The 223,030-nt window shown below is 69.1% G+C and carries 219 protein-coding genes and 1 pseudogene (2 of these 220 only partly in view); 106 read left to right on the top strand and 114 right to left on the bottom strand.

From position 1 onward, the window contains the following. Both ACLJPX_RS07235 and ACLJPX_RS07240 read left to right on the top strand, forming a co-directional pair. On the top strand, nt 1-1,256 hold the 3' portion of the coding sequence (locus ACLJPX_RS07235) for an ABC transporter substrate-binding protein (RefSeq protein WP_410599333.1). The gene continues 4 nt to the left of window position 1, outside the view; only the last 1,256 of its 1,260 coding nucleotides appear in the window; the start codon falls outside the window, past its left edge; its stop codon occupies nt 1,254-1,256. Between the two features lie 11 nt (nt 1,257-1,267). Continuing rightward, entirely contained in the window at nt 1,268-2,638 is a 1,371-nt protein-coding gene (locus tag ACLJPX_RS07240) for a GH1 family beta-glucosidase (protein ID WP_410599334.1), read from the top strand. Nucleotides 2,639-2,744: 106 nt separating this feature from the next. On the opposite strand, the gene ACLJPX_RS07245 is transcribed toward ACLJPX_RS07240, so the two are convergent. From ACLJPX_RS07245 to ACLJPX_RS07255, 3 genes are read right to left on the bottom strand one after another with little or no spacing between them, the layout of a single operon-like run. Further along, the gene (locus ACLJPX_RS07245; protein WP_410599335.1) at nt 2,745-3,572 is read right to left on the bottom strand and encodes a carbohydrate ABC transporter permease; all 828 of its coding nucleotides are present in this window, start codon (nt 3,570-3,572) and stop codon (nt 2,745-2,747) included. A gap of 3 nt (nt 3,573-3,575) precedes the next feature. Further along, entirely contained in the window at nt 3,576-4,469 is an 894-nt protein-coding gene (locus tag ACLJPX_RS07250) for a carbohydrate ABC transporter permease (RefSeq protein ID WP_101608966.1), read from the bottom strand. Next, nucleotides 4,466-5,227 (bottom strand): DeoR/GlpR family DNA-binding transcription regulator, encoded by a 762-nt coding sequence (locus ACLJPX_RS07255; RefSeq protein WP_410599336.1) that lies wholly within the window; start codon nt 5,225-5,227, stop codon nt 4,466-4,468. The genes ACLJPX_RS07250 and ACLJPX_RS07255 overlap by 4 nt, the downstream gene beginning before the upstream one ends. Before the next feature lie 259 nt (nt 5,228-5,486). Between ACLJPX_RS07255 and ACLJPX_RS07260 the strand changes: the two genes are divergently transcribed. Then, nucleotides 5,487-7,889: a beta-L-arabinofuranosidase domain-containing protein gene (locus tag ACLJPX_RS07260; protein WP_410599337.1), complete on the top strand. Its 2,403-nt coding sequence runs from the start codon at nt 5,487-5,489 to the stop codon at nt 7,887-7,889. A gap of 365 nt (nt 7,890-8,254) precedes the next feature. On the opposite strand, the gene ACLJPX_RS07265 is transcribed toward ACLJPX_RS07260, so the two are convergent. From ACLJPX_RS07265 to ACLJPX_RS07275, 3 genes are all read right to left on the bottom strand, one after another. Then, nucleotides 8,255-9,388 (bottom strand): serine hydrolase domain-containing protein, encoded by a 1,134-nt coding sequence (locus ACLJPX_RS07265; protein WP_410599338.1) that lies wholly within the window; start codon nt 9,386-9,388, stop codon nt 8,255-8,257. A gap of 67 nt (nt 9,389-9,455) precedes the next feature. Further along, nucleotides 9,456-11,276, bottom strand: coding sequence for a glutamine--fructose-6-phosphate transaminase (isomerizing) (glmS, locus tag ACLJPX_RS07270; protein ID WP_410599339.1), 1,821 nt, complete (start codon nt 11,274-11,276; stop codon nt 9,456-9,458). Nucleotides 11,277-11,334: 58 nt separating this feature from the next. Next, nucleotides 11,335-11,595, bottom strand: coding sequence for a hypothetical protein (locus ACLJPX_RS07275; protein WP_101608972.1), 261 nt, complete (start codon nt 11,593-11,595; stop codon nt 11,335-11,337). A gap of 175 nt (nt 11,596-11,770) precedes the next feature. Between ACLJPX_RS07275 and ACLJPX_RS07280 the strand changes: the two genes are divergently transcribed. Next, nucleotides 11,771-13,885: an ATP-binding protein gene (locus ACLJPX_RS07280; RefSeq protein WP_410599340.1), complete on the top strand. Its 2,115-nt coding sequence runs from the start codon at nt 11,771-11,773 to the stop codon at nt 13,883-13,885. Here the strand turns inward: ACLJPX_RS07280 and ACLJPX_RS07285 are convergent. Genes ACLJPX_RS07285 through ACLJPX_RS07300 form a run of 4 tightly spaced genes read right to left on the bottom strand, consistent with a single transcriptional unit; the run spans nt 13,839 to nt 17,001 of the window. Then, nucleotides 13,839-14,927 carry a M20 family metallopeptidase gene (locus ACLJPX_RS07285; RefSeq protein WP_410599341.1) on the bottom strand — a complete coding sequence of 363 codons (1,089 nt, stop codon included), beginning with the start codon at nt 14,925-14,927 and terminating at the stop codon, nt 13,839-13,841. The two genes, ACLJPX_RS07280 and ACLJPX_RS07285, sit on opposite strands and share 47 nt — an antisense overlap. A gap of 18 nt (nt 14,928-14,945) precedes the next feature. Beyond that, a complete protein-coding gene (locus ACLJPX_RS07290) occupies nt 14,946-15,536 on the bottom strand; it encodes a hypothetical protein (RefSeq protein WP_410599342.1) in 591 nt (196 codons plus the stop codon). Further along, complete coding sequence (locus tag ACLJPX_RS07295) at nt 15,533-16,834, bottom strand: glycosyltransferase family 2 protein (protein ID WP_410599343.1); 1,302 nt, start codon at nt 16,832-16,834, stop codon at nt 15,533-15,535. The genes ACLJPX_RS07290 and ACLJPX_RS07295 overlap by 4 nt, the downstream gene beginning before the upstream one ends. 11 nt (nt 16,835-16,845) lie before the next feature. After that, on the bottom strand, nt 16,846-17,001 hold the full coding sequence (locus tag ACLJPX_RS07300; protein ID WP_168214352.1) for a hypothetical protein: 156 nt from the start codon (nt 16,999-17,001) through the stop codon (nt 16,846-16,848). Nucleotides 17,002-17,251: 250 nt separating this feature from the next. Here ACLJPX_RS07300 and wecB point away from each other — a divergent pair, with 250 nt between their 5' ends. The 4 genes from wecB (at nt 17,252) to ACLJPX_RS07320 (ending at nt 23,322) form a co-directional block, all read left to right on the top strand. Continuing rightward, a complete protein-coding gene (wecB, locus tag ACLJPX_RS07305) occupies nt 17,252-18,466 on the top strand; it encodes a non-hydrolyzing UDP-N-acetylglucosamine 2-epimerase (RefSeq protein WP_410599344.1) in 1,215 nt (404 codons plus the stop codon). A 4-nt stretch (nt 18,467-18,470) separates the two neighbouring features. Continuing rightward, the gene (locus ACLJPX_RS07310) at nt 18,471-20,198 is read left to right on the top strand and encodes a DUF2334 domain-containing protein (protein WP_410599345.1); all 1,728 of its coding nucleotides are present in this window, start codon (nt 18,471-18,473) and stop codon (nt 20,196-20,198) included. 888 nt (nt 20,199-21,086) lie between these two features. Then, nucleotides 21,087-22,274 (top strand): cytochrome P450, encoded by a 1,188-nt coding sequence (locus ACLJPX_RS07315; protein ID WP_410599346.1) that lies wholly within the window; start codon nt 21,087-21,089, stop codon nt 22,272-22,274. A gap of 97 nt (nt 22,275-22,371) precedes the next feature. Beyond that, nucleotides 22,372-23,322, top strand: a complete 951-nt coding sequence (locus tag ACLJPX_RS07320) for an XRE family transcriptional regulator (RefSeq protein ID WP_410599347.1) — start codon at nt 22,372-22,374, stop codon at nt 23,320-23,322. On the opposite strand, the gene ACLJPX_RS07325 is transcribed toward ACLJPX_RS07320, so the two are convergent. The 4 genes from ACLJPX_RS07325 to ACLJPX_RS07340 form a co-directional block, all read right to left on the bottom strand. Further along, nucleotides 23,309-24,082: a hypothetical protein gene (locus ACLJPX_RS07325; RefSeq protein ID WP_410599348.1), complete on the bottom strand. Its 774-nt coding sequence runs from the start codon at nt 24,080-24,082 to the stop codon at nt 23,309-23,311. The genes ACLJPX_RS07320 and ACLJPX_RS07325 overlap by 14 nt on opposite strands. 9 nt (nt 24,083-24,091) lie before the next feature. After that, entirely contained in the window at nt 24,092-24,706 is a 615-nt protein-coding gene (locus ACLJPX_RS07330) for a papain-like cysteine protease family protein (RefSeq protein WP_369862477.1), read from the bottom strand. 337 nt (nt 24,707-25,043) lie between these two features. Next, nucleotides 25,044-26,606 (bottom strand): adenylate/guanylate cyclase domain-containing protein, encoded by a 1,563-nt coding sequence (locus ACLJPX_RS07335; protein ID WP_410599349.1) that lies wholly within the window; start codon nt 26,604-26,606, stop codon nt 25,044-25,046. 85 nt (nt 26,607-26,691) lie between these two features. Further along, nucleotides 26,692-27,495 (bottom strand): class I SAM-dependent methyltransferase, encoded by an 804-nt coding sequence (locus tag ACLJPX_RS07340; protein WP_410599350.1) that lies wholly within the window; start codon nt 27,493-27,495, stop codon nt 26,692-26,694. A 118-nt stretch (nt 27,496-27,613) separates the two neighbouring features. Here ACLJPX_RS07340 and ACLJPX_RS07345 point away from each other — a divergent pair, with 118 nt between their 5' ends. Both ACLJPX_RS07345 and ACLJPX_RS07350 read left to right on the top strand, forming a co-directional pair. Continuing rightward, nucleotides 27,614-27,865, top strand: a complete 252-nt coding sequence (locus tag ACLJPX_RS07345; protein WP_410599351.1) for a hypothetical protein — start codon at nt 27,614-27,616, stop codon at nt 27,863-27,865. 44 nt (nt 27,866-27,909) lie between these two features. Further along, entirely contained in the window at nt 27,910-28,371 is a 462-nt protein-coding gene (locus ACLJPX_RS07350) for a peroxiredoxin (RefSeq protein ID WP_410599352.1), read from the top strand. On the opposite strand, the gene ACLJPX_RS07355 is transcribed toward ACLJPX_RS07350, so the two are convergent. Continuing rightward, the gene (locus tag ACLJPX_RS07355) at nt 28,368-29,078 is read right to left on the bottom strand and encodes a MerR family transcriptional regulator (protein ID WP_410599353.1); all 711 of its coding nucleotides are present in this window, start codon (nt 29,076-29,078) and stop codon (nt 28,368-28,370) included. The two genes, ACLJPX_RS07350 and ACLJPX_RS07355, sit on opposite strands and share 4 nt — an antisense overlap. 62 nt (nt 29,079-29,140) lie before the next feature. On the opposite strand from ACLJPX_RS07355, the gene ACLJPX_RS07360 reads away from it, so the two are divergent. Beyond that, on the top strand, nt 29,141-29,617 hold the full coding sequence (locus tag ACLJPX_RS07360) for a DUF6194 family protein (RefSeq protein WP_101608983.1): 477 nt from the start codon (nt 29,141-29,143) through the stop codon (nt 29,615-29,617). On the opposite strand, the gene ACLJPX_RS07365 is transcribed toward ACLJPX_RS07360, so the two are convergent. Then, a complete protein-coding gene (locus ACLJPX_RS07365) occupies nt 29,614-30,174 on the bottom strand; it encodes a putative immunity protein (protein ID WP_410599354.1) in 561 nt (186 codons plus the stop codon). The two genes, ACLJPX_RS07360 and ACLJPX_RS07365, sit on opposite strands and share 4 nt — an antisense overlap. A 58-nt stretch (nt 30,175-30,232) precedes the next feature. On the opposite strand from ACLJPX_RS07365, the gene ACLJPX_RS07370 reads away from it, so the two are divergent. Next, nucleotides 30,233-30,955, top strand: coding sequence for a TioE family transcriptional regulator (locus ACLJPX_RS07370; RefSeq protein ID WP_410599355.1), 723 nt, complete (start codon nt 30,233-30,235; stop codon nt 30,953-30,955). A gap of 220 nt (nt 30,956-31,175) precedes the next feature. Next, nucleotides 31,176-32,333, top strand: coding sequence for a S1 family peptidase (locus ACLJPX_RS07375; RefSeq protein ID WP_101608986.1), 1,158 nt, complete (start codon nt 31,176-31,178; stop codon nt 32,331-32,333). Nucleotides 32,334-32,391: 58 nt separating this feature from the next. On the opposite strand, the gene ACLJPX_RS07380 is transcribed toward ACLJPX_RS07375, so the two are convergent. Beyond that, the gene (locus ACLJPX_RS07380; RefSeq protein ID WP_410599356.1) at nt 32,392-33,240 is read right to left on the bottom strand and encodes an SAM-dependent methyltransferase; all 849 of its coding nucleotides are present in this window, start codon (nt 33,238-33,240) and stop codon (nt 32,392-32,394) included. An 86-nt stretch (nt 33,241-33,326) separates the two neighbouring features. Here ACLJPX_RS07380 and ACLJPX_RS07385 point away from each other — a divergent pair, with 86 nt between their 5' ends. Beyond that, on the top strand, nt 33,327-34,121 hold the full coding sequence (locus ACLJPX_RS07385) for a hypothetical protein (RefSeq protein ID WP_410599357.1): 795 nt from the start codon (nt 33,327-33,329) through the stop codon (nt 34,119-34,121). 92 nt (nt 34,122-34,213) lie between these two features. Here ACLJPX_RS07385 and ACLJPX_RS07390 read toward each other — a convergent pair whose 3' ends face one another. From ACLJPX_RS07390 to ACLJPX_RS07400, 3 genes are read right to left on the bottom strand one after another with little or no spacing between them, the layout of a single operon-like run. Next, the gene (locus tag ACLJPX_RS07390) at nt 34,214-35,182 is read right to left on the bottom strand and encodes an alpha/beta fold hydrolase (protein ID WP_410599358.1); all 969 of its coding nucleotides are present in this window, start codon (nt 35,180-35,182) and stop codon (nt 34,214-34,216) included. Nucleotides 35,183-35,195: 13 nt separating this feature from the next. Beyond that, nucleotides 35,196-35,663, bottom strand: coding sequence for a DinB family protein (locus ACLJPX_RS07395; RefSeq protein WP_410599359.1), 468 nt, complete (start codon nt 35,661-35,663; stop codon nt 35,196-35,198). Continuing rightward, nucleotides 35,660-36,253, bottom strand: a complete 594-nt coding sequence (locus tag ACLJPX_RS07400; RefSeq protein WP_410599360.1) for a class I SAM-dependent methyltransferase — start codon at nt 36,251-36,253, stop codon at nt 35,660-35,662. The genes ACLJPX_RS07395 and ACLJPX_RS07400 overlap by 4 nt, the downstream gene beginning before the upstream one ends. 68 nt (nt 36,254-36,321) lie before the next feature. Between ACLJPX_RS07400 and ACLJPX_RS07405 the strand changes: the two genes are divergently transcribed. After that, a complete protein-coding gene (locus ACLJPX_RS07405) occupies nt 36,322-36,894 on the top strand; it encodes a helix-turn-helix domain-containing protein (protein ID WP_101608991.1) in 573 nt (190 codons plus the stop codon). Here the strand turns inward: ACLJPX_RS07405 and ACLJPX_RS07410 are convergent. Both ACLJPX_RS07410 and ACLJPX_RS07415 read right to left on the bottom strand, forming a co-directional pair. Then, nucleotides 36,891-37,493, bottom strand: coding sequence for a response regulator transcription factor (locus tag ACLJPX_RS07410; RefSeq protein ID WP_101608992.1), 603 nt, complete (start codon nt 37,491-37,493; stop codon nt 36,891-36,893). The two genes, ACLJPX_RS07405 and ACLJPX_RS07410, sit on opposite strands and share 4 nt — an antisense overlap. Further along, complete coding sequence (locus ACLJPX_RS07415; RefSeq protein ID WP_101608993.1) at nt 37,490-38,608, bottom strand: histidine kinase; 1,119 nt, start codon at nt 38,606-38,608, stop codon at nt 37,490-37,492. The genes ACLJPX_RS07410 and ACLJPX_RS07415 overlap by 4 nt, the downstream gene beginning before the upstream one ends. A 141-nt stretch (nt 38,609-38,749) precedes the next feature. On the opposite strand from ACLJPX_RS07415, the gene ACLJPX_RS07420 reads away from it, so the two are divergent. The 3 genes from ACLJPX_RS07420 to ACLJPX_RS07430 are packed head-to-tail and all read left to right on the top strand — an operon-like array spanning nt 38,750 to nt 41,853. Continuing rightward, nucleotides 38,750-39,634, top strand: a complete 885-nt coding sequence (locus tag ACLJPX_RS07420; protein WP_410599361.1) for an ABC transporter ATP-binding protein — start codon at nt 38,750-38,752, stop codon at nt 39,632-39,634. Between the two features lie 27 nt (nt 39,635-39,661). Continuing rightward, complete coding sequence (locus tag ACLJPX_RS07425; RefSeq protein ID WP_410599362.1) at nt 39,662-40,381, top strand: ABC transporter permease; 720 nt, start codon at nt 39,662-39,664, stop codon at nt 40,379-40,381. A 26-nt stretch (nt 40,382-40,407) separates the two neighbouring features. Beyond that, entirely contained in the window at nt 40,408-41,853 is a 1,446-nt protein-coding gene (locus ACLJPX_RS07430) for an alpha/beta hydrolase (RefSeq protein ID WP_410599363.1), read from the top strand. Between the two features lie 225 nt (nt 41,854-42,078). Here the strand turns inward: ACLJPX_RS07430 and ACLJPX_RS07435 are convergent, their stop codons facing one another. Continuing rightward, complete coding sequence (locus ACLJPX_RS07435; RefSeq protein WP_410599364.1) at nt 42,079-43,545, bottom strand: alpha/beta hydrolase; 1,467 nt, start codon at nt 43,543-43,545, stop codon at nt 42,079-42,081. Between the two features lie 49 nt (nt 43,546-43,594). Beyond that, nucleotides 43,595-44,317, bottom strand: coding sequence for a DUF2306 domain-containing protein (locus ACLJPX_RS07440; RefSeq protein ID WP_101608997.1), 723 nt, complete (start codon nt 44,315-44,317; stop codon nt 43,595-43,597). Nucleotides 44,318-44,425: 108 nt separating this feature from the next. On the opposite strand from ACLJPX_RS07440, the gene ACLJPX_RS07445 reads away from it, so the two are divergent. Further along, a complete protein-coding gene (locus ACLJPX_RS07445) occupies nt 44,426-45,193 on the top strand; it encodes a TetR/AcrR family transcriptional regulator (protein ID WP_410599365.1) in 768 nt (255 codons plus the stop codon). Nucleotides 45,194-45,260: 67 nt separating this feature from the next. Here the strand turns inward: ACLJPX_RS07445 and ACLJPX_RS07450 are convergent, their stop codons facing one another. Genes ACLJPX_RS07450 through ACLJPX_RS07465 form a run of 4 tightly spaced genes read right to left on the bottom strand, consistent with a single transcriptional unit; the run spans nt 45,261 to nt 48,459 of the window. Next, nucleotides 45,261-46,052 (bottom strand): ABC transporter permease, encoded by a 792-nt coding sequence (locus ACLJPX_RS07450; protein ID WP_410599366.1) that lies wholly within the window; start codon nt 46,050-46,052, stop codon nt 45,261-45,263. Next, nucleotides 46,049-46,999: an ATP-binding cassette domain-containing protein gene (locus tag ACLJPX_RS07455; RefSeq protein ID WP_410599367.1), complete on the bottom strand. Its 951-nt coding sequence runs from the start codon at nt 46,997-46,999 to the stop codon at nt 46,049-46,051. Before ACLJPX_RS07455 ends, ACLJPX_RS07450 begins: the two co-directional genes overlap by 4 nt. A gap of 34 nt (nt 47,000-47,033) precedes the next feature. Further along, a complete protein-coding gene (locus ACLJPX_RS07460; protein ID WP_410599368.1) occupies nt 47,034-47,879 on the bottom strand; it encodes a DUF4097 family beta strand repeat-containing protein in 846 nt (281 codons plus the stop codon). A gap of 52 nt (nt 47,880-47,931) precedes the next feature. After that, a complete protein-coding gene (locus ACLJPX_RS07465) occupies nt 47,932-48,459 on the bottom strand; it encodes a toxin-antitoxin system HicB family antitoxin (protein ID WP_410599369.1) in 528 nt (175 codons plus the stop codon). 512 nt (nt 48,460-48,971) lie between these two features. Here ACLJPX_RS07465 and ACLJPX_RS07470 point away from each other — a divergent pair. Beyond that, nucleotides 48,972-49,541 (top strand): response regulator transcription factor, encoded by a 570-nt coding sequence (locus ACLJPX_RS07470; protein WP_410600017.1) that lies wholly within the window; start codon nt 48,972-48,974, stop codon nt 49,539-49,541. Nucleotides 49,542-49,550: 9 nt separating this feature from the next. On the opposite strand, the gene ACLJPX_RS07475 is transcribed toward ACLJPX_RS07470, so the two are convergent. Then, on the bottom strand, nt 49,551-50,195 hold the full coding sequence (locus tag ACLJPX_RS07475) for a LuxR C-terminal-related transcriptional regulator (protein WP_410599370.1): 645 nt from the start codon (nt 50,193-50,195) through the stop codon (nt 49,551-49,553). 92 nt (nt 50,196-50,287) lie between these two features. On the opposite strand from ACLJPX_RS07475, the gene ACLJPX_RS07480 reads away from it, so the two are divergent. Continuing rightward, a complete protein-coding gene (locus ACLJPX_RS07480) occupies nt 50,288-52,531 on the top strand; it encodes an ATP-binding protein (protein ID WP_410599371.1) in 2,244 nt (747 codons plus the stop codon). Here the strand turns inward: ACLJPX_RS07480 and ACLJPX_RS07485 are convergent. Further along, nucleotides 52,476-53,951, bottom strand: coding sequence for an amidase (locus ACLJPX_RS07485; protein WP_410599372.1), 1,476 nt, complete (start codon nt 53,949-53,951; stop codon nt 52,476-52,478). The two genes, ACLJPX_RS07480 and ACLJPX_RS07485, sit on opposite strands and share 56 nt — an antisense overlap. A gap of 173 nt (nt 53,952-54,124) precedes the next feature. Between ACLJPX_RS07485 and ACLJPX_RS07490 the strand changes: the two genes are divergently transcribed. Both ACLJPX_RS07490 and ACLJPX_RS07495 read left to right on the top strand, forming a co-directional pair. Further along, entirely contained in the window at nt 54,125-54,772 is a 648-nt protein-coding gene (locus tag ACLJPX_RS07490) for a TetR/AcrR family transcriptional regulator (protein WP_410599373.1), read from the top strand. A 252-nt stretch (nt 54,773-55,024) separates the two neighbouring features. Then, nucleotides 55,025-55,690, top strand: a complete 666-nt coding sequence (locus ACLJPX_RS07495) for a helix-turn-helix transcriptional regulator (protein ID WP_410599374.1) — start codon at nt 55,025-55,027, stop codon at nt 55,688-55,690. 63 nt (nt 55,691-55,753) lie between these two features. Here ACLJPX_RS07495 and ACLJPX_RS07500 read toward each other — a convergent pair whose 3' ends face one another. After that, a complete protein-coding gene (locus ACLJPX_RS07500) occupies nt 55,754-56,638 on the bottom strand; it encodes an NAD(P)H-binding protein (RefSeq protein ID WP_410599375.1) in 885 nt (294 codons plus the stop codon). 100 nt (nt 56,639-56,738) lie between these two features. Here ACLJPX_RS07500 and ACLJPX_RS07505 point away from each other — a divergent pair, with 100 nt between their 5' ends. Further along, nucleotides 56,739-57,629 carry a LysR family transcriptional regulator gene (locus ACLJPX_RS07505; protein ID WP_410599376.1) on the top strand — a complete coding sequence of 297 codons (891 nt, stop codon included), beginning with the start codon at nt 56,739-56,741 and terminating at the stop codon, nt 57,627-57,629. Here ACLJPX_RS07505 and ACLJPX_RS07510 read toward each other — a convergent pair. Continuing rightward, nucleotides 57,617-58,198: a TetR/AcrR family transcriptional regulator gene (locus ACLJPX_RS07510; protein ID WP_410599377.1), complete on the bottom strand. Its 582-nt coding sequence runs from the start codon at nt 58,196-58,198 to the stop codon at nt 57,617-57,619. The genes ACLJPX_RS07505 and ACLJPX_RS07510 overlap by 13 nt on opposite strands. An 87-nt stretch (nt 58,199-58,285) precedes the next feature. Between ACLJPX_RS07510 and ACLJPX_RS07515 the strand changes: the two genes are divergently transcribed. After that, nucleotides 58,286-59,863, top strand: coding sequence for an MDR family MFS transporter (locus ACLJPX_RS07515; protein ID WP_410599378.1), 1,578 nt, complete (start codon nt 58,286-58,288; stop codon nt 59,861-59,863). Continuing rightward, nucleotides 59,860-60,339, top strand: coding sequence for a universal stress protein (locus ACLJPX_RS07520; protein WP_410599379.1), 480 nt, complete (start codon nt 59,860-59,862; stop codon nt 60,337-60,339). Before ACLJPX_RS07515 ends, ACLJPX_RS07520 begins: the two co-directional genes overlap by 4 nt. On the opposite strand, the gene ACLJPX_RS07525 is transcribed toward ACLJPX_RS07520, so the two are convergent. Then, nucleotides 60,253-61,221, bottom strand: coding sequence for a DMT family transporter (locus ACLJPX_RS07525; RefSeq protein WP_410599380.1), 969 nt, complete (start codon nt 61,219-61,221; stop codon nt 60,253-60,255). The two genes, ACLJPX_RS07520 and ACLJPX_RS07525, sit on opposite strands and share 87 nt — an antisense overlap. Before the next feature lie 72 nt (nt 61,222-61,293). Here ACLJPX_RS07525 and ACLJPX_RS07530 point away from each other — a divergent pair, with 72 nt between their 5' ends. Further along, nucleotides 61,294-62,208: a LysR family transcriptional regulator gene (locus tag ACLJPX_RS07530; protein ID WP_410599381.1), complete on the top strand. Its 915-nt coding sequence runs from the start codon at nt 61,294-61,296 to the stop codon at nt 62,206-62,208. Between the two features lie 3 nt (nt 62,209-62,211). On the opposite strand, the gene ACLJPX_RS07535 is transcribed toward ACLJPX_RS07530, so the two are convergent. From ACLJPX_RS07535 to ACLJPX_RS07545, 3 genes are all read right to left on the bottom strand, one after another. Beyond that, nucleotides 62,212-63,030, bottom strand: coding sequence for a hypothetical protein (locus ACLJPX_RS07535; protein ID WP_410599382.1), 819 nt, complete (start codon nt 63,028-63,030; stop codon nt 62,212-62,214). Nucleotides 63,031-63,060: 30 nt separating this feature from the next. Then, nucleotides 63,061-64,230 carry a serine hydrolase domain-containing protein gene (locus tag ACLJPX_RS07540; RefSeq protein WP_410599383.1) on the bottom strand — a complete coding sequence of 390 codons (1,170 nt, stop codon included), beginning with the start codon at nt 64,228-64,230 and terminating at the stop codon, nt 63,061-63,063. Between the two features lie 99 nt (nt 64,231-64,329). Beyond that, on the bottom strand, nt 64,330-64,692 hold the full coding sequence (locus ACLJPX_RS07545) for a nitroreductase/quinone reductase family protein (protein ID WP_410599384.1): 363 nt from the start codon (nt 64,690-64,692) through the stop codon (nt 64,330-64,332). 62 nt (nt 64,693-64,754) lie between these two features. Between ACLJPX_RS07545 and ACLJPX_RS07550 the strand changes: the two genes are divergently transcribed. Next, nucleotides 64,755-65,396: a TetR/AcrR family transcriptional regulator gene (locus ACLJPX_RS07550; protein WP_410599385.1), complete on the top strand. Its 642-nt coding sequence runs from the start codon at nt 64,755-64,757 to the stop codon at nt 65,394-65,396. On the opposite strand, the gene ACLJPX_RS07555 is transcribed toward ACLJPX_RS07550, so the two are convergent. Then, nucleotides 65,362-66,036 (bottom strand): TetR/AcrR family transcriptional regulator, encoded by a 675-nt coding sequence (locus tag ACLJPX_RS07555; protein WP_410599386.1) that lies wholly within the window; start codon nt 66,034-66,036, stop codon nt 65,362-65,364. The genes ACLJPX_RS07550 and ACLJPX_RS07555 overlap by 35 nt on opposite strands. A gap of 78 nt (nt 66,037-66,114) precedes the next feature. Here ACLJPX_RS07555 and ACLJPX_RS07560 point away from each other — a divergent pair, with 78 nt between their 5' ends. Both ACLJPX_RS07560 and ACLJPX_RS07565 read left to right on the top strand, forming a co-directional pair. Then, complete coding sequence (locus tag ACLJPX_RS07560) at nt 66,115-67,071, top strand: zinc-dependent alcohol dehydrogenase family protein (protein WP_410599387.1); 957 nt, start codon at nt 66,115-66,117, stop codon at nt 67,069-67,071. A 107-nt stretch (nt 67,072-67,178) separates the two neighbouring features. Next, a complete protein-coding gene (locus tag ACLJPX_RS07565; protein WP_410599388.1) occupies nt 67,179-68,240 on the top strand; it encodes a hypothetical protein in 1,062 nt (353 codons plus the stop codon). 12 nt (nt 68,241-68,252) lie between these two features. On the opposite strand, the gene ACLJPX_RS07570 is transcribed toward ACLJPX_RS07565, so the two are convergent. Then, the gene (locus tag ACLJPX_RS07570; RefSeq protein WP_101609019.1) at nt 68,253-68,846 is read right to left on the bottom strand and encodes a TetR/AcrR family transcriptional regulator; all 594 of its coding nucleotides are present in this window, start codon (nt 68,844-68,846) and stop codon (nt 68,253-68,255) included. Between the two features lie 75 nt (nt 68,847-68,921). Between ACLJPX_RS07570 and ACLJPX_RS07575 the strand changes: the two genes are divergently transcribed. The 3 genes from ACLJPX_RS07575 to ACLJPX_RS07585 all read left to right on the top strand — a co-directional run bounded on the left by ACLJPX_RS07575 (nt 68,922) and on the right by ACLJPX_RS07585 (nt 71,645). After that, entirely contained in the window at nt 68,922-69,746 is an 825-nt protein-coding gene (locus ACLJPX_RS07575) for an arylamine N-acetyltransferase family protein (RefSeq protein ID WP_410599389.1), read from the top strand. A gap of 26 nt (nt 69,747-69,772) precedes the next feature. Continuing rightward, entirely contained in the window at nt 69,773-70,201 is a 429-nt protein-coding gene (locus ACLJPX_RS07580; protein ID WP_410599390.1) for a pyridoxamine 5'-phosphate oxidase family protein, read from the top strand. Nucleotides 70,202-70,397: 196 nt separating this feature from the next. Beyond that, nucleotides 70,398-71,645 (top strand): DUF222 domain-containing protein, encoded by a 1,248-nt coding sequence (locus ACLJPX_RS07585; protein WP_410599391.1) that lies wholly within the window; start codon nt 70,398-70,400, stop codon nt 71,643-71,645. Nucleotides 71,646-71,712: 67 nt separating this feature from the next. Here ACLJPX_RS07585 and ACLJPX_RS07590 read toward each other — a convergent pair whose 3' ends face one another. The 9 genes from ACLJPX_RS07590 to ACLJPX_RS07630 form a co-directional block, all read right to left on the bottom strand. Further along, nucleotides 71,713-71,931, bottom strand: coding sequence for an isocitrate/isopropylmalate family dehydrogenase (locus ACLJPX_RS07590; protein ID WP_410600018.1), 219 nt, complete (start codon nt 71,929-71,931; stop codon nt 71,713-71,715). 37 nt (nt 71,932-71,968) lie between these two features. After that, entirely contained in the window at nt 71,969-72,370 is a 402-nt protein-coding gene (locus ACLJPX_RS07595) for a hypothetical protein (protein ID WP_101609023.1), read from the bottom strand. 21 nt (nt 72,371-72,391) lie between these two features. Then, on the bottom strand, nt 72,392-75,415 hold the full coding sequence (locus tag ACLJPX_RS07600) for a WXG100 family type VII secretion target (protein ID WP_410599392.1): 3,024 nt from the start codon (nt 75,413-75,415) through the stop codon (nt 72,392-72,394). Then, the gene (locus ACLJPX_RS07605) at nt 75,415-75,726 is read right to left on the bottom strand and encodes a hypothetical protein (protein WP_410599393.1); all 312 of its coding nucleotides are present in this window, start codon (nt 75,724-75,726) and stop codon (nt 75,415-75,417) included. The genes ACLJPX_RS07600 and ACLJPX_RS07605 overlap by 1 nt, the downstream gene beginning before the upstream one ends. Before the next feature lie 5 nt (nt 75,727-75,731). Beyond that, nucleotides 75,732-75,995, bottom strand: coding sequence for an acyl carrier protein (locus tag ACLJPX_RS07610; RefSeq protein ID WP_168214359.1), 264 nt, complete (start codon nt 75,993-75,995; stop codon nt 75,732-75,734). Next, entirely contained in the window at nt 75,988-77,637 is a 1,650-nt protein-coding gene (locus ACLJPX_RS07615; RefSeq protein WP_410599394.1) for a fatty acyl-AMP ligase, read from the bottom strand. Before ACLJPX_RS07615 ends, ACLJPX_RS07610 begins: the two co-directional genes overlap by 8 nt. Nucleotides 77,638-77,712: 75 nt before the next feature. Beyond that, the gene (locus tag ACLJPX_RS07620; protein WP_410599395.1) at nt 77,713-78,333 is read right to left on the bottom strand and encodes a DUF6801 domain-containing protein; all 621 of its coding nucleotides are present in this window, start codon (nt 78,331-78,333) and stop codon (nt 77,713-77,715) included. A 197-nt stretch (nt 78,334-78,530) separates the two neighbouring features. After that, nucleotides 78,531-78,830 carry a hypothetical protein gene (locus tag ACLJPX_RS07625; RefSeq protein ID WP_410599396.1) on the bottom strand — a complete coding sequence of 100 codons (300 nt, stop codon included), beginning with the start codon at nt 78,828-78,830 and terminating at the stop codon, nt 78,531-78,533. After that, the gene (locus tag ACLJPX_RS07630) at nt 78,823-79,176 is read right to left on the bottom strand and encodes a DUF3253 domain-containing protein (RefSeq protein ID WP_410599397.1); all 354 of its coding nucleotides are present in this window, start codon (nt 79,174-79,176) and stop codon (nt 78,823-78,825) included. Before ACLJPX_RS07630 ends, ACLJPX_RS07625 begins: the two co-directional genes overlap by 8 nt. Before the next feature lie 186 nt (nt 79,177-79,362). Between ACLJPX_RS07630 and ACLJPX_RS07635 the strand changes: the two genes are divergently transcribed. Continuing rightward, nucleotides 79,363-80,487, top strand: a complete 1,125-nt coding sequence (locus tag ACLJPX_RS07635; protein WP_410599398.1) for a S1 family peptidase — start codon at nt 79,363-79,365, stop codon at nt 80,485-80,487. Nucleotides 80,488-80,530: 43 nt separating this feature from the next. Here the strand turns inward: ACLJPX_RS07635 and ACLJPX_RS07640 are convergent, their stop codons facing one another. Further along, nucleotides 80,531-81,643: an FAD-dependent oxidoreductase gene (locus tag ACLJPX_RS07640; RefSeq protein WP_410599399.1), complete on the bottom strand. Its 1,113-nt coding sequence runs from the start codon at nt 81,641-81,643 to the stop codon at nt 80,531-80,533. A 79-nt stretch (nt 81,644-81,722) separates the two neighbouring features. Here ACLJPX_RS07640 and ACLJPX_RS07645 point away from each other — a divergent pair, with 79 nt between their 5' ends. Then, a complete protein-coding gene (locus ACLJPX_RS07645; protein ID WP_410599400.1) occupies nt 81,723-82,451 on the top strand; it encodes a TetR/AcrR family transcriptional regulator in 729 nt (242 codons plus the stop codon). Nucleotides 82,452-82,459: 8 nt separating this feature from the next. On the opposite strand, the gene ACLJPX_RS07650 is transcribed toward ACLJPX_RS07645, so the two are convergent. Next, the gene (locus tag ACLJPX_RS07650; RefSeq protein ID WP_410599401.1) at nt 82,460-83,857 is read right to left on the bottom strand and encodes a hypothetical protein; all 1,398 of its coding nucleotides are present in this window, start codon (nt 83,855-83,857) and stop codon (nt 82,460-82,462) included. Between the two features lie 36 nt (nt 83,858-83,893). On the opposite strand from ACLJPX_RS07650, the gene ACLJPX_RS07655 reads away from it, so the two are divergent. Further along, nucleotides 83,894-84,499, top strand: a complete 606-nt coding sequence (locus ACLJPX_RS07655) for a MarR family transcriptional regulator (RefSeq protein WP_410599402.1) — start codon at nt 83,894-83,896, stop codon at nt 84,497-84,499. Nucleotides 84,500-84,707: 208 nt separating this feature from the next. Here the strand turns inward: ACLJPX_RS07655 and ACLJPX_RS07660 are convergent, their stop codons facing one another. Continuing rightward, nucleotides 84,708-85,517: a helix-turn-helix domain-containing GNAT family N-acetyltransferase gene (locus ACLJPX_RS07660; protein WP_410599403.1), complete on the bottom strand. Its 810-nt coding sequence runs from the start codon at nt 85,515-85,517 to the stop codon at nt 84,708-84,710. Between the two features lie 104 nt (nt 85,518-85,621). On the opposite strand from ACLJPX_RS07660, the gene ACLJPX_RS07665 reads away from it, so the two are divergent. Next, a complete protein-coding gene (locus ACLJPX_RS07665) occupies nt 85,622-86,986 on the top strand; it encodes an FAD-dependent oxidoreductase (RefSeq protein WP_410599404.1) in 1,365 nt (454 codons plus the stop codon). Here the strand turns inward: ACLJPX_RS07665 and arsB are convergent. Together arsB and ACLJPX_RS07675 are read right to left on the bottom strand one after the other, a co-directional pair. Further along, on the bottom strand, nt 86,943-88,001 hold the full coding sequence (gene arsB / locus ACLJPX_RS07670; protein WP_410599405.1) for an ACR3 family arsenite efflux transporter: 1,059 nt from the start codon (nt 87,999-88,001) through the stop codon (nt 86,943-86,945). The two genes, ACLJPX_RS07665 and arsB, sit on opposite strands and share 44 nt — an antisense overlap. After that, entirely contained in the window at nt 87,998-88,417 is a 420-nt protein-coding gene (locus ACLJPX_RS07675) for an arsenate reductase ArsC (RefSeq protein ID WP_410599406.1), read from the bottom strand. The genes arsB and ACLJPX_RS07675 overlap by 4 nt, the downstream gene beginning before the upstream one ends. Nucleotides 88,418-88,525: 108 nt before the next feature. Between ACLJPX_RS07675 and ACLJPX_RS07680 the strand changes: the two genes are divergently transcribed. From ACLJPX_RS07680 to ACLJPX_RS07700, 5 genes are all read left to right on the top strand, one after another. Beyond that, nucleotides 88,526-88,900 carry an ArsR/SmtB family transcription factor gene (locus ACLJPX_RS07680; RefSeq protein ID WP_410599407.1) on the top strand — a complete coding sequence of 125 codons (375 nt, stop codon included), beginning with the start codon at nt 88,526-88,528 and terminating at the stop codon, nt 88,898-88,900. Between the two features lie 302 nt (nt 88,901-89,202). After that, a complete protein-coding gene (locus tag ACLJPX_RS07685) occupies nt 89,203-90,468 on the top strand; it encodes an MFS transporter (RefSeq protein WP_410599408.1) in 1,266 nt (421 codons plus the stop codon). Then, the gene (locus ACLJPX_RS07690; RefSeq protein WP_101609037.1) at nt 90,465-91,790 is read left to right on the top strand and encodes an ATP-grasp domain-containing protein; all 1,326 of its coding nucleotides are present in this window, start codon (nt 90,465-90,467) and stop codon (nt 91,788-91,790) included. Before ACLJPX_RS07685 ends, ACLJPX_RS07690 begins: the two co-directional genes overlap by 4 nt. Continuing rightward, a complete protein-coding gene (locus tag ACLJPX_RS07695; protein WP_410599409.1) occupies nt 91,787-93,052 on the top strand; it encodes an acyl-CoA dehydrogenase family protein in 1,266 nt (421 codons plus the stop codon). Before ACLJPX_RS07690 ends, ACLJPX_RS07695 begins: the two co-directional genes overlap by 4 nt. Further along, nucleotides 93,045-94,292, top strand: coding sequence for an ATP-grasp domain-containing protein (locus ACLJPX_RS07700; protein WP_410599410.1), 1,248 nt, complete (start codon nt 93,045-93,047; stop codon nt 94,290-94,292). The genes ACLJPX_RS07695 and ACLJPX_RS07700 overlap by 8 nt, the downstream gene beginning before the upstream one ends. 71 nt (nt 94,293-94,363) lie before the next feature. Here the strand turns inward: ACLJPX_RS07700 and ACLJPX_RS07705 are convergent, their stop codons facing one another. The 4 genes from ACLJPX_RS07705 to ACLJPX_RS07720 are packed head-to-tail and all read right to left on the bottom strand — an operon-like array spanning nt 94,364 to nt 99,537. Continuing rightward, nucleotides 94,364-95,668 carry an FAD-dependent oxidoreductase gene (locus ACLJPX_RS07705; RefSeq protein WP_410599411.1) on the bottom strand — a complete coding sequence of 435 codons (1,305 nt, stop codon included), beginning with the start codon at nt 95,666-95,668 and terminating at the stop codon, nt 94,364-94,366. Nucleotides 95,669-95,684: 16 nt separating this feature from the next. Next, a complete protein-coding gene (locus tag ACLJPX_RS07710; RefSeq protein ID WP_410599412.1) occupies nt 95,685-96,719 on the bottom strand; it encodes an NAD(P)/FAD-dependent oxidoreductase in 1,035 nt (344 codons plus the stop codon). Then, a complete protein-coding gene (locus ACLJPX_RS07715; RefSeq protein WP_410599413.1) occupies nt 96,719-98,254 on the bottom strand; it encodes a class I tRNA ligase family protein in 1,536 nt (511 codons plus the stop codon). The genes ACLJPX_RS07710 and ACLJPX_RS07715 overlap by 1 nt, the downstream gene beginning before the upstream one ends. After that, nucleotides 98,254-99,537, bottom strand: a complete 1,284-nt coding sequence (locus ACLJPX_RS07720) for a SidA/IucD/PvdA family monooxygenase (protein ID WP_410599414.1) — start codon at nt 99,535-99,537, stop codon at nt 98,254-98,256. The genes ACLJPX_RS07715 and ACLJPX_RS07720 overlap by 1 nt, the downstream gene beginning before the upstream one ends. A 535-nt stretch (nt 99,538-100,072) precedes the next feature. Here ACLJPX_RS07720 and ACLJPX_RS07725 point away from each other — a divergent pair. From ACLJPX_RS07725 to ddaH, 6 genes and pseudogenes are all read left to right on the top strand, one after another. Further along, on the top strand, nt 100,073-100,837 hold the full coding sequence (locus ACLJPX_RS07725) for a response regulator (protein WP_410599415.1): 765 nt from the start codon (nt 100,073-100,075) through the stop codon (nt 100,835-100,837). 131 nt (nt 100,838-100,968) lie between these two features. Continuing rightward, a complete protein-coding gene (locus ACLJPX_RS07730) occupies nt 100,969-101,346 on the top strand; it encodes a cupin domain-containing protein (RefSeq protein WP_101609045.1) in 378 nt (125 codons plus the stop codon). Next, nucleotides 101,339-101,656 carry a hypothetical protein gene (locus ACLJPX_RS07735; RefSeq protein ID WP_410599416.1) on the top strand — a complete coding sequence of 106 codons (318 nt, stop codon included), beginning with the start codon at nt 101,339-101,341 and terminating at the stop codon, nt 101,654-101,656. Before ACLJPX_RS07730 ends, ACLJPX_RS07735 begins: the two co-directional genes overlap by 8 nt. Beyond that, nucleotides 101,656-103,035 carry an FAD-binding oxidoreductase gene (locus ACLJPX_RS07740; RefSeq protein WP_410599417.1) on the top strand — a complete coding sequence of 460 codons (1,380 nt, stop codon included), beginning with the start codon at nt 101,656-101,658 and terminating at the stop codon, nt 103,033-103,035. The genes ACLJPX_RS07735 and ACLJPX_RS07740 overlap by 1 nt, the downstream gene beginning before the upstream one ends. Then, nucleotides 103,032-103,694 (top strand): DUF6875 domain-containing protein, encoded by a 663-nt coding sequence (locus ACLJPX_RS07745; RefSeq protein WP_101609048.1) that lies wholly within the window; start codon nt 103,032-103,034, stop codon nt 103,692-103,694. Before ACLJPX_RS07740 ends, ACLJPX_RS07745 begins: the two co-directional genes overlap by 4 nt. A 13-nt stretch (nt 103,695-103,707) precedes the next feature. Continuing rightward, nucleotides 103,708-104,508 (top strand): annotated as a pseudogene (gene ddaH, locus ACLJPX_RS07750) (dimethylargininase); the annotation flags it as partial. Here ddaH and ACLJPX_RS07755 read toward each other — a convergent pair. Genes ACLJPX_RS07755 through ACLJPX_RS07770 form a run of 4 tightly spaced genes read right to left on the bottom strand, consistent with a single transcriptional unit; the run spans nt 104,499 to nt 107,935 of the window. After that, nucleotides 104,499-105,068 carry a PadR family transcriptional regulator gene (locus tag ACLJPX_RS07755; protein WP_410599418.1) on the bottom strand — a complete coding sequence of 190 codons (570 nt, stop codon included), beginning with the start codon at nt 105,066-105,068 and terminating at the stop codon, nt 104,499-104,501. The pseudogene ddaH and the gene ACLJPX_RS07755 overlap by 10 nt on opposite strands. A gap of 40 nt (nt 105,069-105,108) precedes the next feature. Beyond that, entirely contained in the window at nt 105,109-105,966 is an 858-nt protein-coding gene (locus ACLJPX_RS07760) for an alpha/beta fold hydrolase (protein ID WP_410599419.1), read from the bottom strand. Between the two features lie 18 nt (nt 105,967-105,984). Beyond that, nucleotides 105,985-107,358 (bottom strand): NAD(P)/FAD-dependent oxidoreductase, encoded by a 1,374-nt coding sequence (locus ACLJPX_RS07765; protein WP_410599420.1) that lies wholly within the window; start codon nt 107,356-107,358, stop codon nt 105,985-105,987. A 58-nt stretch (nt 107,359-107,416) separates the two neighbouring features. Further along, nucleotides 107,417-107,935, bottom strand: coding sequence for a hypothetical protein (locus ACLJPX_RS07770; RefSeq protein WP_410599421.1), 519 nt, complete (start codon nt 107,933-107,935; stop codon nt 107,417-107,419). A 142-nt stretch (nt 107,936-108,077) separates the two neighbouring features. Between ACLJPX_RS07770 and ACLJPX_RS07775 the strand changes: the two genes are divergently transcribed. After that, nucleotides 108,078-108,911 (top strand): SAM-dependent methyltransferase, encoded by an 834-nt coding sequence (locus ACLJPX_RS07775; RefSeq protein WP_410599422.1) that lies wholly within the window; start codon nt 108,078-108,080, stop codon nt 108,909-108,911. Between the two features lie 10 nt (nt 108,912-108,921). On the opposite strand, the gene ACLJPX_RS07780 is transcribed toward ACLJPX_RS07775, so the two are convergent. Then, the gene (locus ACLJPX_RS07780; RefSeq protein WP_101609055.1) at nt 108,922-109,548 is read right to left on the bottom strand and encodes a response regulator; all 627 of its coding nucleotides are present in this window, start codon (nt 109,546-109,548) and stop codon (nt 108,922-108,924) included. Beyond that, nucleotides 109,545-110,714 carry a sensor histidine kinase gene (locus tag ACLJPX_RS07785; protein WP_410599423.1) on the bottom strand — a complete coding sequence of 390 codons (1,170 nt, stop codon included), beginning with the start codon at nt 110,712-110,714 and terminating at the stop codon, nt 109,545-109,547. The genes ACLJPX_RS07780 and ACLJPX_RS07785 overlap by 4 nt, the downstream gene beginning before the upstream one ends. Nucleotides 110,715-110,897: 183 nt before the next feature. On the opposite strand from ACLJPX_RS07785, the gene ACLJPX_RS07790 reads away from it, so the two are divergent. From ACLJPX_RS07790 to ACLJPX_RS07800, 3 genes are read left to right on the top strand one after another with little or no spacing between them, the layout of a single operon-like run. Next, nucleotides 110,898-111,443, top strand: coding sequence for a GlcG/HbpS family heme-binding protein (locus tag ACLJPX_RS07790; RefSeq protein WP_410599424.1), 546 nt, complete (start codon nt 110,898-110,900; stop codon nt 111,441-111,443). After that, nucleotides 111,443-112,144 carry an ankyrin repeat domain-containing protein gene (locus tag ACLJPX_RS07795; RefSeq protein WP_410599425.1) on the top strand — a complete coding sequence of 234 codons (702 nt, stop codon included), beginning with the start codon at nt 111,443-111,445 and terminating at the stop codon, nt 112,142-112,144. Before ACLJPX_RS07790 ends, ACLJPX_RS07795 begins: the two co-directional genes overlap by 1 nt. A gap of 60 nt (nt 112,145-112,204) precedes the next feature. Further along, the gene (locus ACLJPX_RS07800) at nt 112,205-113,023 is read left to right on the top strand and encodes a hypothetical protein (RefSeq protein ID WP_410599426.1); all 819 of its coding nucleotides are present in this window, start codon (nt 112,205-112,207) and stop codon (nt 113,021-113,023) included. A 409-nt stretch (nt 113,024-113,432) separates the two neighbouring features. Here the strand turns inward: ACLJPX_RS07800 and ACLJPX_RS07805 are convergent, their stop codons facing one another. From ACLJPX_RS07805 to ACLJPX_RS07840, 8 genes are all read right to left on the bottom strand, one after another. Further along, the gene (locus ACLJPX_RS07805) at nt 113,433-115,052 is read right to left on the bottom strand and encodes a hypothetical protein (protein ID WP_410599427.1); all 1,620 of its coding nucleotides are present in this window, start codon (nt 115,050-115,052) and stop codon (nt 113,433-113,435) included. Between the two features lie 106 nt (nt 115,053-115,158). Next, on the bottom strand, nt 115,159-116,340 hold the full coding sequence (locus ACLJPX_RS07810) for a glycosyltransferase 87 family protein (RefSeq protein ID WP_410599428.1): 1,182 nt from the start codon (nt 116,338-116,340) through the stop codon (nt 115,159-115,161). 101 nt (nt 116,341-116,441) lie between these two features. Next, on the bottom strand, nt 116,442-117,104 hold the full coding sequence (locus ACLJPX_RS07815) for a response regulator (protein ID WP_410599429.1): 663 nt from the start codon (nt 117,102-117,104) through the stop codon (nt 116,442-116,444). Further along, a complete protein-coding gene (locus ACLJPX_RS07820) occupies nt 117,101-118,342 on the bottom strand; it encodes a sensor histidine kinase (protein WP_410599430.1) in 1,242 nt (413 codons plus the stop codon). The genes ACLJPX_RS07815 and ACLJPX_RS07820 overlap by 4 nt, the downstream gene beginning before the upstream one ends. A gap of 11 nt (nt 118,343-118,353) precedes the next feature. Continuing rightward, entirely contained in the window at nt 118,354-119,679 is a 1,326-nt protein-coding gene (locus tag ACLJPX_RS07825; RefSeq protein ID WP_410599431.1) for an MFS transporter, read from the bottom strand. Nucleotides 119,680-119,684: 5 nt separating this feature from the next. Further along, nucleotides 119,685-120,833, bottom strand: coding sequence for a galactonate dehydratase (gene dgoD / locus ACLJPX_RS07830; RefSeq protein ID WP_410599432.1), 1,149 nt, complete (start codon nt 120,831-120,833; stop codon nt 119,685-119,687). 23 nt (nt 120,834-120,856) lie between these two features. Then, the gene (locus tag ACLJPX_RS07835) at nt 120,857-121,459 is read right to left on the bottom strand and encodes a 2-dehydro-3-deoxy-6-phosphogalactonate aldolase (protein WP_410599433.1); all 603 of its coding nucleotides are present in this window, start codon (nt 121,457-121,459) and stop codon (nt 120,857-120,859) included. Then, entirely contained in the window at nt 121,456-122,436 is a 981-nt protein-coding gene (locus ACLJPX_RS07840) for a 2-dehydro-3-deoxygalactonokinase (protein WP_410599434.1), read from the bottom strand. Before ACLJPX_RS07840 ends, ACLJPX_RS07835 begins: the two co-directional genes overlap by 4 nt. A 55-nt stretch (nt 122,437-122,491) precedes the next feature. On the opposite strand from ACLJPX_RS07840, the gene ACLJPX_RS07845 reads away from it, so the two are divergent. Together ACLJPX_RS07845 and ACLJPX_RS07850 are read left to right on the top strand one after the other, a co-directional pair. Then, the gene (locus ACLJPX_RS07845; RefSeq protein ID WP_410599435.1) at nt 122,492-123,253 is read left to right on the top strand and encodes an IclR family transcriptional regulator; all 762 of its coding nucleotides are present in this window, start codon (nt 122,492-122,494) and stop codon (nt 123,251-123,253) included. Between the two features lie 16 nt (nt 123,254-123,269). Then, a complete protein-coding gene (locus ACLJPX_RS07850; RefSeq protein WP_410599436.1) occupies nt 123,270-124,181 on the top strand; it encodes a LysR substrate-binding domain-containing protein in 912 nt (303 codons plus the stop codon). Between the two features lie 3 nt (nt 124,182-124,184). On the opposite strand, the gene ACLJPX_RS07855 is transcribed toward ACLJPX_RS07850, so the two are convergent. Then, nucleotides 124,185-125,450: a flavin-containing monooxygenase gene (locus ACLJPX_RS07855; protein WP_410599437.1), complete on the bottom strand. Its 1,266-nt coding sequence runs from the start codon at nt 125,448-125,450 to the stop codon at nt 124,185-124,187. Between the two features lie 425 nt (nt 125,451-125,875). Between ACLJPX_RS07855 and ACLJPX_RS07860 the strand changes: the two genes are divergently transcribed. The 4 genes from ACLJPX_RS07860 to ACLJPX_RS07875 are packed head-to-tail and all read left to right on the top strand — an operon-like array spanning nt 125,876 to nt 129,470. Then, complete coding sequence (locus ACLJPX_RS07860; RefSeq protein ID WP_410599438.1) at nt 125,876-126,298, top strand: RidA family protein; 423 nt, start codon at nt 125,876-125,878, stop codon at nt 126,296-126,298. Next, nucleotides 126,295-126,972, top strand: coding sequence for a DUF1028 domain-containing protein (locus ACLJPX_RS07865; protein ID WP_410599439.1), 678 nt, complete (start codon nt 126,295-126,297; stop codon nt 126,970-126,972). The genes ACLJPX_RS07860 and ACLJPX_RS07865 overlap by 4 nt, the downstream gene beginning before the upstream one ends. Beyond that, entirely contained in the window at nt 126,972-128,114 is a 1,143-nt protein-coding gene (locus ACLJPX_RS07870; protein WP_410599440.1) for a M20 family metallopeptidase, read from the top strand. Before ACLJPX_RS07865 ends, ACLJPX_RS07870 begins: the two co-directional genes overlap by 1 nt. A gap of 33 nt (nt 128,115-128,147) precedes the next feature. Continuing rightward, nucleotides 128,148-129,470 carry an MFS transporter gene (locus ACLJPX_RS07875; RefSeq protein ID WP_410599441.1) on the top strand — a complete coding sequence of 441 codons (1,323 nt, stop codon included), beginning with the start codon at nt 128,148-128,150 and terminating at the stop codon, nt 129,468-129,470. A 9-nt stretch (nt 129,471-129,479) separates the two neighbouring features. Here ACLJPX_RS07875 and ACLJPX_RS07880 read toward each other — a convergent pair whose 3' ends face one another. Genes ACLJPX_RS07880 through ACLJPX_RS07890 form a run of 3 tightly spaced genes read right to left on the bottom strand, consistent with a single transcriptional unit; the run spans nt 129,480 to nt 132,377 of the window. After that, on the bottom strand, nt 129,480-130,262 hold the full coding sequence (locus tag ACLJPX_RS07880; protein WP_410599442.1) for an ABC transporter ATP-binding protein: 783 nt from the start codon (nt 130,260-130,262) through the stop codon (nt 129,480-129,482). Beyond that, the gene (locus ACLJPX_RS07885) at nt 130,259-131,308 is read right to left on the bottom strand and encodes a FecCD family ABC transporter permease (RefSeq protein WP_410599443.1); all 1,050 of its coding nucleotides are present in this window, start codon (nt 131,306-131,308) and stop codon (nt 130,259-130,261) included. The genes ACLJPX_RS07880 and ACLJPX_RS07885 overlap by 4 nt, the downstream gene beginning before the upstream one ends. Then, nucleotides 131,295-132,377, bottom strand: a complete 1,083-nt coding sequence (locus tag ACLJPX_RS07890) for an ABC transporter substrate-binding protein (RefSeq protein WP_410599444.1) — start codon at nt 132,375-132,377, stop codon at nt 131,295-131,297. Before ACLJPX_RS07890 ends, ACLJPX_RS07885 begins: the two co-directional genes overlap by 14 nt. Nucleotides 132,378-132,662: 285 nt before the next feature. On the opposite strand from ACLJPX_RS07890, the gene ACLJPX_RS07895 reads away from it, so the two are divergent. The 4 genes from ACLJPX_RS07895 to ACLJPX_RS07910 all read left to right on the top strand — a co-directional run bounded on the left by ACLJPX_RS07895 (nt 132,663) and on the right by ACLJPX_RS07910 (nt 137,554). Next, on the top strand, nt 132,663-133,463 hold the full coding sequence (locus ACLJPX_RS07895) for a L,D-transpeptidase (RefSeq protein WP_101609072.1): 801 nt from the start codon (nt 132,663-132,665) through the stop codon (nt 133,461-133,463). A 23-nt stretch (nt 133,464-133,486) separates the two neighbouring features. After that, on the top strand, nt 133,487-134,251 hold the full coding sequence (locus ACLJPX_RS07900; RefSeq protein ID WP_410599445.1) for a choice-of-anchor P family protein: 765 nt from the start codon (nt 133,487-133,489) through the stop codon (nt 134,249-134,251). Between the two features lie 237 nt (nt 134,252-134,488). Then, nucleotides 134,489-136,738 (top strand): PQQ-dependent sugar dehydrogenase, encoded by a 2,250-nt coding sequence (locus ACLJPX_RS07905; RefSeq protein ID WP_410600019.1) that lies wholly within the window; start codon nt 134,489-134,491, stop codon nt 136,736-136,738. Between the two features lie 21 nt (nt 136,739-136,759). After that, nucleotides 136,760-137,554 carry an alpha/beta fold hydrolase gene (locus ACLJPX_RS07910; protein WP_410599446.1) on the top strand — a complete coding sequence of 265 codons (795 nt, stop codon included), beginning with the start codon at nt 136,760-136,762 and terminating at the stop codon, nt 137,552-137,554. A gap of 10 nt (nt 137,555-137,564) precedes the next feature. Here the strand turns inward: ACLJPX_RS07910 and ACLJPX_RS07915 are convergent, their stop codons facing one another. After that, a complete protein-coding gene (locus ACLJPX_RS07915) occupies nt 137,565-138,713 on the bottom strand; it encodes a PrsW family intramembrane metalloprotease (RefSeq protein WP_410599447.1) in 1,149 nt (382 codons plus the stop codon). Beyond that, on the bottom strand, nt 138,710-139,357 hold the full coding sequence (locus ACLJPX_RS07920; RefSeq protein ID WP_410599448.1) for a hypothetical protein: 648 nt from the start codon (nt 139,355-139,357) through the stop codon (nt 138,710-138,712). Before ACLJPX_RS07920 ends, ACLJPX_RS07915 begins: the two co-directional genes overlap by 4 nt. 282 nt (nt 139,358-139,639) lie before the next feature. Between ACLJPX_RS07920 and ACLJPX_RS07925 the strand changes: the two genes are divergently transcribed. After that, nucleotides 139,640-140,881 carry a lipase family protein gene (locus ACLJPX_RS07925; protein ID WP_410599449.1) on the top strand — a complete coding sequence of 414 codons (1,242 nt, stop codon included), beginning with the start codon at nt 139,640-139,642 and terminating at the stop codon, nt 140,879-140,881. Nucleotides 140,882-140,936: 55 nt separating this feature from the next. Here ACLJPX_RS07925 and ACLJPX_RS07930 read toward each other — a convergent pair whose 3' ends face one another. Next, nucleotides 140,937-141,407 (bottom strand): glycogen operon protein GlgX, encoded by a 471-nt coding sequence (locus ACLJPX_RS07930; protein WP_410599450.1) that lies wholly within the window; start codon nt 141,405-141,407, stop codon nt 140,937-140,939. 92 nt (nt 141,408-141,499) lie between these two features. Between ACLJPX_RS07930 and ACLJPX_RS07935 the strand changes: the two genes are divergently transcribed. Both ACLJPX_RS07935 and ACLJPX_RS07940 read left to right on the top strand, forming a co-directional pair. After that, nucleotides 141,500-142,243 carry a TetR family transcriptional regulator gene (locus ACLJPX_RS07935; protein ID WP_410599451.1) on the top strand — a complete coding sequence of 248 codons (744 nt, stop codon included), beginning with the start codon at nt 141,500-141,502 and terminating at the stop codon, nt 142,241-142,243. A gap of 141 nt (nt 142,244-142,384) precedes the next feature. Beyond that, a complete protein-coding gene (locus ACLJPX_RS07940) occupies nt 142,385-143,602 on the top strand; it encodes a cytochrome P450 (protein ID WP_410599452.1) in 1,218 nt (405 codons plus the stop codon). Between the two features lie 115 nt (nt 143,603-143,717). On the opposite strand, the gene ACLJPX_RS07945 is transcribed toward ACLJPX_RS07940, so the two are convergent. The 4 genes from ACLJPX_RS07945 to ACLJPX_RS07960 form a co-directional block, all read right to left on the bottom strand. Further along, nucleotides 143,718-144,497: an endonuclease I family protein gene (locus tag ACLJPX_RS07945; RefSeq protein ID WP_410599453.1), complete on the bottom strand. Its 780-nt coding sequence runs from the start codon at nt 144,495-144,497 to the stop codon at nt 143,718-143,720. A gap of 121 nt (nt 144,498-144,618) precedes the next feature. Then, nucleotides 144,619-144,936, bottom strand: a complete 318-nt coding sequence (locus tag ACLJPX_RS07950) for a hypothetical protein (protein ID WP_410599454.1) — start codon at nt 144,934-144,936, stop codon at nt 144,619-144,621. A 12-nt stretch (nt 144,937-144,948) separates the two neighbouring features. Continuing rightward, a complete protein-coding gene (locus ACLJPX_RS07955) occupies nt 144,949-145,836 on the bottom strand; it encodes a hypothetical protein (protein WP_410599455.1) in 888 nt (295 codons plus the stop codon). Between the two features lie 461 nt (nt 145,837-146,297). Next, the gene (locus tag ACLJPX_RS07960; RefSeq protein WP_410599456.1) at nt 146,298-146,714 is read right to left on the bottom strand and encodes a hypothetical protein; all 417 of its coding nucleotides are present in this window, start codon (nt 146,712-146,714) and stop codon (nt 146,298-146,300) included. A 288-nt stretch (nt 146,715-147,002) separates the two neighbouring features. Between ACLJPX_RS07960 and ACLJPX_RS07965 the strand changes: the two genes are divergently transcribed. The 3 genes from ACLJPX_RS07965 to ACLJPX_RS07975 are packed head-to-tail and all read left to right on the top strand — an operon-like array spanning nt 147,003 to nt 148,936. After that, nucleotides 147,003-147,512: a hypothetical protein gene (locus ACLJPX_RS07965; RefSeq protein WP_410599457.1), complete on the top strand. Its 510-nt coding sequence runs from the start codon at nt 147,003-147,005 to the stop codon at nt 147,510-147,512. Continuing rightward, complete coding sequence (locus ACLJPX_RS07970; protein ID WP_410599458.1) at nt 147,485-147,928, top strand: hypothetical protein; 444 nt, start codon at nt 147,485-147,487, stop codon at nt 147,926-147,928. Before ACLJPX_RS07965 ends, ACLJPX_RS07970 begins: the two co-directional genes overlap by 28 nt. A gap of 51 nt (nt 147,929-147,979) precedes the next feature. After that, nucleotides 147,980-148,936, top strand: coding sequence for a DUF1152 domain-containing protein (locus ACLJPX_RS07975; protein WP_410599459.1), 957 nt, complete (start codon nt 147,980-147,982; stop codon nt 148,934-148,936). 34 nt (nt 148,937-148,970) lie between these two features. Here ACLJPX_RS07975 and ACLJPX_RS07980 read toward each other — a convergent pair whose 3' ends face one another. Both ACLJPX_RS07980 and ACLJPX_RS07985 read right to left on the bottom strand, forming a co-directional pair. Further along, nucleotides 148,971-149,996 carry a B12-binding domain-containing protein gene (locus tag ACLJPX_RS07980; RefSeq protein ID WP_410599460.1) on the bottom strand — a complete coding sequence of 342 codons (1,026 nt, stop codon included), beginning with the start codon at nt 149,994-149,996 and terminating at the stop codon, nt 148,971-148,973. 239 nt (nt 149,997-150,235) lie between these two features. Next, entirely contained in the window at nt 150,236-150,643 is a 408-nt protein-coding gene (locus tag ACLJPX_RS07985) for a neocarzinostatin apoprotein domain-containing protein (RefSeq protein WP_410599461.1), read from the bottom strand. Between the two features lie 258 nt (nt 150,644-150,901). Between ACLJPX_RS07985 and ACLJPX_RS07990 the strand changes: the two genes are divergently transcribed. The 4 genes from ACLJPX_RS07990 to ACLJPX_RS08005 are packed head-to-tail and all read left to right on the top strand — an operon-like array spanning nt 150,902 to nt 156,006. After that, nucleotides 150,902-151,651 carry an ABC transporter ATP-binding protein gene (locus ACLJPX_RS07990; RefSeq protein ID WP_101609089.1) on the top strand — a complete coding sequence of 250 codons (750 nt, stop codon included), beginning with the start codon at nt 150,902-150,904 and terminating at the stop codon, nt 151,649-151,651. Beyond that, the gene (locus tag ACLJPX_RS07995) at nt 151,648-154,140 is read left to right on the top strand and encodes an FtsX-like permease family protein (protein WP_410599462.1); all 2,493 of its coding nucleotides are present in this window, start codon (nt 151,648-151,650) and stop codon (nt 154,138-154,140) included. The genes ACLJPX_RS07990 and ACLJPX_RS07995 overlap by 4 nt, the downstream gene beginning before the upstream one ends. A gap of 10 nt (nt 154,141-154,150) precedes the next feature. Next, nucleotides 154,151-155,374, top strand: a complete 1,224-nt coding sequence (locus ACLJPX_RS08000) for a sensor histidine kinase (RefSeq protein WP_410599463.1) — start codon at nt 154,151-154,153, stop codon at nt 155,372-155,374. Beyond that, nucleotides 155,362-156,006: a response regulator transcription factor gene (locus ACLJPX_RS08005; RefSeq protein ID WP_410599464.1), complete on the top strand. Its 645-nt coding sequence runs from the start codon at nt 155,362-155,364 to the stop codon at nt 156,004-156,006. The genes ACLJPX_RS08000 and ACLJPX_RS08005 overlap by 13 nt, the downstream gene beginning before the upstream one ends. Before the next feature lie 57 nt (nt 156,007-156,063). On the opposite strand, the gene ACLJPX_RS08010 is transcribed toward ACLJPX_RS08005, so the two are convergent. Continuing rightward, nucleotides 156,064-157,062 carry a ferritin-like domain-containing protein gene (locus ACLJPX_RS08010; protein ID WP_410599465.1) on the bottom strand — a complete coding sequence of 333 codons (999 nt, stop codon included), beginning with the start codon at nt 157,060-157,062 and terminating at the stop codon, nt 156,064-156,066. Nucleotides 157,063-157,319: 257 nt separating this feature from the next. Between ACLJPX_RS08010 and ACLJPX_RS08015 the strand changes: the two genes are divergently transcribed. From ACLJPX_RS08015 to ACLJPX_RS08025, 3 genes are all read left to right on the top strand, one after another. Then, complete coding sequence (locus ACLJPX_RS08015; protein ID WP_410599466.1) at nt 157,320-157,778, top strand: hypothetical protein; 459 nt, start codon at nt 157,320-157,322, stop codon at nt 157,776-157,778. An 87-nt stretch (nt 157,779-157,865) separates the two neighbouring features. After that, entirely contained in the window at nt 157,866-159,269 is a 1,404-nt protein-coding gene (locus ACLJPX_RS08020) for an amidohydrolase family protein (RefSeq protein ID WP_410599467.1), read from the top strand. 163 nt (nt 159,270-159,432) lie between these two features. Continuing rightward, nucleotides 159,433-160,083: a hypothetical protein gene (locus tag ACLJPX_RS08025; protein WP_410599468.1), complete on the top strand. Its 651-nt coding sequence runs from the start codon at nt 159,433-159,435 to the stop codon at nt 160,081-160,083. On the opposite strand, the gene ACLJPX_RS08030 is transcribed toward ACLJPX_RS08025, so the two are convergent. Then, complete coding sequence (locus ACLJPX_RS08030; RefSeq protein ID WP_410599469.1) at nt 160,060-160,626, bottom strand: SMI1/KNR4 family protein; 567 nt, start codon at nt 160,624-160,626, stop codon at nt 160,060-160,062. The genes ACLJPX_RS08025 and ACLJPX_RS08030 overlap by 24 nt on opposite strands. 162 nt (nt 160,627-160,788) lie before the next feature. On the opposite strand from ACLJPX_RS08030, the gene ACLJPX_RS08035 reads away from it, so the two are divergent. After that, nucleotides 160,789-161,424, top strand: coding sequence for a hypothetical protein (locus ACLJPX_RS08035; RefSeq protein ID WP_410599470.1), 636 nt, complete (start codon nt 160,789-160,791; stop codon nt 161,422-161,424). A gap of 76 nt (nt 161,425-161,500) precedes the next feature. Here ACLJPX_RS08035 and ACLJPX_RS08040 read toward each other — a convergent pair whose 3' ends face one another. The 7 genes from ACLJPX_RS08040 to ACLJPX_RS08070 form a co-directional block, all read right to left on the bottom strand. Beyond that, nucleotides 161,501-162,328 (bottom strand): SMI1/KNR4 family protein, encoded by an 828-nt coding sequence (locus tag ACLJPX_RS08040; protein ID WP_410599471.1) that lies wholly within the window; start codon nt 162,326-162,328, stop codon nt 161,501-161,503. A 212-nt stretch (nt 162,329-162,540) separates the two neighbouring features. Next, a complete protein-coding gene (locus ACLJPX_RS08045) occupies nt 162,541-163,782 on the bottom strand; it encodes a CynX/NimT family MFS transporter (RefSeq protein ID WP_410599472.1) in 1,242 nt (413 codons plus the stop codon). After that, nucleotides 163,779-164,462 (bottom strand): FadR/GntR family transcriptional regulator, encoded by a 684-nt coding sequence (locus ACLJPX_RS08050; protein WP_101609099.1) that lies wholly within the window; start codon nt 164,460-164,462, stop codon nt 163,779-163,781. Before ACLJPX_RS08050 ends, ACLJPX_RS08045 begins: the two co-directional genes overlap by 4 nt. A gap of 71 nt (nt 164,463-164,533) precedes the next feature. After that, nucleotides 164,534-165,325, bottom strand: coding sequence for a hypothetical protein (locus tag ACLJPX_RS08055; protein ID WP_410599473.1), 792 nt, complete (start codon nt 165,323-165,325; stop codon nt 164,534-164,536). 86 nt (nt 165,326-165,411) lie between these two features. Continuing rightward, complete coding sequence (locus tag ACLJPX_RS08060) at nt 165,412-166,260, bottom strand: alpha/beta hydrolase (protein ID WP_410599474.1); 849 nt, start codon at nt 166,258-166,260, stop codon at nt 165,412-165,414. Between the two features lie 160 nt (nt 166,261-166,420). Continuing rightward, complete coding sequence (locus ACLJPX_RS08065; protein WP_410599475.1) at nt 166,421-166,957, bottom strand: fasciclin domain-containing protein; 537 nt, start codon at nt 166,955-166,957, stop codon at nt 166,421-166,423. Nucleotides 166,958-167,054: 97 nt separating this feature from the next. After that, a complete protein-coding gene (locus ACLJPX_RS08070) occupies nt 167,055-167,717 on the bottom strand; it encodes a fasciclin domain-containing protein (RefSeq protein ID WP_410599476.1) in 663 nt (220 codons plus the stop codon). A gap of 260 nt (nt 167,718-167,977) precedes the next feature. On the opposite strand from ACLJPX_RS08070, the gene ACLJPX_RS08075 reads away from it, so the two are divergent. The 3 genes from ACLJPX_RS08075 to ACLJPX_RS08085 all read left to right on the top strand — a co-directional run bounded on the left by ACLJPX_RS08075 (nt 167,978) and on the right by ACLJPX_RS08085 (nt 170,424). Continuing rightward, entirely contained in the window at nt 167,978-169,735 is a 1,758-nt protein-coding gene (locus ACLJPX_RS08075) for a cytochrome c biogenesis protein DipZ (RefSeq protein WP_410599477.1), read from the top strand. Nucleotides 169,736-169,756: 21 nt separating this feature from the next. Then, on the top strand, nt 169,757-170,077 hold the full coding sequence (trxA, locus tag ACLJPX_RS08080) for a thioredoxin (protein WP_410599478.1): 321 nt from the start codon (nt 169,757-169,759) through the stop codon (nt 170,075-170,077). Nucleotides 170,078-170,172: 95 nt separating this feature from the next. Then, nucleotides 170,173-170,424, top strand: coding sequence for a hypothetical protein (locus ACLJPX_RS08085; RefSeq protein WP_410599479.1), 252 nt, complete (start codon nt 170,173-170,175; stop codon nt 170,422-170,424). 11 nt (nt 170,425-170,435) lie between these two features. Here ACLJPX_RS08085 and ACLJPX_RS08090 read toward each other — a convergent pair whose 3' ends face one another. Together ACLJPX_RS08090 and ACLJPX_RS08095 are read right to left on the bottom strand one after the other, a co-directional pair. Next, nucleotides 170,436-171,095, bottom strand: a complete 660-nt coding sequence (locus tag ACLJPX_RS08090; protein ID WP_410599480.1) for an anti-sigma factor family protein — start codon at nt 171,093-171,095, stop codon at nt 170,436-170,438. Then, nucleotides 171,092-171,622: a sigma-70 family RNA polymerase sigma factor gene (locus ACLJPX_RS08095; protein ID WP_101609105.1), complete on the bottom strand. Its 531-nt coding sequence runs from the start codon at nt 171,620-171,622 to the stop codon at nt 171,092-171,094. The genes ACLJPX_RS08090 and ACLJPX_RS08095 overlap by 4 nt, the downstream gene beginning before the upstream one ends. Before the next feature lie 145 nt (nt 171,623-171,767). Here ACLJPX_RS08095 and ACLJPX_RS08100 point away from each other — a divergent pair, with 145 nt between their 5' ends. Both ACLJPX_RS08100 and ACLJPX_RS08105 read left to right on the top strand, forming a co-directional pair. Then, nucleotides 171,768-172,622 (top strand): DUF4394 domain-containing protein, encoded by an 855-nt coding sequence (locus ACLJPX_RS08100; RefSeq protein WP_410599481.1) that lies wholly within the window; start codon nt 171,768-171,770, stop codon nt 172,620-172,622. Between the two features lie 366 nt (nt 172,623-172,988). Beyond that, the gene (locus tag ACLJPX_RS08105; RefSeq protein ID WP_410599482.1) at nt 172,989-173,300 is read left to right on the top strand and encodes a hypothetical protein; all 312 of its coding nucleotides are present in this window, start codon (nt 172,989-172,991) and stop codon (nt 173,298-173,300) included. Between the two features lie 484 nt (nt 173,301-173,784). Here the strand turns inward: ACLJPX_RS08105 and ACLJPX_RS08110 are convergent, their stop codons facing one another. Next, entirely contained in the window at nt 173,785-176,163 is a 2,379-nt protein-coding gene (locus ACLJPX_RS08110) for a LuxR C-terminal-related transcriptional regulator (protein WP_410599483.1), read from the bottom strand. Between the two features lie 269 nt (nt 176,164-176,432). Between ACLJPX_RS08110 and ACLJPX_RS08115 the strand changes: the two genes are divergently transcribed. Both ACLJPX_RS08115 and ACLJPX_RS08120 read left to right on the top strand, forming a co-directional pair. Next, a complete protein-coding gene (locus ACLJPX_RS08115) occupies nt 176,433-177,341 on the top strand; it encodes an IniB N-terminal domain-containing protein (protein ID WP_410599484.1) in 909 nt (302 codons plus the stop codon). Nucleotides 177,342-177,487: 146 nt separating this feature from the next. Further along, the gene (locus tag ACLJPX_RS08120) at nt 177,488-177,970 is read left to right on the top strand and encodes an ATP-binding protein (RefSeq protein ID WP_410599485.1); all 483 of its coding nucleotides are present in this window, start codon (nt 177,488-177,490) and stop codon (nt 177,968-177,970) included. 443 nt (nt 177,971-178,413) lie between these two features. Here the strand turns inward: ACLJPX_RS08120 and ACLJPX_RS08125 are convergent, their stop codons facing one another. Further along, nucleotides 178,414-179,253, bottom strand: a complete 840-nt coding sequence (locus ACLJPX_RS08125) for a methyltransferase domain-containing protein (protein ID WP_158255836.1) — start codon at nt 179,251-179,253, stop codon at nt 178,414-178,416. Nucleotides 179,254-179,683: 430 nt separating this feature from the next. Between ACLJPX_RS08125 and ACLJPX_RS08130 the strand changes: the two genes are divergently transcribed. The 9 genes from ACLJPX_RS08130 to ACLJPX_RS08170 all read left to right on the top strand — a co-directional run bounded on the left by ACLJPX_RS08130 (nt 179,684) and on the right by ACLJPX_RS08170 (nt 188,627). Beyond that, complete coding sequence (locus ACLJPX_RS08130; RefSeq protein WP_410599486.1) at nt 179,684-180,733, top strand: hypothetical protein; 1,050 nt, start codon at nt 179,684-179,686, stop codon at nt 180,731-180,733. Between the two features lie 43 nt (nt 180,734-180,776). Next, complete coding sequence (locus tag ACLJPX_RS08135) at nt 180,777-181,667, top strand: dimethylarginine dimethylaminohydrolase family protein (RefSeq protein WP_410599487.1); 891 nt, start codon at nt 180,777-180,779, stop codon at nt 181,665-181,667. Then, complete coding sequence (locus ACLJPX_RS08140; protein WP_410599488.1) at nt 181,664-182,818, top strand: type III PLP-dependent enzyme; 1,155 nt, start codon at nt 181,664-181,666, stop codon at nt 182,816-182,818. Before ACLJPX_RS08135 ends, ACLJPX_RS08140 begins: the two co-directional genes overlap by 4 nt. After that, a complete protein-coding gene (locus tag ACLJPX_RS08145) occupies nt 182,815-184,281 on the top strand; it encodes a saccharopine dehydrogenase NADP-binding domain-containing protein (RefSeq protein WP_410599489.1) in 1,467 nt (488 codons plus the stop codon). The genes ACLJPX_RS08140 and ACLJPX_RS08145 overlap by 4 nt, the downstream gene beginning before the upstream one ends. An 89-nt stretch (nt 184,282-184,370) precedes the next feature. After that, nucleotides 184,371-184,889 carry a MarR family winged helix-turn-helix transcriptional regulator gene (locus tag ACLJPX_RS08150; RefSeq protein ID WP_158255834.1) on the top strand — a complete coding sequence of 173 codons (519 nt, stop codon included), beginning with the start codon at nt 184,371-184,373 and terminating at the stop codon, nt 184,887-184,889. Between the two features lie 18 nt (nt 184,890-184,907). Next, nucleotides 184,908-185,498, top strand: coding sequence for a GNAT family N-acetyltransferase (locus ACLJPX_RS08155; protein ID WP_410599490.1), 591 nt, complete (start codon nt 184,908-184,910; stop codon nt 185,496-185,498). A gap of 40 nt (nt 185,499-185,538) precedes the next feature. Continuing rightward, a complete protein-coding gene (locus tag ACLJPX_RS08160) occupies nt 185,539-186,489 on the top strand; it encodes an arginase family protein (protein WP_410599491.1) in 951 nt (316 codons plus the stop codon). A gap of 4 nt (nt 186,490-186,493) precedes the next feature. Then, a complete protein-coding gene (locus tag ACLJPX_RS08165; protein WP_158255833.1) occupies nt 186,494-187,069 on the top strand; it encodes a MarR family winged helix-turn-helix transcriptional regulator in 576 nt (191 codons plus the stop codon). Nucleotides 187,070-187,178: 109 nt separating this feature from the next. Continuing rightward, complete coding sequence (locus ACLJPX_RS08170) at nt 187,179-188,627, top strand: MFS transporter (protein WP_410600020.1); 1,449 nt, start codon at nt 187,179-187,181, stop codon at nt 188,625-188,627. On the opposite strand, the gene ACLJPX_RS08175 is transcribed toward ACLJPX_RS08170, so the two are convergent. The 4 genes from ACLJPX_RS08175 to ACLJPX_RS08190 form a co-directional block, all read right to left on the bottom strand. Next, complete coding sequence (locus ACLJPX_RS08175) at nt 188,604-189,335, bottom strand: SDR family NAD(P)-dependent oxidoreductase (RefSeq protein ID WP_410599492.1); 732 nt, start codon at nt 189,333-189,335, stop codon at nt 188,604-188,606. The genes ACLJPX_RS08170 and ACLJPX_RS08175 overlap by 24 nt on opposite strands. A gap of 14 nt (nt 189,336-189,349) precedes the next feature. Beyond that, nucleotides 189,350-190,483: an ROK family protein gene (locus ACLJPX_RS08180; RefSeq protein WP_410600021.1), complete on the bottom strand. Its 1,134-nt coding sequence runs from the start codon at nt 190,481-190,483 to the stop codon at nt 189,350-189,352. A gap of 2 nt (nt 190,484-190,485) precedes the next feature. Next, a complete protein-coding gene (locus tag ACLJPX_RS08185; protein WP_410599493.1) occupies nt 190,486-191,826 on the bottom strand; it encodes an MFS transporter in 1,341 nt (446 codons plus the stop codon). A 496-nt stretch (nt 191,827-192,322) separates the two neighbouring features. Further along, entirely contained in the window at nt 192,323-192,937 is a 615-nt protein-coding gene (locus ACLJPX_RS08190; RefSeq protein WP_410600022.1) for an HSP18 transcriptional regulator, read from the bottom strand. A 105-nt stretch (nt 192,938-193,042) separates the two neighbouring features. Between ACLJPX_RS08190 and ACLJPX_RS08195 the strand changes: the two genes are divergently transcribed. From ACLJPX_RS08195 to ACLJPX_RS08240, 10 genes are all read left to right on the top strand, one after another. After that, nucleotides 193,043-193,483, top strand: a complete 441-nt coding sequence (locus ACLJPX_RS08195; protein WP_410599494.1) for an Hsp20/alpha crystallin family protein — start codon at nt 193,043-193,045, stop codon at nt 193,481-193,483. 64 nt (nt 193,484-193,547) lie between these two features. Next, nucleotides 193,548-193,874: a DUF6292 family protein gene (locus ACLJPX_RS08200; RefSeq protein ID WP_410599495.1), complete on the top strand. Its 327-nt coding sequence runs from the start codon at nt 193,548-193,550 to the stop codon at nt 193,872-193,874. Nucleotides 193,875-193,991: 117 nt separating this feature from the next. Next, entirely contained in the window at nt 193,992-194,399 is a 408-nt protein-coding gene (locus ACLJPX_RS08205; RefSeq protein WP_410599496.1) for an SRPBCC family protein, read from the top strand. Nucleotides 194,400-194,427: 28 nt separating this feature from the next. Then, complete coding sequence (locus tag ACLJPX_RS08210) at nt 194,428-194,865, top strand: SRPBCC family protein (RefSeq protein ID WP_410599497.1); 438 nt, start codon at nt 194,428-194,430, stop codon at nt 194,863-194,865. Between the two features lie 25 nt (nt 194,866-194,890). After that, nucleotides 194,891-195,304, top strand: a complete 414-nt coding sequence (locus ACLJPX_RS08215; protein WP_410599498.1) for a DUF4383 domain-containing protein — start codon at nt 194,891-194,893, stop codon at nt 195,302-195,304. Nucleotides 195,305-195,368: 64 nt separating this feature from the next. Further along, complete coding sequence (locus tag ACLJPX_RS08220; RefSeq protein ID WP_410599499.1) at nt 195,369-197,444, top strand: catalase; 2,076 nt, start codon at nt 195,369-195,371, stop codon at nt 197,442-197,444. A 14-nt stretch (nt 197,445-197,458) separates the two neighbouring features. Continuing rightward, nucleotides 197,459-198,454 carry an acyl-CoA dehydrogenase family protein gene (locus ACLJPX_RS08225; protein WP_410599500.1) on the top strand — a complete coding sequence of 332 codons (996 nt, stop codon included), beginning with the start codon at nt 197,459-197,461 and terminating at the stop codon, nt 198,452-198,454. Further along, a complete protein-coding gene (locus ACLJPX_RS08230; RefSeq protein WP_410599501.1) occupies nt 198,451-199,731 on the top strand; it encodes a PIG-L family deacetylase in 1,281 nt (426 codons plus the stop codon). The genes ACLJPX_RS08225 and ACLJPX_RS08230 overlap by 4 nt, the downstream gene beginning before the upstream one ends. Beyond that, nucleotides 199,728-200,456 (top strand): glycosyltransferase, encoded by a 729-nt coding sequence (locus ACLJPX_RS08235; protein WP_410599502.1) that lies wholly within the window; start codon nt 199,728-199,730, stop codon nt 200,454-200,456. The genes ACLJPX_RS08230 and ACLJPX_RS08235 overlap by 4 nt, the downstream gene beginning before the upstream one ends. Nucleotides 200,457-200,502: 46 nt before the next feature. After that, nucleotides 200,503-201,672 (top strand): serine/threonine protein kinase, encoded by a 1,170-nt coding sequence (locus ACLJPX_RS08240; RefSeq protein WP_410599503.1) that lies wholly within the window; start codon nt 200,503-200,505, stop codon nt 201,670-201,672. Between the two features lie 2 nt (nt 201,673-201,674). Here ACLJPX_RS08240 and ACLJPX_RS08245 read toward each other — a convergent pair whose 3' ends face one another. From ACLJPX_RS08245 to ACLJPX_RS08270, 6 genes are all read right to left on the bottom strand, one after another. Continuing rightward, a complete protein-coding gene (locus tag ACLJPX_RS08245) occupies nt 201,675-203,774 on the bottom strand; it encodes a transglutaminase domain-containing protein (protein ID WP_410599504.1) in 2,100 nt (699 codons plus the stop codon). After that, nucleotides 203,771-204,949 (bottom strand): DUF58 domain-containing protein, encoded by a 1,179-nt coding sequence (locus tag ACLJPX_RS08250; protein WP_410599505.1) that lies wholly within the window; start codon nt 204,947-204,949, stop codon nt 203,771-203,773. Before ACLJPX_RS08250 ends, ACLJPX_RS08245 begins: the two co-directional genes overlap by 4 nt. A 3-nt stretch (nt 204,950-204,952) precedes the next feature. Further along, on the bottom strand, nt 204,953-207,067 hold the full coding sequence (locus tag ACLJPX_RS08255) for a fibronectin type III domain-containing protein (protein ID WP_410599506.1): 2,115 nt from the start codon (nt 207,065-207,067) through the stop codon (nt 204,953-204,955). A gap of 3 nt (nt 207,068-207,070) precedes the next feature. Beyond that, nucleotides 207,071-208,024, bottom strand: coding sequence for an AAA family ATPase (locus tag ACLJPX_RS08260; RefSeq protein ID WP_410599507.1), 954 nt, complete (start codon nt 208,022-208,024; stop codon nt 207,071-207,073). A gap of 70 nt (nt 208,025-208,094) precedes the next feature. Beyond that, on the bottom strand, nt 208,095-209,369 hold the full coding sequence (locus tag ACLJPX_RS08265; RefSeq protein ID WP_410599508.1) for a sensor histidine kinase: 1,275 nt from the start codon (nt 209,367-209,369) through the stop codon (nt 208,095-208,097). Beyond that, nucleotides 209,366-210,031 (bottom strand): response regulator transcription factor, encoded by a 666-nt coding sequence (locus tag ACLJPX_RS08270; RefSeq protein ID WP_410599509.1) that lies wholly within the window; start codon nt 210,029-210,031, stop codon nt 209,366-209,368. The genes ACLJPX_RS08265 and ACLJPX_RS08270 overlap by 4 nt, the downstream gene beginning before the upstream one ends. 41 nt (nt 210,032-210,072) lie before the next feature. On the opposite strand from ACLJPX_RS08270, the gene ACLJPX_RS08275 reads away from it, so the two are divergent. Continuing rightward, the gene (locus tag ACLJPX_RS08275) at nt 210,073-210,729 is read left to right on the top strand and encodes a response regulator transcription factor (protein ID WP_101609134.1); all 657 of its coding nucleotides are present in this window, start codon (nt 210,073-210,075) and stop codon (nt 210,727-210,729) included. Here the strand turns inward: ACLJPX_RS08275 and ACLJPX_RS08280 are convergent, their stop codons facing one another. Continuing rightward, on the bottom strand, nt 210,730-212,610 hold the full coding sequence (locus ACLJPX_RS08280) for a hypothetical protein (RefSeq protein ID WP_410599510.1): 1,881 nt from the start codon (nt 212,608-212,610) through the stop codon (nt 210,730-210,732). A gap of 164 nt (nt 212,611-212,774) precedes the next feature. Here ACLJPX_RS08280 and ACLJPX_RS08285 point away from each other — a divergent pair, with 164 nt between their 5' ends. Further along, complete coding sequence (locus ACLJPX_RS08285; protein WP_410599511.1) at nt 212,775-213,539, top strand: AfsR/SARP family transcriptional regulator; 765 nt, start codon at nt 212,775-212,777, stop codon at nt 213,537-213,539. A 46-nt stretch (nt 213,540-213,585) separates the two neighbouring features. On the opposite strand, the gene ACLJPX_RS08290 is transcribed toward ACLJPX_RS08285, so the two are convergent. From ACLJPX_RS08290 to ACLJPX_RS08300, 3 genes are read right to left on the bottom strand one after another with little or no spacing between them, the layout of a single operon-like run. After that, complete coding sequence (locus ACLJPX_RS08290; protein WP_410599512.1) at nt 213,586-214,302, bottom strand: hypothetical protein; 717 nt, start codon at nt 214,300-214,302, stop codon at nt 213,586-213,588. Between the two features lie 34 nt (nt 214,303-214,336). Further along, entirely contained in the window at nt 214,337-214,732 is a 396-nt protein-coding gene (locus ACLJPX_RS08295) for a hypothetical protein (protein WP_101609138.1), read from the bottom strand. A gap of 5 nt (nt 214,733-214,737) precedes the next feature. Continuing rightward, nucleotides 214,738-215,478, bottom strand: coding sequence for a hypothetical protein (locus tag ACLJPX_RS08300; RefSeq protein WP_410599513.1), 741 nt, complete (start codon nt 215,476-215,478; stop codon nt 214,738-214,740). A 133-nt stretch (nt 215,479-215,611) separates the two neighbouring features. On the opposite strand from ACLJPX_RS08300, the gene ACLJPX_RS08305 reads away from it, so the two are divergent. Continuing rightward, nucleotides 215,612-216,841, top strand: a complete 1,230-nt coding sequence (locus ACLJPX_RS08305) for a protein kinase domain-containing protein (RefSeq protein ID WP_410599514.1) — start codon at nt 215,612-215,614, stop codon at nt 216,839-216,841. 1 nt (nt 216,842) lies between these two features. Here ACLJPX_RS08305 and ACLJPX_RS08310 read toward each other — a convergent pair whose 3' ends face one another. The 3 genes from ACLJPX_RS08310 to ACLJPX_RS08320 all read right to left on the bottom strand — a co-directional run bounded on the left by ACLJPX_RS08310 (nt 216,843) and on the right by ACLJPX_RS08320 (nt 221,036). Further along, entirely contained in the window at nt 216,843-218,207 is a 1,365-nt protein-coding gene (locus tag ACLJPX_RS08310; protein ID WP_410599515.1) for an adenylosuccinate lyase family protein, read from the bottom strand. After that, complete coding sequence (locus tag ACLJPX_RS08315; protein WP_410599516.1) at nt 218,204-220,099, bottom strand: FAD/NAD(P)-binding protein; 1,896 nt, start codon at nt 220,097-220,099, stop codon at nt 218,204-218,206. The genes ACLJPX_RS08310 and ACLJPX_RS08315 overlap by 4 nt, the downstream gene beginning before the upstream one ends. A 394-nt stretch (nt 220,100-220,493) precedes the next feature. Then, entirely contained in the window at nt 220,494-221,036 is a 543-nt protein-coding gene (locus ACLJPX_RS08320; RefSeq protein ID WP_410599517.1) for a hypothetical protein, read from the bottom strand. A gap of 256 nt (nt 221,037-221,292) precedes the next feature. On the opposite strand from ACLJPX_RS08320, the gene ACLJPX_RS08325 reads away from it, so the two are divergent. Continuing rightward, nucleotides 221,293-222,069, top strand: a complete 777-nt coding sequence (locus ACLJPX_RS08325; RefSeq protein WP_410599518.1) for a S1 family peptidase — start codon at nt 221,293-221,295, stop codon at nt 222,067-222,069. A 203-nt stretch (nt 222,070-222,272) separates the two neighbouring features. Here the strand turns inward: ACLJPX_RS08325 and ACLJPX_RS08330 are convergent, their stop codons facing one another. Continuing rightward, nucleotides 222,273-223,030: the 3' portion of a DUF222 domain-containing protein gene (locus ACLJPX_RS08330; RefSeq protein WP_410599519.1), read on the bottom strand. The gene runs 490 nt beyond the window's last position; 758 of the gene's 1,248 nt are visible here — the last part of the coding sequence; its start codon lies beyond the right edge, outside the window; the stop codon is at nt 222,273-222,275.

Below are 223,030 nucleotides of genomic sequence, written 5' to 3' on the forward strand. Positions count from 1 at the left end.
CCCGCCTGCTGGCCGGATTGGCGGCCTTCGCGCTGCTGCTCACCGGCTGTTCGGGAAAGCCGGCGGAATCCGGCGGACCGATCAAGCTGACCGTCGCCACCTTCGGCGAGTTCGGCTACGAGAAGCTCTTCGACGAGTACGAGAAGGCGCATCCGGGGATCACGGTCGAGGGCCGGGTCGCCGACTTCGAGACGCACCACCGTCAGCTCGCCACCGGCCTCGGCGCCGGACGCGGCAGCGCGGACGTGGTGGCGATCGAGGAGCAGTACCTCCCCAAGTTCCGTCAATCCACGGACAAGTTCACCGATCTGTCCGAATTCGGCGCGCAGGGCCTCCGCACGAACTGGCCCGGCTGGAAATGGGACCAGGGCACCGCGAACGACGGGAAGTTCGTGATGGGCCTCGGCACCGACATGGGCAGCCTCGCCCTCTGCTACCGCCGCGACCTGTTCGCGAACGCCGGTCTGCCGACCGACCGCGACCAGGTGGCCGCGCTGTGGCCGACCTGGGAGAAGTTCGCCGAAACCGGGGAGAAGTTCAGTTCGAGGGCGCCGGACGTCAAGTTCGCCGACTCGGCGGGCACCATCTACACGGCGATGCTCAACCAGGCTCAGGAGAACTACTTCGCCAAGGACGACACGTTCGTCGGCGACACGAACCCGAACGTGCGCAAGGCCTTCGACCTGGCGGGCGGGATGGCGCTGAAGAAGGAGACGGCCGCCGTCACCACCTTCACCCAGCCTTGGACGGTGGCGATCAAGCAAAGCCGGTTCGCCGCCATCACCTGTCCCGCCTGGATGCTCACCCAGATCGAGGAGGCGGGCGGCCCGGAACTCGCGGGCAAATGGGACGTCACCTCGGTTCCCGGCAAGGCGGGCAACTGGGGCGGGTCGTTCCTGACCGTCCCGAAACAGGGCGAGCACCGCAAGGAGGCCTACGACCTCGCCGTCTGGCTCACCGCGCCGGAACAGCAGAAGCGGATCTTCCTGGAAAGCGGCCTGCTGCCGAGCGCGCTGGGCGCCTACCAGGACGGCGCCGTGCTTTCCCACACCAGCAAGTACTTCAGCGACGCGCCGGTCGGCAAGATCTTCGCCGCGTCCGCCGAAGCCCTCCGCCCGAACTATCGCGGGCTGCGCGACGGTGAGGTGCGGCCCGTGTACGGGCACGCGCTCGGCCGGGTCGAAGAGGGAAGGCAAACGCTCGATCAGGCCTGGACCCAGGCCGCGACCGAAGGCCGCGCCGCGGCCGCCAAATGAGCGGGGACGGCGTGACACGCGGGTTTCCGGCCGGGTTCCGCTGGGGAACGGCCACGGCGGCGTACCAGATCGAGGGCTCGACGACCGCCGACGGCCGCGGACCGTCCATTTGGGACACCTTCACCGCGCGACCGGGCCTGGTGCTCGACGGCGCCACCGGCGACCCGGCGTGCGACCACTACCGGCGCTATCGCGAGGACGTCGGCCTGCTGAGCGAACTCGGCGTGCCGTACTACCGCTTCTCGGTCGCGTGGTCACGGGTCATGCCGGACGGCCGCACGATCGAACCGCGCGGGCTCGCCTTCTACGATCGTCTTGTCGACACGTTGCTGGAGCACGGGATCACCCCGATGGTCACGCTCTACCACTGGGATCTGCCGCAGGCTTTGCAGGAGGAAGGCGGCTGGCCCAACCGCGACGTCGCGAGTCTCTTCGCCGACTACACCCTGACCGTCCACAAGGCACTCGGCGACCGCGTCCGGCAATGGACCACGATCAACGAACCGTTCTGCGCCGCCTTCATCGGCTACGGCAACGGCGACCACGCGCCGGGCATCCGGGACGAGGGCGCCGCACTGGTGGCGGGGCACAACCTGATGCTCGCGCACGGGCGGGCCGCGCAGGCGTTGCGCGCGGGTGGCGGTGAGCAGGAAGTGTCCATCGTGCTCAACTTCGCCCCGGTGCTGACCGACGTGGACGACGCCGAGCACCGCGAGGCCGCGCGCAAATTCGACTTCCTGCACAACAGGTTCTTCCTCGACCCGCTGCTCGGCCGCGGTTATCCGCCCGAGCTGCTGGCGGATCTGGAGCATCTCGGCACCCTCGAAGCGGCGATCGCGGACGGCGATCTGGACCTCATCGCGCAGCCGCTCGACGTCCTGGGCGTCAACTACTACGCGCCCGCCCGCGCGGTCCCGCTCGCCGACCCCGAGGCCGACAGCAACTGCCCACTGCCCGGCCTGCGCGGGATGGACGTCACGCCACCCCGCGGTGACCTGACCTCGCTCGGCTGGGAGCAGCGCCCGGAGTCGTTCACCGATCTGCTGCTGTGGCTGCGTGACCACTGCCCCGGCCTGCCGCTCGTGATCGCCGAGAACGGGGCCGCCTTCGAGGACGAGGTCGTGGACGGTCGCGTGCACGACACGAAACGCGTGCGGTACTTCGCCGAGCACCTCGCCGCCGTCCACGACGCGATCGAACGCGGCGCCGACATCCGCGGCTACATGGCCTGGTCGCTGCTGGACAACTTCGAATGGGCCATGGGGTACACGCAGCGCTTCGGCCTCGTGCACGTCGACTTCGGCACCCAGGAGCGGACGCTCAAGGACAGCGCCCGGTTCTACGCGGACGTGGTGGCGCGCAACGGTCTCGCAGGAGCGTGAGCGGCCCGGTCACGGGTCCCTGAAGTGCTATGAAAGGCCCGTTACTTGCAAATTTCGCAAGTAACGGGCCTTTCATAGCGTCCCGGGGGGTGGCGCGCGACGGGACTCAGCCCCGCAGCGCACCGCGCATGACGCCGTCGACCACCTTCCTGGCCAGCAGGATGAACAGCACGATGACCGGCAGGACGCCGAGCGTGGCCGCGGTGAGCATCAGCGAGTAGTCGGTGAAGTAGCCGCTGGCCAGCCGCGACAGTGCCACCTGGACCGTCGGGTGCGCGTTGGGATCGAGCACGATCAAGGGCCAGAAGAAGTCGTTCCACGCGGTCATGAACGTCAGCATCGCGAGCACGGCGGCCTGGGGGCGGATGGCGGGCATGGCGACGCTCCAGAACAGCCGCGCCGTCGAACAGCCGTCGACGCGACCCGCGTCGAGCAGTTCGCCCGGGATCGCTTCTTCGCACGCCTGCCGCATCCAGAACACGCTGAAGGCGCCGACCAGCCCGGGCACGATCACCGCCTCCAGCCGCCCGTACCAGCCGAGTTCGCCGACCACCAGGTAGAGCGGGATGACCCCGAGCTGGGCGGGCACCATCGCGGTGCCGATGACGACCAGGAAGAGCGAGTCGCGGCCGGGGAACCGCAGGCGCGCGAAGGCGAATCCGGCCATGCTGGAGAGCAGCACGTTCGAGACGGTCACCGTACCGGCGACGATCAGCGAGTTCTGCATCGCCAGCCAGAAGTCGACGGTCTCGAAGACCTTGCCCACGTTCTCGATCAGGTTGCCGCCGGGCAGCAGCGGCGGGGTGGTCTCGCCGAGGGCGGAATTGTCCTTGGAGGACACCACGAACGACCAGTACAGCGGGAAGATCGAGGCGATGCCGACGGCGAGCAGCAGCCCGTAGACGACGAAACCGGTCCGTTCCCTGGCCGCCACGCCTCACTCACCGCCCCGGATCCGGCGCACGAGCGAGAAGTTGACCAGCGCGAAGCCCGCCGAGAACAGGAAGAGCAGCCACGCGATGGCCGCCGCGTATCCGGCGTCGAACTCGCCGAACCCCTTCTCGTACAAGTACATGGCGAGGGTCTGGAACTGCCGGTCGGCGCCGCCGGTCCCGTTGGTGCCGGTGTCGTCGAACAGCTGCGGTTCGGCGAACAGCTGCAGTCCGCCGATGGTCGAGACGACGACGGTGAAGGCGATGGTCGGCCGGATCGCGGGCACGGTGATCGACCAGAACGTCCGCCAGCGCGACGCGCCGTCGAGCATGGCGGCGTCGTAGCGCTCCTGCGGCACGGACTGCATGGCCGCGAGGTAGAGCAGCGCGTTGTAGCCGGTCCAGCGCCACATCACCATCACGCTCACCGCGACATGCGAGGCGAACCGGTCCGACCGCCAGTCCACCGGGTCGAGACCGACCAGGCCCAGCGCCCAGTTGACGACGCCGTAGTCCTCGGCGAAGAGCTGGCTGAACACCAACGCCACCGCGACCACCGAGACGACGTTGGGCAACAGCACGCTGGCCCGCCACAGGGTCCGCGCGCGCAACGGGCGGTCGAGCAGCGCGGCGAGCCCGAGCGCGGCCAGCAGCTGGGGGACGGTGGAGAGGACGAAGATGCTGACCGTGTTGAAGAGCGCGTTGTAGAAGTTCGGATCCTGGAGCAGGACGGCGAAGTTGCCGAGCCCGGCGAACCCGGTGTCGCCGTTGATCAGATGCCAGTGGTGCAGCGCCACCCAGGCGGTGTAGAGCAGGGGAAAGAGGCCGAAAACGCCGAACAGGACGTAGAACGGCGCTGTCATCAGGTATCCGGCGAGCCGCTCGCCCGTTCGCCTCAAACGGTGATCACCTTGACGCCGGTCTGGGTGATCTCGTCGGCGATCCGGGGATCGACGCCGGCGTCGGTGATCAGGGTGTCGACGTCCCCGAGGTCACCGAACCGGGCGAAGTGGTCGTTGCCGATCTTGGTGTGATCGGCCAGCAGCACCGTCCGCCGCGCGGAGGCGATGGCCGCGCGCTTGACCATCGCCTCGGCGGTGTCCGGCGTGGTGAGCCCTCGTTCGACGGAAAGGCCGTTGGCACCGATGAAGGCGACGTCGACGTAGGTGTCCTTGAGGGTGTCGAGAGCCCAGCTGTCGACCGAGGCCATGGTGTGGCCCCGGAGTCTTCCGCCGACCAGCATCAGCGTGATGCCGGGCCGGTTGGCGAGGGCGCAGGCGTTGGGCAGGGACGGGGTGACCACGGTCAGTTCGCGATCGGCGGGGATGAGGCCGGCCAGGCGTCCCACGGTGGTGCCCGCGTCGAGCAGGATCGCGCCCTCGACGGGGATCTCGTCCAGCGCGGCGGTGGCGATGCGGTCCTTTTCCACCGTCATCACCGTGTCGCGGGCGTCGAGGCCGGGCTCGATGCCCAGCCGCTCGACCGGGATCGCGCCGCCGTGCACCCGGCGCAGCACCCCGCTGCGCTCCAACGCCGTCAGGTCGCGACGGACGGTCTCGCTGGTGATCTCGAAAGCGGCCGCGAGTGTCGCCACGTCGACGCGGCCGTCCTGCCGGGCTTGCTTGAGGATGGCGCGTTGCCGCTCTTCGGCGTACAACGGTCACCTCCTGCCCTGGCGGATGAGCGGTCATGGCGACAATAGTTGCTTTCTCACCGGTCCGACAACGGAACCCCTCGGTAACCGGGAGCTTTCCGCGGCGCTCTGTCCATTGAGGACACTGCGCCGGGTGGACCTTGCCGCGGTATTGCCCGAATCGACGGCCGATTTGCCCGTTCGGACCGACCGAACGGCGGATTTACAACGTTGTATCAACGATGTAAATCTGGTCGCACCGGGCCAGGAAAGGGGAAACCCCATGTCAGTCCCCCGCCGCAACTTCCTCAAAGCCACCCTCGCGACAGGCCTCGCCGTCGGCGTCGGCACGCAGGCCACAGCCGAAGCCGCAGCCGCGGCCGCGGCGCCCTACGTGGCGAACCGCGCGCCGCTCCTGCCCGCTCCCCTGGTCCGGCTCCCGCCCGGCTCGGCGAAGGCCGGTGGCTGGCTGGCCACCCAGCTCCGCAAGCAGCTCGACGGCCTCAACGGCCGCTACCAGGAGGTCTCGCATTACCTCGCGTTCGACAACACCGGCTGGACGCGGCCCGAGCTGAAAGGCTGGGAGGAGGTGCCGTACTGGCTGCGCGGTTACGGCGATCTCGGCTACGTCACCGGCGACGCCCGCGTGCTCGCCGACACGCGCCGCTGGATCGACGCGATCCTCGCCACCCAGGCCCCGGACGGGTACTTCGGCCCGTCCGAGCTGCGCACCCGGCAGTCGGGCCACGCGGACCTCTGGCCGCACATGCCGATGCTGCACGCGCTGCGCTCGTACGACGAGTACACAAAGGACGCCCGGGTCGTCCCGTTCCTCAGCCGCTACTTCCGTTTCATGGCGGCACAACCGGTGTCCGTGTACACCGACGGCTGGGGCAGCACCCGCTGGGCCGACACGATCGACGTCGTCTACTGGCTCTACAACCGCACCGGCGAGCCGTTCCTGCTGGATCTGGTCCGCACCATCCACCGGCACTCGGCGAACTGGGTGGACAACCTGCCCACCGGGCACAACGTCAACATCACCCAGGGCTTCCGCGAACCGGGCCAGTTCTGGGTCCTCTCCGGAGATCCGGCGCATCGCGCGAGCGCGTACGCGAACTACGACCGGATCCAGGGCCGCTACGGCCAGTTCCCCGGCGGCGGCTTCGCCGGTGACGAGAACGTCCGGCCCGGCTACGACGATCCCCGGCAGGGCTTCGAAACCTGCGGGATCGTCGAGTACATGATGAGCCACGAGATCCTCGCCAGGACGACCGGCGATCCCGTCTGGGCCGACCGCGTCGAGGAGCTCGCCTTCAACCTGCTTCCCGCCGCGCTGGATCCGGCGGGGCGGGGCGTGCACTACGTGACGTCGGCGAACGGGATCCAGCTCGACCGGCAGCCGAAGACGTTGAGCCAGTTCGACAACGACTTCACCATGCAGGCGTACGAACCGGGGATCGACAACTACCGGTGCTGCCCGCACAACTACGGGATGGGCTGGCCGTACTACGTCGAAGAGATGTGGCAGGCGACGGCGGGCGGCGGTCTCTGCGCGATGCTGTACGGCGCGTCCACGGTGACCGCGAAGGTCGCCGGCGGCACTCCGGTGACCATCACGCAGACGACCGGCTATCCGTTCTCCGACACCGTCACGTTCACCTTCTCGCTGCCGAAGCCGACGGATTTCCCTTTCCAGGTCAGGATTCCCGGCTGGTGCCCGGCACCGGCGCTGTCGGTGAACGGTGGCACGGTCGCCGTGAGCGGCGGCCCGCGGTACGAAACCGTCCGCCGGGTCTGGCGGACCGGCGACCGCGTCACCCTGCGGCTGCCGATGACCACCCGCACGCGGGTCTGGGCGCGCAACCACGGCTCCGTCTCGGTCGACCGCGGGCCGCTGACGTTCTCCCTCGCGATCCAGGAGAACTGGAGCCGGGTCGCGGGCGACGACCAATGGCCCGTCCACGAGGTCCGGCCCGGCTCCGCGTGGAACTACGGCCTGGTGCCGCAGGCCGCGTTCACGGTCTCCACGACGGGCGGGAACCCGCTCGACCCGTTCACCCCGGCGAACAGCCCGGTCCGGCTCACCACCGACGCCCAGCGCATCGACGCGTGGCAGGCGAGCGAGCAGAACGTGATCGACGAACTCGCCGACAGCCCGGTCGCCGTGACCACACCGGTCCAGCGCGTCACCCTGATCCCGATGGGCGCCGCGCGGCTGCGGGTGACGTCGTTCCCGCGGACCGGCGGATCACGGCCGTGGCGGACCGGCTGGACCCGGATCGAGAACCGCAACTCCGGCAAGCTCCTCGGCGTGGACCGGATGTCCACCGCGGACTCGGCGCAGGTCGTGCAGTTCCACGACAACGGCACCGCGGACCATCTGTGGCGCACAATCGACAACGGCGATGGCTGGTTCCGTGTCAAGAACCGCAACTCCGGCAAAGTCCTCGGCGTGGACCAGATGTCCACGGCGAACTCCGCGCGGGTCGTCCAGTTCGACGACAACGGCACCGCGGACCACCTCTGGCGGTTCCTGGACAACGGGGACGGGTGGTTCCGCCTCCAGAACCGCAATTCGAGCAAGGTCCTCGGCGTGGACCTCATGTCCATGGCGGACTCGGCCATCGTCGTGCAGTACGACGACAACGGGACCGCGGACCACCTGTGGCGCCTGCTGGACTAGGCGCTTTCGCGACACCAGGTACAGGTACCCCAACCCACTCGGTACCGGCGCCCTGGCCAGCGGGCTGGTTGTCGCCTGGCGGGGTGCGACCGTCCACAAGGGACTGCGGGACGGATCCTGATACCCGATTCGAGCGCTTCGCACGGTTTCGCGCGGAGGTCGTGAGCGATAAGAAGCGTTAGAACGACACTTGCCACTCACGACCTCCCCGAAAACCCTGGCGTCTAGTGGCGATCACGACAGTAGCGAAGGCCCCCATCACTACTGTCAAGGTAGGCAAGGGGCCCTTCACAGCCCCGCCCCCGTGGACGACCGCGGGCGATAGGCGACCAAGACACCCTTGGCCCGAATCGCCACTCACGGGCCTAGGTCTTCGGCAGGCTCCTGCTCGCCGCTTCCGCGATCTTCTGCACGATGAGCGGCTGGCCGTCCGGGGATTTCACCGTGGGATTGACCGAGTACGCCACCACCCTGGAGAGGTCCTGGGTGGCGAAGATCCCGCTCGCGTAGCCGTACCGGCTGCCGGTCTTTCCCCAGACGGTGAGCCCGTTCAGGGTCAGCTTCATCAAGCCCTGGCTGTAACTCGCGCGTCCGTTGCCGTCGGCCATGGGCACGTCCGGCACGGCGAACAGGCGCGGCATCACCGAGGGACCGAGCAGCCGTCCCCCGAACAGACCGGTGATGAACTTGTCGAGGTCCCCGGCCGTGGAGATGATCGCGCCGGCGGCGCCGGGGATGGACTGGTTCATCTCGGTGACGTCGACCAGTTCCCCGTCCACGTCGAGATAACCGCGCGCGGCCGGGTTCGGCAGACGCGGGTCGTCCTCCGGGTAGTAGGTCTTCCAAAGGCCGAGCGGAACGGTGATGCGGTCGCGCAGATTGCGGGCGTAGGACTGTCCCGTCACCTTCTCGACGAGCATCCCCGCCGTGACGTAAGCGGTGTTCGTGTACTTCTGGGCCGTGCCGGGCTGGAAGTCGATCGGATGGCGCAGCGCGGTGTCCACCACTTCGCGCGGGCTCCAGTGCTCGTAGCGATGCGCGAGGATCCACTCCGGCTCGTAGAGACCGGGGATGTCCACCGACGGCAACCCGGAGGTGTGGTCGAGCAGGGTGTGCACCGGCACCGGCGGATAGCCAGCCGGGAGCAGCCCGGGGAGGTACCGCTGCACCGGCTGTTCGAGGTCGATCCGGTTCTCCTGCGCCAGCTGGAGCACCATGACGGCGGTGTAGACCTTGGTGGTGCTGCCGATCCGGAAGAACCCGTCCGGCCGGACGGGGGCATGCGTGCGGACGTCCGATTCCCCGGAGGTGCCGGACCACGCGCCGGACAGGCCGGTGACCCGGACCAGCGCGCCCGTCGTGTCCTTGTCGGGCAGACCCGCGATCGCCGCCGACAACGCGACGGGGTCGGGCTTTCCGAGGCAGGGTGTCGCGGCGGCCGGCACCGAGGTGAGGACCGCCGCGACGACGGCGACTGCTGTGACAACTGGAAGTTTCATGTCACAGATGATGTCCGCGTGAGACGCCGGGGACATCGGGGAGATACCTGATCTTCGAAGATCAGGGTCACTCCACGGTGACCGACTTCGCGAGGTTCCGCGGCTTGTCGATGTCGTGGCCGAGGATCAGCGCGGCGTGGTAAGCCAGCAACTGCAGCGGGATCGTGAGCAGGATCGGGTCGAGTTCCGGCTCCGAACGCGGGACGACGAACCGCGGCACGTCGAGGTCGCCGAAGTCGACGTCGTCGTGCGTGATCGCCAGGACCGGGCCCTTGCGGGCCTTGATCTGCTGCATCGCGGCGAGGTTGCGGTCGGCGAGGTCGTCGAACGGCACGATGGCGACCGTGGGCAGCGACTCGTCGATCAGCGCGAGCGGGCCGTGCTTGAGTTCCGAGGTCTGGTAGGCCTCCGCGTGCCGGTACGAGATCTCCTTGAACTTCTGCGCGCCTTCCCGTGCCACCGGGAAACCCCGGACGCGGCCGATGAAGAACAGGCTCCGCGCGTCCGCGCAGGTCTTGGCGTGCTCGGCGATCTGCGACTCCGCCTCCACAATGGACGCGACCTGCTTCGGCAGGGCCCGGATGGCGGCCACGATGCGCTGTCCGTCCGCATTGGACAGATCGCGGACCCGGCCCAGCGCCAGCGCGATCATCGCGAACCCGACGGCCATGTTGGTGAGCGCCTTGGTCGAGGCGACGGCGATCTCGGGACCCGCGTGCAGGTACAGACCGCCCTCGCAGGCCCGCGCGATCGTCGAGCCGACGACGTTGACGAGGCCGATCACCCGGCCGCCCTTGCGCTTGACCTCTTCGACGGCGAAGGCGGTGTCCGCCGTTTCGCCGGACTGGCTGACCGCGATGTAGAGGGTGTCGGCCTCGATGATGGGGTTGCGATAGCGGAACTCGGACGCGGCCTCCGCGTCGGCCGGGACCCGTGCCAGGTCCTCGATCATGGTCGCGCCGATCTGCCCGGCGTAGTACGCGGAGCCACAGCCGAGGATCTTCACCCTGGCGAAGCCGCGCAGATCACGGGGAGTCAGGTTCAGACCGTCCAAACGGGACACTCCGAAGCGGTCGTCGAGGCGGCCCCGGATCATGCGCTCCAGGCATTCCGACTGCTCCTGGATCTCCTTGTACATGTAGTGCCGGTGACCCCCGAGGTCGAGGTCGTCGGCCTTGATGTCGATCGCGGTCGCGGCCTTGCCGGTGTCGCTCTCGTCGACGGTGAAGGTGCGGTAGCCCGTCGCCGAGACGCTGGCGAACTCGCCGTCGTCGAGGTGCACCACCTGCGAGGTGTGCCGGACCAGCGCGGACAGGTCGCTGGCCACGAACATCTCCCGGTCGCCGACGCCGATGATCAGCGGCGAACCGTTGCGCGCGACCACGACGCGATCGGGGTGCTCGGTGTCGGTCACGGCGATCGCGTAGGTACCGGTGACCCGGGAAACGGCCTCGACGACAGCGTCTTCGAGGGTCTTCGCGCCCGACCTCGCGATGAGGTGGGCGAGCACTTCGGTGTCGGTCTCGGAGGTCAGCGTCACCCCGGCCTGGCCGAGCTGCTCGCGCAGGCTGTCGGCGTTGTCGATGATCCCGTTGTGCACCACGGAGATCCGGCCGTCCTCGGAGACGTGCGGATGGGCGTTCGCCTCGGTCGCCGGGCCGTGCGTCGCCCACCTCGTGTGCCCGATGCCGACCTTGCCCGCGAGCCGCTTGGGCAGGGCCGCCGTCAGGTTCCGCACCCGCCCCACGATCCGGTGCACCTGCGCGCCTTTACCGCCCAGGACGGAGATCCCGGCCGAGTCGTAGCCGCGGTATTCCAGCCGCGTGAGCCCCTCGATCAGGATCGGGGCGGCGTTCTGACCGCCGATGTAGCCGACGATTCCGCACATGACGAGTCAACCTCACAAAGAAAACGGACGAATGGCACGCGAGACCGGGCGTGCCCCGTCAGCCGTAGACGATGCGGCGCAGTTGCCGCTCGGACAGTTCGGGAGGCGCGACGAGCCGCGCGCCCAGTTCCCCGGCGATGAGGGGGAAGATCTCGGGATTCTTCCTGCCTTCGCCCTGCAACTGAGCGTGCCGCGACCGGACGTACTGCTCGACCGGCTGCCGGTAGAACGCCAGGACGTCCTCGACGACACGGGCGGCGATGGCCGTCGACAGACCCGTCGACAGGGCCACCTGCTCGACGATGTCCGCGTCCTCCACGCTCCCATCATGCACAGCGAGGTCTCGAAACGCCAGTTCTTGCCCGAAATCGGGCAAGAACTGGCGACTTGGGTCACTCGAAGAAGCTTGTGTCGACGAAACACGGGGTGCTCCATCGGAGTGGCGGTGCCGGTACCGGCTACTACCGGCGCGGCCGCGCGGCCAGACTTGAGCCATGGCCGGTCAGCCCGACTCGCACAGCGCACCCCCTCGAGGTTCTGGCCTGATTCCGGCCGGGCCGGTGGTGCCACGGCAGTTGCCACTGGCGGTACGCGACTTCACCGGCCGCGCCGAGCACGTGGCCGCCCTCGACGCGCTGCTTTCCGAGAACGGACCGAACAGCGGCTCCGAGGCCGTGGTCATCTCGGCGCTGGACGGAGCCGCCGGCATCGGCAAGACCTCCTTGGCGGTGCACTGGGCGCACCGGGTCCAGGACCGCTTCCCCGACGGAACCTTGTACGTCAACATGCGCGGCTACGGCCCCGGTGACGCCGCCGGGCCCGGCGAGGTGCTGGACGGTTTTCTCCGGGCCTTGGGGACGCCACCCGACGATCTGCCGCAGGGGGTCGAGGCGCAGGCCGGGTTGTACCGCTCTCTCCTGGCCCATCGCCAGGTCTTGATCGTGCTGGACAACGCGAACAGCGCGGACCAGGTCCGTCCGCTACTGCCCGCCGCACCGGGTTGCATGGCTGTCGTGACCAGCCGGGACAGTCTGACCGGCCTGGTCGTGACCGAGTCCGCCACCCGGGTCACGCTGGATCTCCTCAGTTTCGGCGAGGCGCTGCAGCTGGTGACCGGGATCGTCGGACCGGAGCGGGCGGCGGCCGAACCGGCCTCGGTCACCGCCTTGATCAGGCTGTGCGCGCGGCTTCCCCTGGCGTTGCGGATCGCCGCCAGCCGGGTCGGCGACGACGGGCAGACCATGGTCGCCGACGTCGTCGCCGAACTGACCGACGACCGCGACCGCCTCGACGTCCTGAGTGACTCGGGGGATGAACGAGCCGCCGTCCGGGCGGTCTTCGATTCGTCGTATCAAAGGCTCACCGCGGACCAGGCGTCGTTGTTCCGGCGGTTGGGCCTCCATCCCGGCCAGGATCTGAGCCTGCACGCCGCCGCGGCCATCGGCAGGCTCGACCCGAGGGAAGCTCGGAAACTACTCGGCGCCCTCGCGGCGGCGCATCTCGTCGAACCCTCCGCCGGTAAGCGCTATCGCTTCCACGACCTTCTGCGCGCCTACGCCGCGGAGCAGGCGATGGTCATCGACAGCGCCCAAGAGCGCGATGACGTTTTGGAGTCACTGCTCAGGTGGTACGCGAACGCCACCCACGCGTGCGACGTCCTGCTCTTCCCCGGTCACCTCAGGCTGCCTCCGCTCGCGGCGAGGTCTAGTCCGCTGCCGCCGTTCGACGATCAGCAAGGAGCGATGGCCTGGATCGAGGCCGAACGCCTCAATTGTCTGGCCGTCCTGCGGCTCGCCGCGAACACCGGGCTGCATCGGCACGCGATCTCCCTGGCCGAAGGGATGCGGTTCCTCCTTCTGCTCGGCAGGCTGGACGAATGGCTCGAGTGCGGGGAGACCGGGCTGAACGCCGCACGAAGATCCGGCGACACCGCCGTCGAGGTCAGACTGCTGCTCAACACCTCGGAAGCACTGACCCTGCTGAAACGCTGGGACGAGGCACTGGCCGAACTCGACCGGGCCATGACCCTGTCGGACGATCTCGACGACGACTACTGCCGAGGCTCGGTTCTCAACGGAATCGGCTTGGCCCATCTCGATCGGGGCGAATTCGACAAGGCACTCGTTTCCCTCTTCGAAGCACGGCACGTGATCCCCCGAGGCGAGCGCATGGAAGGAGTCATCGAAGGCAATCTCGGCTACGCGTACGCCGGGCTCCAGCAGTATCGGCAAGCGTTCGAGCACTGCGAACGAGGACTCGCCCTGCGGCGCCAGGTCGGCGACGGGACCGGTGAGGTCGGCGCGATGAACGGGATCGCAGAGCTGCTGCAGACGGTCGGCGACCACGAGAAAGCCATCGACGTGTGCCGGACCGCCATCGCGCGGGCCAGGGCGATTCGCGCGCCACTGTCGATCGCCCACCCGTTGGAAACACTCGCCGAGTCACTCCGAGAGAGGGGCGCGTTGCCCGAAGCCGTCGAATGCTGGCGCGAAGCGGCAGCGCTCTTCGCCAGGTACGGCAACGAACAACGCGCCCATCAGGCGCGTGAACGGATCAAGGACGTCAGTCTGCAGACGTCCGGTCCCGGATCGCCGCCACGAGCCCGGTGACGAGGTTCGCCCGCTCCACCATCGACTCGACCAGCAGGTACTCGTGATCGGCGTGCGCGCCGCCGCCGACGGCGCCCAGCCCGTCGAGGGTCGGCACGCCGATCGCGGCCGTGAGGTTGCCGTCGCTCCCGCCGCCGACGGCGACACCGGCGACACCGGGAAGCAGCCGCTCCGCCACAGCGAAGAGCTCCGCGGCGGCCGACTCGGGCATCGGCGGCCGGTGGATCCCGCCTCGGACCAGGATTTTCGCCCCGGCGAGACGCGGGGTCAGCGCGGCGAAGCCCGCTTCGACGCGCTCCTTCTCCTCGGCGGACTCGACTCGGATGTCGACCACGACGGTCGCGGAGGCGGGAACGACGTTGCTCGCGGTTCCCGCCGAAGCGACGGTGGGGGTGACGCTCGTCCCGGCCGCCGGCCGGTCGAGCGCGGCGATGGCCAGCACCTGGTGCGCCGCTTCGGTCAGCGCGTTCACCCCGGCTTCGGGTTCGAGGCCGGCGTGCGACGCCCGGCCGGTGATGACGACCTCGAAGGTGCCGCATCCCTTGCGCCCGATCTTGAGACCGCCGCCGTCGGCCGCTCCTTCGAACACGAGCACCGAGCCGCACACGCGGGCGCGTTCCTCGATGAGCGCCCGGGATTCGTGCGAGCCCGTTTCCTCGTCGGCCGTCACCAGGATCTCGACACCGGTCAGATCGTCGAGTGCCGCCAGGCCGTGGATCGCCTGCACCAGCCCGCCGAGCATGTCGAACACCCCGGGGCCGGTCACCCGGCCGCCGGTCACCGCGAACGGGCGGCGCGCCAGCGTGCCGATCGGGAACACGGTGTCGTGGTGCCCCAGGATCAGCACGCGGGGTTCACCACCGCCGGACCACCGGACGTGGGGTCCGGCCGCGCTCTCCGTCAGGGTCGCCGTACCGCCGAGGCGGCTCTCGAGGAGGGCTGCGACGGCCTCGGCCGAGGCCGTCAAAGCCTTGAGGTCACCCGAAGGCGACTCGATTTCGACGAGGGTCCTGAGGTCTTCGATCATCGCGTCGGCAGTCATCCGAACACCTTCGCATGCTCACTCCTGCCGGACAGTGGCCCCGGCCAACGTCGCGTACCACGGGCCCGTGGTGAAACCCGGTCCGGTTTCCTCGCCGAGATAGAGATCCACGTGCCGGTCACCGCCGAAGCCCGGGGTGAACTCGTCGACGACCACCCAGCGCGCGTCGAGCAGGCGTGCGCACACCTCGCCCGCCGGGAACCGGCCACAGTCCATCAGCCGGAACGCCGTCCCCCTGGCGAGCACTCCCGGATCCGCGGCCGCCGAGACGAACGGGCGCAACGCGTCACCGGCGGCGTCGCGGGGCTCGGAGTCCAGCCAGTAGCCGACATTGTGGGACCAGTTGAGATACCCGCCCGCTTGGAGGCGGCCGGTTCCTTCTTCACGCACCGCCGCGACGAAGCCCGCCGGATGCCGCCCCAGATCTGCGTCACCGAAAACACAGTCGCGGTCGGGACAACCCCGGACGCCGACCGGCGGTTCGTGGTGGAACTCCTCGACGGCGGTGTAGTAGACGGTCGCCGTCCAGCCTGTCGATTCCTCCACCCCGCAACCGGCGAGCGAGCACGCCAGGAGCACCGCGGCGAGCAGATGACCCCGCCGGGTCACGCCACTCCGGCGGAGACGGTCTCGTCCTCGCTCAGCCGCTCGGTTTTGGTCCAGCTGTTGCGGCGGGCCAGCACGCGGAACAGCGCGCGCCAGGTGGCGATCACGCCGAGCACCAGGAATCCCGGATAGAGAAGGCCCGCGAGCAGACAGCGGTGGAACGGTTCCTCGCCGAGCCGCAGCCGGTGCACGACCGCCCACACCACACCGGGGACCAGCAGCACGACCACGCCGATCAACGCCGCGCCCGGCAACGCCGACGGCGGCGCGATCAGCCCGCCCAAGGTGACGCCCGACCACGAAGCGACGAGCGTGCCCACGAACAACAGCGAAACCACCAAGGACAACGGCACCGTCAGCCAAGGCGTCACGAGATAGGCGAGGAAGTCCAAGAGACCGATACTGCCCACGTGACGCGAGGCCAGCAATTCCCGCAAATGCCTTGCGCACTGCAAATTGCCCTGTGCCCATCGCGTACGTTGCCGCAGCAACCTGCGCAGATCGACGAGTCCTTGCTGCGTCACCCACGCCGATTTCACGTACCGCATCCGAATACCGGCGACGTGCAGCCTCAGCCCGAGTTCGAGGTCTTCCACCAGACAGTCCGACCAGGGGGCCGGATCGAAACGGCGCAGCACGCCGAGTCTCGTGAATTGCCCGTTCCCGCCCATTCCGACACTGCCCGCGAGATCGCGCAGGCTTTGCGACGCGTCGGCGACCGCCCCGAACTCCAGATCCTGCAACAAGGCCAGAATGCTGCGCCGATTGTGAATACGCACCCGGCATTGCACGGCGCCGATTCCGCGGTCGCCGAACACGTCGGCCACCTCGCGCAGCATCCCCGGGCTGCCCCGGCCGTCCCCGTCGATGATGCCGACGATCGTCCGCGGCACGCTTCCCTCGGCCTCGCACAGCCGGCGGATGTAGCGGTAGCCGGCGTTCAGCGCCTCCCCCTTGCCCTGACGGGCCAGCGGGAGATCACGGCGCAGGACGTGCAGGCGCGGGTCGGTCACCTCGCGGAGGACGCCCGGCGTGCCGTCGTCCGATCCGTCGTCGATGACCAGGACGCGCACCGGATTCCGCGTCGTGCCAAGCGAAAGCGCGGTGCGGACGGTGTTCCCGACCACCCGCTCCTCGTTGAGCGCCGGGATCACGATCCAGAATTCCAGCCCCTCCCCGCGCGCGGCCACCGCCCGGCGCGGGCGGCCGGTGCGCCACGCGAACGCCGCGAGCAGGATGTTGTGCGTCGGCCACCACAGGAGCAACAGCATCATGGTCGCGGCGAAGGCGGGGTTCGTCATGGGCGGGTGGTTCAGTCCTTCAAGCGAAGGTGCAGCGAACGCGCCATGAGCAGCAGGGCGATCGCGCCGATCACCATGGCGAGCACGGTGCTCACCGTCGCCCCCGCCATCGTCGCGCCGATTCCGAGCGCGGAAACCTTGACCGGGCCCACCGGCACCATCGACATGTCTTTCCTCCGGACAGAGGGCGCCGCAAACATCTACTCACAGTTTTCACACCGTGAGCCTGGGGTCACCCTGGGAAGCGATATTAAGCCTTTCGGGTGGGTACAGTACCCCGTCTGTGTTAACGTTCGCGGGCGACGATCCCCCGTAAAGGTGACCATCAGTTAGTGATCCTCGCCTCACCTACCACTCCTTCGTGACTTCAACGACGAATTCACGCCGTACCAAGCGCGAACCCGGAAGAAGGACCAGGTGCGTAACGCACAGAACGAGACCGACGCCATGCCCGAAATCTGGCTGGTCGCGGGAACCCGCCCGGAAGCCGTGAAACTGGCCCCGGTGGCCAGGGCCCTGGCTTCCGAAGGCCGGATGCGGCCCGTGGTCGTGGCCACGGGACAGCATCCCGAAATGGTCGACCAGGCCTTGGCGACCTTCGGATTGACGGCGGATGAACGGCTGACCCTGAACCGGCGAACGGGGTCCCAACCGGAACTCCTTTCCGGACTCCTCCTGGGTTTGGAGGAAATAGCCGCGCGACGTCCGCCCGCCGCCGTGGTCGTCCAGGGCGACACGACGACGACGTTGGCCGGGGCACTGTCGGCGTTCTGGCGGCGTGTTCCCGTCGTGCACCTCGAGGCGGGCCTCCGCTCGTTCGACCTGGGGGCGCCGTTCCCCGAGGAGCTCAACCGGAAACTGGTGACCCAGGCGGCCGCGCTGCACCTCGCTCCCACTCCCGACGCCGCCGCGAACCTGCTGGCCGAAGGGGTGCCCGAGGAGAACGTGCTCGTCGCGGGCAACACCGTCGTCGACGCGATCCTCACGGTGACGGACAAATCCACCACGGTGCACGATCCCGAACTGGCGACGCTGCTCGAAAACGCGACCCGCGGCGCGGTCAAACTGATGCTGGTCACCCTGCACCGCCGCGAATCCTGGGGCGAGCCGATGCGCCAGGTCCTGCGCGCGGTGGCCGAGTTGATGGCCTCGGATCCGGAACTGCGGGTGGTGCTTCCCGCGCATCCGAACCCGCAGGTGCGTGCCCTGGTCCGCGAGGAACTGGCCGCGACGCCGGGTGTGCTGATCACCGGGTCGCTGCCCTATCCCGAACTGGCGGCGACCCTCGCGGCCAGCACGCTGGTGCTCTCCGATTCGGGCGGTATCCAGGAAGAGGCCCCGACCTTCGGCGTCCCGGTCCTGGTGCTCCGTGACGTCACCGAGCGCATGGAGGCCGTGAACGCCGGTTGCGCGCTGCTCGTCGGCACCGACGGCGAGAAGATCGTCTCGACCGCGACGCGACTGCTGAACGACCCGGCGGCGCGGACGCGGATGATGAGCAGCGGCAACCCGTTCGGCGACGGCGCCGCCTCCGAACGGACCGAGCAGGCACTCGCGCATCTGCTGGGGCTGGCCGCGGATCTGCCCGCTCCGTTCCGGCCCGCCTCCGCGAGCGATCTGGCCGAGGTCTGACCCGATGACGAAGGACAAGGGCACGCAGCGCTTCCGCCTGCCCGCGTGGTTCCGGCTCGCCGTCGTGGCGGTCGTCGCGGTCACCGTCGCCGTCGTCGTCCTGGTCCAGGTCACCAAGAAGACTCCGGTCACGGCGTCCCCGCCCGCCACGCCGGTGTCGCTCGCCGGTCGCGCTCCCGAGGCGGGCAAGGCGGGACTGCCGGGCCCCGGCGGCGATCCGGACCGGCGGACCCTCGTGCTCTACGACGACGGGCGAAAGAAGGACGGAACCACTTCCCCACCCGACGAGGTCAAAACGGCCGAGGCGTACGCGATGTTCACCGCGAACCTCGTTTCCCGTGGCACCGCTTGGAAACTGCAGCCCGCCGCCGACTACCGGCCGCGGCAGGCGGACGAGTTCCAGGCCATCGTGTACCTCGGCTCGATCTACGACGCGTCGCTGCCGAAGGCGTTCCTGACCGACGTCACGACGGCCCGGATCCCCGTGGTCTGGATCGGCGCCAACATCTGGCAACTGCACGCCAGTTCCGGCAAGGCGGCCGGTGGTCCCGGCTGGCGCGCGGAAGGCTACCGCGACGACAACCCCACCACCGTCACTTACAAGGGCACTCCCCTACGCCGCGATCCGCGTTCGGGCACCGGGGTCGTCGCGATCGACGTCCGCGACCGGACGAAGGTCCAGATCTTGGCCGAAGCGAGCGCACCGGGCGGCACGCCGTCGCCCTGGGCGGTCCATTCAGGACAGTTGACGTATCTGGCCGAAGTTCCTTACGCCTACGCCGAAGCGCAGGACCGCTACCTCGCCGCGGCCGACATCCTGCTGGGCGTCCTGTCGCCACAGGCGCCGGACCGGCACCGCGCGCTGGTCCGGCTCGAAGACGTCGGCCCGAGGACGAAGCCCGAGGAACTCCGGCGGATCACGGACTTCCTGATCCAGCAGCAGGTCCCGTTCTCCCTCGCGGTCTACCCGTACTACTCGGATCCGCAGGGCCGGGCCAACAACGGCGACCCGACCTCCGCGCGGCTGGTGGACTCGCCGGAACTGGTCGGCGTGCTCAAGGACGCCGTCCAGGCGGGCGCGACGCTGATCATGCACGGCTACAGCCACCAGAGCGACAGCGGCCCGAACCCGTACGACGGGGTGAGCGCGAGCGATTTCGAGTTCTACAAGGCCAGTGTCGACGGCGACGGCGTCGTGCACATGGACGGGCCGATGCCCGAGGACTCGGCGCAGTGGTTCGACCAGCGCATCGCGACCGGACTCGGGGAGTTCCGGCGGGTGGGCCTCCCGGAGCCGACGATGTTCGAGTTCCCGCACTACGGCGGTTCCGCCGTGGACTACCAGCAAACCACCTCGCTCTTCCAGGGACGCTACGACCGCGGCAGCTACTACGCGGGCTTCTGCCCCGGCGGCCGCTGCGGCTCGACGGCCACGGCGACGTCGGAACAGGTGTACGGCCAGTTCTTCCCGTATCCGGTACGCGACGTCTACGGCGCGAACGTCGTCCCCGAGAACATCGGCAACGTGGCGCCCATCGCTTTCAACCAGCACGCCGCCCGCACCGCCGTCGACATGCTCGCCGACGCCCAGAGCGCGCTCGTCGTCCGTGACAACGTGGCGAGCTTCTTCTACCACCCGTTCCTCGGCGAGGGCGGCCTGCGGGATCTGGTGAACTCGTTGCGGGCGCTGGGGTACCGCTTCGTCACACCGGCGGAGATCCTCGACGGCTGAGCCGATGGGGCGCCCTGGCGCACGCGTTTCCGGCCGTGAAGGACTCCTTGCCTACCCTGAAGGTCAGGGATCCGGCAAAGTCGGCTATCCGCTGGTCGCAGGGGTGACGGAGCGGACTCGTCATCCGTGACCTTGACACGCTCCTCGAATGTCCACAGAGGACACCTTCGGTGCATCTTTGCCCGATTTGGGCGGTTTTCGAGGCGGTCGTGAGCGGTAAAGGTCGTTCTATTGAGGGGAAGGGCAAATGTGGCGTGTTCGCGGTCGGGTCGCGCCGAGCCTTCAACGTCCCGGATCTGGCCGGCCAACGAGAGCCGACCGCATCTTGACCGTCCATAAAGGACACATTTGGGCGAGTAAATGTCTGATTGATGACTATTTGCACGCTTTGCGAGCGGGGTCGTGAGTGGCAAAGCGCGTTCTAACCCTCTTTACCACTCACGACCCCCTCGAAAACCGCACATATAGCCATTAACCGGACATTCAACCGCCAGAGAGTGTCCCCTGTGAACACCGGGGAACGACTGGCACCCGCCGACCGGTCCAGAACCGCGCCACAAAGGCCACCACTTAGCCTTGAAGCTACCGAAGGGGGCCTTCAACGCAGAGGCTCGGTCACGCACCTTTGACTCATCCTCAATAACAACCTCTTACCACTCACGACCCCCTGCGCAAACCGCGCAAAGCGCTCGAATCGGACACCAGGATCCGTCTTGAAGTCCTTTGTGGATAGTCACACCCCCACTATGCGACAACCAGCCCGCTGGAAATCTTCGAAACCTGACACGTGCGGATAGCCGACTTTGCCGAGACCCTGCCCCTGAAGGTAGTGAAGGAGGCCTTCACTACTTGACGGAGATCCTCGACGGCTGAGCATAGGATCGGGCCATGCTCGAGAACCTGCTCACGCCGGAGACCAGGACCGATCCGTACCCGTTCTACCGTCAGGTCTTCGGCTGCGGACCGGTGTTCGAGGCCGCCGACCGGTTCTTCGTGGTGAGCGGGTTCGAGGAGGCCTCCGCGCTGCTGAAGAACCCCGCGTTCGGGCATTCGGAGCCGGAGGTGCTGCCGGATCCGCACGAAAACGAGCCGGTGGACGACGAGGGCCGCGTGATCCGTTCGTTCCTCGGGCTCGATCCGCCCGATCACACGCGGCTGCGGCGGCTGGTCTCCAAGGCCTTCACGCCGAAGATGGTCGAGCAACTCGCCCCGAGGGTCGAAGAACTGGCGAAGGAACTGGTCTCGAAAGCGCTCGAAATGGGCGAATTCGACCTGATGACCGAGATCGCGAAGCCGCTGCCGGTCGTCGTCATCAGCGAGATGCTCGGCGTGCCCCTCGCCGATCGCGACCGGTTCGAGGGCTGGTCGCACGCGATGGGGCGCGCGCTCGACCCGTCCTTCCTGATCGCGAAGGAAACCGTCGCCGCGGCGGTCGCCGCCCGGCGCGAGTTCGTCGCCTATTTCCGCGAACTGGCGAAGGACCGGCGGAAGCGGCCGACCGGCGACCTGTTCTCCGACCTGGTGTCGGTGTCCGACGAGGGCGACAGGCTCAGCGAGGGCGAGCTGGTGATCACCGCGATGCTCCTGCTGGTCGCCGGGCACGAAACGACGACCAACCTGATCGGCAACGGGATCCTCGCGCTGCTGAACCACCCGGAGCAGCACCGGAAACTGGCCGAGGACCGGTCGAAGATCCCGAACGCGGTCGAGGAGATGCTCTGGTACGACTCCCCCGTCCAGCTGACCACCCGCATCGCCTTGCGGGACGCGACCGTCGGCGACCGGTTCGTCGGCGAAGGCGCCCAGACGGTCGTTCTGCTGGGAGCGGCCAACCGCGACCCTCGCGCGTACGAGGACCCGGACCGCTTCGACGTCGACCGGCCCTCGCCGAGGCATCTCGCGCTGGGACAGGGCATCCACTTCTGCCTCGGCGCCCCGTTGGCACGGCTGGAAGGGCGGACCGTGTTCGAAGCGCTGCTCGGCGCGGGCCGCGCCTTCCACCGGACCTCCGAGCCGGCCTGGGTGAAGCAGGTGACGTTGCGCGGCCTCGCCGGGCTGCGGCTCGAGTTCGCCTGAGGGGGCGGAAAGTCCGGTTCTCGACCTTCGACGGTTGCCGTCCGCCACCGGACTGCAACATGCTGTGCGCCCGACCCGGTCCCGGTGGGGGTGCCCTATGTACCAGGAAACCAAGGAGCCCAGCGCACGGCGAGCGGTGCCGGACGCGGTCAGGTCCGGCCCCTTCCATCGCGCGCTTTCCGAGGCGGTGGATCACCGCGGCCTTTCCCTGTCCCGGATCCGGGCGCATCTGGCGGCACGCGGGGTTTCCGTGGCCGAATCGACCTTGAGCTACTGGCAGCGCGGACTCCGGCATCCGTCGACGCCGCGGTCGCTCGACATCGTCCGCGCGCTCGAAGCGGTGCTGGGCCTGCCCCCGGACAGCCTGGTCGTCCTGATCGGCCCGCAGCGGCGGCCTCCCGTCGAAGGCGACCACAGGCCGTCGTTGCCGGAACTCCGGCAGAGCTGGGCCGAAACCTGCTCGCTGCTGGACGAACTGAGCGAGTCACCCGGTGCGGTGGGAAACGCGAAGCTCGACGTCGTGACCGTCGTCGACGTGCTGACCATGACCGGGGAAGGACGCATTTCGGAGATCACCTCCACCATGGTGGTGCGGGCGCGGGAGGCCGGCGCGGACGGCTTCGTGGTGACGCATCAGGACGAACCCGGCACCGACATGGAGGCCACGACGGTCTCCGCCACCGATGGCTGCCGACGAGGCAGGGTGCGCCGAAGCGTGTTGTCGCCGGGCATGGTGTTCGAGCTCCTCTTCGACCGTGGCCTGGCCGAGGGCGAGACGCACACCTTCGCGTTCACGTTGCAACTGGCCGAGTCCGTCCGTTCGACCTGTTTCCACCGGACAGTGCGCTCTCGCATGTCCGCCTACCTTCTCCGGATGCGGTTCGACGCCGGAGCGATCCCGGCCCGCTGCGTCAAAACCGTCCGCGAGCGCGAAGAACTTCCTCCCGTGGTCAGCGAACCGTTGTTCTGCGGTCCGGGAGCCACGGTCAGCGCGTATTTCGAAGACCTCGGCGTCGGGATCGCCGGAATCGACCTCATCTGGGAGTGAGCCGGCGCTTGCGCCAGACCAAGAACACCGCGAGGGCGAGCACGGCCACTCCCCCGGCGATCGATCCGGCCAGAATCGCGACGGGCACCCCGCCGTCGACGAGCTGCGGGCCGGCCGGGGCGAAGCCGATTCCTTGATTGCGCTGATAGTCCGAGCCCGGCAGCTTGTCGCCGTAACGGTCGTGCACCTTCCGCTGGTAGTCGGAAAGCGAGAGGGACTTTCCCACCTCCGACTGGGGAAGGCTCGCCCGCAGGAGTACGACGTCGTCCGCGCCGAGGTCGTACCAGCCGTCGATCTGAGGTTCGTTGAGCAGGACCGAACCGGGCCGGAGCCGGGCGCTGAAGGTCTCTTCGTCGTTCCCGGAGAACGCGCCGGCCGCGACCCACTTCCCCGGGCCGTCCGGCATCGCCTGCAGAGTCGCCTTCTGGCCGGAGTCGGCGGTGGCCGTCACGGCGACGGAACTCAAAGCACCGGCCGGGGCGCCGGCGGTGCCGCGGACGAAATCGGGATTGAGCGTGTAGACCGCCACGCCGCGCTCGCTGACCGTGATCCGCCGCGGCTCGATGTGGTCGACCTGCCGGAAGTTCGATTTCGCGAGACCGATCGCGCCCGGCTCACCGGCGACGCGCACAGCGGCGGCGAGATCGTCGGCCGAGGGCGGGACGACTCCTTCGCTCGCCGCGGCGGGCGACGTGACCGGCAAGAGTGCCGCGACGGCCAGCACGAGACAACCGGAGAACTTCCGGCAGATCCTGTTCATGACCGCGTCTCAGCCCTTCCGGATGTTGACGATGGTGTCGTTCCAGGTGTGCTGGGCGTTGCGGCGGTACTGGTTGTAGTTCCAGGTCTTGTACCGCGGGGAAGACGCCCACGGGTCACCGACCATGATGGACTGGCTCGTGGTGTCGTAGCCGTAGATCACCTGGGCGTGGCCGCCGCCCGAAGTCCAGTAGATCCCCGTCAGGTTCAGGATCCCGGAGTCGACCTGGCTGACGACCGAGGTGAAGCCGATGGGGCCACCGGCGTCCTGCGCGGAGAAGCCGGTACCGCGGAACCCGCGGATGATCTCGGAGATCTGTGCCGCCTGGTTCGGGCAGTACCCCGCCTGCGTTCCCTTGCCCGCCGCGCAGAACTGGGCCTGCGTGGCACTTCCGCCCATCGAGCGTTCGATGCTCGAACCGTCCGCGGCCCAGCACCACTGGTTGTACTGCTGCACCTGCTGGGTGTAGTTCAACTGCTTGGAGGCCGCGGTCGAGGCGACCGTCATCGCCGTGCCCGCGACCGGGGCGATCTCGCGCACCTGGGTGTGGGTCTCGGTCTTGATCAGACCGCTGGGCCGGTCGCCGTCCCCGCCGGGCTGTGCGAGGGCGGCGGCGGGCACCATGCTCAACGCGAAGACCGCGGCACCGGTCGCCAGCACGGCCCGGGTCACCCGCCGACTCGATAAGCTCTTCACAGATGTCTCCTTTGACATGGGGATGGGGAGAGGCGCACCAGAGGTGGCCGCCGGCCGGACGAGGTGCTCCCGGCCGAGATCACCGTGCGCCGCGGCGCCCCCCGGGGACAACGCCCTCGCTCGACGGCGGGGAAACGCTGTGATCGTTCACAGGAAGCGCGACGTCGGGACGGCCAGGAAATCGCGGGTCCACGACCTCACGACGCGCGGTCACGCGCAAGATTCACTGTCCGTTCACAAGGGCTGTGAATCCGCCACCAAAGGTTCAGGGACGCGGGGTCGCCAGCGTCGTCGGGCGGTTGCGACCTCGCAAGGTGACGTTCTCCGTCGCCTTCCACTGTCCGGCCTCGGCCTCGGCCGCCGACTCGATCGCCGTCCACGAAGCGAGCAACCGGGCTTCGGCGTTCTTCGCCAGCTCCGTGAGCCGGGCGGCTTCGTTGACCGGGTCGCCGATCACCGTGTACTCGAACCGGCGCGGGTCGCCGACGTTCCCGGCGACCACCTCGCCCGTCGCCACGCCGATCCCGGCCGGGCATTCCGGCACCTCCGCCGCCAGCCTGCGCCCGATCGCCCGGGCCGCGGACAGCGCGAGGGTCGCGTGGTCGTCCAGCCGCACCGGCGCGCCGAAGATCGCGAGCGCGGCGTCACCGACGAACTTGTTGACCAGCCCGTGGTTGCGGTCGACCTCGTCGACCACCACCGCGAAGAACCGGTTGAGCAGGCCGACGACCTCCTCGGGCGGACGGCTCGCGGCCAGCGCGGTCGAGCCGATCAGGTCGACGAACAGCACCGACACCGTCCGCACCGTGCCGCCGAGTTCGGCGGACGTGCGCATCGCCTCGATCGCGACGTCCTCGCCGACATGCCTGCCGAACAGGTCCCGCAAACGTTCGCGTTCGGCGAGACCGACGGCCATCCCGTTGAAACCCGCCTGCAGCAGACCGAGTTCGGTGCCGTCGTAGACCGGGATCTCCACGGCGAAGTCCCCGGCCCGCACCCGGCCCAGCGCGTGCTGCACCGACCGGATCGGGTTCACCACGGCGCGGGCGGTGAACACCGTCACCAGCAGGCCGAAGCACAGCACCACCAGGCCGAGCGCGACGACCGAGACGGCGAGCTTCGTGGTCGACACGTCGCCGCGCACCCACGCCAGCACCGCCGTGACCACCAGCCCGGCGACCGGGACACCGGTGCCCAGGCACCAGAACAGCAGCATCCGCAGGTTGACCCCGCCGCTGAGGGGCCGCTCGGGCGAGGTGCCCGCCAGGGCAAGGGCCGCGTACGGCCGGAGGATGAACTCCCCTGCCAGATAAGCGATCGCGCAGACGACCACGCCCGCGAACGCGACGACGAGCAGTTCGGTCAGCACGACCCGCGGCTGCACCAGCGCGGCCAGCGCGCCGAACACCACGGTCGCGATGCCCCACAACACCGCCTGGACCAAGGTCAGGCGCAACGGGACGCGGAGGCAGGCGGCGCGCTCCGCGTCGGTCGGCGTCCGGCCGTCCGCCGCCCAGCGCAACGTCCGCAGCGCGCCCCGGGTGCCCCACAGCGCCCCCACGACGACGGCGGAGACCACGTAGACGGGGACCGCGATCGCGGTGACCCGGACGAGTTCGCCGGACATGCCGGGCGAGGGCATCAACAGCGCCGCCAGGCCGACCACGACCAGCGCGCCGATGACGTTGGTCGCGATCAGCGTCCCGGTGAGCAGCCCCTGGACGCGACGGCGCAACACGGCCGCGTCCTGATCGAGCGGACCGAGCAGCCAGGAGCCGAACGGCCCTTGCCCGCGGTCCCGAACAGAGGAGTCCTTGACTGGTCGCACCCCGTACCCGCCGTTCACCCGGTTTGAGTGAACGACTGTACACCGAAACCCGCCACCCCTCGCGTTTAGTCCTCTAGATGCTGGGTCAGCCGACGGTGCCGGAGCCGATCAGCGTGGTGACGTCGAGCTCGGTCACACCCTCGTCGCGCAAGGAATCGAGGTAGCGCTCGCGCACCTGCTCGACGACAGCGGGTTCGAGATCGGAAAGAAGGCCCCGGAAGCCGGATCCGATGATGACCAGCCACGCCACTTCCGGCGTCATGGTCAGCCGCAGTTCGTTGACCACGACGTCCACATCGGACAGACCACGCGCGGAAAGCCACTCGGCGTAGCTCTCGGCCTGGTTGATCCGGTCGATCAACCCGGGCTCGCGTTCCGGCGGCGGCGCGGAATCGGTCACCGCGGCCATCGCCCGGCCGACGTACCGGCCCGCCGTCACCATGGATCCGCCGCGCCAGATGGTGAACACGGCCCGCCCGCCGGGCCGGACCCGGCTGATCAGCCGCTCGGTGCCGTCCGTCATGTCGGGGAAGAAGAAAATGCCGAGCGCGGTCAGCACCGCGTCGTACCCGTCGGTTTCCCACGCCGTCGCGTCGGCTTGGTGCGCGCGAAGCTGCGGCAGGTCCGCCGACAGCCGGCGCAACTCGCCGATCATCGGACCGGAGAGGTCGAGCGCGTCCACCACCCCCTCGGGGCCGACCACCCGCGCCGCCGGGAGCGCGGACGCGCCGGTCCCGCAACAGGCGTCGAGGACACGGGCTCCGCGGCCGAGTCCGGCGGCCGCCACCGTGGCCGCGCCGATCGGCTCCCAGAGATAGCGCCCCAACGCGGCGAAATCGGCCGCCGCTTCGTCGAAGGCACGCTGCGTGCCGACCTTGCGAGTAGACATGCCGCGACGATATCCGTTTTCGCACCCTCAGGGTCTTTGTTACCTACGACGGACGGAGGCCGTGAGAACGCCCATCCAGCGGGCGAACCGCGAACCACTCCCGCCCTACCGTGGTCGGATGAGGAAAACACTGCTCGCGCTGCTCGGCGCGGCCGCCGTCCTGGGCACGATCGCCACCCCCGCTTCCGCGAGCACGCAGGAGACCAGGGAGTTCGTCGGGCACGGGTCGAGCGACTTCGGCCTCGAACTCGTCTATGCCCGGCACGACGCCAGGAACCAGGCGACCTGGGCCGGTTTCACCGACTGCGAGGAGTACGACAAGATCCTCTTCCCGTACAACGCGACGGTCTTCTGGCGCTGCACCCGCTGAGATCCGGGACCAATCCGGCGCGCACCCGGCTCCGAAAGCCGGACATGGACCAAGGAGACCTCGCCCCGGACTTCACCCTGCCCGACGACACCGGCCAGGACCGCACACTGTCGGACTTCCTGTCCACCGGCCCGGTCGTGCTGTTCTTCTACCCCGCCGCGATGACCGGTGGCTGCACCGCCGAGAGCTGCCACTTCCGCGACCTCGCCGCGGAATTCGCCGACGTCGGCGCCCACCGTGTCGGGATCAGCCCGGACGGCGTCACCAAACAGCGCGAATTCTCCACCCTGCACGGTTTCGACTATCCGCTGCTGTCCGATGTGGACGGTGCCGTCGCCAAGCAGTTCGGCGTCTGGCGCAGGTTCAGCCCGCTGCACGCCAAACGGCGCACCTTCGTGATCGACACCGACCGCAAGGTCCTCGAGGTGATCAAGAGCGAGCTGAAGTTCGAAGTCCACGCGGACAAGGCGCTCGCGGCCCTGCGCGAACGGAAGACCGCGGCCTAGCCTGCCGTGGCGATGAGCGAAAGCGCGGCGGTGCCGTCGAAAAGCGCTCGCGAGCGGGCCGTGATCGCGGCCTCCCGGACGGCGAGCGCGGAGGCGACGTCCTCCAGCCTCCGGGCTCGCCGCAACTCCGGCATGAGCGCGCGAAGGGGCGCGACGCGATACCCGGCGAGCCGCAGCTGGTGCACGATCCGCGCGTCCCGCACCTGGGACGGCGTGTACCGCCGCGTCCCGCGCTGATCGCGGCCGGGGACGACGAGCCGTTCCGCGTCCCAGTGCCGCAATGTCGACGGACGCAGACCGAGCGCCGACGCGAGTTCGGAAACGCCCATCGAGTCCGAGCCGCGCACGTCTTCGATCGGTTCGCGGGAGATCACCCGGACGGCTTCCGTGGCCTCCCGCAGATCCGCGCGTTCGGCGTCGAGCCGGGCATGGGCCGCGTCGAGGAGCGCGAGCACCTCGGCGAGCGGGTCGCGATGCAGCGCGCGGACGATCTTCTTGGCCTCGACCGGCCCCACCCCGGAGGCGAGCGCACGATAGGCCAGCGCGGACCGGAGATGGACCTCCCCGTAGCTCCGGTACCCCGCGGCCGTCCGCGTCGCCGCCGGGAGCACGCCGTCGCGTTCGAGGTTGCGCACCTGCTGGACGGAGTACCCCGCCCGCCGCGCGACCTCCGCGGTGCGCATCCCGGCCGATTTGAGACTTGACACCTTCACTCCGTCGAAAACGTCGTCGAACCCTCCACAAGCACTTTAATGTGACGCTTGAGCACATGACCATCGAAGAGATCATCAGCTTCGTGTCGGACCTCGACGGCGTCCTGGCCCTCACCCCCGCGCCCGGCGACGACTGGCCGGAGCTCAGCTGGGGCGACGCGTTCTTCTACTACTCGCCCGACGGTGTCGTCCCCACGAACGTCCAGCCCTTCGCGACGGTCGTGACCAAGAACTACCCCGGCGACGAGACCTCGCGCCTGGACCGGCCGGACACCTTCCGCGTGAACATCCACGCCGGTAAGGAGGAGTTCGCCCGGCGGCTCGGCCGCGCACCCCGGGAAGCGGCCGGAACCGACGTCGACCCCGGCGTCACCGACACCGTGATCGCCCATCCCGTGTACGGAACCGCGGGTTGGCTGGCGGTGGTGAACCCGGCGTCCCGGACCGAAGAGGTCACTCGCGAACTGCTCGGCACGGCCTATCAGCGAGCGCGGGAGCGGTACGAGCGGCGAGCGGACTCCCCACGCGCTTAGAGGACCGAACGCGACCGCAACGACGCGTCCAGCGTCCGCAGCAACTCCCCTGCCCGGCGACCGCCGCCCGGAGCGTCCGGGTAGCGCTTCAGGACGTCCACCACGACAGGACCGGCGAGACCGGCCAGCTTCTCGATGTGCCCGGCGCCGACGGCGGGGTCATCACCGGCCTCGAGTTCGAAGGCGCGCGCCGCGTTCGCGGCGGCTCCCAGGATGTGCGGGACCTGGGTCGCTTTCGCCAGCGGATGCAGATACGCGGACGCTCCCGCGTGGCCGGCGGCCCGGGCCGCCTCGAACGCGGCTTCACGACCGCTTTCCCTGGCGGCCCGAGCCGCCCGGTGCGCGTCCAGCGAGGTCATCCGCAACGCCTTCGTCCGCTTGCCCCCGGCCGCGAACTTGCGTGCCTCGTCGAGCACGGCCCGCGGACGCGGATCCTCCGGGCACTCGCGCTCGAAGATCGCCAGGGCGGGCTCCGCGCAGGCCACGGAGAAGGCCGTGACCGCACGTAGTTCCGCCAGGTCGAGGTCGATCGTGAGGTTCTGTTCCGCCGCTGTCATTCACTCGACTGTATCGTTGAATCGCCGGTTGGCACTTCGCAGCGACGATGGCAGGACAGTGGGCCGAAACCTTCAAACCCGCGAACGGCTCAGGCCGGTCGATCTGGCGCGTGAGCACGGTCTGTCGACGCAGGCCGTCCGCAACTACGAGGCGGACGGCATCCTCCCGGCGGCCGAACGCGGTCCGCAGGGCTATCGCACCTACACACCGCTGCACGCGCAAGCCCTGCGCGCGTTCCTCGCCCTCGTGCCGGGACACGGCCACGCGACGGCGACGTCGATCATGGCCGCGGTCAACCGGGGCGCGGTCGAGGAGGCGCTCCGGCTCGTCGACGAGAGTCACGCCCAACTGCTCGACGACCGCCGCACCCTCCAGGCCGTCGCGGCCGCGCTCCGCGAACTCGAGCCCGTGCCCGTGTCGCAGGAGCGGGGCGATCTGTTCGTCGGCCCGCTGTCGCGGAAACTGGGCGTCCGGCCCGCCACCCTCCGGAAATGGGAACGCGCCGGCCTTCTCCGGCCCGAGCGTGACCCGCGGACGGGTTACCGCGTGTACAGCGCGGCCGATGTGCGCGACGCCAAGCTGACCCATCAGCTCAGGCGGGGCGGCTATCTCCTGGAGCGGATCGCGCCGCTGATCGAGCAGGTCCGCTCGGCCGGAGGTGTCGTGCCCCTCGAGTCGACGCTGCACGACTGGCACACCCGTCTCTCGGCGCGGGGCCGTGCCTTGCTCTCCGGCGCCGCCGCGCTGGACACCTATCTCGGCGAGAACCCGAATCGCTGACACTTTTGCGCCATTGACACTTCCGCGCAATAGAATACGCAGGCAATTCACGTTTTCCGCATACGAAAGTAGTACCGGTTCAACGGAACCTACTTTCGGCGCTACGACACGATAGTCAGCCGCTCGTAATCTGCGTGACGTCGAGATGAACCGCCCGGTCCCTGCCTTTTAGAACATATTCCGGCGGTTCGTCGTTCCCTCCTTATCGAAGGAAATTCGCATGCGAATTCGCGGACCCGTCATGCTCACTCTGCTGAGCGTCTGCGCCGGAATAGGCGCGTTCGCCGTTCCGGCGACCGCCGCTCCGGTCACCGCTTACGACCAGACGATGCTCGAGACCCTCGCGGCCCAGCTCCAGGTCAGCCCGCTTCAGGCCGCGCAGAAACTCGACCACGAGAAGAACCTGATCTCGTCGCTGGAGAGCATCAGAACACGTGGCCTGCACACCGACGGCGCGTACTTCGACGACGCCGGCGCCCTCGTGGTGAACTCCGACGCCGGATCCGCCCAGGCACTCCGCGCGGCCGGTTTGACCGCCCGCACCGGCGCCCGCGGTGAGAAGGCGCTGGACGCCCTGACCGCCACCGTCGGCAGCGTGATCGGCAAGGACGTCGCCCAGGTGCAGTCCTGGGGTCCGGAACTCGCGGCCGACCAGGTCGTCGTCACCGTGCAGCAGGGCGCGGACCGCGCCCTCGTCCGCAGGCTTTCGGCGCTGCCCGGCGTGACCGTCCGGACCGGGGTCGCCAACGGCAACACCACGCAGGCCGACGTCATCCCTGGCCAGATCATGGACCTCGACCCCGGCACCAACTGCTCCCTCGGCTTCCCCGGCACCACCAGTGACGGCGACAACGTGCTGCTCACCGCCGGGCACTGCGTCGAAGGGAACCCGGACATCCTCAACCGCAACGGCGTCCACATCGGCCGGGGCGTCGCCACCGAGTTCCCGTCGGCCGACATGGGCCTGATGGACATCGACGACGAAGACACCGGCCGCGGCTACGTCGACACCCGCAAGGGCACCACGGTGCAGATCACCGGCAGCTCGAAGGCGCCGGTCGGCACCACGCTGTGCAAGGCGGGCAACACCACCGGCTGGACCTGCGGCAAGATCACCGCCTACAACCAGACCGTCCGCTACAACGGGGAAAGCGTCGCCACCAAGGGCCTGGCGAAGTCCACGGTCTGCACCGAAGGCGGCGACAGCGGCGGTGCCTACATCGCGGGCAACACCGCGCAGGGCATGACCTCCGGCGGCCCCGACGACGGCCACGACTGCGGGTACAACCAGGGCTCCAACGCCACCGGCTCGTACTCCTACTACCAGCCCGTCGTGGACGCGGCGAACACCTACGGGGTCACGCTGACCCGTTCCTGACCGACAAAGCCTCGTGAGTGGTAAGGACGGTTCTAACCGTCCTTACCACTCACGAGGTTCAGGGTTTACGGGCCACGCCCGCCAAGCCGCGAGACCCCACCAAATCTTCCTCGTGCAGCGGTCCGCCTTCGGGACGCCATTCCGGCAACCACACGAGACCGGGCTCGACCGGCCGCAGTCCGGTGAAGAAAGAGGCGATCTCTTCCCGCCCGCGAAGCGTGATGGCACTGTTGGTCCGGCGGCGGTAGGAATCGACCACGTTCGCCGATTGTTCGTGCAGCACGGTGTCCTCGGCCGGAACGTGGATATGCGAAAGTGCCATGAGACTGCCGGAAGGCAACTGCTCCAGATAGCGGCCGAGAGTGACGTGCGGGGCGGTTTCGTCGGGCATGAAATGCAGCAACGCCACCGCCAGCAGGCCGATCGGCTGTCCCGGATCGATCAACCCGGTGCCGAGCACCTTCTTCCACAGCCGGAGACCGTCGTGGAAGTCGCCGTCCAGCGCGGTGTGCCGGGCCGGGTCGGCCGTCTGCTCCAGCAGGATCTCCGCGTGGGCCTGCGCGATCGGCTCGTTGTCGATGTACACGACCCGGCATTCGCCCGGCGCGACCTCTTCGGCGACCTCGTGCACGTTGCCCTGGGTCGGCAGCCCGGAACCGATGTCCACGAACTGCCGGATGCCCTGATCGACCATGTAGCGAACGGCACGGCCGAGGAAAGCCCGGTTGGCACGGGCGAAATCGCGCATCGACGGGACGAGCCGGAGCTGTTCCTCGGCGAATTGCTGATCGACGGCGTAGTTGTGCACCCCGCCGAGCAGATAGTCGTACACGCGGCCGACCGAGACCTTGTTCACCGAATCCGCCAGCCGCTGCGCCACGTCACGGGCGCTCGCATTCTCCCCCATGAGCAGAAGATAGCGGATCCCGCCGTGTAACGGTTCCCGGTTCGCCGACGACCTGCAGACACGTTTTCCCGATGAAGGGGGCGGCGATGCGGCGACCACGTGGAGGCACGGCCGTCGTCATGGTGATCCTCTCGATCGCCCTGACGACGGCGGCTTGCGACGAAGACTCCGGCGACCCCGGCTGTCCCGACGCCACGACCGGGAAACGCGTACCCCTCGTGATGACCGGCGGGGCCCCGCGGGACATTTCCGGGCTGGCCATGTGCACCGACGAAACCGGCACGTCGGTCTTCATCGGCAACGACACCAAGGACGTCTGGCTGGTTCAGCCCGCCCGTCCGGCGGCGGTCCTGCAACACGGCGGCGTGCCGGCGATGGTGCAGATCTTCCGCGCGAGCCGATCACCGGGCCCCCTCGGCGGCACGACGCTGGAACCGGGCACGGCCGTCACCGTCGCGCTGCGCCCGGCCGAGATCGGCCTGGCGATAGATTCCGTGCTCCAGAGCCAATGGTCGACGATGACCGTGATCGACCAGACCGCCACCGCCGCCCGCGAACAGTTGCCCGAGCTGATCAGGAACGAGAAGTACAAGAGCGCGGTGACAAGCTGTCTCGAGGCCAGCACCCGGATCGTCGACTACGGCGCCGCCGCCCGGTACGACACGCAGACGCTGATCCAGTCGCTGGGCCTGACCACCGGGACGACGCGCTGCGCCGCCGATCTCACGGTCGCCGAAAACGAGCGACAGACACTGGCCCGGCAGCAGAAACGACTGCCACCGCCCGAGCTGAAGATCTCGACCTTCGCACAGAAAGCCGGCTCGCTCTCCTCGGAGCTGGACGATCTGCTCAAGGCGGCCGGGCGACTGTTCTCTCGCTGAGCCTGGTGGCCGCCGACAGCACACTCGGCAGTCCGTGAAGGCCTCCTTCACTACCTTCAGGGTAGGGAAGGAGGCCTTCACGGACCGGACGGCTACTTCAGGAACTTGACCAGCTCGGCGCTCACGAACTCCGGGTTCTCTTCCGCGAGCCAGTGCCCGGCCCGGGGCACCTCGACGGCGCGGACGAGGTCGGCGACACGGGGCGCCAGGGTCGCCTTCTGCGGTTCGAGCAGCCCTTCGGCGGTCATCAGCAGGGTCGGAGTGGTGATGGGCTTCGTGCCGGTGTTGGCGGCCGCGTCCTGGCCGAGCGTGCGGTAGAGCTCGAATCCGCCGTGCAGCACCTCCGGCCTGCCGTAGGTACGGGCGTATTCGCCGATCTCGGCCTCGTCGAACGGCGACGGCGCCCCGGGCCCGCCGAAAGCCGTTCCCGAATAGGCGACCTGGGGATAGAAAAGGGAAAGGTATTCGCGGACGTCGTCGCCGACGACGGCTTCCGGAACCGTTTTCTGCGAGTGGAAAGCGATGTGCCAGCTCAGGTTCCGGTACGCCGTCGCGTCGAGCGCGGGGCCCGGCAGCGGCAGGTCGAGATAGGCGAGCTTGGTGAGATCGCCGGGGAATTGCGCGGCGTACTGGAAGGCGACAGCGGCACCGAGGTCGTGGCCTGCGATCCGGGCGTCGCGCAGGCCCAGCCGTCCGGCGACGAGGCCGTGCACGTAGCGGGCGAGGGTGGCCTTGTCGTAGCTGGGCGGCGCGCCGGTGCTGTCCCCGAGGCCGGGGAGGTCGAGCGCGTACACGGTGAAATGCTCGGCCAGCGCGGGCATGACGCGGTGCCAGCCGTACCAGGTCTGCGGCCAGCCGTGCAGCAGGACGAGCGGAGCGCCCTTGCCGCCGGTGACGTAGTGCATCTTCACCCCGTCGACGTCGGCGAACTCGTGGCGGAACTGCTGCGCGAAACTCGCGTCGCCGCGGGTGATCTCTTCGTAGGGTGGGGCGGCCGGTGGCGAACCGCAGGCCGTCACCAGCACGAGGGCCGCGACGAACGCGGCGGCTCGGTGAAGCATGGAAGTCTCCGTTTCAGCGCCCGGTGGCGCCGTCGACCAGTTCGCGCAGGATGTCGGCGTGTCCCGCGTGGCGGGCGGTTTCCTCGATCAAATGGGTCAGCGTCCAGCGCCGTGATCCCCGGCGGGGGCCCGCTTCGGCGAGGTCGGTCCAGGACGCGATCTCGTCGTTCGCTTCGGCGATGACTTCCCGGTAAGCGGCGAGAAGTGACGCCGTCGTGTCCTCCGGGGACGGATGGAACGTCGCTTTCCAGTCGGTGACGTCGTCGTGCCCGAGCAGCCAGTGCCGTTCCACCTGGGTCAGGTGCTTGATCAGGCCGAGCAGGTTCGTGCCGGAGGGCACGCCCGGTACGCGGGCCCGCTCTTCAGGCACCCCGTCGGCTTTGGCCATGATCGCGGCGCGCAAGTAGTCGAGGAAACCGGCCAGCACGTCCTTCTCACCGGCTCCGGTCGACGGCGGCCCGGTGTCGCGTTTCCGGCTCATCGCTCCCCTCGCCTGAGCACCAGGATGTGGTCGACGACGGTCGCGGTCTGTCCCGCCGGACCGGTGGCGTGCCGTTCCGATGCCTCCGCGCGCTCGACCGGCCATTCCACCGGATCGAGGGCCAGCTCAGCGGTCACTTCCAGCGGCGTGGGGTACTGGGCGTTCTGGTCCCAGGACCACGGCGCGGCCGAGCCGTGATCGACGACGACCAGCCGTCCGCCGGGGTTCACCGAGTTCGCGGCGGTCCGCAGCACGTGGGCCCGGTCCAGTTCGAAAGGCGTGTGGAAGTACTGCGCGGACACCAGATCGAAGGAGCCGTAAGGGAAATCCTCGGCGAGATCGACGCGGAGGGCCGTGATCGCCGCACCGCGCTCCCGGAGCGAACGCACGGCCGCGCCGGAGATGTCGACCGCGGTCACCCGCCAGCCCCGGGCGGCCAGCCACAGCGCGTCTCCCCCGCCGCCGCAGCCGAGATCGAGTGCCGTGCCAGGGGTCAGCGGGCCGGCTATCTCGGCCAGTCTCGCGTTCACCTTCGGCGTTCCGGCGGAACGCCGTTCGTAGAGCCCGTCCCAGAATTTCGTCGCGTTCATGGTCGCCACTGTCGCCTCGGAGGACATGATCTGGCACGAAAACTTGCCGACCTGGCAAGATCGACGGCATGGCGGACGAGACGGACGAGGTACTGGACGCGGTCGGCCCCCGGTTGCGCGCGCTGCGCAAACGCCGTGGCCTGACCCTGGCCGAGGTGTCGGCGACGACCGGGATCTCGGAAAGCACCTTGTCACGGCTGGAAAGCGGCGGGCGGCGGCCCACACTGGAACTGCTGCTACCACTCGCGCGCGTGCACGGCGTCCCGCTCGACGACCTCGTCGGCGCACCCCGGACCGGCGATCCGCGGATCCATCTCCAGCCGATCCACCGGCACGGCATGACCTTCCTGCCGCTCACCCGCCGCGCCGGCGGCGTGCAGGCCTTCAAGATGCTCATTCCCAGCCGCCCCGAACCGGCGGAACCCACGCCGCAGACCCACGGCGGCTACGAGTGGGTGTATGTCCTCAATGGACGGCTCCGGCTGGTGGTCGGCGACCGCGACATGGTCCTGCCGCCCGGCGAGGCCGCCGAGTTCGACACCGCGCTGCCGCATTGGCTCGGCTCCGCCGACGGTCATGCCGTCGAGACCCTTGTCCTTTTCGGACCGCAGGGCGAACGCGCCCACATCCGGGCAGACTAAAGCCAGTCGTGCTCACGCGCGTACCTGGCGGCTTCGTGCCGGGTCTGCGTCTGGGTCTTCTGCATGGCGTTCGAGAGGTAGTTGCGCACCGTGCCCTGTGCGAGGTGGAGCTGAGCGGCGATCTCGGCGACGGAATACCCCTCCCCGGTCACCCGCAGCACCTCGAGCTCCCGTTCGGTGAGGGGACAGTCGTCGACGACGGCGAGCGCGGAGACGTCCGGGTCGATCCAGCGTTTGCCCTGGTGCAGGGCGGCGATGACGAACGTGATGTGCGAGGGTTCGGCCGCCTTGCTGACGAAACCCTGCACCCCGAGTTTGAGGGCTTTGCGGAGCACACCGGGTTTCGCGTGCCTGGTCAGCATGAGGATGACCTGGTCCGGCCGGGTGCGGCGGATCTCCGCGACCGCGCCGAGCCCGTCCACACCGGGCATTTCGAGGTCGATGACGAGGACGTCGGGTTCGTGCCGCAAGGTGGCCTCGACGGCCTCCTCGCCGTTCTCCGCTTCGGCGAGGACGGTGATCTCGCCCTCGAGCGGGAGCAGCGCGGCCATCGCCTTGCGGAGCAGGGCTTCGTCGTCGGCGAGTACCACCGTGGTCATCGTTTCTCCGTTGCTTCGGAACGTCCGCCCGGGAAGGACGCGGCCGTGACGAACTGCCCGTCTTCCTGTTCCACCGTCAGCTCGCCGCCCTCCGCGACGACACGTTGTCCGAGCGCGGCCAGCCCCCGGAGTTCGGGCAGTGGTGCGCGCTGGGCGCCGTCGTTGACGATGCCGATACTCCACTCCGTCAGGGTGATCCGCACCCGCGTCGCCTGGGCGTGGCGCAGGATGTTGGTCGTGGTCTCGCGGAGGACCTGGCCCAGCAGCCTGCCCGCCTCCGGATCGACGTCACCCTCCCGGTTGATCCGCACGCGGATCCCCGCGGCCTCGAAAAGGTTCCTCGCGTTCTCCAGTTCGGCGGAAAGGTTGAGCCTCCGCTGAGCATAGGCGAGTTCCTTCGTCTGGGTGATCGTGTCGCTGACGAGCGCGTGGATCTCCCTCAGCTCCTGTTTGGCCCGTTCGGCGTCGATGTCCACCAGTTTCGTGGCGAGCGCGGTCTTCAGCTTCACCACGTGGAGGGTGTGGCCCTGGATGTCGTGCAGATCGCTGGCGAAGCGGACGCGTTCGCGGATGACGGCCAGTTCAGCCTCCCGCTCGCGTGACTCCTCGAGTTCGTGGACGACGTCGTAGAACCGCTTGTTGGGGAACATGAGCCCGAGCACGATTGCGGTGACCGCGGCGGGGACGAAGACGAACCTGATCAGTTCTTCGGACATGTCCTCGTGGGAGACCAGCAGCCTCGACGCGCCCACCGCCGCGATGTACACGACGAGCGCGATCGCGGCCGCGACCCGGTGCCGGGGAAGCTGGGGAACGACGAAGGAACCCACGAGAAGGATCCCGAAGAACGCCGACCCGCCGCCGATCAGCAGCACGGAGAACGGCCACACGGCGGCCGTGACGACCAGGCACGGGATCGCGACCCGCATGAGCTCGCCCGAAGTCCACCGCACGAAGGCGACCATGGCCGCCAGCACGCTCAAGCTCAGGACGACCACGTGCCACCAGGTCCGCGCGTCCGACGCCACCACGATCACCCCGCCGACGGTGAACAGCGGGAAGAACATGGTGAGGTTGAGCTTGCGCAGCTTTCCCCGCGCCGGCTCGGTGTCCACATCAGACATGGGCCCAGTATCGGCCCTCCGCGACGGAGGGCACCAGTGACACCACGTCATGGTTCACCCCGAAGAATGTCATGGGCCGGTCATGACGTGACCGCACTGGCCGTTCCGGGCAGGAGCGGTTGAGATCTAGGTATGACTTCGACACCAGTGATCGACGTAGACCGCCTGAACCTGAAGTACGGCGACTTCCACGCCGTGAAGGATCTGTCCTTCCAGGTCGGGCGAGGCGAGTTCTACGCCCTGCTGGGCACCAACGGGGCGGGGAAGACCTCGACCCTGGAAACCCTCGAAGGGCACCGGACCCCGACGTCGGGCACGGTCCGCGTGCTGGGAAAGAGCCCGCGTGACCGCGCCGCCGTGCGGCCCAAGATGGGCATCATGTTGCAGGAGAGCGGTTTCTCACCGGACCTGACGGTGAAGGAGTCGATCCGCCTGATCGGGACGCTGACCCACCGCACGGACCGCCTCGAACGGGTCCTCGGCATCGTGGACCTCACGCGCAAGGCGAACACGAAGGTGTCCCAGCTTTCCGGTGGCGAGAAGCGGCGGCTCGACTTCGCGACCGCGGTGTACGGCTCGCCGGAACTGGTGTTCCTGGACGAGCCGACGACCGGTCTGGACATCCAGTCGCGGGACGCGCTGTGGGACGCGGTCGACAAGCTGCGCGAGGACGGCTCCACGATCGTGCTCACCACGCACTACCTCGAAGAGGCCCAGCAGCGCGCCGACCGCATCGGCCTGATGCACCGGGGGAAGTTCCACCAGGAGGGCACGGTCTCCGAGCTGACGCGGACGCTGCCCGCCGTGATCCGCTTCGTCCTCCCCGCCCCGGCACCGGCGCTGCCGTTGCAGGGCAGGCGGGAGCACGACGGGAAGTTCGTCATCGAGACCTTCGGTCTGCAGAAGGACCTGCACACCCTGTTGCGGTGGGCGCAGGACCACGCGATCGAGCTGCGGGACCTCGAAGCGGGCCCGACCAGGCTCGACGACGTGTTCCGCGCCATCGACAACGACTAGCCACTCACTCCACAAAGGACTCCAGCCATGCTTTCGATCGCCCGCAGCGAGCTGATCCAGATCTTCCGGAACCGCTCGGTCCTCATCACCAGTTTCGTGATGCCCATCGCGATCTGTGCGTTCTTCGTCTACCAGCACGAAATCTTCGCCAAGATCGGCAGTCTCGGTTACATCGCGGCGATCGTGATGTTCACCGTGTGCGCGTTCGGTCTCTACGCCAGCTCGGTGACCACGCTCGCCTCCCGGCGGCAGAACCTGTTCCTCAAGCGGCTGCGCTCGACGGCGGCCGGTGACGCCTCCATCCTGGTCGGGCTGGTGCTGCCGGTCACCGTCATCGCGCTCGTCCAGGTGGCCGTGATCATGACCGTGCTGGGCTTCGTCACCGGCAAACCCGCGAACATCGGCTTGCTGGTGCTGGCCGTTCTCGCCACCGTCGCCATGATGATCGGCCTCGGCCTGGCGACCGCGGGCCTGACCAACTCCCCCGAGCACGCCCAGGTCACCACGCTGCCGGTGAGCCTCGGGGTCATCGCGGTCGCTTCCTGGGTCGGCATCAGCGGCACCGACGACCTGACCCTGGTCAAGCGCCTGCTGCCGGGTGGTTCGGCCACCGAACTCGCGGTCAACGCCTGGAACGGCGGCGTCGCGGTCTCCGAATCGCTGCTCCTGCTCGCCCCGACCCTGGCGTGGGTCGTCGTCGCCGTTGTCCTGGCCTCGCGGCTCTTCCGCTGGGAACCGCGCCGGTGACCGTGTCCATCCAAGGAGGAAAACCCATGCGCAAAGCCATGATCCCCGTTCTCGCGGCCGCCTTGCTGACCGCGGCGACCCCGGCGGTCGCTTCCGCGGCGCCCCCGCCGAAGTGGGGGCCTTGCCCGGCGGAGGCGGCGGGCCTCGGCCTGGAGTGCGGCACCCTCGAGGTCCCGCTGGACTACCGCGACCCCGGCGGGAAGACCATCGAGATCGCGATCTCGCGGCTGGCGAGCACCAAGCCGGAAAAACGCCGCGGCGTGCTGCTGACGAACACCGGCGGCCCCGGCGGTGAAGGACTGGCCTATCCGGACACTCTCAAGAAGCTGAACATCCCGCAGGACGTACTGGACAGCTACGACGTGATCGGGATGGACCCGCGAGGTGTCCACAACAGCACGCCGGTGACCTGCGGGCTGACCCTCGCGGAGCACCCGTCCAACATCCCGAGGTACGCCCGGGACTCGGCCGACGTCACCTCCGAGGCACAGCGGGTCGCCGCCGTCGCCGCGAAATGCGGCTCCTCGCCCACCGCGCCGCTCCTGCCGTACATGACCACCGCCAACACCGCCCGTGACATGGACCGCGTCCGCGAGGCGCTCGGCGAGCGGAAGGTGAACTACTTCGGCATCTCCTACGGCACCTACCTCGGTTCGGTGTACACCTCGTTGTTCCCCGAGCGCAGCGACCGGTTCCTGATCGACAGCGCGACCGGGCCCGGCGGCTGGGACGCGTCGTTCTCGCGGCTGTTCGGGCAAGGTGTCGAAGACCGTTTCCCGGACTTCGCGAAGTTCGCCGCTTCGAAACCCGAGTACGGCTTGGGCCGGACGCCGGCGGAGGTGACGGCGAAGTACTTCGAGCTCGCCGCGCGGCTGGACAAGACCCCGAGTCCGGATGGCTACAACGGCCAGGTGTTCCGCCAGATCACGTTCGCCTATCTCTACTACGACAAGAAGCTGCCGCAGCTGGCCGAGACCTGGCACGCGCTCGACACCGGGAAACCCGTGCCGACGCCCGCCGCCACCGGATCGGCCGCCGGCACGGCGTACCCGGCCGACAACTACATCGCGAGCCAGCTGCACGTGATCTGCAACGACTCGGACTGGCCGGAGAACGTCGGGACGTACCGGCGCAACGTCGCGATCGACCGGTTCCGGCATCCGCTGTTCGGCGCGGCGGCCGCGAACATCACGCCGTGCGCGTTCTGGCCGTCCGAGCCGGTCGAACCGCCGGTGAAGATCACCGACCGCGGCCCGTCGAACCTGCTGATCGTGCAGAACCTCCGCGATCCGGCGACGCCGCTGGCGGGCGCGCGGAAGCTGCGTGAGGCCTTCGGCGATCGCGCCAGGATGGTCACCGTCGACCAGGGCGGGCATCTGGCCTACCTGTTCAAGGACAACAAGTGCGCCAACGACCTCGCGACGGGGTTCCTGGTCGCCGGCGCGCGGCCGCGGCACGATCTCGCCTGCTGATCCGCGGTGGTCCGGTCGGTCGTGAGTGGCAAAGAGGGTTAGAACCCTCTTTACCACTCACGACCCCCTCGAAAACCGCACATCTAACCATCAATCGGACATTCTGTCGCCGGAACGTGTCCTTTGTGGACACTCAGGGAACGACTGGCGCCCGCAGGCCGGTCCAGAACATGACTTACCCCTCAATAACCCGAATCGCCGCTCACGACCAACCGGACCGACCACTCACGAGCGGCAGACCCGGTCCGCGGGAAGCTCCCCGCTCAGCAGGTAGTCCCGCGCCGCCGCGTCGACGCATTTGTCGCCCTTCAGGAAGACGGCGTGCCGGAAGGCTCCTTCCACCGTCACCAGCCGCGACCCGCCGAGCGCCCGGTGCAGCGCGAGTTGCCCGGCGTACGGCGTCGCGGGGTCGCCGGTCGAGCCGAGGAGCAGCGCCGACGAGGTGTTGTGGATCCGGGTGGCGGGTTCGGCGGGAGCCACGGGCCAGAACGCGCACGGCGTGATGTTGCGGGCCAGCGGCCCGAACAGCGGCTCGGCCGCCCGGTGTTCCTGGATGTCCCGGTAGTACGTCGCCGGGTCGCGGGAGGCCGCTCGATCCGCGCAGATGACCGGCGTCCCCGCCCGGTCGGTCGCGGAGCCGGAGCCGGTCGTCAGGCCGTCGAGGAGCGCGGCGAGTCCTTCCGAAGGAGTGGCGGGACGGCCTGCCGCGGCGTCGCGGAGTGTCCGTACGGTCGCGGCGAACTCGGCCTGTGAAGCGGGCCGGTCGTCGTAGAGGTTCGCGAAGAACAGGTACGGCACCATGTGACCGTCCACTGTGTACTTCCCGACCTCGAACGGCCGCCGCTCGGCCGACCGGGCGACGTCCCGCGCGGTCGTCACCACCTCGTCCGCGGTCTCCCCCATGCCTTGCCCCACGGCGCTCTTCGCCCAATTCCGCAGCGCGGCGTCGAGCGCCGGGGCGGTCGGGCGGAGCAGGCCGGGACCGTACGCCTCGGGATCCACCGACGAATCGAGTACGAACCGATCGGCCCGGGAGCCGAACATCTGGAGATAGACCGCGCCGAGATAGGTCCCGTACGACGCGCCGAGGTAGGAGATCTTCCGTTCGCCGAGCGCGGCGCGCACGACGTCCATGTCCCTGGCGGTGTTGCGGGTCGAGGCGGCCCGCAACAACTCGTGGTCGTTGCCCGAGCAGCCGCGCGCCAGGTCCTTCGCGAGGGCCACGCTCTCGCGGAACGTCTTGAGGTCCGGCCCGGCCGACCGCGCGAAAGTGTCGGTCTTCCAATCGCACCGCAGCGGTGAACTGCGCCCGACGAACCGGGGGTCCATGCCGACGAGGTCGTAGCGGGCCGCGATCTCCGGCATGAGCGGCCCGGCCAGGACCAGTTCCATGGCCGGGCCTCCCGGACCGCCCGGATTGAGCATCAGCGCGCCGAGCCGGTGCGCGGGATCGGTGGCCTTCACCCTGGCCAGCGCGACGGTGAGCTTGCGCCCCCGCGGACGGCGATGGTCCACCGGCACGGCGATGTCCCCGCACTGCGCGCCCGCCTTGTCCAGCTCCGCGCCGAGGACGTCGCCGGGGCCGGTCGTGCAGCCGTGCCAGATGATCGAAGGGACCGCGACGGCGGGCGCCGACGGCAGCAACGCCCCGGTGACGAGCAGTGCCACCACGATGGCTGTTTTCCTGAGCAACCCGAACTCCCTGATATCCAACGAAATTCCCGATATCAGGCTAGAAGCGCTACACCCGCGAAGGCGTCCGTCCCGGGGCGGAGACGTCTAGCCCGCTGGGGGGCTTTTTCGGGGTTTTGCGGCGCTCCAGCACCCAGTCGGTGAGCACCAGCAGGAGCAACGGGCTGAGCCAGGCCCCGATGCTCATCGCGCTGTACCGCATGAGCACTTCGCTGCCGCCGAAGGTCGTGCCGATCTCCGGCGTCAGCACGATCGTGGCCACGACATTGATCACGCGGCTCAGCACGATCGACATCGCGAGCGCGAAACTGCGGGACATCCACCGGCGATGCTCTCCGAAGCGACGCTGCCTGGCCATCCGGATCCCGATGACCGTGACCGCGATCCACAGCACCGAGCCCACCAGGTTGGCCACCCGCACGGACGGGCCGACGCTGGTGTGCCACCCGATGTACAGGCCCACGAACCCGGCGGGGAGCGCACCGGCGAAGACGTAGATCCGGCCGGTGATCCGGTGCCCGCGCCGGTAACGGGCGCGGAACGCGGGCCAGATCTGGAAGCAGGCGGTCACCATCGCGACCGTGCCGAAAAGGACGTGCGCGACGAGCAGCGGGTAGTAGAGGCCGTTCCCCGGCGGCGCTTCCAGCCGCGACTCGGCCGGGTCGAAGGTCAGGTACGGCGGCACCGAAAAGGCCAGGAAAGCCGCCGCCACCAGCATCAGCGGCACGATCCAGGGGCGCCGCCACCAGCGGGGCGCGTTCGACGAGGTCATGGGTGATCCGTTCGGGAGAAGACGATCAGAAACTATGTACACCATACACATGAACGTACGTCATACAGAGTTTTAGGATGGTCATCGACGACACCGACGGGATGGCTGATGGCGACACGTGACAACAAGGGCCCGGATCTCCAGCGCAGCCTCGCGCTGCTGTGGGCGGGGCGGACCCCCGGCAGGCGCGGGCCGCGGGCCCAGCTCACCGTGGAGCGGATCGCGCTGGCCGCGATCCAGGTCGCGGACGCCGACGGCCTGGACGCGCTCTCCATGCAGCGGGTCGCCACCGAACTCGGCTACTCGACGATGTCGCTCTACAACCACATCCCCGGCAAGGACCTGCTGCTGGAAGTGATGGCCGACGTCGCGGCCGCGAAACCGCCCGAACTCGACGGCGCGAAGGACTACCGCGACGCCGTCCGGCAGTGGGCAAGCGCGCTCTGGTCCGCTTTCCGGACCCATCCCTGGCTGTTGCGCGTCCCGCTCGACCACTCGCCGATCGGCCCCAACCAGCTCGCCTGGCTGGACCGCCTGCTCCGGCCCCTGCTCGAAGCCGGACTCGCTCCCGGCGAGGCGCGGGCCGCGGCCCTGCACCTGACCGCCGTCGTCCGCGGCACCGCGCAGATCGGCCTGGACATGAACAGCGCGCACAAGACCGACGGCGGGCGGCCGCGCACGGAAACCGAGCTGGCGCGGGCGTTGTCCGAGCTCATCGACCCGGAGGGCTACCCCGCGCTGGCGGCCGTCCACGCGGCCGAGGCCGGCGTCGCGTCAGGACCCGAGCAGACCGGCGAGGGAACACTGCCCGCCGAGATCGGCTTCGGTGTGGACCGGTTCCTGGACGGCATCGACGCCTGGGTGGCGAAGTCGTGAGAAAACCAACGTCCCGGGCCGGAGCGAGACACTCCGGCCCGGGACGACTCCCGGTTCAGGTTCCGGCTCAGCGGTCGCGTTCCTTGGCGAACAAGGACTTCGACCACAGGTAGCCGGCGATCGACAACACCGCGCACCAGCCGACAGCGAGCCAAGCGCTGCCGCCGATCGGGGTGCCGAGCAGCAGTCCCCGGAGCGTTTCGATGACCGGCGTGAACGGCTGGTACTCGGCGAACCAGCGCAGCCAGGCGGGCATCGAGTCGGTGGGCACGAAACCGCTGCCGAGGAAGGGAAGCAGCATGAACACCATCGGGGTGTTGCTCGCCGTCTCGACGCTCTTGGCGGCCAGCCCCAGCGCCACCGACAGCCAGGTGAGCGCGATGGTCAGCAGCAACAGCACCCCGACCGCCGCGAACCATTCGCCGACGCCCGCCGTCGGCGAGAAACCGACGAGCAGCGCGACCCCGAACACGACTGCGAGCGCGAACGCGGTCTGGATGAACGCGCCGACGACGTGACCGGTCAGCACCGACGCCTTGCTGATCGCCATGGTGCGGAACCGGGCGATGATGCCCTCGGTCATGTCCGTCGCCACCGAGATGGCGGTGCCGAGAGCTGCGCTGCACACGGTGATGAGCAGGATGGCGGGCGTGACGTAGCCGACGTATTCGGCACGGCCGCCCCCGCCGCCGCCGAGGCCGTTCCCGAGGGTGCCGCCGAAGACGTAGACGAACAGCAGCAGGAACACGATCGGCTGGCCGACCAGCATGATGGTGAGCGACGGATACCGTTGCATATGTCTGATGTTGCGGCGCAGCATCGTCGACGAGTCGCGCATCGAGAGGGTCAGGCTGGTCATCGGGCCAACTCCTTGGTCGCTTCGGTCCGGTGACCGGTGAGGCTGAGGAACACGTCGTCGAGATCCGGGGTGTGCACGGTGAGGCTGTCGACAGCGACGGCTTCGGCGTCGAGCCGGTCCAGCACCGCGCGGAGAGCGGCGACGGTGCCATCGGTCGGCACGCGCAGCGCCAGGCCCTCTTCGTCCGAAGTGGACACTTGCAGCGCGCGGGTCGCGTCGCGCAGCGAGCCCGCGTCGGGGAACTTCAGCTGCATGTGCCCGCCGGGCACGCGCCGCTTCAGTTCGTCGGGCGTGCCCAGTGCGACGACCCGGCCACCGTCGAGGACGGCGACGCGATCGGCGAGCTGATCGGCCTCCTCCAGGTACTGCGTGGTGAGGAAGATCGTCACGCCGTCGGCGACGAGGTCGCGGATGATCTGCCACATCGTGCGGCGGCTGCGCGGGTCGAGACCGGTGGTCGGCTCGTCGAGGAAGATGACCTGGGGATCACCGATCAGGGTCATCGCCAGGTCGAGCTTGCGGCGCATGCCGCCCGAGAAGGTGGCCGGGGTCTTCTTCGCGGCGTCGGTCAGTTCGAACCGTTCCAGCAGTTCGGCGGCACGCTTGCGGCCCGCACGGCGCGGCAGGTGGTGAAGATCCGCCATGAGGAACAGGTTTTCCTCGCCGGTGAGCAGATTGTCGACCGCGGAGAACTGGCCGGTGAGACCGATGGAGGCGCGGACGCCGTCCGGATCGGTGGCCAGGTCGGCTCCGGCGATGGTGGCGCCCCCGGCGTCGGGACTGACCAAAGTGGACAGGATGTTGACCGTGGTGGTCTTGCCCGCGCCGTTGGGGCCGAGCAACGAGAAGACGGTGCCGGTCGGGACGTGCAGGTCGACTCCGTCCAGGACGACCTTGTCACCGTAGGACTTGCGCAGTCCGGTCGCGGAGATGGCCGGGTGTTTCATGTGGATTCCCCTGGTGTGTAAAGGACCCGGAGGGTCAGGAACGGTGAACGAGGATGTCGCCGACGGAGGTTCCGGCGTGGACTTCGAGCTTGTCGGTCGTGGCGTCGGGCGCGCCGGCGGCGGCCATGTCGTTGACGACGCGGCCGAAGCGGGTGTTCACGTCGAGCCAGGCCGCGCTGCCCTCGCGGATGCCGACCTCGATGTCCCCCATCGACGTGTCGAGGTCGAGCTTGCCCCTGGCGGCGTCGAGCACGCGGACCGAACCGTTGGCGGTCTTGGCTTCGACGTCGCCCTCGGCCCGCTCGACGGTGATGTCGCCGTTGGCCGAGCGGAGGCGGATCGAGTCGCCCGCCGCCCCGATCGTGGTGGTGCCGTTGGAGTTCTTCACCACCGCGGTGCCCGCGATCTCGCCGACGTGCACCCGGCCGGAGCTCGTGCTGATGTCGGCGTTGCCGTCGACGTGCTCGACGACGATGTTCCCGGACGCGGAGTGCACTTTCAGCTCACCGGTCCGGTCGAGCCGGATGTGCCCGGTCCCGGACTTGTAGCGACAGGAACCGAGCCGCCCGGTCGCGGTGAGGTCGCCGAGACCGGTGCTCCCCTGCACCCGGGAGCCGGCGGGCAGCTCGATGGTCACGTCGATCGACCTGGTCTTGTTGGAGAAGTCGAGCAGGCGCATCTTCGGTGCGCGGACGGTCAGGGTGCCGCCGGAGAATTCGACGACGGTCTGCTTCGCGGCGTCGACGTCGGAGTCGTTGTTCTCGTCCACCGGCGTGACTTCGACGACCGTCTCCGGGCGGTCGCCGGCGACGATGCGGACGTAGCCGACGACCGGCTCGAGGTCCGCGAGAATGGGTTCCGGGGTGGCGAAAGAAGGCATGGTTGTCCCCTCAAAGGTGGTGTGATCGGTGTTTGTGCTGGTCGGACGGGGTCTAGCTGACCCAGCCGGTGTAGCGCTGCGCGGCGCGGTGGCCACTGGTCGCCGAGGCGGGCGGAGCGGGCGGTTCCGACGGCCTCAGCGCGGCTGACGCGGCCCGCACGAGCCACGCGTTGACCGAACGGCCTTGTGCGGCCGCCGCTTCCTCGACGCGCGCCTTGAGCGGTTCCGGCAGCCGGAAGTTGATCCGCGCCGTGGCTCCCTCTTCCTCCGGCAGCGGCGGGGGCGGGGGCATCGGCGGCTCCGGCACCGATGCCGCGACGGCGACGGCAGGTTCGGCCGCCGGAAGCGTGACGGCGAAGCTGGCTTCACCGGCGCGTAGCCGGACCTCGACCGAGCCGGGTGCGAGATCCCGGGTGATCTCGTCCGACGCGGCGGACAACGCGTCCAGCAGCGCGAGACGGATGGCCGACGCGAGCGGCGCGGTCAGGCGTTCGGCGAGGGCGCTCGCCTCCGCTCCGCCTGCCTCGGCGGCGACGGCGAGTTCCCGGCGAACGGTGTCCACAAAGGGCGTCAAGTCCATGGCACCATCATGGCACCGCGATGGCGCCAGTGCAAGAACAACTTGGCGCCACATGGTGCCAAAGTGGCGTTTCTGCAGCTCAAGGCCCTTAAAATTGCTGGAGGGACACTCTGGCTCTGCTCTGTGGCCGTCGCGCTACACCGGGTCAGATAGCGAAGCCGGTACTCCCGGACAGCGGCGGATACGCGCGTGCCCATTCGGCCATGTTCCGCTGGCGGGGCAACCAGGACCCGGCCGAATACATTGCCGCGACCCTGAGGCAAGGCGAGGATTGCCTTGAGCCACAAGAAAAAGGGAGCGACCCACCGTCAAGTGTGGGGGTCACCGAGGCGGGCCGCTTCCCGAACTCCACGGTACAAGAACTCCGCTCGCTCGGAGGGGCAAGGCTTTCTGTACCGGCGGCTCTTGACAATCAGGATCCACAGTGGACACGGGCGTCCACGGCAGAAGAGGAACGCATGCGAGCAGTTCGGGTGAGCGTCTGCGCCCTGGACCCCATCACGACGGCCGGGATGGCCGACCTCCTCGGGACACGGGCGTCCGTGAGAGTGGTCGACGACCCGTCGCGAGACGGGATCGAGGTCGTCGTCGCCGCTTTCGAGCGGCTTTCGGCCGACGCGGTCACCGCGTTGCGTGAGGTCGCCCTCGAACTCGGCAAGCCGATCGTGCTGGTGACCGACCGGGTCGAGGAAGGCGGTCTCGCGGTCGCGGTGGAGTGCCGGGTGGTCGCCATCCTGCCGAGGTCGGCGGCGACCGACTCCCGGGTGGCCGACAGTGTCCGGTTCGCCGCCTCGAGTGCCACTAGCCCACCGTCCACCCTGCTCAGCAGGCTGACCGCACACGCCGAGCGGCTGCACCGGGAGACGCTCACGCCGGGCGAGCCCGCCGGGTCAGCGCTCTCCTCGCGTGAGATCGACGTCCTGCGCCTGATGGCCGACGGGCTCGACACGCAGGAGATCGCCACCGAACTGTCCTATTCGGAGCGGACGGTGAAGAACATCATCTACGCCGTCACCGACCGGCTTCGGCTGCGGAACCGGTCGCACGCGGTGGCCTATGCGATCCGGGAAGGCGTCATCTGAAGACGCCTGTCAGATAAGGCCTTCGCGGAGCGCGTAGGCCACGACGTGCGTGCGGTTCCGTAATCCGAACCGGCTGAGCAGGCCGTGGAGGATGTTCTTCACGGTCCGGTCGGAGTAGGCCACCCGCCGGGCGATCTCGCCGGTGTCGAATCCTTCAGCGAGCAGCCGGAGCACCTCGGTCTCGCGGGGCGACAGCCCGCTGAGCGTGAGTTCGCGCGGCTCGAGGACTTCCTTGTGCAGCCGCGAAATCCCCCGCAGCAGGCTGCCGAGCTGGTCGGCGGGCAGATCGCCCCGGCCGGCATGGGCGTCCGCGACCGCGCGCAGCAGCCGCCCGGGCGTCGCCTCGGAGCGCGCGACGACGACGGCGAGCCCGCGTTCCACCGCGGCCCACAGTTCGGCCTGATTGGGTTTGTCGGCGACGAGCACCAGCCGCGCGGGCCCGGCCGGGATCCGGTGCGGCTCGTTCCCCGTGACCGCGACGAGGACGTCGGCCGCGGCCGGATCGTCCCGCAAGGTGATGCCGGGGCCCGCACCGAGCGCACTGCGCAGGCCGGCCAGGACGAGCGGGTCGGCGGCGTGCACGGCGACCCGGATCTCCCGGCGCTCCTCGGCCCGGACGACCGGCCGCACGGGCGTCGTCATGATCGTGGACATGCTTCCAGGTAACCGGCCGCCGGGAAGGGCGGACAAGCAGAAGAAGGGGGCAGCTTTTCGCCACCGCAAGCCTGCCGGTTGAATGGACCGCGGTGAAACCGGTGGAAGCGAGTGAGAAGCGGTCGGTGTTCGGAAAGCTCCTGCTCGAACACCGGCGGGCCGCGGGCTGGACACAGGAGCGGCTGGCCGAGGCCTCGGGGCTGAGCGTCCGCGCCCTGCGCGAGCTGGAACACGGCCGCGCGCGGGCCGCCCAGCAGCGCTCGTCGGAAGTGCTCGCGGACGCGCTCGGCCTGACCGGCGGTGACCGGGAGTTCTTCCTGACCGTCGCGAAACAGGGCAGGCGCCGCAACCCGGCGCTGGCCGCCCAGGTCGCGGCGACCTGCTCACTGCCCGCTCCCCTCGCGGATCTCTCCGGCCGGGAAAGCGAACTGGACCAGCTGTCCGCGAAGGTCGCCGAGGGTGGCGGCGTGGTCGCGATCGTCGGGCAGGCCGGGGTCGGGAAGACCGCGCTCGCGGTGACGGCGGCGGACCGGTGGCGCAGGGACTTCCCGGACGGGAGCTACGCCGTCGACCTGCGCGGGATGGACGAAGAACCGTTGAGCGCCCGGGCCGCGCTCGACCGGCTGCTGCGCGCGCTGGACGTCGCGCCGGGGCACGTGCCCGCCTCCGAAGCCGAACGGTCGGCGTTGCTGCGGATGCTGCTCGACGGCCGGAAGGTCCTGCTGCTGCTCGACAACGCCGCCGACGAGGCGCAGGTCCGGCCGCTGCTGGTCACCGGGCCCGGCTGTCTCACCCTGATCACCTGCCGCCGCACGCTCGCCGGGCTCGAAGGCGCGCGCTGGCTGGGGCTCGAGCCGCTTTCGGACGGCGGCGCGACCGGCCTGCTCACCAAGATCATCGGCGAGGACCGTGTGCGCGCGGAGCCCGCCGCGGCACGGGAACTCGTCGAGCTGTGCGGTCATCTGCCGCTCGCGGTCCGGATCGCGGGCAACCGGCTGGCCACCCGGCCGCAGTGGTCGCTCGCCCAGCTGGCCGACCGGCTGCGCGACGAGAGCACCCGCCTGCGTGCGCTCGCGGCGGGCGATCTGCAGCTGCGATCGGCGTTCGACCTGTCCTATCGCGCGGTTTCGGCCGGTGCGCGACAGCTGTTCCGGCGGCTGGCGACCGTTCCCGGCGCGGACTTCGGTCCCGAACTCGCGGCCGTCGTGTCCGGCGCGACCGACGCCGACGTCCGTGACCACCTCGACGAACTCGTCGACGCCAGCCTCCTGCAGACCACGGCCGAGCCGGAACGCCACCAGTTCCACGATCTGATCCGCCTGTTCGCCGAGGAACGGTTCGAGGCGGAGGAAGACCCCGCCGCGCGGGACACCGTGCTCGCCCACCTGCTCGACAAGGCGGCCGAAGCGGCCCGGTTGTTCTACCCGGAAGCACCGGAGACCGGGCGGTTCGGCTCACGGGACGAGAGCGCCCGCTGGCTGGACGTCGAAGGCGAGAACTGGGTCGCCGCGCAGCGGGTGGCGGCGCGGAAGGGCTGGCACCGGGAGGTCAGCGATCTCGCCGTCGCGCTGCACTGGTACTCCGACGGACGGAGCGCCCAGCGGCCGTGGCTGGAGATCTTCTCGCTCGGCGCCGCCGCGGCGGGCGAACTGGGCAACGCCAGGGACGAGGCGAAGCTGCTCAACTTCGTCGGCTGGGCCTGCAGTGTCTGTCTCGACGACGAAGAAGGCGCCGTGGCGGCACATCGCCGCGCGCTGGACATCGCCACCCGGGTCGGCGACCGCACCGAGCAGACCTGGGCGTCCATCTATCTCGGCCAGGTGCTGCGGTACATCGGCGAGACCGCGGAAGCGTTCGAATACGCGAAACGCGGGTACGAATCGGCGGACGAACTGCCGTTCTGGGACGGGCAGAGCTCGGCCCGGAACGTCTACGGGCACTCGCTGCGCGCGGCCGGGCGGCACTCCGAAGCGCTCGCCGTTTTCCGTGCCGTCCTCGCCGACGCCGAACGGCTGGCGGCCGGCACCTACCCCGGACTCCACCGGATGCTGAAGGCACTGTGCCTGCGCGCCATCGGCGACGTGCTCGGGGATCTCGCCGAATGGCGGGAAGCGGCGGGCTACTACCGCACCAGCCGATGGCTCTCGTGGGAAGGCGGATTCGCCGCGATGGAGGCGATCTGCGCGCTCCGCGAGGGGCGTGCCTGGCGGGAAGCGGGCGCCTTCGAGGAGGCCAGGGAGTGCCTCACCCTGGCCGTCGAGCTCTCCCCCGGGCCGTCGTTCAACGCCCGGAGGGAACAGGCGCTGGCCGAACTGGCGCTTCTGCCGGACGCCTAGCCGACCACGGCGCGGCTTCCTCCAGTTGCGAGGCCAGCCGGATGAGGACGTCCTCGCGATCCTGGGCCGCGACGAGCTGGACGCCGATCGGCAGGCCGTCGGCGTTCCAGTGCAGGGGCAAGGAGATCGCGGGCTGTCCGGTGATGTTGAACGGCGCCGTGAACGCCGCGCCCGTGGCGATACCGGCGGCCAGTTCCTCGGGCGACTTCGCGTCCGGGGCCAGTTCGCCGAGTGCGGCGGTCGGCGCGGGCGACGTCGGGGTGAGGAGGACGTCCAGTTCGTCCTCCCAGAGCGCCGCCACCCCGCGAGCCCATCGCTGCGACGAGAGCGACGCGGCGATCCACTGCACGGCGGTGACCGACCGGCCCGCTTCGGCGAGCATCGCGTTCATCGGCTCCAGGTCGGACGAAGACAGCCGCTCACCGAGCCGCTCCGACCAGGCCTCGAGTTCCCAGGTGACCACGGCCGCGAGCAGGGCGGGCATGGTGTCGAACATCCCGGGCGCGTCCAAGGCGGCCGCCGCGCTGGGAGCGACCTGATGGCCGAGGGATTCGAGCAGCCGCGCGGTCCGTTCGACCGCGCCGACGCAGTCGGCGTGCGCGGTTTCGCAGGTGCCCGGCGCGGTGATCCGGTACCCGATCCGCAGCCGTCCGGGATCCGCGCCGACCTCCGTCCGATATGGACGGTCGGGTGGCGGCGCGGAGTAGGGGTCACCCGGCGCGGCCCCCGCCGTGACGTCGAGGACCGCCGCCGTGTCCCGGACCGACCGGGTGAGGACGTGTTCGTGGGCCACCTGGCTCCAGTACTCGCCGAAGTCCGGCCCGAGACTGGTCCGCGCGCGGCTCGGTTTCAGCCCGACCAGCCCGCAGGCGGCCGCGGGGATCCGGAGCGAACCCGCCATGTCGTTGCCGTGGGCGACGGGGACCATGCCCGCGGCCACCGCGGCGGCCGACCCGCCGCTCGACCCGCCCGGCGACCGCGCCGGGTCCCACGGATTCCTCGTCGCGCCATGGAGAAGCGGCTCGGTGGTGATGCTCGTCGCCAGTTCAGGCGTGTTCGTGCGGCCGCAGAACAGGAAACCCGCGGCCCGCAGGCGCGCGGCGAGGTACGAGTCCGACTGCGCGCGCCAATCCCGCTCCCACAGCGCGCGCATGCCGCCGTGCACCGGATCGCCCGCGGTGTGGCAGAGGAAATCCTTCAGCAGCATCGGCACGCCGCGGAACGGTCCCGGCCCTCGCGCCGTCACCGCCTCACGCCGCGCCTGCTCGAAGCGCGTACTGACCACGGCGTTGAGTTCACCGTCGAGCTTTTCGATCCGCGCGATCGCCGCGTCGAGCAGTTCCAGCGGTGCCACCTGTCCCGTGCGGACCAGTTCCGCCTGAGCCGTCGCGTCCAGCCAGGTGAAATCATCGCCAGCCATCCGGCACGTCCTCCTCCGCACATGAGATCAAGGAGTCCATTGTCGATCAGCGGCGACCGGGCGCCCGGTGATTCCGGCGGATCAGAGCGGTTCGTGCAACCGATCATGCCCCTTCGATTCCTCATCGGCCGTAGCTGCAACTAAGCTGCGGGCTCGACGGAGCGGGAGGGCCGATGACGGACGCGGACGGGCAGAGCCCGCGGGAGCGCTACCGCGACCAGGTGCGCGCGGAGATCAAGCAGCGCGCGTGGGAGCAGATCGCCGCCGCCGGGGTCCCCGCGCTGTCGCTCAACGCGATCGCCAAACAGGTGGGCATGAGCGGCCCGGCACTCTACCGGTACTTCGCCAGCCGCGACGACCTCATCACCGCGCTCATCCGCGACGCCTACCGGAGCCTCGCCGACACCGTCCGGGCGGCGTTCGACTCCGGAGCCGACCTGGCCGGGCTCGCCGTCACCATCCGGGACTGGGCCCGGAGCGACCCGCAGCGCTACTTCCTCATCTACGGCACACCCGTTCCCGGCTACCACGCGCCCGACGACACCACCGCCATCTCGCGAGAGGTCATGGCGGTCCTGCTCGAAGCGTGCCGCGCGATCACCGTGGACAAGCCGGACACCCCGTTCGACAAGCACCTGGAAGGCCATCGCGACTGGGCGGGCGACGACCCGGCCACGTCCGCGACCCTGCACCGCGCGCTCGCCTTCTGGACCCGCCTGCACGGCGTGCTCTCGCTCGAACTCGCCGGCCACTTCACCGGCATGAAGTTCGATCCCGACCTGCTGATCACGGACGAATTGGACGACCTCACGACGCGGTGACCGGCTTTCGCCGAGACCGATCACGTTCGCACTGAACCTTTCACGGCCTTCGGGCGTCTTGCCCTGTGACACTGCTGCCATCCGTGGGAAGCGTGGCTTCCGCGGTTGACATGCAACGTTGTAACGTTATAACTTCTAAGCAAAGTAAGAACTATTCACTAGCGGATCGGCTGCCCTTCGCCACCCGACGGCCGACAGCCGTTCCGCCTGCCCGTTTCCGGGTTTCCGACGCTTCGGATGGGGACTTCGATCATGAATCGCGGAGGGAAGAGCACCAGGGGGACCGATCGCGTCAGAGTCGCCGTGCACGCCCCGGATCTCCTGGCCGGGCTCGGCACGACGAGCATTCTCGGCGCCGACGAGCGACTGAACGTACTGCCCGACACCGACCTCGGCCGGGCCGAGGTGATCGTGACGGTCGGGGATTCGATCGGCGACGGGGTTTTCACGTTCCTGCGCCAGGTCCGTGCCGCGTCGTCACTCATGTCACCGCCGAGGTGCGTGATCGTCACGGACCATTTCCCGGTCCAGGTCCTGATGACGGCGATCGAATGCGGGATGGCCGCGCTGCTGCCGCGGCGCGACCTCGACAGCGAGCATCTGGTGCGGACGATCCTGGCGGTCAGCCAGGGCGCCGCCGCCCTGCCGCCCCGGCTACAGGGAAGCCTGCTCTCTCAGCTCGAACGAATACAAGAAGACCTGCTGGTGCCCAACGGTCTCGCGCTGTCCGGACTGTCCGATCGGGAGCGTGAAGTCCTCCGGCTGCTGGCCGACGGCCATGGCACGGAAGAGATCGCGGCCAAACTCGCCTATTCGGAGAGCACGGTGAAGAACGTCCTCCACCGGGTGATGGCGCGGTACGGGCTCCACAACCGCACGCACGCTGTCGCCTTCGCGCTGCGCACCGGCTCGATCTGAGGCGGCCCTCGTGAGTGGTAAGGACGGTTAGAACCGTCCTTACCACTCACGAGGCCCCGGTCGTCAGCTCCCGGACACGACGGCCGGCTTCAGCACCTCCTCGCACCACTGCCGGAAGGTCGTCGGCGTGGTGGCCTCCGGCGTCCGCGGCTCGGCGTTGTCGAGGCCCGCTTCCTTGGCCGCCATCATGTCGACCATGCCCTGCGCGATCGCCTCGGACTGCCCGTGTCCGAGCTGCGTCGCGCGGAAGTCCTCCATGGGGACCCGCTGATACCGGACTGGCCGCCCGAGGACCTCGGACATGATCTCCGCGAGGTCGTTCTGGGACAGGTCCTCCGGACCGAGCACCGGGACGTCGGCCACGCCGTGCCACGACGGGTCGAGCAGCAGCCTGGCGGCGGTCGCGGCGATGTCGCGGATGGCGCAGGTCGGCGCCTCGCGGTCACCCGAAACCGGTCCGAAGAAGACGCCGTCCTTCCCGATCGGCCCGGCCTGCCACAGCAGGTTGTCCATGAACGAGGGCATCGTCAGCGCCCGGTAGCTCACGCCCGTTCCGGAGATCAGGGCGTCCATGGCGTGCGAGGCCGACACATGCCCGGCGTTCTTCGTGACGCCACGGCCGAGGGCCGAGACGCCGACCACCCGGGCGACGCCCTGCTTTTCGAAGGCTTCGCAGGCCGGCCGGGTGAAGTCCACGAAGGTGGCTTCGAGGCTCTCGGCGCGAGGATTCGCGGCTACCAGCCAGAAAACGGTGTCGGCACCGGCGAAGGCCTCGTTGACGACACCGGGATCGCCGTGCGAGCCCTTGACGATCTCGACGCGCTCGCGGACGTCGTCGGCGAGGCGGGCGGGATCACGGACGATCACGCGGACCGGCTCACCGCTTTCGAGGAGGGTGCCGAGCACCCGGCTGCCGATCTGCCCGGTCGGCGTGGTGACGACGATCATGAAGACTCCGTGGTGCTAGGGGATTTTCGACATCCCCAGTCAAGGCGCGAAAGCCGCCGAGCTGAAGGACCGGCCTGGTCGCCATTGATACCCTGGGGATATGAGTGATCTGGAGACGCGGCAGCTCAGGTACTTCGTGGCGGTCGCGGAGGAGCTCCACTTCGGACGGGCGGCCGAGCGGCTCGCGATGGCGCAACCGCCGCTGTCCAGGGCGATCCGGGATCTGGAGCGACGGCTGGACGTCCGGTTGTTCGAACGCACCACCCGCCAGGTCACGCTGACGAACGCGGGCGAGGTGCTCCTGCGGGACGCCAGGACCGCGCTCGAGGCGGTCGCCGCGGCGGACCGGCGGGCGAGGCAGGCGGGCCGCCCCGATCCCCGGTTGCGGCTGGCGCTGAAGGCCGACCACGACGCCGGGTGCCTGCCGAAGATCATCGAGGCCTACGAGGCCGAGGAAGGCGCGCTGCCGATCGAACTGATCCTCGGCGGCCGGGGCGAGCAGCCGCGGCAGCTCCGCGACGGGCGGGCGGACGTGGCGCTCGTCCCCAGCCCGTTCGACGCGCGACGCCTGGACTTCGAGCCGTTGCTGACCGAACCCCGGCTGGTGGCACTGGCGGCGAACGACCCGCTGGCGGCCAGGTCGCGGCTGACCCTCGCGGATCTGGCCGGCCGGATCCTGCCCGACGGCGCCCCCGCCGACGAGGGCCCCTCGACCGGTCCGCCCGCCTCCGTGGTGCCCCACGGTCCCGTCTCGGATCTGACGCAGATCCTCAAACTGGTCGAACTGGGCAGCATCGTCTGTTTCATGGCCGTTTCGGTGGCGGATCGCTACCGCAGGCCGGGCATCGCGTACCTGGCCGTCGACGATCTGGAGCCCACGACCCTCACCGTGATGTGGCCGCAGGACTCCCGCTCACCGGCCGTCGCCGCCTTCGTCCGCGCGGCGACCACGGTGGTGTCGACGGCCTTCGCGCTCGGTCACCGGAGCTGAACGCGGCTCAGCACCCGGTCCACGACGTCGGGAAGCGGCTGATCGTCCGGGCCTTCCAGCCACAGCACGTTCCCGGTCCGCAGCGTGGCGAGGAACGTCGCCGCCGTGAGCCGGGCCAACTCCTGGTCGAGGCCGTGTCCCCTGGCGAGCAGCACCGCGATCAGGTCGCGTTCGAGGGCGATCTGGTCGCCCGCCTGCCGCGCGAGCAGTGACGGGTGCCGTCGCAGCAGCCGTAGCTGCGCCACCCATTCACGGTCCGGCACCGGGTGCGCCCGGTACAGCTCCCGGCACGCCGCGCGCAGCGCGGGCCACGGTTTCTCACCCGGCGGCCTGCCTTCGACCAGCGACACCAGCAGCCCGGTCCGCTCCCGGTCGGCGTGCAGGATCGCGTCTTCCTTGTTCGCGAAGTAGTTCGAGAACGTCCGCCGGGACACCCCCACCGCGTCGGCGATGTCCTCGACGGTCACCCCGTCGAGACCGTGCTCCATCGCCAGGCGCAGGGCGGCCTCGTGCAGCGAGTGCCGCGTCGCCGCCTTCTTGCGGGTGCGGAGCGTGTCGAGGGTGTCCACCAGGACAGCGTAGCGAGGGGAATAAAGTTCCCACTGTGCAAGTTTGCACAGTGGGCAATAATTGCCCCGAACGCTCGAAAGGACGCCATGAAGACCGATGGAACGACGGTGGCGGCGCCGTCCGGCGCGATGGGGCACCGACAGGTGCTCGAGTCGCTGTCCGGGCTGCTGCTCGCGCTGCTCGTGGCGATGATCAGCTCGACGGTCGTGTCGACCGCCCTGCCGTTGATCATCGGCTCGCTGAACGGCACGCAGACGCAGTACACGTGGGTGGTCACGGCCACCCTGCTGGCGGCGACGGCCACCACCCCGATCTGGGGCAAACTCGCCGACCTGTTCAACAAGAAGACACTGGTCCAGATCGCGATCGTGATCTTCGTGATCGGCTCGATGATCAGCGGGTTCAGCCAGAACACCGGCCAGCTGATCGCCGCCCGCGCGTTCCAGGGCATCGGCGTCGGCGGCCTGCAGGCGCTGGTCCAGGTCGTGATCGCGGCGATCATCCCGCCGCGTGAACGCGGCCGCTACAACGGCTACCTCGGCGCGGTCATGGCGGTCGCCACGGTCGGCGGCCCGCTCCTCGGCGGCCTGATCGTGGACGTGCCGTGGCTGGGCTGGCGCTGGTGCTTCTTCGTCGGCGTCCCGATCGCGGTGCTCGCGTTCGCCGTCCTGCAGCGGACCCTGAAGCTGGAAACCGTGCGCCGCGAGAACGTGCGCGTCGACTACCTCGGCGCCGGTCTCATCGCCGCGGGCGTGAGTGTCCTGCTGATCTGGGTCTCGTTCGTCGGCAACACCTTCGACTGGCTTTCGTGGCAGACGGCCCTCATGGTGGGCGGCGGTGTCGTACTCCTCGCTCTCGCGCTGATGGTGGAACGGAAGGTCCGCGAACCCGTCGTCCCGCTGCACATCATCACCCAGCGCACCCCCGCGTTGGCGATCGTCGCGAGCCTCGCCGTCGGCATGGCGATGTTCGGCGGCGCGGTGTTCCTCGGCCAGTACTTCCAGGTCGGCCGCGGCTACTCCCCCACCGAAGCCGGTCTGCTGACCATCCCGCTGATGGCGGGTGTGCTCGTGTCCTCGACCGTCTCCGGGCGCCTGATCAGCCGCACCGGGCGGATCAAGCCGTACATCGTGGCGGGCACGATCACCCTGGTGATCGGGTTCCTCGGGCTGGGCACGGTCGACCACGCCTCGCCGCTGTGGCTGGTCGGCGTCGCGATGGCGATCGTCGGCATCGGGGTCGGCATGACGATGCAGAACCTCGTCCTCGCCGTGCAGAACACCGTGCCGTTGCGGGATCTCGGCGCGGCGAGCGCCTCGGTCACGTTCTTCCGGTCGCTCGGCGGCACCATCGGGGTCTCGGTACTGGGCGCGGTCCTCGCGAACCGGGTCACCGCCGACCTGTCCACCGCGCTGCACGTGCCGGCGGGGCAGGCGTCGACGGGAAGCGTCAGCGCGCTGAACCTCAAGGCGCTGCCGCCGGAGGTCCAGACGATCGTGCACACCGTGTACGGCGACGCGACCGCGCACATCTTCCTGATCTCCGCGGCGGTCGGCGTCGTGGGCGTGATCGCGGCGCTGCTGCTCAAGCCGCTCACCCTGCGCACCACCATCGACCTGGAGTCGAAGTCGGACTCCCCGGCGTCCGACCCGGTCGCGGGATGAGCACGCCCGGGGCCTTCGAGTCCACTGTGGAGCGTTTCGGCCCGCCCCGGAGGACTTCGGGGCGGGCCATCCTGGCCGGGGTCGACGGCTCCGACACGGCGATGCGGGCGGCCGCCTTCGCCTTCGGCATGGCCCGGCGCGAGGGCGGCAGGCTGATCGTCGCCTTCGTCGTCAGCCGTACGGTGCTGACGAACCTCGGACCGGCTGTCGCGGCGACGGTGGAGCACGACACGACACTGCAGTTGTACGCCGAACTCCGCGAACAGATCCGCGAGGCCGCCGAAGAACTGGAAGTGCCGGTCAGCTTCCTGAAGACCTACGGCGATCCGTACACCGCGCTCCGCGACACCGCCGACCGCGGCCAGGTCGACACGGTGGTGGTCGGCGCCTCACAGAAGGCGGGCCACCGGTTCGCGGGCTCCGTCGCGACGAAGCTCATCAAGACCGGGCACTGGCCGGTGCTCGTGGTCCCGTGAAGACCGGCCGCCCAGGAACGAAACGGCGCCGACCACCACGACGACGAGCGCGCACCCCGCGAGTTGTAGCGGGGTCGGCCACTGGCCGAGCAGGGCGGCCCCGAAGAGGATCGCGGCGGCGGGTTGCAGCATGAGCACGGCGGACCCGCCGCTCGCCGGGAGCGCGGACAAGGCCTTGCCGATCAGCAGCCAGCCGATCACCTGCCCGGTCAGGGCCAGCACGAGCAGCCACAGCAGCGCCGAAGGCGGCGGCGTCACGTCGAGATTTCCCGCCACCAGCCCCGAAAGGCCGCCCACACTCGCGGAGGCCGCGGTCGCCGTGGCGAGCATCGTCGTCCGGCCGCCGCTCTCGGTACCGGCGCGGCGCAGCAGCACTAGGTAACCGGCGTAGGCCACACCCGCCAGCAGCGCCATGACGGTGCCGTACCAGGGATCGCTGCCCGCGGCGCCGCCGTCCGCCAGTCCCCCGGCCAGTGCCGTGCCCGTCAGCATCAGCGGGATCGACAGCCAGAACAACCGCGACGGCCGCTCGCCGAACCACAGCATCCCGGCCAGGGGAACGAGGACGACCTGGACGTTGACCAGCGCCGTCGCGACGCCGGCGCCGACGGAGAGGATCGCCTCGCTCCACAGCACCATGTCGATCCCGAGCAGGACACCGGCCAGCACGTACCGTCGCCGCGCCGCCGGGGTGGGGCGGTGCCCTCGCTCTCGCGAGCGTGCCAGGAGCACGAGGATCGGCAACGCCAGCAGGCAACGGAAGAACGTCGCCGTCGTCGAACTCGCGCCGGACAGCGCGACGAGCGGGGCGGACAGGGCGATCGCGAGGGCACCGAGTACTCCTTGTGCGCGCGGATCGGCGAGAACTCTCTGGCGTGGCATGGATTCGATTCGACCGTACGACGCCGGGGAGGACCAGCGAGATCCTCTTACCGCGAGGGTTAAGCTCGGCTAATGAGTGGCGATCTGTCCAATGTGGAGCGGCTGCGGATGCTGCACGCGGTGTGGCGGCGGGGTTCGCTCGCCGCGGCGGCCGAACTGCTGCACGTGACACCGTCGGCGATCTCCCAGCAGCTGACCAAACTGGAGCGGGAGGCGGGCACCCGGCTGCTCGTCCGGCACGGGCGCGGCGTCCGGCTCACCCCGGCAGGATTGCTGCTCGCGCAACGCTCGGACCGGGTCCTCGCCGAACTCCGGGCCGCCCGCGCCGATCTGGACTCGCTCACCGGCGAGATGACCGGCGTCGTCGAGATCGGCGCCATCCCCTCCGGGGTGCACACGTTCATCACGCCCGCGCTCACCGGCCTCGCCGTCCGCCATCCCGGTATCGAGGCCCGGCTGCACGAGGTCGAACCGGAGGTGGCCCTGCCCGCGCTCGCCGACGGTGTGTTCGACGTCGTGGTCGTCGAGAGCTGGGAGAACCTGCCGCTCACCCGGCCGCCGGACACGCGCTGGACCGTCCTGCGCGACGACTCGGCGATGATCGTGCTCCCGGCCGGGCATCCACTGGCGGGCGCGGACTCGATTCCCGCCGAAGACCTCGCGGACGAGATCTGGGTCGCCTGGGCGCGCCCGACCCTGGCGAACACCTGGCTCCGCCAGACCTTGCGCGAGCGCGGCATCGAGCCGACGGTGCGGCATACGGTCAGCGGTTTCGGCACCCAGTTCGCCGTCGTCGCCGGGCTCGGCGCGGTCACGCTGATGCCGAGCATGGCCATCACGATCGCGCCGCCGACCGTGGTGTGCACCGAACTCGAACCCGCGCTGCACCGGCAGCTCTACGCCGTGCAGCCCCAGGGCGAAACACGGCCGGCCGTCGCCGAATGCGTCACGGCTCTGGTCGACGCGGCCCGCGCCTGGGGCGGCTGAGGATCAGCCCTCCCCGGTGCCTTCCCGGAGCCCTTCCTTGATGAGGTTTTCGGCGGCTTTGCGGCCCAACCGCAGGAAGGGAGCGGCGCGGCCCATGTCGCGATCGGTGAACTCGTAGACCTGGCGAGCCGCACGGGCGCGGGCGGCGCGGAGGTCGGTGACCATGGTGGTGCGTACCAGGCCGGACAGGGCCGCGGCGGTCTCTGCGGTCGCGACCGCCCCCGGCAGGTCGGCGATCGCGCCGGTCAGTGCCGACACGGCGTCCCGCGCGTGCCGGACCGCGCGGATCAGATCGGTCGAGCCGTCCTCGTCATGCCCGGCGCCCGCCGCGTACACACGGCGGACAGCCTGGTCGGCGTTCAGTTCCGTCCACACCACCTCGGCCCCCGCGCGTTCGGCTACATAGGCAGCGCTCGCGGTCGTCCAGAGAGACTCCATCCCTTCGTCGCACCGCACCTCACGCACGACCCGTCGCGCCGTGGCCGGGTCGAACCACCATGCCCCGGTCCACGGCAGACGGCCGGTCACGAACACGGCCTCACCGTCCGGGCCGGGGAAGGGATCGCCGTGCTCGTCCGGGATGCCGTAGTGGGATCGCCCCGTGTCCTTCGGGACGCACAATGCGTTCGCCACCTCGAAATCCACCTCGCCCGGCAGATCGGCACCGGTCAGCGCGACGGGGTACACGGACTCGCCGGTCCAGCTTCCGACCGCCCAGCCGCGCGCTGTCAGCCGGATGCCGGTCCGCTCGGCCGCCGAGCCGTGCCGCACGGCTTCGTGCAGAGCCAGCACCAGATCAGGGGCGACGATGGACTCGATCACGGCGCACAGCGTACGTCACGGGCCACCCCGTCAGCCGCGACCGCAGAGGGCGTGGTCGATCACGGGGTCCAGCGGATTCCCTTCCGGCAGTTCGGCACCGGGGTTGTAGGGCGTGAGGGTGTTGAGCGACACCATCACGCTGCGCTTGCCGTCTTCGGTCACGCCGTTGCCCGTCAGGTAGCCGGGCAGCGCGCCACCGTGACCCCAGTAGTCACCGCAAGAGCCGGTCAGCTTCATGAGCCCCAGCCCGTACGCGCCGAGTCCCGGCGCGGGCACGGTCTTCTTCATTTCGGCCAGCAGCGCGGGTTCGAGCACCTCGCCGCCCAACAGCGCCCGGAGGAACTTGTTGCCGTCCTCGGTGGTGCTGTTGATCGAACCGTCCGCTCCCCCGCCCGCCGAAGGATTCATCAGCGTCACGTCCACCCGCCGTCCGAGCCGCGGCGGGTTCGAGCCCTCCTCGACGAACCGGTCGTAGCCACGCGCGTGCGGGGTGGGAAGGAACGGCGAGGTGTAGGGATGCGAGGTTTCCCGCAGGTCCAGCGGCCGGATGAGCCGGTCGGTGATCTCCTTCCGCCAGTCCCTCCCGGCCACCTTCTCGGTCACCATCCCGGCGAGCACGTAGTTGGTGTTGGAGTACCCCCAGCCCGACCCGGGCGCGAACTCCGGTGGCTTGCCGACGGCCAGCTTCACCGCCTCGGAAGCGCTGAGCTTGTCGAACCGATGACGCAGGAAGCCTTCTTCGGTGAAGAGATCGAGCTCCGCCAGGTAGTCGTGCAGACCGCTGGTGTGCTGGAGCAGTTGCCGGACGGTGATGGCGCGGCCGTCGTTGCCGTTCCCGCTCACCACACCGGGCAGCCACCGATCGACTTTGTCCTCCAAGGAAAGCCGTCCTTCGCCGACGAGCTGCAGCATCGTCGCGGACAGGAACGTCTTGCTGAAACTGGCGATCCGGAAGTGCGCGTTCCACGGAACCGGCGTCTTGGCGCGCAGATCGCCATGGCCACTGCGCACCTTGACGCTGCCCTTGGCCGTGCTCACTTCCACCAGGGCACCCGGAGAACCGCCCGCCACGAGAGCGTCGGCGTCACGCTGCAGAGTCCGCTGCAACGGGTCTTTCGCTTGCGGCGTCGCGGACGCGACCGCCGGGGAAACGAGCGTAGCCGCGCAAAGTGCGGCGATCACCACTGAAGTTCGTTTCATACCGGTAAAACTACGAAGCATCGCCGCACCCGGCATCGGCTGTGAGGACGATGCCGCCTACCACCACGGTACTAACCCGGGGCAGGGTCGTCTCAGGGTTCAGCCGGAGACCAGGTCCATCCGGAGGAATTCGGTGACACGGAGCAACTTCGGCGGGCGACTCACCCCCGCGGGGAGCTCGTCCTCCCCGACGAGCCTCGGAGCGGCGAGTTCCACCTCCCGCCCGTCGATCCGCAGCCGTGCTCCCCGTGCCGCCATGGCGTTGCGCACCCAGTCCGAATCCGCGCCGTACACCAGGATGAACAGATAGCCGCCGTCGACCGGATGCGCGTCGAGCGGCGTGCGGTAGGTCTTTCCCGAGGTACGGCCGACGTGGATCAGCACCGGATACTTCCCTCCGGCGATCGCGCGCGGGTTGAAGACCCGGTTGTTGACGCGTCCCCACCATCTCGGCAACGGCATCGGACTCTCCTTTCGATGGCCTTACGCCCGTAAGGTTGGCTTACACCTGTAAGGTTGTCAATGTGCCGCCTCGTCGATCGCTCACCAGGGAACGCGTACTGCGAGCCGCGATCGAGGTCGCGGACAGTGGCGGCGTGGAAGCGATGACGATGCGGCGGGTGGCGCAGCACTTGGGCGTGGAGGCCATGTCCCTGTACCACCACGTGCCGAACAAGGACGCGATCCTCGACGGCGTCATCGACGCGGTCTTCGCGGCGATCGCACTGCCCGACACCGGAAACGACGACTGGCGCGAGGCGATCCGCGCACGCGCTTCGTCCGCCCGCGAAGTTCTGTCACGGCACAGCTGGGCTCTGGGTCTCATGGACTCCCGCCGCAATCCCGGGAAAGCGACGCTACGCCACCACGACGCCGTCCTGGGGGTTTTGCGGCGAGCGGGATTCACGCTCCCGATGGCCGTGCACGCCGTCTCGCTCATAGACAGCTACATCGGGGGCTTCGTTCTCCAGGAGTCGAACCTGCCGGTGAGCGGCGACGTCGATCAGGTGGCGGGCGACCTTCTCGAACAGCTGCCTCCGGACGAGTTCCCTTATCTCACCGAGGTGGTAGTCGAGCACTCCCGGCGGCCGGAGTACGACCACACGGGCGAGTTCGCCTACGGTCTGGATCTCATCCTGGAAGGCCTCGAAGCTCGCCGGAAGTGACCGAGAGGGTCATGCCTGTCGGCGCCACGAGAGCCAGGCGCGCCACCGGTGGCAGCGGCACCTGTTCCGGCGCGGCCCGGAAGGCCTGGATCACCAGCGCCGCGAACCGCCGGGACGCCGCGACCTGCGCGGCGGGCGAAACGGCCTGGATCCCGTTGTTGGCCATGAGCATGAGGATCAGGTCGTCGAGGACGAAGTCGGGCCGCAGATTCCCGGCGTCCTTGGCCCGGCCTGCCAGTTCGGCGATCGCCTTGAGCGCGTAGTCGCGGTCCGTGGTGAAGTCGATCGCCTTGGGGAAGGCCGAAACGAAGGCCGCGGTGAAACCCCTGTCGCGCGCGTGCAGCTCGCAGATCTTCTCGATCACGGAACAGAAGCCGTGCCACGGATCCGGGTCGGCGAGCCCTTCGTCGACGACGAGGTGACACAAGCGCATCTGGTCGGAGAAGGCCTCCGTCGCCAGGATCTCCTTGGTCGGGAAATGGCGATACAGCGTGGCGGGGCCGACATCGGCACGGCGCGCGACCTCCCGCAACGGCACGTTCAGCCCTTCGGTGGCGAACAGCGCGCGAGCCGCTTCGAGGATGCGGTCGCGGTTGTCCAGGGCGTCGGAGCGCGGGATCCGAGGCAAACGACTGGTCACCACTCTCACTTTAGCGAAAACGGACGGGGGCGTCCGTTAGCTTTCCGCCTGACCGAAGACGAAGGACGAGGAGACGAAATGCGAGCAGTCGAGATCCGGGCGTTCGGCGGCCCCGAAGGCCTGGCGGTCATCGACCTCCCCACCCCGGTTCCCGCCGCGGGAGAAGTGCTGATCAGTGTCGAAGCGATCGGCGTCGGCGGCGTCGACACCGTGATCCGGAGCGGGACTCTCTCCGGATTCGGCTTCCGGGAAGGGCATGTACCCGGCAACGAGGTGGCCGGGACCGTCACCTCGGCGGGCGACGGCGTCGACCCGTCCTGGATCGGGCGGCGCGTCTGGGCGTTCACCGGCGAGGGCGGCGGCTACGTCGAGCACGCGGCCGTCCCCGTCGAGCGGATCGTGCCTCTCCCCGGGAACCTCGCCACCACCGACGCGGTCGCCCTCGGGACTTCCGGCGTGGTGGCCCATTTCGCGCTCGCCCGCGCGCGGTTCGCCCCCGGCGAGTCGGTGCTGGTGCGCGGGGCGGCGGGCAGCATCGGGATCATGACGGTGCAGCTCGCGGCGGCCGGCGGCGCGAGCGCCGTGGCGGTCACGACGTCGTCGGCCGAACGCGGCGAGCGTCTGCGCGAACTGGGCGCGACCCACGTCCTCGACCGTTCCGGCGACGGGGACGGTCCCGCGGGGCACGACGTCATCATCGACATCGTGTCCGGTGTGGACATGCCTTCCTTCTTCGACCGGCTCGAACCGAACGGCCGCCTGGTGGCGGTCGGCGTCGTCGCGGGCATGCCGCCCGCGGACTTCGGCACCAAGCTCATCGCGGCGTTCCGGAAGTCCCTGTCGTTCTCCGCCCTCAGCGCCGACACGGTGCCTCGTCCCGATCAGCGGGCGGTGGGAGCGGCCCAGTTCGAAGCCGCGGCCCGCGGTGAACTGCGCCCGGTGGTGCACGAGCTGCTGCCGCTGGAGAAAGCCGTTCTGGCGCACCGGAAAATGGACGACGGCGAAGTGTTCGGCAGGATCGTGCTGACGCCGTAGCCCGTCCTTTGTGGAGTGCGGTCTCCGGATCCGATGAGGACACCCGCGTCACCCGGTCAGTGCAATTTTCGCCACCGCAAGCGTTCTTCGCACTAGGCTGCGCACTCGTGCCCGATCCGACACCCGAGGGACCCGGCTTCACGGCGGTCGACCTGCGTCCGCTCTCCGCCGGAGAGGGCACCGGTGCCTACTGCGTGAACGACGCCGGAATGATCGTGGGCGAGTCGGGCGCGCGGCCGGTGTCCTGGGACGGCGACGGACGTCCGTCGCCGTTGCCGATCCTCGACGGCTTTTCCGGCGGCCGCGCCGTCAGCGCCAACACCGCGGGCCTCGTCGCCGGCGCGCTCTACACCGGCGAGAACCTCCGGCCCGTGTGCTGGGAACCCGGCGGCCGGGTGCGGGTGCTCGAACTCCCCTCCGGCATGGTCTCCGGCACGGCGTGCCGGGTGAACGAACGCGGATCGATCCTGGGGAACGCGATGCGGCCGGGTTACCGGTGGCGGGCGCTGCGCTGGGAACCCGGGGGCGAGGCGGTGGAACTCGGCACCCTGCCCGGCGGCGGTGACACCCAGGCCCACGACCTGAACGGACTGGACGAAGTCGTCGGATCCGCCAAGGACGGCACGGGCGCCCGGACCGCGGTGCGCTGGACCGCGTCGGGCAAGATCGGGAAACTGCCGCCACCCCGCCGCGCGACCGCCTGCGGCATCACCGATTCCGGCGCCATCCTCGGCGACGGGGTGGTGTGGAACCGCGACGGCGGCACCGTCCTGCTGACCGGAGAACCGGAGTTCACCGCGGGACAGGTCGTCCGGATCGCCGGGCCCGGCGTCGCGATCGGCTGGGGCGTGACACCGGACCGGCGAAGCACCTGCGCGCGATGGGATCGCGACGGACGGCCCACCGTGCTCCGGCCCCTGCCCTCGGACGTCGCCACCACGTGCTTCGACCTCGACGACGCGGGGACGGTCGTCGGCGAGTCCGTGAGCCAGGGAACGGTGCGGCCCGTCCGCTGGGACGCCGACGCGACACCCATCCCGCTCCCGTCGCCCCGCGAGCTCACGGCGATCGTGGCCCAGCACATCAACGCGGTGGGCGCCGTCATCATCGGCTACGGCTTCGCCGCGGGCAGCTCCACTTATCGCGGGATCGCCTGGCGCCGCTCGTGAACCGGCGGCTCGTCAGGCCGTCGCGAGATCGATCGCCCGCCGCATCGCGTCGTCGAGTGGAATCCCCTCGCGCACGGCCGTTTGCCCGGCGGCGAAGACTGCACCGGTAACGGCGCCGACGATCGCCGCGGCGTCGATCTCGTCCAGTTCACCGTCGCAGGCCCGGCGCAGCGCGGCCGAAAGCCGCTGCTGAGCGTCGAACGCCCGCTGCAGCATCGTCGCGCGCAACGACGGCACCGACGTGATCAGGTCCAGCCGGATCCGCTCCGGCTCGGCCGCCGGGTCGCGGATCCCGGTCCCCGCCTCGGCGAGCATCCGGTGCATCGCGCGCCGCAGAAGTCCCGCCGCCGTCTCACCCGGCTCTCGCGCCGCGAGCACGTCCAACCCGGCACGCAGGATGTGCTCGCCGTCGTCGGTGAGGAGAAGGTCCTCCTTCGTCGCGAAGTGATTGAAGAACGTCGCGGTGGACACCTCGGCGGCCGCGGCGATCTCGGCGGTGGTCGTCCGGTCGTAGCCCTGCTGCTCGAAGAGCCGGTACGCCGTCTCGATCAACGCCTTCCTGGTGCGCCACTTCTTCCGTTCCCGCAAGCCCACCGGTTCGGTCATGGGCCCAGCATACTGGAGCCGAGCCAAACTTAGAGCTACTCTAATCTTAGAGTCAGTCTAACGAATGGAGGCGGCATGACGCTCGACGCGTTCCTCGACCGGTTGGAGTACCGCGAACCTGTCCGGCCGGATCTGGCGACGCTGCGGAACCTGCACCGGGCGTGGCGGCTGCGGATCCCCTACGAGAACCTCGACATCCAGCTCGGCAGGCCGATCCTGCTCACCCCGGACGCACTGCTCGACAAGTTCACGCGCCGCGGCCGCGGCGGGCTCTGCTACGAAATGAACGGCGCACTCGCCCTCCTGCTCCGGGCAGCCGGATTCACCGTGACGATCGTGGAAGCCGCGGTACAGCGCGCGACCCGCGGCGACGGTCAATGGGGCAACCACATCGCCCTGCTGATCGACGTCGACGGCGAGCGCTGGCTCGCCGACACCGGCATCGGGGACGCGTTCCTCGAGCCGCTACCGTTACGGGAAGGCACGCACTGGCAAGGAAAACTGCCCTACCGGATGGAACGCCTCGACACCGGCACCTGGCGAGTGCACCATCATCCGAACGGCACGATCGCCTCCTGCGATTTCCGCACCACGCCCCGCGAACTCGCCGAATTCGCCGACCGGGCCCTGACCAGAGACCCGGCCTCCCCGTTCGCCAGAGTGCTTGTGGCGCAACACCATCGCGACGGTCACGAACTGGCCCTCCGCGCGCGCACGGTCACGCGCGACGGCACCGATCGCCGCACACTGTCCACCCTGGACGCATTCGCGGGGGCGCTGACGGAGTTCCGCGTCCCGCTGGAGGACATCGGCACCGGCGAACTGGCCGCGCTCTGGGACAGGACGGAGGGGCAGCACGAAGCCTGGCTGGCCATCCAGGCCGACGCCGCGCGGAGGTGAACGACGCCCCGCCTTAACCTGGCGCGATGGACCACAGCGAGATGATCGAGTACGTGCGCGCGCAGCGGACGGGTGTCGTGTCGACGCTCGGCCCCGGCGGCGCACCCCAAGCCGCCTATCTCCCGCTCGCGGTGACCGATCGCGGCGAGCTCGTGTTCGACGCGAAACCGGATTCCCGCAAGGTCGCGAACCTGCGCCGCGACGGGCGGATCGCGATCGTCATCGGCGGCGCGGACGGCACGACTCTGCAATGCGAAGGTGTCGCCGACGCTCCGGCCGGAAAGGAACTCGAGCGCTGCGAGGCCGCCTATCTCGCGGCGTTCCCGGAGTTCGCGGACTCGATCGGCGGCGGGGGCGTGGTCGTCCTGCGCGTCGCGCTCCACTGGGCGAGGTACGGCGATTTCCGTACTGAGACAACGGAAATGCGGGAAGTCGAGCTTCCACGATCCGACTGAAGTGAGGCGTCGGTACAGGTGGTCGCGAGTGGCGTTTCGGATTAGAACCCGAAACGCCACTCACGACCCCAGCGCATTCCGTCACTCGGACGCGGACTCATTCTCGCCGTAATCACCCTTCAGTGGCGTTTGTTCGGTTCCCTTGTTGCTTAAAATTACGAACACTTGTTCGATAGGTTTGCGGTATTATTGTGGGGTGTCCGAGACGATCCTTCCCGAGTTGCCGCAGGAGTTGTGGCGCGCTGGCAAGCTGGAGCTTGCCCACGGCGTGCAGCAGTTCCTGCAGGTGATGCGGGTCGCCTCTGCCGGTTTGGGGCGGTATCTGGCGGAGATTGATTCTCGTGGCGCGAAAGACTTATACGGTTATGGGACGACGTTGGCGTGGTTCGCCGATGTCGCGGGACTGAGTCAGGGTGAAGCCCGGCCGTATGTGAAGCGTGCTGTCGATCTGAATCCGACGCGCGCCTTGGACGGCACGGAGATCCCGGCCTTCGCACCGGCGACCGCTGCAGCAGCGGCGGAGGGTGCGATCGGTGAGGAACGGATCAAGCAGATCGTGGAGATCCTGCGGAAGATCCCCGCCGAGGTGTCGGTGGAGGATCGGGAGCACGCGGAGACAACCCTCGCCGATCTCGCCCGAAAGGCGGGCCCACGGCAGGTGTCGGATCTCGGTGACCAACTGCTGGGCTGGCTCGACCCGGACGGCAAGGAACCGAAGGACCCCGAACCCGCCCAGCCCCGCCGGGAAGTCACCCTGGAGCGCCGCAAAGACGGCTACTGGAACCTGAAAGGCCTCCTTGATGACGAGGCCGGGGCCCGGACCGCGGCAGCGTTGGAGGCGCATGCGAAGCCTCGCCCGGTGGACGAGTTCGGCCAAGCCGATCTGCGCACGAAGGCCGAACGCCAGGGCGACGCCTGGGCCGAGCTACTCGACTTGGCGATCGCGTGCCCGGACCAGCCCGGGACCAGCGGCTACCGCACCCTGATCCACGTCACCATCGGCCTCGACGAGCTGAAGTCCGGTCTGGGCACGGCGTGTGTGGACTTCGTCGGAAAGATGACCGCCCGCGAGGCGCGGATGGCGGCCTGCGACTGCCTGATGCTCCCGGTCGTGATGAACGCGGCCGGTGAGCCGCTGGACGTGGGACGACTGAGACGATTCGTCACCCCCGGCCAACGCCGCGCCCTCAACATCCGGGACGGGGGCTGCGCGTTCCCCGGGTGTCATCGCAAGCCGAAGAACTGTCACGCCCACCACATTCACCACTGGGCAGACGGCGGGCCGACAGATCTCCGGAATCTGGTGCTGCTGTGCGGCTTCCACCACCGGCTGATCCACCACGGCGACTGGCAAGTCCGCATGGCGGCCGACGGGCTACCGGAGTTCATCCCACCCCAGTACTTGGACCCGCTACGAAAACCCCGACGCAACTGCACTGTGTGACCCGAGGAGCCCGCCAGCCACACCGGCGACGGGCCCCTCGGCATGCCCGCAGGTCGAAAGAGCAGTCCTAGCCACGACCATGTCCGCCGACCCGGTCCAGCACCGCGCGCGTGTACCCGGCGGTGTCCGCGGTCCCGCCGAGGTCGGCGGTACTGACGCCGTCGGCAAGCGCGCCGAAAGCGGCGGCCAGCAGTTCCTCGCTCGCCTCGGGGTGTCCCAGGTGGTCGAGCATCATGGCCGCGGACCACAAGGCGCCCAGCGGGTTGGCTTTGCCCTGCCCGGCGATGTCCCGCTCGGGGTTGAGGTTCGCCGCCGGGGCGAAGTCACTCCCGCCAGCGGTTGTTGAGGAAGGCGTCGTCCTCGTCGTCCACCGGAGCCGGACGACGAGGAGCGCGCCGAGGGGTGTCCCGCCCCACGCGGGCGGGCGGCTCCGAGGTGAACGGAGCCGCGGGGTCCTCGAAGGCAGGGGCGCCGTCGAACGCCGACGAGTTCCCGGGCTCCGCGTGCGACCGGTCGGTGCTCCAACCGGACTTCGTCTTGCGCTCCCCCAGCTCACGCCGGTGCTCGACGTAGCGTTGGGCGGTCTGGACCTGCTTGGTCATGAACTCCTGCGAGCTCGCCTTGATCTCGTCGGCCTTCTTGTCCCGCAGGGCCCGGCGCTCCGACTGCTCGCGGACCAGACCGTCCAGGGTCGCCTTCATCCCGGCGGTGTCATCGGCGCTCATCTGTTTCTCTCCTGCCTCGGCTTACCGCCTGCGGGTGACCGGCTGATCCTCATCGTCCAGCAGCGAACCGGTGATCCGGCCGGTGGGTTCGTTGATCTGGTCGAACACCTCGCCCTCGATCCGGTACGCCCGGTTGGACCGTTCCTGGTCACCGCCGCCACCCTGGCCACCGCCGCCCATGCCGCCCATCGGCGGCATCGCGCCGCCGCCGAACGACTGGCCGGTCGATCCGCTCACCGGAGCGGACGGGGCCCCCGCGGGCACGGGTTGCGGCTGATGCGCCCCGCCGCCGGTGTGCACGCCTTCGGTCAACGACGACGGCTGTCCGCTCACGGGGGTCGCGGTTTCGAACGGGGCCGCGATCCCCGCGCCGCCGCCACCGGCGTGGCCGCCGCCACCGCCACCGCCGTGGCTGCCACCGCCTCCGCCACCGCCGTCGAGGTCACCGGCGCGGATACCGTCGGGGACGGTTCCCCCGCCACCCTGGTGCGGGGTGAACGGCGCACGGTGCTCGGGCTGCGTCGTCCCGGTGAGGGGCTTGGTCTCGGCTGAGGGCTTGTGCGTGTCCGAGGGATCCTTGTCCTCGCCGAGGGTGTACGTGGTCGGTTTCCCGGTGCCGTCGTCGACGGTGACGACCGTCGGCCCGGACGGGCCGTCGGGACGTTCGGCGGTGATCTTCACATCGCCGTCCTGGATGTGGATCTTGCCGTCCGCCCCGGGGCGGTGGACGTCGTCCTTCTTGCCGTCGCCATCGGGAGCGTCGCCCAGCTTGGACTCGTCGCCGGTCCAGTCGAGCTTGAAGTCCTTGGCAGGCCCCGAACCGTCGCCGACCTTGATCTCCATCTCGCCGTCTTTGTCCGGCTCGGTCATCTCGAAGGTCTTGTCGCCCTGCTTGACCTTGAGGGTTTCGCGTTCGCCGTCTTCGGCCTTCTCGCCGTCCTTGGTCTTGTCGCCGTCTTCACCGGTCTTGTCACCGGTCAGCTTGTCGCCGTCCCCGCCCGGCATGTCGTCGCCGAGCTTGTCCAGCGCTTCGGAAGCCTTTTTCTTCGCTTCTTCGGCGGCCTTCTCGGCGGATTCCTTGGAGTCGGCCTCCCCCGTACCGCCAGGAGCGTCGCCGAGTTTGTCGAGCGCTTCGGAAGCTTGCTTCTTCGCTTCTTCGGTCGCCTTCTCGGCCGCTGCCTTGGCTTCGGACGCGGGATCCGTGCCGCTACCGCCGCCGGTGCCACCGCCCGGACCGGAACCACCCGGACCGGATCCGCCGGAACCGCCGAGATCCGCGCCGGTGGGACCGTCGCCCAGCTTGCCCAGTGCCTCGGCAGCCTGCTTCTTCGCGTTCTCGGCCGCCGCCGCGGCCTGCTTCTTCGCTTCTTCGGCCGCGGCCCGCTGCTCGTCGCCGGTGTTCGACGGCGGAGCGGAGCCCGAGGGCGACGTCTCGTCCTTGCCGCCTGCCGGACCGCCACCGGAGCCACCGCTGGAACCGCCGCCCGGCGAGCCGCCGCCGGCTCCGCTGTCGGGGATCTTCACGTCCGGGATCGGCGGAGGCTTGGGCGGGTCCGCCGGGCCGTTGCCGCCACCCGAACCGGAACCGCCGGTGCCCGAGCCGCCACCCGTGCCGCTGCCCGAACCCTCCGGGCCGCCTCCCGGGCCGCCGCCGGAACCACCTTCGGGGATCTTCACATCCGGAACGGGCGGCGGCTTCTGGCCCGATGAGCCGGTGCCGTCGCCGGAGCCGCCACCAGGACCGCCGCCGGGGCCTCCGCTGCCGGAACCGCCCTTGCCATCGCCGGAACCGCCGGTGAAGTCCGGTCCGCCGTTGCCCTGGCCGCCGGGTCCGCCACCCGTGCCACCGCCGGGGCCGCCCGCGCCACCCTTGCCGTCCGCGCCCGCGCCTTCGAACTCGTTCTTGACCTTGCCCATCACCTTGTCGAGTTCGTCATAGGCCTGGTTGACGAAATCCTTGGTTTCCTTGCAGTTCTTCTCGAAGCCCAGGTAGATGGTGGTCCACATCTCCGGGATGAACTGCCTCTGGATCCACTGCTTGGCGAGGTTCTGGCCCGCCTTCTTGAATTCGTCGTCGTCGCAGCAGCCGTCGTTGTTCAGCTGCTGCACGAGGTTGGAGCCGAAGTTGGCGTCCATCCAGCCCGCGATCGCGCCGAGGTCTTCCTTGCCGCTCTTCTCACCGGCGGCGATGGCGACGACCTTCTGCGCCATCGCGAAGTCGGCCTTGCCGACCACCTCTTTGTAACCCTTGACGACCTGGTCGGCCTTCTCCTTGCAGAGCTTGAACACCGTGGTGGTGGTGTGCAGCGTCGCTTCGCCGGCGGTGTTCAGCGTCTGGGCGAGTTTCTTGGCCTTGGGATGGATCTTCTCGTTGTAGTTCTCCGACGAAGCGTCCGCGGCCTTTCCGGTCCAGGTCCCGTACAGGGTGTTCAGCTGGGATCCGGTGTCGTCGATGGCCTTCTCGACGGTCTTCGAGCCCGTCTTGAAGTGCGCGGCGTCGTCGACGAAGTTCTTGAAGTTGATGCCGCGCTGCTCGTCGAACGGCTTCTTGATGTCCTTCTCGAAGTCGAGCGCGCGGCTGGTCCCCCGGCAGTCCTCCGGGAGCTTCGCCAGCAGTGAACCGAAGGTCTGGAAGACCTTGAGCGCGGGTACGGCGGTGTCGAAGATCTCGTCCGACGTCTTGGTCCCGCCGCCTTCCGGCGTGGGTTCCTTTGTGCCGTCCAGCTTCTTGTCGCCGTCGTTGACGGCCTTCGTCTCTTCCTTCTGGGTGAAGCTGGCCTGATCGCCTGCCGCCTTCGCGCCACCGTAGATCTTTTTGGTGTCGTCGTCGTACGGCATGAACGGAAGGGCGTTGAAGGTCTGCGCGTACTTTTCGGCTTCCTTGCGCTTCTGCTTGATCTCTTCCGGCTCCTCGACCCCGCCCCACGGGGGCGGCGCCGGATGCGTCTTGATCCACGAGCCGATGAGCGCCGTCTTGTTACCGGGCGGCACGCTCGGGTCGTCGAGGACGGCCTTGACTTCGGTCCAGGTGAGTTCGTCGGCCACTAGCGCGTCCCCGTCTTGGTGATCTTGTTCTTCGTCTCGTCCTCGTTGGCACCGTAAGTGGTGCCCGCGGTGCCGAGGTTCGTGCCGAACGAGCCGAGCGTTTTGCTGTATCCCTGGACCGAGGCCCACAGCGCCGCCACGCCGTCGGTGTACTTCTTCGAGTGGTCGCCGTGAGCCTGGCCGAAGCCCGCCGCGTTCACCGGTGTGCTCGACAGATCAGGATTGTCTTCGAGCAACTGTTCCGTCAGCTTGCCGATGTTCTTCGATGCCGATGAAAGCGCATCGGTCGCCGCGGTGAAGCCCCCGCTCATTCTTTTCAGCGCCTTTCGTCGGATCCGTCGGCTTTATCGCCGAGTGCCTCTGTGAGCACTTCGGCCACCGACCCGATGTCGGTGAACCGGTCGAGCTGGTCCAGATCAATCCTCACGTCGTGGTAGATCTCCAGCGCCGACAGGAGTTTTATCCGTCCCTTGGAGTCGATGCCCAGCTCTTCGAGCGGTGCGTCCGGCTCGATTTCGGCGGGATCAAGCCGAAAAGTCTCGCTGACGACCTTCACGACCTCCGCGCGGTGATCACCCACGGCGCCGACTATAACGCGCCTTGGCCGCCGCCCGCGCCACCTTGCCACTGGAAGTGCGCGGAAGGTCACCGGAGGGAACCAGACGTACCGATCGCAACGTCAGATCATGTTCACGTGACACCGCGCGCAATACCATCCGGGTGACTTCTTTGACATCGGCTTCGGCGTTCTTTGCCCATTCGGCTACCAACATCGCCCCTTCACCCATTTCGTCCGCCACCCCGAAAGCGGCGACGCGGTCGCGGCGGATCGCCGGATGCGCTTCACCCGCCACCGCTTCGATGTCCTGCGGGTGGAAGTTGCGGCCGTCGATGACGATGAGGTCCTTGAGCCTGCCGGTGATGTAGAGGTCCCCGCGGTGGACGACGCCGAGGTCGCCGGTGCGCAGCCAGCCGCCGTCGCCCTCGAGTTCCCCGCCGAACGCGGCGGCGTCGCCACGGCCCCAGTAACCGGCCGCGACGTTCGGGCCGTGGATCCAGATCTCCCCGGCCAGGCCGTCGGGCTGCGCGACACCGTCGCGGACGATCCGCACCCGCTGGCCGAGCGGTCGGCCGACCGAGACGAGCTCCTGGCCGTCCGGCACCTCGACCGCGCGGCCCTGCGCGAGGGCCTCCCTGTCGAACACCGCGCCCCGCGGTCCTTCCGCGCCCGCGCTCGCCACGTACACGGTGGCCTCCGCCAAACCGTAGGACGGACGGTGGGCTTCGGGCCGGAACCCGCGCGGGCCGAAGACCTCCCGGAAGCGCGCGACCGTACGCGGCTGGATCGGTTCGGCGCCGTTGAGTGCGATCCGCACGTCGGAGAGGTCCAGATCGTCCCCGGCGTCTTCCGCGGCGTCGGCGGCCAGGTCGAACGCGAAATTCGGCGCGGCGGTGAACACGGCCGGGTGATCGGCGAGCTGACGCAGCCACCTCGCGGGCCGGTGCACGAATTCGGCGGGCGACATGAACACCGACCGCGCGCCCGCGAAGACCGGCAGGCAAAGAAGCTGGATCAGGCCCATGTCGTGGAAGAACGGGATCCAGCCCGCGCAGGTGGTCCCCTCGTCGACCGCGTAGGCCTGGCTCGCCTGCCAGCAGGCCGCGGTGACCGCCCGATGCAGGATCACGGCGCCGGCGGGCTCTCGCGTCGATCCGGACGTGTACTGGAGGTAGGCGGGACTCTCGGGCGCGACCGGGAGCGGATCCGCGCCCGGCCCGGAAAGCTCGTCGACCACGAGAAGATGTTCGGGCGTCCCGGCTTCCCGCGTCTTCGCGGCGGCGGCCGACGACGTCAGCCAGACCCGGGCACCGCAGTCTTCCAGCACACCGGCGAGCCTGCCCCGCTGCGCGGGGCTGCCCGGCGCCATCAACGGCACGGCCACCAGCCCCGCGGCGAGCGCTCCGAAGAACGCGAGGGGGTAGTTCAGGTCTTGGCCGGTCAGCACGGCGACGCGATCACCCGGACGCGTGACCCGGCCCAGCTCCCCCGCGACTTCCCTGACCCGGGAGACGAACTCCGCCCAGGTGACCGTGTTGTCCACGCCCGCGCCGTGATCCTGATGCGTGAACAGCGGGCGCGGGTCGGTCTCGCGAGCGAACAGCCGCTCGACGATCGAGGTGCGCAGCACCTGCTCCGGAACTTCCACCGGCGACGCGGTCATGTCCGGCAACTTACTGGAGGCGGTGATCATCCGCTTAGCGCCCCTGCGGGGCCCGCAGGGGCGCCGGGTACCGGGTCAGTTCACCGTCACGGTCGCGAGCGAGGCGTCCTGGCCGGGGGCGATGCCGCACGGCAGGTCGAACGTGCCGAGGTCCGTCGGCGTCCCGTCCGCGTGCCTCGGCGTGACCTTCCCGGTGAAGGCGCCGCCCACGGCGAAGGCGACCGAACCGGGCTTCTTCACGGTGAGCCCGGGGATCGGGCCGGTGATGCTGAGCGCCAGCGGGCCGTCCTGCGGTACGGCGGTGACCGGGAAACCCAGGCCGTTGAGCGTGACACCGAGTTCGGTGCCGTTGTAGTCGACGTCGACGTTGGCCGACGCCGTTCCTTCGATCGTCGCCGCGCCGATCAGATTCAGCGCGGTGACGCTGTCACCGTCGAGGGAAACGGCCACCGAAAAGCCGGTGACATCGATCGGGGAGCCCGCGGTCACCGCCTCGGGAAAGGTCGCGGTCACCTTCGCGGCGACAGGCTGCGCTCCGATGAGCGGCATTTCGCAGGTGAATGTCAGGTCCTTGGTCACCGGTCCGGCGAGCGGCGCGGCGCTAGCGGAAGCGGCGGGCAAGGTGACAACGGCTCCGGCGAAGACGAGAGCGGCGGCGATCCGGGCAAAAGGTCTTACGGACGAAACGCGCTTCATGGAATCCTCCGGTCAGGAATTCGGGAAAAGGAATGACGAAATCCGGGAAAACGTTACGACGGTCCGAACCGGTCAACAACACACCAACGTATTCGTATCGATTCAGGCGACCGGGTTCCGATTGTTCTTGTCATTCGAGGACGATTCCCGGATCGCATTCTTGCCAGACGGGTACCTGTCCCGGACGGTTCCGCGCTTCAGCTCAAGGCGTCCAGTCCCTGTTGCCAGCGTCGCCGCCGCTCGGCGGAATCCTGTTCCCACCAGGGAGTGCCTCGTTCCCCCAAGGCGACCTTGGCGAGGTGCACGCGCGACCGGGCGTCTCGTTCCGCCTCGGTGTCCTGGTCACGACGGGCCGCGCCGACGTCGCGCCGGGCACGCATCAGCAGGCTCCGCAGCGTGGCCGCCGTTTCCTCCGGAATCTCGGGATCGGTCGCCCGCCAGCGCCGTCCGTCGATCACGACGAAACGCCCGTCCGGTGTCCGCTCCGGCTCAGCCATCCGAGCTCCGGGGAGACCGGATCCTGATCGGCCCGCGCCAGTCACCGTCCGGATCCAGCGAACGGCTCCGCTGGGTGAGCCGCACTTCACCGGCGCGAGCGAGTTCCCTGGCCAACTCCCGGGCCTGCGGCATCAGGGGGCGCCAGTCGTCGGCCACGGCCCTGGCCGCGTCGGACGGGCAGGTGCTGCTGTCCGCGCCCCGCGCCGCGGTCAACGCGACGATGGCGGCCCGCAGCCGATCCGGCGGGGCCTGCGCGGTCAACGCGATCCTCGCCTGGTCCGCCCCGGGGCCGCCACCGTCCCGGATCCGCTCCAGTTCGCGCCGCGGGGCAGGCAGCTCGGTCATCCCACCAGGGTCGCACCGATCGATCCCCGCCGCTCGACGCACCGGGCACGACCACCCACTACTCCGAGTGGCCGTTCGCTTCGATGAATTTCGGACAGAAGACCGGACATTTCTCGCCCTTCCGCGGATCTCGACCGCACACTCTGCGAGCAGTGTGTTTCTTTCCCCCGGCCTTGGAGGATCCCCATGCGTCGAAGAATCGCCCTGGCACTCGGCGGAGCCGCCGTCCTGACCGCGAGCCTCACTTCCGCCGCCCTCGCCCCCGTCGCGCTGGCTTCCCCCGGACTGATCACCGCCATGCAGCGGGATCTGGGGCTCACCGCCGCACAGGCCGAAACCCGGCTCGCCCAGGAAATGACCGCCTCACGCGTGATGCCCGCCGCCCAGCAGGCCGCCGGCGCGGCGTTCGGCGGTGCCTGGTTCGATCCGGCCCGCGGCAAACTCGTCGTCGGGGTGACCGATCCCGCGGCGGCTTCCGCCGTCCGGCAGGCCGGTGCCGAACCCGCCACCGCCGCCATCAGCGCGGCGAAACTCGACGCGGCGAAGGCCGAAATCGACTTGTCGGCCCAGCGCAGGCCCGCCCCCGCGGCGGTCAGCGGCTGGCGTGCCGACCCCCGCAGCGGCAGTGTCGTGGTCGCCGTCCGGCCGGGCGCGCACGGCTCTGACGTCGACGACTTCCTGGCCAGGGCGAGGAAGGCCGGTCCGGTCACCGTGGTCGCCGCGCCGAAGGCCGAACCGTTCGCGGCGGGCACCGTCGGCGGCGACCCGTACTACATCAACGGCAACACCCGCTGCTCGATCGGCTTCTCCGTCCACGGTGGATTCGTCAGCGCCGGTCACTGCGGCGGCAACGGTAGCTCCGTCGTCGGCTGGGACGGCTCGGCGATGGGCAACTTCGCCGGTTCTTCCTTCCCCGGCAACGACTACGCGTTCATCCGGATCGGCAACGGCTGGTGGACCGCGCCGGTCGTCCTCGGCTGGGGCACGGTGAGCGACGCACTCGTCCGGGGATCGTGGGTCGCCCCCGTCGGCACCTCGGTGTGCCGGTCGGGCTCGACGACGCACTGGCACTGCGGCACCGTGCTGGGGCATAACGAGACCGTCAACTACTCACAGGGCGCGGTCCACCAGATGACCCGCACCAACGTCTGCGCGGAGCCCGGCGACTCCGGTGGCTCGTTCATCACCGGCGACCAGGCGCAGGGCGTCACCTCCGGCGGCTGGGGCAACTGTGGCTCCGGCGGCGAAACCTGGTTCCAGCCGGTGAACGAGATCCTGCAGACCTACGGTTTGTCGCTCGTCACCGCGTGACCCCCTCGTGAGTGGTAAGGACGGTTAGAACCGTCCTTACCACTCACGAGTTCGGGACGTAGGCGGGAAGCGCGTCGAGACTGTGGCGCACAGCCTCGGCACCGTAAGCGAACATCTGCCGCTCGTAATCACCGACGGCGTCGAGAAGGTCCTGTCGGCCCTCCGATGCCTCGATCAGGCAGCGGCGCAGCAGATCGGCGTCGCGCAGGGCGGTGTTCGCGCCGTTGCCGCCGGTCGGCGAGGTGGCGTGGATCGCGTCACCGAGCAGGGTGACCGGACCCGGCGCCCAGCGCTCGCGAGGTTCGACCACCCGGATGGACAGCAGGGTGCTGTTGTCCGGATCGGACTGCTCGACGAGCGCCCGGAGTTCCGGATGCCAACCGTCCATCCTGGACAGTGCGGCCTCCTGCGGGGTCGCGGCGCCGAGTGGACCGTTCGGCAGGATCATCGCCCAGCGCACGTAATCACGGACGTCGGGAAGGGTCACCTCGGGCGCCAGCCGCTCGGCCGCCTCCTTCGGCGGGGTGCGGAACCGCATCGCCCCGAGCAGCAGGCTCATGCCGTCCCCGGCAATCTTCGAGCCGAAAGCCCGCGACAGTCCGGTAAAACGTTCGGTCAGCGGCGTGCGGCCGATGACGAACCGGACACCGGTGTCGGTCGGGGTGATCCGCGGTGCCAGCGCCGCGCGGACGGCGGAGCCGACCCCGTCCGCTCCGACCAGCAGATCGGCGGTCACCGGGTCACCGTGCGCGAAGCGGGCGGAAACCTTGCCGTCGGGCAGTACGTCGTAGCCGGTCACCCCGGCACCGGTCCGCACCCGGAGCCCGGTCAGCAGCAGATGCCGGAGCACGTGCCGGTCGACCACGGTGCCGGTCCTGCCGGGGCCGAGCTCGCCGATCCGGTTCAGGTGCCGGTCCAGGATCAGCCGCTCGCCGTAGGCGTCACCGACGATCGCGTCCAGCAGCGGATGCCAGCGCGGTGGCAGGCAGGCGCGCACCGCTTCGAACCCCGCCGGGTTCAGCACGAGCCGGTAGCCCTGGAACCGCGCGGTGATCGCCGGATCCCGCTCGTAGACCTCGGTCTCGATGCCGGCGCCGCGCAGACCCTGCGCCAGGCACAGACCTCCCAGACCGGCTCCGGCAACTGAAACTCGCATCACGCGCCTCCGTTTCGAACTTAGTTCGTCATCAACGAACTAAGTTCTACGCGGCGAACTAAGTTCGTGTCAAGCTAGAGTGACCGGCATGCCCTCCGATCCCCGGCAACGCCGAGCAGCCCGTCACGCCCAGCCCACCGGGGATCCCGCGACGTCGCCGCCGCGCAAGCAGCCCATCACGGTCGACCGGATCACCGACGCCGCCCTGCAGGTCGTGGCCACCGAGGGCTACGACGCCCTGACCATCCGCCGGGTCGCCGCGGTGCTCGGCGCCGGGCCGTCGTCGCTGTACGCGCACATCGTCAACAAGGACGACATCGACGATCTGCTCGTCGGGCGGCTCTACGCCGCGGTCGTGCTCCCCGAACCGGATCCGGCGCGGTGGCGACAGCAGATCCGTGACGTCTACACGCAGATCCGCGACCAGTACCTGAAGTACCCCGGCGTTTCCCGTGCCGCGCTGGGCACGGTCCCCACCAACCTGCACACGCTGCAGGTACGTGAAGGACTCCTGACGATCCTGCTCGCCGGGGGCATCGAACCGCAGACCGCCGCCTGGGCACTCGACGCCCTGTCCCTCTACGTCAGCGCCTACGCCCTGGAACAGTCACTCGTCCAGCAGCGGCGGAAAGACCCGGAGCAGGAGTGGGTTGTCAGCCGCGAAGAGCTGCTACGCCGGTTCGCCGCCCTGCCTGCCGACGCGTTTCCGCAGACCCGGCGCCACGCCGACGCGCTGACCTCCGGCACCGGGCACGACCGCTTCGACTTCACCCTCGACCTGATCATGGACAACCTCTCCCGGTCCTAGCGGGATGATCACCAATCCGCCAGCCTCGGGGTCAAAGCGTCCTCGAGTGCCTGCTGCCGCCGGGCTTCCGGGTTCCGGTACTCCTTGACCATGTCGTCGGTCGTCAGATATTCGTCAGGCCGGTGCGACGGGCCGGCGGTGGTCAGCAACGTGGTCGCCGGATACTCGATTTCGAAGGGTCCGCACGTCCCGCTTTTCTCCTCCCGGTAGAAGCGCGTGATCGCCAGTCCGTTGCTCACCGCCGCTTTCGCCCCGAGGTGCACGGTCAGCACCTGACCCGCTCCCGCCTGCCATCCCTGCTTCCACATCGGGGCCGCGAGGACCGGGACGAGAAGGTGGGTGACCCCGGCCGCGACGAGATGCAGGCGCCGCGCCGGACGGGTGAAGTCCTCGCACACCTGGACGGCGAATCGCCCCGCGCGCGAGTCGAGCACGGTGATCAGGGAATCGTGGGAGATGCGTTCGTCGCGTTTGACCCCGCCGAGCTCGACCTCGTACTCCTTCTGTTTCCCCACCGTGAAACAGAATCCCGACATCTTGTCCTGGGTGAGCATCGGCTCGACCCAGCCGTTGCGATGGACGAGGACGGCGCGGTTCGGCGGACGGCTGCTGGCCGGATGCGGTCCCACACCGATCACCGGACCGGTTCCCAGCAGGAGCCAGGTGAGCGAGCTCCCTTCGGGCCGCGGCGTGGCCCGAAGCAGCTCACGCCACCGTTCAAGGAGGCTGTCGTCCAGGCAACCCTCCGGGAGGATCGCCAGTACCGCCCCGCTCTTGTCGAGAACGTTCAGCGCCCTCGCGATCCGGTCGTCGAGTCGCGTACTGACGGGCCCGACGGTGTAGAACCCACCGTCGGGATGATCAGGCTCCCAGCGCAGGTCGGCCGGCTCGGCCAGCAGGGGCAGCTGCGCGATCTTGAGCAGGCCGAGCCCGTCCGGCCGCGGCAGGTCGCGGACGGCGGGGACCCGGGAAATCTGCAGATTGGCGCTGACATAGGGCGGGATCCGCAACAACTGGAGGAAATCGTCGATATCCTCCGCGTCCTCGTTCGGACGGCAGGGGGAAGTGCGGCGGGGCAGCAGGATGCCCCCGGTCCGGTCGTTGAGCCTGCCGTTCATCTCCAGCCGCACCTGCAGGTAGTCGAGTGCCCGGAAACCCAGGTAGGACGTGTCGGCGTTGGCGTCGAGGAGCGCGAGGTCCAGACCGAGCAGAATGCCGAAACCCGTCGGATCGTCCGGGGAGTCGGAGATCCACTCCGCGGAAAGGAAGCCCGTCGTCCGCACCTCGTTCCGCACGGCTTCCTTGACGGCCCGGACGCTGTCGCGCACCGACCACTCGCTGAGCGTGTCCCCGTGCACTTTCTTGAGCTCGTCGTAGAGGTTGACGAACTCGTCGGCAGGATCCATACTTAACACTTCCTTGATTCTGGAGGTGGAGAGCCCATGCCCTCGACTGCGACAGCCGCACCGGACACGACACCGGCGAGCCTGAGGCCCACCGCCGAGGGGATATCCCGAGGCTTCGAAGCCTGGGCGACGAAGCTGAAAGAAGAGACCGGTGAGGGAAAGGTGCTCGGCGACCACGCGGCGGTCGACCGCTGGGCGGCAGCGGTGGGCAGGTGGCTGGTCGACGCCGCCCTGCTGGCGGACATCCCGGCACTGAGCTCGGCGCTGAGCGCCTTCCAGAACGCGGGGATGCGGCTGCAACCGGGCGGCCACACCATGCGGCTCGAGGCCGTCGTCATGGGATTGGCCGAGGTGGCGCAAGCCGCGCTCGATCGCGCGGAGCAGGCGGCACTGGCCGACACCCTGGACCCGAGGTCCTGGGCGGCCAGGATGCTCGTGCTGGTGCACCGCGAACCGCACATCACCAGTTCCGACGTCTGTGATCGGCTCAAGGTCCACGAAGCGCAGATCAGCCGCAGCGGAAAGATGCTCCTGGAGCGCGGCCTGGTCGTCAAAACCCGGCTCGGCCGCTCGAAAGGCTGGTACGCCACTCCCCGGGGCGAAGCCGTGGCCGAACAGCTCGCGGATCGAGGGACCGAATAGCCGCGGTCCGGAGACCGCGTTCGCCGTTCCCCGCCGTTGTCGCGAATGGCGATTCTCATCCCACCCTCCGGCCGCCGTTCCTGAACTAGTCGCCGGCAGGCCGTGAATGGTTACGCGCAGCAATCCTCATGAGACGCTTTTCGACGCTTCTTTTGAGAGAAAGTTCGAAAGTGTCGGACGCGGAGTCCACGCACCATTCTCTTTCCGCTCAACGGTCGACCTCAGTGCGACGTTCAAGGAAAATGGTGTCGTGCCAGACATCGCCACGCCGGGCGATACGTTCGCGGATGCCGACGGTGCGGTAACCGGCGCTGCGATACAGGGCGAGGCTCGCGCGGTCGTCGGTGAAGACCGAGGTTTGCAACGTCCGGATCCCGGCGGCGTCGGCTTCGGTGACCTGTTTGTGGATCAAAGCCTTTCCGACGCCCCGACCGCGGTGGCTTTCGGCGACCCGGACAAAGGCCTCGGCGACGCCTTGATGACAAGCACGCGACGAGATCGGTGCCGCGACGGCCCAGCCGACGACTTCGCCCTCGTATTCCGCGACCCAGCGGTGATCCGGTAATCCTTGGACGTCGAATTCGGCGGCGGCACCTTCACCGGAAATCCGTCGTAATGTCTCCTCGTCGCCGTCGGCCATCGGCCGCACGATGACATCGTCAGGCACGTTGTCCGGGCAGCAAGGCCGCGGGGCGAGCAGGCCCATGACGGCGTCGGCCGCGTGCGGGAGACCGCTGCAGCAGGACTGGTTGATCGTGACGACGGTCGCGGTGCCCTCCTTGCGCAGGTGCAGGAAACCGACCTCGGCCAGCTTCCGGACGTGATGCGAGCACGTCGACTGGCTGGTCCCGAGGATCTCGGTCAGGGCACCGACGGTCAGGCCGCGGGGCGAGGTCGCGACCGCGTGCAGCAGTTTCACCCGCATCGGCTCGGCCAGGCAGGCGAACCACCCGGCGTAGGTCGCGGCTTCCTGTTCGGGCAGGAGGCCGGCTAGGGGAACGGGCACCACCGAGGTCATGGCCCACAGTATCGACCAGAATCGATGATTGCGTCAATCGATGGCCATCGATACAGTCCCCCGCATCGACTCAATCGAGCGTGATCGATGAAAGGGACATGGGGATGAACGAGCTTCCTGTCGTAGTGGTCGGAGCGGGCCCGGTGGGACTGGCGGCGGCCGCCGAGCTGGTGGAGCGGGGTCTCGAGCCGCTCGTCCTGGAGCGCGGCCCGCGGGCGGGCGCGGCGGTGGCGGCGTGGAATCACGTCCGGCTGTTCTCCTCCTGGTCCGAGCTCGTCGCTCCGGCGGCCGGGCGGCTGCTGGAGAAGACCGGCTGGACGAGGCCGGATTCCGAGGCTTATCCGACGGGTTCGGACTGGGCCGGGTCGTATCTGCGGCCGCTGGCGGAAGCACTGACCCACCGGGTGCGATTCGGCGCCGAGGTGACCGGAGTGGCACGCCGCGGCCGGGACCGGGTGGTGGACAGCGGCCGGGACGGCGAGCCGTTCACCGTGCACGTCCGCTCCGCCGACGGTTCGGAGGAGCGGATCGCGGCGCGGGCGGTGATCGACGCGTCGGGGACCTGGACGACGCCGAATCCCCTTGGCGGGGAAGGACTTCCCGCCGTCGGCGAGCGAACCGCGGCGGACCGGATCGGCTATCGGGTCCCGGATCTGGGCGACGAGACCGTGCGGGCGCGCTACGCGGGCAAACACGTGGTGGTCGCGGGCAGCGGGCATTCGGCGCTGACCGCGCTGGTCGCGTTGTCCGGCCTGGCGAAGGACTCGGCGAGTACGCGGATCAGCTGGGTGTTGCGCCGCGGTTCGGTCGGCGACACCTTCGGCGGCGGCGACGCCGACCAGCTTCCCGCCCGGGGCGCTCTCGGCCTGCGCGCCCGGGCCGCGGTGGACGCGGGGCTGGTCACGGTCGTGACCGGGTTCCGCACCGAGGCTGTCGAACGAGACGGTGACGGGCGGCTGTCGCTGCTCTCCTCCGCCGGGCAGCGGCTCGACCAGGTCGACGAAGTGGTGACCCTGTCCGGGTTCCGCCCCGAGCTGAGCTGGCTCTCGGAGATCCGGCTGGAACTGGACCCGGCCCTGCAGGCGCCGGTCGCGCTCGCACCGCTGATCGATCCGAACGTGCACTCGTGCGGAACCGTGTACCCCCACGGCGCCAAGGAACTCGCCCACCCGGAGAAGGACTTCTACCTCGCGGGCATGAAGAGTTACGGCCGGGCGCCGACTTTCCTCGCCATGACCGGCTACGAACAGGTGCGCAGCATCGCCGCAGAGCTCGCCGGTGACCACGAAGCGGCCGCCCGCGTGGAGCTCAGGATGGCCGAAACCGGAGTCTGTGGTGGCGCCGGCCTGTTCGACGAGCCGGACGACGCACCGGCCGCCGGAGGCTGTTGCGCGGCACCGGAGCCGGTGGCCCTCTCGCTCGGGGTCACGAACCGTGGGCAGGCCAGCGTTTCCGGAGCCAAAGGCTGACGTAGACCAGGCCGACCAGCACCGGTACTTCGATCAGCGGGCCGACGACACCGGCGAGAGCCTGCCCGGAGGTCACGCCGAAGACGCCGATCGCGACGGCGATCGCGAGTTCGAAGTTGTTGCCCGCGGCGGTGAACGCCAGTGTCGTCGTTCGCTCGTAGGACAGGCCCGAAGCCTTGCCCAGCGAGTAGCCGCCGACCCACATGACCGCGAAATACACCAGCAACGGCAGCGCGATCCGGGCGACGTCGAACGGCCGCGAGGTGATGTTCTCGCCTTGCAGCGCGAAAAGGATCACGATGGTGAACAGCAGGCCGTACAGCGCGACCGGGCCGATCTTGGGCAGGAACGTGTTCTCGTACCACTCACGGCCCTTGGCGCGCTCCCCGGCGCGGCGGGAGAGGTAGCCGGCGGCGAGCGGGATACCGAGAAAGATGACCACGCTCAGCGCTATCTCCCACGGCGAGAAGTCCAGCGTCGTCGTGTCCAGACCCAGCCAGCCGGGCAGCAGGTCGAGGTAGAACCAGCCGAGCACACCGAACATGATCACCTGGAAGACCGAGTTCAGCGCGACCAGCACCGCCGCGGCCTCGCGGTCACCGCAGGCGAGGTCGTTCCAGATGATCACCATCGCGATACAGCGGGCCAGCCCGACGATGATCAGCCCGGTCCGGTACTCGGGAAGGTCCGGCAGCATCAGCCAGGCGAGCGCGAACATCAGCGCCGGGCCGACAATCCAGTTCAGCACCAAGGAAAGCATCATGGTGCGCCGGTCACGGGTGACGGTGTGCAGCCTGTCGTAGCGGACCTTCGCGAGCACCGGGTACATCATCAGCAGCAGGCCGAGCGCGATCGGCAGCGACACCTGCCCGATCTTCACCGCGTCCAGCACCCCTTGCAGACCGGGGATCACGCCGCCCAGCACCAGTCCGGCCACCATGGCGGCGACGATCCACACCGGCAGATAACGGTCCAGAAAGGACAGTTTGCGCACGACGTCGGAAGTTTGGGTCACGCGGGATCCTTGGGGGTGTCGAGGATTTCGGTGACCAGGCGGCGGACGCGGCGGTCGATCTCGTCGCGGATCGGGCGGACGGCGTCCACTCCCCGCCCCGCCGGGTCTTCGAGCGGCCAGTCGAGGTAACGCTTGCCGGGGAACACCGGGCAGGTGTCACCGCAGCCCATGGTGATCACCACGTCGGAGGCTTCGACGTCCTCTGTGGACAGTTTGACCGGGATCTCGGCGGTGATGTCCAAGCCCCACTCCGCGAGCGCGGCCGCGGCGGCGGGGTTCACCGCCTCGGCGGGTTCGGACCCCGCCGACCGGACGGCGATCCGGCCGAGCGAGTAGTGCCGCACCAGCGCGGCGGCCAGCTGGGACCTCCCGGCGTTGTGCACGCAGACGAACAGCACTTCGGGCGTGCGGGTCATGCCATCTCCTCGAGACTGGATCGAAGTTCGCCGATGCAACCTAGGAGACTGGATCGAGATTTGTCAATCCAACGGGTATGGTGGGATGCCAGGTGTGAAGGGAGGGTCGTGGCGAGCGAGAAACTGACCCTGCTGATGGCCGCCCCCGCGGCGGTCGTCGATCCCGGCGACGCCGAGACGGCCGCGAAGCTGTTCAAGGCGTTGTCGGATCCCGTGCGGATCCGGCTGCTGTCACTGGTGCGGCACTCCCCCGGTGGCGAGGCGTGTTTCTGCGACCTGGCCGAAGAATTCGACATGCCCCAGCCCTCGCTCAGTCATCACCTGCGCGTGCTGGTCTCCGCCGGGATCCTCGTGCGGGAACGACGCGGGACCTGGAGCTGGTACACCGTCGTCCCCGAACCGCTCGAAATCCTGGGAACCCTGCTCCGCGCGGGCGGCCCGCTCGCCGACCGGCCCGCCCGCCTCACCGACGCGGGGTGCTGAACAACCGGTCCAGCGCCGACGGCCACCCGCCCCGTATTTCCCCAGCTGTCGGGAAGAGTTCCCCTACCTGCCGGGAAAGATCCGAACCTAGCCTTTGGGCACCGGTCGGCCATCTCGGCAACGCTCGCTGTCCCTCCCATGGACTGGGCCCGCGCCGGTGCGTTTCGTGAACCACCGCGGGTATCGGACAATGGAGGTGGCTGTGTGACTGACCAAGGAATCGGCGTACCGGCGATCGGCGCGGCGCCGGTCGGCCGATGCGGCCGTGGCCAGGCCGAGCGTTCGATGACGGGCACGGCGGCATGACCGGCGACACGAGGACCGGCGTCTTCGCGGTGCTGCGGTCCACCCCCGCCCCGGTCAGGTATCTGCTCGGCGGCATGCTGGTCAACCAGCTGGGCGCGTTCGTCCAGACGTTCTTGATCCTGTATCTGACCTTCCGGGGCACCTCGGTCGGCTTCGCCGGAGTCTGCCTCGCCGCGTACAGCGTGGGGGCGATCTTCGGCGCCATGCTCGGCGGCGAGCTGACCCACCGGTTCGGCGGCCGCGCGACGATCGTGACGGTGATGACGTGCGCGGCACCGCTCGTCGCGTCGATCCCGCTGGTCTCGGGCACGCCTCCGCTACTGCTCGCGGTGATCGCGTTGTCCGGGCTGTCGATCCAGGCCTACCGGCCGGCGGCGGCGGTGCTGCTCGCCGAGCTCATGCCGGAAGAGCACAAGGTCATGGGCTTCTCGATGATGCGCATCGCGCTGAACATGGGGGCGGCGGTGGCACCGCTGATCGCCGCCGTGGTCATCCAGGTGAACTGGGACCTGCTGTTCTGGCTGGACGGAGCGACCGCGGCGCTGTGGGCGCTGCTGGCGTTCGTGTTGCTGCCGAAGCAAACCACGACCCGGCACGACGCCGAACCCGGCGGCACGCCGGTTCCCGCCCTGAGCGCTCGCGAGGTCTACGGGAAGCTGATCCGGGACACCCGGTTCCTGTGTTACCTGGTGGCAGGCGTGTTCGGCATGATGATCTACGCCGGGTCGGTCGCGGTGCTGCCGCTGAACATCGTCGCCGCCGGCCATCCGGTCGGCCTGTACAGCACGGTCCTGGTGATCTCCTCGGTCGTGCTGATCACCTGTGAACTGAAGATCACCACCTACATCGTCCGGATCCCGAAGTACCTCGCCGGACTGTTCGGCAACCTGGTCAGCGCGGTGGCGTTCACCCTCTACGGACTGATCGCGCAGCATCCGTTCTTCGTGGTCGCCGGCGCCCTGCTGGCGGTGTCCGGGCTGATGATCCACGGACCGAGCACGGCCGCCCATCCCGCCACGTTCCCGGTCGAGGTGAGAAGCCGGTACATCGCGACGAAGGAAACGCTGTCCGGCGTGGCCGCGACCTTGGGCCCGATCCTCGGGCTGTACCTCTGGAGCGAGTTCGGCGGTCCGGCGTTCTGGGGCTTCTGCGCGGTGCTGTCCGTCATCGCCGGATCGATGCACATCTACGGCCTCAAACAGCCTCCCGTGCCGGAGCCTGTGGCCGAACCCGAGCCGGAAGTCGTGGGAGAGCGACCATGAACGAATCGAACGGCGTGCTGCTGGTCATCGGCAGCGGACTGAAGCTGTATCGCGAATACCTGGTCTCGTCCATCCACCGGTGCGCCCGCGCGGCCGGAATCGGCTTGGTGCTGCTGAACAATCTCAAACCCACCTGGCAGCACGCCTACTTCGACGAGATCGTCCACACCGACGTGTTCGACGCGGACGAGATGCTCGCCGCGGCGCGTGAGGTCGCCGGACGGCACCGGATCGTCGGCCTGATGTGCTGGGACGAGCCGGTCGTGCTCGCCGCGGGCGAACTCGCCGCCGAACTCGGGGTCCCCGGGTTGAGCGTGGACGGCGTCCGCGGTTGCCGCGACAAGAACCGCACCCGCGCCGTGCTGACCGCCGAAGGGCTGCTGCAACCGGGCTACGCCTTGACCACCGGCCTCGAAGAGGCCCGTGCGGCGGCCGCCAGGATCGGGTACCCGGTGGTGCTCAAACCGAGGGCGATGGGCGCGAGCATCGGCGTGGTGTACGCCGCCGACGAGTCCGAAGTGGACGCCGCGTTCGGTGTCGCGATGGGCGCGGCCACCGTCGACCAGAGCCGCTACGGCGGCGGCGCGATCGTGGAGGGTTACGTCTCCGGGCCGGAGATCAGCATCGACGCCGCCGTGTACAAGGGCGAGTACCTGCCGATGTTCGTGGCCCGCAAGGAAACCGGCGACCAGCCGTACTTCGAGGAGATCGGGCACGTCGTCGACGCCGGCGATCCGCTGCTGCACGACACCGTCCTGATGGACGTCCTGGCCAAGGCCCACCGCGCGCTCGGCGTGGAGGACGGCATCACCCATTCCGAGGTCCGGCTGACCGACCGCGGCCCGCTGATCATCGAGATCAACGGCCGCCTCGGCGGCGACCTGATCCCGTTCCTCGGCAGGACGGCCACCGGTCTCGACCCCGGCGAGATCCTGTTCGCCGTCGCGACCGGGCACCGGCCGGTCATCGCCCCCACCCGGGACGTGGTCGCCGGTATCCGGTTCGGCTACCCGGACCACGACTGCCTCGTCCACGGGGTCACCGTCCCGTCCGATCGGGAAACGGTGCCGGGCCTGGTCTTCGCGTCACCGATGATCGACCCGGGGACCACCCTGCGGCTGCCGCCCGGCGGCTACCTCGCCCGGCACTCGTTCGTGGTGTGCGAGGCCGAAGACCGTGAAACCTGTGCCCAGCGACTGGATACGGCCGCCGCCCTGGTGCGGGTCGACGCCGATCCGGTGGACCCACCAGAACCCGGTACCGCGTTCGAGATGCCCGCCGGGCTGCTCGACGTCGACGAACACGAGGGAGTTTCCGCATGACCATGACCGAGCCCGTCCGCACCGATGTGCCGCTGACCGGCGCGCAGATCCTCGCGAACGCGAAAGCGCTCGCGCCGATCCTGCGTGAACGGGCGGCGGAGATCGAGAAGAACCGGAGCCTGCCCGCGGACGTGGTCGAGCTGCTGCGCGACTCCGGCGCGTTCCGGATCGGCTTCACCCGCGACTGGGGCGGCCCGCACATGACCTCGATGGAGCAGACCGAGGTGATCGAAGCCCTTTCGTGGGGCGACGCGTCCGTCGGCTGGTGCGCCAAGCTCGGCTCGGACATCGGCCTGCACGCCAACTTCCTCGACCAGGACGAGGCGCGCCGGATGTTCACCAGCATCGACATGCACTCCGCGGGGGTGCTGCCGGTGACGGGGCACGCGGAGCGCGTTCCCGGCGGCTACCGGCTCACCGGCCGGTGGAGCTTCGGCAGCGGTTCGACCCACGCCGAATGGGTCGCCTCCGGCGCCATGGTGTTCGAGAACGGCGAGCCGTACGCCAGCCCGGACGGCAGCAACCCGCACGAGTCGCGCCTGTTCATGGTGCCGGGCGACCAGATCGAATCCGTCGACAACTGGTACACCCTCGGCCTGTGCGGTTCCGGCAGCAGCGACTACACGATCACCGACGTGTTCGTCCCGGAGAACCACACCCTGACCTTCGACAACCCCAAGGTCCCCAACGGACCGCACGTGCAGCCGGACGTGATCCAGCGCAGCATGTGCGGGGTGCCGCTCGGCGTGGCGAGGGCCGCGCTGGACTACGTCCGCGGTCTCACCATGGAACGGGTCGACATGCTGAAGGGCTCGCCCTGGCGGATGAGCGGCGTCGCCTGGAAGGACAACGAGCGCATCCAGATCACGCTGGCCGAATGCGAGGCCGACTACAGCACCACGCGCGCCGGGGTCTACCGGGCGCTGGAACGGCAGTGGGAGGTCACCGCCGACGGGATCGGCACGCTGGACGACCTCACGCCCGACGAGCGGGTCGCGCCTGCGCTGACCGGCTGGCAGGCGTTCCAGATGTCCAAGCGGGTCGTGCAGCGGCTCTGCGATCTGCTCGGCACCGCGGCGATCAGGTCGGGCGACCCGATGAACCGGTGGCTCCGCGACTCGATGACGATGGCCATGCACCCGACCGCGCGGGACCGGGTCACCCAGACGGTCGGCGCGCATCTGGTCGGTGCCAAGCCTTCCATGCGGTTCATGCTCGGCATCGTGGACAAGCCCAAGACCGAGTCCGAGCTCGATGCGTGAGCGACCCATCCTGATCGTCGGGTTCGTGACGCCGGTGCTGATGGCACTCACCGGCGCCGAACCCGACGGTTCGGTCATCCTCGTCGAAGAGCCGGACGTGATCCGGAAACGGGATCTGCGCGCGAGACTGGACGGGTCCCCGCTGGTCCGCGAACTGATCGGCTGGGAATACGCCAGTCCTGGTACGGCCGACGAGTTCTACGCCACCCACCGCGACCTCGACCCGGTCGCGGTGGTGCCGCTGATCGAGTACGCCACCCCGTTCGCCGCCCGGCTCGCCGAACGCTACGGCCTGCCGGGCGCGAGTCTCGGCGCCGCGCAGATCCTGCGGGACAAAGCCTTGCTGCGCAAGGTCAGCGCGGCTGCCGGGCTGGCCAATCCGGAGTGTGCCACGGTGACCGGCCCGGCGGAGGTGCTGGCGTTCATGGCCGACCATCCGGGCCCGGTGGTGCTCAAACCGGCGAACCGGCAGGCCGCGGTCGGCACGCAGATCGTCCATGACCCGGCCGAAGTCGGGCAAGCCTGGACGAGCTGTGTCGAGCAGGACGAGGGCATCTTCGTACCCGACCGGCCGATGGAACTGTCCATGCTGGTCGAGCGGTACGTGCCCGGGCCCGAGTACAGCGTCGAGATGCTCGTCCGCGGCGGACGGCGGCTGTTCGCCAACGTCACCGGCAAACAGCTCTACCCCGGCCCGCGGCCGGTGGAGCTGGCGCATATCGTCCCGGCCGACATTCCCGGCGACCTCGCCGAGACGCTGGCGGAGCAGACCGATCGCGTCGTCGCGGCCGTCGGGTTCGCCGACGGCATCCTGCACTGCGAGTGGATCGTCTCCGACGGTGTGCCGTATCTGGTGGAATGCGCCGGCCGGATCGCCGGGGACGGCATCATGGAGGTCATCGACCGCGCCTATTCGATGGAACTGCTGCGCTCGTACTTCATGATGATGCGCGGCGAGCCGCTGCCCGAGCTGCCTCGCCGCGCCACGGGCGGAGCCGCCGTCCGGTTCGTCCCGATGGAGCCGGGAGTGATCGACGCCGTGCTGGGACTCGAGGAGGCCCGTCAGGCGGAAGGCGTGTTCCTGGTGGACATCCAGGTCAAACCCGGCCACCGGTTCTCCGGGCTGCGCAGCTCGTGGGACCGGACGGGGCTGGTGATGGCCGTCGCGGACAGCCCGGCCGAAGCGTTGCGGCGCGCGGAGAAGGCCGCGGGCCTGATCCGCATCGAGGTCCGTCCGTAGCGTTGCTCTCACGCGTGAAGGCCCCCTTCCCTCAGCTGAGGGAAGGGGGCCTTCACGCGCTAGTCGCGCCTTCAGCGACGCAGCCGCCGCAGCACAGCCGCGGCGACGGTCGAGAGAGCGGCCGCGGCCGAGTACTTCAGGATGCGATGCTGGCGGGTCGCCCGGTGCAGCGCCTTGGCGTACGGGACCGTGGTGTTGGTGACCATCGCGTGCAGGGGCATCCAGCGGTGGCGAAGAACCTTCTCCAGCACGGTGTCGCAAGCGCGTTCCAGGCGGACGGCCGGCGAGCGCACGGTGTCGCGGAGCTCGGCGAAGTTGCGGTGGGACATGGTCGCCAGGGCATCGGTGTTCGGCTTGCGGCGGGAGTAGTACCTCGTCAGCGCCGACGAGGTGCTGTTCGGATGATGGGCGAGGCTCTCCGTCAGCTCCAGCGCGTCCTCGAACGCCGAGTTCATCCCCTGTGCCAGGAACGGGTAGACGGCGTGGCAGGCGTCGCCGATCAGCACCACCTTGCCCTCGTAGGTCCACGGCGCGGTGCTGACGGTGACGAGGTTGAAGGTCGGTTGCCGCAGGAACGTCTCGCCGAGGTCGGGAACCAGCGACAGGACGTCGGGGAAATACTCGCGGAACAACGATTCCACGTCCGAAGCCGTCCGCAGCGAGTCGAAGCCGTGCGTGCCGTGGAACGGGAGGACGCAGGAACAGGTGAAGGAGCCATCGCGGTTGGGGTGGGCGAACATCATGATGTCGCCGCGGGGCCAGAGGTGGAAGACGTCGTCCGCCATGCGGTGGGAGCCGTCGGCGGCCGCCGGGATGTGGAGTTCGCGCCAGCCCCATTCGAGGTAGCTCTGCGAGAACTCCGCACGCTGCTCGTGGTGCATGAACCGGCGGACGGCCGAAAACGCGCCGTCCGCGCCCACCACGACGTCCGGCTTGACCACGAGTGCCTGCCCGTTGGGGTCCACAAAGGACACCGAGGGCAGGTCACGGTCCATCCCCGTGCAGCGCGTGTCGAACACGAACCGCACGCCGGGTACCCGGCTGGCTTCCTCCACCAGCAGCGCGCTCAGGTCCTGGCGCTGGATGGCCAGGATGCCGCCCTCGCCGTACGCCGAGAACCGCAGCCCGCCGTCGATGTTGTGCAGCATCCGGCCCTGCATCGGCACCACGAGCCGCCGCACTTCCTCCGACAGTCCCAGCCGGTCCAGCGCCGCCAGGCCGCGCCGTGACAGCCCGAGATTCATCGACGTCACCGCGCTGGCGGTCTCGCGGGGGTCCGGCCGACGGTCGTACACCGTGACCGTATGCCCTTGCCTGCCCAGCGAAAGCGCCAGGAAAGCGCCGGCCATGCCGGCGCCCACGATCGCGAACTCCACTATGCACTCCCCTTGTTCACGCACTGACCTCCATGACAGCGCCGAGGATTTCCCTGGCGACGAGCGGTGCGGTGCCGAACCCGGAGCCGCCGCAGGCGGGACGGGACCACACCGACGGACGGATCCGGGTGAGAATCGGGCCACCGTCGACGGGATCGGCCGCGTAGTGGCACTCCCGCACGGCCGCGACGGCGTAGTCCGCGGCGCCGGCGAGGATCGGCTCGGCGAGCAACCGGTCGGCCCACGGTTCGCGATCCGGTTCCGTGGTGTTCGCGACCTGACGGCACACCGTGTCCGAGCTGATCTTGAGCAGGGTGCCCTCTCCGGGCGGCAGCAGCCAGGCCGTGCGGCCGCCGCCGATCCGGCCGACTCCCGGGGCCGACGCCCACCAAGCGGCCAGATCCCGCGGCGGGTGCAGGTAGATCATGGTCTGGCGGTACAACACGACGGGCTGCTCGACCAGCTCGGTGTTCCAGGGGCCCGCCGCGACCAGCACGAGATCCGCGCCCACGGCGGTGCCGTCGGCCAGGGTCACCCGATGGTCGTCGATGCCGTCGACGGCGCAGTGCGGCCGCAACGTCACCGAAGGGTGCGCGGCGAGCCATTCGGCCGCCGCGCGCAGGAACCGGTCCGCCAGCAGAACCCCGGCGCCCAAGTCGTGCACCCCGCCGGTTCCGGCGGGGAATACCACGGGCGCAAGGGTTTCCGGCGAGACGGTGACCGCCGCGAGCCCGGCCAGCGCCGCGGTGTCGAGGGCCAGCTCGAGCTCGTCCGGGGTGCCCGCGGTGACCACGCCGACCGGGCGGAAGAGCGTGGTCCGCAGCAACGACTCCAGTTCCAGCCAACGGCGGCGGGCCTCGGCCATCCGCCGCGTGCCCTCGAGATCGTCCGGGCGCAGCACCCGCAAGGCCCGGTGCTGATCGGACGACGTCGAGGCGGGGTTCGGGACGGGGCCGCGATCGAGCACGGTGACGCGGTGACCCGCGAGCGCGCACTCGATCGCGGTCACCAATCCGGTCACCCCGGCACCGACGACGGCGACCGAAGCCATCAGCCGCCCGCCCCGGCGAGCCGGGGCAATCTCTTGGGGGTGATCGTGTCCGCGTCCACCTGTCCCGGCAACGTCGTGTCGGGCAGCGCGCCCGCGGCGAGATCGATCAGGATCGGGGCGGCACAACGCAGGAAGACGTCCACCTGATGGCAGAGGTCGCCCGCGGTCTCGGTGGTCACCGAGGCGGCCAGCCGGTCCAGCCGCCCGAGTTGCTCGGCGAGGGTCGACGCCACGGCCGTCACGCTGAACCGCGGGAGCTCGTACCCGTCGGCGAACCGCTCGATCATCCGCAGCGCCGTCCGCCTGGCGTCGGCGGAAACCGTCAGCGGACCGCGGTCCACCCAGGCGTCGACCGCCGCCGCGACCCGGTTCCACGGCCCGGTCAGCCGGGTCTCGCTGACCCGGAGCAGGGCCTCGTGGGTGAAGTCGGTGCGCTGGTATTCGGGGCTGGTGGCGCAGAGATGGAAGCGGATGAGATCGCGCGGTACCTCGGCGGCCAGCTCGCGGCCGGACACCACGTGCCCGCGGCTGGTGGAGAACTTCTCGTTGGCCAGCTCGTAGAACTCGTTGGTGATGTACTGCGCGGGCAGTACGTGACCGCCAAGCGCGGTGAGCATCGCCGTGCCCACGATCGCGAACGGATACGTCGCGTCGAGGCCGAGGAAGTACACCACGGTCGAACCGGAGTCCTCCTGCCACAGCTCGTCGTCGGCGGTGAGGACCGCGCCGCGTTTTTCGGCGGCGAGGGCGGTGGTGAACATGCTCCACGGCATGCCCTCCATGTGCGGGTAGATCACCTGCCCCGGCACCTCGGGGAACGGCGCCGGGATACCCCACGACGTCGGCTGGGTGATCGGGAAGTCCGGCAGGGGCCCCGCGAGCGCGGACTCGATGAGCTGGGCCATGCCAGGACGCATCGGGGTCCGGGCGAAGTACGCCTCCAGGTCCGCGCGGTACCGCTCCACCGGGAAGACGAGGATGTCCGCCTCGCGGTACTCCAGCGGCTCGTCCGGGTGCAGCGTCGACCGCGGGCCGATCAGATCGCCGGGTGCGACCGGGAGGCCGCAGCTCTCGCAGATCCCGGCGTACCCGTCGGCCAGGCAGAACGGGCAACCGCCGGTGACGTACGCGTCCATCAGGTACTCGCCGGTGCTCGGCAGGTACGGGAACCGGACCGTCCGCAGCTCCAGCTTGCCCGTGCTGTGCAGGCGGTCGTAGAAGTCCATGACCAGCTTGGTGAACCGGTCGCCGATACAGCCGAACCCGTCGACCTCGACGCCCATGGTGGTCAGGGTCTGCCGGACCTGCTCGGCGGAACGCTCCCGCAGGTCCTCAGGCGCCACGCCGAGGCGAGCCGCGGCGGTGACGATGTAGTTCTGGGTGAAGTGCATGCCGGTGCCGTAGAGCGCTTCCGTGCCGGCCGCGCGGGCGTACCGGGTGCAGACGTCCGCGGCCAGGAACGGGCCGGCGAGATGGCCGAGGTGCAGGTCGCCGTTCGCCGTCGGTGCCGGCGAGATCACCACCAGCCGGTTCATCAGGCGGTCCTCGACTCGGCGGCGGCGCCCCGGCGGGCGAGCAGATCGCTGACGATGTCACGGGACCGGTGGGCCAGCACGCTGATCAGCGAGTCGGCGATACCGTGCGTGGCCTCGTTGATGCCCTGCAGATACACCGCGCCCCAGGCGGAATCGCCGAGATCGACCCGGTAGCAGCGGCTGACCGTGACCTCGGACAGGCCGACGCGGTCGGCCAGGTCGCGGACCATCGCGGGCATCCGCTGGTCGAAGCCGGTACCGAGGAGCACCAGGTCGCACTGCAGCGCCTCGACCTTGCCGCTGGTCCGGTCCCGCAGATCGAGGACGACCTCGTCGTCTTCGATCCTGGCGCCGACCACTTCGGTCAGGGTCCGCACCTCCGACCGCTGCTGACCGATGCCGCGCTGCTGGTAGAGCGTGGTGTAGATGTGGTCGAGGAACGGCGGGGCCGCGCCGGCGTAGTTGGTCAGGCGCATCTCCTCGAGCACCTGCTGGCGGATCTCGGGCGGGCTGTCGTAGAAGCGGTCGACGAACGACGGGAAGAACAGCTCGTTGACGAACTTGCTGGTCTGGTAGTTCTGCGGGCCGATGGACCGCACGATCATGGTCCGGGTGCTGTTGGGCAGATTGTCGTGCAGGGCCATGAACATCTCGGCCGCGCTCTGGGCCCCGCCCACCACGACGGCGCGCAGCGGCGCGTCCGCGGGCAGCTCCGCGATCCGGCGCCGGTACTGGGCGCTGTGGATGAGACGGTCGGGCGGCAGGTCGGCGAAGACGTCCGGCACGTGCGTGTCACGGCCGCCGCCCACGACCAGGTCGCGGCAGCGGATGGTGTCCCCGTCGGTGAGCGTGGCGATCCAGCCGGTGATCGACCCGTCGGCGCCACGCGCGGGCTCGATGCTCTGCACCTTCGCGTCGTACCGGATCCGGACCTGGTCCAGCGACTTCGCGACCCACTGCAGGTAGTCGGAGAACTCCCAGCGGAACGGGTGGAAGGTGCCGAGGTTGACGAACTCGTCGAGCCGCTTCTGGTCGTGCAGGAAGTTGAGGAACGAGAACTTGCTGCGCGGATTGCGCAGGGTCACCAGATCCTTGAGGAAGGAGACCTGACTGCGCGCCCACGGCATCAGCAAGTCGCGTTGCCACTTGATGTCCGGACTCTGCTCCAGCAGCAGCGTCTGCTCGGCCAGTTCCGGATTCCCGGACTCCTCGATGGCCACCGCGAGCGCCAGGTTCGCAGGCCCCGCACCGATCGCCAGCAAACCCACCTGTATTTCAGTCACAGATACACCCCGTTCGTCCAGAATAGGATGCCGACACTAAGCAGCGGCATTTCCCCGACGATAGGGATGACTTTCCCGAGGTCCGGGGAATCTCATCGGGGCCTCCCCGGGGTTTCCCGATGGCCGGGAAGATCTCCCCTTTCCCGGGGAAATGCGGGCGACTAGCCTCCGCGACGCTTTTCTCCGTTACCACGACGGCATAATTGCCGCCAGGCACCACGAGGCGATCTTACGGGCCAGGCCGTCCGCCTCTTCGTGCTCGCGATACGGTGAGGCACGGTGCCGTCACCAGGACACGGACGAACGCGATCACCCTGTCTGCCGCTTCTTCCCTGTTGATCGGACGCCTGGATCCGGCCGGAAAATTGATTGCGATCAATTGCCCATAACAGTCATATAGATCCGTTCGATACTTACTACATAGACTCCTCTCGCGGCCGGCAGCCCCATCCCCGCCACGGTCGAGCGCATCTTCATCGCAGTTCACTGAACGGAGCCGATCAGGCAGGCTCAGTAGCGGCAGGTAGGGGGAAAGATGAATCACCACGCCAGTATCGGCAACACCGCTCGTTTGTGGCCGGTCGAACATCAAGACCGGCGGCGCACCGCGAGCCTGTTGCCCAACCACACCATGTCCGAGGAGAGCAGCGGCCCCGCTTGGGTGACCGTTCTGCTCGCCGACAGCCAGCCGGCGATTCGCTACGGGGTCAGGTCCGCGCTCGAAGACGTCGGCGGCATCGCCGTCGTCGGTGAGGCGGCGACGGCGAACGCGACCATCTCGGAAACGTTCCGGCACCAGCCGGACGTGCTGGTCATCGATCCGCAGCTGGGCGAGTTCTCGACCGTCGACGTCATCAGCCGGGTGGCGCGGATCGCGCCGGAGACCAGGGTCCTGGTCCTGAGCTCGGCCGACGACGACTCCGCGATCAGGTCGGCGCTGCACGCCGGAGCGCGCGGATACCTGATCAAGAGCTCCGATCTGGACCAGGTCGTCCGCGGCGTGCAGGTCGTCGCGGCGGGCGAGGCGATCGTCGGGAAGGCGATCGCCTGCCGGTTCGGCGCGCTGATGCGGTCGGCGACCGGTCCGGACCCCTACCCGTTCCCGCAGCTGACGACCAGGGAGCGGGAAGTACTCGACCGCATCGCCGCGGGCAAGGCCAACTCGGCCATCGCGCGCGAGCTCGCACTCGCGCCGAAGACCATCAGCAATCGCGTTTCCGTCGTCTTCGGCAAACTCGGCGTAGCCGATCGCGCACAGGCGATAGTGCTGGCGCGGGACGCCGGTCTCGGCCGCGGCTGATTCACCGGCAATCGGGAATAGTTCCCCTGTTGCCGGGAAGCGGGCCAAATATAGCCTCGGTCAGCACCGAACGTCCGACATGAAAAGCACGCCGATCGGAGTGGGATGTGACTGACCAAGACCAAGCTGTCGTGGACATCCGCAGGCTGGAACACGAGAACCTGACGCGGGCCTACGGATTGGACATGAAGCTGCTTTATCCGTGGAACGGTATGACGGCACCGTTTCGAGGAGCTTGGTGCGTGCTGCGTCCTGGTGACGTATCGGTTGCCCACGCTCATCACGAGCACGAGATCTTCATCGGAATGACCGGGAGCGCCGAGGTGGTCACCGGTGAAAAGCGGCACAAGTTCACCGCGGGTGACCTCGTATTCCTGAAACCGGAGATCGAGCACTACCTCGTCAACGACAATGACGAGGACTTCGCCTACTACGCGATCTGGTGGGACCGCGCGATGTCCGACGAGTTCATCACCCACGAGATCGACCGGGCCGAGTCCCATGATTAATTACGACGGGCGGAAATTCCGCAAAGAAGGTGCCGAGGCGGTCGCCGAATACCGCCAAGAGGGCGACGTCGTCTGGGCCGAGTTCGCCGGGGGCGAGGTACGGCGGGGATCGATCGCCGGCACCCGCCGGGAGAACGGGGCCCTCCACCTGGGGTACACGCTGGTGCTCGCCACCGGCGAGGTGATCTGCGGGCACACGGTGAACACGCCGGAGGTGGCCGAGGACGGTCATCTCCGGCTGCGTGAGGTGTGGGAACGCTACGGCCCGCACGCCGCCACCGGCGTCTCCTACCTCGACGAGGTGAGCTAGTGTCCCGCAGCCCAGACGACGCGGACTGGCGACTCCTCGAACGCACCGTGGCAGGCCGTGTCCGCCGTCCCGGGGAAACCGGGTTCCGCGAGGCCAGCACGCCGTTCAACAAGAGATTCGCCGGCATCACCCCCGCCGGTGTCGTGTCCGTGGAGAACACCGCGGACGTGCGAAAAGCCATCGAGTGGGCACGTGACGCCGGTGTCGACGTCGTCGCACGGTGCGGCGGGCACAGCTACGCGGGACATTCGGTCAACACCGGTCTCGTCATCGACCTCAGCGCGATGAACACCGTGTCCGCCGACGGATCGACCGGGCTCGTGACCGCCGCGGGCGGCGCGCGGATGGCGGACGTCTACGCCGCCATCCAGCCCCACGAGATGGCGTTCGCGCTGGGCAACGGCGCTACGGTCGGCATCGCGGGCCTCACCCTCGGGGGCGGCTGCGGTGCCACGTCGCGCGTACTCGGGCTCACCGCGGACGCGCTCGTGGCGACCACGCTGGTGACCGCGGACGGGCAAGTGCTGCATTGCGACGCGAAAGAGAACTCGGACCTTTTCTGGGCCTGCCGCGGTGGCGGCGGCGGGAACTTCGGCGTCAACGTGTCCTTCACCTTCCAGGCGAGGCCGGTGACCGACTGCGCCAGCTACCTGGTGCTGTGGGATCGCGCGGACGCGCCGAAGGTCGTGTCGGTCCTGCAAGAGATCGTGCGGCGGTCACCGGACGAGTTCGCGGCCAGGATCGGCGTCAGCACGGTCGGCGGGTCGAAGTCCGTCGTGTCGGCCATCGGGCAGTATCTCGGCCCCGCCAAGGAGTTGCGGGAGATCCTCGACCCCGTCCTGTCCGTCGCCCAGCCGATCCGCATGGACATCGAGGACCGGACCTTCTGGCAGGCCAAGGACGATCTGCTGCACGAGACCGCCGAGGGCGCGTTCGCGGCGCGGACCAACATCGTCACCGAACCGCTTCCCGACGAGGCGATCGCCACGATGCTCTCGTTCGTCGACCGCTGGCCCGGCAGCGGCAACCCGGACGGCGGTGGCGCGGCCCTGTTCTCGTGGGGTGGCGCGATCAACCGGATGGGCGCGACGGACACCGCTTTCGCCCACCGGAACGCGATGTTCCTGTTGTCCATGGACACCTCGTGGGCCGAGAACGACGAGCCCGCCGTGGTCGACGCCAACCTTCACTGGCTGAAGGACCTGGCGGAGGCGTTGTCGCCGTACGTGTCCGACGGCGCTTTCCAGAACTTCATCGACCCGGATCTCGCGGACTGGCGCGACGCCTACTACGGCGTCAACTACCCGCGACTGAAGGACATCAAGAACCGGGTCGACCCTGACGGCGTCTTCACCTTCGCACAAAGCATCGGATCATGATCGGCGACAACAAGGTTCTCATCTGGACGGCGGCCGAGGTCGAAAGCGGCGCCCTGCCGGCGGAACATCTACCGTATGTCCGGGAAATCCTTTCCTGGGCGGGACGTTACCTGGTGTCCCCCCACCCGGAACTGGGCCGGAACGGCCCGGTATGCCCCTACACCCAGCCATCACTCCACAAAGGACTCTTCCATCTGGCCGCCCTGACCGCCACCAACGGCGAGACGGACGTCCACGACGCGATCGAGAGCCTGCGCTCGTGGCACGAGCGGCTGTCGGCCAGGATTTCGCCCACGGAACGGGAGTTGCTGACGATCCTCCTGGTGCTGCCGCAACTGGACTACCAGGACCCGACGGTGCTGGACGACCTGCAGCGCGAAGCGAAGGACAAGTTCGTCAACGACGGCCTGATGATCGGGCAGTTCCACCCGGTCTGCGACCAGCCCGGCCTGTGGAACGAGAAGTTCAAGGCGCTGCGCGCGCCGGTACCGTTGCTGGCCATCCGCAAACTGGTCGTCTTCGACCTGCCGTTCCTGATGGACAGCACGGTGCACGCCGAAAGCTACTTCCGGCGTTTCGCCCCGGACATCCCGCCCCGCATCCGCGACCAGCTGGTCAAGCGGCTGGCAGGCAACGAAAAATCCTTGCAGACGGCCTGAGCACTTCGGGAGAACACAGATGCGGCACTATCTCATGGTCAGACCGGCGTACTTCGATGTCGAGTACTCGATCAACCCGTGGATGGATCCCGGCAAACCCACCGACACCGAACTCGCGATCACCCAGTGGGAATGGCTGCGGGACCTCTACGTCGAACTGGGCCACCGGGTGGATCTGCTCGATCCGGTGCCGGGTCTGCCGGACATGGTGTACGCGGCGAACGGCGCCACGGTGGTGAACGGGCGGGCGCTGGTCGCGCGCTTCCACCACCGGCAACGCCGCCAGGAATCCGAGTCCTACCTGAACTGGTTCACCGAAAACGGCTACCGCGAGGTGCGGCAGGCGCGGTGGCACAACGAAGGGGAAGGCGACTTCCTGATCGCGGGTTCCCGGATCCTGGCGGGTTCGGGTTTCCGGTCCGACCCCCGGGCGCACGAAGAGAGCGAGGAGTTCTTCGGCGTACCGGTGGTGGGGCTGACCCTGACCGACCCGCGCTACTACCACCTCGACACCGCGCTGACCGTGCTGAACGACGACATGGTCATGTACTTCCCGGAGGCCTTCACCGAGGAAAGCCGGCGACGGATCGAAGAGCTGTACCCGGACGCCGTCATCGCGTCGGCCGCCGACGCCGCGGCGTTCGGCCTGAACGCGGTGTCCGACGGGCGGCACGTCATCCTGCCGCAGTCAGCCACGGGGCTGATCGCCCAGCTACGGGAACGGGGTTTCGACCCGATCGGCGCCGATCTGTCGGAGCTGCTCAAGGGCGGCGGCAGCGTCAAGTGCTGCACGCTGGAACTGCGTCACGCCTGAGGAGGCTGCCCGTCGGCGCGCTGCAGTCGTTCGATGGTCTCGTCGATCCAGTCGACCCAGGTCTGCGCCATCATCTCACCGGCGCGGCGGACCGAATCCCAGATCAGGGGATCGAGTTCGGTCCCTTCGGTGCGGGCGGCGGCCGCGGTGATCTCCTGGGGAAGCTCGTCGGCGAGCCTGTCACGATCCTTGACGTGGAGGTCGCGCATCACCCGGAGCTGGGTCACCGTGTCCTCTGTCGAGCGGGACCCGGAAAAGAAGAAGCGGACCAGGAACGGCACCCGGATCGGATCCCGTTCGGTGACCAGTTCGCCGAGCCAGGCGTCGAAGGCCCGCCGTCCGGCGTCGGTGGCCGAATACACCCGTCGGTCCGGCTTGCCCTGCTGTGGCTCCACTTCGGACACCGCGAGCCCGCTGTCCTCGAGCTGGCTCAGTGTCCGGTAGATCTGGCTGAGCTGGGCGGGCCACACGAAGTTGATACTGGTGCGGATCGCGGTGGCCAGGTCGTAGCCGGTCATGGGTTGCCGCAGCAGAAAGCCCAGCAGGGCGAATCTGAGCATCGGGCTCCTTCCGGCGGCGACCGGAAGAGTACCAACCGGATCAGGCCCGGTCCGCGTGCCGGGCGAACCAGGCTTCGAGCAACTCGGTGACCCGCCGGGGTTCTTCGCGGTGGGGCCAATGCCTCGTGTCGAGCCAGTGCAGCTCGGACTCGTCGCACCGGGCGGCACTCGGTTCGGCGAGGAGTTTGCCGAGCGCGCCGTCCCGGCGGCCCCAGATGATCTGGGTCGGCACCCGGACCGACAGGTCGGCGTCGGAAGGCGGCAGCGTCCGGAACAGCGCGCGGTACCAGAACAGTGGCCGATGGATCGTGCCCGGATGGCGCCAGACGGCGCGGTGCCGGTCCACGTCGGCCTCGCTCAGGTTGGCGCCGCGTTTGAGCATCGCCGCGAGAACCGCGCCGCCGCGGGCACCGAGGACCGTCTCGGCGAGGCCGGGGATCTGGAACGCCAGCATGTACCAGCTCCGCAGCAACTGGGAGGGCCGCCGGGTCAGCGTGCGGGCGAACACCTGCGGATGCGGACAGTTGACGATGGTCAGCGACCGGAGCAGATCGGGCCGTTCGATCGCCACCGCCCAGGCCACCGCCCCGCCCCAGTCGTGGCCGACCAGATGCACCGGCGCCGCCTTCTGCCGTTCGATGAGGAGCACGATGTCCTTGACCAGTTCGGGCATCCGGTAGTCGGCGACCGTGGCGGGCTTGGACGACAGGCCGTAGCCGCGCTGATCCGGCGCGATCACCCGGTACCCCCGCTCGGCGAGTGCGGTCATCTGCGGCTCGAAAGTGAACCAAAGGTCGGGCCAGCCATGGAGGAACAACGCCGCCGGACCGGTTTCGGGACCATCGGTCTCGACGTGGAGCAGGACGTCGTCGACGTCCACGAACTGCGGCTGGAACATGGGAGCTCCTCGCTCGGTTCAGGCGACTCCGAGTACGGCTGCGACGGTAGCGGACAACGGGCCCGGATCGCGGTCCCGCAAGGGGCGCAGCACCCGGCGGGCGATCCGCGGGGCGCCGAGCGAAGACACCGGGCGGTGGAGATTGAGCACGTCGTTGAACGCCGCCGCCACTTCGGGATCCAGCGCCGCCGCTCGTTCCAGCCGGTTGCGGTAACCCTCGCCGAACCGCGCCGTCCAGGGCGATCGGACACCTTCGGCGTGGCATCCGTGGCGGAGGTCCTCCCCGACGGCGAGGCGCCAGGCGTCGGCGGAGGTCGCGGCCATGGCCCGTGCGGCGCGGCGCTCGAACCCCGGCCGTGGTGCGCCGCCCTCGGCGGTGAGCACCCGGCCGAGCGCGGCCGCCGAGAGGGCGGCCACGCTCATTCCCTGGCCGTAGATCGGATTCGCCGCGCAGGCGGCGTCGCCGAGCGCGAGGACACCGGCCGGCATCTCGCGCATCCGGTCGTAGTGGCGCCGGGTGTTGCTGCGGACGCGAAAGGTGCGGATCGGTCCGACGGGTGTCGACCTGCGGAGCGCTTCGGCCACCACCGGCGCTGTCAGCCGATCGGCGAAGGCGCGCAGTTCCGGCAATCCCGTGGGGACCGGCTCGCTCCGCCCGACCGAGCCGAACGAGATGTGCAGCCTGCCGTGTTCGACGCGCAGCACCACACCGCCGACCGGCGAGGCGGATTCCCCGCCGCCACCGAGGATGACCAGCCACTCGGGATCGAAGGACGGGTCGGGTTCGGTGACCACGCTGACGTACCGGACGTCGGAATGGACGACCGACACCGGCGGAGGCCGGTACCCGATCCGTTCGAGCCACTCCGGCAGCCGGGACCCGCGGCCGGACGCGTCGACGACCAGATCGGCGCCGAGCTCGTCGTCGACCGTCCGGATCCCGGTGACGCGGCGGCGGGTCCGGTCGGTCAGCAGCCCGACGGCGAGCGCCCGGTCCCGGACCACGACGTTCGGCAAGGCCCGCACGCGCTCCCGGATCGCGTGTTCGAGCAGGATCCGGCTGGCGCCGAAACCACCGCTCCACCAGGCGGGGATCCGGATGGTCGTCCCGCCGCGGACCAGGAAGACCGACCGATCCCCCATCGCCGGATCGCCCGAGCCCGGGGTGAGCGCGCCGGCCTCGGCCAACTCCGCGGACAGGCCGGGAAACAGCCCGACCAGTACCCGGCGACCGGATCCCAGCAGGCCGTGCGCGTGCCGCGACTGGGGAACGAACCGCCGGTGGTCCGGCCGGTCCGGAAGCTCGTCACGTTCGATCACGACCACTTCGTCGTAGTGGCCGGACAGAACCCGGGCGGTCACGAGACCGGCGACGCCCGCACCGAGTACCACTGCTCGACCTCGACCAGCATAGGACATCATTCATATATAACTTGTTGAGTATGAGGCGTCAACCGCGAACGCGCGCCAGCGCCGCACGCGCGACGGCGTACAACAGGAGCGCGCCGGGGAGGATGGCCACCAGCGACAGGAGGAAGGTCTTGAACCGCTGACCGCCGACCGATTCGTCGGACTCGCCGCGGGCGATCCCGTCCACCACGGCGATGCAAGTGCTCCGATCCGGGTCGCAGATGTCCGCGTCGAGGTTGAAGGAGATCCCGAACCAGATCAGGGCCGCGCCCGCCGCCGCCCCGATGATCATTCCGAGAACCGCGAAAGTGGTCGCGACACGGTTCTTGCGGCCTAGCGAGCCGAGTGCGGCGGCCGCGCGAGTCCTGACCAACCCGCCGATGATCAGGGCGAGGAAGACCGTGCCGGGAACCGCCACGATGGTCCACAGCCAGTCCCCGATCGAAGCGGACACGGCCACCGCCGCCGGCGTCACCAGCATGACGCCCACCAGAACGCCGATCGCCAGGTCGTCTTTCCACGTCGTGCGCTTCTTCGGCACCCGATCTTCCCCCGTCATACCAACAGCCTCGGGGACTCGACGGCCGGACATGACCTGATTTGTACCTGCGGGCAAGGCATCCTCATCGAGGAATGAACGCTGCCCGCTGGTAGCATTCATCCGACGTTGAGTGATCGTCTGATTACCAGTGGGGTTTGCCGTGGGCCAGGACAAGGGAAATGTCGACCTTCCTTCGAACAGGATCGACACGACCGTGCCCAGCGTGGCGCGCGCCTATGACGCGGCCCTCGGCGGCAAGGACAATTACGAGGTCGACAGGCAGCTGCTCGCGCAGCTGAACCAGGCCGTGCCCGAGGTCAACATCATCGCGGTCAGCAATCGCGCCTTCCTGACCCGCGCGGTCCGTTTCCTCGCGGGCAAGGCCGGGATCGACCAGTTCCTCGACTGCGGCTCCGGCCTGCCCACCGCGGAGAACACCCACCAGGTCGCGCAGCGGATCAATCCCGACGCGCAGGTCGTGTACGTCGACAACGATCCCGTGGTGCTCGCGCACGGCCGCGCGCTGCTCGAAGAGAACGACAGGACCCGGCTCATCGGGGCCAACATCTTCGCACCCGACGAGGTCCTGAAGAACGACGTCGTCACCACCACGATCGACTTCGACCGCCCGCTGGCCCTGATGCACGTGGCCACGCTGCACCACCACAGCGCCGACGAAGGAATGCCGCCGGCGCAGGTGCTGCAGACCTACATCGACGCGATTCCCTCCGGGTCCTACGTGGTGTTCTCGCATTTCTTCGACCCGGAGAACGAGCACAGTCCCATCGCCCACCGGGTGCAGGCCATCCTGAACCAGAGCATCAGCCGCGGCTTCTTCCGGACTCGCACCGAGATCGAGGAAATGCTCGACGGCCTCGAACTCATGGACCCCGGCATCGTGGTCAACGACGCGTGGTGGCCCACCGGCCCCCGCGCGGAACCGATGCCGGCGGCCGGAAACTGCATCGTCGCCGCCGTCGGGCGCAAGCCCTGAGCGGATCCGCTCAGGTGCGGATGATCCTCCGTTCCGTGGCGACGGCTACCGCACCGGCACGGCTGTCGACACCGAGTTTGTCGTAGATGTGGACCAGGTGCGTTTTCACCGTCGCTTCGGAAATGAACAAGCGCGCCGCGATCTGCCGATTGATCAAACCTTCCGCCAGCAGCCCCACGATCTCGGTCTCCCGAGGACTGAGTGCGGCTGTCGGTGCGCGCATGTGCCCGAAGAGCCGGGCCGCGACCTGGGGCGCCAGCACGGTCTCGCCGCGCGCCGCCGCGTGGATGCCGCGGAAGAGGTCCTCGGGCGGTCCCGCCTTGAGCAGGTAGCCGGTGGCGCCGGCGGCGACCGCCCTGGTGATGTCCAGTTCGGCGTCGTACGTGGTGAGCACCAGTACCTTCGGGGCATCCGGGAGGGCGGTCAGGCGCTCGGTGGCGTTCACGCCGTCGGGGCCGTCGCCGAGTTGCAGGTCCATCAGCACGACGTCGGGCTTCCGGTCCGCGGCGAACAGGACGGCCTCGTCGGCGCCGGTGCATTCGCCGATCACGTCGATGTCGGGTTCTCCGGCGAGCAGCGCGGCGATCCCCGCCCGCACCACCGGATGGTCGTCGACGACCAGCACCCGGACGGTCATCGGACCTCCCTGGTGGGCACGGTGACCGCGAGCGCGGTGCCCTCTCCCGGCGCGCTCTCGACGACCATCTCACCACCGAGTTCGGCGAGCCGCTCGCCGATCATCCGCAGACCGTGGCCCCGGTCGCCGCTCGCGCGCGCCGAGGCCGGATCGAAGCCGACACCGTCGTCTCGGACGTCGAGAACGACCCTGTCGGCCAAGTAGGTCAGCGTGACGGCGGCTTCGCTCGCCCCGGCGTGATCGCTCACGTTCGCCAGCGCGCTCTGAGCGATCCGAAGCAGGCTCGCCTCCACCTCCGAGGACAACGGATACGGGGTCCCGCTCGTCTCGAAGCGCACCACGTGCATGGCGGCGAAACCGACCTGCTCCACCAGGTCCTCCAAGGTGGCCGCGAGATCGGCGCTGTCGAGCCGCGGGGATCCCAAGCCCGACACGAACCGGCGCGCCTCGGCGAGGTTGTCGCCCGCCGCGTCGACCGCGCGGGACACGTGTCCTTTGGCCAGCTCCAGATCCGTGTCCCACGATCTCTGCGCCGCCTGCAGCAGCATCCGCATACTCGACAATCCCTGGGCGAGGACGTCGTGGATCTCCCGCGCCAGCCGCTCCCGCTCCTGCACCATCCCAGCCAGGCGCTGGCTCTGCGCGAGCTCGACCCTGGCGCGGAGCAGATCCTTGACGAGGTCGCCCAGCTCCACCCGGTCGCGGTCGAGTTGCAGGAACGTCATCGTGGCCATCAGCGCGACGGCGACCGGCGCGAGCACGATGCTCGGATCGAACCCGCTCGCGATCCGCAGCTGGGCGAGGATGGTCGCGACGGTCAGCACCGCGACCACCACGACCACGGTCCGCGAGCGCAGCACCTGGAGACAGACGAAGAACAACGGCACGGCGCACCAGGCGAAGCTCGGCGCCGCCACCACCAGCGCGAGCCAGACGACGATCACCACGGTCAGCCAGACCGGGCGTAACCGGCCGAGCGCGGACCAGCTCAGCACTCCCGCCGCGTACACCAGCGCGAGCGTGCCGGTGAGCACGAGGATCAGCGGCGTGGCCCCGCTCAGCCCGTGCCCCGCGACGAACCGCGCGACCGACGCGGCCAGCAACAGGAAGAACCCGGTGTGCATGGCGGCGTTCAGCCTGGTGGCCGCCCCGATATGCGACCTCATTCCGGTCCTCCCTCCGTCGCAGATGATCGTAAGCAGGAAGGGGGGTTCCGCCGCATCAATCGTTCGGTTGATGCCCGCACCGACCGGACGACGCCCGATCAAGCTCCACATTCCCGATTCGCCCACGTCCGCCGGACAGGAGAGTCGTAGGAGTACGAACACCCCCACGGCAAAGGAAATCCGATGAACGCCAAGCTCCCCCGCACCCGCCTCGTCCTGGGTATGACGGCCGGTCTCGCGACCGTCGCACTCGCCACCGGTCTCGGCGCGGCACAGGCGCAGGACCGGAAGCCGCAGCCGCCCGCGCCGCAGGCCGTGGTGCAGACCGGCGTGCTCGGCGTCGACGCCGCCACCCGCGCCGCGCAGGCCGCGCTGGACGCCGCCGAGAAGGAGGGGCAGCGGGTCACCGTGGCCGTGCTGGACCGGTCCGGCGCGGTGCGCGTCCTGCTCAAGGGCGACGGCGCCGGACCGCAGACCGAGGAGTCCGCCAAGCGCAAGGCCTTCACCGCGGTCTCCTTCGGGCAGCCGACGTCCGCGCTGGCCAAGAACGCCCAGGGCGACGGGCCGACCATCCGCGACATCCCCGGGACCCTTTTCCTCGCCGGCGGTGTGCCGGTCGCCGCCAACGGCGGTCCGATCGCCGGGATCGGGGTCGGCGGCGCGCCCAGCGGCGACCTCGACGAGCGGTTCGCCACGGCGGGCTTGCGCGCCATCGGGGAACTCCGCTGATGATCGGCGGGCGGGCGATCACGGCGCTGCTCGCCGCCGCCGCGCTCGGTGCCTGCTCCGCGCAGGCACCGAGCGCTCCACCACCCCCGCCCACGCAGTCCCAGCCACCCCGCCAAGGAGCCCCCGTGCAGCAACTCTTCGAAGCCGACGTGAACCTCGTCAGGCAGGCCGTCGAAGCGGGCGCCGACCTGGAGACGCGGGACGATCGAGGCCGGACCCCACTGCTCGTCGCCGTCACCGAGAACCGGGTCGAGGTCGCCGGCGTCCTCGTCGAGGCGGGCGCCGACCCGAACGCGCTCGACGGGCGGCATGACACGCCCTGGCTGGTCACCGGGGTCACCGGGAACGTGGCGATGGCGAAGCTGCTTCTCGGGAGCAAGCCCGATCTGACCATCACCAACCGGTTCGGCGGCGTCTCGCTGATCCCCGCCTCCGAACGCGGGCACGTCGAGTACGTGCGGTTGGTGGCGACCAGCGGGATCGACGTCGACCACGTGAACGACCTGGGCTGGACCGCGTTGCTGGAGGCGGTCATCCTCGGCGACGGCGGACCGCGCCACCAGGAGGTCGTCCGGGCGCTCGCCGCCGCCGGCGCGGACGTGAACCTCGCCGACAAGGACGGCGTCACTCCCCTCGCCCACGCCCGGGCCAAAGGCCAAACGACGGTCGCCCAGATCCTCAAGGAGGCCGCCGCACACTGACCCGCCTATTTTCTATTATGCCAATTGACACAAGCTGCCGCCGCTGGCTACGTTCTAGCCGTGGATCAAGCACGAGGACGGGGCAGGCCGCGGAAAGACCCTGCGACGCTGGCCCGCTGGACACCTCCCGAGGGCTGGTCGCGACTGGTCGCCTGGATTTCACCGGAAGAGAAGAAGGCGCTGAAGCACGTGGCGGTCGAAGCCGACGTCCCCGTCGCGGAGCTGATACGTGCCCTCGCCGGCGGACTGGCCGCCGGCGCCATCTCGGCCGAGGAACTCATCGGGCACGTCGTGAAAGGGAAGACCGTCATGGAAAAGATCCCCACGCTTTTCGAGCGCGATGAGCGCTTCCACGTCATCGACAGACCCCGCGCCGAATGCGCGTGGGTGTTCGACGGCGCCGGGGTGGGCACCGAGAAACTGGACGGCACCAACATCCGGCTGACCGTGCGCTCGGGCCGGCTGGTCCGGGTCGAAAAGCGACGCAACCCGAGCAAGGAGCAGAAACAGCAGGGCATCGTGGACGGCTGGTACGTCGACACCGACAGCGAATCCGCCGACGACAAGTGGATCCTCGCGGCAGCCGGGAATACCGACGTGTCCGACTGGCCGGACGGGGAACACCCCAGCGAGGCACTCGGCCCCCGTATCCAAGGCAATCCCCTGGGGCTCGAGGACCACCGGTGCATCCCTTTCAATTTCCAGGCGCCGCCCCTCCCCGAGACACCGCGCAGCTACCACGAACTCCGGGACTTCCTCGCCACCCTGGACAGCCGGTTCTCACCCGGACACCCCGCCGAAGGCATCGTCTTCCACCATCCGGACGGGCGCCGGGCCAAGATCAAACGCAAGGACTTCCCCCGCGCGGCGACGGCGTAAACGAGGGGAAGGGCAAACGTGTCATGTTTCGCGGCCGGGTCGCACCGGGGCGGATCTGGACTGGCCGACGAGAGCCGACCGCACCCTGACTATCCACAGAGGACAGTTTCGGGCGAATAAACGCCTGCCTGAGCCCAAATGCACGGTTGCGACGGAGGTCGCGAGTGGCAATGCGGGTTGGAGCGGACCGGTATTTGCTTACCTACGCGTGACCGTGGCACCCCCGCAACCTCGCGGACGGCGGTCGAGCGGGGAGGATTTGAGACGTTCAACGTCTTAAATCTTCCCCACTCGCCCACATCGGCATCCAGAACCCTCTTTGCCACTCACGAGCCCGTCGCGAAGCACGCAAAGCATCCAGACCGGGCAACTACACCGTGAAATGAGTCCCTTAAGGACAGTCCCTGGCTCAGTACCCATTCACTCGCACCCCGTTCGAGTGCGCGAGGGGTGTCATGACGAGCTTTACCTGCGCGCTCCCCAGGTCGACCTCGAGGGACGCCACCTCGTCGAGCGCGTACCCGTTGACCCGCCAGCAATGGATGGCCGCGGCCCCCACCACCACGTCAGGGTGGTCGACCCGGACACTGGGCCCATCCCGCCACTTCAGGGTGCTGCCTTCCGGAAAGGCGTACCCCACGAGCCCTACACCGGGATAGCGCGCGAAGATACTTGCCGCCCATTTCTCACCGACCGCCGGGGAGACCGGATCCACGTGCACGATCACTTCGCTGTTTTCCCGCACCAGTCGATCGGTCTCACCCTCGGTTGTGACCTGGAGATAGTCTTCGCTGAGATCGGCGAAACGCTCGGCTGCGATTCGCGGAAAACACTGGACGGCGACCGTCGGGCCGCTTCCGGGATCGTCGACCTTCGCCAGCACCATCCAAGCCGTGAGCGGACGACCAGGGGGTACCTCGGGGTCGCCCACCGGGACTACGCGAGGCGCCCTTCGCGGAACAGGCCTCCCCGCGGCTCGCAAGATGCCGTTTCGCAAAATCTCCCAGGAACGGCCCTGTTCCTGGAACATCGCCTCGGCCACCGCGGTCACCTCGGCCGGATCGGGAGGAGCCAGGTTGCGCTCGATCTGCGGCAGCAGGCCCTGCCCGAGGTCGAGGTACGCACTTCCGCCGCTGAGCAGCGCCGGCGGCGAAACAGGATCGAGCTCCGCTCGGCCGTCGGCGACCAACAGGTAAGGTCGCCCGAGTGCGGCTCCGTAGTAGGTCACGGATCCGTGATCACCGAGCAGGAGGTCCGCGGCGATGATGCCCGCCTCCCACGGCGTGTGCGGAGGAACGTACATCAATCCGCTGTCGCAGTAATCCTGCAAATAGAGTTTGACCTCACCCGCCGAGTGACCCGCCCACACGTTCGGATGCAGAATGACCAGCAGGCGGTATTCGTGGACGGGAAGCTGAGCGAGCAGCTTGGGAATCAGGTCTTCACGGGTGCCCAACGTCCCGTACCGTCCCCAAGTCGAGCTCACCACCACGAGTTTCTGAGTCTCGGTCACGTTCAGTTGCCGCCGGAAACGGCTCCGCAGGACCTCGGAATCCGCGATCCGGTCGAAGACCGGGTCTCCCAGCACGACCGCGCGTTCCGCCGCCTCCGGCACGCTTTCGCTCAGCCTGTCGATCTGCTCGGCGTGGGACACGTAGATGAGATCGGGGATCACCTCGCCGTCGTGCGTCAGCTGGCTGCGGACCAGACCGGTCGCCACGGTGTCGGACCCGGTGGAGCCGGGCACCAACCTGTTGTAACCGGCGCCGTGGGGGCAAACGACGAGGTAGCCGCGCAGACTGGCCAGCTGCCACGACGCGTGAGCGGCCAGGATCACGTCGAAGCTGGACTCGGTCGCTTCTTGCCAAGCCAGAACCTCGTAGCCACGACTCTCGATGTGGCGGGACAGCCCTTGATCGAAAACCGATCCGGGTTCGATGGTGAAGCGGATTTCAGGTACGTCCTCACGCAGCACCTGCAAAAGGCTGAGCAACCGATCCAGCGTCGCTCCGTTGCGCACGACGAGCAACAGGCGGTAGGGCGGCTTCCTCGTCAGACGGTCGACGGTGCCACGTCCTTGATCACCCACAGATAGTTCTCGATCCCTGCGCCGGGCGGTATCCGGTGGAGCTCGTTCACGGTTGTCTCAATCTGCCATACATCCGCCCCGATGGCCCGGATCCGGCGTCTTTCCGGAGGGTGAGCATCCGGCCGGTCAGCAAAACCCCCGCAACGACGAGAACGCCCAGGTACCCGTTGCCGACAAGCGCCTCCGCGAGGTTCCAGTCGCGCTCGGCGCCACCGCCGCCGGGAACCACGGCGACCGTCCAGCCGGTGAACAGGACCGCGACCACGATCGCCGCCCCGCGCAGCCCCTTGGCTGCGAGGTATCCGAGCGCGGGCACCACCCACACCCAGTGGTGAGTCCAGGAGATCGGGCTGACGAGCAGGGAGCATCCGGCGGTGACCAGCAGCGCGGCACGGTCGTCGCCCGCGCGGTGGAGCCGGTGCACGAGCCACATCGCCAGCACCGCGAAGGCCGCCACGATCACCACCGTGGCCACCCCGCCTTCCGGCAGCGTGCGGGCGACGAATCCTTGCCATGACTGGTTTCCCACCCAGCCCTTCGTCGCGGCGAAGTGGGCGTTGAAGATCGCCGAGGTCCAGTACCGCACGGAGTCCCCCGGCAGGACGACCAGCGCGAACGCCGTCGCACCGGCGAAGGTCGCCAGCGCCCGGGCCGCGTCAGCGAAGCGCCTGACCACCAGGAGATGGACGATGAAGATCAGCGGGATCAGCTTGATCGCCGCGACGATCCCGATCACGATTCCGCGATAGCGGGAATCGCGCAGGAGGACCATGTCCGCCACCACCGCGGCCATCAGGACGAGATTGACCTGTCCGAGGCCGATGGTCTGCCACACCGGTTGCAGCGCGAAGGCGCCGAGCAGCAGGAGCGGAAGGTGCGCGCGATCGGCGAACGGCCGGAGCGCGACGTAGAGGGATGGCGCGGCCGCCAGCGCGAGCAGGCCCCAGCACAGCTGGGTCGGCAGCACTGTCAGCGAAGTGAACAGCAGCGCGGCGAACGGCGGATAGGTGAACGGCAGGTCCAGTGCCCAGCCGGGAAGCGCGAGTAGCGGCGAATAGAGACTTTCCCCGTGGACCACGGCGTACCCGCCGGCCCGGTAGACCGCCGAATCGATGCCGAGCGGGGTGTCCGAAATCCACCAGCCGAGCGCGATCAGGGCGAGTACGGCCATCGCTCCGCCGACGATGACCGGCGCCTGGTTGACGCGCGACGCTTGCGACCATTTCATGGGGAAACGATCTCCGGAAACGTACCGGGGGACATCGCCCCGGGGTTCCGTCTTCGCGCCGGTACCCCGGTACCCGATCCCGCCGGACCCCTACCCCGGTATCAGGGCGCGGTGCCCGGCACGACGAGCCCCGCTTCGTACGCGACCATGACCGCTTGCGCGCGGTCGCGCACCCCGAGCTTCGCGAAAACCCTGCTGACATGGGATTTCGCCGTCTGTTCCGCGATCACCAGCGCTTCGGCGATCTCCGCGTTGGAGAGGCCGCGCGCGATCAGCCGGAGCACCTCGGTCTCGCGGGCGGTCAGGTCGGCCACGAGGGAAGGGCCCGCGTGCGCCGACGCGTGGGTCCGGGTGAACTCGCCGATCAGGCGCCGGGTGATCGTGGGCGCGAAGAGCGCGTTGCCCGCGGAGATCACCCGGACCGCGGTGACCAGGTCGTCCAGCGGGGAATCCTTCAGCAGGAACCCGCTCGCGCCCGCCCGCAGTCCGCCGAACACGTACTCGTCGATGTCGAAGGTGGTGAGGATCAGCACGCGGACTTCCTGCCGTCCCGCCACGATCCGCCGGGTCGCCTCGAGACCGTCGAGTTCGGGCATGCGCACGTCCATCAGCACGACGTCCGGTTCGAGTTCGGCGCACAGGGCGACGGCGGTGATCCCGTCCGCGGCTTCTCCGACCACCCGCATGTCGGCCTGCGCGTCGAGCACGGCGCGAAAGCTTTGCCTGACCATGGTCTGGTCGTCGGCTATGACCACCGAGATCACGGGTTCGGATGCTCCTCACGATCGAGCGGAACGGTCAGGGCGACGAGGAAGCCGCCGTCCGGCCTCTCCCCCAGCTCGAGATCCGCGGCGAGCATAGCGGCCCGCTCTCGCATCCCCACCAAACCGTGCCCGCTGCCTGCCTGTTCAGTCCTTTTCGGACCCTCTCCGGGACCGTTTTCGATGAGCAGGCCGACAGAACCCGGACCTGCCGTGAGTTCGACGGAGATCGACGCTCCGGGGGCGTGCTGGATCGCGTTGCTGAGTGCTTCCTGCACGATCCGGAACACCGACAACGCGACCCCCACCGGAACCGCGTCGAGGTCGCCCCGCAGAGTGAGCCCGCACGACGTGCCGGCGGCCTTGACCCCGTCGACGAGCTCGACCACCCGGGCCAGCCCCGGCTGCGGCGCGACCAGCAGAGCGTGGTCCTCGGACCGGAGCACCCCGAGCAGCCTGCGCAGTTCGGTCAGCCCTTCCCTGGCGGTCCCGGCCAGGTCGGCGAACTCCCGCCAGATCTCGGCTTCGAGATCGGCCTTGTCCTTGTCCGCGAACCGGAACCGCGCCGAGTCCGCACGCAGCGCGAGCACGGACATGTGGTGCGCGACCACGTCGTGCAGTTCCCGCGCGATCCCCGCGCGCTCTTCGAGAAGCGCCGCCCGCGTCTCTTCGGCGAGCCTGCGTTCCTGTTGAGCCGCGCGTTCTTCTTCGGCGAGTCTGCGCTGGCGCACCGTGTTGCCGAGGAAGAACGCTATTCCGCCCAGCATCACCAGCAGTGCCGCGTCGCGCCAGTCCCGGACGAAGGGCGCCGCGGCGGCGAACGAGATCAAGCCCGCCCAGGTGAGTTCCGCCTGGTCGTTGCTCTCCCCCACGAGGTAGAAGACGAGCGCCGCCGTGAGCGCGAGGCCCGGCGCCCAATGCCATCCCCACGAGCCGGAGATACCGGGCAAGGTCGACGGGGTGGTCACGATGCCGACGATCAGCGTTCGCCATCCCCACAACGGCGAGCGCACCGCGAGCAGACAGGGCAGCACCGTGACGATCACGTTGAACGTCTTCGCGGGCGGCGACACCGAAACGGTCGAGAACGTGACGAAGCCGGACCAGAATGCCCATCCGATGATCGTGAGACGGCGCAGCCAGCGCAACCCCGCCGAACGCTTCGGCGGGGCGTCGGTTCCGGTGAACGCCGTGTAGAGCAGGGCGGCCCACCACACCCGTAGGCGCTGTCGGTCGATCATCAGGCGTCACCCTACCCTCGGATCGACTCACCCTGCGTAGTCTCGGCGACCCGCTCGACCTTGCCGACGAGCAGGACGTAGGACAGGATCCCGGCGATCGTGATCACGGTCATGTAGGCGAAGCCGGGCGCGAAGCTGTCATCGGTGACGATCAGGCCGATGACGATCGGGGTGGCGATCGACGACAGGTTCCCGATGAAGTTGAACATCCCCCCGGTCAGCCCGAGCAGCCGCCGCGGCGCCAGCGCGGAGACCAGCGACCAGGTGATCGACGCGAGACCGTTCCCGAAGAAGGCGACCGACAGGATCACGATGACCAGTGTCGTCGAGTCAGTGAAACCGGCCCCGACCATCACCGTGCTCAGCACCAGGCCCGCGATGATCGGGCCCTTGCGCGCCACGCCGAGCGAGGCGCCGCGACGGACCAGGAAGTCCGACAAGACACCGGAAGCCAGCACGCCGACCAGTGCCGCGATGAACGGCAACGACGCCAGGAAGCCGGACTTGATGTAGTCCATGTCCCGGTACTCGACGAGATACGTCGGGAACCAGGTGAGGAAGAACCAGAGCGTCGAGGTGAGGCAGAACTGGCCGAAGTAGATGCCCCACAGCTTCCGGCTGCCCAGCACGGTCGCCAGGTCCGCGCGCGTGATCCGCGCCCGCTCCGGCCGCTCGGCCGCCAGATCCACCAGGCCACCCCCGGAGCGGATCAGCTCCACCTCGGCCTCGTTGGCCCGCGATTCGCGCGGCTCACGGTACTTCGCGTACCAGAGCACCGCCCAGAGGATGCCGACCAGACCGGTGGCGATGAACACCCAGTGCCACGACAGGATCGCCTGCATCCAGGACAGCACCGGCGTCAGCAGGGCCAGGCCGATGAACTGACCCGAGGTGTAGAAACCGATCGCCGTGGCGCGTTCGCGCTCCGGGAACCAGACGGTCGCGATCTTGCTGTTGATCGGATAGGCGGGCGCCTCGAAGACGCCGACCATCAGCCGCAACGCGATCAGCGCCACGAAACCACCGATCACGCCCATGAAGAAGGTCGCGAGGGACCACAGGATCAGGCAGGCCGGGTACAGCAGCCGCGGCGGGATCTTGTCGACCAGCCAGCCACCGGGCAGTTGCAACGCGGCATAGGTCCAGCCGAAGGCCGACAGAAGCAGGCCTTGTTCCGCTTTGGACAGGTCCAGCTCACCGGCGATCGCGGGCATCGCGATCGACAGGTTCGAGCGGTCGAGGTAGTTGATGACGACGGTGACGAACAGCATCACCGCGATGAGCATCCGGTACCGGGACGGCCGCGTCGCGAGTCCTGAGTGGACGGAGGTCGTCATCGCGCTCACCATTCCGCGAACGAGCCGTCGGCGTGCCGCCACACCGGATTCCGCCAGCGGTGTCCCTCCGCCGCGCGTTCGGCGACGTACTCCTCGTCGACCTCGATGCCGAGTCCCGGCCCGCCGGGGATCGCGACCTGTCCGTCTTCGTAGGCGAACACCGACGGGTCCGTGACGTAGTCGAGGAGATCGTTACCCGTGTTGTAGTGGATGCCGAGGCTCTGTTCCTGGATCGTCGCGTTGTAGCAGCCCGCGTCGATCTGGAGGCAGGCCGCCAGCGCGATCGGCCCGAGTGGACAGTGCAGGGCCAGGCCGACGTCGTAGGCCTCGGCCATGTGCGCGATCTTGCGCGCTTCGGTGATACCGCCGCAGTGCGACGGATCCGGCTGGATGATGTCGACAGCGCCCGAAGCCAGCACCGCCTTGAAATCCCACCGGGAAAAAAGCCGTTCGCCGAGCGCGATGGGGATCGGTGAGTTGCGGAGGACCTCCGCGAACCCGTCGACGTGCTCGGACAGCACCGGTTCCTCGACGAACATCAGCCGGTACGGCTCCAGTTCGCGCAGCAGGACCTTGGCCATCGGCTTGTGCACGCGGCCGTGGAAGTCCACCCCGATGCCGATGTTCGGGCCGACGGCCTGGCGCACGGCGTCCACGTTGGCCACACAGCGGTCGACCTTGTCCCAGGTGTCCAGATAGGACAGTTCCTCGGTCCCGTTCATCTTCACCGCGCTGAACCCGCGATCCACCACCTCGCGCGCGGCGCGGGCGGTTTCGGACGGCCGGTCGCCGCCGATCCACGAGTACACCTTGATCCGGTCGCGCACCCGGCCGCCGACCAGTTCGTGGACCGGCACGCCGAGCGCCTTGCCCTTGATGTCCCACAACGCCTGGTCGATTCCGGCCAGCGCGCTCATGTGGAGACCACCGCCGCGGTAGAACCCGCCGCGATAGAGGACCGTCCACAAATCCTCGATCCTCGCCGGATCCTTGCCGATCAGGTAGTCGGAAAGCTCCTCCACGGTGGCGGCCACCGACGCGGCCCGGCCCTCCAGGACCGGCTCGCCCCATCCGGTGACACCCTCGTCGGTTTCGATCTTCAGGAACGACCAGCGCGGCGGCACCTGATATGTCGTCATTGACGTGATCTTCATCGTTTCCCCATCCCTGCGACGGTTCAGCCGTTGGCCTGCTGCCAGACCCGGCATAGTTCTCGAGCCCGGACGGCGACGGCGTCCGGGCCGTCACCCGGCCGGTAGAGACAGGAACCCAGTCCCGCTCCGGCGGCTCCGGCGGCGGCCCAGGCCGCCAGGTTCGTTGCGTCGACTCCGCCGACCGGCAGCAGTCCGACCTCGCGTGGCAGTACCGCGCGCCACGCCTTCATCCCCTCGATCCCGACGGAACCGGCGGGGAAGAGCTTGAGATGCCGTGCGCCCGCGGCCAGCGCGGCGAAGGCTTCGGTGGGCGTCGCCACGCCGGGGTACGGCGTCATCCCCGCGGCCACGGCGGCGGAGATCACCGCCGGATCACTGTTGGGCGCCACGATCATCCGCGCCCCGGCTTCCCTTGCGCGTCCGACGTCGCCGGAGGTGAGCACCGTGCCCGCGCCGATCAGGCACCGGTCGCCGAAAGCACCGGCGAGCAAGCGGACGCTCTCGAACGGTTCCGGGGAGTTCAGCGGCACCTCGATGGCGGGGAATCCCGCGTCGACGAGCACCTGACCGACACCGACGACCTCGGCCGGGGTCACTCCGCGCAGGATCGCGATCAAACCGGTCACGGCTTCAGTGTCCTTTCGAGACGGTCTTCGAGCAGCCCGGCGGCCCTCGCGTGGCGCCACAGTCCCCGGGCGGTGATCTCTTCGGACAGCACGGTGGCCTCCACTCCCCTGTCGGCAAGGGCGAGGGTGTAGCGGCGGCACAGGTCACCGGCGCCGCACAGCACCACGGGGATTTCCGGGTCGCGCAGCAGGTGTGAAACCTCGTCGGCGATCAGCACGCCCGAGAGGTAGTCGGGAAGCGAAGCGGGAGCCAGCACGCCGTCGAGTACGAGCGGGCGAGCGCCGAACGCCTCGGTGGCGAGCCCTCGCGAGCGCCGTCCGGCGGCGAGACCGCGCAGGAACGCGGCGTCGTCGCGGACGGGATCGGCGGCGGTCCGGGAGAGGATGCCGTGCGCGATCAGCATTCCGTACAGCTCGCCGGTCATCGCGGTGGCGAAGTCCGTGACGAGCCCGTCCTCGACGCGGACCCATTTGCCGTGCGTCCCCGGGAGCACGACCGTGACCGGCTCGCGAGGATCGCCGAGCGCTTCGAGCACGCCGACCAGTTGTGTTTCCTCACCGCGGATCACGTCACCCGGGCCCTCCCCGGACGGGATCCGGAGTCCGGGCACGAGGTGGAGCACGCCGTCGCGATGCGGCACGGGGACGAGCGAGGTGAAGTCCACTCTCGCCGGGACGGTGCGGTAGCCGGAGTCTGTCCAGCCCTGCGCGCTGCCCACCATGCCGGACGCGATGGCCGGGAGCGCGGGGAACGCCGTGAGCCAGTCACCGCAAGTCTTACGGAAGGCCGCCTCGTAGGCGGCCGCCCGCGCTCGCGGGTCCCGGACGTCCACGTCCTCGGTCGTGGTGAGCAGGCCGCGCCCGGCGCTGCGGGCGTCCAGGATCTCGCCGTCCTCGCCGAGCAGCCAGGCACGCTGACCGGAGGTTCCCCAGTCGAGCGCGATCAAGGCGGGTCCAGTGTCCGTCACGAGCGACATCGTGCGGGCGCTTTCCCGATAATGCGAACACCGTCCCTATATGTAGGATCGCGGGATGGCCGACACAGCGCCGCCCGGCACCCAGACCCTCGCCCGCGGGCTCGCGGTGATCCGCGCCGTCGCCGGCGGCGCGGCCGATCTCCGCACCCTGGTCGAGCGCACCGGACTGGGCCGCAGCACCGCGCACCGGCTCGTCCAGCTGCTGGTGAGCGAGGGCTACCTGCGCAGCGGCCGGGACGGCTACATGCTCGGGCCCACCCTGATCGAGCTGGGTTTCCATGCCTTGCACGGCAGTCCGCTGCCGGTGGTCGCGCGGCCGGTACTGGAGGAATTGGCCGCCCAGCTGCGCGACACCGTGCATTTGGCCGTCCGCGACGGGGACTCGGTGCTGTACCTGGACAAACTGCCGGGCTCGCGGGGCGCGGAGATGCGCTCCCGGATCGGGCACCGGATGCCCTTGACCCGCACCGGTGTCGGCATGGCGCTACTACTGGACTCCGCGGCGGAGTGGCAGGAGCTGTACCAGACCGAGGCTCCCGTGGAACCCGGCCAGGTGCATCCGGAGGACGTCGACGCGTTCTTGGCGCGGATGCGCGAATACGCGGAGGCGGGGGTGGCGATGGACCTGGAGGACAACGAACCCGGGATCCGCTGTGTGGCGGCGCCGATCCGGGACGCCACCGGCGCGATCGCCGGAGCCGTCAGCGTTTCGGCGACACGGCCGTACATGCCCACCGCCCGGATGCGCGGCCTGAACCGCGTCGTCGGGCGTGCGGCACAACAGGTTTCCGCCGGCCTCGGCTACCGCGATCACTGAAAGGCAGGATGCCTCCATGAGCGAACCGTCCTTCACCCTCGTGCAGCTGCGCTACTTCGAGGCGGCGGCCCGGCATTTGAGCATGACCGCCGCGTCGAAGGAGCTCGTGGTCTCGCAGTCGGCCGTGTCGACCGCGATCGCGCAGCTGGAGAAGGAAATGGGCGTGCAGTTCCTCCTGCGCCATCACGCCCGCGGGCTCAGCCTGACCACGGCGGGTGAGGCGTTCTACAAGAGGGTGCTGAATTTCCTCGCCCACGGCGCCGAGCTGGTCGAGACGGCGCGGCAGTCCGGCACCGAACTGGTGGGAACGCTGACTGTCGGCTGCTTCGCCACCCTCGCGCCGTTCCGGTTGCCCAGCCTGCTGGCGGAATTCGAAGCCCGGCATCCGAAGGTGCACGTGTCCTTGCGTGAAGGCGAGCATCACGCGTTGAAGACGGCCCTTCGTTCCGGCGGCACCGAACTCGCCCTCCTCTACGGCTACGACCTCGACGACGACATCGATCGCGAAGTCGTGGGCAGCGCCGCCCCGTACGCCCTCGTCCCCGAGGGGCACCGGCTCGCGCGCAGGAAAAGCCGCAAGGTGTCGCTCCACGACCTGGCCGAGGAACCCATGGTGCTGCTCGACCTGCCGAACAGCCGCGAATACCTGCTGGCGATCCTGCGTGACGCCGGGGTGGAACCGCGGATCCGGCACCGCAGCACCGGTTACGAGACCGTCCGCTCGCTCGTCGCGTCCGGCCACGGCTTCGCCCTGCTCAACCAGCGCCCGCCGGAAGACACCACGTACTCGGGCTCGAAAGCCGTCCCGCTCGCGCTCACCGACGTCGTCCCGGCACTGGAGATCGTCGTCGCTTCGATGCGCGGCGCCCGGCTCACCCGGCGGGCGCAGGAGTTCCGGGAGCTGTGCCGAACCCACTACACCCGCTGACGATCACCGGTACCGCAGATAGGCGCGATGGGTCGCGATGTGGTCGGCCACGAGCCTGGCGTCGTGCCACACCCCCCAGATGAAACTCGAGCCGCGGCGCGCCTGCCAGGGCAGACCCAGGAAGTACACGCCGGGCTCGGCGGACACCCCCCGCCGGTGGTCCGGCCTGCCGTTCTCGTCGAACGCGTCGACCCGCAGCCAGCCGTAGTCGGTGGCGAAGCCGGTGGCCCAGACGATCGACCGGACTCCGGCGGCGGCGAGGTCGAGTTCGAGGATGGGGTCGGTGACGCGGTCCGGATCCGGCCCCAGCACCCGGGCCTCCGGTTCCTCGGGCAGGTCCAGTCCGTTGCGCACGACGTAGGCGTCGGCTTCGTCGAGAGTCGCGAGGTAACCCGCGTCGCCCCGGGCGAGGTTGGCCGCGAGGTCCGGCGCGAAGCGGAGAACGCCGTCGTCGTACGAAGAGGTCAAGCCGACGAGCTCGATCCCCATCCCGGCGAGGGCCCGGAAGTCGACCGTGTGCCCGCCCCGCGCTCCGCTGACCGCGATGGTGACGTGCTCCGCGCCCTGCGGCGGGGTGTCGGCGTCCCACTTGCCGAGGACGCCGAGCCACCAGCAGAAGTCGCGGCCGCGATACCTGCGCGGCGGCCGCTCGTGAGGGCCGACCGAGAGATACACACGGCGCCCGGACCGGTGGAGTTCTTCGGCGATCTGCACGCCCGACGACCCGGCGCCGACCACCAGCACCGCTCCTTCGGGTAACTGCCCGGGATTGCGGTAGCCGCTGGAGTGGAGCTGCCGGATCCCGGCGCCCTCGGGCACGATCGGCGGCATCACCGGCCGCTGGAAAGGCCCGGTCGCCGCGATGACGTAGCGCGTCTCGACGATCCCGTCCGAAGTCTCCACCTGGAAACCCGGCCGTCCTTCGTTCTTCCGGACCGACGTCACCTCGACCCCGGTCCGGATCGGCGCGGCGATCTTTTCCGCGTAGGCCTCGAAATACTCGGCGACCCGGTCCTTCGTGGGGAAGTCGTCCGGTTCCAGACCGGCGAACTCCAGCCCGGGGAAACGGTCGTGCCAAGCGGGGCCGTTCGCGACCAGCGAGTCCCACCGCTCCGAGCGCCAGCGCTCCGCGATCCGGTTCCGCTCCACGACGAGGTGCGGCACCCCGTGGCCACTCAGGTGCTCGCTCATCGCCAGACCGGCCTGGCCCCCACCCACGACGAGAGCCTCCACCTCTTGGCTCGGCATCCAGACCTCCAGGTTCGTCATCCGTTTCGCTGCGTTCCTTTGGATCGTGGCCGTGAGGTGTTGCCTTTGTCCAACAGATGTTTTCTTCCTTCAAGATCTGATTTGCTGATTTAGGGGGTGGTCGGGTTGGTCGTGGCCGATGAGCGCGTGCGATGTCACCTGGGCCCGGACTCGGGACCCTGGTCGCCTGAAGTACGTGAGGTCGCTGTGACCAAGGAGCTGTTCCGGGGCGCGTGAGGGGAAGTTCGAGGGACCCTGGGTCCCTCAGGGAGTCCTTCACGGACACTGCGGTCCCGAAGTGACCACCCCCTACCCGCCCCGTGCATCTGAATTATCGATGCATTGCTCCTGAAAGATCTTCTGTACAGAACACCGATACCGGCGGCACGCTGTGGCGACGGGGCCCGCGTCCGACGGGCCGCCCCTCTTCCAGGGAAGGCCGAGCAGTGACCGTCCATCGCCGCATCCGCCCGTTCAACACGCGCGACACCTATCCCGAGCAGAACCTCGACAACGACCTCTGCCAGGCCGTCGTCGCCAACGGCACGGTCTACGTCCGCGGCCAGATCGGCCAGGACCTCGACACCAGCGAGTCCGTCGGGATCGGCGACGCGGCCGCGCAGGCCGAGCAGGCGATGGCCAACATCAAGCTGCTGCTCGAAGAAGCGGGCAGCCGGATGGAGCACCTGGTCAAGCTCACGATCTACCTGATCGACCCGCGCTATCGCGAAGACGTCTACCGCGTGGTCGGCCGCTGGACCAAGGGTGTGCACCCGATCTCGACCGGCGTGGTGGTGTCCGCGCTCGCGCGGCCGGAATGGCTGTGCGAGATCGACGCCGTCGCGGTGATCCCGGAGGAGGGGAAATGACCTTTTCGATCGTGGGCCGCGAGGTCTCCGATGGCACCGTGCGGTTCGGTGTCGCGGCCAGTTCATCCAGCCCCGCCGTCGCCGCCCGCGTCGCGCATCTGGTGCCCGGCGTCGGCGCGGCCTCTTCGCAGAACATCACGGATCCGCGGCTCGGCGGGCGCCTGCTCGACAGGCTGGCCGAGCACGGTGACGCCGAGCGGGCGCTGTCCGAGGTGGTCACGGCGACGTCCGGCGTCGAGTACCGGCAGCTGACCGTGCTCGGCCCGGCCGGGCCCGGCTTCGCCTACAGCGGCGCCAAGACGCTCGGAAAGCACGCGTCCGCGACCGCCGACGGTGTCGTGGCCGCGGGGAACATGCTGTCGGGCGAACACATCCCGCAGTCCATTGTGGACGCCTTTCTTTCCTCGACCGGCGAACTGGAACAGCGACTCGTCACCGCGCTGAAGGCAGGTCTCGCGGCGGGCGGCGAAGAAGGTCCCGTTCGCTCCGCGGGTCTCGTGGTGGTGTCCGGGGTGGACTGGCGTGTCACCGATCTGCGTGTGGACTGGGCCGACGACCCGATCGACCGGCTGGCCGAGTTGCTCGACGTCTGGCTCCCGCAGCGGGACGACTACGTGACCCGCGCGCTCGACCCCGGTGCGGCGCCGTCCTACGGCGTGCCGGGCGACGAATGATGACGACGCCGAAGGACGCGGCCCGCGCCGAGGTCGATCGCCACGCCGACGAGCTGATCCGACTTTCGCGACGGTTGCACGCCGACCCCGAGACCGCTTGGGAGGAGCACCGTGCCGCCGCGATGGTGCCGGAGCTGCTCGACCGCGCCGGTTTCGCCGTCACGTCCCAATACTTGGGCCTGGACACGGCGTTCCACGCGAGCTTCGGCGGTGGCCCGACCCGGATCGCGTTGTGCGCCGAGTACGACGCGCTGCCCGGCCTCGGCCACGCCTGCGGCCACAACCTCATCGCGGCGAGCTCGATCGGCGCGGCGCTCGGCCTGGCCGCGATCGCCGACGACGCCGGGCTGACCGTCGAGGTCTACGGAACGCCCGCGGAAGAGGGCGGCGGCGGGAAGATCGAGCTGCTCGACCGCGGCGCTTTCGCCGATGTCGACTTGGCGATGATGGTCCATCCCGCGCCCGTCGACGTCGCCGAGGCGCGGCCGTTCGCCGTCAGTCACTCGAAGATCTCCTACCGCGGCCGGTCGGCGCACGCCGCCGCGTACCCGGAGGCCGGGATCAACGCGGCCGACGCGTTCACCGTCGCCCAGGTCGCGATCGGCCTGCTGCGGCAGCATCTTCCGGCCTCGGCCCGCGTGCACGGAGTCGTGACGCACGCCGGTGACGCCCCGAACGCGATCCCCGAGCACGCGACCGGCCGCTGGTACGTGCGTGCCGAGACGCTGGCGGAGCTCGCTGAGCTGGAGCCGCGCGTGCTGCGCGCGTTCGAGGCCGGCGCGCTGGCCACCGGTTGCGAACTGAGCGTCGAGCCGGAGAGCAGGCCCTACGCCGAGTTCCGCGCCGACGAGACCGCACTGGCCGCCTACCGCGCCAACGCGCTGGAGCTCGGCCGCGAGTTCGCGACGGGCGGGACGGCGTCCCGGATGAACCGGGCGTCGACCGACATGGGCAACGTCTCGCAGGTCGTGCCCGCCATCCATCCCTACATCGGCATCGGCTCCCTGCCCGCGATCAACCACCAGCGCGAGTTCGCCGCGCACTGCGTCGGCGGCGAGGCCGAACGCGCGCTGCTCGACGGCGCGATCGCACTGGCCTGGACCGGTGCGGACCGGGCCAGTGCCGTCAGGCAACCCGCCTGACCGTCTTCGCGCGACATGGTTCAAGGAGGCATCATGACCACGCAGGACTCTCCCCCCGGCGAGTTCGTCACCACCGCCACCGACCCCGCGATGCTGCGCCGCAGCATCGCCGCCGGGGCCGTCGGGGTGTTCGTGCACTGGTTCGACTGGGCCGCCTACGCCTATCTCGCGAGCACCATCGCGTCGGTGTTCTTCCCCGCGGGCGACGCCACCGCCGGTCTGCTCGCCGTCTTCGGCGTTTTCGCGGTCTCCTTCGGGATCCGGCCGATCGGGGCGCTGGTGTTCGGGCCGCTCGGCGACCGGATCGGCCGCAAGCGCACGCTGTCCATCGTCATCTTCGTGATGTCCGGCGCCACCCTGGTCATCGGCCTCCTGCCCGGGTACTCGACGATCGGGATCGCCGCTCCCCTGCTGCTGGTCTTCCTGCGGCTGCTGCAGGGTTTCGCGGCGGGCGGCGAATTCGGGAGCGCGGCGAGCTTCCTCGCCGAGTACGCGCCGCGCCACCGCCGCGGTTTCGGCGTCAGCTGGCTCGAAGTCGGTTCCCTGCTGGGCTTCCTCGCCGGGTCGTTCGTGTTCCTGCTGCTGTCGCTCGGTCTCTCGGCAGACCAGCTGGCGTCCTGGGGCTGGCGGATCCCGTTCCTGCTCGCGGCGCCGCTCGGGATCATCGGCTTCGTCATCCGCACCAAGATCGAGGACACCCCCGAGTACCGCGCGCTGGAGGCGACCGGTGACGTGCCCCGCAGTCCGGTCCGGGAGTTGTTCCGTGACAACAAGAAGCAGCTGTTCCAGGCCGCCGGTCTGATGACCATGATGCACGTGCCGTTCTACGCGGTGCTCACCTATCTGGTCACCTACGAGACCGACCACCTCGGCCATTCAGCCGGTGACGCCGCCTTGCTGTCCACCGTGATCTCGCTCCTCGCCCTGGTCCTCGTCCCCGCCTTCGGACGGCTCTCCGACCGGGTCGGACGACGGCCGGTCCTGCTCGGCGCGGGTATCGCGCTCTTCGTCCTGGCGACCCCGGCGTATCTCGTGATGCGCACGGGACTCACGGGAACGTGGATCGGCGGGCTCACGCTCGGTGTCGTGCTCGCCGCGATCCTCGGCACCTACGCGGTGTGGTCGGCGGAGATCTTCCCGACCCGGACCCGCCAGGGCGGCCTGTCGATCGCCTACAACCTCACCGCCGCCCTGTTCGCCGGGACCGTGCCGTATCTGATGACCGTCCTGATCTCGGCGACCGGCAGCACCCTCGTCCCCGGCCCGTACCTCATGGTCGCCGCCGCGGTCGGGCTCGTCGCGGCCTTCTCGATGCGCGAGACGGCCGGAAAGTCCTTGTCACAGAAGGAAGACTGACTCCGGGCGTCAGTCGACGAGCTGCGACGTCCCGGCGGCGGTGACGAAATGCGGGCGGCCGGTGATCGGATGCGGCACGATCGTGCTGCGCACTCCGAACACTTCGGCGACCCGCTCCGGCTCCAGCACCTCCTCGGGCGGCCCTGCCGCGAGGACCCGGCCTTTTTCGAGCAGTACCAGGCGATCGCAGTAGGTGGTGGCGTGGTCGAGGTCGTGCAGGGCGACCACGGTGGTCAGCCCGAGCTCGCGGACGAGATCGAGCAGGCCGAGCTGGGCACCGATGTCGAGGTGGTTGGTCGGCTCGTCCAGCAGCAGGACCGGTGTCTTCTGCGCGAGCGCCCGCGCCACCAGGACCCGTTGCCGCTCACCGCCGGAAAGCCGCGTGAAGACCCGGCGCGCGGCCCAGGCCATCCCCACCCGGTCCAGCGCGTCCCGCACGATGTCACGATCGCCGCCGTTGTCCCGTTCGAGGATCCCCTTGTGCGGCGTCCGTCCCATGAGGACGGTCTCCTCGACCGAGAAACCGTTGTCGAGATCGTGATCCTGGACGACGACGGCCGTCCGCCGCCCCGCCTCGCGAGCGGTGCCCCGCCAGACGTCGGACTCTCCGATGTGGACGGACCCCCGCACCGGTTTCAACGCCCGGTACACACAACGCAGCAACGTGCTCTTGCCGGAACCGTTGGGGCCGATGAGCCCGGTGACCGTTCCGGTTCCGACCTCGACGCTCACGTCGCCGAGGATCGGGAGGTCGTCGATCGTCACGGACACGCCCTGGATCTGGATCTTCACCGCAGCGATCTCCTCCGGCCACGCAGCAACATCAGGAAGAACGGCGCGCCGAGCGCCGCGGTGAAGATGCCGATCGGCATCTCGTTCGGTTTGTTCACCGTGCGGGTGGCGAGGTCGACAAGCACCAGGAAGACCGCTCCCCCCAGCAAGGACACCGGGATCACCTTGCGATGGTCCGGTCCCACGACCAGCCGCACCGCGTGCGGGACCACCAGCCCCACGAAACCGATGCCGCCCGCGACACTCACCACCGTCGCCGTCAGCAGGGACGCCGCCACGAGCAACAGGACGCGCAACCGGTCGACGTCGACACCCAGCCCGGCCGCGGTGTCCTCGCCGGTCGCGAGCGCGTTCATCATCCGGCTCCGGCTCGCCAGCCACAGCCCGGTGACCGCGGTCGCGGCCGCCGGGATCGCGAGATCGGACCAGGACGCTCCGGCGACCGAGCCGAGCAGCCAGAACATGACTCCGCGCAGTTCCGACGGATCGATCAGCAGTTGCAGCAGGCCGGTCCCCGCCATCCCGAGGTAGGCGACGGCGACCCCGGCGAGGACGAGACTCGTGCCGATCAGCCTGCCGCCGCGTTGCGCCATCACGAAAACCACGAGCAGGCTCAGGGACGAGCCCACGAACGCGCCACCGGCGACCCCGATCCCCGCCGCGATCCCGGTCGTCATCACCACGACGGCGCCGAGCGACGCGCCGGCCGTGACGCCGAAGGTGTACGGGTCGGCCAGCGGATTCCGGACCAGGGTCTGCAGGCACAGACCGGCCAGGCTCAGGCCGGCGCCCGCCACCGCCGCGAGCAGTACGCGCGGGGTGCGGAAGGTCCACACGATCTGATCGGTCAACGGGTCGAGGCCCTCGGTGCCACCGGTCAGATGGGCCCACACGACGGCGAGGACGCGCCCGACCGGGACGTCGACCGTGCCGATGCCGACGGAGAACGCCACGGCCAGCGCGAGCGCGACGGTCAGTCCGCCCAGCAGGAGGGTGAAACCCTTACCTTGCACCAGATGTGTCCGCCGCTGGTCAACGCGCGGCATCGGCGATCTTCCGGACGGCGATCGCGTTGATAGGGCCGAGGTAGATGCTGTCGGAGACGCTGGTGAAGGTCTTGGTCTTCGACGCCTGCCAGGCGGGGAACTTGGCGAACAGCTCCTGGGCCAGCACGTCCGGCTTCTCCCCCGGCTGGAACAACCCGATCACCAGCACGTCGACAGGTGCGGCGGCGAGCGCTTCGGCGTTGATCTCGGCGAGCTGGGTGCTCGTCTTGCCCGCGAACGGGTTCACGCCACCGGCACGGCCGACGATGTCGTCGTAGATCCCGCCGCCGAACACCGCGGGCAGGCCGTTGTTGTTCATCATCGACATCCCCGGGTAGACGACCAGGACGTTCTTGCGCTCCTTGCCCGCCACTTCCTTTTGGACGGCGGCGATTTCGGCGCGTGTCCGGTTGACGTGGTCGGCGGCGCGCTGCTGGACGTCGAAGATCTCACCAAGGCTCAGCAGCAGCTCGGACGACGACTCGACCGACTGCTTCCCGTACCGCTCCTTGTCTTCCGGCCGGGCGTTCGGATCGCCGTACGCGCAGTTCGACGGCGTGACGAAGCTCTTGATCCCCGCCGCGTCGAGCTGATCGCGGGTGACCGAGCCGACCTTGTCGTCGAACCCGCCCGCCCAGGTGGAGATCACCAGATCCGGCTTGAGGGCGAGGACCTGCTCACGCGGGACCTCGAAGTTCTCGTTGAGCTTCAGGTTCGCCTTCGGGATCGCCTTGATCTTGTACACGAAGGACGGTTCGTCCGACACTTCGTAGGATTGGCTGTTGGCCAGGATGTGGTCCTGGATCCCCAGGGCCACGAAGCTCTCCACCTCGGCTACCGACGTGCCGTTGAGCAGCACCACGCGTTTCGGCGGCGCGTCGAAGGTGACCTTCCGCCCGCAGTTGTCGATGGTCAGCGGGTACGAGGTGGGTTTCGCCACGGCGGGAGGCAGCAGGCCCACGTCGGCCTGCTGGGCGATCGGCGCCGGTTTGCCGATGCCACAGGCCGCGAGCAGCACGCCTGCCACGAGGACGCACCGGGTCAGGCGGGCGCCGTCAAAAGAGGACATGTCCCAAAGGTCGCGCGGACGTGGCGGAAAGTTCCCGGGCCCGGCGCTCCGGCGTCGCGGCCGGGCCGCTCCGAACGGGCCGCCCGCTCCTGGGGATCACATCCGCGTATGCGAATTTCTTCTTCGCGCTTTCGTCCGCGCATTACAAAAAGGCGTTGTCAAGATTCTTTACGCGGCCCGGATTCACCGGGTATTCCGGTGGCGCTACGCTCTCGTCGCGTCGCCTGATCAGGCCACACATTCTTTGCCTGCTGGTCAATTCTCCTCGTTCAGGGATTGGGATGTATGGAAAGCTGTGATGTCGCCCATCCCCGGCCGCGAAAGCGCAACCGGGCACGAATTCGCGGTTTCGCCGCGCTGATCGTCCTGCTGGCCGCGGGCTGCGGCGCCGATCCGGTGACCCCGGTCCCGGCCGCGGTCGGCCAGGAGGACCTGACCCTGCTGCCCGAGGCCACCACGTTCGGCACCCTCGCCGACGCGGCCAAGGACTCCGGTGCCGCGGCCACCGGCAAGGTCGTGCACCCCAAGGACGACCTCGTCGTCTACCAGAGCGTCGGCGGCAAGGCCGTCGCCAAGCTCCCGTCGGTCCAGGTGGGCTCCCCGACCTGGGTCCCGGTGATCGCCGAACAGGGCCCGTGGGCGGAGATCCTGCTCCCGACCAGGCCCAACGCGTCCGCGGGCTGGGTGCACCTCGACCCGGCGCGCGTCGAAATTGCCCAGAACGACTACACCATCAACGTCGACAGGGCGGCCTTCTCGCTCGAGCTCACCCGGTCCGGCGAGTCGCTGGGCAAGTGGACGATCGGCACCGGGAAGCCGGAGTACCCGACCCCGAAGGGCCGGGCGTTCCTGCTGGCGTCCATCGAGGAGACCGTCAACGAGTACAGCCCGATCGTCCTGCCGCTGAGCGCGCATTCGGAATCGCACGAGACGTTCGGCGGCGGTCCCGGCACGGTCGGCATCCACACGTGGCCGAATGACAGTTTCCAGGGCCAAGCGAACAGCGACGGCTGCATTCGCGTGCCGAAGGCGGCGCTCGACGAGCTCGTGAAGGTTCCGCTGGGCGCCATTGTCAACATCGTCTGAACAATTCTCGAAAGGGTAGTGATTTGTTCACCAGAAAAGCTCTCGTCGGCGGCATCGCCCTCAGCGCGGTGGCGCTCACGGTCATCGCCCCTTCGGCAGGCGCCGCCGGCCACGGCAGCTCGGCGTTCGCCCTGTCCGCCTCGGGCCTGCTGAAGATCGACCCGGTCCCCGCGGTCGACGGCTCGGACGGCTTCCGGCAGAAGTCGCTCGCGGAGTTCACCCTGCCGCTGCAACTGGTCAAGGTCACCCTGCTCAACGCCCAGGCGGGCGAGAGCGCGGCCAGGGCCAGCGTCAAGGACGTCGAGGTGAACCTCGGCGGGCTCAGCGGCAAGCAGGGCAAGCCGCTGGTCAGCGCGTCGGCCATCCAGGCGGAATGCAAGGGCGGCAAGGGGTCTTCGTCGCTCGCCAAGGCGAGCATCGGAGGTGTCAAGCTCGACGTCGCCGCCGCGCCGAACACCGCCGTCGGCGTCGAAGGGCTGGCTTCGGTCACGCTGAACAAGCAGGTCAAGCACAAGGACGGTTCGATCACGGTCACCGCGCTGTCGATCAGCGTCGACGGCTTCCAGACACTCGACCTCGCCTCGGTGACCTGCGCCGCGGGTGGCGGCGACGGTTCGACCACCGAGCCGCCCACGGGCAAGCCGAGCACCGGCAAGCCGTCGAGCGGCAAGCCGAGCGCGCCGCCGACCTCGGCCACCACCGCCAAGCCCGCGGGCGACAAGCCCACCGCCGACGGCAAGGCCCCCACCCCCACCCCGGTCAAGGCCCACCTCGACGTCACCGGCTGACCCGCCTCGATCGTCGTCAAGGGCCCCGTCCGGCCGGACGGGGCCCTTCTCTTTAGCGTTTTGTGCGCATTTCTCGTAGAGCCGTAACAACTTTCGGGCTTCTCGCGCCATAGGGAACAGCTACCGCGTTCTTTCCGGTCCCTGCGCAGGAGGAGTCGTGTGATGGGTTCTCGTCGTCCGCTGTTCTCAGCAAGAGCATTGTTCCCGCGAAGATCACGACGCGCGTTGGCGGTGGGCGTGGTCGGCCCGCTCGTCGGCGCCCTCGCGGTCGCTGTCGTCGCCGTGGCGCCCGCCGAAGCCGCGGTGCCGGCCGGTTTCACCGACACGGTGGCGATCGGCGGGCTCAGCTCGCCGACGTCCACCGCGTTCGCGCCGGACGGCCGGGTGTTCATCGCCGAGAAGAGCGGCCTGGTCAAGGTCTTCGACTCGCTCACCGACACGACGCCGACGGTCTTCGCCGATCTCCGCCCGCAGACACAGGACTTCTGGGACCGCGGCCTGCTCGGACTGGCCGTCGACCCCGCTTTCCCCGCCAGGCCGTACGTCTACGTGTCCTACACCCTCGACGCGGTGCCCGGCGGCACCGCGCCGCGCTGGGGTGACACCTGCCCGACCCCGCCGGGCGCCACCAACAAGGGCTGCGTCGTCACCGGTCGCGTGTCCCAGTTGACCATGGGCCCGGCCGGGACGGCCGTCAGCGAGAAGCCGCTGGTCACCGGCTGGTGCCAGCAGTTCCCCAGCCACTCGGTCGGCGCTCTCGCTTTCGGGCCGGACGGCGCCCTGTACGCGGGCGGCGGCGACGGCGCCAGCTTCAACTTCGCCGACTACGGCCAGGTCGAGAACCCTTGCGCCGACCCGCCCTCGCCCGCCGGGACGAACCTCACGCCGCCGACGGCGGAAGGCGGCGCGCTGCGTTCGCAGTCGCCTCGCCGCCCCGCCGGGCAGCCGGTGCTGCTCAACGGCGCGCTGTTGCGCCTCGACCCCGACACCGGCGAAGGCGCGGCCGGCAACCCGTTCGCGAGCAGCACCGACGCCAACGCCCGGCGCGTGATCGCCTACGGCGCGCGGAACCAGTTCCGGTTCGGCTTCCGGCCGGGAACCAGTGAGCTGTGGGCGGGCGACGTCGGCTGGGACACCTGGGAGGAGATCAACCGCGTCGCCAACGTCGGCGACAGCGTGGCCGAGAACTTCGGCTGGCCCTGCTTCGAGGGCACCACCCGGCAAGCGGGTTACGACGGCGCGAACCTCGACCGGTGCGAGTCCCTGTACAGCTCCGGCGGGCAGGCCGCGCCTTACTACGCCTACAACCACAACGCCAAGGTGGTGGCGGGCGACCCCTGTCCCACCGGAGGTTCGTCGATCAGCGGCATCGCCTTCGAATCCGGGAGCAACTACCCCGCCGACTACTCCGGCGCGCTGTTCTTCTCCGACTCCTCCCGGGGCTGCATCTGGGCCATGCAGACCGTCGGCGGCCAGCCGAACGCGAGCCGTCTGGTGCCCTTCGTGACCGGCGTCAACACACCGGTGCAGGTGCTCACCGGCCCGGGTGGCGACCTGTTCTACGTCGCGCTGGGCAGTGGTGAACTCCACCGGGTGAGCCATCCCGGCGGCAGCAACCGGCCGCCGGTCGCGGTGGCCACCGCGACCCCGTCGAGCGGCCCGGCGCCGCTGTCGGTCCAGTTCGACGGCACCGGCTCCACCGACCCGGACGCCGGGGACACGCTGTCCTACGCCTGGGACCTCGACGCCGACGGCGCGTACGACGACTCGACGGCCGCCAATCCGACGTGGACCTACACGACGGCCGCCGCCGTCGACGCCGGTCTGCGGGTCACGGACTCCCATGGCGCCGCCGCGACGACGACCGTGCGCGTGACCGTCGGGAACCCGGTCGGCCTCGACCCGGTGCCGGTCATCGACAGCCCGACCGGCGCGCTGACCTGGTCGGTCGGCCAGACCGTGCCGTTCTCCGGCCGCGCCGTCGACGCACAGGACGGGCAGCTACCGCCTTCGGCGCTGTCCTGGCGGCTCGCGATCCGGCACTGCGCGGCCAACGGCACCTGCCATACGCACAACGTCCAGGACTTCCCGGGCGTCGCGTCCGGCTCGTTCGTCGCGCCGGACCACGAGTACCCGTCGTATCTGCAGCTGACCCTCACCGCGACCGACTCGAGCGGCCGCACGGGTACCAAGACCGTCGACCTCCAGCCGAAGACGGTGTCCCTGAACTTCACCTCCAGCCCGAATCAGGCGATGCTCACCGTCGGCGGGACCCAGCAGCGCACGCCGTTCTCGCGGACGGTGATCGCCGGATCCACCAACTCGATCAGCGCGGACAGCCCGCAGAACGTGCCACCGCTCAACCTGAAGTACGCCTACACCGGTTGGGCACACGGTGGCGCGCGGACACAGAACATCGTCGCGCCAGGGACGTCGACGACCTACCAGGCGAAGTACCGGCTCTGCTGGCTGCTGCAGCCCTGCTGAACCGTCGCCTTCCGTGCCAGGATGGCCGGACCGACCAGTGTCCCGGCGTTCATCGGAGTCAGCATGCCTGTCGTCTTCGTCCACGGAGTTCCCGAAACGGCCGCGATCTGGGAACCGCTACGCCAAGAACTCGCGAGGACAGACGTCGTCAGGCTGTCGCCGCCCGGGTTCGGCGCGGCGGTTCCCGACGGGTTCGGCGCGACCGCGGACGACTATCTCCGCTGGCTCGTCGCCGAACTCGAAGCGATCGACGGACCGATCGATCTGGTCGGGCACGACTGGGGCGGCTGCCACGTGCAGCGGGTGGCCGCCACCAGGCCCGACCTCATCCGGTCCTGGTGCAACGACGTGGCGGGCTGCACCGACCCGGACTACGTCTGGCACGACCTCGCGCAGACCTGGCAGACACCCGGTGCCGGCGAAGCCGCGATCGGGCAGATGTTCGGCGGTCCGGCCGAAGATCTGGCGGCGGGGCTGGTCGCGGCCGGGATGACCACCGCGGCGGCGGAGGCGACGGCGAACGCGGACGGTGCGGAGATGGGACGGTGCATTCTGGCTCTGTACCGCTCGGCGACGGATCTCCCGGCGTTCGATTGGGGCACCGGGCTCCCCCAGGAGCAACGCCGTCCGGGGCTCGTCATCAACGCGACGGAGGACCAGTACGTCGGCGGGCCGGAATTCGCCCACCGCGCGGCTGAACGGTTCGACGCCAGGGAAGTCGTCCTGGACGGCCTCGGGCACTGGTGGATGATGCAGGACCCGAAACGGGGCGCGGCCGCGCTGAACGACTTCTACACCGATCTGGACAACCGGTAGGACGATCGGATCACGCCCGGAGCCGGCGGAGTTCGCTCCTGGCGTGGTCCACTCGTTCGGTTTCCCGTCCGCCCGCGCGGGCGATCTCACGGGCGAGATCTCCCGCGCCTTCGATCGAGTGGCGGGCCTTCCGCCGCGAGTGCAAACGCTTGCGATAGGCCTTGCGGTCTTTGCGCAGGCCGCTGACCGCGTCCAGCAAGGCGGGATCCAGCACGCTCGTTTCCACCTCCGGACCGAGCAGCTGGCGGATCCAGGCTCGTTCTTGCCGCGCGGCACGGCGCAGGACGGCGAACAACACGGTGAGCTCGACGGCCGCGATCGCGAAGGGCAGGACGGCGGCCAGGGAGCCGCCACCACTGATGCCGGTCATGTCGTCCCAGGCGAAGTGGAACACCATCGCCGTCAGCATGGTCGACACACCGAGGACCACGTTGCGCTCGCTCCGGGTCCGCCCGAGGACCCACATCAGGCCGGTGCAGAAGACGGCGCTGAAGAGAGCGTGCGACACGATTCCGGCCGCGCCCCGGATCAGGAACATCTGCAGCGAGGTGCCGACCTGATCGACACCGAAGCTTTGGACGGCACCGTTGTACACGTAGAGCACGTCCTCGAAGACCTGGAAGCCCAGACCGATGAACGCGCCGATGATGAAACCGTCGTAGGCGCTGCGGACCAGCCTCGGCGCGAGCCCGATCAGCAGCACCAGGCCGAGTGCCTTGCCCCATTCCTCGTTGACCGGCGCGGTGAGACCGGCGGCCCAGTCGGCCGCGAAGGCCGTGCCGCCGAGCTTCGTCCAGATCTCCAGCAGTGCGGTGTTCGCCGGGAGCGCGATCCAGAACGCCGCGGCGATGCCACCCCACGCGAACCCCGCCGCCAGCAGTCCGGCCGGTTGGGCGGTGTAGCGATTGTGGTGGCGCAGCAGCAGCAACCACGGCACCAGGTAGAGCCCGAACAACAGCACGCCACCGGCCAGCGCCGGGGTGTAGAAACCACCGTCGGCGCCGAAGTACCGCACCATCGAGAGCGTGCCGCCGCCGATCCCGAGGAGATACACCCAGAACGCCAGGTTGTGCGGCTGGACGAACCGGAACGGCTGTCCCCAGCCCGACTGCTCGATCGCGGCCAGTTGCGCCGCCTTGCCCTCCGACGGCGCGGTCATCGGCTCGCCCCCGGCGCGACGCTGCGCAGGAATCCCGCCACCACGTCCCGATAGCGCTCGAACTGGCCCGGCGCGGTGCGGACCGTGATCAGCAAGGCGGGTGCCGCCTCGGCCGCCTGACCGGAGCCCGCCATCTTGAACGCCACGTCGAGCCCGTCACCCGCGGGGCCGGTGGTGGTCCGCACGATGCCGACCAGCCCGGCGGTGGTCGTCACCGTGCCCTGTGTCCCGTCGACTCCGGCCGGGCCGGCGCCCCTCGACCGCTCGACCTGCTCGAGGAACGCCTCAGCGGATCCGGAGTACGACGCGCCGCGCAGGTCGATGGTCGCGCCACCCGTGGCGAGCAGGGCCTGCAGCGACTCCGGCCTCGCGGCGCCGGTACCGGCGAGCGTGCCGTTCTCGAGCTGCCAGCCCACCGGCGGGACCGCCGTCGCGCCATCGCCGAGATCCAGCACCTCACCGGCCCGGATCTCGTTGCGCCACGGGATGACCGCGTTGACCGCCGGTAACCCGTAGATGAGCACCAAGGCCACCGAAAGGGTGATCAGAGCCGGTCCGAACGTCCGTTTGTCGAGACCGAGGAAACGGTGCTCGACCGGAACCCACCCTGGAGGTGCTGCCTTCACGCCCGAATTCGAGGTCACCGCGAAAACTCTAAACAGCGTCGTGCCGGATCCGCATCTTTTCGGCGGACGCGGGTGGCGGCGTCGACGCCTGTCACCCGCCTGACAGAAACCGGCGCGGCCGGTCGCCACCCGTTGATAGCCCGGAGACTGTTCGGTCGTCGTCCGTTGACAGTGTGCGACCGAGCCGTTTCCATTCTTCACAAGGCGCAGGACACGATCTCCGCGCTTTCTGCGACAGGCCATCGCAGTCAGGCACCTGGTCAGCCGACCTCACGTTCCGACTCGATGTGGAGTTCCCGTATGCCCATTTCCCTTCGCCGTGGCATGACCGTCACCATGACCGCGACGCTGATCGCGACCGCCCTCCTGACGGTGAGCACCTCGCCGGCCAGCGCCGACGCGACCTCGGTGTACACCGTTTCGTCACCGCTGCCCGCGGGCCAGAACGGCGACGTGGTCAAGTCGCAGCCCTCGACCTACAACGGCGCCAAAGCCACCCGCATCCAATACCTTTCCCGGGACAACAAGGACAAGCAGGTGGCCGTCAGCGGAACCGTCTTGGTGCCGTCGGCCGCGTGGAGCGGTCCGGGCGAGCGGCCGATCGTGGCCTACGCGCCGTTCACCTTCGGCATGGGCGCGCAGTGCGCTCCCTCGAAGACCTTGGCGGGCGAGGGTTCCCGGGACCTGGTTTCCGGATTCCAGAACGGTTTCGTCGACGCGCTGCTGGGCGCCGGGTTCGCCGTCGCGCAGACCGACTACCTCGGACCGTGGGTCGAGGGCAGTGGCGACCATCCCTACGTGAACCGGCTTTCCGAGGCGCACACCGTGCTCGACGTGGTCCGCGCGGCTCAGCGGTTGCCCGGGACCGGCCTTCCCGGGAACGGCCCGGTGGGCATCGCCGGGTACTCCGAGGGCGGCAGTGCCGCCGCGGCAGCCGCGGAACTGGCCTCCAGCTACGCGCCCGAACTGAACGTCAAAGGCGTCTATTCCGGCGCACCGCCCGCCGACAAGGCGGCACTGGCCAAATCGCTGGACGGCGGAATTTACCTGGGATTCCTGGGTTACGCGCTGATCGGGATCAATCAGGCCTACCCTGAGGCCAACTTGGTCGGCCTGGCCAATCCGGCCGGTGCCGAACTGTTCCTGCAAGCACGGCAGACCTGCACGCTCGACGCCGTTTTCAAGTTCATGTTCAAGCAGACGAGTTCGCTGACCAAGAACGGTCAGCCGGTTTCGTCGTACCTGACACAGCCGCCGTTCGACGCGATCATCGCCGAGAACCGGATCGGGAACCTCAAACCCGCCATGCCGACCATGGTCCAGCACAGCCCGACGGACGACGTGATCCCCGCGGCGGTGGGCAAGCAGATGGCCAAGGACTGGTGCGGCAAGGGCGCCAACGTCCAGTGGAAGGAACTGGTCTCCCTCGCACCGTTCTTCTCCCACGCGCTGGGCATGCCGACCGCGGCCACTGACGCCACCGCCTGGCTGCGGGCCGTGTTCAGCGGTCAGGCGGGCACCGGCAACTGCGGCCGGTTCTGATCAGTCGAACACTTCGACGCGGAGGGCTTTCCCGGGCGATACCGGGAAAGCCCTCTCAGAACCTCGCGTGGATACCGGCGAGGACCGCGCCCAGGCTGGGAAGCCACCGTTGCCGGGGATCGGGGGCGATGAGCCATTCCAGCGCGACGTCCGGGCGCCGGGCACCGATCGGCAGCGGGAGAAGCGCGCCCCCGGCGATCACCTCGACGTCCTTGGGCAGAGCGGCGCGCGGAGGCACGAGGCCGTCCGTCTCGGCCAGCATGGCCACACGCGGCCCGAGTCGCGACGGGATGACGAACGCGGGCCCCTCGCAGCCTGTCGCGGCGAGGCCGTCGAGGACCGGTCCGGCGCTGAGCCTGGGGATCGTCACCGCGCAGATCCCGTTCTCCAGTACCAGAAACGGCCGGGACCCCTGCCGTTTGACCGACCAGCCGAAGAGCCTGCCGTAGTAGGCCTCGAAGTCCTCGGCCGCCGATTCCCGCAGCGCGGAAGACTCGCTTGGCTGGATCTGCTGGTCGAGGGTCATCGGTGACGCCTTCCACTGGGCGGGGTGTGGAGTGCCTCTCACCGTAACGGCACTCAGTGTCATTAGCAAGCAGAACTGCTACCGTCCCCGCCATGACGGATCCGTCACGACGCGCACCAGCCACCCGGGTCGGGACGACCCCCGCCGGCCGGCGTCAGCTGCGCCGTTCGCTCGCCACCGCGGCGGTGGACCTGTTCGTGACGCAGGGATACGAAGCCACCACGGTGGACGAGATCGCCGCCGCCGCGGGAGTCGGCCGCCGCACGTTCTTCCGGTACTTCGACGCGAAGGACGACGTGCTCTTCGCCAATCACGACGAGATCGTGGCGGAGATGGAAGAGGTCTTCGCCACCGCGGACCCGGCGTGCGAGCCGGTGGAGGTGGGCTGCGACGCGGTGCGGCTGGTACTCGACTCCTACGCCGCCGACATCGACGGTTCCCTCAAGCGTTTCACCTTGACCCGCACCGTGCCTTCGTTGCGGGACAAGGAGGTCGCGACCGTCGACCGCTATCAGCGCGTACTCGCCCGCTATCTCCAGGGCCGGTTCGAGGAGCAGGGCGACCCGATGGCCGCCCTGCGCGCGGCGGTCGTCGCCGCGGCGATCGCGGCCGCCAACAACCACGTGCTGCGCCGTTGGCTGCGCAGCGGTGGCAAGGACGACATCGCGGCCGGCGCGGACGAGGCGTTCACACTGGTCACCGACGCGTTCCGCACCGGCGGGCCCGCCGCGTCCGGCCAGGAGACCACCGTGGTCGCCGTGCTGAGTTCGGCGGCGCCCATGTCCGAGGTCATCGCCCAGGTCACCGCGGCGCTGAACCGCGACGGCGAACAGTAGGCACCCGGCCCGCACTGACACTCAGTGTCATTCACGCGGCGCCCCTGAATGTGAGCCAGCTAACATCCGATTTGTCCGATTACCGGGGTGCCCGCCACCGGCATGCTGCAGGCGCATCAGTGATCGACACAAGGAGGCTCCATGACCGGCGAAAAGGGCGCGGCACAGTCGTTTCCGATGACTCGGGCGGACGGCTGCCCGCTCGACCCGGCACCGGAACTGACCCGGCGGGCCGAACTCGAGCCGGTGTCGCGGGTGAGGTTGTGGGACGGCAGTACGCCCTGGCTGATCACGCGGCACGCGGACGTGCGAGCGGTGCTGGCCGACCCACGGGTCAGCGTCGACGCCACGCGGCCCGCCTTTCCGCACACCAACGCGGTGAGCAAGGCGCGTGACACGCGGATGAAGACGTTGATGCAGATGGACGCGCCGGAACACACCGCCCAGCGGCGGCTGCTGACGCCGGAGTTCACGATCAAGAAGATGGCGGCCTTGCGGCCCCGGATCCAGCGGATCGTCGACGACCTCATCGACGCGATGCTCGCCTCCCCCGGGCCGGTGGATCTGGTCGAGGCCTTCGCGTTGCCGGTCCCCTCACAGGTGATCTGCGAACTGCTCGGCGTGCCCTACGCCGACCGCGACTTCTTCCAAGGCGTCGCCCGCACACTCGTGATGGACGAAACCGATCCCGGACAGGCCATGGCCGCCAGCGAACGACTGAACACCTACCTGGAAGACCTGGTGGCCGCGAAGAACGCTGAGCCTGGCGAAGACTTGCTCAGCACACTGACCGTCGAACAGTTCCGGACCGGCGCGATGACTCCCCGCGAGATCGCCACGCTGGGCCAGCTTCTCCTCGTGGCCGGACACGACACCACCGCGAGCATGATCGCCTTGGGCACGATCGCGCTCCTGACCCACCCGGATCAACTCCGAGAGCTCCGGGACGGCGACGATCCCGCGGCGGTGGCCGGCGCCGTGGAAGAACTCCTGCGCTATTTGTCCATCACCCACACCGAAGCCCGCCGTGTCGCGCGGGAGGATCTGGAGATCGGCGGCCGACTCATCCGCGCCGGCGAAGGCATCATCGCCGTGAAGAGCACGGCCAACCGGGACCGCTCGGCCTTCCCGGATCCCGACGGGCTCGACATCGGGCGCGAGTCCCGCCACCATCTCGCTTTCGGCCACGGCAAGCACTTGTGCCTCGGCGCCCCGCTGGCCCGGGCAGAGCTTCAGGTCGTCTACAGCACGCTCTATCGACGCATACCGACTCTGAAACTGGCGGCACCTCTGGAGGAACTGGCCTTCGACGAGAACGCGATCTTCTACACGGTGCGGGAGCTACCCGTCACCTGGTGATCCGGAAGGGCCATGGGCGGCGTCGTTTCCCGGACGGCGCCGCCTGCCTCGGTGGTCAGCCCAGCATCGGACACGGCGAAGGGCACCCTCATCCCATCGCCCTTTGCCTTACCCCTCAATAGATGGAGTCGGCCCATTCGGGATGGTCGATGAAGGGATTGCGGTTGTGCTGGAACTGGTCGTAGATGACCTGGTTGCGGCGCTGCTCGCCGGCGTCGGGCGGATCCTGGCTGTTCCACTTCAACAGCACCGAGAGACGGCCGATGTTGGGCTTGGAGCCGTTGTCGACGGCATCGTTGGGCTCCAGATCGGCAAAGCCGTCGGTGCCGTCGTAGCGAACGGCCATGTACAGGATCATGCGGGCCACGTCGCCCTTCGCCGCGTCCCGCGGCTCGAACGAATCGTCGTCGGTCAGACTGCCGGGCGCTTCGTCGACCGGGGAACCACCGGCGTCGAAGTCCTTGTTCCCCCGGGTGCTGTTGACCGACACGTCCTCGGCACGCAGATGGTGCAGGTCGGTACCGGGCCCGGTCGCGGTGCCGAAGTCGCCGTGCGACTTCGCCCAGACATGTTCCCGGTTCCACTGGTCGACACCGCCGCCGTTGGCGGTCTTCGCTTGCGAGCGGCCGCTGTAGAGCAGCACGACGTTCGCCGCGTTGGCGGGATCTTCGTCGGTGGCCTTGATCCCGTCCCACACCTGCTCGTAGGTCAGCTTGGTGTTGGTACTGATGATCTTGTGCAACGCCGACTTGAGTTCGGCACCGGTCTTGCCCACCGCGTCCTGGTAGTAGTCGTCGCCTGCCGCGAGCGGTCTCGCCGAGACCGGCGCCGCCAAGGTGATCCCCACCGCGACGGTGAGCGCGACTACTTGGGCGATACGGCGGGCCGGCTGCATGAACAGTCCTCTCCCCAGAGGCGCCACCCGGATCGCCGTTCGCCGGCAACACCGGACAACGCACTAGTCAGCTAGTTGGAAAAATACTGTCATACTTGTCAATAGGCCCCCGTCGCCTCGGCTACACGAAGGTATTGCCGCAGGCCGTGCACTCTTCGATCATCCCGCCGGGACGATTGGGCGAATCGCATCTCGGGCAGATCTTGACAGCCGCCCGACAGCGAGCGCAGACAGCGTCAACTCCCTTCGGCTTGGCGAGATGGCGCAGGAATGACCCCAGCCCCGAGGTCGTCAGCCCGGTCACGGCGCCACTGGCGGCATCCCGGCCTTCGATCTTGATCCGCTCTTGAAGGGACGGCTTGTCGAAGCCCTCCGCCCGTTCGCACCAGGGGCACGGCTTGTCGCTCGCTCGCCGCCGGAACTCGTCGACCCGACCCATGTCACCTGTTCCTCAGGCCCACATCCTGTCGTTCGACAGCATCGCCCTGAACTCTCCGTGCATGAACTCGATCCAGTGCTGGTATGTGGTGTCGTTGACGAGATCCCAGGGCACGAACGACCGACGCGAGCGTTCGTTCTCGGCGACCCCACGAAGATAGGTCCTCACCTTTTTCCGCGTCGAGTTCAGGTTCCGGGGAGTGTAGTGATCGTTGGGGACCCCGTACGCCAGCATCTCCAGCGTCGCCGAGGAAACTCCCAGCGACGAGTCCGTGGCGACCTGACGGGACGGGCCGGGCGAGCGCCGGTTTCCGGGGCCGCGATATTTGAGATCGGCATGGTTACTTTTCAGATGCCGCACGAGTTGCGTGTACATTCCGCTCGTTCGCTTGTCTTTTTCCTTGACCTTCGCGATGTACTTCTTCGGATGACTGACCTGCGGTTCACCGTATCCATCCCAGAAAATGACACCCTCGTCCGCGGTTTTCCCGGAAACGGGCGGTGCTTCCAGGAACCGCTGGCAGATCAGCAGATCGGCGTTGACGTGGCCGGGAAAGACCGGTGTCACCTTGAGCACCTTCTGGACCTTGCCCCACGCGACCACCGATCCCAGTCCCGGCGACATCGTCTCGAAGTCGTAGCTCAGCGCTTGCGCGATGGTTTCCTTGAACCACAGGAATTCCGGGGTGGGTGCCCGCCCCTGCACCCGTTTGCCGTAGCTCGTGCCCGGGGCCGCTTCGGAGCCGTCCCGCCAAGTGGGCACGATCGGATGGCACAGTTCGACCACCACGTCGACGTCGCCGCGCGGGTCGATTCGGGTCCCCTTCACCGAAGACCCGTGCGGATAGACGTCGAAGCTGCAGCCAGTGGATGCCAGCATCCCGTGGATTCGTTCCTTCAAGAAGACGAAAGTAGCCATTCCGGCGTCACCGACCGTCACATCGACGATGTTGACACATCGCTTGCCCACTCGGCAATCTCATGGGCCGTGATATCGGGCGTCCCCGGAGAGTTTGTCAATCGATCTTGCGTAATTGAGCCAAGACGACCGTGCGGGAAAGGGACAATCCTCGCTGATCCGCGACTCACCCGGGTCGCAGGGATCCCCCGTCACGCGGACCGTGGCACGCGGCCCGCCACCACCGCGCCGGGGCCGCGCAGGCCGTAGGGCATCAGCTCTTCACCACTTCACTGTCGCCGATGGGCTCTTCGGACGACACCGCTTGATCGGAAAGCCGATTCTCGGGAAAGGTCTCACCCACCATCTCGCGCGGGCGCGGATTGCGAACATCCCGGCAAGTACGCAGGAGAATCGTCGTCAACCAGCTTCGACACTCCCGCTGATCTCGCGAACGGCAGGGATCAGCACAACTGTCCACAGTGGACTACACCCGGCGTCAGCTGACCAGACCGGCACGGTGCGCGAGAATCGCCGAGGCGCCAGAAGGGGAATCCGACGATCACCAGCGCGATCGCGGCGGTGACGGCCATCAACCGTCGCGACTTCTCGAAAGCCGCCAGCGCGTACAGGCCGAAGACCACACCGACGATCGCCGAAAGCATAGTCCAGCTGATGAGGCTCGCGACCACCAGGAAAATCGGCTTGCGCCTGCGCACCATCGCGGCGGCGCCCGTCAGCAGGGCGAGCGGGATCGAGGCGATCAGCCGGTTGTCACCGCCGAGGAGAGGAAAGCCGAAGTCGGGGGCGAACTGCTGTGGCCCCGACCAGAGGAAAGTGCCGATCACGCACGCCAGCGCCACCGCCGAATCGATGATCATGTGACGGCGCCCCGATGGTTTCCACCCACACCACCGCTGGGCGGAACTCAGCGAGATCATCCTCCGAGTCTAGAGGGAATGATCGAGTGAAGCCGGAGTACGTGATCCGGACGTACCGGATCAGTCGATCGATGTAGCCGGTGGCGGTAATGACGCGACTTCCGGCCTACCGGTGGGATCACTTCGTGCGACGCGGACGGCACCGGCCTTCTCCTAGGTTCGGACCCACAGGCGAGAGGGACCACGTAATGACCTGCGCCTGCACCGAAAGCAGGAGAGGTGACCAGCATGAATCCCTCGAACAGAACGGGTGCCGATGTCCAGGTACGGACAGCGGCCGCCCGGCTGACGCGGACGCAGTGGGCGTTCGCCGCGTTCTCGGTCCTCACCGCCCTGGTGATCATCCCCGGCGAGAACGCCGTCCTCCCGCTCATCCAGAGCCTGGGCTTCGCGGGCTATCTTCTCGCCGCTGCGATTTCGGCTTGTTGCGCGCTGTGCTCCGGGACTTCGCGAGCCCGCCGGACGGCCATCGTCTTCCATCTGGTGTTCATCCCGGTGCAGTTCCTGTTCAGCTTCCCCGGGCCGCTCCCACTCGCCGGCATGGCTTTCTCCGCGGTGATTCTCGGCTTCTTGCGGCCGACTTTCCCGAGACTGTCCCCTGGCAAACGGAAACTGTGGGTGATGCTGCATGTCGGGCTGTCGGTGAGCTGGCTCGGTATCGCGGTGGCCATGGTGGTACTCAGCACCGTGGCTACACCACGGAAAGCGCCATGTTGCGGCATTCCTCCTACGAATTGATGCACGTCTTCGATCTGTTCATCGTCATTCCTACGATGATGCTGTCCATTCTCACCGGCCTGGTGGTCTCGCTGGGCGGCAAATGGGGCCTGGTGAAGCACTGGTGGGTCCTGCTCAAACTCGTGATCGCGTTGTGCATTCCGGCGGTCGCGATCGTGGAAAGCCAGTGGGTACGGGAACTCGCCGAACGGACCGCCGACCCGGCCGCCCAACCCGGTGGAACCGGACTGACGCTGATGATCTGCATGATCGTCTTCGCGGCCGTGTTGTGGACGGCGACCTATCTGTCCGTCTTCAAACCCGGTGGCAAGACCCGCTGGGGCACGAAACCACCTGCCACACGAGTTCACGCTGGTGAAGGTCTGCAGCGAAGCGAGCACAGCGTTCCAGGCCCCTCGTCTACGAGCACTCACTGAAAGCTACTGCCGGCGACGGTCGCGGACGACGGTGCTCTCTACGATGGTGAGGTGTTCTCTTTGACGGAGCCGCCGTTGTTCGCCCGGTTGAAATCAGCGTCGAATGTCCTTCTGGCCGGGGCAGGTGGCGGATTCGACGTCTACGCGGCTCTGCCGCTGGCCTTCGCGTTGCGCGCCCAAGGCAAGCGGGTCCACCTGGCGAACCTGTCGTTCAGCGAGCTCGAGCGACTCGATCTGGACGACTGGGTGGCACCGGATGTCGCGGCTGTCGGGGCCGACAGCGTGGGCAGCGACGACTACTTCCCCGAACGCACGCTCGCCCGGTGGCTACGCGATCAGGGCCTGCCATCGACGGTGCACGCGTTCCCCCGCATCGGCGTCCGGCGGCTGCGGGCGGCCTATCGCGCGCTCGTGCGGCATCTGGGCGTGGACGCGATCGTGCTGGTGGACGGCGGCACGGACATCCTCATGCGCGGCGACGAGTCCGGGCTCGGGACGCCCGAAGAGGACATGACCAGCCTTGCCGCCGTCTCCGCGATCGAGGACGTCGACAGGCTCGTGGCGTGTCTGGGGTTCGGGATCGACGCTTATCACGGCGTGTGTCACTCCCACGTGCTGGAGAACCTGGCCGCGCTCGACCGGGCCGGTGGCTACCTGGGAGCGCTGTCGATCCCTTCCGCGTCACCGGAAGCGCAGGCCTACCGGGATGCCGTCGCGCACGCGCAAGCGGCCACCCCGATCCGGCCGAGCATCGTGAACGGGCAGATCGCGGCGGCGCTGCGAGGAGAGTTCGGGAACGTGGCGTTCACTTCGCGCACGGCGGGCAGCGAGCTGTTCGTGAACCCGCTGATGGGCATGTATTTCACCGTCGACCTGAGGATGCTCGCCGCGTCCGTGGGCTACCTCGACAGGCTGCGGGACACCGAAACCATGCTCGACGTGGCGCGGGCGATCACGGACCACCGCGACACCGTGCTCCTGCGGCCGGGGCAGGCCTTTCCGCACTGATCGGCTCGTAAAGGGAAAAGCGGCTGAGGAGCCACTAGTCCCGGCCGGGTACCTCACGACGTACCTCCGACAGGATACGAACAGTGCGGGGAAAGTCCCGTAGTTCCTCGGCCAAGGTGTCGAGCACCGGGCTCAGAAACCCGTCGGTGATCCCCCGTGCCGCCAGAAACCCTTCGAGCCATTCGAGATGTTCGGCGAACGGCCGGGATTCGCCGACATAGACCGCCGCGCCGAGGAAGTCGACGATCTGCGTCAAGCTGTCGCGAAACCAGCCGCGGTCATCGTGGTCGCGGGGGAAGACGTCGAGCACGGTTCGCATGGCGCGCACCAGCCGCGGGCGAAGCCGCGTCACGAGCGTGTACTCCTGGTCCGCCAAATGGGGCAGATCCTCGATCGGACGATGGGTGTCACGGGGACTCACCGGAAGTGCCCGCGCCAGCTCGACCGCGGCCTCGCGCGGGCCCGGCGCCCACAGGTCCGCGCCGAGCATCGACGCGTAACGCCCGTCCGGGCCGAAGGCGCTGCCGCCGATCACGACGGCCGTTCCGGCGCCGTGGCAGGCACAAACGGTCGTATGCGCTATCGGCAGACGAGGCGCCAGGGAACCGGACAGCGCCACCATCTGCGGCTTGGTGCTCCTCACGTGCGCGATCAAATGCGGCGGGGGCACTTGCCCGCCGAGGAAGTCGACCTGGAAACCACGCAATATCAGCACTTCGGCCAGCAAGCGGGCCGCCAGTACGTGCCATTCCCCATCCACACACGCCACCACGACGCGAGGCAGATGTGGCCGGGGACGGCCGACGGCGGTGCCGAGGCTGACGATGACCCGCTCGTTGATCGCCGTGGCGGCGTGCTCCTGGGCGACCGTGAGCCGGTTCGTGGCCCACTGTTCGCCTATCCGGCGCTGTGCCCCGCCGATGATCTCCAGCAGGACGGTCTCGGCTCCCAGTCCCGCGTCCAGGCCCGCCAGCGCGGCCTGTCTGGCGGCCGTCTCGTCCCCTGACACCGCTGCCCGCAGCAGCGCGTCTCTCGGCTTTCGCGTCGCGTCATCAGCCATGTGGTGACCGGGAGGGCATTTCGACGACCCCTCCTCGGGATAGTGCCGGTGCGGAAACCCGTCAGACTCGGAGTCGCTGAACCGGCACTCGCCGTTACCGGAGTACGCCGGTTCAGCGACCCTTGCGGAACGCCCTCGGGGACATCTGCCACGAGATCGGCCGTCACGACGACGCGATCGGTCACCTCGCCAGGCTCCGCCGAGGTCCGGTCCTACCTGAAGCAAGCCCCCTGAACGCCCTAGAGGAAGGTAAGTGGCACCTTCTTCAGCTCGCCCGTGTCAAGATCGGCGGCGATGACCTCGCATCCTCCGCCCGGAGCCTTGCAATCGTAGTTCAGCTCGTCCCAGGACAGATACCGGAAGACCGTGGCCGTGGTCGATATACCACCGTTCGCATCCGAAATCGGGTATCCGATGGTGTAGCAGTCTCCCTCTATCGTGCATTCGAGCAGCATCGTCTGCCGATTCGGCGTGAAGCCACTGATGCCGACACTGACGATTTGCTCCGCGGCGAGATTCGTCGACGGCGAAACGGTCAGCGTCCAGTCCGATTCCCCTGCCACTGCGGCAAAGAAAGTACTACCGAGGCCCAGCACGGCGATCAGGGCGACGAGCGCACCCTTGACGGCAGGACTCGATGATTTCATTGATCCCCCTCCACGGAAACTTACCGGAATAAGTCTGCCGTCGGCGCCGGAAGGGCGTCAACCGCCGACAGTGAGAGGAATTCGGGCGGCCCTTTCCTTGTCATATTCCTTCTTGACCGCCACCGAGATCTTGTCACGTTCCTCGGTCCTGAGCCGCCGCAGCGGTGCCGCCCGCGCCCGTAGGTAGGGCTAGCCCTACCTCGGAGATCATTGTCTCCTCGGTGGGTTCGCGCCCCGCGCTCGATCAGACTCCTCACCATGGTTCTGGTACAGGATTCGAAGGACGCACCGCCGCGGGATGTCGTCGAGCTCGCCGACGTCACGAAGGTGCACCCTGGCGGGGTGCGGGCGCTCGACGGTGTCACCGTCGGGTTCGGGCGAGGCTCGTTCACCGCGGTGATGGGGCCGTCGGGCTCGGGCAAGTCGACACTGCTGCACTGCGCCGCCGGGCTGGACAGGCCGTCGAGCGGCCGGGTCGTGCTCGCGGGGCAGGACATCGCCGGGCTCCGCGAGCCGAAGCTGACAGCGGTGCGGCGGGCGCACGTCGGGTTCGTGTTCCAGTCGTTCAACCTCGTCGACTCGTTGTCGGTGTGGGACAACGTGTTGCTGCCGCAGCAGCTGGCAGGCAAGCGCCCGGACCGCGAGTGGGCGAAGGAGCTGTTGGCGCGCGTGGGGCTCGCCGGCCGGGAAAAGGCGCGGCCGGGTCAGCTGTCCGGTGGGCAGCAGCAGCGGGTCGCCCTCGCCCGCGCGCTGGCCTCCCGCCCCGGGGTCATCTTCGGTGACGAGCCGACCGGCGCGCTCGACCTCGCCACCGGTCGCGAGGTGCTGGCCCTGTTGCGCCGGTTCGTCGACGAATTCGGCGCGACGATCGTGATGGTCACCCACGATCCGGCGGCGGCGGCCTGGGCGGACCGGGTGGTGTTCCTCGCCGACGGACGGGTCGCGGGCGAGTTGCCCGCTCCCACGGCGGAGCAGGTTTCGGCACGGATGATGGAGCTGACCAAATGATCGTGAAACTGGCGGTGGCGAGCGTCAAGCATCGCCTCGGCTCCTTCGTCGGCACTCTCCTGACCGCCTTCCTCGCGGTCGCCCTGATCGCGGGCAGCGGCCTGCTGCTGTGGTCGGTCCTGACCGCGGGCCCGGGCTCCGATCGCTTCGGGGGTGCCGACGCCGTGGTCGCCGGGCACCGCTCGATCACTCTGACCACCGAGGAGGACAAGGGCGACAAGGTCAAGGTCAAGACGAAGGACGAGCGGCTCACCGGCGCGGAACCGCTGCCGTCCGCCGTCGTCGAAACGGTCGCCGGCACTCCCGGTGTGACCGCGGCGATCGCGGACTACGCGTTCCCGGTCGCGCTCGACTTCGGTGGCGCACCGCTCCGCGCACCGGACGCCGCCACCGTGGCGCACGGCTGGGCGTCCGCCGAAGTGACCCCGTATCCGCTGAGCGACGGCGCCGCGCCGCGACCCGGCGAAGTCGTGATCCAGGGCGGGTTCGGTGTCCGCGTCGGGCAAACGGTGCGAGTGACCAGCCGCTCCGGGGTCCGCGAGCTTCGGGTCAGCGGTGTGGTCGGCGGCGACGTTCCGGGCCAGGCGGCGGTGTTCGTCGCGGATTCCCAGGTCGCCGAGGTGTCCGGGTTGACCGGGCCCACCGCGGTCGCGGTCCGCGGTTCGGAGGCAGGCCTCACCGCCCTGCGGGACCGGCTCGGTGACACGGCGACCGTCCACACCGGAGCGGACAAGGTGACCGCCGATCTCCCCGGCGCGGTGCCCGACTACATCGGCGCCATCTCGATCTTCGGTTTCGTCCTCGGTATCACCGGGTTCGCGGCGGTGTTCGTGCTCACCGGAACGGTGTCGCTCGCGGTCCGGCAACGGCTGCGCGAACTGGCGATGCTGCGCACGGCCGGTGCCACCCCGAGGCAGCTGCGCGGCATGCTGCGCCTGGAGATCACGCTCGTGACCCTGGTCGCGGCCGTTCCCGCACTGCCGACCGGGATCGTGGTGGCGGAACTGGTGGCCGCCCGGTTCCGGGAGCTCGGCGCGGTACCGCCGCAGTTCACCGTGTCGCTGAATGTGCCGGTGCTGATCGCCTCGGTACTGGCAGGTCTGCTGGTGACGGTGTCCGCCACCGGCATCGCGGCCCGCCGGGCGACGCGGATCGCGCCGACCCAGGCACTCCGGGAAACGGTCACCGCGGGCCACGTCGGCTGGGTGCCGCGGGTGGTGGCCGCGGTCGTACTGGCCGGTGGCGCGGCCGCGGTGCTGACCCTGGTCCCGCTCGGCGGCCAGTTCGGCATGGGCATGGGCTTCGTCTCGTGTTCGCTGCTGCTCTGCGCGGTCGCCGCGCTCGGGCCGATCGCGGTCGGCGCGCTGACCGCCGTGGTGTCCCGGCTGGGCGCCGTCACCGGGGTGCTCGGCCGTCTCGCCGGCGCGATGACCCGCGCCGAGAGCCGCCGGGTCGTCGGGGTCGCCATCCCGCTGACCCTGATGTTCGCGATCAACGCCACGATGCTGCTCAACGGCGACATCCTGACCAAGGTCACCGCCGATCAGCAGGCCGCGCGGACCGCGACGGCGACCGTGCGGGTAGCCGCCACCAACGCGCCGGGCCTGCCGCTGACGACCGCGGCCGAGGTCGCCTCGCTGTCCGAGGTGACGGGTTCCGCGGCGACCGTCGGCACCCGTGTGGTCGTCGACGAGGGCGGCAAACCGGAGGACTACGCGGCCCAGGGCCTGCGGACCACCGGCGAGCAGGCACTGGATCTCGGTGTCACCGCGGGCGAACTGCCGCTGCAGGACGGGACGGTCGCGGTGAGCGGCCCGCTCGCCGAGGCCCGTGGCTGGAAGATGGGCGACCGGCCGGTGTTCTGGCTGGCCGACGGCACCCGGGCCGACCTGACCGTGGTCGGTGTCTACGCGAACTGGCGCGGCTTCGGTGACCTCGTCCTGCCCGCCGGACTCGTGGCCGCCCACGACCCCCGCGGTCTCGTCGGCGCCTTGTACCTGCGGGGCCCGGCGGACCTGGCCGAAAAGGTCGGCGAGCGGTGGCCGACGCTCGCGGCGACCGGCGCCGCGGACCCGAAGGCGGGCACGGCGGACGTCCAGAACCAGCAGGCCGCCTGGGAGCTGATGGTGGTCATCTCGCTCGGCTTCACCGCGATCGCCGTGGTCAACACCTTCGCCATCGCCACCGGCGCCCGTCGCCGCGAGTTCGCCGATCTGCGGCTGGCCGGCGCCACGGCACGCCAGCTGCACCGGATGCTCGGCCGGGAAACGTTCATCACCGTCGTCGTCGCGCTCGTGCTCGGCTGCTTGATCAGCGGTGCGGTGGTGGGCACGTTCAGCGTCGCGCAGGACGGGCAGTGGCGGCTGTTCGCCGAACCGGTGCGGTATCTGGCTTTGATCGCCGGGGTCGGTCTGCTCGGTCTGGTCGCCGGGGCGGTCCCCGCCCGCTTGGTGATCAAACGCCGGTCACTGCCCGCTCTCAACGGCTAAGTTGACGTTCATGATCCGCCGCGGGGCCGGCGCACTGGCCTACCTGCTGACCAGCCTGGTGCTGGGGCCCGCCACCTTCGTGTGGGCCCTGGTCACCACGCTGGTCAGCGGCGTGCTGTCGTTCACCTACCTCGGTCCGCCCGCGTTCCTCGCGGTGACGTGGGCGACCCGCCGGATCACCACGCTCGAACGCCTGCGAGCGGGCCTGGTCCTCGGCAGGGCGGTCGAATCCCCCTACGATCCGTTGCCGCGTGCCCACCCGTGGGCACGCGGCCGCGCGGTGATCCGGGATCCGGCGACCTGGCGGGACCTCGCGTGGCTGCTGCTGTTGCCGCTGGCCGGGGTCGCCGGGCTGGCAGGCGCGCTCGTCGCGGTGGTCGACCTCGGCGCGATCGTCGCGCCGCTGTGGCTGTGGGCGGTGCCCAACCCTTATCTGCCGCCGATCGTGGACTGGCTGTTCAACACCGTCGGCGGCCGGTTCGCGCTCACCGTGATCGGGCTGGCGCTGGCACCCGCGGCGTGGTGGCTCGTCGTCACGATGGCCCGGCTGCAGGCCCGGCTGGCGGCGACCCTGCTCGAACCCGGGCCGCGGGCCCGGCTCGCCCGGCGGGCCCGCGAACTGTTCGCCACCCGCAGCCGCGTGGTGGACGTGCAGGCCGCCGAACTCCAGCGGATCGAACGCGACCTGCACGACGGCGCGCAGGCGAGAATGGTGGCCGCCGGGATGACCCTCGCGCTGGCGGACCGCAAGATGCGCATCTCCGGGCAGCCCGCGATGGACGACGTGCGAACCGCGCGCAGGCAACTCGACGAGGCCTTGGCCGAACTGCGGAGGCTGGTGCGCGGCATCCACCCGCCGATCCTCACCGACCGGGGACTGGTCGCCGCGCTCGCGGCCTTGGCGGGCGACGCGCCGCTCCCCATCGGAATCGAAGCGGGAGCACTCGGCGAAATCCCGTCGTCGGTCGAGTCGGCCGCCTACTTCCTGACCGCCGAGTCGATCTCCAACGTCGTCAAGCACGCCGCCGCGGATTCGTGCACCGTGACCATCAGCCGGTCCCCCGGCCTGCTCACGGTCAGGATCCGCGACGACGGCCAAGGCGGCGCCGACCCGCTCGGGTCCGGTTTGGACGGTCTGCGCCGTCGGATCGAAGCACTCGACGGCACCCTGTCGATCACCAGCCCGGTCGGTGGCCCGACCGTCATCCACGCGGAGCTGCCATGCGCATCGTGATCGCCGAAGACCTTCTGCTGCTGCGTGACGGGCTGGTGCGGATGCTCACCGACACCGGGCACACCGTCGTCGCCGCGGTCGCCACCGCCCCCGAACTCGAGGCCGCGGTGGCCGAACACGTGCCCGATCTGTCCATAGTGGACGTCCGGATGCCACCGGGTTTCCGGGACGAGGGACTGCGCGCCGCGCTCGCCATCCGCCGCCGTGAACCGAAGACACCGATCCTGATCCTGTCGCAGTACGTCGAGCGCGCGTACGCCGCCGAACTGATCGCCGACGGCAACGGGGCCGTCGGCTACCTGCTCAAGGACCGGGTGACCGCGCTGGACGAGTTCCTCGACGCCGTCGAGCGCGTCGCCGCCGGCGGTACCGCGATGGACCCAGAGGTCGTGCGGCAGCTTTTCGCCCGCAACAACGGCGACCACGGGATCGCCACCCTCACCGCCCGCGAACGCGAAGTCCTCGGCCTGATCGCGCAAGGCCACTCCAACTCCGCCATCTGCGCCGAACTCGTCCTCGCCCCCGCGTCGGTGGAAAAACACATCAGCAACATCCTGGCGAAATTGGACCTGCCGCCCGCCGACGACAGCCACCGCCGGGTACGCGCGGTGCTGGCCTACCTCAACCACTGACGGACGGCCCCGGCGCCTGTCCGGGCCGCGCGCGTCCGCGCGGCCCGGACGGGTCGATCAGCCGTTGGCGGCGCTGGTGTTGACGTCGCCGTTGACGCCCTTGGGGAAGAACCCGCCGGAGGTGACGGCCTTCGGGTTCAGGTAGACGATGTTGAGGACCTGCCCGGGGGAACGGCTGTAGGCGATGCCGTTGCCGTCGGTGGGCACGATGTTGGCCCGGCCGTTCTTGTCGACGACACCCTGGTCGAGGTCGGTGGTGCCGTCGAGGCTGTCTCGGGCGTTGGAGAGTTTGACGCTGGCTTCGCGGAGGTCCCGGCCGAGCAGGCCGAGGCCGAGGAGTCCGCCGGTGTGCTGGTAGAGCGCGGTGCGGATGTTCGCGGCGTGATACGCCTCGACAGCGAGGATCCCGGCCGCGGCCTCGAGATAGGTCTTGTTGCTGATCAGCGGCGCGGCGCCCTTGTAGGCGGTGACGCCGACGTCTTCGAACAGGTACGCCGCCAGGAGGAAGTTCTCCTCGCAGGCGAACGCGTCGAAACTCTGTCCCTTACGGACCAGGCCCGCCGCCTGTGCGGCCGCGGTGAAGCTGGCCTGCAGGTCGATCGCCGGACGGCTCACCGCCGCGGATCCGAGCGCGGTGCGCAGGAATTCGACGTGCGCCTTCTCGTCCCCGGCGATCTCCTGGGCGTACTGCTTCGTGGCCTTCGTCTTGAACTTCACCGCCCGCCCGCCGCTGACCCCGCCCCGGGTACCGATACCGGTGGTCAGCGAGTCGGCGAGCCCCTTTCCGGTGACGGCGTGCAGGTAGAACTCGGCTTCGAGGTACTCGAGGTTGAGCGCGAAATTGAGCACCGCGCCGTCGCTGACCCCCTCGGCCGCGGCCTGTGCGACGGCCGGGCGCGGAGCAGCGGACGCGATGGAGCCGCCCAGACCACCGAGAGCCCCCGCTCCGACGACACCCAGCCCGGTCACCCCCGCGGCACGCAGGAATCGGCGGCGATCCTGTTCGTTCTCCGCACTGCGATTGATCATCGACGCGGCATAACGCTTGCCGAACACGAGCGATCTCCTTCCCGCCCGTGTCCTGCCTGCGCACAACGACGGGCGTACCCGCCCACCAGGCCGTGGCCGTCGGCGGACGAGGCTCTACTACGCGGACACCCGGTTTTCGTGCTGGGCGGACGATCAGCTTGGTCTTGTCCCGGCTTCGGCCGGAATTCACCAGAAACCGACGTCGCGGGCCCCCACGATCCGGTGAACAATCCCGGGCGATCAGGAATTGAACCGGGCCAGGTCCCGGTCGTAACCTGTGAAAAATGCAGTGGACGACGCTTCTCGCCACGCTCGTCGGGGCGGCCATCGCCATGGGAACCTCGTTGGGAGTGCAGGCGCGCAAGGACAGGCACGAATTGGCGGCCGAGTGGCGGCAGATCCGGCGAGACATGTACATGACCTTTCTTTCCGTATTGGCGAGGTCTCGCAGCGAATTGCTGGCGCTTTCGAAGAAAAAAGACCTGACCGAAGCGGAACTCGACGAGACGGCCCGTCAGGTGTTCGCGTCCTGCTACGAGCAGCGCCACCATCTCGAAGTGGTCGCGCCGCCCGCCGTGACGAACGCCGCGCTGGCCTACTTCCGGACCGTCCGCGGCCTGCGCAACGTGGTGGCGGCGGGCAACGGCGTCACCGACCCGGAATGGAAGGCCAACGCCGGCCAGATCAAGCACACCTTGGAGACCGTTCAGGCGGCGATGCGAGACGACTTGCAGCGAAGGTGACTCGCCTGCCCCGAAGTCCGTAACGGCGCGCTCGATCCCGGCGACTACCTGACGCAGCCCGGGTGACGGGTGGAGTGCGAGGTGGCCATGGGTACTCCGGACCTGTTCGAGCACGCCTACACGGCAGCCGTGTCCGAGGAACTGCCACCGGAGCCGGTGGCCAAGCAGCGGCCAGGTCGCGAACTGAGGCTACGGCGAGCGCCGTCGGCGGCGATCGCGCTCGGCGGATGCGTGGTGACGCCGGACAGGGCGATCGATCCCGGATACGTGGTGATCGAAGACGGGGTCGTCCGGGCCGTCGAGCCTGTCGCGCCCGAGGCCGTGGAAGTGATCGACACCGGAGGTGTGATCGTTCCCGGGTTGATCGACCTGCACGGCCATCCCGAGTTCAACGTGTTCGCCGCGTGGGAACCGCCTCAGCCGTACGTCAACCGGTACGCTTGGCGGGGCAGCGAGCTCTACGCGAAACTCGTTCGTGGGCCACAAAATCTGCTCCTGGAGAAACTGTCGCCGTGGACCCAGCTGCGGTACGCCGAGATCCGCGCGCTCGTCGGCGGGGTGACCGCGATCCAAGGCGCCGGACAGCAAGCCTCCCGCTATCAGGACGAAGCCCTCGTCCGCAACATCGACAAATGGATCTTCGGCGGGCAAGTGGGCCGCGCGATGATCGACCTGCCGTCCGGCACGCGAGGCGCGGACAGTCTCACCAGCATCCTCCGAGGCATCTCCGCGGGCACCGTGAAGGCGTTCTATCTCCATCTGGCCGAAGGCAAGCCGTCCAACGCACGGTCAGCGACCGAGTTCGGCACCCTGGTCGAACTCGGCGGCCTCACTCCCGCCACCGTCATCATCCATGGCACCGCCCTCTCGGAGACCCAACTCGGCGACGCGCACGACGCGGGCGCGAAGCTGGTGTGGTCCCCGCAATCGAATCTGCGTCTCTACGGCGAAACCACCCGGGCCGCGCACGCCGTGCGGCTGGGAATGCCGGTAGGACTGGGGGCCGACTGGCTCCCCTCGGGATCGAGCAGCCTGCTCGCCGAAATGAAGGTCGCCCGGCGATCACTCGCCACCCAAACCGGGCGCGATCCAGGGGCCCGCAAACTCGTCGACATGGTCACCCGCGACGCCGCACGGATCGCCGGTCTCGAGGACATGCTCGGCACCATCGCCGCGGGCCGCCCGGCCGATCTGGCGGTGTTCGAACGACACCACGACGATCCGTGGGAAAACGTCGCGACGGCCGACCCGTCCCACGTTCAGCTCGTGCTGATCGGCGGCGACATCGCCTACGGACACCACGACCTGGTCCACCGGCTTGTCGGCCATGACGCGGCTGACGACTTCGAGCGCCTGCTCGCCTGGGGCAAACCCATGTTGCTCGACACCGGCTACCAAGCACGTCCCGGCGAAGCGGCCCCTCCCAGGCTCAGCGCGCTCCGCACCGAGCTGATCGACGCATACCCGCAAGTAGGGCCGATCTTCGCCTGATCGGTACGGCACCGAGGACCCGCGCTCCTCCGACCAAGGTCGCACCACCGCACTCGACCCCGGTCTAACGCGGTTTGGCCGCTGGCCCGATGTGCTGCCGGTGCCGAATGGCCAGACTCGTCGCCGAGCCAAAAAGCCGGGAACGTCCTTCGGGAGGCCAGTCATGTTCAAGAAGGTGCGAAGCCGCCAGATCGCCCGGCGGGTCAAGCCCGGCGACGGGCACGCGCTGCCTCGGTTCCGCTGGTGGCAGCAGGTCGGCCGCGCACTGTTCTACCTCCGGCTGGACGGCGACGGCGGGGAAACCGTCTACGCCGTCGATGTCCGGCAGGGACGGACCGACTCCTCCGGTTACGCCAACGCCGATCTGTACCTCGACGGGAGGCATCACGCCCGATCCCGGCTCCCGGCCGCCTTCCCCGTCCAGGGCGGCACGATCGAAGTGAAGAAGAGCGCCTTCGGGCTCAAGCGGTGTCACTACGTCACCGCCGAGGGAGCTGAGCGCCAGCTCCGTCCGGATCGTGCCTCGGCCGAAGGGCGCCGCGCCCATTTCGACCACGCCCATCCCTCGCTCAGCCGCGGGATCAGGTTCTTCTCCTCGGTCGTGCTCCTCGTCTCCTTGGCCGTCCTGATCATGCAGCTGCTGGAGAAGCTGACCCGGCCGGCGCCGATCGCCGCGCATATCGGGACCTTCACCTCACCCGTGGACCTTCCTGTGTGGCTCAACATCGCGATCGGGGCCGCCGCGGCGCTGGCCAGCACGGAACGGGCGCTACGGCTGCGGTACCACTGGCTACTCGATGGCGGTGCGGGATGACCGGATCACGTAAGCCCGGTCGCAAGGGAATTCGCACTCACCGGGATCTAAAGCCATTGGAGCATGCCCTCGCCGTTGACAGTGGGGTGTTTCTCGCCGGGTGCCGTGGCCGGCTCCGGCGCGCAGGTCCACACAGAGGGTGGATCCGGTGATATCACGGCAAAAAGGGACCAGCGCGGAGCAGATCGGGCTTCCGTCATCGCCCGCTTGGTTCTGGTGCACCTGGTCCGGGCCGCAGCACGTCGGGTCTGTGGCAGAGGACCCCGAAAGCCGTTGGTATTCCTCGTAAACCCGCCGCGTGGCGAGGGGCACGAACCCATTCGGCACCAGGTTCCCGGCGCGTTGATCGTATCGATCGGCGATACCGTCCATGAGCGCCCACCAGCCGACGAGATCCGCCGGGAGCGAGAGACCGACTAGGCGTTGCAGATCGCGGAGATCCTCTGCCGGTCCGGGCGGGCGGATCTCGCGGGCGGTGGCGGGGGCGTGTTCCCGCAGCAGGTTCATGATCCGTTGCCATGTCCCGTTCACCGGTGCGGTCACAGATTCCCCTCCTCCTGATTCACTCTCCGCGCAGATGCCGAAACCGTGAAAGTGACAATTCGATCAGGCTTCTCCGGCCGAGATTCACCTTGGGCCACATAGCGGGGGCCATCCGGTTCTTGAAACGGTGATGCTACGGATTCGACTCGCAAAGGAGAAGCTATGCGTACCATGAAAGGGAAGATCGCCGCACTGCTCGTGGCCGGAGCGGCGGCGGTGGCACTGGCACCATCGGCGAGCGCGGCGCCTCTGCCGAACTTCTCGGTGGGTCTCCAGCTGAGCGATGGCGGCTGCCGCACCGAGTTCGGCACCCCGGGGTTCACCAGATTCGCCAACTTCGGCGGCACAAGCGCCACCCCGTGGGTCAGTGACACCACCAGGTTCGATCCGGACTGCGCCCGCATCTTCCTCAACCCCGCGTTCGGCGGCGGGCTGCTCAGGGGCGATATCGACTTCCGCATCGGCGGCCGGGCACGGGACAACAACGGCAGGGAACTCGGCGCCATCGTCTACACCCCCTGGGCAAGCGACGGCGGCGGGAACACCGAGGGAATGATCACCGACTCCAACTCCTTCGATCCCGACGAGTACCAGTTGTTCCTCGAGACCCGGCCGCTGCCACCGGGCGCGGGATTCACCGACTTCCGATTCATGATCTTCGCGCGCGACGCCGGTGAGGGTGACGGAGAAGCGAAGTTCACGCCGTGGGCGAGCCAGAACGGTGGCCCGAGCCCGTATGCGCCGGACCGCAACTTTTTCGACCCGGACGGGTACGTGATCGGGCTGGAGGTCGTCTAGTTCCGTGGGACCACAACGAAAAGCCCGCTCCCAGGCGCGGGCTTTTCGTTCGTCAGGCCGATACCCAGCCGACGTGTCACTCGCCTCGTGACCAGGTGGGTTCTCCTTCGTACGTCGTGATCGACCGCACCTGACAGCCCATCGCGTCGACGGCGTCCAAGATCACGGTGCGCGCCTCCTCGTCGTCTTCCGGCGGGTACGCGACCCGTATCCCGTGCCCGTAAGCGTTTTCGTAGGTCAGCAACCAGTCTCGGCCGACAGCCTTGAAATGATCCTGGCGGCCGCTTTCTCCTCCGTCGAACGCGCCTCGGTCGGCGGTGGGTCTCACAGCGTCGCGCAAGATCCGGAGCCTCTGCTCATACGGCAGCTCTCCACCGTGAAGCCTGACAAGGACGTGGGATCGATCGCGGCGGGGATCGAACCACGGCGCCGGCGGCGGTGATCCGAGCAAGGGCATGTCGAGCTCCCCGCCGAAGTAGGCGCAGAGAAACGCCACCGCACTCGACTCATAGCGATCCGCGCTGTCCCGCGGGTTCCAGACCACGGTCGTCCAGTCGTCGGGCTCGCCGCCGGTGAGCCAGCACAACGAGTCGCCGTTGCCGGTACGAGCCCACTCCAGCACGCCACCCGGTTCCGGCCACAGCGGGAACGGCACCGCCTCCGGAAACTCATCTCGAAAGCCCCCGGCCATCGGGAGGAGATCACGCGCGCTCGTGAGGAGATCATCAGGGCTCAGGAGGGAGATGTCATCGAAATCTCCCTCCCCATAGCGAGCAGCTAGTTCCTTGAAGTCAGACGGCAGAACAAGCCCGAGCTCGACCTCGACCGCCTGCCAGTCGCCGCCGAAACCGACCGGGTTCTCCGGCGGTGTGATCAACCGGACCAGATCATCAAGTGTCGCCACGCCGAGAGGATACGGGGATCGGGCCGCTCAGCCCGATCCCGTCCTTTGCCGCGGGATGGCTCCCTCCGGCGGAGGCGGTATCGGCGGGAATCCGGTCATCGCGTAGCCCATCAGTGCCAGGCCCTCCACGACCAACGCGACGAGCGACCGGAGCCTCTGGCTCCCGCGCGGTGCCGGCCTGGGCCGGTGCGGGATCGACACAGCGTTCGGCATCAGGGCTCCTGGCCGCTGACGCGGACGTGCCTGTCGCGCCCGGCACCGTAACCGGCACCGGCCATGACCAGGCTCAACCCGGCGAGGAGAAGGAGCGCGGCAGTCCAGCTGCCGGTCGTGTCGTGGAGGACACCCAGGAGAAGTGGCCCTGCCGCGGCGACAAGGTAGCCCACCGACTGCGCCATCCCGGCCAGTGCGGTGGTCTCGCCGGGGCCAGTGGCACGTTGACTTTGAAAGCTCAGGGCCAGCACGAGGCAGGCTCCGTTGCCCAACCCGAGAAGCGTGCACGCCACGACGGCGAGAGACGGCAGAAGAAGCAGAATCGTGAAGCCCGCGGCGGCGATCACGGCGGCGGCCGCGGCGATGTAGCGCTGATCATGGCGGCCCCGGGTGAGCAGGGGCAGCGACAAACCCGCGACCAGCGCGACGACCTGGTAGTAGAACAGCATCCAGCCCGCGCTCGCCGTGCTCGTCCCCTGCTGCCCGAGGATGCTGGGCAGCCAGGCGATGGCGGTGTAGAAGGCCAGGGATTGCAGGCCCATGAAGAAGGCCACCTGCCACGCCAGCCAGGATTTCCACGGGGTCCGGGCATGGGTCCCAGGGGATCGCGCGCCGCCGTCCTGGCGGGCTTCGCGTAGCCGGGGCAGCCATGCGACGAGAGCGACGACGGCGATGACCACTCCCCAGGCCAGGGCCGAATGCCAGGTTCCGGGCAGGACATCGGAGAGCGGGACGGAGACGCCGGACGACACGGCGGCGACCACGCCCATGACGGTGACATAGAGGGCGCTGACGGTGTGCACCCTCGGACCCGGGACATGGGTGCGGATCACCGTGGGCAGCAGGACGTTGCCGACCGCGATCGCCGCCGCGAGGATCACCGTTCCCGCGAACAGGCAGGCGATCGAGGGCAGCGACCGGACCACCGTGCCCACCACGAGCGCGGCGAGAGCCACCACGAGGAGGCGGGTGGTGCCGACCCGGTGCGAAACCCGGCCGACGAAGGGCGAAGTCGCCGCGAACATGAGCAGCGGCACCGTGTTCAGCACACCACCCGCGGACGCGGTCAACCCGGTGTCGCGCTCGATGGCGGGCAACAGCGTTCCCACCCCGGTCAGGGTCACGCGGAGGTTGGCCGCCACCAAGAGGATCGCGATCAGCAGGCCGGCCGACAGAACCGGTGTGGTGGCCTGCCCCCTGACAGGGGCGAGGTCGACGTCGGGAGGACTCGAAGTGGTCACTGCTGTGGGTCCGTTCCGGTCTCGGTGAGCTTCACGATCTCGGTGGCGCAGTAGCGGGCGCCGACTTCGTCCTGGGCGGCGATCGCGTCGACGAGCCGCCGGTGCAGGACGGTGTGCTCCGCGGCCGTGGTGGTCGACCAGGTCATGGCGCCGATCTGCTCGGTGACCGCGACGCTCAGGACGTCGTAGACCTCGGTGAGCAGGCTGTTCCCGCTTGCCGTCACCACCGCCTGGTGGAAGCGGGCGTCGACCTCCGCGCCGGTGGCCGCCTCCGCGGCCGTTTCGGCCTCGTCGAGCAAGTCCCGAAGGCGGGTCAAGTCGTCTTCGGAGCGCCGCAAAGCGGCCAGGCCCGAGGCGTACTCCTCCAGTACCGCACGGAGTTCCAACACATCGCTCCGCCTTGAGCTGGTGGCCCTTCGCATCAGCGCCAGGTGCATCTCGCTTGCCGACCGGACATACGTCCCGTCACCCCTCCGAGCCTCCAGCAGCCCCATGTGCACCAGTGCGCCGAGCGCTTCGCGCACCGTCGTGCGCCCGACGCCGAGTTGCTTGACCAGGTCGTGCTCGGGCGGAATCCGCGTCCCCACGGGCCATACGCCCGAGGCGATCTGCTCACGAAGGGTGTCCACCAGCTGTGCCGACAGGCTCGCGACGCGACGCGGCGTCCGAAGATCGTTCATAAGGCGACCCTAACACCGAATGTCTGACATTTGTCAGTGTGACGCAGGTCGCGCTCGACCTGCGGTGGGGACTAGCGCCTGAACCAGCGCCGTCGCTTCGACGGGTTTTCCGCGGATTCGGTCGGCTCCAGTCCCAAACTTCCGGTCAGGAAGAAGGTCCCGGTCACGATGTTGCCGCGCGCGGGCGGGTGCTCGAGGTCGGTGGTCGCGATGGCGACATCGAGCTCGATCTTGGCGATGGTGCGCACCCGGATCCGATGAAAAGCCTTACCGGTAAAGGTGTTCACCGGAGTAGCGACCTCGATGACCTCACCGGCGAACAGCGCGTGCGCCGAGGGCGTCTGGTTGGGCGAGCGCTCCGCGAGCGAGAAAGTCCCGGAAGGGATGAAGAAGTCGGCGGCGAACTTCGGCCCGTCATCGTCCTGCGAGGCGAAGTAAGCCTCGGCGTCGGCGTGCACGGTGACCTCTTCGGCCAGAGCCGCCAGCACCAGGGATCCGCTCTCGAGCCGCCCGCCGGAGTGGGCGAGGACCGCTCGGTCTTCAAGCTCCACCGCGACGGGGCAGACCATCTCCCCGTCGACGCCGTCGAGAAGTTCGAGCATCACTGTCTCGTCATCGACGAGGCGAACGTCGCGCACCGGCACCGCGGATGTCGTGCCTGCCAGGCACGGCAGAAGGAACTCGATCTCGCGGTTGCGGATCTGCGCGACCAGGCGAGCGCCCGAGGGATCGGTCCACACATGTTCGCTGATCTTCGTGGTGATCTGCCGGGCTGTGCCCGCGCCGATCAGGGAGACGACCTTCTCCCCGAACTCGTCCTGGCCGGTGACACCGATCCCGATCGCCTCGAAGTGGCTGGACACGATCACTCCCCCTGTTTCACGTCCACCGGAGAGTACTGGCCGGGCCGAACAAGGTCATCCGGGTTTCCGTGGCAGGCCGGAGCCGGTCATCCTGACACCGCCCGGCGGATCTCTTCCGCCACCCAGGCCATGGTCGTGCGAGCCCGCACGGGGTCATCGGTGAGAAAGTAGTGGTCCACTCCCGGCGTCCGGTCGTACACGACGTCGACTCGGGCTTCACGCAGCCGGGCCGCGTACCGATCACCGTCTCCGCGCAAGGCGTCGTGCTCGCCGGTGAGGACGACCGCACGCGGCAGTCCCGTCAGATCGGGGGCCAGCAAGGGTGAGGCGTAGGGGTGCCGCCGGGTCGACGGGTCCGGGAAGTACACCCGGCGGACCAGATCGCGCAGGCCCGGCGAGATCATCCCGCCCGCGACCGGGTCCGGGTCACTCGCGAGATCCAGTGCGGGCACCCCGAGCACCTGGAGTTCCGGCCGCCAGGCGCCGGCGTCACGGGCCTGCAGGCAGACGGCCGCCGCGAGCCCGCCGCCGGAGGAAAACCCTCCCACCGCAACCCGTGCTCCGGTGGCCACCCAGGAGGCGGCGTCGAAACATTGGTGCTGCGCCACCGGGAACGCGACGTAAGGACCACATCGGAAGTCGACGTTGTACACGGTCAGCCCCGCCGTCGCGGCGACATAGCGGCACCACCAGTCGTCCATGGCCGGGTGGCGCATCAGCCAGGCTCCGCCGTGAAAGTGCACGTACGCGCCATCGGAGGCCGGGTCCGGCGGCCGGTAGACGTAGACGCGGACTTTTCCATGCCGGGTCGGGATCCACACGGCCTTCGGCGAGGGCAGCTCGTTCCCGGCGAACCGCAACGTTTCCCCGTACCGCACGGTCCATCGCGCCGACGCGTGCATGACCGTCGCCGTGAGCCGATCCCGGAACCTCATACCGTTGGTTCGGATCCGCTCCGCCGCCGGACGGGTGCCGGCCGCCGCCGTGGCCATGGAGTGAACCGGCGACGGCGACGACCGGCGGAACGCTGCCGAATCAGCGTTCCCTCGCGTCTGGGCCACCTGCTCCCCGACGCAAGATAAGAGGACGCGAAGCTCAGGTCACGGTTTTCGGTTTCAGGACCCTGTCGATCACGAAGATGGTCGCGTTCCCGGCCGGAACGTTGCCGCACAAGATCTTCGCGCCGTCGATCGTCATGTTCTCGCCGAAACCCTCGATCTTCACCGGGCCACCGGCGCCGTCGAGACTCGACACGGACCCGGCGACCGCGAGCCCCTTGGCGTCGAACCGCTTGCCGATGACGTGGTGGCGCAGGATCGGCTCCGGAACGGCGTCGCCGAGAGCCGCGTCGGCGGGAGCGAAGACCGTGACCGCGGTACCGAGCAGGCCCGCTGTCTCGGCCGCGGCAAGAAATCGGGACGGCATCGGCGAACACGCCGGGCCGAAGACGTCCGCTTTCGTCGTCGAACCGTCCGGTGATCCGGTGAGTCCCGCGGCGCCCGCCAGGACCGGCACGGACGGAATCGTCGTTCTGTTCGGAGGACCTGCGGCATCCGAGGCAGTACCGCAAGCCGCGAGAATCGCCGTGGCGGCGGCCAGAAGCCCGGCCCCGGCGACACGAACCTTGGTCACAGTCAGGCTCCCGTGGTTCCACTGGCGGAAGGGTGTCCTTCTCCGGGGAGGCTCGGAGAAGGACACCCTCATCCTGATGTCCGATGTGGACCGTTGCTTACGCGGCCGGGGGCATCAGGACCGAGTCGATGAGGTACACGGTCGCGTTCGCGGTGTGGACTCCACCGCAGATCACGTTGGCGTCGTTGACCTTCAGCGCGTCCTTGGTACCCGAGACCTTGACGACACCCTTCTCGACGGAGGTCTGGTCGCCGACGATCTTGTCGGGCGCGATCTGGCCGGGGACGACGTGGTAGGTCAGGATCTTCTTGAGGAGCGCGTCGTCGGTCTTGAGCTTTTCGATGGTGGCGGCGTCGATCTTCGCGAACGCGTCGTCGACCGGCGCGAAGACGGTGAACTCACTGCCGTTGAGCGTCGAGACCAGGTCCACCTTGGGGTTGAGCTTCCCGGAGACGGCGGACACGAGGGTCTTGAGCAGCGGGTTGTTGCTCGCGGCGACGGCGACCGGGTCGGCCGACATGCCCGCGACGGAACCCGGGCCGTTGGGCACCTTTTCCGCGTAACCGGAGCAACCCGGGCCGACCAGGTCCTTGGCCGGGTCGGCCATCGCGGTGGACGACGGGGCCGCGGCCGAGGAGGACGGGGCCGGGGTGCTGCCGGCGTTGTTGTTCGATCCGGCGTCGCTACCGCACGCCGCGCCCATAAGAGCGAAGGCGGCAAGACCGGCTGCCAAGGTGACGCGGCGAGTACTGCGCTTCATGACTGGTAACTCCTATTAGCTGAGGGAATCGGCCCACAGGGCTGGATGCGCCTCGACGCTTCCGAGGCGGCGAACACCCTGGATTCGAGACCTGCGCCGGGCCGGATAGGCGGACTTCGCCATCGAGATCTTTCCGTTACCTTGCGAACACGATCGTGGACGCTTCGTCACCACTCGCGGTCCATGGACGGCAATCCGCCAGGGCCCGAGGGACGAATGCTTCTTGTCACCCACTCCACTTGATCTGCCCGGGAGCAATCGTGCTCACACTTGCGTTGATCGGCCTCATCGGGGGATTGGTCACGGGCATTTCTCCGTGCATCCTCCCCGTCCTGCCGGTCATCTTCCTGTCCGGAGGCGTGCAGAACGCCACCGCCACCGCCACCGTCCACAAGGAACAGAACGGCGGCGGCGTCGCGACCGCTCCGGTCGAGACCAAGCCGCCGCGTTCACGTCCCTACCTGATCATCCTGGGGCTCGTGGTCAGCTTCACCCTGGTGACCTTGTTCGGCTCGCTGCTCCTCTCGATCCTCGGGCTGCCGCAGGACGTTCTCCGCTGGGCCGGACTGATCGTGCTGGCGCTCATCGGCATCGGTCTCATCGTCCCGAAATTCGAGCACCTGCTCGAAAAGCCGTTCAGCTGGATCCCGCAACGGCGTCCTGACGCCAACCGCGGCGGCTTCACCCTCGGCCTCGGCCTCGGCGCCGTCTACGTCCCCTGCGCCGGGCCGGTCCTCGCCGCGATCACGGTCGCCGGATCGACCGGGCAGATCGGCCTCGAGACCGTCGTGCTCACCTCGACCTTCGCCATCGGCGCCGCGCTCCCGCTGCTGATCTTCGCCCTCGCCGGACGCCGGGTCGCCGAACGCGTCAAAGCCTTCCGCAAACGCCAGCGCGGCATCCGGATCACCGCCGGCATCGTGATGATCGCGCTCGCGATCGGACTCGTGTTCAACCTGCCGCAGCTGCTCCAGCGGGCCATTCCCGACTACACCAGCGGCCTGCAGAACGACATCAACAACTCCGAGCAGGTCAAGAAGGCACTCAACCTCGGCGGGCTGGAGAACGACCAGAACAAGGACCTCGACCTCTGCACCGACGGCGCGAAGGAACTCGAGAGCTGCGGGAAAGCACCGGACATCAAGGGAATCCAGCAGTGGTTCAACACGCCCGGCGGTGCACCTGTCGACCTGGCACAGTCGCGGGGCAAGGTCGTCCTGCTCGATTTCTGGGCCTACTCCTGCATCAACTGCCAGCGCTCCATCCCGCACGTCACCGCCTGGGACAAGGCCTACCGCGACGCCGGACTCCAGGTGATCGGCGTCCACTCCCCCGAGTACGCCTTCGAAAAGGAACCCGGCAACGTCAAGTCCGCCGCGGACAAGTTCGGCATCGGCTACCCGGTCGCCCTCGACAACACCCTGTCGACCTGGACCAACTACCGCAACCGGTTCTGGCCCGCGCACTACCTGATCGACGCCGAAGGCACCGTGCGGCACATCAAATTCGGTGAAGGCGACTACCAGACCACCGAGAAACTCATCCGCGAACTCCTCACCAAGGCCAACCCGGACGTGCGACTCCCCGCCGCCACGGACACCGCCGACGACACCCCGGACACCGCCGCGATCACCCGTGAGACCTACCTCGGCTCCACGAAACGCGTCAACTTCGCCGGGACCGAGGACTACACCGCGGGCGTGAAGACCTTCGCCTACCCCGCCACCCAGCCGCCGGACACCTTCGTCCTCCAGGGTGACTGGACCCTCACCAGCCAAAACATCACCCCCACCGGCGCCGGCGGGGAGATCAAACTCAACTACCGCGCCAAAGAGGTCCGGATGGTCCTGGCGGGCAACGGCACCGTCACCTACACCGCCAAGGGACAGACCAAGACCGTCCAGGTGAACGGCACACCCGACTCCTACCAGCTTCTGTCCACACAGGACATCGAAGCGGGCGCCATCGACGTCACCGTCGGCCCGGGCGTGCAGGCCTTCTCCTTCACCTTCGGCTGAGCACACGAGAAAGAGAAACCCATGACCATGGAATCCGTCACCACGAACACCTTTCCCGCCGACGTACTCGACCAGGATAAACCCGTTCTCGTCGACTTCTGGGCGCCCTGGTGCGGCCCCTGCAAAGCCCTCGCGCCGGTGCTCGCCGAAATCTCGGAGGAACACGGCGACAAGCTCACCGTCGTCAAGGTCGACATCGACGACAACCCGGAGATCGCCGGCGACTACGGCATCCTGTCGATACCGACCATGATCCTGTTCGTCGACGGCAAACCCGCCACCACCATCAACGGCGCCGCCTCGAAGGCGAAGATCCTCGGCAAGCTCGAATCCTGGCTCTGACCGGACGCGCGACACCCCTGTCGCCCGGCGCCGGCGTCGGGCGACAGGGGTGTCGCAGGTCTGGTGTAATGGTTCCATGGTCTTCGGGAGCGGGGATGGCCGAGATGAGAACGTTGCTGCGTGACGCGTGGCCGTATCCGTTGTACCGCTGGCCTTTGCTGGTCGCGTTGATAGCGGTGACGTCGGTGGCCGGCTTGATCGGGCGGCTCTTGGCCAACGTCATGCTGGGAGTCGCCTTGCATCTCGCGCTGATCCTGGTCGTCCTGGGTGTGCTCGGCGCGAGGACACGGCGCCGCCGCAACCGCTCGATCCGGGAAACGAACACACTGGGCCGTATCCCCGTTTAGCGCGTGCCGCCTCAGAAGTCGGATTCGAGGACCACTTGGCCGCCCGGGCCGAGCACGCGGAATCCGCCCGCGTCGGCGCGCAGCACGGAACTGTTGAGATTGCACCGCATTTCGGCGGCACCGGTACCGATGAACTCACCGGCGGCGGTGTGAACTCCGGTGTCGTCCACGATCACCACCCGATAGCTCGTACCCGCCTCGAAGCCGGTCGCGGTCAGCTTGATCTCGACGCCCCAGGTGTGCGGGACCAACCCGGCGGAGGCGTGGATCGCCGGTGTCGACGTCGCCACCTGTACCGCTTCGAACGGTCCCGGCGCCGGAGCGTCGGGATGAACGGCCCATCCGATACCGGCGCCGCAGAGCAAGGCGATCGCCGCGGCCGCGGCCCAGCGTGGTGGCTGCCACCGGCGCCGCCGCTGTCCCGCGCTGACGCGGCGGACGACCGCGTCGCCGAGATCGGGCGGGACGGCCGGCTCTTCGTGCTCGCTGACCTGCGCCGCTTCGGCCAGGCTCAACGCGCGCACGACCGGGCTCAGTTCCCGCAGCTCCGAACGGCAGTCCGCACACCCGGACAGATGGGCGTCGATCCTGAGGCGTTCGTGCTCGTCGAGCTGGTCGAGCGCATAGGCGCCCAAGGTTTCCCGCAAAGTACGGTGATCGCCGGGTTTCACAGCTCGACCCCCATTTCCTCCATCGCGACGCGCAGCGCCCGCAAACCGTAGAAGAGCCTGGTGCGAAGTGTGCCGACCGGGATCCCCAATTCCGCGGCGACCTCCGCGTACGGCCTGCCCCTCAGGTGAGTCTCGACCAGGCACACCCGGTGTTCCGGGCTGATCCGCCGCAACGCCTCCTCCACCAGCCAGGCGTTGACCCGCCTTTCGTCGAAGCCCGGCTCCGCGGGTTCCTCGGCCAGCGCGAGCCGCGTCGCCGGCCGGACCGACCGGCGGCGCATCTCGTCGACGATCACGTTCCTCGCGATCGCGAACAGCCAGACCCGCAGGCTCGCGACCTCGGGATCGAACCTTTCCGCCGCCCGCCACGCCCTCAGGAACACCTCCTGCACCACGTCCTGGGCCGCACCGTCGTCGTTCAGCTGCCGCATCGCGAACCGGTACAGCTCCGGTCCGTGCGCGTTGTACACCGCACGAAGCGCGTGTTCCTCGGTCAGGCCGAGGCCGCCACTGGCCGATCCACCCATGCCGCGTCCCTCCTACCCCCTGTGTTCGGAGCAGACACGGGCCACGTTCAGCCGATCGCGGAATTTTCTCAAAAGGGATGAACGCCGACGGCAGCGGCGCCGTACGCACTGGCCGTAAACCCTCTCCCGACGAACAGGAGCGACCATGCGCACAATCCTCCGCGCACTGGTGATCGGCGGCGTGGCACTCACCCTCACGGCGGGCGGCACCGTGGCTTCCGCCTCACCTTCCGGGAACGACGGCTGCGGCGTCGTCATCTTGAGCGAGAACGGGACCTTGAGCAGACATCAGTGCGAACGCCCGCTGCTGCCCACCTCGGCCAAGAAGATCACGGGTCTGGCCAAGGGCGACCGTCTGATCGGACTGGACACCCGGCCCGCCACCGGCGCGCTTTACTCGCTGGCCGCCTCGGGCCAGCTGTACCGCCTCGAAGCCAAGACCGCCAAGGCCACGGCGGTCGGTTCGCCGATCGCCCTGACGGGCAAGGCGATCGGCTTCGACTTCAACCCCACGGTCGATCGGATCAGGGTCGTCACCGACACCGGGCTCAACCTCCGGCTGCACCCCGACACCGGCGCCATCGCCGGCACCGACACACCGCTGACCTACCCGGGCCGTACGCAGGCTCCTCGCGTGGCCGCGTCCGGATACACGAACAGCGTCGCCGGAGCGACGTCGACCGCGCTGTACGGCCTCGACTCCAGGCAGGACACCTTGGTCAAACAAGGCAGCCTTCCCGGCGAAACGCCCGTCGTCTCCCCCAACACCGGCCAGCTCACCGCGATCGGGAAGCTCGGGCTGAACATCGGGTCCGTGAACGGCTTCGACATCGCCGGGACGGCGAAGGCAGGCGCGTACGACCCGCGCGACTACAAGGCCGTCGCGGCCGTCCGAGTCCACGGTGTACCGCTCCTCGTCCGTATCGACCTGGCGTCCGGACGGGCACGCGTCGTCTCGCCGCTGCTGACGTACCCGGTCGGCCTCGCCCTGGTGAACTGAACCCCTCTAGCGCACGCCGCCTCGTTTCGTAGCCGTTCGGCCGAAATTCCGCCGATTCAGTGATGCGACCAAGCCGCGTGGGCGCCGAGCGCGAAATGGCCGTACCAGGGCGCCCACCGGGCGGCCGGGCGGTACGGGCCCTCACCCGTCGACACCGATCGGGTGAGGGCTATTTCGACGAGCCTTTTTCACCGATGATTTCGACTGTTTTTCCCCACCATCAACGAAACAAAAGAATCATTGACATGAGCCGCGGATCTCCTGCTAGCATTCGGCACGAAGTGTCAATCGAGCGGCCTCGCACAATGCCCCGATGGACCTGGGGGCTCATTATTCGATGAGGTCGTTTTCTGGGGAAGGAAACCGATGAAAATTCGTAACTCGCTGCTGACCTTGGCCATGCTCGTCGGCGGCGCGATGACGGTGATGCCCGGAGTGGCCGGGGCCACCGTCACCGAGGATTGCACGTACAACACCAGCGCCAGCGGCGTGAACTTCCACGTCAAGTGCTCTCGCCTGCCCTCGGGGGTCTCCCAGTACCGGGCGGTCGCGCAGTGCGGCAACGGCACCACCACCTACGGAATCTGGAAGACGGTGGCGGAAAGCGTCTACATCGGCTCCGTTGCCGACTGCACGAACCGGGGCAATGTGGCGAAGGGTGGCATTCAGCTCCGCTGAATGGCACGACCCTGGTAATGCCCGGTTTTCCAGGTGTCGCGAAAGCCACTTTTGGGACGTCTGATGTCCCGAAAGTGGCTTTCGCGACATCACCGTGGCGGTGAGGTATCAGCCCGGGGTGGTCGTGAGTGGCAATGAGGGTTAGAACCCGAAACGCCACTCACGACCTCGGCCTGACCAGGGCGAAGGTGAAGTGTCCGCGATGACACGGTCGAGCGTGGAGGATTTGGGACGTTCAACGTCCTGAATCCTCCACGCTCGGATCACACGACCACCTCGCCTGCACGAGGGTGACGACTCGGCGAGTGCCCGAGTGTGACGATGTAGGAATCGGGACGTTGAATGTCCCGATTCCTACATCGTCGAGGAGGGTGTTCCGCTCTCGGAGCTTGATACCCCGCGACCGGCAGCCAAGCGGGGAAGCAAATACGGGTCCACCAGAACCCGAAACGCCACTCACGACCACTTCCGCCTGAACCTCTCGCTAGGTCCCGCCGAGCATTCCACCCAGCAACGTGGTGATCGTGCGACGGTCTTGGGCACCGAGCTTCGCCCGGATGCGTGCCATGTGGTGCTCGACGGTCTTTCCGGAAATGTGCAGGAGATCGCCGATTTCCCGGTAGGTGTGACCTTCGACGACGAGGCGCCCGATGTCGCCTTCACGCGGGGTCAAGGTGGGAAGCTCGCCGGGAACAGTCGTCGCGGATTCGGCGACGCCGCTCGCCGAGGACGGGAATCGCTTGGCGGCCCGCAGCAGGGTCGTCATGGCGGTCCGGTCGGTGGCGCGGATCGCGGCCTGCCCGGTCAGCCGGGCGGCGTCCCAGCTCAGCCCGGCGCGGTGGAGCAGACCCGCTCCGGCCAGTACCGCGTCGACATCGATGACGCCGTCCAGGACCGCGATCCACTGGGCACCCGCGGCGGCGAACGCGGGAACCAGTCGCCCGCTCGTGGGGTGCCCGGTGAGATTCTCGATCGCGTCGTGGGTGGCCTGCCGGTCGCCGGAGACGACGGCGGCGTGGAATACGGACCAGTTCAACCAGGCCGACCACAACGCGGGTCCGCCGAGCCGGGCGAGCAGCTCGAAGGCTCGTTCGCGATGGGCCTCGACGCGGAACCCCTCGTCCACCCGTGCCGCCGCGATGAGCAGTTCTCCCAAGGGCAGCAAGGAGAACAGGTCCACCGGCTGCCTCATCATCGCCTCGTACGCACCGGCCCAGCTCCTCCGGGCCACGTCAGGAGTGTCGGCGCGGCGGGTCAGTCCGAGTTCGAGAGTGCGCAGAAAGAGCTCGTCCCGCGGCGACAGCCGTCCGGCCTGCTCCTCCACGGCCGAACGGTGTGTCTCGGCGGTGGCGAGGTCACCGCGGAGCATCGCGGTCCAGCCCAGCAGAAGCTCGTGCCGCACGCTGGCGGCCGCGCGGGTCAGGACGCCGTGAGCGAGATCGAATTCGGCCGCGTGCAGAGCCACCGTCGCGGTGAGCGCGGCGGGGGAATCCGGCAGAAGATGTCCCATACCGGTGGCCTCGGCGGTGTCCGCGGAAGCGAGCAAGGTCGTGAGTGCGGTCTCGGACCGTCCGGTGAGGGACTCGCGGATCCCGTCGAGCAGCCGCCCGGCGACATGCCCGTACGCCGGAACAGGCGTGCCTGCGACGGTCTGCTCGTCGGCGGCGACCTCGCCCAGCGCGATACCCGCCAGGTCCGCGAGCAGCAGAGCCCCCGGTTCACCGGACCAGCGCAGGAGTTCCGCGCCACGGGCGAGGTCACCGCGCCGGGCCATCACCGTCCCGGCGACCAGCGCACCCCGGTGCCGCGCCGCGGGGTCGGCCGAGCCGAGCAGTTCGTCGCCGAGCCGCAAGGCGAGGTCGAGCCGTCCGGACAGGACCGCGGCCCGTGCCCAGGCGGGCGCCAGCCGTGTCCGTGAGCTGCCACCTCGCACCGCCGCGGCGTAGAGATCGGTCGCGACGGCGGGGTCGTCCGAAACCACCTCGGCGGCCGCCGCTTCGAGACCCGCCCGCACGACCGCTCCCCCGGCCCCGAGGCGCTGCAGCTCACGAGCGATCGGCAGGACCGGCTGGCCCCCGGCGAGCAGGGCTTCGAGCATCCGCACCAGGACGGTCAGCGTCCGGTCGACGCCGACATGGTCGCGCACCGCCCGGGCCACCACCGGCGGGACGGTGTCGTCGGCGGCGAGCAGTCCCGCGCCCCGGACCCGCTCGACGACCGCCGAGACGTCGTCGCGGGATCCGCCCAAGGCGATCGCGAGCAGTTCGATGTCCCGGCCTCCCTCGACACCGGCGACGATCAGGTAGGTCGTTCCCGATTCGCCGAGTTGATCCAGCTCACCGCGGAGTTCGTCGATCAGCTCGTCGACGACGGGCGTGGCGACGCAGCGCGCCACCAGTCTCGGTACCCCCGAGGTCGCCCGCCGGACGGCCGCCGCGCGCTCGGCGGTGAGCGACCGGCCCGCGAACCGGGCCACGTCCCGCACGGTCCAGGCGGGCAGGCGGATGTGCCGGGTGGCCGGGGTGATCAGCTCCGCGGCCACGAACCCCGCCGCGCCCGGGGTATGCGTGACCACGAGCCGGGACGCGCCGGCCGCCATGCCTACCAGCGCGTCCCGCTCACCGGAGGTGAGGGTGTCGACGTCGTCGATCAGGATCACCGCGGCGGCGGCCGAAGTCCCCCTCACGTCCTCGCGGGAGACGACGGTGGCACCGCCGTCACGATAGTGACGCGCGATCGCGGCCAGCGCCGTCGACTTCCCGTGCCCGGGTGGCCCCGACAGGACGACCCGGACCGCGGCCTCCGGGTCGGTGTCGATCGCGGCCAGCACCTCTCTCAGCTGCGACGGCAACAGCTCTTCCATGACGCCGAGCACCTCCCTGGAAACGGTGCCCCGGAAGCGGTCACCCAGGAAGGATTCGAGACCGGCGGTCCCGATAGATGGGCGTCGTGACCCCCAGTTGACAAGTGAGACCCCGGTCACAGACCAACGGAATCCCCTAACGGGTGATCGAACCCCCTCGGTGGTTCGCAAGATCACCGTTAGGCGTCGGACCCGATGTCCCTCCCCCGGGCCGCGCCCTAGCTTCGGTCTCGTCCAAGGAACCACGGTCCCCACAGAGAGCCCGGTCGATGAACCCCACGCAGTCCCTGTACGACTTCACGCTCAACCTGCTCAACGACCCGTCGGCTCGCGACTCCTTCGGGAGCGACCCGCAGCGGACGCTGAACGACGCCGGCCTCGGCGACATCTCCGGCGCGGACCTGCACGAGATCCTGCCGCTCGTCCTGGACTACGCCCCCACGAACACCGTCGGCGGCGGGAACGGCCTCGACCTCGACTCGATCACCACCGGCCAGGCCGGCGCCATCGAGCAGCTCAAGGCCCTCACCCAGAACCTCTCCCTCGGTGACGCCACCTCCGAGAACAACGTGCTCGGTGCCGTCGGCGGGATGACCGCGATCACGCAGAACGCGGCCGCCCCCTTCACCGCGGCCGGCGACCTCGCGGGCAGCATCGACGACATCGGCGGCGGAGAGATCGCCCCGGTGAGCGCGGTCACCGGCGCCGTCGGCGACGTGGCGGGCAACGTCAGCGGCGGCGACGTCACCGGTGCGCTCGAAGGCGGGAACCTCACCTCCGGTCTGCAGGACGTCTCCGGCCTCGACTCGGCGATCGACGGCAGCCAGGGTGTCGGTTCCACGGTCGGCGACCTCACCGGCACGCTCGGCGTGAACAACGGCTTGGAGAACACCCTCGGCGACGTGACCGCCCACGGCGTCGGCGACATCGCCGGCCAGGTGTCCGGCGTGACGTCACACCTCAGCGACGTCGCCAACGACTCGGCCGTCGGGAACGTCACCAACCACGTCGGCGATGTCACCAACCACGTCGGGGACATCGGTTCGCACGCGGGCTCGGTCAACGACGTCCACGACGTCGTCAGCGACGTCGGCAACGGTGCCCTCGGGGGCGGCATCGCCGCCGACCTGAGCCACCTCACCGTCGGCTCCGGCAACGACCTGCACATCACCGACTGATTCCCGGCGAGCACGACTCCCAGGGCGGGGCGGCGGTCGAACCGGCGCCCCGCCCTGCTGTCGGTGCGGACCGAAAGAGTGACACCGCCCGCCCGTTCCCTCCGCCGCACCGAAAGCCCGTCGACCGGTGTCGACGAGGGAGCGGGATGCGCGGGGACTCAGGTTCTGCAGACGACGAGCCTTTCGACTCGCGGTTCCCGGAAGACTTCGACTTCGAACTCGACCGGCTGATCAAACGCGTCGCCTGGACGGCGGAGATCAAGCTCGGTCTGTCGAAGCGCCCCGAACTACGCCGCGTGCGCTCGACGGTGGCCAACTGCCTGGGCTTCGGCCGCGGCGAGGAAGAACCCCTGGGCGCGGTCCTGCTCGTACTCGACGAACTGGTCACCAACGCCTATCGGTACACCACCACGCCCGGCGAACTCCGGATCACCAGGCAGTCCCGCGGTGTTCTGATCGAAGTCACCGACGACGACCCCGACGTCGAGGAACTGAAGTCGAGAGCCGAAAACCGATCGGTTCCCGGCTATCACGGGCTTCTTCTCGTCACGCACCTGTCGCTCGAGTGGGGTGCCCAGCCGGAGGGAACCGGCAAAGTGGTGTGGGCTCTCGTTCCCGCGCGACCATGACACCTTTGACCCTCTGCTCAAGAGAACCCGAATCGCCACTCACACCCCCTCCGAGCGACCTAGCTTTCGCAACACCCGCACACCCTCGAATACTATTGAGGAGTAAGTCAAAGGTGGCGTGTTCGCGGGCCGGGCCGGCGACGGGATGAAGGCGTCCTTCGCCGCGTCCGATGCCGAGCGGCCGTGTCGCGAAAGCCACTTTCGGGACGCCTGATGTCCCGAAAGTGGCTTTCGCGACGTCCCGGGAGGCTAGCGTGGCCTTCACGGTGACGTTGTGGCTGAACCCACGGTGAGCGAAGGCGTGACTCGCGTGATCGGAGCCGGATCACGCGTGAACGCCGCCCGAACACACGTGAACGCCCACCCCGCCCGAACACGCCACTTTTGACCTTCCCCTCAATAAGAGCAGCGAACTTCCGAGTGTCTCTTGTGGACACTCCTGGTCAGTTCCGTGACGGGCCGTTGGGCTTGCGGGCGGTGAAGATCAGATACTCGGGTCCGCCGTGGTTGATGACGTCGTCGAAGAGCCCGATGAAGTCGTCCAGCTCCTGTTTGCCGTACTGGTCCGTCAGATTTTCGAGGTCGGCTTCGGTTCGCTCCCACCACATCTTGACGGACTTCTCGACGTGGCTGCTGGCATCGAGGAGTTCGACGGGCTCCAGGCCGGCGCGGCGGAGCATCGGCGGGAATTCGTCCAACCGGTGAAACGAGCTGAGTGAATCGAGATCGCGGTACCGGTCGAGCACCCGTTGGCGTTCGGGAGTGACGACGGCGTTGAGGCAGAAGTCGGCGGCGACGAGGACACCGCCGGGGCGGAGAACGCGGGCGATCTCACGCAACGCCGGGTCGCGGTCCATGTGGATCAGCGACTCGATGGCGATGGCCGCGTCGAACGAATCGTCGGGGAACGGCATCTCCAGCGCGTCGGCCTGCTCGAACCTGGCCTGTCCGGCCAGGTTCTCGGCGCCCGCCCTGGCGGTGGCCTGCTCGACCTGCGTGGCGACGTTCGAGATGCCGACCACGTGCGCGCCCGTCGTACGGGCCAGCCGGATAGCCGGTCCGCCGATACCGCAGCCGACGTCGAGCACCCGGTCCCGCGGGCCCGCCCCGACCCGGTCGATGATCTGCCCGGTCAGGTTTTCCAGCGCCTGCTCGTAGGTCGTGCCGTCGTCGGGACGGGGCCAGTAGCCGTGGTGGAAGTTCGGCCCGTACAGGCTGACGTACATCGCTTCGGCCTGCTCGTAATAAGCCTGCGCTTTCTGCGAGGTGGTTTCGGTGATCATGGTGAAGCTCCTCCGCATCCTGCTGGGGAATCGGTTAGAGACGATGCCTCCACCATGCCCGACCCTGTCAAGTCCGTCGACTTCGGAGCGTGTCCGCTCACCCTTCGTCACCTGAGTTTTCCTTGCTGTAGAGCCGAATTCGCCGCACGATCATGATTTCGGGCACCGGTCTCTTCACCCAGGGCACTCCACTCTACTGGCGGTATCAACAAGAAATTGCCTGTCGTATCCACGTCAGCGAGTGACGTATTTGCCCACTACGGTGTCGGTTGGGGGACGAATTCCCCTGCATGCCGAGCCCACCGATGGAACACCGAGGCGACGAGAGGATGGATTCACCATGACAAGTCTGATGACGACATTGGCCGGTACGCGAGAAGCGCCGACGGCCACAAGGTCATTGCGGGAGAAGATAACCCGGCTCCCGCAGATGAGCCCGGATGTCGATCTCGGCGACGACATCTCACTGGCACACGAAACACTGCTCGCACCCGAAGTGTCCGAAATGGACAAACGTGCCGCGCTGTACAAGTGGCTCGGCCAGAAGCAACCGTGCCTGTTCGGACGCCTGGCGATGCAGGGATCCGACGGCCCCAAGGGACTCGGCGCCAACATGTGCTGGATCAGCGAGGACGACCTCGACGCGGGACGTGATCACGTCGCGGCGAAGATCCAGCGAGAGCGCCGCGAATGGAAGGACCGCGCCGAACGCGGCGAGAGCAGCGGATTCCTGATCATGGTCAACAGCAGGGACCTGGCCTACGCCCGGCCCGGAAAGGAACTCGTCGACGTCTGCGTGGAGCTGTCCAATCTCTACCTGGTCGAACACGCGCCCATCGAGCAGGACGTGATCTACACCGAAGCGGTCCCGTTCCGCCGTTCCGACGGGGTGCTGACCGTGTTCAAGGCCGGCTGCAACATCTTCTACTCCGGCGCTCACCGCACGGTCAACCACGATCGGCGCATCCCCGGCGGACTGATGTTCTCGATGAACTCGCCGGGTCACTACGCCAACTCCCTGGCCAAACGGGGGCTGCAGGAATCGTTCGAGGACGCGACCGAGTTCGTCCGCGAGACGGCGTTCCGGTCGATCGGCAACGGCGGCATCGGATGCCCGCACGTGCCCAGCGCGAGCTGGCACAACGAGAGCGCCGACGACCACCGCGATGTGGCCGAACGCAAGCGACCGCACTACATCCCGGACAACTTCGACCCGACCCGCTACTCCGCCGTCTACCACACCGACGTCCTCGTGCCCACCGACGTCACCAGCGACTCGCGAACGGTGCACGAATCCTTCGACGAGGTCGACGCGGAGGTCTGGCCGTATCTGATCCTCGACTACATCTCCACCGAGGAGTTCCCGCCCGATCACGTCAACTATGCACTGTTCCACGGACATCCCATCGAGGAGTGCGCCCGGTACCACAACCCGTGGCCCCCGCGCGTGGCACACAACGAAGAGCTCTTCGAGTACTGAGCTGACGACGCCGAATACGCCGAACCACCAGGAAAGGATGGCCATGACACCGACGTCCAAAGCACCTGAGGAGGCAATAGAGGGTGGTCCCGGATGGGGCCGCAGCGTTCTGATGTGTTCGCCCGAGCACTTCGACGTCACCTATTCCATCAACGTCTGGATGGACCCGGACGTGCGAGTGGATTCCGATCGGGCGTGGCGGCAGTGGGACGACCTCGTGTCCACTTTGGAGTCCGCCGGCACCGAAGTCCGGACCGTGCCCGCCGAGCCGGGGTTGCCGGACATGGTCTTCACGGCCAACGCCGGCATCGTCGACGGCACGACGGTCACGCCCGCCCGGATGAGCAACCCCGAACGCGCCCCCGAGATCGGGCACGTCTGCGGGCGGTTCGAGGAACTCGGCTGGACGGTCGAGCAGCCGCCCGCCGCGCCGCAGGAAGGCGCGGGCGACGCGGTGGCGTTCGGCGGCGGACTCGTGGCGGGCTACGGCCCCCGGTCCGCCGAATCGGCCTATGACGGCCTGCGGGCACGTCACGGCTGGGCGGTGACCGCGCTCGAACTCACCGATCCCCGCTTCTATCACGTCGATTTGGGGTTCTGCCCGCTCGACGACCGGACGGCGATGGTGCTGCCGGAGGCCTTCACCACCGCCGGTCGCGCCGAGCTGGCCGAGCTCGTCGAGGACCCGGTGGTTCTGACACCGGAAGAAGGCGCGGCGTTCTGCGCGAACGCCGTGGTGGCCGGGCGCACCGTGGTGATGCCGCACTGCACACCGCGGCTGGGCCGCGAACTCGAGCGCCGCGGCTTCGAGCCGGCGGTATGCGATGTCTCCGAGTTCGGCAAGGCGGGCGGCGGCTGCCGGTGCCTGACCCTGGCCCTCGACGTGGAACTGGACCGAGCGGCGGCTCCCTTCACCGCGGAGGTGGTCGGATGACGGTGGCCGCGTTCAGCCCCCGCATCGCGCGGTGGCTCCACGACCACGATCCGTCCACCCCCTGCCTGGTGCTAGACCTCGACGTGGTGGCCCGGCGCTACCACGAACAACAGGCCGCGCTGCCGTACGCGACCCCGTACTACGCGGTGAAGGCGAACCCGCAACCGGCGGTGATCGCCCTGCTCGTGAAGCTGGGCGCCTGCTTCGACGTCGCGAGCCCGGCCGAGATCGACCTGTGTCTCGCCAACGGAGCCGATGCCGGATCGCTGTCCTACGGCAACACCATCAAGAAGAGCGCGGACATCGCCTATGCCCACCAACAGGGTGTGTCGATGTTCGTGTTCGACAACGTGCGCGAGCTCGACAAGATCGCCGAAGCGGCCCCTGGGGCGGCGGTTTACTGCCGGTTGCTCAGCGAGAGCGCCGGGGCGCGGTGGCGTCTTGGCGACAACTTCGGCTGTTCACTCGAGTACGCCGTGGAGTTGATGACGCGGGCGGCGCAGCTGGGTCTGCGTCCCTACGGTTTGTCCTTCCATGTCGGGTCCCAGCAGCTCGAGCCGACGCGGTGGGAGCCCAACATCGCCGCCGCGGCCGAGGCGTTCGAAAAGCTGCGCGCCAACGACGTGGAACTCGAGATGCTCAACCTCGGCGGCGGCTTTCCGGCCCGCTACGCCGAACCGGTCCCCCCGATCATCCATTTCGGACGCATCATCGAGCAGGCGATCGACCGGTGGTTCCCCGGTACGCGGCGCCCGCGCATCGTGACCGAGCCCGGCCGTTCGATCAGTGCCGAGGCCGGCGTGCTGCGCACCCAGGTGGTCTCGGTGCGAGAACCGTTCGAGGGAGCCGAACGCTGGGTCTATCTGGACGCGGGCCGCTTCGGCGGGCTCGCCGAGACCGAGGGCGAGGCGATCCAGTACCAGGTCGAGACCGAACGCGGCGGGCCGACGCAACCGGTGATCATGGCCGGACCGACCTGCGACAGCATCGACGTGATCTACCGCGACGCCGCCTACGCGTTGCCCAAAGAACTCCAGATCGGTGACAGGGTCGACTTTCTCAGCGCCGGCGCCTACACCGCGAGCTATTCCTCTATCGGCTTCAACGGTTTCCCGCCGTTGCCGACACATTGCATCGGAGGCGGATCATGACCGAACACAAACGCCTGTCCGTCCAGGGACGGGTGCTGGTCCTCGGCTGCGGGTCGGTGTCCCAGTGCCTGCAGCCGCTGCTGCTGGCCCACCTGGACATGCCCTACGACCGGCTGACCGTGCTGGACATGAACGACCGGCGCCAGGAGATCCCGGAGACGCTCGAAGCCGGATGCCGGTTCGTCCAGCGTCGGCTGACTCCCGAAAACCTCGCCGAGACCCTCGCCGAGCAGGTCGGTCCCGGCGACCTGCTGGTGAACCTGACCTGGAACATCGGGACCGAGGACATCATCGGCTGGTGCCGCGACAACGGCGTGCTCTACGTCGACACTTCGGTCGAGCAGTGGGATCCCTACGCGGACATGAACGCCCGGCACCCGACCGAAAAGACCCTCTACGCCCGCCACCACTCGTTGCGGCGCCTGAGCCGCGACTGGGGTGGCCGCGGGCCGACCGCGATCATCGAGCACGGTGCCAATCCGGGCCTGGTGAGCCACTGGGCCAAGGTCGGGCTCGAGGACGTCGCCACGGCCATGCTCAAGGAAGGCGTCGAGGACCCGGACCGCAGGGCCCGGATCGAGCGGGCGCTGGGCGAGGCCGACCACGCGCGGATGGCGATGGAGACCGGGACCCGGGCCATCCACATCTCCGAACGCGACACCCAGATCGGATCGCTGCCCAAGGAGCCCGAGGAGTTCGTCAACACCTGGTCGGTCGAGGGCTTCTACGAGGAAGGCGTCGCTCCCGCCGAACTCGGGTGGGGCACCCACGAACGTGAGCTGCCGCCGGGGGCGGTGGTCCCGGAATACGGCACCGGCAACCAGATCTGCCTCGCCCGGCCGGGGATGGCCACCTGGGTGCGCTCGTGGGTGCCCTTGTCGGGGCCGATCCAGGGGATGTTGATCCGGCACGGCGAGGCCGTGACGATCAGCGACCATCTCACCGTCACCGATGACGACGGAACGGTCGTCTACCGCCCGACGGTGCACTACGCCTACCTGCCCACCGACGCGGCGCTGGCCTCGGTGCACGAGTGCAAGATGCGGGGTTTCCGGCTCCAGGAGCGCCAGCGGATCATGACCGACGAGATCCTCACCGGCGCCGACGAACTCGGCGTGCTGCTGCTCGGCCACGACCTCGGGGCCTGGTGGACCGGCTCGCAACTGACCATCGAGGAGACCCGGAAGCTGGTGACCGGGCAGAACGCCACGACGCTGCAGGTCGCGGCCTCGGTACTGGCGGCGGTGTTCTCCGCCGTGCGCCATCCGGACCGGGGCCTGTGCAGGCCCGACGACCTCGACCACCACGAGATCCTTTCGATCGCCGCGCCCTATCTCGGCCCCACCCCGTCGGTGCGCAGCGACTGGACGCCCCAGGAGACCGGACCGGGCCCGTTCGACGACTATCTCGGACTGACCCCGCCCGACGACCCCTGGCAGTTCTCCAACATTCTCGTGCCGTGACTGCCCGTCCGCCCCGCCGCGCGACCATCGGCGGCGGGGCGGCGCTCCACTCAAATTGCATGACTGCGTCAGTCATATATATTGGAGCCATGGACGACCGGACCGCGAACCTCTTCGCCGCGCTCGTCGTGGCGCTGTCCGACGAGCTCGAGGCGGGCAACACGCACGTCGCGGGCCAATCGGCGGTCGGCACGGCCGCCCTCGCGACGCTGCTGTCGGCGCCGGGAGCCCGGGTCGACGCCCTCGGCCGGGTCATCGGGCTCACCGGCTCCGGCACGGTGCGCCTGGTCGACCGGCTCGTCGCGGCGGATCTGGTCGAACGCCGCCGTGACACCACCGACCAGCGTGCCGTCTCGCTCTGGTTGACCGAGCAGGGGCGCGCCGCGGCCACGGAGGTCGTGACGCGGCGCCGCGAGGTGGTGGCCCGGGTCCTCGCTCCGCTGAGCGACGCCCAGCGCGCCGTCGTGGCCGAGGCCGTGGAGCCGGTGCTCGCTCATCTGGTCAAAGACCGGTCCCGCGCGGATCGCGTGTGCCGGTTCTGCGACTACTCCGTATGTCCCCCGGCCGACTGCCCCGTCGAAAGATCGGTGCCCGCCCTCAGTCGCTGATCGAGAGAGGAGCACAGGATGAGCGCTCGACGCGTCGACGACGTGACGATCCACCCGGCCGGACGAGACCGGTGGGACGACCTCGTGGAGGCGTTCGGCGACAACGGGGGCTGCGAGGGTTGCTGGTGCATGTACTGGCGGGTGTCCTCGGGACCCGAGTACGACCGGATGCGGGGCGCGTCCGCGCGGGCCGAGTTCTCCCGTCTGGTGCGCGACGGCGAGGTGCCCGGGCTGCTGGCCTACCGCGACCAGGCTCCGGTGGGATGGTGCGCGGTGGCGCCGCGCCCCGCGTACGTGCGGCTGCGCGGCTCGCGAACCCTGCGCCCGGACGAGCCTGACGACCCCGGTGTGTGGGCGGTGCCGTGCTTTTACGTCAAGACCGGGCATCGCCGCCACGGCGTGGCCGACCACCTGCTCGCCGCCGCGGTCCGCCACGCCGGGCGGCACGGCGCGCACACCCTCGAGGCCTACCCCACCGATTCCGGGCATCGCCGCTACTCGGCCGGGGAGTTGCACATGGGCACCGTGGACCTGTTCGAGCGGCACGGGTTCACCGAGACCGGACGCCCCTCGCCGGGACGGGTCATCGTGCGGCGCGGCCTGGCCTGATCCCCGGGTCCGCGAACCACTACCTCAGGAGGCAGACGGAATGCGAGTGATCGGTGCCCCGTTCAGTTCCGCGGGACGACTGGACCACGAAGCTCTGGCGCCGAAGGCGCTGCGCGACGCCGGGCTCGTCGAACGACTGCGCGCCGCCCTCGGGGCCGACGAGCCGGTCACCGACGGAGGCAACGTCGCCATCGGTACCTCGGCGGCCGTCGCCCACCGCGACGAGCCCTCGGGAGTGCGATCCCTTCCCGGACTCGAGGCCGTGACCACCGCCACGCGCTCCGCGGTGGCCGAGACCCTGCTCGCCGGTGACCGGCCCTTGGTGCTCGGCGGGGACTGCGCGATCCTGCCCGGCTGCCTGCGCGGGGCCCAGGACGCGCTCGACGACGACCGGATAGGGCTGCTGTTCATCGACGGCCACGAAGACGCCTGGCCACCGCACGAGTCCGACACCGGCGAGGCCGCCGACTCCGAGCTCGGGTTCCTGCTCGGACAGCATCGCGAACAGTTGCCGGAGTCGCTCGAGTCGCAGTTGCCCGTACTCGACGAAAGCGCCGTGGTCGCCTTGGGGCCCCGCGACGGCGCAGAGATCGCCGCCGGTGACGCCCCGTCGCTGGCCGAACGGATCCGGCTGGTCACGGCGCAAGAGCTCACCCTCGACGAGGACAGCGCCACCGAACACGCCCGGAAGGCGCTGGCCCGCATCCGGGCCCACACCACGCGCTGGTGGCTGCACATCGACCTCGACGTGCTGTCGAGCGATGCCCTCGACGCGGTGAGCTACCCCCAGCCGGGCGGGCTGAGCTGGGACCAGCTCGGCGAACTCGCCACCGCCGCGCTCGGTGAGCCGGGGTGCGTCGGCATCACCGTCTGCGTCTACGACCCTGATCGTGATCCGGACGGAACGGGCGCGCGGCGCATCGTCGACTGGTTCGGATCCCTGGCTCGTCCTACTGGCCGATGCTCAAAGCCACCGGATGGGCGAACATGACGTCATGTTTACCGACACGGACCGCACCCTGAACCTGCTAGGCGCAGTCGTGACCGGAGTGCACGACCAGCTCGTGTCCGCCGTCGAATCGGTGGCCGGCCGTAGTGGCGCACTCGCGGCCACGCTGGCCATGACCGCTCAGTACGAAGGTCTCACCATGGGCACCCTGCAGCGGTTTCTCGGCGTCAGCCGCCCGGCCACGATCCGCCTGGTCAATCTGCTCGAGAGCGACGGGCTCGCCGAGCGGCGCCACCTCGACGACGACGACCGCCGGACCACCTCGGTGGTACTGACCGACGCCGGCCATCGCGAGGCGCGGCACATCCTCGCCGCCCGCCGCGCGGTCCTGGAGCAACTCCTGCCCGAGTCGAGCAAGCAGGAACGCGTCGTGCTCGACAGGCTCCTCGAACGCATGCTGGCCACGATGATCACTCATCCGTCCCGAGGCTACGAGGTGTGCCGTCTCTGCGACATCAGCACCTGCCCGCCGTCGCGCTGCCCGGTGGAAAGCGCGGTCCTCGAGATGGAACCCGACGCCCCCGAGGGGCTGCTGAATCCGCCGAAAGACCCGTCGACCTGACCGGAGGGAGTCCGTCGTGCCGGAAAACCCCAGGGAAACAGCGACAGCGCATTCGAGCAGGGCCGGGCCGAGAGAATGGACCGGCCTCGGAGTCCTCGCCCTGCCGACGATGTTGCTCGGGCTCGACGTGACCCTGCTCTACCTCGCCCTCCCGGCTCTCTCGGTCGATCTGCGGCCGACCAGCACGCAAGCGCTGTGGATCCTCGACTCCTACGGACTCGTGATCGCCGGGCTGCTGGTCACGATGGGCGCGATCGGCGACCGTCTCGGCCGTCGCCGTCTTCTCATGATCGGCACCGCGGCGTTCGGCCTCGTCTCGATCGTCGCCGCCTTCGCGCCCAGTGCCGAGATCCTCATCGCGGCACGAGCCTTGCTGGGCGTGGCGGGCGCGACGCTCATGCCGTCCTGCCTCGCCCTGATCACCAACATGTTCACCGACGCCCGGCAACGGGCACTGGCGATCGGCGTGTGGGCGACCACCTTCGCCCTCGGCATGGCCGCCGGGCCACTCGTCGGCGGTGTGCTGCTGGAGTCCTTCTGGTGGGGCTCGGCGTTCCTGCTCGCGATTCCCATCGCCGCGCTCGTGCTCGTGACCGCACCGGTGCTGCTACCGGAGTATCGCGCCGCCGACTCCGGACGGATCGACCTGGTCAGCGTCGCGCTCTCGCTGGGCGCGATCCTTCCCTTGGTCTACGCGATCAAGCACGCGGCCACCCACGGCTTCGACGTCCAGACCATCGTCACGCTGGTGGCCAGCGCGGCCTTCACCCTCGCCTTCGTCCACCGCCAGCGCCGTCTGAGCGATCCGCTGCTCGACGTCGCGCTGTTCACCGATCGCTCGTCCGGCACCGCCCTCGGTGTTCTCTTGGTGGGACTCGTCGGCGTCGGCGGTGCGCTTTATCTGGTCACTCAGCACTTACAGCTCGTCGAAGAACTCTCGCCGCTGGCCGCGGGCGCGTGGATGGGCCCACCCGCCCTGGCGATGGTCGTGGCCGCCATCGGCGCGCCCCTGCTCGCGCGGCGCGTGCGGCCCGGCTACGTCGTCTCGGGCACCCTCGTGCTGTCCGCCCTCGGCTACGTGCTGCTCACCCAGGTGCGCGGTCCCGACAGCATCGGCCTGATCGTGAGCGGATTCGCCTTGGTGTACCTCGGATTCGGCTCGGTGGGGGCGCTCGGCTCCGACCTGGTGGTCGGCACCACCCCCGCCGACAGGGCAGGCTCCGCCGCCGCGATGTCCGAGACCGTCCAGGAACTCGGCGTCGCCATGGGGGTGGCCATGCTGGGCAGCCTGACCACACTGGTGTACCGCGATCAGATGACCGACGCCGCCCCTGCTGTCGGCGAGAGCCTGTCCGGGGCCATGTCCACGCCCCAGGTCTCCCCCGCGCTGCTGGCGCAGGCCAAAGAAGCGTTCACCAGTGGGCTCAACCTCTCCGCCGCCATCACCGGCACCGTCATTCTCGCGCTGGCCGTCATGGCCGCGGTCGTGCTGCGGCACGTCCCGCCGTCCGGCGATTCGAGCCCCGCCGAGGTTTCAGAGCCTGCCAACTCCGGGTGAGCCCGGCTCGGGCAGAGCGGCGGTCATCGCGCCGTCCACGGTGACGGTTTCACCGGAGACGAACCTGGCCTGATCGCTGAGCAGGAAGGCGATCACGCGCGCGACGTCGTCGGGCCGGCCGAGCTCCCCGAGTGGCTGCCCCTTCGTCAGCGCTTCACGGGTGGCCTTGTCCTTCCAGCGATGCGCGTTACGCGGCACCATCACGAACCCGGGCCGGACGACGTTGCACCGGAGCCCGCGCGGTCCGAATTCCACGGCGGCCGCGCGGCCGAGAGCCTCCAACGCGGCCTTGGCCATCGCGTACGGCGCCTGCCCGCCCCAGGCCAGGCCCGCGTGGATCGAACTGACCAGCACCGCGGCGCACGGCCTTCCCCCGGCGCGGTCGACCAGCTGTTGCAACGGTTCCAGCGCGGACACCGCGCCGATGTCCAGCACCCGTCGCAGCGCGTCCGGTGTCTGCCCGGCGAGAGGAGCGCGATGCTCGCTCAGCAGGCAATGCACGAGCCCGGTCACGCCACCGAGCGCGTCGAACGCGGTGCCGATCACGGCCGGATCCGTCGCGTCACCACGGATCCACGGGATGTCGGCCAGTTCCGGCGGCGGTGGCGCGACGTCCACCGCCGCGACCCGTCGTCCCTCCGCCAGCAGAGCACGGACGACGGCCGAGCCGATACCGCCCGCGCCGCCGAGCACCACCACGTCGTTCATGACCGTTCCCCTGCTCATTCGGCGGTTCCCCGGGTGAAGAAGGCGCGCACGACGAGTCCCGCCGCGGCGGTGACCAGCGGGTTGCCCCGGGACCGTGGCCGGGCCAGCGCCTCCGGCGGAGTCGTCTCGACGCGTTCGCGCACCGCCTCGAGCCATCGGTCCGACGGTGCGCCGCTGCCGCCGAGGATGATCATGCGCGGTCGCATCAGGTCGTACACCGTGTCGGCCACCAGAGCCACTTGGGCGCTGCGCGCTTCGAGGAGCCCGATCGCGACCGGATCCGTGTCCGCCAAGCGGATCAGGTCCGTCAGCGAGGTCACCGTGAGGCCGGCGGACCGGGCCGCGGCGAGCAACGCCACGTCCGTCCCGCGTTCGCCGAAGGGCCCGTGACCGGCATCGGTGAGGCCGGGCACGAGGATGCGGCCGAAGCCGCCTTGGATGATGCCGTCCGAGGACGTCCCCACCGGCCGGCTGAGGAACCCCGTCTCCGCGACGTTGCCGACGAACAGGTACGAAACCTTGTCCTGGCCCAGTCCCGCGCCGAAGGTGAGTTCGGCGCCCAGCAGGGCGCACACGTTCCCGTCCACCACGACGTCGAGCCCGGTCCGCTCACGCATCACGTCGGCGACCCGGACGTCGGCCCAGCCCAGCACGTCGTTGCGCACGACCCGGCCTGCCGCCCGGTCCACCTCGCCGCCGACGGCCACTCCGATGCCCAGCACCGGGCCCGGCGCGGAGTCCGCCAGCCCGGCCGCCAGTTCGGCGGCGCGGCTCAGCGTGGCGGCGCTGTCCGCCGGATCACGGTTCTCGGTCTGTGTCCTGACGCTGTGCCCGGCCAGGTCGATCAGCCCGACCGTGGTCCGTTCGAGGCCGAGGTGCACGCCGACCGCGTACCGGCTGGACGGGTTCAGCTCCACCGGCACCCGGGGCCTGCCGACCCGGGTGGACTGCTCGACGAGTTCGCGGACGATGCCCGCCGACAGCAGCGGTTCGATGATCCTGCTGACGCTGCCGTGGTTGAGGGACAGCTCCTTCGCGATATCGCTGCGCGCCAGCGGACCGCGCTGGACGAGCAACTGGAGCACGGCGGCCGTGTTGGCCTGCCGGGCCTGGCGCGGCCGGGTTCCGCTGAGACCTGGGTGGTTCATCTTCACGCCGGCTTTCCGGACTCGACACTGTTGGTTTCCTCGAGCTCGACACCCGTGGTGGCCAGCCAGGGCGACACCAGCACGATCACCGCGCTGACCAAGAACGCACCGGCGTACCACGCGACGATCGTGATGCCGTGCTTCTGCGCCAGCATGGGCGCCAGGAACACGTTGAGCGCGATCGCGAGCCGGGTCACGCACTGGGCGATACCGGATCCCAGCCCTCGCAGCGAGGTGGGGAATGCTTCGGTGCTCCACACCCACGACAACACACCCGGGCCGAACCAGGTCAGCATGGCGTACACGACCCAAAAGGCCACCAGTCCGACGCCGGCCCGCTCGCCGGTGAACGCGATGCCCAGCCCGGCGCCGAACACGCCGAGACACGTCCACACGCCCAGCCAGCGGCGGTTGATCCGGTCGATGACCAGGGCGCCGAGCGCCACCGCGATCAACCCCACCACGAAACCCAGCAGCGAGAAGTACAGCGTGTTGGACACCCCGATGCCGGTACTGCTGATGATCAACGGTCCCGCGACCGTCGCCACCGCGCCCCCGAAGGCCTGGATCGCGAAGAACGCCGTGACCGTCGCCAGCCGCCGCCACGCACCGCCGGACAGCAACATCCGGTAGTCCCGCTTCTCGACGACCTCGCGCTTCGGCGGCTCCAACCCCAGGGTGTCGTAGATCCGCTGCGCCTCCTCCTCGCGGCCGCGCGCACTCAGCCACCGAGGCGACTCCGGCAGGAACTGCCTCGCCACCAGCACCGCGGCCGCCGGGAGCGCGGCGAGCCCGAACAGCCACCGCCAGGTCTCGTCGCCGAACAACGGCTGGAGCGCCAGCGCGCACAGCACCGACGAGATGGCACCGCTCAGCCACATCATGTTGGGCAGGCTGCCCGCGATCCGGCCCCGCCGGGACTTGGGCGCGATCTCGGTGAGAAACGCGTGCGAGGTCGGGATGTCCATGCCCACCGCGACACCGAGCACGAACCTGGCCGCGACCAGCTGCCACACCTCCTGGACGAACGCCGCGGCGATGGACGCCACCACGAAGAACACCAGGTTGACCATGAAGATCACCCGGCGGCCGAACCGGTCGGACAGATCGCCGAAGACCACCAGGCCCAGTGCCGTACCCACGAACGCCGCCGCGGTCACCAGCCCGACCTGGAACGCGGTGAGCTGGAAATACGGCTTGAGGAACAGCACGGCGGCGCCGATGACCAGCAGGTCGTAGCCGTCGATGAACTCGCCGAACGCGACCAGCCTGCTGGTCCAGTTCCGCACGAACCGCGCCCGCCTCGGCGACATCGCCGGAGTGCTCGCCAGATCCGACACCATCGGGATCCCCCTTTTTGTGCGACGAACACCAAACTAGTGATCGCACGGGTCCCCGAGGAGGGTTTCGGTGCGTCGAGGGACGAACGGCCAGGCGAGAGGGGCCGAAAAGGCAGTCGAAGGGCGGCCGTGTCGCGAAAGCCACTTTCGGGACATCAGACGTCGCGAAAGTGGCTTTCGCGACGCAAGGTGGCGTCGTGTCTGCACCAAAGGTGAGCGAGGGCGTGACTCGCGTGATTGAAGCCGGATCTCACGTGATCAGAAGCCGAACTCCGTGAACGTCACCCCATCACACGAGATCCGTCTTCAATCACACGTGATCGCCGCCCGATCACGCGCGAACGCCCAACCCGCCCGAACACGCCACGTTGACTTACCCCTCGATAACCCGAAACGCCACTCACGACCAACTCGACCCACATGCCACCTCGCCCTTCCCTCGCCAGCAGTGTCCCGTGTGGACAGTCAGCGCACGACTGCCTGCCCCTATCCGCACTCATCACGACGAAGTGGTGCCGCCCCGGCGGTGGTCGAGCGCGTCCTGCCGGATCCGGTCGGTGCACTCGCCGATCTCGGCGAGCCGCTCGGCGAACCCGCCGTGTTCACCGGGCAAGTGGTCGCGCAGGTCGGCGAGCGGCCGCAGGAGACTGGTCGCGTCGTCCTCCCCCAAGGCCACGCCGAGCCGATCGGCGCTTGCCTGCGCGCCGGCGTTCAATCCGCGCAGGGCGCCGGCCTGCCCGGCCAGCTGGCGCAGGACCGTCGCGTTGCGGCGGGCCCAATCCGCCACAGCGCGATCACCCGCCCGCCGATCCCGTTCCGCGTCCACGCGGCCCTCCCCCGTGTTCTCGCCGGTCACGGAGGGCCGCAGTCGCAGGAATCGCCGTTCCGCCGCCTGACGACTCGCCACCCCCAAGACCGGCGCCAGGGCGTTCCAGCTGGCCCCGCCGTCGCGGGCCGCCGCGATGAGTTCCGGTTCCCAGGCGCTCAGTTCCTCCCGGACCGCCCTCAGTGCGGCCAAAGCGGCCAGCAGGTCTTCGGATTTCACGGCGCCGGCACGGGCGGCGGCCACCACGTCGTGCACGGTCTGCACCGTCCGGGCCGGAGTCGCGTTCATCTTTGTCATCCCCTCGACGACTTCCCTGTTGTCATCCATCCGATGACATGCTAGAACAAAGGGGCGTGTTGACGCCAGAGAACCCGAACCCAGGAGGTGGAACCCATGTTGATGCGCACCGACCCGTTCCGTGAGCTGGACCGTCTCACCCAGCAGGTGTTCGGCAACGCGACCCCCGGAACCTGGTCGAAACCCGCCGCGATGCCGATGGACGCCTATCGCGACGGTGAAGATTTCGTCGTCTGCTTCGATCTCCCCGGCGTCGCGGCCGACGCCATCGAGCTGGACATCGAACGCAACGTCCTGACGGTCAAGGCGGAACGACGGCCCGCCACCGGGCGCGAAGTCCAGATGCAGGTGTCGGAACGGCCTTTGGGTGTCTTCTCCCGTCAGCTGTTCCTCGGCGAAGCCCTCGACACCGACCGCATCACCGCGGACTACGAAGCCGGCGTGCTGACCCTGCGCATCCCGGTCGCCGAGAAGGCCAAGCCCCGGCGCATCGAAGTCGCGGACACCGACGCCGAACGCAAGAAGATCCAGGCCTGAGCACCTTGTCCGGTGCGGGACCGGCGGTCCCGCACCGGACCCCGAGGCAGGAAGGGCATTCGTCTTGACCGCGTCCCTCACCCACCCGCACCTCACGGCCCCCGCACTCTGGGCGTATCTCGCCGAAGTCTCCGACGCGCTGGGCATCGGGCTCGAATCCTGCACCGTCGACTACGACAGCCCCGTCTCCGCCTACATCGCCCTGGACGTCCGGCTGCGGAACCATCCCGAGCGCGACGTCGCCCTGCTCTGGGACGAACTCGGCGGCTGGGCTCTCGCCACCGAAACCCAGGCCGGGAACGATCTTTCCGTGGTCCGTCGGCTCGGCGGGGATTCCCCGCTACCGTCACCCGCCCGGGTCGCCCACTTCGTCAGGTCCACCGCGGGCTGAACCACCACGCGCCGAATCCGGCACCTCGAATTCGAGAGGTGTAAAGCCGCTCTGCCCGGGTATCCGGGACAGAGATCGATCAAGAGCGACGCAGACCTCGATTCGGAGTGGGTGTTCATGGGCGACTATCGGCAATCGATCACGGTCGACGTACCTCCGGCACTTCTGTTCTCCTACCTCGCCGACGTGCACAATCTTCCGAAATACATGCCCCGGTTGACTTCCGCGGAACCCTCGGGCGGCGACAAGGTCGACGTCACCGCACGGATCGACCCGGAAGACGCTCCCGAGCAGGACGTGGCGGGCGAGGCCTGGATCAAGGTGGTCGAAGACGGCAAAAGCCTGGAATGGGGCGCCGCCGGACCACACGACTATCACGGGAAACTCCACATCGGACCCGGTGACACGGAGCGGAACGCCACCCTCGTCGTCGAGTTGCACACCGAACGCACCGAAGGGGATCAGGTCGATCGGGGCCTGCAGGAAACCCTCTCCGGCATCAAACAAGCCGCGGAAAGCCGCTGAGACGGCATACCCGCCGAGGAGGATCACCATGGTCGAAGTCACCCGGAATTTCACCGTCGACGCCACGCCTGAGGCCGTCGTCGATTATCTGCGCGACTTCTCCCGCGCCACCGAATGGGATCCGGGCACGGTGACCTGCGAGCAGACCAGTCCCGGCCCGGTCGCCGTCGGTACCCGGTGGCACAACGTGTCCAAGATCGGCGGGATGGAGACCGAGCTGACCTACGAACTGACTCGCCTCGAACCCGGTCGGGTGGTCTTCGTCGGCAAGAACGACACCGCGACCTCGACCGACGACATCACGGTCACCACCGGTGGAAACGGGACGGCCAAGCTCACTTACCACGCCACCATCGAATTCCATGGCGCGGCGAAACTCGCCTCCCCCATCGCCAAGCTCGTGTTCGAAAAGGTCGGCAAGGACACCGAGGACAGCCTCGTCCGGATTTTCAGCACCAAGGAATGAGCATTGACGAGACGGAGGTGAACCGATGAGCAAACCGACTCTCCGCGTGACAGTGCTGGTCCTGGCTCTCGTCCACCTCACCGTCGGGGTCCTCGGCCTTTTCTTCGTGCCCGAGACCGACCAGACCGGAGAGAACACGGTCTGGATCTTCAGCTCGACAGGCATGCTGGACCTCCTCCGTGTCGCGACGGGGGTGATCGGGCTCGTCGCGGTGCTGAGGCCGGCCCTGATTTCCCTCTACAGCTGGTTCGTCTTCGTGGCTTTCGCCGGACTCACCGGTTTCGGCATCCTCTCCGCGGCGACGACGTCGGCCGGAGACGCGGTCAATCTCAACTGGGCGGACAACGTCCTTCACGCACTGACCTCGCTCGTGGCTCTCGCCGTGGCGATCGTCGTCGTCCGGCAGGCGGAACGGCCTTCGGAGACGGTGCGCGAATAGCCGGAACCACGGGCACTTCGCCCATCGCACCCACCGAGCACCACCACTCTCGGCAAGGAGAATCATGCCCCCGAAACGTCAGCGCGAGCGAACAACACCGGCTGAAGACGAGTCGAACGCGACAGCCGGCCGGTCGGGTGAGGGGCAGCGCGGGAACTATCTGACGACGGCGCAAGGGGTCCGGCTGCCGGACACCGATCACTCGTTGAAGGCGGGCCCGCGAGGACCGTCCTTGATGGAGGATTTCCACCTCCGCGAAAAGATCACCCATTTCGACCACGAACGTATTCCGGAGCGGGTCGTCCACGCGCGAGGCGCGGCCGCGCACGGCACTTTCCGCGCCTACGGCAACGCGTCTTCGGTGACCAAGGCCGGTTTTCTGGAGAAGGGCCGGGAGACTCCCGTCTTCGTGCGGTTCTCGACGGTGCTGGGTTCGCGGGGCTCCGCGGACACCGTCCGGGACGTCCGCGGCTTCGCGGTGAAGTTCTACACGGACGAAGGAAACTTCGACCTGGTCGGCAACAACATGCCGGTCTTCTTCATCCAGGACGGCATCAAGTTCCCCGACGTCATCCACGCGGGCAAGCCCCATCCGGACCGGGAAATCCCGCAGGCACAGACGGCGCACGACACTTTCTGGGACTTCGTCTCCCTGCACACCGAAGCGACGCATCACGTCATGTGGGCCATGTCCGACCGCGGGATCCCCCGCTCTTACCGGACGATGGAAGGCTTCGGGGTGCACACCTTCCGGCTGGTCGACGCCGAGGGCCAGAGCAGCCTGGTGAAGTTCCACTGGAAACCGGTGGCCGGCGTGCACTCGCTGGTCTGGGAGGAAGCCCAGATCGCCGCGGGTGCCGATCCCGACTTCCACCGCCGGGACATGGCCGACGGCATCGACGCCGGTGCACCGCTGGAGTACGAACTCGGCCTGCAGGTCATGCCGGACTCGGACGACGAGATGTTCGAGGGGATCGACCTGCTCGACCCCACCAAGCTCGTCCCGGAGGAACTCGCCGAGGTCCAGCTGGTCGGCAAGCTCACCCTGGACCGGAACCCGACCAACTACTTCGCCGAAACCGAACAGGTCGCCTTCCACACCGGCAATCTGGTGCCGGGCATCGAGGTGACCGACGATCCGCTGATGCAGGCGAGGCTGTTCTCCTATCTGGACACTCAGCTCACCCGGCTCGGCGGCCCCAACTTCACCCAGCTCCCGATCAACTGCCCGCATGCGGCCGTCAACGACAATCTGCGTGACGGGATGCACCAGACCCTCATCCACCACGGGCAGGCCCCGTATCTGCCCAACAGCGTCGACGACGCTCTGCCGACGACGGCGACGGAAGCCGAAGGCGCCTACGTCCACCGGCCCATCGAAGTCTCGGGCCCGAAGGTGCGGGCCAACCCGGTTTCGTTCGACGATCACTTCTCGCAGGCCACGCTCTTCTGGAAGAGCTTGTCCGGGATCGAGAAGATCCACGTGATCGAAGCGTTCACGTTCGAGCTGGGAAAGTGCTTCGCACAGTCGATCCAGGAACGCGTCCTCTTGTCGCTCGCCCGTGTCGACGCCGAACTGTGCGCGGCGGTCGCCGAAGGACTCGGGCTGCCCGCTCCGGAAGGTGCTCCCGCCGAAGACGTCGTCCCTTCTGCCGCGCTGTCGCAGATCCCCTCGGGCCCCGGCCCGATCGCGGGCCGCATCATCGGGGTCGTGGCGGCTCACGGCGCCGATCTGGGCGGGATCGGCAAACTCCGCCGGACCGTCGAGGCCCAGGGCGCGGTCCTCCGGGTTCTCGCGCCGGCAGGCGGAACGCTGAAACGGGGACGCGGGCAGCAGGCGGTGGAAAGGACCTTCCTCACCGCCCGGTCCATCGAATTCGACGCGGTGGTGGTCGCCGGTGGCACGGCCGGTCTGCACGACATCAAGCTGACCGTGCTGTTGCAGGAGACTTTCCGGCACTGCAAGGCCATCGGCGCGTGGGGCGACGGACGGCAGGTTCTCCTCGACGCCGGGATCGACGTCGACGCGCCGGGGATCGTGCTCGCCGACGAGGTCGCCAAACCGTTCTCCTCGGAGCTGCTGACCACCGTGGGATTGCACCGCGTGTGGGAGCGGGCCGAACGAGTGATGAACGACTGAGGACTCGTACCTTGATGAAGACCTTGCTCGAACCGGCCGCACCGGAATCTCTGCCGGGGCCGCGATCCGTCGAGACCATCACCACCATGGTGCGGCTGTTGATGGCGAACGCCGTCCTCGACCTGCCGCGCCCCGGTGAGGGCGACACGTGGGGCCGCTGGACGACGCTCGCCGGGCTCGGGCGCCGGGATCTGGTGCTCGGGCGGCTCGCGGAAGGGCACACCGATGCCCTCGCGATCCTCGCCGAAGCCGGCCGTGAACCCGTGCCGGACGCGCTGTACGGCGTCTGGGCCGCCCGCTCGGGCGGGACCGGCGCGGCCGTCGTGGGCGGCGCCCTCACCGGTACCGTCCGGTTCTGCTCCGGCGCCCAAGTCCTCGACCGCGCCTTGGTGGTGGCGGACTTCGAAGACGGACCGCCGATCCTGCTCGAGATCGGCCTGGACGAACCGGGCGTCCAAGCACTGCCGGAAACGTGGCAGGCGATCGGGATGGACGCCTCCGACAGCGGTGACGTCCGGTTCGACGGGGTCCCGGTGACCGCGGCCCATATCGTCGGCGAGCCGGGCTGGTACGTGTCCCGGCCGGGGTTCGCCCTCGGCGGCGCGGGCGTCGCCGCGGTGTGGCTCGGCGGCTGCGCGGCCGTCCTGGATTCCGTGACGGCGTACCTGCTGGCCCGGGGCTCCGCGGACGACCATCAGTACGCCCACCTCGGCGCGCTCCACACCGCGATCCACCAGGCCGACGCGCTGCTCGTGCGGACGGCGGGCGTCATCGACACCGAACCGGGCGAGGACCTGCCGCTGCTGACCGGGATCTGCCGGGCCGCCGTCGAGCACACCGCCCGGCAGGTCCTCGACCGCGCGCCGGAGATCACCGGGCCGACGGCGCTCTGCCGCGACCGGCGGCTGCCCCAGCAGCTGGCCGACCTGATGGTCTACGTCCGGCAGCATCACGGAGCCCGCGACCTCGCCGCGCTGGGCGCCGAACTGCTGAAGGACGGGCGGCGATGACCTGGGGCCCTTTCCACGCCGAAGCGGGCTGGCGCGACCTGGCGCGGCTCCCGCCGTTCCCGGCCGAGGACGTCCGCCGCGTCTGTGTCGTCGCCGCGCACCCGGACGACGAGACCCTGGGCGTCTCCGGGCTCATCCAGCGTTTGCACGCCCGTGGAGCCGAAATCCGGCTGGTCGTCGCCACGGACGGGGAGGCCGCGTTCCCCGGCTCCTCATCCTCCGAGCGCCGGGCTCTCGGCGCTCGTCGCCGGGTCGAACTCCTGGAGTCGCTGCGGTGCCAGGGAATGGGCGACGTGGAGCCGGTATGGGCGGGACTTCCGGACTCGGCGCTGATCGAGCACGAGCCCGAACTGTCCGACATCGTCCGTGCGGTCGCGGCGGACACCGAGCTCTGTCTGGCACCGTGGCCGGAAGATCCGCATCCGGACCACCGGGTGGCGGGCCGGGCCGCGTTCCGGGCCGCGCCGCTGGGCGCGCACCGGTGGTCCTACCCGATCTGGCTCTGGCACCTCGTGGCGCCGGACGATCCGGCCATCCCCTGGGCCCGGGCCGCGGAGGTCCGGCTCGACGACGCGACCGCGGCGGTCAAGGCGAAAGCCGTGCAAGTCTTCCGGTCACAGCTGGAACCCGGCCCGAGAGGCGAGGATCCGATCCTGGCACCGGAGGTGCTGGAACATTTCGCGCGCGACCGGGAGATCCTGTTCCACGAACCGAGGACGACCTCGACGCCGGTGAGCAGATTCGAGACGCTCTACCGCGAGCCCGACCCATGGACGATGGACAGCTGGTACGAGCGTCGCAAGAGGACGGTCGCCCTGGCCGCTCTGCCGCGTGAGCGCTACGCCCTCGCCGTGGAACCCGCGTGCGGCACGGGTGCGCTGACGCTGGAGCTCGCCGGACGCTGCGACCGGGTCCACGCGTTCGACCCGGTTCCCGACGCTCTGTCGTCCGCGCGGGATCGCCTGGCGCAGCTGTCCACTGTGGAGCTTTCCGCGGGTTCGCTCCCCGGCGATCTGCGTGGCCCGGCGGATCTGGTGGTACTGAGCGAAATCCTCTACTACCTGAGCGAAGCGGATCTGAAGGCGACGCTGGACCGCACCGTGGCGTCACTGCGACCGGATGGACAGGTCCTGGCCGTGCACTGGCGCCCACAGGCTCCGGACGCTCCTCACCACGGCATGGAGGTCCACGAACGGCTGCGGGCGCATCCCGGCCTGCGGAGCCTGGTGACGCACACCGAGGACGACTTCCTGGTCGACGTCCTGGAACGCCGTTGATCACGTCCGTGGGTGTGCTGATCCCGGCGCGCGACGAGGAAACCCGCCTCCCGGCATGCCTGCGCGCGCTGGCCGCCGCCCTGCGCGAACTGGCCCCGGGGCTGGAACGCAGGGTCTGCGTGATCGCCGACCGCTGCCGCGACAGCACCGCCGACCTGGCCCGAGACGCGGGAACCGAGGTCCTCGTCAACAGTCGCGATCTGACGATAGGTGCGATCCGGGCGCTGGGCGCGCGGCATCTGCTCCGTGGCCTGGACCATCACGCCTCGGCCCGTACCCTGCTGCTGAGCACGGACGCGGATACCGTGGTCGACCGCGACTGGGCGGTCCGGCATGTCCACCGGGCGGACGCGGGCTGGGACGCCGTCGCCGGAACGGCGGAACTGAACGCCCGATTGGCCGCCCCCGCTCAGCCGCGTTACGAAGCGCTGCTGGCGAACGTGCGGAACCCGGCCGGTCACGGGAACGTCTACGGTGCCAACCTGGCGATCAGGGCCAGCGCCTATCACGCGGTCGGCGGCTTTCTCCCGCTCCGGACCGCCGAAGACCACGACCTGTGGCGCCGCCTCGCCCACGCCGGTTTCCGGCTGGCCTATGCCGAGGAGGCGAAGGTGATGACGAGCGCCCGGTTGGACGGCCGGGCGCCGGACGGTCTCTCGACGCTGCTGCGCGCGCTCACCACTTCCGGTCGCCTGGACCGCCGGGCCGAGCGGCGGCTAGGTTGATCGGGTGAGTCTTCTCGATGTCGTGGCCTGAACGGGAATCCGGCCGATGAGCAGCGCTTTCGAACAGGGCCCGACGGCCACCGTCGTGGCGGGCCCCGGCGACTCGGTGCTCAAGGTGTACCCGGTCCCGCTGGATCGCGAGACCCGGTCGGCGCTGGCCCGCGAGCAGGCGCTCCTCTCGGCCATCGAACCCTTCCCGGCGATCCTGCCGGTGCTGGAGGTCGGCACGCTCACCGACGGCCGGACGAGCCTGCGGATGCCACGCTGCGACCGTTCCCTCGCCACGGTGACGGGGCCTTTGCCCGTCGACGAAACACTGCGTATCGGCCAGGCCGTCGCCCGCGCGCTCGCCGCCGCGCACACGGCAGGCGTCGCGCACGGCTCGGTCACACCGCGGAACGTCCTGTTCTTGCCCTCGGGCGAGCCCGTGCTGGCGGACTTCGGAGTGACGCTCAGGCAGCGGTTCCGCCGCGATCCGCTGTACGACCTGGAGTTCACCGCCCCGGAGACGGTCCGCGACCAGACGATGGACGAGCGCGCGGACCGGTACGGCCTCGGCGCGGTCCTGCACTTCATGCTGACCGGCGAACCTCCACATCGGACGGTCGTCGGCGAGCAGCCCGCCGCGCGGCTTCACCGGGTGCTCGCCGAGCCGGTCCCGCCGATCACCCGGTCCGACGTCCCCGGCGAACTCGTGACGCTCGTCGGGGAATTGCTCGCCGCGGAACCGGGCCGTCGTCCGGAAGACGCGCTGAGCCGCCTGCGCGGCGCGTCGTCCGGCCTCCCGTTCGACCTGCCCGCCGAACCGGTCCTCGTGCTGGAACCGGCCCGGCCGCCGCGGCCACGGCGGCGAACCGGCCAGGTCGCCGGGATCCTCGCCGGGGCCGGCGTCATCGCCGCCGTGGCCTGGTTTCTCGCCACCAAGGACGACGACGTCGTGACACCGGGCCCGATCGCGATCGACTTGTCGCCACCTGCCGACCACGGAACCTACGTCGAACTGTCGTGGACGTCGAACGCCGAGCTGGACTACGCCGTCGTCATGGCCGAGGAAGGGCGCGCGGAACCCCAAGTGCTCATGGCGCGGCGGAGCGACCGTTTCCGGGTGGACGTCCGGCCGGGGCTGCGTTACTGCTTCCAGGTCCAGGGCAGGGGCCCGCGCGGCACCTACGAAAGCGGATTCCAGCCCGTGCGCGGCGCCGTCTGCACACGGTGAACTCAGCGCGGAGGCCGAAGTACTCTCGCGTTGACCGCCGCCCGCAGACGCAGGCGCCACGGCCGCCTGCCGAGTCCTTTCCGGACGGAGCGGACCGAGGCCCACGCCTCGGTGGCGACGTCCGGCGCCGTCCCCGACCACAGCGCCGCGTCCACCGTTCTCGCCAGTGAGACCAGACCATCCACAGTGGACTTCTCGCCGAAGACGACGGCGGACTTCGCCAGATCGCGTACGGTCATCCCGGCCGTCACGGGAACACCGTGTGCCCGTAACCGGTCCCTGGCCTCGGCCCAGGCGGCGATGGCCGCGGCACGGCCCTTCCGGCGACGACGGCGCCAGGCACGCAGCCCGGTCGCCGCGGGCACGGCGGCACCCCAGAGCGCCGCCGAGCCGCCGAGCCCGAGACCGGCCACGGCGGCCGTCATGGCCCAGTCCACCGCGCCGGGTGTGCGCTCTTCTTCGGACTCGCCTGGCGGCAGCCGCGGGTTCTCCAGCTGGCGTTCCGGGGGAAGCCTGGTCCGCACCTCCGCCACCGCGGCGGCGATCCCGCTCGCGGATCCGGACCCGCTCCGCGCCGCCGCTCCCGACGGGTCGAGCGGCACCCAGCCGACCTTGTCCACCGCGACCTCCGGCCACGCGACGACGTCGGCGTTGCGGACCGTGTACGCGCCGTCCCCCTCCGGCCGGTCCGGTGCGCGATAGCCGACGACCAGCCGCGCCGGGATTCCCTTGAGCCGGGCCAGAACCACGTACGCCGCGGCGAACTGCTCGCTCGTGCCCCGTTTGTCGTCGAGCAGGAACCGGCTCAGTTGCGGCCAGCCGTGCCCGGTCGGCAACTCGTCACCGGTGGCCAGCCGGTAGTCCTGGGCGAGGAACCGTTCGAGTGCGACAGCGGTCTGGAAGGACGGGCGCAGGCCGGGCAGGATCCGGTCGGCGAGGTCGCCGATCGCCGGGGGCACCGCGCCGAGACCGCCGAGCCCGCCGGGAAGAGCGGGATTCGTCGCGGCGCCGAGCAGCGCTTCGGGGCCGACCTCGGGTTCCCACCAGGCGAGGGTGTACCGCGCGGACGGCGCCGGTCGCGCCGCGACCAGGGTTCCGCGAGCCTCGTCCACGAGCACGTCGGCCCCGGCGGCCGAGGCGGGTGACGCCTGTCCGGGAAGCCACGGCCCGGACGAACCGGTCACCTCGAGCGCGGCTTGGCGCCGGCTGACCGGGACCCCGATCCCCGTGGTGGGCGGGATCTCCGCCCCCAGCCGCCGGAAACCGCCGCCGGGGTACCAGTTCGAGCCGTCGAAGTCGTCGAGGACGACCAGCGGCCAGCGTCGCGACGCCGGGGTGTCCCCCGTGTAGCGGAAGACCTGCGGCACCGGATTCCGGCTCCGGTAGGCGATCTCGGAGAGCGGGCTCGTGACGGACTCGGCGGCGAGCGGGACGGATTCACGGTCCTTCAAGGAATATGCGGGCCTCGCGAGCGGGTCTGCCGCGAAGAGGACGAACGCCCCGACGACGGCGAGCACCACGGCGGGCACGAACGCTTTGAGCCGCCGGGTGCCGCTCACCAGCGCGAGACCGGCGATCGCGGCGTAGCCGAGGCCCGCGAGCACCGCCGTGGTCCCGGTCACCGCGCCGAAAGCCTGGCTCGACACCAGCACGAGCAACCCGGGCACCAGCGCGACCGGCGGCCGCCGGAGCCGGTGCAGCGACTCGATCCCCAGCACCGCGGCGATCAGGACGGCCAACGGCACGAAGACGAGCAGCCGCGGTTCCGGGAGGGCGGGCCAGGTCGACTGCAGGGTCAGCTGCCAGCCGTGGACCGCCCCGTCGGCGAGCACCGCCAGCGACTCCCCGGTCGGGATCCCGGCCACCGTCGTCGCGGGCAGAACCGTCTCGATCACCGCGAGGAGCCCGGCGGCGACAGCGAGCACCGGCCGCCACGGCACCAGGCCCGGATACCGCCTCACGAGCTCGGACACCCCGTAGACCGCCAGCGTCACCACGCCGAGGGGCAGGAGCAGCGCGGAAAGACCGAAGACCGGCGCGAAGAGCAGCCCGCCGAACGCCGCGCCCGCGAGTACGGCGACGTCCGCCGTCCGCCGGATCACGACACCACCTCGTTCCACCGGCGCACCGCCTCCGCCGCGTCCGCCGCGCTGATGCGGCGGGCTCGCGGCACCCCTTCGACGCCGTGCACGCCGAGGCCGTCCATCCCCAGTCCGTGGGTGCCGACGCCGAGCACGAACATGGTCGAGAAATGCGGCCGGACGACCGCGAGCGCGCTCAGTTCCCGGCCCGCCCTTCCGGTCACGACCACCAGGCAGCCGCCGCGGACTCCCTTGCGGGACAAGGCACTCGGGATCAGGGGCCGGTCGCCGTCCGGGTCTTGTCGGACTTCGCACAGCACGTCCATCAGCCGCCGGGTCGCCTGCGTTCCGCCGGCGACGGTGAGGTCCTCACCCGTCGAAGTGATCAGGCGGCAGCGGTGCCCGGCCGTCGCGGCGGCGTACGCCAGCGAGGCCGCCAGTTCGGCGGCTTCTTCGAATTCGTCCTCCGCCAGCACCTTCGCGCGGGTGTCCAGCAGCAGGGTGAACCGGGGATGTTCGGGATCGACGTAGTCGCGCACCATCAGCCGCCCGGTCCGCGCGGTCGCCTTCCAGTGCAGATGACGGACCTCGTCGCCGACGACGTACTCGCGGACGTCCCGCAGATCCGCCGAACCGCGCAGCGAGTCGTCCGTCGTCGCGCCTTCGTGATGGTGGCGCGGATGTCCGGACGCGAGCGCGCGCACCGGATGCAGCTTCGGGAACACCCACAGCGTGGCGGTGTCGCCCGCCGGAAGCGGCCGCCGCACGAGGCCGAGCGGGTCGGCGCGTTCGAGGACGAGCGGCCCCACGGTGAAGCGGCCGCGCCGCCGGGTCGGCAGTTCGTAGTGGTACGTCGCCTCGGCGCCCGGTGCCAGCGGCCGCACCGGAACCGCCAGGTCGGCGCCGTGCTCTCCGTGCTCCCGCGCGGTGAACCCCGGTTGCCGCCGCTCGCCGGGATTCCCGACCAGCAGTCTGGCCAGCGCCGGGTGCCCGCGCTCGACCCGGTCCGGGAGCACCTCGCGCCGCACGGTGACCTGTGGCCGCCGGAAGACCATCGCCGCCCCGGCGAGCACGGCACCGAGCGCCGCGCCCGCCAGCACGCGCAACAGCGGGTACCCGGCCAGTTCGCCCGCGCCGTAACCCAGTACGGCGGCGACCAACAGTCCGACGCCCCGTCCGGTGAGCCGCATTCCCATCGGCTATTTCCAGGCCAGCTTGTTGGACTGGACGCCCTCGGAGCTGATCCACACGTTGCGGCCGATCGTGCCCTGCGGGAAGGCTTCGACGGTCAGCTTCCCGTCGGGCCCGATCTTGACGGACTTGCTGCCGTGGACGCCGTCGTCGGTGGTGCAGGTGATCGACACCGTCTTGCCGGGGGTGAACCCGGACATGACGATGTGGATCAACCCGCAGGCAGGCGGTTCGCATTGGTCGGCCGTGGTGTCGGCACCGCGGGAGATGACGATGCTCCGGTCGGCGGGCGCGTCGCCCTTGGCCTTCGTCACCGTCGCGGCCGGGCCCCGGCCCGCGGCGTTCTCGGCGACCACGGAGACGGTGATCGCCTGCTCGATCCCGATGTCCGCGATGAGCCGCGCCGTGGCCGAACCCGGCAGGCTCGCCGAACCCGCGCCCGAACCGTCGGCCCGCCGCCAGGAGACGTGGTACGCCGTGACCGGCGAGCCGTTCGCCGCCGCGGCCCGCCAGGTGACGTTCGCGTCGGTGTCGCCGGTCTTGATGCGGACGTTGAGCCCGGCGGGGGCGCCCGGGGGCCGGAGGGCCGCGGCCGGGGTCACCGAAGCCGACGAGGCGCTGGGACCGGTGCCCGCCCGGTTGGCCGCGGACACCGTGAACGTGTACGCCGTGCCGTTGGCGAGGCCGGTGATCGTCGTGGTCCGCACTCCCCCGCCGACCGTCTTCTCCCCGCCCGCCCAGGTGATCCGGTAGCCGGTGAGCGCGGCGCCGTTGGCCGGGGCCGCACCCCACTTCACCGTCGCCGCGGCGTTTCCCGCGGTCGCGGTCACCGCGCGCGGCGCACCCGGCGGGCTCGCCGGGACGGCAACGGGAGTGGTCTTGGGCTGTGGTTTCGGTTGCGGTTGTGGTTGCGGTTGCGGTTTCGGCTGGACCGGCGCGGTGGGCCGGTCGGCCGGTTCGCGCGGCGGCGGATCCGAAGCCGGCTTGTCACCGGGGTTCCCGGACGGCGGGTCGGCCGGTGCCGGGGTCTCGGCCGGTTTCTTCTCACCCGTCACCGCGACGTCGTTCACCGCGCCACCGGGATCCACGACGAGGACGTGCGCACCGTCGGCACCGTCCACATAGACCCGTGAGTCCTGGCCCCGGACCGGAGGATGCTCCGCCCCGCCGGGAATCGGCCTGCTGTCCCGCCGCTGACCGGCACCGTCGTAAGTGGACAGAGTGTGGTTCTTCTTGTCCACCAAGGCGACCGCGGATCCGGACGAGGCGATCCCCACGTAGTCGCCGGGAGGCAGCGGAATACTCACCGGCCCCGCGGACCGCCCTGAAGGGTCCACGAGATGCAGCCGCGCGCCCTGCCGGTCCAGGATCGCCAGCCTGCCGTCGATTTCGTTGGTCGCCACGACGGCGGTCTCGGGCACGTCCACCCCGAGCCGGACCGGCTCGCCGAGACCCGCGGGCGAAACGCGCCGCACCGTGTCGTCGTCGCTGTCCACGAAGACCGGTCCGTCCGCGGCGAGCGCCAGCGAACCCTTGTGCCTGCCCGGGAGCACGATCGGGCACGAGACCCGGTCGGCGCCCGGCGCGAGTTCGCACAGCAGCCCGTCGTCGATCCGGTGCAGCCACAACCGGCCGTCCGCGGTGGCGATCGGGTCACCCAGCCTGCCCCCGACGGTGATCTTCGCCGAAGCCTCGCCGAGCCGGATGACGACACCGGCCTGGCGGTACACGCCGTACGGCCCGCCCTTGGTCTCCACCGCGACCGGCCACTCGTTCGAGGGGGACGGCGTGGTCTTCTCGACCGACAGCGTCGATTTCCCGAATTCGATGACACTCGACGGCGGAAGCACGTAACCCTGCGTCGGTCCCTGCGCGACCGGGCTACCCGAATCGGCGCCCGGGACCGGGACCCGCGCGTCGGCGTACTTGCCGGATCCGTCCACATGGAACGCGGAACCGAGTACGGAGTTGTAGATCCAATGCCCGGTCTGCGCGATGTCCAGGCCCGGCAGCGGTTTCGCCGCGCCGGTGATCGCGACGCCCACCACCGCGACACAGCAGGCGACGATCGCGGCGATCGGCGCCCGCGCGCGAAACCAGGCGAAATCCCTCTGCGTTTTCATCGATCACACCGCGTTGATCGCGGGCGACGGCGTCGCCGCCAGCGCCTCGTCGACGATGTCGGTGGCGAGGCGCTGGTTGAGCTCGGCGTCGGCGGTGAGCACGAGCCGGTGGGCGAGTACCGGTTTCGCGATGGCCTTGACGTCGTCCGGGGTCACGTAGGCGCGTCCGTCGGTGGCCGCGATCCCCTGCGCCGCGCGCACCAGCGCGATACTCCCGCGGGGGCTCGCGCCGTAGCGGACCGCGGCGTGCTCCCGGGTCGCCGTGGCCAGCCGGACCGCGTACGAGCAGATCGCCGGGTCGAGGTAGGCGTCGCGCACCTCGTCGATGGCACGGCGCAGGGTCTCCAGGTCGACGACGGGATCGAGTTCGTCCGGGCTGACCCGCGCGCAATCGCTCATGATCACCCGCACCTCCGCGTCGTGGTCGGGATAGCCGACGGAGATCCGCATCATGAACCGGTCGAGTTGCGCTTCGGGCAGCCGGTAGGTGCCCTCCATCTCGATGGGGTTCTGGGTGGCGATCACCAGGAACGGATGCGGCACCGCGTACGGCTTCGAATCGACCGTCGCCCGGCGCTCGGCCATCACCTCGAGCAGCGCGGACTGCGTCTTCGGGGTCCCGCGGTTGATCTCGTCGGCGAGCACGACGTTGGCGAAGATGCCGCCGGGGTGGAATTCGAACTTCTCGTTGTTCTGGTGGTAGACCATCACCCCGGTGACGTCCCCCGGCAGCAGGTCGGGAGTGAACTGGATGCGGCTCCAGCTGCCGCCGATGCTCCGCGCGAGACACCGGGCGAGCGTCGTCTTCCCCAGGCCCGGGACGTCTTCGATCAGCAGATGCCCCTCGGACAGCAGTGCCGCGATCGCGAGCCGGACGACGTCCGGTTTGCCGCGCAGCACTCGCTGCACGTTCTCGGCGAGGGCCTGGTAGACCCCGGTGGCGGCCGTCGGATTCATCGTGCTCCCTCGAGAGGAATGCTTGCGCCCCGGATACTCCCCTCTTCCGGCGGGGACCGGTCCCGGCGGCTCAGGAAGCGTCGGCCGGCAGCGCCAGTTCGAAGATCGCCCCGCCCTGCTCCCGGTTGTAGACACGCAGCGTGCCGCCGTGCACGTCGGCGACCCATTTGACGACGGCCAGGCCGATCCCGGTCGAGCCGCCACCGCTGACGAACCGCTCGAACAGGGCGGCGGCCTGCCCCGGGTCGACTCCCGGGCCGCGGTCGGCGATGACCACGCGGCCGTCGGCGACGGTGACCTGGATTTCGGCCTCCTCGCCGGGCGCGCGACCGTGGCTCAGCGCGTTCCCGATCAGGTTCGCGACGGCACGCCGCAGCAGGGTCGCGTCGCCGTCGACCCGGCTCGGCACGGTGGTGACGGTGATCCGCGCGTCCTGGGCGGGCAGATCCTCGACCACCGTCTCGACCAGCTGATCGAGCATCAGCGGCCCGATCGACAGCTCCTCGACCCCCGCGGTGACCCGGGCACGCCTCGGCCACAGATCGATGATGTCGCCCATCATCGACGCCAGCCGGATCGTCCTGGGCAGCAGCTCGTCCCGTTCGGCGGGGTTCCGCAACGCCGCTTCGGCCAGCGCGCGCAGACCGGCGACCGGGGTCTTGAGGTCGTGCACGACGCCGTCGAGGAGCCGGGAAACGCCGTCCAGCAAGGACTTCTGCTGTTCCAGCGCGGCAGTGGCCGGCCGCATGGCCCGGCCGGCGATGAAGTATCCGGCCCCGCCGAGGCCGAGCACCAGCAGCACGCAGCCACCGACCACCAGCAGCACCCACTCCTCGTGCCGCTCCTGCGTGCTCACCGCGTCGGCGACCACGACGATGGCGCCGACGACCTGTCCTCCGCGATCCTTGATCGGATCGGCCGCGACGTACACGGGCCGTCCGGCGGCGGTGGTCTCGTATCCGGCCTTCGACCGGTTCGTCGCGGTCGCCTCGGTCGCGAGCCGGTTCAGCAGGCCGTCGTCCACGGCCACGCATTCGCGTTTGCCCCGATACGGCTCGAACCGCGGCGCGCTCCCGGGTAGGACGGCGAACTGCGGACACTGCTCGCTGACGGTGTCGGTGCCGACGTAGGCGGTGACGATGGTGCCCCCGTCGGCGGCGACGAGCCGGGCCAGCGTCGCGGCGACCTGGCGGACGTCGCTGTCCAGCCGTTGCCTCCCCTGCTCGGCGTCCGCCTCGATCACCAGCCAGGCCAGCACCACCAGCCCGAACGCGTTCATCGCGGTGAACAGCAGGGTCAGCAGGCGACGGAGCCTGCGCAGCCTGCCTGTCGACGACTCGGTCACGAGAGCCGGTATCCGATCCCGCGGACCGTCTCCACCAGATCGGGCTCCCCCAGCTTGCGGCGCAGGCGCTTCACCACCGACTCGACCACGTTCGCGACCGGCTCGTTCTCGAGGTCCCAGCAATGTTCGATGAGTTCCGCGCGGGACACCGTCAGCCCCTGCCGGGTCGCGAGGTATTCGAGGATCGCGAATTCCCGGTTGCTCAGCGACAGCAGGACCCCGCCCCGGCGCACCTCGCAGCGGGCGAAGTCGACTTCGAGATCGGAGTGCCGCAGCACCGGCGGGCTGCCGCCCCCTCGGCGGCACAGGTTCGTCACCCTGGCGAGCAGTTCGGCCATGACGAACGGTTTGACGAGGTAGTCGTCCCCGCCGTGCTCGAACCCTTCGACCCTGGCGCTGCTGGAGTCCAAGGCCGTCAGGAACAGCACCGGCACGGTCCATCCCCGCCGCCTGCGCTCGTGGACGAATCCGGCGGCGTCACCGTCGGGCAGCATCCGGTCGAACACGGCGCAGGCGTGTGCCCCGCCCGCGGCGGCGAGCACTTCGGCCGCGGCGGCCAGCGTGCCCACGGCGTCCACGGTGAACGAGGCCGCCCGCAGTTCGGCGGACACGGCCTTCCGGATGTCCTCGTCGTCCTCGACGACCAGCGTCCTCGTGTTCATGTCGGCTGGAGCTTACGTCCCTGGCTCGCTACTTTGAACCGGTGCGGATCTTGGTCATCGAGGACGACGACGCCCTGCGCTCGTCGGTGTCGTCGTCCCTGCGCGCCGCCGGTTTCGCCGTCGACGCCGTCGGCGACCTCGGGCCCGCCGACGAGGCGTTGTTCGTCAGCGAGTACGACTGCGCGGTCTTCGACCGGATGCTGCCCGGTGGCGATTCGCTGGACTACGTCGAGCGGAAACGCGACGGCGGCTGGACGACTCCGGTCCTGTTCCTCACCGCCCTCGGCACTCCCGGCGACCGGATCACCGGCCTCCGGCGCGGCGGCGACGACTATCTCGAGAAACCGTTCGCCATGGCCGAGGTGGTGGCCCGGATCCGCAGCCTCTGCCGCCGCGGCCGGACCGCCCCGCCGCCCCTGCTGCGGGCCGGTGACCTCGAACTGGACACCGGACGGCACGAGGTGCGGCGTGCCGGAGTGCTGCTGAGCCTGACCCGGACCGAATTCACCGTGCTGCGGTGCCTGCTGGAGAACAGCGGGCGGCCGGTTTCCCGTGGTGAGCTCATCACAGCGGGCTGGGACGAGCTCACCACTCCGGCGTCCAACGTCCTCGACGTGCTGATGACCGGCCTCCGGCGGAAGCTGCTGGATCCGCCGCTGATCACCACGGTGCCGAGGGTCGGTTACCGCATCGGCTGATCAGTAGCCGAGGGCGTTGGGGGCTTCCTCGTTGGCCTTCTTCACGATGTCGATGATGGCCTGGTCCAGTGGGGCGAAGGAAACGTCCAGGCCCAGCGAACCGCCGGCTCCCGGGGCGGCCCCGACCTTGCCCTTGAGGTGGGTCCTGCCGTCGTCGCCCACGCCGAACCCGGCCTCCGCCTCGGCGCCGACCCCGATCCAGGCCTCCGGCTGCGCCTTGACGGTGATCGGTCCCAGGTTCCACTCGGCTTCGGGCATCGTGTTCGTCCACGCCGCCTTGGCCCCGGCACCGAGTTTGAGGCCTTCCTTCGCGGTGATCCCGGCTTCGACGTTCGCGGAGAGACCGAGCGAGGTTCCCGGCTCACCGGCGATGTTGATCTCGCCCACCTTCTCGTCCACCTCCGGGCCCGCACCGCGGTAGCCGACGAAGCCCTCGGCACTGCCCTTGATGCCGTCCTTGAGCGAGATCCCGCCTTCGATCTTGCCGTCGGCACCGATGTAGTTCTTGCCGATCACCTGGCCGCTGGAGGTGACCACCTTGTTCCGCACGGCGTAGGCATAGCCCTTGTAGCCACCGAAACCACCCTTGCCGTCCGGTTCTATGGCCTCGCCATCGGCTTTCGCCCCCAGGTCGACCAGGCGGGGAAGCCGGTTCAGGATCTCCCAGGTCGTCCGGTTGCATTCTTCGGTGTGGCACAGCGGGTTGACCCGGATCGGCGGCGTACCGTCGCCGTCGTCGTCGAACCAGCCCTGCCCCTTGGGTACGGCGAGAGCGCTCACCGGCATGACCGTGGCGCGATTCTTCGCACCGGCGTTCCTGACGGGAACCGCCGCACCGGGCTGCGGAGTGGCGAGATTCCGCTCCTTCTGCGCTTGCCTGGCCCTGCCCGGATTCTGCCTCGCCGCCTCACCCCTCTGGCGCTGCACCGCGGCATTCAGAATCTCCAGCGCACGACCCTCCTCGCCGCGCTGGATGACGCCGAAGTTCAGTTCCTTCTGCACCTGTTTCGCCCTACCCGGATTCTTCCGCGTCGCCTCACCCAGCTCCCGCTGCACGGCGCCCTTCAGGATCTCCAGCGCACGACCCTGTTCACCGCGCTGAAGGACACCGAAGTTCTGCTCCTTCTGCGCTTGCCTCGCGCGGCCGGGCCTCTTGCTCGCCTCTTCACCCCTGCGCTGCTGAGTCGACAACGGCACTTCGCCCCGTTGCGAGGAGCCGAGATTCTGCTCCTTCTGCACTTGCCGGGCCCTGCCGGGATTCCGCTTCGCTTCCTCCCCCTGCCGCTGCTGAGGCGTCAACACGGTTTCGCCTCGTTGCGGCGAACCGAAATTCTTCTCCTTCTGCTCCTGCCGGGCCCTGCCAGGATTCCGCTTCGCCTCCTCGCCTCGATTGCGCTGTTCCTCGGCCTTCGACTTCTTCGCGTCCTGATCAGACCTCTTCGACCCCTCCTCACCCCGCTGAGGCGAACCGAAGCTCTTCTCCTTCTGCTCCTGCCGAGCCCTCGCCGGATTCCGCTTCGCCTCCTCACCCCGATTACGCTGCTCCTCGGCCTTCGTATTCTTCTTCGCCCCCTCCTCACCCCGTTGGGGCGAGCCGAAATTCTTCTCTTTCTGCTCCTGCCTGGCCCTCGCCGGACTGGACTTCTGCTGCTGCTTGGGCTCGGCCTTCGGTTTCGCCTGGGCGGGCTGGGCGGCCTTGGCCTTCGACGCTTTCGCCTTGTTCATCGCCACTTTCTCGGCGTTCTGCTGGGCAGGCGACCCGCCCGGCTCGGTGGCCGCGTGTGCCGCGGCGGCGCCCAGCACGCCGAAAACGACCGTCAGTACCCCGCCCGAAACGGAATACAGGACAGCCTGACGTAAATCGGTGTTGGTGTGTTTCATCGCAATCCTCCGGACCTCGGCGACTCCGGAATGGTGACCGGGCGGGGTTCAGCACCGGTTCATCGGCGGTACATCGCCGCGGCCGACTGTCATGGAATCCTCATACCTCCTCCTGCATGCTGAGCGGGTCAACCGCGCCAAGCTCATTCACAGGGGGACGTCGGATGCTGTTCCAGCTCCTTGGACCACTCGAAGTCCAAGCTCCGGACGGGGCACCCGCCACGGTCAAGCCCGGCAAGCCTGCCACGGTGCTGGCGGCGCTGCTGCTGGATCGAGGGCGTTGGGTCGGTGTCGACGGCCTGATCGACTCGACCTGGCACGACCGGCCCGCGCCGGTGTCCGCCGCGGGCAACCTGAAGTCGCACATCTGCGGCCTGCGCCGCGTACTGCCGCCGCCCGCGAGCGGTGAGCGCATCGAAAGCAGGCAGGGCGCGTATCGGATCCGGGTCGAACCGGACGAGGTCGACGTCGACCTCGTCGATCTCCGGGCCGCGGAAGCGAGCCGAGCACTCGGCGGCGACCCCGAACGTGCCGCCGAGCTGCTCGCCGACGGGCTGGCGCTCTGGCGTGGCCGTCCGTTCGAGGGCTTGCAGACGCCGGCCGCCGCCGTCGAAGGCGCGCGCCTCGCCCGGCTGCACACCCGGATGCGCGAAGACCTGGCCGAGGCCTACCGCCGCCTCGGCAGGCACTGGGACGCGATCACCGTGCTGCACGGTCTCCTCGACGAGGACCCGCTCCGGGAACACGTGTGGGCGAAACTGATCCGGCTGCTCACCGACACGGGACGGCGCAACGAAGCGCTCACCACGTACGGGCGGGCTCGCTCGATCATCGTCCGGGAGCTGGGTGTCGAACCTGGCGCCGTGCTCGCCGGTGCCCATTACGACGCTCTTCGCGGCTGCGCGGATCTTCACAGCCTCGCCGGATGAAGCCGGAGGCGATGGTCGCCGCGTCCGCGACGACCATCGCCTCGCCTCATTTGACCGAGACCGTGGCGCTCGACCAGGACGAGCCGTTCGGGCTCGACGTCGAGGCGGTGCGCGACTGGCCGGGCTTGAGCCCCTTGCTGTCCACGGAAACGGATCCGCGGTGGCCGGGCTTTCCGTGCTGGTGCCGGTGCGTGTGCTTGGCGGACTTGAGTTTCTTCAGTTCGCCCTTGGCCTTGTCCAGTTCTCCCTTGGCCTTCTTGACCTCGCCCCTCGCCTGGTCGACGAGTTTCTCGGCCTTCGCGAGGGAACCGTTCGCCTTGCCGACGGACTCGGCGATCTTCTGCACGCCGGACGGAACCGCGGCGGCGGGCTTCTCGACGACGACCACCCGCGGCACGAACCGGATCGGCTGAACCTGCCTGGCGTCCTTGGCCGCGGTGGTCTTGACGACCGGTGTCCGCACCTTCTGCCGATGCACCTTCTTCTTCGTCTGCTTGACGACGGGTTTCGCCTTCGTCACCTTCGCCACTTTCTTCACCTGCACCGGCTTCGCGGCCGCCGCGGCGGGAACCACCGCGGGCGACGCGGCCTTCTGCACAGGTGGGGCGACGGGCACGGCCGCCTGTTTCGGCGCGGCGGCGACGTGGTTCGCCGGGCTCGCGGACACCTCCTGGCCGCCGTCGAAGGCGCCGAACGTCCAGGCGCCGACCGCGGCGGTCGTCAGTCCGGCGACGCCGATGACCCCTGCTCGTTTGATGTTCATGGATACCTCGATCTTCCGGTTCCGGCGGTGACCGTCACGGCCGGGGTTCGTCTTCGTGGTGACGTTCGTAGAACTCTTCGGCCAGCGACCGGCCCATCAGGCCGCCGAAGATCCCGGCGACCACTCCGACGGCGATCCCCGCCGGAGTCGCGATGACCAGACCCGTGGTCACCCCGAACGCGAGGGACGCGGCACCGCCGCCGAAGCCGGACAGCACGCCGCGGTTGAGGGGTGCGTCCTCGTGCTTCAGGTAATAGTCGTACTCGATCCGCACGGGTTCGTCCTCGTCCGAAAGGGACGGAGACTGGCCGATCCAGACCTCTTCGGGGATCACCAGGTACCGCGTCACCGGGATCCGGGGCGCGGCGAACTTGCGGAACGCGGACCGCAGCGACAAGGTCGGGCGCTCGGCCAGGCTGGTGGTGGTCATGACGCTCAGCCCCGATGCCCGGTCATGATCTTGAAGGGCTTGTCGTGTTCCTTCGGCTTCTCGAGACTCTTGCGAAGCTTTTCCAGCTCGCCCTTGACCTTCTTCAGATCGGCCCTCGCCTTGTCGAGGACCTTGTCCGCCTTGTCCACGGCATCGTTCGCGGCTTCGACGAGTTCGGTCGCGTTCCGCAACTGCTTGCGGACGGTCACGGGCGCCGGGTCGGCGATAGCGGCGCGGACCACGAACTGTTTCCCGACGGGGTGCTGGCTTCGTTTCACGTCGGCGGTCTTCGTCACCCGCGGCTTGACGACGGCCGCGTTCCGCACCACGGGGGTGGTACGGGCCGTCTTCTTGATCTCCAGCGCGGGTTTGACCGCCCGCTTGACCTGCGCGGCAGGCGTGGTGACCGCGGGAGCGCGGACCGGCAAGACCGGCTGCGCCGCTTGCGGCGGCGAAACCCGCTTCGGCGCGACAGGTTCGGCAGGCGTCGCGGCCGTCCTTCCTTGCGATGTGGACTTCTCCTGCGGCGCGGCCTTCTTACCCTGTGTCGCGGCCGAGGCCGATGGCTTCGGCGACGCGGGAGCCTCCACCTGCTGCGGTTTCGCCGCCTGCGCGGCGTCGAGCACCGGCTTGTGCCCGGCCCCGTCGTCGGTCAGCGCGTTCGCCGTGGAGGCGCCGATCGCCGCGGTGGCGAGACCGGCGACACCGTAGACCGCCGCCCGCCGGAGATTGTTCTTCTGCTTCATCCGTCCCACCTCGCTGATCCGGTGCGCTGCCGGAACGCAGTCTCCGGCGCGGCGGTTCATCACCGGTACATCGGCGGTTCATCCGGCGGCGGACGTGGTCCCCGAGGCCGGTCCGATCCTCTACGCTGGGACGATGCGACCGGAAGACGGCGAAGCGCTGGGCGGCGGCTCGGCAGGCGTCGTCTTCGCGGTGCCGTCGGACGAGGGCGATGTCGCGCTCAAGGTCTTCTCCGGCAGGCTGTTCCGGCGGACCCGGCTACGGCTGGAGCGGGAACTGGACCGGCTGTCCGCTTTGGACGGTCAGCTCTTGGTGCCCGATACGGTCGTGGAACTGGCCGACGGCCGGTGCGCCCTTCGCGGCGAACTCTGCACCGGGTCGCTCGCGGACCTGGTCGCGGCGGCCGGACCGCTGTCGACGGACGACGTCCTCGTTCTCGGCACCGCGATCGCTTCGACCCTCGCCACCGCCCACGAAGCCGGGATCGTCCACGGCAGGCTCACCCCCTCCAACGTCCTGTTCCGCGCGTCGGGCGAGCCCGTGATCAACGACTTCGAGCGCACCCTTCGCCCCGTGTTCGTCCGGGATCCCCGGCATGCGCGGGAGTTTCTCGCCCCGGAAGGGACGGACAGCCGTTCCTCGGACCTTTACGGACTCGGTGCGGTGCTGCATCTGGCGCTGACCGGCGAACCACCCGGCTCCCGGCCGCTCCACCGCGAGGACGCGCCGATCGATCTGCTGGCCCTCGTCGAGAACCTCCTCGTGAAGGATCCGGCCGCCCGCCCGCCCGACGCCGCATTGGTCGAAGAGATCCTCACCTCTCTCCCCAAAGTGTCCACTGTGGACGTGGATGAACCCGTTCCCGTGGCGTCGGGTATCGAGGGCGTTCCGGTCGTCACCATCGAACCCGCGGCGGACACGGCGCCCGAGCCCCGGAAGAGATCCCTGTGGACGGCGGTCACGGCCGGCGTCGTGGTCGCGGCCGGCTTCACCACGTGGGCGCTCTCGCCCGGCTCCGGCGACCCCGAACCACGGTCACTTCCGGCCCCGGCGCCCCTGTCCACCCCCGCTCCGCCCACGTCGGCCTCCACTGTGAAGGCCGCGTCCCAGGTCGAACTGGCCACGCCGATCGATCACGGCTCGACGGTCGATCTCGCGTGGCGCGCACCGGACGGATACGACTCGGCCGTCGTGGTCGCCGGTGAAACGGGAGAAGCGAAGACCACGTTCGTCCGACGGCAGCGCACGACGACCGTGGCCGTCGAACCCGGCCGGAAGTACTGCTTCCTGATCCAGATCACCGACGGCGAAGCGGTCCGGGAAAGCGAGCCGCGCCCGATCCGGGGTGCGACGTGCCGACGGTGAATCAGCTGGGCCGGGGATGCGCCTGCCGAGTGGCGCGGGTGACGAGCCAAGCGGCGGCACCGGTGTAGGTGGCGGGGTCGCAGAGGCGGGTGAGGTCGACTTCGCCGAACCTGCCGGTGATCTCCGGGAGCGTGGCGAGTTCGGTGGCCAGGGCGGTGCCGTTCCGTTCGGCCGCCTCCATGGCGCCGGTGACGAGATCCTTGGCCGTGGTCTTCCCCCACACCTGGGCGAAGGTGGCGACGAGCCGTTCGGTCACGATGTTCGCGCCGGTCAGTGCGAGGTTGGCGCGCATGCGTTCCGGGCGGACGACCAGTCCCCGCGCGAGTTCCACCGCGGTGTGCGCGGCTCCGCCGGTCAGCCGCAGGCATTCCCGCAGCGGAGTCCATTCCGCGTGCCAAGCGCCCGCCGAGCGCTCGTCCTCGGTGAGCATGCACTGGGTCAGCACCGCGGCCAGTGCCGGAACCTGCAAGGACGCGCTGCGGATGAGGGTCGCCAGCACCGGGTTGCGCTTCTGGGGCATGGCGGAGGAGGCACCGCGGCCCGGCACGTGCGGCTCGGTGACCTCGCCGACCTCGGTGCGAGTCAGCGACTGCACGTCGACAGCGAATTTGCCGAGCGCTCCCGCGCACTGCGCCAGCACCCCGGCGAGGTCCGCGATCGGGGTGCGAAGGGTGTGCCAAGGCAGCACCGGCACGCTGAGACCGGTCTCCACGGCGAACGCCTCGAGCAAGCTGTCCGGCTCCGCACCGTATTCGAGGTACCCGGCCAGGGTCCCGGCCGCGCCACCGAGTGATATCGGCAACGAGCCGAGCACGGTGGCCACCCGGCTGTCCGCGTCCAGCAGCAGCTGCCGCCAGCCCGCGGCCTTGAGCCCGAAGGTCGTGGGGACGGCGTGCAGCGCGAGGGTCCGGCCGGCGAGCGCGGTGTCGCGATGGCGTTCGGCCAGGCCGGACAACGTCTCCGTCAGGACCGCCAGGTCCGAGCGCACCAGCCGCAACGCGCGTCGGGCTATCAGCATCGCGGCCGTGTCGAAGATGTCCTGGCTGGTCGAGCCACGATGCACGTACTCCGCCGCGGCCGGATCGATGGCGGCCACCACGCGCGTGAACTCGCGGACGAGTCCGACCACGGGATTCGCACTTTCCCTTGCTTGCAGAGACAAAGCTCGTAGATCGAGCCGTTCGGCGCGCGCGGCGGCGGTGATGACCTCGGCGGCTTCGCGGGGCGCGAGAGAGAGGTTCGCCTGCGCTCGGACGAGCGCGGCTTCGGCGTCGAGCATGGCTTGCAGCCAGGCCGCGTCACTGACCACGGTCTCGATCGGCGTGCCCGCGCGCACTGGCGAAAGAAGTCCGGCGTCCTCGGTCATACCACCACCTCCGCGACTTCGGGCCGCTCGGCGACGGCCAGGGTTTGCACCGCGCGAGCGATCGCGTCCGCGTCCGCGATGGTCACCGAGTCCACGCCTGGCCGGATCCCGGCCGCGGTGACCCAGTGCACCCCTTCGGTCGGTACGCCGTAGGCGAACCGACGCGGATGCGCACACCCGCTCGCGTCGATGAGCCGGTACGGCCGCGTGGTGACGGCCAGTCCCCCGGTTTCGTAACCGCCGACGCGATGGCTCGCGCAGGCACCGGTATCGAACAGGTGCCGGAGCAAAGGATCGGTGGTGCGGCGGAGATCCGGCTCGGGCAGCCTCGCCTCGATCAGGACCTTCGCCCGCACCGGCGGCCCCGACACGGTCGCCGAGTCGGCGACGAACGACCGGTCGCGCGCGTCGATCCTGATCCGCGTGTCCGGACCGGTCAGTTCCAGGAGACCCGCCTCGATCAGCGCGATCATCTCTTCTATCCGGCGCGGCGGGGGCCCGATCGAAAGGAAGGCGTTCAACGGGGTGTACCAGCGTTCCAGCTCGTCCCGGTGCGAGCTTCCTCGCAAACCGCCGTGATCGACGGCCAGGCGGACTTCGTTGCGCAGGTCCCTCAGCACGTCGAGAGCGGCCTTGAGCGGACCGCTGACATTGCCGAGCTGGGCCTGCCGGACGTCCTCGGCGAGGTGCTTCAGCAGCCAGGTGCGGAACTCGGCGCGATCGGCGAACTCCAGGTTCCGGGGCGAACCGGCGATCACGTCCCAGTTCCACCGGTCCGCGGCCGGGATACCGAAGGCGTCCAGAACTTTGGCGGGATCTTCACAGGCCAGATACCGCGCGGCGAACCGAGTGCCGTCCCGGCGGCGGCGAGCGAGCAAAGCCTCGTAGTAGACGGTCTCCACCTCGCGCGCGATGAGCGGCCACAGGTCCTGGACGAACGAGGCGGGCGCGCCCGAGCGCAACGTGGCCACGTGCGCCGCCGTCAGCAGTCGGGGAAAGTACCGGCCGTGTGCGCCCTTCTCGTTCTCGCCCCTGGAGTGATAGGGCAAGCCGCGGCGGGAACTCGCGTACAAGATCGGCTCGAGACCGCTCGGCCGGTACACCAGCCTGCCGCCGTCGCGCTCGAACCGGCCACCACGCCCGAGGGTGAACAAGGCCTGGTAGTCGAAGAAACACAAGCCGAGGCCACGCACCAGAACCGGCTGCCCGCCCGCGATGCCGTCGAGGTCCGTGTCGGCCGGGTTGACCGGCGTCAGGTAGGTCAGCCCGTGCACGCGTGCGAGGCTCGCGGTGCGTTCCTCGTTCGCCGTGAGTCTCGCGGGGAGATGTCCTTGGGCCAGCACGACGGCGTCGAGCCGGTCCAGCCACGTCTCGTCTTCCAGCCGGAGTCCCTGCGGGCCACCGGAATGACCATGTACGTCGATCAGCGCCACCACCCGCGCGTGGTGCACCCGGATCTCGACATGCGCCGGCGCGTTGTCCCGGATCCGGCGGAAGCAGGCCGCGAAGTACTCCCCGCACAGCGCGCGAGTCGGATAGGAATCCGGTCCCAGCGCCCGGATTTCGGCCAGAGTCGGCGCATCGTGCCCGTCGTCGCCCAGCAACGCGAGCCCGGCGGCCCATTCGTACAGGCTCGGCCCTTCTTCGATGGGCCCCTCGATCCTCGAGGCCGCGTCGGAGTAGACCGTGATCTGCGACGCCACCGTGTTCGTCAGCAGGTGCCGTTGCTGCCCGGTACGCCAGACCGCGCCGGCGCCGGGCTGTGCCGCATCGAGGACGTGCACGACGACCCTGGCGGCCGAGGGTCTCACACGCTCGTTGGCACACAAGCGTTCCAGCACGGAAAGGCCACGGGGACCGACGCCGACGACCGCGACCTCCCGCGCGGTCACGCTCTGGCCCCGCCGGAAGTGACGCGGACGTACCTGACTTCGTCGGGCCTATCCGCGGCCCGGGCACCGAACCCCTCGCCGGAGCCGGCTTGTTCCGATCCACCCAAGCCCAGCATTTGCCCGTCCCCCGTGATAAGCAGTTTCGCCGCGATACGACCACGAGTGTAGCGAAGCCGCCTTGGCGATCACGTGACTAAATACCGTTGTAGAACAATGTTTACCGGCGCGGCACTCAATTTTGCACAAAATGAATACCTTGCTCCCCCGGCACTGAGACCTGTTACGGCGACTGGCCGCATCGACGCGACTATCGAGCCGAGTTCACGTTTTCGGCGCGCTCTCGTTTCGGCATTTCTTCGCGCACCGCCCCAGGCTGTCACCGCAACACTCGGCGCTACGGGACTTTCGGGTCAATGGAAGGCACCGAAGTTCTCCGCACTCGGCTCGGCTTGGACGCCCACGGGGTCTTCCCCCAGGGTTTGGCCACCGACAACCACGTCATGAACAGGAAGGCGACGATGTTCAGCATCGCGCCGTAGGCGAGCTGACCGGCGGCGGAGCTCTCGACACCCTCACGGCCCGCCTGGACGCCGAGTTCGACCCACACCCCCAGCCCGAAGGTGCTGTAGACGATGACCGCCACGGTCAGCACCAGCTTGATCAGTACCCACCAATACCTTGCCACGCCCCACGGACTCACCAGGCACAACGCGATTCCGGTGACCAGGGCGGCGAACGCGGCGGGGATGACGACGACGTCGTCGATCCGTTCGATCATGAGATAACAGACTCGCTGGATCTCGCCGGGCGCCGTGTACCCGGCGGTCATCGCGAGCACCACATTCGCCGCGCCTGCCCCCATCCAGCCGACCGACACCGCGACATGGACGAACAACAGCCACCGCCGCACCTGCTTGACCATCGCTCCACGTCCCACCACTCGAGTATGTGGGGATCAGCGGCATCACGCGCGACAGACTCAGAGCGTCGGTCTCTTCTCCCAGGACGCACTCGCCCGGCTCATAGCGTCGCCCAGCCGCCCTTCGCCTTACCCGCCGATGGTATGTCCGATTCAGTACCAATGGGGGTACCGGATACTCGACAGAGCACTACGGTCGGGTGTAGATCGATCTGACACCACCGAACCCCGTCCCATGCTGGACTCCCCTTTCGCTGCAGGAGGCCCAAAAATCATGTGGATCCGACGTATGTCCATGATCGCCGCCGCCCTCATTGCCGGGTCACTCTTCACCGGTCCCGCGGCTGTGGCCGAATCACCGGCCGGACCGCCGATCGAACCCTTCATCATCGGCGGCAAGGTCGTCACCACTCCTTACTCGTTCTTCGCGTCCCTGCAACGCAATGGCCGCCATTTCTGCGGGGCGTCGCTGATCGCCCCGCAATGGCTCGTCACGGCGAAGCACTGCGTCCAGGGCTCCACCGGTGGCGGTTTCTCGGCTCGGATCGGCTCGGTCAACACCGGCTCCGGCGGCGAGCTCATCACCGCGGCAAGCGCGACCCTCGGCGCGAACGACATCGCCGTGGTGAAGTTGTCGAGAGCGGCCACTGCCAGGCCGATCAAGATCGCGGCCTCCAGCCCGGCCGTCGGCACCGTCAACAAGCTGATCGGACACGGTCAGACGTGCGGCACCCCCGGTTGCGGTGGCGCGTCGCCACAGCTTCGCGAGGTGGACACCACCACCGTCGCGGACTCCAGGTGTACCGCCGATTTCAAGCGAGGCAAGGAAATCTGCTTCCAGGGCGCACCCGGAACCAGTGCCTGCTACGGCGATTCCGGGGGACCGTCCATTTTGGGCGGTGAGCTGACCGGCGCCACCAGCCGATCCGGCAACAACAGCAGCAACTGCCTCAACGGTCCCGGAATCTACAACAGCGTTCCCGGCTATCGGACCTGGATCGACCAGGTGACAGGTGGCGCGGTGACCGCGTGGGAGACGTCGTTACCTTGACAGGTAAGTCAAAGGTGCCGTGCTCGTGCCACCCCTCGGTGGCGGTGTGGTGAAAGTCGTGTTCGCAACACGACACGTTTACCCTTCTGCTCAATAGCCCGAATCGCCACTCACGACAGGCTTGGACCTGGCGTATGCGCGGGTTTGGGTGGCATGGGCATGGCGAGGGGCCCGTCGCCGGTGTGGCTGGCGGGCTCCTCGGGTCACACGCGGGTGTTGCGCCGGGATCTTCGTAACGGGTCCAGATACTGGGGTGGGATGAACTCCGGCAACCCATCCGCCGCCATCCGGACTTCCCAGTCACCGTGATGAATCAACCGGTGATGAAAGCCGCACAGCAACACCAGATTCCGGAGATCTGTCGGCCCGCCGTCTGCCCAGTGATGAATGTGGTGGGCGTGGCAGTTCTTCGGCGTGCGATGACAGCCCGGGAACGCGCAGCCTCGATCACGGATGTTCAAGGCTCGGCGCTGCCCTGGGGTGACGAACCGTCTCAGTCGTCCCACGTCCAGCGGCTCACCGGCCGCGTTCATCACCACCGGGAGCATGAGGCAGTCGCAGGCCGCCATCCGCGCCTCGCGGGCGGTCATCTTTCCGACGAAGTCCACACACGCCGTGCCCAGACCGGACTTCAACTCGTCGAGACCGATCGTCACATGAATCAACGTCCGATAGCCGCTCGTCCCCGGTTGATCCGGGCACGCGATCGCCAAGTCCACGAGCTCAGCCCAGGCGTCACCCTGGCGCTCGGCCTTGGTCCGCAGATCGGCCTGACCGAACTCGTCGATCGGACGGGGTGCGGCGTAAGCCTCGAGTGCCGCGGCGGTCCGGGCCCCTGACTCGTCGTCGAGGAGTCCGTTCAGTTTCCAGTAGCCGTCTTTGCGGCGCTCCAGGGTCAGCTCGCGACGGGGCTGGGCGGGTTCGGGGTCTTTGGGTTCTTTGCCGTCGGGGTCGAGCCAGC

This window comes from Amycolatopsis sp. lyj-90 (genome assembly GCF_046549035.1).
In the GTDB taxonomy this organism is placed as follows: domain Bacteria; phylum Actinomycetota; class Actinomycetes; order Mycobacteriales; family Pseudonocardiaceae; genus Amycolatopsis.

What these genes read in the sequence shown, in the direction of transcription:
- ACLJPX_RS07690 (WP_101609037.1), top strand. Translation starts at nt 90,465, where the DNA reads ATGAACGAATCGAACGGCGTGCTGCTGGTCATCGGCAGCGGACTGAAG.
- ACLJPX_RS07865 (WP_410599439.1), top strand. Translation starts at nt 126,295, where the DNA reads ATGACCTTTTCGATCGTGGGCCGCGAGGTCTCCGATGGCACCGTGCGG.
- ACLJPX_RS07475 (WP_410599370.1), bottom strand. Translation starts at nt 50,195, where the DNA reads ATGTCCACGATCATGACGACGCCCGTGCGGCCGGTCGTCCGGGCCGAG.
- ACLJPX_RS07425 (WP_410599362.1), top strand. Translation starts at nt 39,662, where the DNA reads ATGCTTTCGATCGCCCGCAGCGAGCTGATCCAGATCTTCCGGAACCGC.
- ACLJPX_RS07580 (WP_410599390.1), top strand. Translation starts at nt 69,773, where the DNA reads ATGGACCACAGCGAGATGATCGAGTACGTGCGCGCGCAGCGGACGGGT.
- ACLJPX_RS08270 (WP_410599509.1), bottom strand. Translation starts at nt 210,031, where the DNA reads ATGAACACGAGGACGCTGGTCGTCGAGGACGACGAGGACATCCGGAAG.
- ACLJPX_RS07640 (WP_410599399.1), bottom strand. Translation starts at nt 81,643, where the DNA reads ATGCGAGTTTCAGTTGCCGGAGCCGGTCTGGGAGGTCTGTGCCTGGCG.
- ACLJPX_RS08105 (WP_410599482.1), top strand. Translation starts at nt 172,989, where the DNA reads ATGAAAATTCGTAACTCGCTGCTGACCTTGGCCATGCTCGTCGGCGGC.
- ACLJPX_RS07780 (WP_101609055.1), bottom strand. Translation starts at nt 109,548, where the DNA reads ATGACCGTCCGGGTGCTGGTCGTCGACGACCATCCGGTGGTGCGGGCG.
- ACLJPX_RS07620 (WP_410599395.1), bottom strand. Translation starts at nt 78,333, where the DNA reads ATGAAGCGCGTTTCGTCCGTAAGACCTTTTGCCCGGATCGCCGCCGCT.
- ACLJPX_RS08295 (WP_101609138.1), bottom strand. Translation starts at nt 214,732, where the DNA reads ATGACCACCACCAGCCTGGCCGAGCGCCCGACCTTGTCGCTGCGGTCC.
- ACLJPX_RS07445 (WP_410599365.1), top strand. Translation starts at nt 44,426, where the DNA reads ATGGCGACACGTGACAACAAGGGCCCGGATCTCCAGCGCAGCCTCGCG.
- ACLJPX_RS07365 (WP_410599354.1), bottom strand. Translation starts at nt 30,174, where the DNA reads ATGACAGCGGCGGAACAGAACCTCACGATCGACCTCGACCTGGCGGAA.
- ACLJPX_RS08070 (WP_410599476.1), bottom strand. Translation starts at nt 167,717, where the DNA reads ATGAAGCGCAGTACTCGCCGCGTCACCTTGGCAGCCGGTCTTGCCGCC.
- ACLJPX_RS08115 (WP_410599484.1), top strand. Translation starts at nt 176,433, where the DNA reads ATGAACCCCACGCAGTCCCTGTACGACTTCACGCTCAACCTGCTCAAC.
- ACLJPX_RS08135 (WP_410599487.1), top strand. Translation starts at nt 180,777, where the DNA reads ATGACACCGACGTCCAAAGCACCTGAGGAGGCAATAGAGGGTGGTCCC.
- ACLJPX_RS07915 (WP_410599447.1), bottom strand. Translation starts at nt 138,713, where the DNA reads ATGACCGCGCCGTCGGAGGGCAAGGCGGCGCAACTGGCCGCGATCGAG.
- ACLJPX_RS07755 (WP_410599418.1), bottom strand. Translation starts at nt 105,068, where the DNA reads ATGCTCAGATTCGCCCTGCTGGGCTTTCTGCTGCGGCAACCCATGACC.
- ACLJPX_RS07500 (WP_410599375.1), bottom strand. Translation starts at nt 56,638, where the DNA reads ATGATCGTCGTCACCACGCCGACCGGGCAGATCGGCAGCCGGGTGCTC.
- ACLJPX_RS07495 (WP_410599374.1), top strand. Translation starts at nt 55,025, where the DNA reads ATGAATCGCGGAGGGAAGAGCACCAGGGGGACCGATCGCGTCAGAGTC.
- ACLJPX_RS07725 (WP_410599415.1), top strand. Translation starts at nt 100,073, where the DNA reads ATGAATCACCACGCCAGTATCGGCAACACCGCTCGTTTGTGGCCGGTC.
- ACLJPX_RS07545 (WP_410599384.1), bottom strand. Translation starts at nt 64,692, where the DNA reads ATGCCGTTGCCGAGATGGTGGGGACGCGTCAACAACCGGGTCTTCAAC.
- ACLJPX_RS07450 (WP_410599366.1), bottom strand. Translation starts at nt 46,052, where the DNA reads ATGACCAGCCTGACCCTCTCGATGCGCGACTCGTCGACGATGCTGCGC.
- ACLJPX_RS08225 (WP_410599500.1), top strand. Translation starts at nt 197,459, where the DNA reads ATGAAGACCTTGCTCGAACCGGCCGCACCGGAATCTCTGCCGGGGCCG.
- ACLJPX_RS07615 (WP_410599394.1), bottom strand. Translation starts at nt 77,637, where the DNA reads ATGACCGCGTCGCCGGTGGAAGTTCCGGAGCAGGTGCTGCGCACCTCG.
- ACLJPX_RS07950 (WP_410599454.1), bottom strand. Translation starts at nt 144,936, where the DNA reads ATGGGTCGGGTCGACGAGTTCCGGCGGCGAGCGAGCGACAAGCCGTGC.
- ACLJPX_RS07405 (WP_101608991.1), top strand. Translation starts at nt 36,322, where the DNA reads ATGGCGGACGAGACGGACGAGGTACTGGACGCGGTCGGCCCCCGGTTG.
- ACLJPX_RS07310 (WP_410599345.1), top strand. Translation starts at nt 18,471, where the DNA reads ATGACGAAGGACAAGGGCACGCAGCGCTTCCGCCTGCCCGCGTGGTTC.
- ACLJPX_RS08160 (WP_410599491.1), top strand. Translation starts at nt 185,539, where the DNA reads ATGCGAGTGATCGGTGCCCCGTTCAGTTCCGCGGGACGACTGGACCAC.
- ACLJPX_RS07430 (WP_410599363.1), top strand. Translation starts at nt 40,408, where the DNA reads ATGCGCAAAGCCATGATCCCCGTTCTCGCGGCCGCCTTGCTGACCGCG.
- ACLJPX_RS07350 (WP_410599352.1), top strand. Translation starts at nt 27,910, where the DNA reads ATGGACCAAGGAGACCTCGCCCCGGACTTCACCCTGCCCGACGACACC.
- ACLJPX_RS07840 (WP_410599434.1), bottom strand. Translation starts at nt 122,436, where the DNA reads ATGTCGCTCGTGACGGACACTGGACCCGCCTTGATCGCGCTCGACTGG.
- ACLJPX_RS07655 (WP_410599402.1), top strand. Translation starts at nt 83,894, where the DNA reads ATGCCCTCGACTGCGACAGCCGCACCGGACACGACACCGGCGAGCCTG.
- ACLJPX_RS08165 (WP_158255833.1), top strand. Translation starts at nt 186,494, where the DNA reads ATGTTTACCGACACGGACCGCACCCTGAACCTGCTAGGCGCAGTCGTG.
- ACLJPX_RS08120 (WP_410599485.1), top strand. Translation starts at nt 177,488, where the DNA reads ATGCGCGGGGACTCAGGTTCTGCAGACGACGAGCCTTTCGACTCGCGG.
- ACLJPX_RS08205 (WP_410599496.1), top strand. Translation starts at nt 193,992, where the DNA reads ATGGGCGACTATCGGCAATCGATCACGGTCGACGTACCTCCGGCACTT.
- ACLJPX_RS07855 (WP_410599437.1), bottom strand. Translation starts at nt 125,450, where the DNA reads ATGACGAACCTGGAGGTCTGGATGCCGAGCCAAGAGGTGGAGGCTCTC.
- glmS (WP_410599339.1), bottom strand. Translation starts at nt 11,276, where the DNA reads ATGTGCGGAATCGTCGGCTACATCGGCGGTCAGAACGCCGCCCCGATC.
- ACLJPX_RS07825 (WP_410599431.1), bottom strand. Translation starts at nt 119,679, where the DNA reads ATGACGACCTCCGTCCACTCAGGACTCGCGACGCGGCCGTCCCGGTAC.
- ACLJPX_RS07970 (WP_410599458.1), top strand. Translation starts at nt 147,485, where the DNA reads ATGTTGCGGCATTCCTCCTACGAATTGATGCACGTCTTCGATCTGTTC.
- ACLJPX_RS08140 (WP_410599488.1), top strand. Translation starts at nt 181,664, where the DNA reads ATGACGGTGGCCGCGTTCAGCCCCCGCATCGCGCGGTGGCTCCACGAC.
- ACLJPX_RS07980 (WP_410599460.1), bottom strand. Translation starts at nt 149,996, where the DNA reads ATGGCTGATGACGCGACGCGAAAGCCGAGAGACGCGCTGCTGCGGGCA.
- ACLJPX_RS08310 (WP_410599515.1), bottom strand. Translation starts at nt 218,207, where the DNA reads ATGACCGAGGACGCCGGACTTCTTTCGCCAGTGCGCGCGGGCACGCCG.
- ACLJPX_RS07595 (WP_101609023.1), bottom strand. Translation starts at nt 72,370, where the DNA reads ATGAGCGCCGATGACACCGCCGGGATGAAGGCGACCCTGGACGGTCTG.
- ACLJPX_RS07910 (WP_410599446.1), top strand. Translation starts at nt 136,760, where the DNA reads ATGGCCGGACCGACCAGTGTCCCGGCGTTCATCGGAGTCAGCATGCCT.
- ACLJPX_RS07665 (WP_410599404.1), top strand. Translation starts at nt 85,622, where the DNA reads ATGAACGAGCTTCCTGTCGTAGTGGTCGGAGCGGGCCCGGTGGGACTG.
- ACLJPX_RS07320 (WP_410599347.1), top strand. Translation starts at nt 22,372, where the DNA reads ATGTACCAGGAAACCAAGGAGCCCAGCGCACGGCGAGCGGTGCCGGAC.
- ACLJPX_RS07945 (WP_410599453.1), bottom strand. Translation starts at nt 144,497, where the DNA reads ATGCAGCCGGCCCGCCGTATCGCCCAAGTAGTCGCGCTCACCGTCGCG.
- ACLJPX_RS07790 (WP_410599424.1), top strand. Translation starts at nt 110,898, where the DNA reads ATGAACGCCAAGCTCCCCCGCACCCGCCTCGTCCTGGGTATGACGGCC.
- ACLJPX_RS07300 (WP_168214352.1), bottom strand. Translation starts at nt 17,001, where the DNA reads ATGTCGATGGTGCCGGTGGGCCCGGTCAAGGTTTCCGCGCTCGGAATC.
- ACLJPX_RS08145 (WP_410599489.1), top strand. Translation starts at nt 182,815, where the DNA reads ATGACCGAACACAAACGCCTGTCCGTCCAGGGACGGGTGCTGGTCCTC.
- ACLJPX_RS07960 (WP_410599456.1), bottom strand. Translation starts at nt 146,714, where the DNA reads ATGATCATCGATTCGGCGGTGGCGCTGGCGTGCGTGATCGGCACTTTC.
- ACLJPX_RS07360 (WP_101608983.1), top strand. Translation starts at nt 29,141, where the DNA reads ATGACCATCGAAGAGATCATCAGCTTCGTGTCGGACCTCGACGGCGTC.
- ACLJPX_RS07285 (WP_410599341.1), bottom strand. Translation starts at nt 14,927, where the DNA reads ATGACTGCCGACGCGATGATCGAAGACCTCAGGACCCTCGTCGAAATC.
- ACLJPX_RS07745 (WP_101609048.1), top strand. Translation starts at nt 103,032, where the DNA reads ATGATCGGCGACAACAAGGTTCTCATCTGGACGGCGGCCGAGGTCGAA.
- ACLJPX_RS07870 (WP_410599440.1), top strand. Translation starts at nt 126,972, where the DNA reads ATGACGACGCCGAAGGACGCGGCCCGCGCCGAGGTCGATCGCCACGCC.
- ACLJPX_RS07735 (WP_410599416.1), top strand. Translation starts at nt 101,339, where the DNA reads ATGATTAATTACGACGGGCGGAAATTCCGCAAAGAAGGTGCCGAGGCG.
- ACLJPX_RS08280 (WP_410599510.1), bottom strand. Translation starts at nt 212,610, where the DNA reads ATGAAACACACCAACACCGATTTACGTCAGGCTGTCCTGTATTCCGTT.
- ACLJPX_RS07375 (WP_101608986.1), top strand. Translation starts at nt 31,176, where the DNA reads ATGCGAATTCGCGGACCCGTCATGCTCACTCTGCTGAGCGTCTGCGCC.
- ACLJPX_RS07940 (WP_410599452.1), top strand. Translation starts at nt 142,385, where the DNA reads ATGACCGGCGAAAAGGGCGCGGCACAGTCGTTTCCGATGACTCGGGCG.
- ACLJPX_RS07810 (WP_410599428.1), bottom strand. Translation starts at nt 116,340, where the DNA reads ATGAAATGGTCGCAAGCGTCGCGCGTCAACCAGGCGCCGGTCATCGTC.
- ACLJPX_RS08015 (WP_410599466.1), top strand. Translation starts at nt 157,320, where the DNA reads ATGCAGTGGACGACGCTTCTCGCCACGCTCGTCGGGGCGGCCATCGCC.
- ACLJPX_RS07470 (WP_410600017.1), top strand. Translation starts at nt 48,972, where the DNA reads ATGGCCGACCTCCTCGGGACACGGGCGTCCGTGAGAGTGGTCGACGAC.
- ACLJPX_RS07770 (WP_410599421.1), bottom strand. Translation starts at nt 107,935, where the DNA reads ATGACGGGGGAAGATCGGGTGCCGAAGAAGCGCACGACGTGGAAAGAC.
- ACLJPX_RS08130 (WP_410599486.1), top strand. Translation starts at nt 179,684, where the DNA reads ATGAGCCCGGATGTCGATCTCGGCGACGACATCTCACTGGCACACGAA.
- ACLJPX_RS07490 (WP_410599373.1), top strand. Translation starts at nt 54,125, where the DNA reads ATGACGGACGCGGACGGGCAGAGCCCGCGGGAGCGCTACCGCGACCAG.
- ACLJPX_RS07295 (WP_410599343.1), bottom strand. Translation starts at nt 16,834, where the DNA reads ATGACGAACCCCGCCTTCGCCGCGACCATGATGCTGTTGCTCCTGTGG.
- ACLJPX_RS07895 (WP_101609072.1), top strand. Translation starts at nt 132,663, where the DNA reads ATGGAAAGCTGTGATGTCGCCCATCCCCGGCCGCGAAAGCGCAACCGG.
- ACLJPX_RS07785 (WP_410599423.1), bottom strand. Translation starts at nt 110,714, where the DNA reads ATGAGGTCGCATATCGGGGCGGCCACCAGGCTGAACGCCGCCATGCAC.
- ACLJPX_RS07890 (WP_410599444.1), bottom strand. Translation starts at nt 132,377, where the DNA reads ATGTCCTCTTTTGACGGCGCCCGCCTGACCCGGTGCGTCCTCGTGGCA.
- ACLJPX_RS07340 (WP_410599350.1), bottom strand. Translation starts at nt 27,495, where the DNA reads ATGTCTACTCGCAAGGTCGGCACGCAGCGTGCCTTCGACGAAGCGGCG.
- ACLJPX_RS08290 (WP_410599512.1), bottom strand. Translation starts at nt 214,302, where the DNA reads ATGAACATCAAACGAGCAGGGGTCATCGGCGTCGCCGGACTGACGACC.
- ACLJPX_RS07570 (WP_101609019.1), bottom strand. Translation starts at nt 68,846, where the DNA reads ATGACCGAACCGGTGGGCTTGCGGGAACGGAAGAAGTGGCGCACCAGG.
- ACLJPX_RS07540 (WP_410599383.1), bottom strand. Translation starts at nt 64,230, where the DNA reads ATGAAACGAACTTCAGTGGTGATCGCCGCACTTTGCGCGGCTACGCTC.
- ACLJPX_RS08305 (WP_410599514.1), top strand. Translation starts at nt 215,612, where the DNA reads ATGCGACCGGAAGACGGCGAAGCGCTGGGCGGCGGCTCGGCAGGCGTC.
- ACLJPX_RS07930 (WP_410599450.1), bottom strand. Translation starts at nt 141,407, where the DNA reads ATGACCCTCGACCAGCAGATCCAGCCAAGCGAGTCTTCCGCGCTGCGG.
- ACLJPX_RS07325 (WP_410599348.1), bottom strand. Translation starts at nt 24,082, where the DNA reads ATGAACAGGATCTGCCGGAAGTTCTCCGGTTGTCTCGTGCTGGCCGTC.
- ACLJPX_RS07460 (WP_410599368.1), bottom strand. Translation starts at nt 47,879, where the DNA reads ATGCCTTCTTTCGCCACCCCGGAACCCATTCTCGCGGACCTCGAGCCG.
- ACLJPX_RS07605 (WP_410599393.1), bottom strand. Translation starts at nt 75,726, where the DNA reads ATGAGCGGGGGCTTCACCGCGGCGACCGATGCGCTTTCATCGGCATCG.
- ACLJPX_RS08300 (WP_410599513.1), bottom strand. Translation starts at nt 215,478, where the DNA reads ATGAAGCAGAAGAACAATCTCCGGCGGGCGGCGGTCTACGGTGTCGCC.
- ACLJPX_RS07990 (WP_101609089.1), top strand. Translation starts at nt 150,902, where the DNA reads ATGGTTCTGGTACAGGATTCGAAGGACGCACCGCCGCGGGATGTCGTC.
- ACLJPX_RS07630 (WP_410599397.1), bottom strand. Translation starts at nt 79,176, where the DNA reads ATGACCGAGCTGCCTGCCCCGCGGCGCGAACTGGAGCGGATCCGGGAC.
- ACLJPX_RS07795 (WP_410599425.1), top strand. Translation starts at nt 111,443, where the DNA reads ATGATCGGCGGGCGGGCGATCACGGCGCTGCTCGCCGCCGCCGCGCTC.
- ACLJPX_RS08085 (WP_410599479.1), top strand. Translation starts at nt 170,173, where the DNA reads ATGGCCGAGATGAGAACGTTGCTGCGTGACGCGTGGCCGTATCCGTTG.
- ACLJPX_RS07925 (WP_410599449.1), top strand. Translation starts at nt 139,640, where the DNA reads ATGCCCATTTCCCTTCGCCGTGGCATGACCGTCACCATGACCGCGACG.
- ACLJPX_RS08050 (WP_101609099.1), bottom strand. Translation starts at nt 164,462, where the DNA reads ATGAACGATCTTCGGACGCCGCGTCGCGTCGCGAGCCTGTCGGCACAG.
- ACLJPX_RS07985 (WP_410599461.1), bottom strand. Translation starts at nt 150,643, where the DNA reads ATGAAATCATCGAGTCCTGCCGTCAAGGGTGCGCTCGTCGCCCTGATC.
- ACLJPX_RS07715 (WP_410599413.1), bottom strand. Translation starts at nt 98,254, where the DNA reads ATGAACCGGCTGGTGGTGATCTCGCCGGCACCGACGGCGAACGGCGAC.
- ACLJPX_RS08025 (WP_410599468.1), top strand. Translation starts at nt 159,433, where the DNA reads ATGTTCAAGAAGGTGCGAAGCCGCCAGATCGCCCGGCGGGTCAAGCCC.
- ACLJPX_RS07885 (WP_410599443.1), bottom strand. Translation starts at nt 131,308, where the DNA reads ATGCCGCGCGTTGACCAGCGGCGGACACATCTGGTGCAAGGTAAGGGT.
- ACLJPX_RS07265 (WP_410599338.1), bottom strand. Translation starts at nt 9,388, where the DNA reads ATGAAACTTCCAGTTGTCACAGCAGTCGCCGTCGTCGCGGCGGTCCTC.
- ACLJPX_RS07710 (WP_410599412.1), bottom strand. Translation starts at nt 96,719, where the DNA reads ATGGCTTCGGTCGCCGTCGTCGGTGCCGGGGTGACCGGATTGGTGACC.
- ACLJPX_RS07850 (WP_410599436.1), top strand. Translation starts at nt 123,270, where the DNA reads ATGAGCGAACCGTCCTTCACCCTCGTGCAGCTGCGCTACTTCGAGGCG.
- ACLJPX_RS08325 (WP_410599518.1), top strand. Translation starts at nt 221,293, where the DNA reads ATGTGGATCCGACGTATGTCCATGATCGCCGCCGCCCTCATTGCCGGG.
- ACLJPX_RS07440 (WP_101608997.1), bottom strand. Translation starts at nt 44,317, where the DNA reads ATGACCTCGTCGAACGCGCCCCGCTGGTGGCGGCGCCCCTGGATCGTG.
- ACLJPX_RS08190 (WP_410600022.1), bottom strand. Translation starts at nt 192,937, where the DNA reads ATGAACGCGACTCCGGCCCGGACGGTGCAGACCGTGCACGACGTGGTG.
- ACLJPX_RS08215 (WP_410599498.1), top strand. Translation starts at nt 194,891, where the DNA reads ATGAGCAAACCGACTCTCCGCGTGACAGTGCTGGTCCTGGCTCTCGTC.
- ACLJPX_RS07525 (WP_410599380.1), bottom strand. Translation starts at nt 61,221, where the DNA reads ATGCCACGCCAGAGAGTTCTCGCCGATCCGCGCGCACAAGGAGTACTC.
- ACLJPX_RS07935 (WP_410599451.1), top strand. Translation starts at nt 141,500, where the DNA reads ATGACGGATCCGTCACGACGCGCACCAGCCACCCGGGTCGGGACGACC.
- ACLJPX_RS07400 (WP_410599360.1), bottom strand. Translation starts at nt 36,253, where the DNA reads ATGAACGCGACGAAATTCTGGGACGGGCTCTACGAACGGCGTTCCGCC.
- ACLJPX_RS08240 (WP_410599503.1), top strand. Translation starts at nt 200,503, where the DNA reads ATGAGCAGCGCTTTCGAACAGGGCCCGACGGCCACCGTCGTGGCGGGC.
- ACLJPX_RS07650 (WP_410599401.1), bottom strand. Translation starts at nt 83,857, where the DNA reads ATGGATCCTGCCGACGAGTTCGTCAACCTCTACGACGAGCTCAAGAAA.
- ACLJPX_RS08110 (WP_410599483.1), bottom strand. Translation starts at nt 176,163, where the DNA reads ATGGAAGAGCTGTTGCCGTCGCAGCTGAGAGAGGTGCTGGCCGCGATC.
- ACLJPX_RS07760 (WP_410599419.1), bottom strand. Translation starts at nt 105,966, where the DNA reads ATGTTCCAGCCGCAGTTCGTGGACGTCGACGACGTCCTGCTCCACGTC.
- ACLJPX_RS07420 (WP_410599361.1), top strand. Translation starts at nt 38,750, where the DNA reads ATGACTTCGACACCAGTGATCGACGTAGACCGCCTGAACCTGAAGTAC.
- ACLJPX_RS07485 (WP_410599372.1), bottom strand. Translation starts at nt 53,951, where the DNA reads ATGGCTGGCGATGATTTCACCTGGCTGGACGCGACGGCTCAGGCGGAA.
- ACLJPX_RS08005 (WP_410599464.1), top strand. Translation starts at nt 155,362, where the DNA reads ATGCGCATCGTGATCGCCGAAGACCTTCTGCTGCTGCGTGACGGGCTG.
- ACLJPX_RS08125 (WP_158255836.1), bottom strand. Translation starts at nt 179,253, where the DNA reads ATGATCACCGAAACCACCTCGCAGAAAGCGCAGGCTTATTACGAGCAG.
- ACLJPX_RS07635 (WP_410599398.1), top strand. Translation starts at nt 79,363, where the DNA reads ATGCGTCGAAGAATCGCCCTGGCACTCGGCGGAGCCGCCGTCCTGACC.
- ACLJPX_RS07380 (WP_410599356.1), bottom strand. Translation starts at nt 33,240, where the DNA reads ATGGGGGAGAATGCGAGCGCCCGTGACGTGGCGCAGCGGCTGGCGGAT.
- ACLJPX_RS07395 (WP_410599359.1), bottom strand. Translation starts at nt 35,663, where the DNA reads ATGAGCCGGAAACGCGACACCGGGCCGCCGTCGACCGGAGCCGGTGAG.
- dgoD (WP_410599432.1), bottom strand. Translation starts at nt 120,833, where the DNA reads ATGAAGATCACGTCAATGACGACATATCAGGTGCCGCCGCGCTGGTCG.
- ACLJPX_RS08285 (WP_410599511.1), top strand. Translation starts at nt 212,775, where the DNA reads ATGCTGTTCCAGCTCCTTGGACCACTCGAAGTCCAAGCTCCGGACGGG.
- ACLJPX_RS07560 (WP_410599387.1), top strand. Translation starts at nt 66,115, where the DNA reads ATGCGAGCAGTCGAGATCCGGGCGTTCGGCGGCCCCGAAGGCCTGGCG.
- ACLJPX_RS07530 (WP_410599381.1), top strand. Translation starts at nt 61,294, where the DNA reads ATGAGTGGCGATCTGTCCAATGTGGAGCGGCTGCGGATGCTGCACGCG.
- ACLJPX_RS07695 (WP_410599409.1), top strand. Translation starts at nt 91,787, where the DNA reads ATGACCATGACCGAGCCCGTCCGCACCGATGTGCCGCTGACCGGCGCG.
- ACLJPX_RS08035 (WP_410599470.1), top strand. Translation starts at nt 160,789, where the DNA reads ATGCGTACCATGAAAGGGAAGATCGCCGCACTGCTCGTGGCCGGAGCG.
- ACLJPX_RS07515 (WP_410599378.1), top strand. Translation starts at nt 58,286, where the DNA reads ATGAAGACCGATGGAACGACGGTGGCGGCGCCGTCCGGCGCGATGGGG.
- ACLJPX_RS07410 (WP_101608992.1), bottom strand. Translation starts at nt 37,493, where the DNA reads ATGACCACGGTGGTACTCGCCGACGACGAAGCCCTGCTCCGCAAGGCG.
- ACLJPX_RS07965 (WP_410599457.1), top strand. Translation starts at nt 147,003, where the DNA reads ATGAATCCCTCGAACAGAACGGGTGCCGATGTCCAGGTACGGACAGCG.
- ACLJPX_RS07685 (WP_410599408.1), top strand. Translation starts at nt 89,203, where the DNA reads ATGACCGGCGACACGAGGACCGGCGTCTTCGCGGTGCTGCGGTCCACC.
- ACLJPX_RS07330 (WP_369862477.1), bottom strand. Translation starts at nt 24,706, where the DNA reads ATGGTGCCCGCCGCCGCCCTCGCACAGCCCGGCGGGGACGGCGACCGG.
- ACLJPX_RS07385 (WP_410599357.1), top strand. Translation starts at nt 33,327, where the DNA reads ATGCGGCGACCACGTGGAGGCACGGCCGTCGTCATGGTGATCCTCTCG.
- ACLJPX_RS07315 (WP_410599346.1), top strand. Translation starts at nt 21,087, where the DNA reads ATGCTCGAGAACCTGCTCACGCCGGAGACCAGGACCGATCCGTACCCG.
- ACLJPX_RS07625 (WP_410599396.1), bottom strand. Translation starts at nt 78,830, where the DNA reads ATGGCTGAGCCGGAGCGGACACCGGACGGGCGTTTCGTCGTGATCGAC.
- ACLJPX_RS07520 (WP_410599379.1), top strand. Translation starts at nt 59,860, where the DNA reads ATGAGCACGCCCGGGGCCTTCGAGTCCACTGTGGAGCGTTTCGGCCCG.
- ACLJPX_RS07455 (WP_410599367.1), bottom strand. Translation starts at nt 46,999, where the DNA reads ATGAAACACCCGGCCATCTCCGCGACCGGACTGCGCAAGTCCTACGGT.
- ACLJPX_RS08000 (WP_410599463.1), top strand. Translation starts at nt 154,151, where the DNA reads ATGATCCGCCGCGGGGCCGGCGCACTGGCCTACCTGCTGACCAGCCTG.
- ACLJPX_RS08060 (WP_410599474.1), bottom strand. Translation starts at nt 166,260, where the DNA reads ATGAGGTTCCGGGATCGGCTCACGGCGACGGTCATGCACGCGTCGGCG.
- ACLJPX_RS08250 (WP_410599505.1), bottom strand. Translation starts at nt 204,949, where the DNA reads ATGGGAATGCGGCTCACCGGACGGGGCGTCGGACTGTTGGTCGCCGCC.
- ACLJPX_RS08020 (WP_410599467.1), top strand. Translation starts at nt 157,866, where the DNA reads ATGGGTACTCCGGACCTGTTCGAGCACGCCTACACGGCAGCCGTGTCC.
- ACLJPX_RS07260 (WP_410599337.1), top strand. Translation starts at nt 5,487, where the DNA reads ATGTCAGTCCCCCGCCGCAACTTCCTCAAAGCCACCCTCGCGACAGGC.
- ACLJPX_RS08180 (WP_410600021.1), bottom strand. Translation starts at nt 190,483, where the DNA reads ATGAACCACCCAGGTCTCAGCGGAACCCGGCCGCGCCAGGCCCGGCAG.
- ACLJPX_RS08230 (WP_410599501.1), top strand. Translation starts at nt 198,451, where the DNA reads ATGACCTGGGGCCCTTTCCACGCCGAAGCGGGCTGGCGCGACCTGGCG.
- ACLJPX_RS07995 (WP_410599462.1), top strand. Translation starts at nt 151,648, where the DNA reads ATGATCGTGAAACTGGCGGTGGCGAGCGTCAAGCATCGCCTCGGCTCC.
- ACLJPX_RS07280 (WP_410599340.1), top strand. Translation starts at nt 11,771, where the DNA reads ATGGCCGGTCAGCCCGACTCGCACAGCGCACCCCCTCGAGGTTCTGGC.
- ACLJPX_RS08100 (WP_410599481.1), top strand. Translation starts at nt 171,768, where the DNA reads ATGCGCACAATCCTCCGCGCACTGGTGATCGGCGGCGTGGCACTCACC.
- ACLJPX_RS07675 (WP_410599406.1), bottom strand. Translation starts at nt 88,417, where the DNA reads ATGACCCGCACGCCCGAAGTGCTGTTCGTCTGCGTGCACAACGCCGGG.
- ACLJPX_RS07660 (WP_410599403.1), bottom strand. Translation starts at nt 85,517, where the DNA reads ATGACCTCGGTGGTGCCCGTTCCCCTAGCCGGCCTCCTGCCCGAACAG.
- ACLJPX_RS07875 (WP_410599441.1), top strand. Translation starts at nt 128,148, where the DNA reads ATGACCACGCAGGACTCTCCCCCCGGCGAGTTCGTCACCACCGCCACC.
- ACLJPX_RS08095 (WP_101609105.1), bottom strand. Translation starts at nt 171,622, where the DNA reads ATGGGTGGATCGGCCAGTGGCGGCCTCGGCCTGACCGAGGAACACGCG.
- ACLJPX_RS08150 (WP_158255834.1), top strand. Translation starts at nt 184,371, where the DNA reads ATGGACGACCGGACCGCGAACCTCTTCGCCGCGCTCGTCGTGGCGCTG.
- ACLJPX_RS07845 (WP_410599435.1), top strand. Translation starts at nt 122,492, where the DNA reads ATGGCCGACACAGCGCCGCCCGGCACCCAGACCCTCGCCCGCGGGCTC.
- ACLJPX_RS08260 (WP_410599507.1), bottom strand. Translation starts at nt 208,024, where the DNA reads ATGAATCCGACGGCCGCCACCGGGGTCTACCAGGCCCTCGCCGAGAAC.
- ACLJPX_RS08210 (WP_410599497.1), top strand. Translation starts at nt 194,428, where the DNA reads ATGGTCGAAGTCACCCGGAATTTCACCGTCGACGCCACGCCTGAGGCC.
- trxA (WP_410599478.1), top strand. Translation starts at nt 169,757, where the DNA reads ATGACCATGGAATCCGTCACCACGAACACCTTTCCCGCCGACGTACTC.
- ACLJPX_RS07575 (WP_410599389.1), top strand. Translation starts at nt 68,922, where the DNA reads ATGACGCTCGACGCGTTCCTCGACCGGTTGGAGTACCGCGAACCTGTC.
- ACLJPX_RS08195 (WP_410599494.1), top strand. Translation starts at nt 193,043, where the DNA reads ATGTTGATGCGCACCGACCCGTTCCGTGAGCTGGACCGTCTCACCCAG.
- ACLJPX_RS07820 (WP_410599430.1), bottom strand. Translation starts at nt 118,342, where the DNA reads ATGATCGACCGACAGCGCCTACGGGTGTGGTGGGCCGCCCTGCTCTAC.
- ACLJPX_RS07465 (WP_410599369.1), bottom strand. Translation starts at nt 48,459, where the DNA reads ATGGACTTGACGCCCTTTGTGGACACCGTTCGCCGGGAACTCGCCGTC.
- ACLJPX_RS07345 (WP_410599351.1), top strand. Translation starts at nt 27,614, where the DNA reads ATGAGGAAAACACTGCTCGCGCTGCTCGGCGCGGCCGCCGTCCTGGGC.
- ACLJPX_RS07390 (WP_410599358.1), bottom strand. Translation starts at nt 35,182, where the DNA reads ATGCTTCACCGAGCCGCCGCGTTCGTCGCGGCCCTCGTGCTGGTGACG.
- ACLJPX_RS08155 (WP_410599490.1), top strand. Translation starts at nt 184,908, where the DNA reads ATGAGCGCTCGACGCGTCGACGACGTGACGATCCACCCGGCCGGACGA.
- ACLJPX_RS07700 (WP_410599410.1), top strand. Translation starts at nt 93,045, where the DNA reads ATGCGTGAGCGACCCATCCTGATCGTCGGGTTCGTGACGCCGGTGCTG.
- ACLJPX_RS08185 (WP_410599493.1), bottom strand. Translation starts at nt 191,826, where the DNA reads ATGGTGTCGGATCTGGCGAGCACTCCGGCGATGTCGCCGAGGCGGGCG.
- ACLJPX_RS08220 (WP_410599499.1), top strand. Translation starts at nt 195,369, where the DNA reads ATGCCCCCGAAACGTCAGCGCGAGCGAACAACACCGGCTGAAGACGAG.
- ACLJPX_RS08170 (WP_410600020.1), top strand. Translation starts at nt 187,179, where the DNA reads ATGTTGCTCGGGCTCGACGTGACCCTGCTCTACCTCGCCCTCCCGGCT.
- ACLJPX_RS08175 (WP_410599492.1), bottom strand. Translation starts at nt 189,335, where the DNA reads ATGAACGACGTGGTGGTGCTCGGCGGCGCGGGCGGTATCGGCTCGGCC.
- ACLJPX_RS07505 (WP_410599376.1), top strand. Translation starts at nt 56,739, where the DNA reads ATGAGTGATCTGGAGACGCGGCAGCTCAGGTACTTCGTGGCGGTCGCG.
- ACLJPX_RS08255 (WP_410599506.1), bottom strand. Translation starts at nt 207,067, where the DNA reads ATGAAAACGCAGAGGGATTTCGCCTGGTTTCGCGCGCGGGCGCCGATC.